We start from the raw sequence: 230,686 nt of genomic DNA on the forward strand, positions 1-230,686 counted from the left end.
CGGCCCACCAGCGGCGGCCGAGCGCCGGGGCGGAGACGAGGCCCATGACGACCTCGTCGCCCTCGGCCAGCGCGATGAGCGTCGCCCACACAGGCACACCCCGGACGAAGTTCTTGGTGCCGTCGATGGGGTCGATGATCCACCGGCGGGACCCGCTGCCGGCCTCTTCGCCGAACTCCTCGCCGACGATGGCGTCACGCGTGCGCGCGCGGGCCAGCTGGGCGCGGATGAACTCCTCCGCGCCGCGGTCCGCGTCGGACACCGGGGTCTGGTCCGGCTTGGTCTCGACGTGCAGATCGACCGCGCGGAACCGGGACATCGTCATCGAGTCGACCTGGTCGGCGATCACGTGGGCCAGGCGCAGGTCGTCCTCGTACGTGCGCCCGTGCCCCCGGGGACTGGGTGTCTGCTGGAAGGTGGCCACCCTCACACGGTAGCGGTCCGGGAGGTCGGCAGACGGCGGAACGACGCCAGGCGAGATGCGCGTGTCGCCGGTCCGGGGACGGCACGGAGGGCCGACGCGCTGTTCCGACAGAGTGTGGCACTCTGGCGCATCAGCAAGATCGCACCAGGGCCGACCCGCAGTGACGCGTGGCCCCGGTGGGGATGAGGAGAAGTATGTCGCGGTTCGAGCTGATGCTCGGTTCGCCCGTGTCGCGGATCGTCGCCATCGCGTGCGCGGTCTGGTGCGTGGGGGTCGGCGTCTACGTGATCGGGGGGACGATTCTCCGCCTGTTCGGTCGGGAGGTCGGGACGCTGGATCTGAAGCAGGCCGCGAGCGAGCTCCACGACGGCGACGTCCTGATGGCATCGATGGTTGCCAGGGTCAAAGCTCCGATGGCGCTGGCCTTCGTCGCCTGGATTCCCTTGTTCCTCGGTGTCGGCGTGCTCGGCCCACGCTTTGACGAGCACTTCAGAGAGGTTTTCCTGTGGTCGTCGGCAGCCCAGTTCGGTCTGATGCTCTGGGCGGCCGTGGAGTTCCTCTGGGCCTGGCCGGGTGTCCTCGTCGCCCCTGAGGCCAGGGGAACGTCGGGATACCTGCAGAGCAGACGCAGCCGATCGCGGGCCCCGAAGGGCGGTGCCGACGACGACTCCTAGCCGGCGTCGGTCCGGGAGGTCAGCAGGCGGCGGAACGACGCCAGGCGGGCAGCACGTGCCGCCCGCCCGTCGCCGTCCTCGGCGGCCTCGACCCACTCGTCGAGCGCGCAGTCGGGGGCATCGGCGAGGTGCGTGCACCCGCGCGGGCACTCCTCGGCCGCGGCATCCAGGTCCTCGAAGGCGCGCAGCAGGTGCTCGGGCTCCACGTGGGCGAGGCCGAAGGACCGCACGCCCGGGGTGTCGATGACCCAGCCGTCGTGCCCCTCGCCGTCCACCGAGGAGCCCGGACCCACCGGCAGGCGCAGCGCCACCGCCGACGTCGAGGTGTGCCGCCCTCGACCCGTCACGTCGTTGACGACGCCGGTCGCCCGCAGGGCGTCGGGCACCAGGGCGTTGATGAGTGTCGACTTGCCGACGCCGGAGTGGCCCACCAGCACCGACGTCCGGCCCAGCAGGCGCTCGCGGACCGTCTCGACGGACTCCGCGTCGTCCCGCCTGGTCACCACCACGTCCACGCCGATCGGCTCGTACAGGTCGCGCAGCTCGTCGGGGGAGGCGAGGTCGGCCTTGGTCAGGCACAGCAGCACGTCCATGCCGGCGTCGTAGGCGGCTACGACGCAGCGGTCGATCATGCCGGTGCGCGGCTCGGGCTGGGCGAGCGCGGTGACGACGACGAGCTGGTCGGCGTTGGCGACCACGATCCGCTCGTACGGGTCGGTGTCGTCGGCCGTGCGGCGCAGCGTCGAGGTGCGGTCGGTGATGCGCACGATCCGGGCGAGCGTGCCCTCGCGGCCGGAGGTGTCCCCGACGACGTCCACCCGGTCGCCGACCACGGTGCGGGTCCGCCCGAGCTCGCGGGCCTTCATGGCGAGGATCTCGCGCTCGTCCGGGCCGCCGTCGTCGACCACGAGGGTGTAGCGGCCCCGGTCGATCCCGGTGACCATCGCCGGGACGGCGTTCGCGTGCTCGGGACGCTGCTTGGACCGTGGGCGCGACCCGTGCTTGGAGGGACGCGAGAACCGGTCGTGCTCGTCACGGGCCCGCGCCATCAGGCCAGGTCCCCCGTGCCGAGATCGAGCATCCGTGCCCAGATCCGGTCGAACCCGGGCAGGGTCTTGGCGGTGGTGGCGACGTCCTCGACCTGGATGCCCGGCACGCGCAGGCCGAGCAGCGCCGCCGAGGTGGCCATGCGGTGGTCGGCGTAGGTGCGGAACGTCCCGCCGTGCAGCGGGCGCGGGGTGATGACGAGCCCGTCGCGGGTCTCCTCGCACCGGCCGCCCAGCCGGGTGATCTCCGTGGCCAACGCCGCCAGCCGGTCCGTCTCGTGGCCGCGCAGGTGGGCGATGCCGCGCAGGCGGGTGGGGGAGTCGGCCAGCGCCGCGAGCACGGCGAACGTCGGGGCGAGCTCGCCGCCGGCCTGCAGGTCGACGTCGATGCCGTGGATCTCGCCCGTGCCGGTCACGCTCAGCACGCCGTCGGCGAGCGACGCCGTGCCGCCCATCCGTTCCAGCAGCCCGGGGACCATGGCACCCGGCTGGGTGGTCGACGACGGCCACCCCGGCACCCGCACGGTGCCTCCGGCGACCAGCGCGGCGGCCAGGAAGGGTGCCGCGTTGGACAGGTCCGGCTCGACGCGCACGTCCCGGGCGGCGATCGGACCGGGGGTGACCTGCCAGATGCCGTCCCGGGAGTCGTCGACGGCGACACCGACCTCGCGCAGGGTCGCGACGGTCATCTCGATGTGGGGCAGACTCGGCAGCGTGGTGCCGATGTGCCGCAGCATCAGCGGCCGGTCGAACCGGGCGGCGGCCAGCAGCAGCGCCGAGACGAACTGGGAGGAGGCCGAGGCGTCGATGTCGACGGCGCCGCCGGCGACGTGGCCCCGTCCGTGCACGGTGAAGGGCAGGTGGGCCGGGAGCGTGTCGCCGGCCTCGGCGCCCTCGCCGGTGACGCGGACGCCGAGGCCGTGCAGCCCGGCGAGCACCGGCTGCATCGGCCGCACCCGCGCCTCCGGGTCGCCGTCGAACCGGACGGCGCCGTCGGCCAGCGCGGCCACGGGGGGCAGGAACCGCATCACGGTGCCGGCCAGCCCGCAGTCGACGGCGGTGTTGCCGGTGACCGGCCCGGGCGTGACGTGCAGCGTGCTGGCGGTCTCACCCTCGGTGATGGTGGCGCCGAGCGACCGCAGCGCGGCGATCATGAGGTCGGCGTCGCGCGAGCGCAGCGCACCGCGCAGGGTGCCCGGCCCGTCGGCCAGTGCTGCGAGGACGAGCAGCCGGTTCGTCAGCGACTTGCTGCCCGGGACCTCGACCGTGCTGTCCAGGGGGCCGTCGGCGACCGGGGCGTCCCAGAGCGGCAGATCGGTCGGTGCCGGCGCAGTCGTCATGTCCCCGAGGGTAGTTGACGGCCTGTCGGCGCGGTGTCGTGTCCGGAGGTCAGGACACCTTCGCCGCGGCCTTCTCGGCGGCGGCCCGTGCGCTCTTCGCGCCGGCCCGTGCGCTCTTCGCGGTGGAGCGCAGGTCCCGCTCGACCTGCTTGCGCGCGCGTCGGGCCGACGTCGAGGCGGACTTCTGCGCGGTCGTCGCGGACCGCTTGGCGTTCTGGACCGCGTACCGACCGGTCCGCTCCGCGTTGCGGACCGCGTACTTCCCGGTCTTCTCCGCGCTCTCGACGGCGTGCTGCGCGGACTTCGACGCCGACGACGTCTTCTGCGCGATGCGGTAGCTCATGCCGGGACGGCCCTCGAGGTCGATCCCGGCGATCACCGTGGCGCCGATCGCGCCGAGGTTCTTGACGAACTTGAGGGTCTTCGCCTTCCGCTCGTCGCCCTTGCGGGTGAAGGGCTGGTTGACGACGGCCAGGGGCGTCGTCAACGCGGCGAGCGCCAGGGCGGCGGTCCGCGGGGTCCGGCCGACGGCGAGCAGCAGGCCGGCGAACGCGGTCACGGCGCCGTGCGCGCGGACCAGCAACGCGACCTGGGTGTCGTCGAGACGGTCGACACCCAGGGTGTCGGTGACCGTGTCGGCGCCCTCGCGGGCGGCGTCGGTGTGCTCGGCCGGTCGCAGCGCGGTGGACACGCCGTCGTAGATGAACGGGACGGCCAGCAGGGGTCGGGCGAGACGTCGCAGCAGCATGGCCCCACTGTGGCAGAGCCGCAGCTGACATGCCCACCGATAGACGTGGCGGTTGACGCCGCGAGCAGGGGTGCGGTCCGATGACCGTCGTGACCTCGGCCCTCCGCCGCAGCGCGGCGCCCGCTGCCCTGCTCGCCGCCGCCGTCGCCCTGTCCGGGTGTGCCGGCACCGTGCTCGCGCCTGACGAGCCGTCCGACGTGCGGGGCGTGGTGGCCGACGGCGGCTCCGTCGACGACGACGCCCGCGCGGGGCAGCCGGTCGTCGTGCAGGCTTCTGACCCCTACTACGAGGGGATGGCGCTCCTCACCGACGGCACCGAGGTGCTGGCGGCCGACGGCGACGCCGCGGACCCGGACATTCTCGTGGCCGGGGTCCTGGTCGAGGTGTGGGTCGACGAGGTCTGCCAGGAGTCGTACCCCGTGCAGTGCGACGTCGAGGTCGTGCAGCTCCTCGAGCCCTAGTCGCTCCGCGGCCGACGTCAGCGCAGCTCGACGCCCTCCCACCAGTCGGGGTGGGAACGGGGCGGACGGCGGTGCCCGAGCCCGTCACGACGGACGGCCCGGGCGGAGGCCGCGAGCGCGGCGACGGTCAGCAGGAGCAGCAGGAGCAGGATGATCGTGGTCATGGCAGCAATCATGCGATCGTCAAGATGGCGCCACCAGTGGCAGAGGTGACACTACCCATCGACATTCTGCCAATGTCCTGGGACGATGGGCGGATGATCCAGAAGGTGGCCGCGGTCGTCGTCCCGGGCGTCGCCCCGTTCGAGATGGGGATCGCCTGCGAGGTCTTCGGCATCGACCGCCGGGACACCGGGGGGCCGGCCTTCGACTTCACGCTGTGCACCCCCGACCCCGGTGCGGTGCCGACCCGGGGCGGGTTCGCCGTCCAGGTGGACGCCGGGCTCGAGGCGACCGAGGACGCCGACGTCGTCGTCGCCGTGGCCTACGACGTCATGGACGACGACCACCCTGTCGAGCTCTCGCCCGCGTACCTCGACGCGATCCGCCGGGCCCACGACCGCGGCGCCTGGGTCGTGTCGCTGTGCTCGGGCGCGTTCGCGCTCGCGGCCGCCGGCCTCCTCGACGGTCGGCGCTGCACGACGCACTGGTTGTTCGCGGCCCGTCTCGCCGCCGCCGCACCACGTGCCGACGTCGACCCCGACGTGCTCTACGTCGCCGACGGCCGGGTGCTGACCAGCGCCGGCACGGCCGCCGGGATCGACGCCTGCCTGCACCTGCTCCGCACCGAGCTCGGGGGCGAGGTGGCCCGTGCCGTCGCCCGCCGCATGGTCGTCCCGCCGCAGCGCGACGGCGGGCAGGCCCAGTTCGTCGTCGATCCCGTCCCCGAGTCGGGCGAGTCGCTCGCCGGTCTCCTCGCGTGGATGCGCGAGCACCTCGAGCAGGACCACAGCGTGCCCGCGCTGGCGCGTCGCGCCACGCTGTCGGAGCGGACGTTCGCCCGCCGGTTCCGCGCGGAGACCGGGACCACCCCCGGCGCCTGGCTCACCCGGCAGCGCGTCGCGCGGGCCCAGGAGCTCCTGGAGCACCCCGACGTGCCGGTGGAGGAGGTCGCCCGGCTCGTCGGCTTCGGCAGCGCCGCGGTGCTGCGACACCACTTCGCACGGGTGCTCGGCACCAGCCCCACGGCGTACCGCCGCCGGTTCGCCGACGTCGCGTCCTGACCCGCGGCGCCGGCGGCGCGACGACGGCGCTCATCTGGTGGGAATGCACGCCCGCCGCCGACGGTTGCACCGCAGTGTGGAAGCCTGCATGACCCGAGGAGCCCCCGCACCGGCCGGGGCGCGCGACGTGACCCTGTTCTCCGTCCCCTCCGACCTCGGCGGGGCGGCGGCGTCGACGTCGGACGGACGCCGCACCGCCTGGCCGCGAGAGCTAGGCTCGAGACCGATGAGCACCCATGACGACGCGGAGACGACCTCGCCGGCCGAGGACGAGGTCGGCGAGGACACCGAACGCGCTCCTGACGAGGAGTCGGCCACCGACCGGGTCGCGCGGTTCGAGCGCGACGCGCTGGAGTACGTCGACCAGCTGTACTCCGCGGCGCTGCGCATGACCCGGAACCCGGCCGACGCCGAGGACCTGGTCCAGGAGACGTTCGCCAAGGCGTTCGCCGCCTTCCACCAGTACAAGCCGGGGACGAACCTCAAGGCCTGGCTGTACCGGATCCTGACCAACACCTTCATCAACAACTACCGCAAGAAGCAGCGGCAGCCGCAGCAGGCGCAGACCGACGACATCGAGGACTGGCAGATCGCCCGGGCGGCGACCCACACCTCGCAGGGCCTGCGGTCGGCCGAGGTCGAGGCCCTCGACCGGCTCCCGGACTCCGACGTGAAGCGGGCGCTGGCCGAGCTGCCGGAGGACCGCCGCATGGTCGTCTACTACGCCGACGTCGAGGGGTTCCCCTACAAGGAGATCGCGGAGATCATGGGTACACCGATCGGGACCGTGATGTCCCGGCTGCACCGTGGACGACGGCAGCTGCGCGACCTGTTGTCGGACTACGCGGCTGACCGAGGACTCGCCGGAGCACGCGGAGGAGAATCATGATGAGCGGGGACGTGACGCCCATCCCGCACGAGCCCGCCGAGGGCGAGAGCGAGTGCGAGCACGCACTGCACCACCTGTACGAGTACCTCGACTCGGAGATGACCGAGGCCGACGAGGACCGCATGCGCGCGCACGTCGCGCACTGCTCGCCCTGTCTGGCCGAGCTCAGCGTCGAGGAGCTCGTCAAGAAGCTCGTGAAGCGGTCCTGCGCCGAGCAGGCGCCGGCGACGCTGCGGCTGCGCATCCACGAGCAGCTCACCGTGATGCGCACCTCCGGCTGAGCGCACGGAGCACCACCGGGTCCGTGCCGAGGCACGGGCCGGGGACGACGGGCCGGCACCCTGGAGGGTGCCGGCCCGTCGTGCGTGGTGACGTCCTCAGGCGTTGGGACGCTTGCCGTGGTTGGCGTTCTTGCCCTTGCGGGCACGACGCTTGTTGCCGCGCTTGCTCATGATTTCTCCTCACGAGAAGGTGTTCGGGGGTCACACCATGATCCCACAACCGCACGTCGACCCGCGTCACCGGCCAACGGAGGCAGCATGAGCACCGAGTCCTGGGCGATCGCCGCCCCGCAGACCGTCGAGATCACCGGGGTGGGCGGCCTGTCCGTCCGGCTCCAGGACGGTCGGGTCGACGTCGTGGTCGACCCCGACGCGGAGCACGTCACGCTGGAGGTCGCCGAGGTCGGCGAGAAGCCGCTCCAGGTCGACCGTGACGGCGACCGCCTGCGGATCGGCTACGAACGCTCGATGGTGGAGGCCTTCGTGGCCCGGGTGCGGTCGCTGGGCAGCTCCGAGCGGGCGGTCGTCCGCCTCACGGTCCCGCCCGGGGTCCGGGTCGACGTCGGCACGATCGAGGCCGACGCCGACGTCAGCGGCACCGCCGGGACCGTGGTCAAGACCGTCACGGGGGCGGTGCGCACGGCGGGGACGTCGGGGTCGCTGTACCTGAAGTCCGTCTCCGGCGACGTGGCCGCCTCGGGACACACCGGCGACGTGTCCGCCCAGGTCGTCTCCGGTGCCCTGGCGCTCGAGGGGGCTCTCGGCAGGGTCTCCACGAGCAGCGTGTCGGGTGCGGTGGCCGTCACCGCGGCCGGCACCGTGCCGATGGTGTCGGCGAAGTCGGTCTCCGGCGACGTGGCGATCCGGCTCGACGAGGGCACCCCCCTCAGCCTCAAGGTCCGCGGTGCCGCGGGCCAGGCCGTGGTCGACGGCGAGGTGCTGCCCTCGACCACGCGCACCCTGTCCGTCGACCGCAGCGAGACCCCGACCGACGGGCGCAGCATCGCCTACGTCACCGCCGCCGTGACGAGCGCCCGGGTGATCGTCTCCCGCGGCTGAGCCGCGGCCGGGTCGCTACTCCGTGTCGTGCGGCAGCCCGAGCCAGGCGTGCCACCCGGTGTGCAGCACGAGCCAGGCCATCAGGCCGTAGCCGGCCTGGCCGGGGTAGGTCGACCCGGTGGTCGCCAGGTCGGCGAGCCACTGCTCGTGCTGGGCCAGCGGCGTGTACGTGTCCACGTAGGGCACCCGGCGGCGGCTGGCGACGTCGGAGAACGCGGCCGAGAGCTCGGCGATCCGGTCCCCGTCCTCCGGCCGGCCGGGCGGGGGACCGACGACGAAGGTCGACAGCCGACGGTTGTCGGCGACGTCGAGGATGTTGGCCAGGTTCAGCCGGGAGCGCGCCACCGACAGGCCCGAGTCGACGTCGTGGCGACCCAGGGCCACCACGAGCCGGTTGTCATGGGTCGCGTCCGGGCCGAACCGCGGCTCCGTCTCCGCCTCCCAGCGAGCTCCGAGGGTCGACGTCGTCTCGCCCGGCACCGCCAGGGTGAACGTCATCGCCGGGCGGTCGAACCGGGTCCGCGCCAGCACCCGGCCGGTCCAACCGAGCGCGCGACCGTCGCCTACGCCCACGGCGAGCTCGTCGCCCACCACGCAGATCCGCACCTCGCGGTCCGTCACGAGCTGTCACCGTCCCCTGCCGTGTCCCAGTCTTGCGCCGCCATTGTTCCGTGACCTGGCACGGCACGGCATGATCCCACGCCGTGGCGTGCGGTCACCCGCTGGCAGGGAGGCGTCCCCGCCGGGTTCGTGACGTCGTGCCGGGGACCGGCGGTCAGGGCGTGGTCCGTCACAGCAGGGTGGCACCCCAGCGCACCTCGTGCTCCTCGCCCGGGGCCAGACGCACGAGCCGGTCGCCGGTGTTGAACGCGTCCGCGTAGCAGCTCATCGGCTCCGCGGCCAGGCCGAGACGCTCGTGCCCGGTGATGTGGTCGGCCGAGCAGACCTGCCAGCAGTCCATCGACGAGTCCGCCCAGACGGCGGCGGTCCGGCCGTCCGGGCAGCCGAGCCGGCACCAGGACAGGCCCCGCTCGTCACGGGTCGCGCCGACCCAGGCGTCGTCGAGGTCGAGCCCCGCCAACGAGCGCGTCGTGCGCAGGTCGTGGTCGCCCGCGACCGGCTCGACGCCGGTGGGCAGCAGCCGGTCGTCGACCGTCACGTGCTCGGTCGCGTCCAGGCGGACGGTGCAGTCGTCGAGGTCGGCCCCGCCCGCGGAGAGCCAGGGGTGGAACCCGACCCCGTACGGCGCGGTGCCGGTGCCGACGTTGCGGGTGGTCACGCGGACCTCGAGGCCCTGCTCGGCGTCCAGGGCGTAGCGCACCCGGGTGGTGAGCTGGAACGGCCAGCCCTTCTGCGCGGGCAGCGCCAGCTCGAGCGTCACCGCGTGGTCGGCGACCTCGACGGCGGACCAGCGGTACCAGCAGCCCAGGCCGTGCAGCGCCGTGCCCCGGTCGGGTTCGCTCAGCGGGAGCTGGTGGGTCTCCCCGTCGTCCGTCGTGTAGCGGCCGTCGCGCAGCCGGTTCGGCCAGGGCACCAGGACGGCGGCGTTGAAGACCGGCGCCGGCTCGTGCTCGTCGAAGGGGACGAAGACGTCACGCCCGTCCACCGAGTACTCCCGCACCATGGCACCGACCTCGGTGATCGTGGCGCGGTGGGTGCCGGCGGACAGGCGGTACTGGGTGCCGGACGGCGCGGGCGCCGTCGCGGGGAGCTGGCTCGTGTTCACGGTCACACCGTAGTCGCCGAGCCCGATCGGTGCGTGCCGCGTACCGTGGGAAGGTCGACCCCACGGACTTGGAGAAACAGATGGAGAAGCGGGTACTCGGCCGGACCGGCCGGATGGTGTCGGTCGTCGGCCTGGGCACCTGGCAGCTCGGCGGGGACTGGGGCGAGGTGAGCGACGCCGAGTCGCGCGCCGTGCTCGAGGCGTCGCTCGAGGCCGGCGTGACCTTCTACGACACCGCCGACGTCTACGGTGACGGCCGCAGCGAGCAGGCGGTGGGCGCCTTCCTGGCGGACCACCGTGACGAGGGTCTCACCGTGGCCACGAAGATGGGACGCCGGGCGGACCAGGTGCCGGAGAACTACGTCCTGGAGAACTTCCGCTCCTGGACGGACCGGTCCCGGGCCAACCTCGGGGTCGACACGCTCGACCTGGTGCAGCTCCACTGCCCGCCCACGCCGGTGTACTCCCGCGACGAGGTGTACGACGCGTTGGACACCCTCGTCGACGAGGGCGTGACGGCCGCCTACGGCGTCTCGGTGGAGACCGTGGACGAGGCGCTGACCGCCATCGCACGGCCCGGTGTCGCGACCGTCCAGATCATCCTCAACGCGTTCCGGCACAAGCCGCTGGAGAAGGTCCTGCCCGCGGCGTCCGAGGCGGGCGTCGGGATCATCGCCCGCGTCCCCCTGGCCTCCGGCCTGCTGTCGGGCCGCTACACGAAGGACACCACGTTCGCCGAGGACGACCACCGCACGTTCAACCGCGGGGGAGAGGCCTTCGACGTCGGCGAGACGTTCTCCGGCGTCCCGTTCGAGGTCGGCGTCGAGGCCGCGGCGTCCTTCACCGAGCTGGCCGAGGGGCTCGAGCAGGACCTCACCCCGGCCCAGGCCGCGCTCGCGTGGGTCTGGCAGAGCCCGGGCGTCTCCACCGTGATCCCCGGTGCCCGCACCCCGGAGCAGGCGCGGCTCAACGCCGCCGCGGGCGGGGCGCACAGCCTCGGTCCGCTGTTCGCCTCCCGCGTGCGCGAGCTCTACGACGGGTCGATCCGCGAGCACGTCCACGACAAGTGGTGAGTCGATAGCGCAGGACGCACGAGAAGGGCCCGGGAGCGGATGCTCCCGGGCCCTTCTCGTGCTCGTGCTGCCTGGCCGGACCGTCAGCGGGTGAAGACCTGGTCGAGCAGGATCTCCTGCTCCTCCTTGTGCCGCTTCGCGGTGCCGGCGGCCGTGGACGCCGACGCCGGTCGGGAGATGACCTGGACCCGGGGCAGGTCCTCCGGCATCGCCAGGTGCAGGTAGGACCACGCACCCTGGTTCTGCGGCTCGTCCTGGACCCACACGACCTCGGCGTCCGGGTACGTGGCGATCTGCTCGCGCACCTGCTCCTCGGGGAACGGGTACAGCTCCTCGAGGCGCACCAGCGCCGTGCTGGTGTCCCCGCGCTTGCTGCGCTCGGCGGCCAGGTCGTAGTAGACGCGACCCGTGCAGAGCACCAGACGACGGACGTCGGCGGGGTCGACGTCCCCGCGGGCCACCGCGGGGTCCCCGAGCACCGGCTCGAACGTGCCGGTGGTGAAGTCCTCCACGCTGGAGGCGGCGGCCTTGAGGCGCAGCAGCTGCTTCGGGGTCAGCACCACGAGCGGGCGTCGCGGACGGGCGTAGGCCTGGCGGCGCAGCAGGTGCGCGTACGAGGCCGGCGTGGACGGCTGCGCCACGCTGATGTTGTTCTCCGCGGCGAGCTGGAGGAACCGCTCGGGCCGGGCCGAGGAGTGGTCCGGACCCTGTCCCTCGTACCCGTGCGGGAGCAGCATGACGACCGAGGAGTTCTGGCCCCACTTCTGCTCGGCGGAGGAGATGAACTCGTCGATGACGGTCTGCGCGCCGTTGACGAAGTCGCCGAACTGCGCCTCCCAGAGCACCAGGGCGTCCGGGCGCTCGACCGAGTAGCCGTACTCGAAGCCGAGGGCCGCGTACTCGCTCAGCGAGGAGTCGTACACCCAGAACTTCGCCTGGTCGCCCGACAGGTACAGCAGCGGGGTCCACTCCGCACCCGTGTGCCGGTCGTGCAGGACGGCGTGTCGCTGCGTGAACGTGCCGCGGCGCGAGTCCTGCCCCGCGAGCCGCACCGGCGTGCCCTCGATGAGCAGCGACCCGAAGGCCACGAGCTCGCCGAAGCCCCAGTCGATGTCGCCCTCCTTGGCCATGAGCTGGCGCTTCTCGAGCAGCTTGCCGAGCTTGGGGTGGACCGTGAAGCCCTCGGGCGGCTGGACCTGGACGTCACCGACGCGCTCCAGGACGGCGTGCGGGATCGCCGTCTTCCAGCCGACCATCGTGCCGGCGTCCTCACGCTGCGACTCCGGACGCTCCAGCCCGGCGATCTCCTCCGTGCCGGAGGAACGGTCGGACGAGGACGAGCCCTTGGTCTCGGTGAAGACCCGCTCGAGCTGTGCCTGGTAGTCCTTGAGCGCCTGCTCGGCCTCCTCGACGGTGATGTCGCCGCGGGCCACGAGGTTCTTCGTGTAGAGCTTGCGCACCGACTGCTTGGCCTCGATGAGGTTGTACATCAGCGGCTGCGTCATCGAGGGGTCGTCGCCCTCGTTGTGCCCGCGCCGGCGGTAGCAGACCATGTCGATGATGACGTCCCGGTCGAACTGCTCGCGGTAGGCGAAGGCGAGCTCGGCCACGCGGACGCAGGCCTCCGGGTCGTCACCGTTCACGTGGAAGACGGGGACCTGGTAGCCCTTGGCCACGTCGGTGGAGTACGTCGTCGAACGCGACGAGGACGGGCCCGTGGTGAAGCCGACCTGGTTGTTGATGACGACGTGGATCGTGCCGCCGGTGCGGTAGCCGCGCAGCTGGGCGAGGTTGAGCACCTCCGGCACGACACCCTGGCCCGCGAAGGCCGCGTCGCCGTGGATGAGCAGCGGCAGCACGGAGAACCCGTCGCCGCCGAGGTCGATCCGGTCCTGCTTGGCCCGCACGATGCCCTCGAGGACGGGGTCCACGGCCTCCAGGTGGGACGGGTTGGCCGCCAGGTAGACCTTCGTCGTGGCACCGGACTCGGCGGTGAAGGTCCCCTCGGTGCCGAGGTGGTACTTGACGTCGCCGGAGCCCTGGACCGACTTCGGGTCGATCTGGCCCTCGAACTCCTTGAAGATCTGGCCGTAGCTCTTGCCGGCGATGTTGGCCAGCACGTTGAGACGACCGCGGTGCGCCATGCCGACGCCGACCTCGTCGAGCCCGTTCTCGGCGGCCTTGGACAGGATCGCGTCGAGCAGCGGGATGACGGCCTCGCCGCCCTCGAGGGAGAACCGCTTCTGCCCGACGTACTTCGTCTGCAGGAACGTCTCGAAGGCCTCGGCCGAGTTCAGCCGGCGCAGGATCCGCAGCTGGTCCTCGCGCGGGGTGCGGGCGTAGCCGTGCTCGAGCCGGTCCTGCAGCCACTTGCGCTGGGTCGGGTCGGACAGGTGCATGTACTCGATGCCGATCGAGCGGCAGTAGGAGTCGCGCAGCAGGCCGAGCGTGTCGCGCAGCGTCGCCTTCGGCGTACCGCCGAAGCCGCCGGTCGGGAACGACCGGTCCAGGTCCCACAGCGTCAGCCCGTGGTTCTGGATGTCGAGGTCGGGGTGCTTGCGCTGGCGGTAGGCGAGCGGGTCGGTGTCCGCCATGAGGTGGCCGCGCGAGCGGTAGGAGTGGATGAGCTCGGCGATCTTGGCGGGCTTGGCCGCCTCGACGTCGGCGTCGACCGTGTTGTCGCGGACCCAGCGCACCGGCTCGTAGGGGATCCGCAGCGCCGCGAAGACGCGGTCGTAGAAGCCGTCCAGGCCGAGCAGCTTGCCCGCCAGGATCTTGAGGAACTCGCCGGACTGCGCACCCTGGATGATGCGGTGGTCGTAGGTCGACGTGACCGTCATGACCTTCGAGACGCCCATCCGGGCGAGCTGCTCCTCGGAGGCGCCGGCGAACTCCGCCGGGTAGTCCATGGCGCCGACGCCGATGATGGTGCCCTGCCCCTGCATGAGGCGGGGGACCGAGTGCACGGTGCCGATGCCGCCGGGGTTGGTCAGCGAGATCGTGGTGCCGGCGAAGTCGTCCATGCCGAGCTTGCCCCCGCGCGCCTTGCGCACGAGCTCCTCGTAGGCGGCCCAGAAGCCCGCGAAGTCGAGCTCCTCGGCCTTCTTGATGCTCGGCACGAGCAGCTGGCGCGAGCCGTCCGGCTTGGCCAGGTCGATGGCGAGGCCGAACCCGACGTGCGCGGGGTGGACCACGTGCGGCTTGCCGTCGGTGTGCTCGTAGTGCGCGTTCATGACCGGCATGTCGGCCAGCGCCTCGACGAGTGCGAAGCCGATGAGGTGCGTGAACGAGATCTTGCCGCCGCGGCCGCGCTTGAGGTGGTTGTTGATGACGATGCGGTTGTCGACCATCAGCTTGGCGGGGACCGCGCGCACCGACGTCGCGGTCGGCACCTCGAGCGAGGCCTCCATGTTCGTCACCACGCGCGCCGCGGGACCACGTAGCTTCTGCACGTCGTCCGTGGCCTCGTCCTCGTCGGACGCCGGCTCGGTGCGGGCGACCTCGGCGTAGGGAGCCGTGGCGGGCAGCGCCTCGGCGACCGGTGCGTCGGCCGCGGAGATCTCCGGGTCGGCCGGTACGGGGGCGGGCGCGGACGCCTGGGAGACCTCCGCCGCGGCGGTCCCGTCCGCGGCCGAGGAGGTCCCCTGCTCAGCACGCGAGGGCTCCTCGGTCTCGGTCTCCGTCTCGGTCTCCGCCTCGGCCGGGGCGGACGCGGCCGAGGCCGCCGTCGTCTCGGTCGGCGCCGGGGAGCCGTTCGACGGCGCCTCGTCCGACTCGCCCGGGGTGTAGTCCTCGAAGAAGTCCCACCACGCGGGGTCGACCGCGTTCTTGTCCTTCAGGTACTGCTCGTAGAGCTCGTCGACGAGCCACTCGTTGGCTCCGAACGACGCGCTCTCGGCGCTGATCGACTCTGACCCTGCCTTGGGGGACACCACGCCCGGATCGCCCACTTCCCAGATTGCATGCTTGGTACTGCCGCCCGATGGTCGGACCCCACCAGCGTAAGCCGTCCTGCCGGTTCTGCAGCGCCCGGGGTCGGCGCCTTGGCGCGGTGGACAAGGTCTTGCCCACCCGTGCGTGACGGGTGGGTAATCGGTCGTCAAAGGTGCGGGTGTCGTTGTCTCGTCCGGCGTCATGACCGGCTCACGGCCGCGGGTCGGACGGCGGCCCGTGTGACCGATCTCACGATCGGCGGGGTGCTCCTACTCGGTGGTCACGCCCGGAGCGGGGCGCGCCTCGGCCGGCAGGGTCACCCGCATCGTCGCGCCGGACTCGGTGTCGGCGACCGCGACGTGACCGCCGTGGAGGTCCACGGCCCACCGCACGATCGCCAGACCGATGCCGGTGCCGCCGCTCGTGCTCGCCACCGACCGGACGCTCGGGGCGCCGCTGGCGAACCGTTCGAAGACGCGCTCGCGGTCCTCGGGCGCGATGCCGGGCCCCTCGTCGCTCACCTCGATGACGACGTCGTCCTGCTCCGGGTAGGCGTCCAGGCGCACCGTGCCGCCGTGCGGCGAGTGCCGGATCGCGTTCTGCAGCAGGTTGGTCACCACCTGCCGGATCCGTTCGACGTCGGCCTCCAGCACGAGGTCCTCGGGGGTGACGTCCACGACGTACGCCAACCCCTTGGCGGCGTCCACCATCGACATGGACTCCGCGCACTCCTCGAGGAAGTCGCCCACCGAGAACTGCGTCAGCGTCAGCGCCGACGCGCCGGCCTCGACGCGCGACAGGTCCAGCAGGTAGGTGACGAGCCGCGTGAGCCGCTCGGTCTGCTGCAGCGACAGCTCGAGCGTCGCCGGGGTGGGTTCGGAGACCCCGTCGACGAGGTTCTCGAGCTGTGCCTGCAGGGCGGCGACGGGCGTGCGCAACTCGTGCGAGACGTTCGCGATCAGGTCACGGCGGATCCGGTCGGACGACTCCAGGTCGCCCGCCATCGTGTTGAACGCCTCGGCGAGCTGACCGACCTCGTCGCGACTGGTCGAGCGCACCCGGATCGAGTAGTCGCCGTCCGCCATGGCCCGTGCCGCGGCCGTCATCTCGCGCAGGGGGGACGTCATGCCCCGGGCCAGGAGCTGGGTGAGCACCAGCGAGACGATGATCGCCAGCGGGAACGTGCGGCTGGGGCCGAGGTCGTTGCGCAGACCCACCCAGGTGATGAGCACCCCGACGGTGACGCTGGCGACCACCAGCAGCCCGAGCTTGGCCTTGAGGGAGTGGATCGGGTCGAGGGGGCGGACGTCCCGGAGGCGGTGCTCGCGCCGTCGGTCACCGCCGTCGTCGTGAGCGGCTCCCACGCTCAGTCCGCCGGGGGCTCGAACGCGTAGCCGACCCCGTGCACGGTGCGGATGAGCTCCGAACCGAGCTTGCGACGCAGCGCCTTGATGTGGGAGTCGACGGTGCGGGTGCCGCTGGCGTCGGCCCAGTCCCAGACCTCCGCGAGCAGCTTCTCCCGGGTCTGGACCGTCTTGGGCGCGCTGGCCAGCATGACCAGCAGCTCGAACTCCGTCGGCGTCAGGTGCACCTCCTCGCCCTCACGGTGCACCCGCCGCTGGGCGCGGTCGATCGTCACGTCGCCGGCGACGAGCGGGGGCTCGGCCGGTGCCGACGCCGCGGCCTGCGCGGCACGCTCCACGCGGCGCAGCAGGGCCTTGACCCGGGCGACCAGCTCGCGCATCGAGAAGGGCTTGGTCATGTAGTCGTCCGCGCCCACGCCGAGGCCGATGATCATGTCGGTCTCGTCGTCCCGGGCGGTGAGCATGAGGATCGGCGTCGGGTGCTCGGCCTGGATCCGGCGGCAGACCTCCAGCCCGTCGAGCCCCGGCAGCATCACGTCCAGCACGACGGCGTCCGGGTGCAGGCGGGCGGCGGCGTCCACGCCGGCGAGCCCGTCGCGGGCGACCTCGACCCGCCATCCCTCGGCGGAGAGGCGCTGCGCGATGGCCGTCGCGATGGCCGGCTCGTCCTCCACGACGAGGACGGTGGCGTTCTGCTGGCCCTGGCCGGGCCCGCTCGCAGTGGTGGTCATGACCCCTATCTTGCACGCACAACCTCAGGTTTCGCTGGGCAGAGGCGGGCGTGGCGGGCGCTGCCGCGGAGCCGATACGATCTGGTCACGATGGACGACAGTCGATATACCGGTCCGCCGAGCAGCTGGAGTCTGCCGTGCTGACCGACGTGCTCATGCTCGGTGTCGGTGTGCTGCTCACCGCCGGTACCGCGATCTTCGTGGCCAGCGAGTTCTCCCTGGTGACCCTCGACCCCGCGGTCGTGGGGGCCGACGACGAGGAGGGCGACAGTCCCCCGCCCGGCCGGAGAGGCCCCGATCGTCGGGACCGCATCGTCCGAGCCGGGCTGAAGCACCTGTCGACGGAGCTGAGCTCCGCGCAGGTCGGGATCACCGCCACCACCATCCTGCTGGGCTACACCGCCCAGCCGGCGCTGCTGTCGCTGTTCGGGGCGTCCTTCGCCGGGACGCCGTTGGGCGAGGGCGTGTCCGCCGTGCTGGCCTTCACCCTCGCGCTCGTCGTGGTCAACGGGTTCTCGATGCTCTTCGGCGAGCTCATCCCGAAGAACTTCGCCCTCTCGGCGCCGCACGGCACCGCGCGGGCGGTGGTGCCGCTGCAGCGTGCCTTCACGATCGCCGCGGGGCCGCTCATCCGCGTCCTCAACGGGTCCGCCAACGCGATCCTGCGCCGGATGGGCGTCGAGCCGCGCGAGGAGCTCTCCGGTGCGCGCTCGGCGACCGAGCTCGTCTCGCTGGTCCGACGGTCGGCCCAGGAGGGGACGCTCGAGAAGGGCACGGCGACGCTGCTGGCGAACCTGCTCGAGCTCGACGAGCTGGTCGCCCGGGACGTCATGACCGATCGCACCCGCATGGTGGTGGTCAACCGTGACACCAGCGCGACGGAGGTCGTCTCGCTCGCCCACCGCACCGGCCACTCCCGGTTCCCGGTGATCGGCGACGACCGGGACGACGTCGTGGGCCTCGTGCACCTGCGCCGTGCGGTCTCCGTGCCCTTCGAGCGCCGCGACGAGGTGCCGGCCGGTGCGCTGATGGTCGAGGCCCCGCGGGTGCCCGAGACCGTCAGCCTCGGCCCGCTGCTCGTCGAGCTGCGGGGGCTGGGCCTGCAGATGGCCGTCGTGGTCGACGAGTACGGCGGCACCTCCGGCGTCGTGACGCTGGAGGACGTCGTCGAGGAGCTCGTCGGCGACGTCACCGACGAGCACGACCGCCGCCGTGGCGGGGTCGCCGGCCTGGCCGACGGCGCCTGGTCCGTCCCCGGCGTCCTGCGCCCCGACGAGCTGGAGGAGGCCACCGGCCTCTGCGTCCCGGAGGCGCCCTCCTACGAGACGCTCGGCGGTCTGGTGATGGCGCACCTGGGACGGCTCCCGGAGATCGGGGACGAGGTCCAGGTCGACGACGTCGTGCTCCGTGTCGACCTGATCGACGGACGACGCATCGAACGGCTGCGCGCGCGGTCGCGGCAGGAGGGATCCGCATGAGCACCGGGAGCGCCCTGCTGATCGGTCTGCTGCTGCTGGTGGGCAACGCCTTCTTCGTGGGGGCGGAGTTCGCCGTGCTGTCCGTGCGGCGCAGCACCATCGAACCCCGGGCCGAGGCGGGGGAGAAGCGCGCCAAGGTCGTGCTGTGGGCGATGGAGAACGTGTCCCTGATGCTGGCCTGCGCCCAGCTGGGCATCACGGTGTGCTCCACGGGGCTCGGCATCATCGCCGAGCCCGCCCTGGCGCACCTGCTGGAGGGTCCCTTCGAGACGATGGGGATCCCCGAGCAGCTCGTGCACCCCGTGGCGCTGGTCATCGCGCTCGGCATCGTCGTCTACCTGCACGTCGTGCTCGGCGAGATGGTGCCGAAGAACCTCGCGGTGACCGGTCCGGAGCGTGCCGCCCTGTGGTTCGCGCCGCCGCTGGTCCTCATCGCGCGGTTCGTGCGCCCCGTCATCGTGGCGCTCAACTGGATCGCGAACCACGTGATCCGCCTGCTGGGCGTCGAGCCCAAGGACGAGGTGGCCTCCGCGTTCACCGTCGAGGAGGTGCAGTCGATCGTCGAGGCCTCGCGCGCCGAGGGCGTGCTCGAGGACGACGAGGGACTGCTCACGGGAGCCATCGAGTTCTCCTCGCGTACGGCGCGGGACGTGATGGTGCCTGTCGACGCCCTGGTGACCGTGTCACCCGGAGCCACGCCCGACGACGTCGAGCACGAGGTGTCCCGCACCGGCTACAGCCGCTTCCCCATGGCCGCACCGGACGACGCCGAGGGTGCGCGGAGCCTGCTGGGCTACCTGCACCTCAAGGACGTCCTGTACGCCACCAACGGCAACCGTTCCCGGCCGGTCCCGACGTGGCGCGTCCGCGCCATGGCGACGGTCGCCCCGACCGACGAGGTCGAGGACACGCTGCGGGCGATGCAGCGCTCCGGTGCGCACCTCGCCCGGGTCGACGACGGCGGACGCACGGTCGGCGTGGTCTTCCTGGAGGACATCCTCGAGGAGCTCGTCGGCGAGGTTCGTGACGCGATGCAGCGCCGGCGTTGAGGCATGAACAAGGTGTGAACAAGGGGGGACTTGGACGGGGGGCGGGCCACCGCTAGGGTGCGGTCACAGACCGACACCGGCGGTTCGCGGAAGCGACGTCGTCGCAGGTCGACCGGGAGATGCACGACATGGCCACGCAGGGCGCGGCCGGACGCAGGAGGTGGAGTGGACGCGACGCCGCAGGGTGACGACGCGACCCCGCGCTCCCGCCGAGAGATCCGTGAGGCCGAGCAGGGCCGGTCGGGCCGGACGGCCCGCACCCGTCGGCCCGCGGGGGGCCGGGCACGGTCCCGCGGGGCCCACGCCGCCCCGGCGGGGCACACCTGGATCACCCGGGCGACCGTGCTCGGCTCCCTGGCCGCCGCGACCATCGCGGGGCCGCTGACCGCGGGTGCGCAGGGTGACGAGCGGTCGCCCTTCGACCTGGACGACCCGACCTCGTCGGGTCCCTCCACGCTCGCGCTGCTCCAGTCCGGCGCGTCGACGCCGCCCACCGCGTCCTCCATCGCCGCGGTCCCGCGCGAGCGCAACACCGTCGACGTCGCGAGCCGCGCCTCGGCCGACCGTGAGCCGCTGCCCGACTGCGACCCCTCGGCCCCGGTCGACGGCGGCAACGGGCAGCTCGCCGACCACTCGCTGTGCGACCTCTGGCAGCCCGGCGAACAGCTGCGGCCCGACGCCGCCGTCGCCCTGAGCGCCCTCAACGAGGCGTTCAACGCGCGGTTCGGCCGCAACCTCTGCCTGGTCGACAGCTACCGGTCCCTGTCCTCCCAGTACGCCGTGAAGGCCAGCCGCGGCTACCTCGCGGCGACGCCCGGCACCTCGATGCACGGCTGGGGACTCGCGATCGACCTGTGCTCGAAGGAGACGGGGAGCTCGGAGGTCTACGGCTGGCTCTGGGACAACGCGCCGGCCTACGGGTGGGAGAACCCGCCGTGGGCCCAGCGGGGCGGGTCCGGCAAGTACGAGCCGTGGCACTTCGAGTTCCGTGCCGGCGTCGAGGAAGTCTCCTACTGGCACTGAGCCGAGCACGGCGGCGTAGTCTCGACCCATGGCCACGGACTACTCCGACTTCGAGTTCGAGCGGCGCTTCCTGGTGCGCGACCTGCCCGACGTCCTGCGCGACGCGCCGTCGCTGATCGTCCAGTCCTACTACCTGTCCGACGGCGGCTACGCCCTGCGCGTCCGTGCCCAGGCCGGCGGAGTGGACGCGGCCCTCGACGCGACGAGCGACGCCCGCGACGTCCTCGCCCGGTGGCGTGACCGGGTCGACTTCGCCGCGATGACGGTCAAGGGGCCCTCCGCCGGCGGCACGCGCTACGAGGCGGAGCGGGAGCTCGACCCCCTCGTCGCGGTCGAGCTCGTGCGCCGGGGCGGCGCGCGCGTCGTCAAGACGCGCTACGCCGCCTGGCTCGGCGCGGACGGCTGGTCGATCGACGTCTTCGGCGGCGCGAACCACCCGCTGGTCGTGGCCGAGTGCGAACGGTCCGGCCCGGTGACCGAGCTGCAGATCCCCGACTTCTGCGTCACCGAGATCACCGACGACCGCCGCTTCTCCAACGAGTCCCTGGCCGTGCGGCCCTACGGGGAGTGGGCGGCCGCCTACGCCGAGGAGCTGGCCGCGCACGGGCCCGCGTTCCGGGAGGACTTCGGTCCGAACCAGGAGCTCGGCGGCCTGTAGCGCGGCCGGCCCTCCGGTCAGCCGCGCAGCCGGGCCATCCAGGCCTCGACGTCCTCCGGCCGCCGGGGGAGCGCCGCCGAGAGGTTCTCGTTGCCGTCGGCGGTGACCAGGACGTCGTCCTCGATGCGCACGCCGATGCCGCGGTACTCCTCGGGCACGGCCAGGTCGTCCGCCTTGAAGTACAGGCCGGGCTCGATCGTGAACACCATCCCGGGCTCGAGGACGCCGTCGAGGTACATCTCGCGGCGGGCCTGCGCGCAGTCGTGCACGTCGAGGCCGAGGTGGTGCGAGGTGCCGTGCACCATCCAGCGGCGGTGCTGCTGACCCTCCGGCGACAGGGACTCCTCGGCGGATACGGGCAGCAGGCCCCACTCCTCGAGCCGGGCGGCGATGACCTCCATCGCGGCGGCGTGGATGTCGCGGAACCGCGCCCCCGGCTTCGCCACGGCGAACGCGGCGTCGGCGGCGTCGAGCACCGCGGTGTAGATCCGGCGCTGGACCTCGGTGTACTCGCCGTCCACGGGCAGGGTGCGGGTGACGTCGGCGGTGTAGAGCTCGTCGATCTCGACGCCCGCGTCCAGCAGCACCATCTCGCCACGGCGGACCACGCCGTCGTTCGTGATCCAGTGCAGCGTCGTGGCGTGATCGCCGGCGGCGGCGATGGTCTCGTAGCCGACCGTGTTGCCCTCGAGCCGGGCGTGGGCGTCGAACGCCGTCTCGATGACGCGCTCCCCCCGGCGGTGCTCCACCGCCCGCGGCAGGGAGCGGACGACCTCCTCGAACCCCTCGATCGTGCGCGCGACGGCGTCACGCATGAGCTCGACCTCGAGCTCGTCCTTGACCAGGCGCAGCTCGGAGGCGGCTTCGGCGAGGGCGTCGTCCTGCGCCTGCTCCTGGGTGCCGGCCTCGGTGCGGATCGCCTCGATCACCGCCGTGATCTCCTCGTCGGCCTCGGCGATCACCAGCACCTGCACGCCGTCGGTGCCGACGTCCTTGGCCAGCGCCTCCCGCAGCTCGTCGACGTGGCGGGCCTCGATGCCGGTCGCGGTGGTGACGTCGTCCAGCGTCGGACGGGCGCCGACCCAGAACTCGCCGTAGCGGGAGTCCGCGTAGAACTCCTCGGTGTCGCGCGGTGCGAGGGGACGCACGTACAGCACGGCGTGGTGCTGGGAGCCGCCGTCGCCCTCGCCCTCGGCGGTCGGGTGCAGGACCAGCACGGCGTCGGGCTCCTGGTCGGTGCCGAAACCGGTGAGGTGAGCGAACGCCGAGTGCGGTCGGAACCGGTAGTCGGTGTCGTTCGAGCGCTGCTTCAGCGGCCCCGCGGGGATCACCAGGCGGGTGCCGGCGAAGCGCGCCGAGAGCCGGGCCCGCCGGGCCGCGGTGAACGGGACGGCCCGGCCCGGCGTGACGCCGAGGTCCTGCCGGGGCGCCCACCGGGAGGTGATGAACTGCTTGAACGCGTCCGAGGTCGGGCGCTGCGAACGGTTGCTGCCGCGCTCGGTGATCGTCTCGTCGCTGGGTCGGTCGACCGGGGTGGTGTCGCTCATGGGCCCAGTCTCGCACCTCGGGAGGGCCGGGTGAGGCTTCCCGGACCGGCGGGGGTCAGTCGCGGGCGAAGTCCGCCAGCGCGCGGCTCAGCACGCGGTTGTAGTCGTCCGGTGCGTCCAGGTGGACGTCGTGGCCGATCCCGGGGACGACGACGAGCGCACCCCGGTCCGCGGTCCGGGCGAAGCGCTGCTCCTGCCAGCGCAGGTGGCAGCGTGCCCCGTTGACCAGCCACACCGGGACGTCGACCGCCTCGAGGTCCGCCAGCGCCGACCAGCCGGACAGCTCGCCCAGCGCGTCGGTGACGAGGTCCCAGCCCGGCCGTTCGTCCCGGTCGTTCCCGGCTCCGGGAGCCAGGCGGCGCATGACGGAGCTCCCGGCGCGGACCAGCCCGTCGGCCACGTCCCGGTACAGGCGGACGGGCTTGCCCCGCGGCTCGGTGCTGCACCCGGAGGCGACGACGCCGAGCAGCGGTCGGTCCTCGTCCGGCGTCGTCCGCTGGGCGGCCCAGCCGAGGGAGACGTAGCCGCCGAGCGACTGGCCGACCATCATCACCGGGGTGTCGCGGGGGAACGAGGCGACGGCGTCGTCGAGGTGGTCCCAGGCCCGACGGAACGAGAAGCGCTCGGACATCCGCCGTCCGTGACCGGGCAGGTCGACGGCGACGGCCGAGTGCCCCAGCGCCTCCAGGTGGTCCACCTGCCGCGCCCAGGCCGAGCCGTCCTGGCGCATGCCGTGCACGAGCACGACACCGACCTGTCGGGTCGGTGTCGTCGGGGCGTGGGATTCGAGCAGGGCGGCACTCACGATCTCCATCCTCCTCCTCCGGTGCGCCCGCCCGTCGGGGGGCGCGTGGAGAGCGTGTGAGGGCATGGCGGCGCTTCCCTACACTTGGCGCGTGATCGACCTCCATACCCACTCCCGTGCCTCGGACGGCACGGACACCCCACGCGGCGTCCTCGAGGCCGCGGCGTCGGCCGGCGTGACCGTCGTGGCGCTGACCGACCACGACTCCACCGCCGGGTGGGACGAGGCGGCGGCAGCCGTGGCGGACACCGGCGTGGCGCTGGTGCGCGGCATCGAGATCTCGACGCGGGCGCGCACGCCCGAGGGCGGGATCAGCGTGCACCTGCTCGGCTACCTGCACGACCGGGAGCACCCCGCGCTGCTGGCGGAGCTGCAGCGCACCCGGGACGACCGCGTGCAGCGGGCCCGGCGCATGACCGAGCGCCTCGCCGAGGACTACCCGGTGACGTGGGAGGACGTCGTGGCCCAGACGCACGGCGGCGCCACGGTCGGCCGGCCGCACCTGGCGGACGCCCTGGTGGCGGCCGGGGTGGTCGCGCACCGTGACGAGGCGTTCGCGACGATGCTGCACCCGGGAGCCCCGTACTACGTACCGCACTACGCCCCGGACACCGCGGACGCCGTGCGGGCAGTGCTGGCCGCGGGCGGTGTGCCCGTCATGGCGCACCCGCGGGCGGGCCGGCGCGGGCGCGTGGTCACGGAGGAGACGATCGCCGAGCTGGCCGAGGTCGGCCTGGCCGGGCTCGAGGCCGACCACCGGGACCACTCCGCCGACGACCGTGACAGGATGCGGGGGCTCGCGCGCGAGCTGGGGCTGCTCGTCACCGGTGCGAGCGACTACCACGGGGTCGGCAAGCAGAATCGCCTGGGCGAGCACACCACCGACCCGGACGTGCTGGCGGAGATCGAGGAGAGGGGAACGCTGGAGGTGCTGCGGCCGTGGACACGATGATCGACCTGACCCTGTTCACCCAGGTCTTCGTGACGCTGTGGGTGATCATGGACCCGCCCGGGACGATCCCGGTGTTTCTCGCGCTGACCTCCACGATGGGGGCCAAGCAGCGCAGCCGTGCGGCCCTGCAGGCGGTGACGGTCGCGTTCTGCGTGATCGTGGTCTTCGCGCTCTTCGGTCAGCAGCTGCTGTCGTACATGGGGATCTCGCTCGCCGCGCTGCAGGCGTCGGGGGGTCTGCTGCTGCTCATCGTGGCGATGCAGCTGCTCATCGGCCACTTCGACACCGGCGAGGCGACGGCGGCGACACCGGGGGCGAACGTGGCCCTGGTCCCGCTGGGTACCCCCCTGCTGGCAGGACCGGGCGCGATCGTGGCCACGATGGTGTTCGTGCAGCAGGCCGACATCGAGGGGGACTGGGTGCCCCCGGTGGCGGCCATCGCGCTCGCCATCGTGCTGGTGCACGTCTCGCTGTACCTGGCGATGCGCTTCGCCGAGGTGCTGCACCGAGTGCTCAAGGACTCCGGCGTCACGCTCATCACCCGGATCGCCGGCATCCTGCTCGCCGCGATCGCCGTGCAGCAGATCGCCGACGGCGTCATGGAGTTCATCGCGACGGCGTGAGGGTCCTGGGGTCAGGCGTCGAGCGGGGAGAGGGTGACCTCGACCGCGGCGCCCGGCTCCAGGCCCTCGGCCTGTCGCACGGCCTTCTTCATCGGCAGCACGTAGCCGTCCTGGTCCTGGGACGGGAACACGGACGTCTGCCACGTCGTCGACCCGACGCGGACCCGGACGCGGATCGACCCGAAGCCGCGGGGCGGCAGCGGGACGTCGGCGAGCAGGTCGGACTCGTCCGGCGGCACGGTGACGAACCACCAGGAGTCGTCCTGCCGTGCGTCCCACCGCCACAGCGGTGCGGTGAACGTGAGCTCCACGGGCACACGGTACGTCAGGCCCCCGACGGCGGCTCAGAAGACGTCCAGCGCCGCCCCGACCGACTCGATGCGTTCCATGCGCCGGTGCGCGACGTCGCCGAGCTCGGCGAGGACGGCCGACACGACCGCTTCCACCAGCGCCATCGCCGGCGCCATCGCGTCGTAGGCCGAGGCGGTCCCGGTGTCGCTCGGCAGGACCGCGTCCGCCAGGGAGGCCACGGGGGAGAGCCACACGTCGGTGAAGAGCACCACGGACGCCTTGCGGTCGACGGCGAACTGCGCCAGGCGGGCGGAGTCCTTCTCGTAGCGTCGGTAGTCGAAGACGACGAGGACGTCACGATGCCCCAGGTCGGCCAGGGCGTGGGTGCGTCCCTCGGGGCGGTCCGTGACGTACTCGACGTCCGGCCGCATCTGCTGCAGGTGCTGGACGAGGTACAGCCCGACCAGCCGGCTGAACCGGCCCCCGACCACGAGCACGCGCCGTGCGTCGCGGGCGAGCAGGTCCACGGCGCGGGAGAAGTCGCTCGGCGGCAGGTCGGCGAAGGTCCGCCGGACGGCTTCCTCGGCGGCCGGCGCGTAGCGTGCCAGCGCCTCGTCGGCGCCGGTCGCGTCGGCGACGTCGCGGGACCGGTAGAGCGACAGCGGGGACGCGCTGCGGTCGTCGAGGTCGGCGCGCAGCGCGGCCTGGAAGGCCGGGAAGCCGGAGAAGCCGAGCCGCGAGACGAACCGCACCACCGTCGGACCGCTGACGCCCGCCCGTGCCGCGAGGACGGCGACGGTCTCGAACCCGGCCGACGGGTAGGCGGACAGCAGCACGCGCCCGACCTTGCGCTCGGCCGGCGTGCAGTCCCCGAGGCGGCGACGGATCTGGTCGGCCAGGCCCGACGGCTGGGTGCTCGTGGTCACGGCACCTCCTGTCTGTGCTGGTGCCGGGCAGCGTAGCAAGCGGCGGTCGCCGTGCTCGCCACGCCGCCCGGCGCGGCTCACGATGCTCAGGGACGGGGCCGGAGGGACACCGTGAGGTCCTCGAACGACGTCGCCCGGGCGCCGTCGGTCGACCGTGCCCGGAAGCCCGCCCCCTCGAGCAGGCGGACCTCGTAGGTCGGGTCGTCCTCGACCGTCGTCCCGGTGGTCGTGCGGTCGCGCGACGACGCGAGGTCGAGCGCGAGGTCGGTGAGCACGAACTCGGTGCCGTCCCCGTTCAGGGAGGAGAACACGTCCGTGCTCCGGGACTCGACGCCGTGCGTGTCCGGGCGCAGCACGGTCGAGCCCTCGGCGGCCACCGGGGTCCACGTCGCGGCGTCGTAGCCGTCACCCGCGCTCAGCCACGACCAGCGGACCGCCGAGATCGCCCATCCGTCGGCGGTGGTCCGGTGGTGCGCCTCGCGCAGGTCGAGCACGTTGACGCCGTTCGCGCCGAGCACCGTCAGACGTTCGTGGTCGGTGCCGGCCGCGTCCACGACGAGCGCGGTGTCGGGGTCGACGCCGAAGACACGGTCCTGGCCGGTGTCGGCGGCGAGGCGGATCGCACGGCCCTGCCGTCCCCAGGCCCCGAAGTGGGTGTCGAGCAGGCCCGAGGTGAAGAAGCCGAACCCGCCCTCGGGCAGGTACCCCAGCTCGGTCGGGTCGGCGAAGTAGCCGGGGGCGCTGCCGTCGACCAGGGCCTCCCAGCTCTCGCCGCCGGTCACCATGTCCTGCCCGGCCATGATCTGCATGCCGGCCGAGGTGCCGGCCACGACCGCGCCGGCCTCGAACCGGTCGCGGATCGCCGCCAGCAGGGGGGTGTCGGCCTGCGCCTCGCCCTCCGTCATCAGGGTGACGTAGCGGTACTGGTCGCCGCCCCCGAAGAAGAATCCGGTCATGTCCGCGACCTGGGCGGCGACGTCGGGGTCGGACGCCACCTCGGGGTGGTCGAGGTCGAGCGGGATCCACGTCGTCTCGCCGGCGCCGAAGCCCTCGAGGATGTCGGCGTAGTAGGTGCCGTTGAACTCCGCGTTGTTGGCCCACTGCGTCCCGGCGTCGGGGTCCTGGGAGGCCGGGATCGCCGCTGCGGTGACGATGCCGATGTGGGCGTCCGCGCCGCCCGCCCGGTCGACGATCTCGCCGTAGACCTCCTCGTTGTCGTCGTCGAGGGAACCGCCGACCAGCACGAGCTGGCCGCCGTCGGGGTCAGGTGCTGCCTGGGCGGCGGTGGCCGCCGTGAGCGGTACCGCGAGGGCGGTGCCCAGCAGGATCGCGATCGTCCGGGAGTGCCGTGCTGACGTCATCGGTCGTCCTTTCGTGCGGGTCGGTCGTGCGGGGTGGTGGTGGAACGGCCGACGTCGAGGACGAGGCCGGCGAGCAGGGCGACGCGTGCGGGGACCGAGGACAGGTCGAGCCACTCGGCGTCGCTGTGGTCGCCGCCGCCGACCGGACCGAGGCCGTCCAGCGCCGGCGTGCCCGTGGCGGCGGCGAAGTTGGTGTCGCCGACCCCGCCCGTGGCGGCGCCGGCGACCGTGAGTCCCAGGTCCTGCGCCCGGCGGACCGCGCGACGCAGGAGCTCGGTGGAGGCGGGCGTCGGCTCGAACGGAGGGCAGTGACCGGACCGTGCCGTCGTGCCGTTCACGCCCGCCGCGGCCAGGTCGTCCACGAGCGCGTCGACGGTGCCGAGCATCTCGTCGAGGGCGACGGCGGTCGTCGCGCGGACCTCGAGCCGGAGCTCGGCGACGTCGGCCACGACGTTCGGGCGGGACCCGGCCCGCACGACGCCCACGTTGAGGGAGACGCCGTCGCGGGTGCGGGCCGCCTCGTGCAGCGCGACGACGAGCCGGGCCGCGGCGAGCGCCGCGTCCGCGCCGCGCTCGGGTTCGATCCCCGCGTGGGCCGACCGGCCGTGCAACGTGATGTCGACGTCGCACACGCCCTTGCGCGCCCGGACGAGGTCGCCGTTCTCGCGTGCGCACTCCAGGCCGAGCACGACGTCCGCCGTCCTGGCCAGGGACGTCAGGAGCCCCACGCTGCGGGGGGAACCGACCTCCTCGTCGGGACTGACGAGCAGGACCACCTCGCCGCGACGGGGGCCGGGCAGGTCCGCGAGGAGCTCCATGGCGTGGATGCCGGCGAGCACCCCGCCCTTGTCGTCGCTGACGCCCGGCCCGAGGACCCGTCGCCCGGCACGGCGGGTGCGGCGCCGCGCCGCGGTGCCGTCCGGGTAGACCGTGTCCGCGTGGCCGACGAGCAGGACCTGGGCGTCGGTCGGCACCGCCAGACGCGCGACCAGGGCGGGTCCGACGGCGGGACCGTCACCGTCCAGCTCCACGATCCGGGTCCGTGCACCGAGCGCCTCGACCCGGGCGGCGCACCACGCGACCACGCGACGGGTGCCCGCGGCGTTCCAGGTGCCCGAGTCGAACGACGTCAGCTCCGTGAGCTCCTCGGCGTACCGCGCGAGCGAGCTGGTGGCCCGGCGCAGCAGGACGGAGCTCTCGGCCGAGGGGCCGGCGGTGGCCGTCGCCTGCTCGACGCCCGTCACAGGACCCTCGCGAGGAAGGACCGGGTGCGCTCGTGGCGGGGGTCGCCCAGGACCTGTCGGGGGTCGCCGGACTCGACGATGACGCCGTCGGCCATGAACGCGGCGACGTCGGCGACCTCGCGGGCGAAGCCGACCTCGTGCGTGACGACGAGCATGGTCATGCCGTCGGCCGCGAGGTCCCGCATGACGTCGAGCACCTCGCCGACGAGCTCCGGGTCGAGCGCGGACGTGGGCTCGTCGAAGAGGAGGAGCCGTGGGTCCATCGCCAGCGCCCGCGCGATGGCGACGCGTTGCTGCTGGCCGCCCGAGAGCTGCGACGGGTACGACGAGGCCTTGTCGGCCAGCCCCACGCGGTCGAGCAGCTCGCGGCCCCGGTCGGCGGCCTCGGTGCGGGCCCGGCGGCGCACGACCACCGGCCCTTCCATGACGTTCTCCAGGGCGGTGCGGTGCGGGAACAGGTTGAAGCGCTGGAAGACCATGCCGATGTCGGCCCGGCGTCGCGCGATCCGGCGTTCGGACAGCTCGTAGAGCTTGCCGCGGCGCTTCTCGTACCCGACGTCGTGGCCGTTGACGAGCAGGCGGCCGCCGTCGATCCGTTCGAGATGGTTGACGCAGCGCAGGAACGTGGACTTGCCCGAGCCGGAGGGCCCGAGCAGGCAGACCACCTGTCCGGGCTGGACGGCGAGGTCGATGCCCTGCAGCACCTGGGTGCTGCCGAAGGACTTGACGACACCGCGGGCGTCGACCAGCGGGTCCTCGGGCCCGGCGTGGGCGAGCGGCGCATCGGTGGCGGGAGCGGTCATCGGGTCCTCCTCGGCATCAGGGCCCGCGACAGCGGGCGACGGGTGGCGCCGGGGTCGACGCCGCGGCCGAAGCGCTGCTCGAGCCATCGCTGGGGGACGGTCAGCAGCGTCGTCAGCACCAGGAACCAGATGCTCGCCACGATCAGCAGGGGGATCACCTTGAAGTTCTGCGCGTACACGGCCTGCAGGTTGGACATCAGGTCCTGGCCGGCGATGACCGAGACCAGCGCCGTCGTCTTGAGCATCGTGAGGGTCTCGTTGCCCATCGGCGGCACGATGACGCGCATCGCCTGCGGCAGCACCACCCGGCGCAGCGTCTGGGCGGGCGTGAGGCCGAGCGACTTGGCGGCCTCCGTCTGGCCCTTGTCGATGGACTGGATGCCGGCCCGGACGATCTCCGCGGCGTAGGCCACCTCGTTGAGGCCCAGGGCGAGCAGGGCCGCGACGGTGGCCGGCACGAGCTGGGACGTGGGGGCGGAGAACAGCACGACGTCGGTGAACGGCACCGTCAACGAGATGGTGGGGATGAACGCGCCGAGGAACCCCCAGAAGATGATCTGGATGAGGATCGGCGTTCCCCGGAACGCCCAGATGTACACGCCGGCGACGACGCGCAGGACCGGGTTCGACGACAGCCGCATGACGGCGACGACGGTGCCGCCGACGATGCCCATGACCATGCCGGCGAACGTCAGCCAGACGGTGACGAACAGCCCGCGGAAGGTCAGGGGGGCGAAGAGGTACTCGCCGACCGTGGGCCAGTCGAGGTTCGGGTTGCGGCCCACGGCGAGCAGGAACCAGACGGAGACCGCCAGCACCAGGGCGCCGACGGTGAACCGTCCCCAGTGCCGCAGGGGGACGACGGGGAGCTGGGCGTCGGTGGGGGTGGTGGCGGGCTCGTGCGGGGCGACGGTGGTCGGCATGTCAGGACGTCGCACCGTTGATGGTGGCCTCGTCGATGGCGATGCCCGTCAGGCCGTACTCGTCGAGGATCGTGGTGTAGGTGCCGTCGTCCATCAGGGACTGCAGCGCGGCCTGGATCGCCTCGGGCAGCCCGGTGGCGGAGTTGGCGATCCCGATGCCGTTGAGCGTGGCGTCGTAGCCGTTCGGGGCGGCGGGGTCGTCGATGCTGTCGAAGGCCGCCCCGTCGTCGGCGGTCTTGGCGACGTAGCCCGCGGAGGGCTTGGTGAGGACCGAGGCCACGACGGCGCCGCTGCGGATCGCCAGCTGAGCGTCGGAGTCCTTGGGGTACGTCTTGAGCTCCACCGGCTCGGCGCCGGACTCCTCGCACTCGGCGGCCCAGTCCTGCACCAGCTCGACCTGCTTGGACCCGGCCTGCGCGGCGACGGGTCGGCCGCACAGGTCCGTGTAGGTCGTGATGCCCTCCGGGTTGCCGTCGGCGACGAGCATGCCGGTGCCGGACGCGGAGTAGTCGACGAAGGTCAGCGCCTCCTGCCGTTCGACGGTGTCCGTCATGGCCGAGATCGTGACGTCGTACTTGCCCGCCTGGATCGCCGGGATGATGCCGTCGAACTTCTGGGCGGCGAAGGTGAAGTCGACACCCAGCACGGCGCCGATCGCCTGGCCGAGGTCGTGGTCGAGGCCCGTGATCTCGTCGGACCCCTCCTCGACGTACATCTCGAAGGGCGGGTAGGGGACGTCGGTCGCGACGCGGACGACGCCGGCGTCGAGGTACTGCTGCGGCAGGAGCGCCCGGATGTCGGGGTCGACGGCGATGTCGACACCGGCCACCTCCGTGGTGGCGCCCGGGGTGGTCCCGGCGGACGACCCGGCCTCGTCCGCCTCCGAGGGCGAGCAGGCGGCGAGAGCGAGGACGGCGAGGGCGGCCACCGGGGCGGCCAGCGGTCGTGCGATCGGCGAGCGGTGCATCGTGTCAGCTCCTGTCGGTCGGTGTGATGTAACAAACATTCCAGCCCGAGCAGAAGCGTGTCTAGATGTAACGTGTGTTGTTGACCATTTCGTGACCTTGGGCCACGAGAAAGGGCTCGGACCGTGACGGTCCGAGCCCTTTCCGGTCGTGCGCGAGGGGAGCTGCCCTCGCCGACGACGATGTCAGTCGGTGCCGGCCGACGGCGTGCCGCCGCCCTGGCCCTCGGCGGAACCGCTGCGGCGGCGACGCCGACGCCGGCGGCGCTGGCCGCCCTCGCCGTTCGCGTCCTGGCCCTGGGCAGGTCCCCCGGCGGGCTGCTCGGCACGCGGGCCGGCGTCGGAGCGGCGCTCCTGGCCGCCCGAGCGCTGCCCCTGGGCGCCGCGTCCGCCGCGGGAGCGTCCGCCCCCGTCACGGCCCTGGCCACCACGAGCGCCCTGGCCGCCGCGGTCCTGGCCACCGGCGCGCTTGCCGGTCTCGCCCAGGTCCTCGAGCTCCTCGGCCTCCAGGCCGCCGAGCTTCTGGGCGCCCTTGGGCAGACGGCCCTTGGTGCCCTCGGGGATCCCGAGGTCCGTGAACAGGTGGGGCGAGGAGGAGTACGTCTCGACCGGCTCCGGGAAGCCGAGGTCGAGCGCCTTGTTGATGAGCTGCCAGCGCGGCACGTCGTCCCAGTCGACGAACGTGATCGCGGTGCCCTTGTTGCCGGCGCGGCCGGTGCGGCCGATGCGGTGCAGGTAGGTCCGCTCGTCCTCGGGGCACTGGTAGTTGATCACGTGCGTGACGTCCGTGACGTCGATGCCGCGGGCGGCGACGTCGGTGGCCACGAGGACGTCGATGTTGCCGTGACGCAGCGCGCGCAGCGCCTGCTCGCGGGCGCCCTGGCCGAGGTCGCCGTGGATGGCACCCGCGGCGAACCCGCGCGAGCGCAGCTCGTCGGAGACCTTCGCGGCGGTGCGCTTCGTCCGCGTGAAGACGATCGTGCGGCCCCGGCCCTCGGCCTGCAGGATCCGGGCCAGCACCTCGACCTTGTCGAGCGCGTGGGCCCGGTAGACGACCTGGCGCGTGTTCTTGACGGTGGCGCCCTCGTCGTCCGGGTCGGCGGCCCGGATGTGCGTCGGCTGCTTCATGTACCGGCGGGCCATGGAGACCACGGGGCCGGGCATCGTGGCCGAGAACAGCATCGTGTGCCGCACCGCCGGCGTGCGCGCCAGGATCTTCTCGACGTCGGGCAGGAAGCCGAGGTCGAGCATCTCGTCGGCCTCGTCGAGCACGACCGTCGCGGCGCGGGACAGGTTGAGGTGGCCCTGGTTCATCAGGTCGACGATGCGGCCCGGGGTGCCCACGACGACCTCGACGCCGTTGTTCAGCGTCTCGATCTGCGGCTCGTAGGCGCGGCCGCCGTAGATCTGCACGATGCGGACGTCGCGGCCCCTGGACGCGGCCTCGAGGTCCTTGGCCACCTGGACGGCGAGCTCGCGCGTCGGGGCGACGACGATCGCCTGCGGCTTGCCCGGGGCGGGCAGCTCGTCGTACTCGGGCTCGCCCGGGGCGGCGACCCGGTGCAGCAGCGGCACGCCGAAGCCCAGGGTCTTGCCCGTGCCGGTCTTGGCCTGGCCGATGATGTCGTGCGCCTGCAGCGCGACCGGAAGGGTCATCGCCTGGATGGGGAACGGGTGGGTGATCCCGGCGTCGCGCAGGGCTGCGACGATCTCCTCGCGGACGCCGAAGTCGGCGAAGCTCACGTCCTGGGCCTGGATCGCGGCCGCGGTCGAGTAGTCGGGTTCTTCACTGGTGCCGGTCGCCGCGACGGCGTCCCCGGCGGTGGTGTCTGTGGTCACTGGTGCCTTCACATGTCGTCGGCGCGGCGGACCACACGGTCTGGCCGCGGATCGCACGCTGCGCCGGAGTGGTCGGCAGCCGATCGCGGAAGTACGTCGCGCGGTGTGCGCATCAGGTCAGCATCGAGACGACCGGGCAACCGAGGTACCCGGCCATGGTATCGGACACGTCGTGCCGCCGGGTGAGGCGTTCGACACGGGCACCTATCCTGGTCCGGTGAGCAGCCAGCGCCCTTCCGCCGTGCCCGCGTCCGTCGTCGACCTCGTGGGCTTCGCGGCCTACTCCGAGCTGGCCGAGTTCGGCCTGCTCGCCACCCGGTCCGTGGACGCCCCCGACCTGGACACCCGCCAGGCCCTGGCCGACGGGGCCGAGCGCGCGCTCGAGCGTGAACGGGCGATGCTCGCCGTCGTCGGCGGACCCCGTGCCGCGGTGATGGCGCCGTTCGCGGACACGCTGACCGAGTTCGACGCCCGCACGCGGACCGACGACTGGGCCGAGGGCCTGCTCAAGGGCGTCGTCGGTCACGGCGTCGCGCAGGACTTCTGCCGCACCCTGGCGGCGTCGATCGAGGATCCCGTCGGGCGCCGGCTGCGCGAGGTGCTGGACCGGCCGGTTCCCGGACCCGCCGCCGTGGCCGAGGCGGGCGCCGACGCCGAGGCGATCGAGGTGCTCGGCCGCCTCGGCGCCGCCGACGAGGTCCTGGCGTCCCGGCTGGCCCTGTGGGGTCGTCGGGTGGTCGGCGAGGCGCTGAACCTCGTGACCGTGCTCCTCGCGACGCACCCCGGCCTGGACGACCTCGCGAGCCGGGCGCCCGCAGCGCTCGGGGCCGACGTCGGCGACGGCGGGTCCCGCGCCTGGATCGTCGCGCGGCTCACCGCCGAGCACACGCGGCGCATGGACCGCCTGCAGCTCGCCGCCTAGCCGACGGGCGCACCCGGCGGGTCCGCGCGACGGCGGTGCGTGCCCGCGCCCGTCCCCCGCGCCGACCCGTCACGGCCGCGGGGGAGCGGCCCGGTGGCTCAGAGCGAGCCGAAGCCCACCGGACGCTGCTCGCCGGTGCCGATCTCGACGTAGCCGAGCACCGCGGCCGGCACGAGGATCTGACGGCCCTTGGTGTCCTTGACCTCGAAGGGCTTGCCGCCCTCGAGCGCGGCGCGCACGGCCTCGGCGATCTCCTCGGGCTTCTGGTCGGTCTCCACCACCAGCTCGCGGTTCAGGTTCTGCACACCGATCGTGATCTCCACGTTGTCTCCTTCGCGATCGGCGTCGCGCCTGCGACGCCGGGTGGTTCTGGCTGACCTGATCCTATGCACGGCAGGGCCCTCGCGGTGGTGGCGTCCGCGCAGGGTGAACGGGGCCGGGGCTGTCGGTGGCGCGTGGTCGAATCGCCCCGTGACAGCCACCGCACCCGTCCGCACCACGGTCCGCCTGGTCCCGCCGGCCCCCGCGCAGTCCGCCGGGGCCGGTGTCGTGCTGGACGAGACCCAGGAGGCGGCGGTCGCGGAGGCTCTCGCGGCGCCCGTCACTCTCGTCGTCGGCGCACCGGGCACGGGCAGGACGACCGTGGCGCGGGAGGTGGCGGTCCGCGCGATCCGCGGCGGTCTGGACCCGGCGCGGGTGCTGGTGCTCGCCGCGACCCGACGCTCCGCGGCCCGGCTCCGCGACGACGTCGCCGCCGGCGCGGGCCGCACGATCGGTGCGCCGATGGTGCGCACGGCGGCGTCGGCCGCCTTCTCCGTGCTGCGCACCCGCGCGGGTGCGCTCGGCGAGCCGCCTCCCACGCTCGTGTCGGGACCGGAGCAGGACCTCGTGCTCGCCGAGCTCCTGGAGGGCCGGCTCGCCGGTGACGGGGCTCCGCTGACGCTGCCCGACGGCCTCCCCGAGGAGTCGTTGGGGCTGCGCGGACTGCGGCAGGAGCTGCGTGACCTGCTGATGCGCGCGGCCGAGCGCGGGCTGACCCCCGCCGACCTCGCCGACCTCGGGCGCCGGCACGAGCGGCCCGAGTGGGAGCTGGGTGCGCGGCTGTACGAGGAGTACCTGGACGTCATGGCGCTGCGGCTCGGCACGCCCGACGCGGGCGAGCGCTACGACCCCGCCGTCGTCGTCGACGAGGCCGCGCACGCGCTGTCCACCTGGACCGACGAGGTCCCGGGCACCCCGGTGCCCCGCTGGGACCTGGTCGTCGTCGACGACTACCAGGAGGCCACGGTGGCCACGGCGCGCCTGCTCGGGGTGCTGCACGGCGCCGGGGCCCGGCTCGTGCTCCTCGCCGACCCCGACACCGCCGTGCAGGGGTTCCGCGGGGCCGTCCCCGGCCTGGTCGGCCGGGCGGGTGCGCGGCCCGGCGAGGTCGGGGCGTTCGACGCCCGCACCGTCGTGCTCGGGACGGCGTGGCGTCAGCCCGCACGGCTGCGCGAGGTCACCCGCACGGTGACGTCCCGGGTGGCGACGGTCTCCGGGGCGCTGCACCGCGGCGCGGAACCCGGGCCGGACGCCGAGGACGACGCCGCCCGGGTCGACGTCGCCGTGCTCGCCGGCGCCGCCCAGGAGGCCGCGTACGTCGCCCGCGAGCTGCGCGCGGAGCACCTTTTGCACGGGACCCCCTGGGAGCGCATGGCGGTCGTGGCCCGCAGCGGCGACCGGCTCGCCTCGTTGCGGCGGGACCTGGTGGCCGCCTCGGTGCCGGTGGCCCTGCTCGGTTCCGACGTCCCGCTGCGTGACGAGCCCGCCGTGGTCCCGCTGCTCGCCGTCCTGCGGGCGTGCGCCGGCCCCGACGCCCTGGACCGCATGCTGGCCGAGGGTGCGGACGGACCGCCGCCGGTGCTCGACGCGGAGACCGCCGCGCTGCTGCTGACCTCGCCCGTCGGCGGCCTCGACGTGGTCTCCCTGCGGCGGCTCCGGCGCGCGCTGCGGGCCGAGGAGCTGTCCGGTGGCGGGGGACGGACCTCGGACACGTTGCTGGTCGAGGTGCTCGGCGACCCGGACCGGGCCGCCACGCTGCCGACCGGCGTCCGGCGCGGTGCGGTGGCCGTGGCCCGCGTGCTCGCCGCCGGCCGGGAGGCCGCCGCCGTCGAGGGCGCGACCGCGCAGACGGTGCTCTGGGCCGTGTGGGCCGCCACCGGACTCGCCGAGCGGTGGCGGGACCTGGCGCTCGCGGGCGGTCCCGCGGGCGTGCGCGCCGACCGGGACCTGGACGCCGTGCTGGCGCTGTTCCGCGCCGCCGAGACCTACGTCGAGCGGATGCCGGGGGCCCCCGTCGGCGCGTTCGTGGACTACCTCGCCTCCCAGGACCTGCCCGCCGACTCCCTCGCCGCCGCCGCCACGGGCACCCGGTCGGTCGAGGCGCTGACCCCCGCCGGTGCCGCCGGACGGGAGTGGGACGTCGTCGTGGTCGCCGGTGTCCAGGACGGGGTGTGGCCGGACCTGCGGCTGCGCGACTCCCTGCTGGGGTCGCAGGCGCTGGTGGAGCTGCTCGCGGGCCGGGCCGTCGACGGCCACGGCGTCGGCAAGGAGGCGAGGTCGCAGGTGCTCGCCGACGAGCTGCGGGCCTTCGCCGTGGCCACGTCGCGCGCGCGGCGTCGGCTCCTCGTCACGGCCGTCGAGGACGCCGAGGACAGCCCGTCGGTCTTCTGCGACCTCGTCTCGCCGCGGGGGGACGACGGCGAGGGCCCGGACCCCCGCCGCGTGGCCGTCGGCCCGCCGCTCGACCTGCGCGGGATCGTCGCGGCCGCTCGCGCCGAGCTCGTCCGCGCGGTCACGGGCCGGCTCGCCGCCGACGGGGATCAGGACGTCGCCGACGATGTCGACGACGCGGCCGACGCGGCCGCCGCGCTGCTGGCCCGGTTGGCCGAGGCAGGGATCGCGGAGGCCGACCCGCGCACGTGGTACGGCGTCGCCCGGGCCTCCAGCGACGCCGCCCTGTGGGGACCGGAGGACGAGGTGACGGTGTCGCCGTCCAAGGTGGACACGGTCGACGCGTGCGCGCTGCGCTGGGCGTTCGAGTCCGCCGGCGGCACGGCCGCCGACGCCACGCACCAGAGCCTGGGCACGCTCGTGCACAGCATCGCCGAGGAGCACCCCGCGGCACCCCTGACGACGCTGCGCGCCGAGCTCGACCGTCGCTGGCCCGAGCTGGCGCTGCCCGAGGGGTGGCCGGCGCGGCAGCTGCGGCAGCGCGCCGAGGAGATGGTCGAACGTCTCGCGGCGTACACCGCCGAGCACGGTGCGCCGCTCCTGGTCGAGCCCGCGTTCGACCTCACGGTCGGCCGCGCCCGTCTGCGGGGCAAGATCGACCGGGTAGAACCCGGCGACGGCGACGGGGTCGTCGTCGCCGACCTCAAGACGGGCCGCTCCGTGCCGCCGCAGGCGAAGGCCGCCGAGAACCCCCAGCTCGGCGCCTACCAGCTCGCCGTCGACGCCGGCGCGCTGGACCTGCCGGAGGGCACCCGCAGCGCGGGGGCGCGGCTCGTCCACGTCGCCACCGGCGCTCGCGGCGCCACCCTGCGCACCCAACCGGCGCTGGACGTCGGGGACGACGGCTCGAGCTGGGCGCGGGCCCTCGTCGAGCAGGCGGCCGACACCATGGCGGCCTCGGCGTTCACGGCCCGCGAGAACGATCTGTGCACCATGTGCCCCGTGCGGCGCAGCTGCCCCGTGCAGGCCGAGGGACGGAGCGTGATCTCGTGACGACGCCGGACGCCGGGCGGTCCCGGCGCGACGAGGAGACGCTGCTCGACGACGGCGCCTGGGCGGCGCTCGGCGGGTCCCACCGCAGCGCGGAGCTCGGGTACCCCGCGCTGGAGACCCCGGACGAACCCGTCGACGAGGAGGCCCGGCCGCGGCTGTCCGCGCGGGACATCGCCGAGCTCCTGGGACGTCCCGTCCCGACCGACGAGCAGGTGGCCGTCATCGAGGCGCCCCTGGAACCCGTGCTGGTCGTCGCCGGCGCCGGGTCCGGCAAGACGGAGACGATGGCCGCCCGGGTCGTGTGGCTCCTGGCGAACGAGCTCGTCGAGCCCGAGGAGGTCCTCGGCCTGACCTTCACCCGCAAGGCCGCCGGGGAGCTGGCGGCGCGCGTGCAGTCGCGGCTGGCCCAGCTCGCCCGGGCCCGGGACCGCGGCGCGTCGGACCTGGACCTGCTGGCCCGGCCGACCGTCGCCACCTACAACGCCTATGCGGCCTCCCTGGTCGGCGACCACGGGTTGCGGCTCGGCGTCGAGCCCGGCTCGCGGCTGCTCGGCGAGGCGAACCAGTGGCAGCTCGCGGCCGAGGTCGTCGAGTCCTGGGACGCCGACCTGGGCACCGACAAGGCCGTCAGCACCGTCGTCGGTGCCGTGCTGTCCCTCTCGGGGGCGCTCGGCGAGCACCTGCGGGGCGTCGACGAGGCCCGCGCGGCGTTGGAGGACATCGTCGAGCGGCTGGAGAACCTGCCGCTGGGGCCGAAGCAGAAGCAGCGGACCCGTGAGGTGGAGAAGCTGATCGGCTCGGTGGCCGAGCGCGCCCGCCTGCTCGACCTCGTGGCCGAGTACCGGCGTCGCAAGCGCAACACCGACTCCCTCGACTTCGGGGACCAGGTGGCCTTCGCCGCCGAGCTCGCCCGCACGGTGCCGGCCGTGGGCGCGGCCGAAAGGGCCCGCTACCGCGTCGTGCTGCTCGACGAGTACCAGGACACCTCGCACGCGCAGGTCGAGCTGCTCGCGGGCCTCTTCGGCGGCGGGCACGCGGTCACCGCGGTCGGCGACCCGCACCAGTCCATCTACGGCTGGCGCGGGGCCTCGGCCTCGGGTCTGGCGCGGTTCCCCGACCGCTTCCGTCACGCCGACGGCGGCGCGGCGGCGGTGCGTTACCTCAGCACCTCCTGGCGCAACGACGACGCCGTCCTGCAGGCCGCCAACGTGGCGTCCCGCCCGCTGCGCGACGACACCGGCGCAGCGGTCCGGGTGCCCCCGCTGGACCTGCGACCCGGTGCCGGCCCGGGTGCCGTCAGCGCGCACGTGGCCGCCACCCTGGAGGACGAGGCCGAGGCGGTCGCGGACTTCGTCGGTGCCCGGTGGCGCCGGGCGACGCGTCCCGACGCGTCGGACCGTGTGACCGCCGCCGTGCTGTGCCGGGCGCGGTCGCAGTTCCCCGCCCTGGAGACGGCACTGCGTCGACGGGGGCTGCCGGTCGAGGTGGTCGGCCTGGGCGGGCTGCTCAGCACGCCCGAGGTCGTCGACGTCGTCGCGCTGCTCGAAGCGGTCCACGACCCCTCGCGGGGCGACTCCCTGCTGCGGCTGCTCACCGGTCCCCGCGTCAACCTCGGGGCCGCCGACCTGCACGCCCTGGGGTCCTGGGCGGCGGACCTCGCGCGCCGTGACGCCCCGCGCACCCACCGGGCCGGCCCCGACGACGGGGACGACCCGGCGGTCGTGGAGGGCGACGTCGTCGACCACCGCTCGATCGTGGACGCGCTCGACGACCTGCCCGACGTCGGCCGGGCCGCCCGTGACGGTCGTGTCCTCACCCCGGAGGGTCATGCCCGCCTGGCCGCGCTGTCCCGGCTGCTGCGGGAGCTGCGGTCGCTGACCTACCTCTCGCTGCCCGAGCTCGTCGTGGTCGCCGAACGCGCCCTCGGGCTGGACGTGGAGGTCGCGACCGCGGAGGTCGTCGTCGACCGCCTCGTCGCCGCCGGCGGGGCGACCGCCGCCGAGGGGGTCAGCCGCCGCGGGCGCGAGCACCTGGACGCCTTCCGCGACGTCGCCGCCGGGTTCTCCCAGTCCGCCGACGTCGCGACGCTCGGGGCCTTCCTGGCCTGGCTCGGCGTGGCCGGCACGCAGGAGCGCGGCCTGGACATGCCGGTGCGCGAACCCGACCCGGACGCCGTCCAGATCATCACCGCGCACGCCGCCAAGGGGCTCGAGTGGGACGTGGTGGCCGTGCCCGGACTGGTCGACGGTGTCTTCCCCACCACGGCCGAGAGCGCCAAGGGCCGCACCGACTCCGGCTGGCTGACCGGTCTCGGTGAGCTGCCGTACCCGCTGCGCGGTGACGCCGCAGACCTGCCGGAGCTGCCCCTGCACGAGGTCACCGACACCAAGGACCTGATCGCGCGCCGCGACGCGTTCGCGCTCGACTGCGGTGCCCACCAGCTCCGTGAGGAACGGCGGCTGGCCTACGTGGCCTTCACGCGGGCCCGGCACGAGCTCTTCTGCGCCGCCCACTGGTGGGGGACCGGGGCCCGGCCGCGCCGGATCTCCCCGTTCCTGGCCGAGCTGGCCGAGTCGGGGCTCGTCGACCCCACCGGCTGGGAGGCGTTGCCGGGCGCGACCGACCACAACCCGCGTGACGACGCCGAACGGACGGGTGTGTGGCCCGCGCCCGACGCGTCCGGCGGGTCCGCGCCGCCCGACGGGCACGACGCCGCGGCCGGCGACGGGGCCGCCCGGCAGCCCGCGCCCCGCGACGTGCTGCGCGCGACGGCGGCGCGGGTCGCCGACGCCTCCCGGCAGGGCGCCACGCCCCGGGACGGCGCGCTGCGCGACGCCACGGGCCACGACCTCGTCGAGCTCTCGCGGATCCTGCTCGCCGAGCGGTCCGAGCGCGACGGGCCCACGGTCGAGATGCCCGCGCACGTCTCCGCCTCGGGCCTGGTGCGGTTGTCCCGCGACCGCGGGGAGTTCGCCCGGCAGCTGCGCCGGCCCGTCCCGTCCGAACCCACCGTGCACGCACGCCGCGGGACGCTGTTCCACGCCTGGGTGGAGCAGTTCTACTCGAAGGCCTCGCTGATGGACGTCGACGACCTGCCCGGTGCCGACGAGCCCGACGCCGCCACCGACCTGGCGCTCGACGAGCTCCGCCGACGGTTCGAGGAGACGCCGTGGGCCGCGCGGACCCCGATCGCGGTGGAGCAGGACGTGGAGACGCCGATCGCCGGGGTCATGGTGCGGTCGCGCATGGACGCCGTCTTCGTCGACCCGGACGCCCCGCCCGCCGCGGACGGCGAGCCGCCCGCCGTCGTCGTCGTCGACTGGAAGACGGGCCGGGAACCGCGAGACCCGGCCGACCGCGCCCAGCGCGAGGTCCAGCTCGCCGTCTACCGGCTCGCCTGGTCCCGCTGGACGGGGCTGCCCGTGGAGAAGGTCAGCGCCGCGTTCGTCTACGTGACGTCCGGCACGACGGTGCGGCCCGCCGAGCTGCTCGACGAGGACGGGCTGGAGGCACTGGTCCGCGGGTCCTAGGAGCCACCCGGGGTCGCAGCCGGGGGTCTCGTCGCCGTCCTGGTCGCCCGAAGCGTGGGGCGAGTCCGGTCAGGCGGTTCCCTCGCCGCGTGCGGGTGCGGCGCCGCTGCGTGCGGGTCCCTCGTGCCTCGGGCCCCACGCTCCGCTCCACCTCCGCCTCACGCGGGGGTGTCCTCGCGGGTGGCCTCGTCGAGGTCGGCGAGCATCGACTCGGCGTCCGCGACGACGTCGGGGTAGCCGCGGCGCACGCCGTGCATCAGCCATCGCGCCAGCGCCAGCTCGCCGACGAGCAGTGCCCGGTCGACGAGACGGGGATCGGTGAGCTCGGTGCGACGCAGCCGGTACGCCTCCATGATCGCGTCGACGCAGTCCGGTGGCGCGGCCGCGAGCAGCCACGCCAGGTCGTCGGCCGGGTCCGCCACCCGGGCCTCGGACCACCCGCTGATGCTGTTCACGCGGCGGCCCGACGCCAGCACCTGGTCCGGGGCGAGGTCGCCGTGCACGACGACCGGCTGGAAGCGCCACAGGCTGATGTCCTCGAGCGCGGCCTCCCACCGGCGCAGCAGCCGGGTGGGCACCCGGCGGGTCGCGGCCGCCTCGTCCAGCTCGACCAGACGCCGCTCGCGGTACTCCGCGGCCGAGTAGCAGGGCAGCCCGCACGCCTCGACCACCGCGGTGGGCAGCTCGTGCACCGCGGCGAGCGTGCGACCCAGGTCGGCGGCCAGACCCGGCCCGGGGCGCAGCGAGGCCACGTCCAACGGGCTGCCGCTCAGGCGACGGTGGACGACGGCGCGGCCGCCCTCGGGCAGCAGGGCCGACCCCGCGACCCGGGGGACCGTGAAGGGCAGCACACCTGCCTCGACGTAGAGGTGCAGGGACTCCAGGAGCTCGATCTCGGCCTCCATCGCCGCACCGGCGAGCGTCGTCGACGGTGCACGCACCAGCCACTCCGTCCCGTCACCGGTCGTGACGATCGCGACGTCGTAGTCGCCGGGGACGTCCTCGGGGTGCACGGACCACGCGTCGAGGCCGGGGACGGCGGCCGTCGCGAGCGCGGCGAGAGCGAGTGGACTACGGGGCACAGTGCCACCGTAGTGCGCCCCGAGGGCGCAGCACGGGTGCGCCCTCGGGCGTGTCCTGGCGTACGGTCGCAGGCGTGAACCCCCTGGAGCTGCCGTTCTCGCGCACCCGGCACGACCGTGCCGCGCACCGCCGCACGGAGACCGGTCTCATGGACAGGCTGCGGCGGGAGTCCACGACCCGCGCCCTGGTGCTGCACCGCAAGCGCCTCGCCGTCGTCGGCGCCGACGCGCCGCGAGCGGCCCTGCTCGCGCCCGCCGGGCTGCCCGAGGGCACCTGGGTGTACCTGGGCGAGGACGACGGGTCGACGTACGTGGCGCTGCTGCTGCCCGACGACGTCGAGGACCCGCCACCCCCGGCGGGTGCCGACGGCTGGGCGGGGCTGCGCGAGCTGACCGCCGGGCAGGCCGAGGCGCTCGCCGCGGACGAGGACTCGACGGTGCTGGTGCACGGGCTCTCGGTGGAGGCGGTGGCCCTGGCGGGCTGGCACGGCACCCATCAGCGCTGCGGCCGGTGCGGGACGCCGACCGTCGTCGTGCAGGGTGGCTGGGCACGGCACTGCCCGGTGGACGAGCGCGAGACCTACCCGCGCACCGACCCGGCCGTGATCATGGCCGTCGTCGACGACGCCGACCGGCTGCTGCTCGGGCACGCCGCGACGTGGCCCGAGGGCCGGTTCTCCACCCTGGCCGGGTTCGTCGAGGCGGGCGAGGCGCTCGAGGACACGGTGCGCCGGGAGGTCGCCGAGGAGTCCGGCGTCGTCGTCGGGACGGCGCCCGGCGACGTCGTGTACCGCGGTTCCCAGGCCTGGCCGTTCCCGGCCTCGCTCATGCTCGGGTTCCGGGCGCGGGCCGTCGCCACCGAGGTGCGCACCGACGACGAGGAGGTCACGGACGCGCGCTGGTTCGCCCGGGCCGAGCTGCACGACGCGGCCGCCGCCGGGGAGATCTCGCTGCCCGGACGGCACTCGATCGCACGGGCGCTGATCGAGGAGTGGTACGGCGCGGAGCTGCCGGGCGCCTGGTGACCCGGCAGCGTCCGACCGCCGTCAGGACAGGGCGGCCCGGACGTCGGCGAGCGACGGGTTGGTCGCCGCGGAACCGTCGGGGTAGACCACCGTCGGCACGGTCTGGTTGCCGCCGTTGACCTGCTCGACGTAGGCGGCCGTCTCGGGGTGCTCCTCGATGTCGATGACGGTGTAGCCGATGCCCTCGGAGTCGAGCTGCGTGCGCAGCCTCCGGCAGTAGCCGCACCACGGCGTCGAGTACATGGTGATCGTGCCGGGTGCGGGCAGCGTCGGGGCGACGGTCATCGGGGTCCTCCTGGGGAGACGTGGGTCGGTGTCGGCACCGGCTGCGACAATCGCAGACGATGTCCCCCACGACCAACTCACCGGGCGCCCTGCTTCATCCCGACGCGATCCTGGACGCTCTCGACCCCGAGCAGCGTGACGTCGCGCTCGCGCTGACGGGCCCGGTCTGCGTGCTCGCCGGCGCGGGGACGGGCAAGACGCGGGCGATCACCCACCGCATCGCGTACGGGGTGCGCACCGGGGCCTACCCGCCGACGTCGGTGCTCGCGGTGACCTTCACCGCGCGGGCCGCGGGGGAGATGCGCACCCGGCTGCGGGATCTCGGGGCGCACGGGGTGCAGGCCCGCACCTTCCACGCGGCGGCCCTGCGCCAGCTCGGCTACTTCTGGCCCCGCATCGTCGGCGGTGCGCCGCCGCAGATCCTGGAGCACAAGGCGCCGGCCGTGGCCGAGGCCGCGCGCCGCATCGGGGCGAGCGTGGACCGCGTCGCCGTGCGGGACCTGTCCAGCGAGGTCGAGTGGTCCAAGGTGTCCCTCGTCACGGCCGAGGACTACGTGCGGGCCGCGGCGGCCGACGACCGTCCGCCGCCGTCCGGCTACGACCACCAGACGGTGGCGCGGCTCATCAGCGCCTACGAGGACGTCAAGACCGAGCGGGGCGTCATCGACTTCGAGGACGTCCTGCTGATGCTCGCCGACATGCTCGGCTCCCACCCGCACGTGGCCGACCAGGTCCGTTCGCAGTACCGCCACTTCGTCGTCGACGAGTTCCAGGACGTCTCGCCGCTGCAGCACTTCCTGCTGAACCAGTGGCTGGGCAACCGGCGCGAGCTGTGCGTGGTGGGCGACCCGTCGCAGACCATCTACTCGTTCACCGGGGCCACGCCGCACTACCTGCTCGACTTCACGCGCACCTACCGCGACGCCCAGGTGGTCCGTCTCGTGCGCGACTACCGGTCCACCCCGCAGGTGGTCTCCCTGGCCAACGACCTGCTGCGCCGGGGCCGCGTGACCGGGGCGCTCGAGCTGGTGGCGCAGCGGCCCTCCGGACCGGCGGTGTCCTTCACCACCCACGACGACGACGAGGCGGAGGCGGCCGGCATCGCCGCCCGGGCGGCGCGGCTCATCGCCTCGGGGGTGCGTCCCAGCGAGATCGCCGTGCTCTACCGCACCAACGCGCAGTCGGCCTCCTTCGAGTCGGCGCTGTCCGAGGCGGGCGTCAGCTACCAGGTGCGTGGCGGCGAGCGGTTCTTCACCCGCAAGGACGTGCGGGACGCGATCGTGCTGCTGCGCGGTGCGGCGCGGTCCGCCGACCCGGACCAGCCGATGCCCGAGCAGGTCCGCGACGTGCTCGTCAGCGCCGGGTGGTCCGCGGAGCCGCCGCACGCCCGGGGAGCCGCCCGGGAGCGGTGGGAGGCGATGCAGGCCCTCGTGGCGCTCGCGGACGACCTGGCGGCCGCCGCGCCCGAGGACGCGCCGGCGACGTTGCCGATGCTGGTCGACGAGCTGGCCGAGCGTGCGGCCTCCCAGCACGCCCCGACGGTCGAGGGCGTCACGCTCGCCTCGCTGCACTCCGCCAAGGGGCTGGAGTGGGACGCGGTGTTCCTGGCGGGCATGAGCGAGGGGCTCATGCCGATCTCCCTGGCCGAGACCGACGACGGCGTCGCGGAGGAGCGCCGCCTGCTGTACGTGGGCATCACGCGGGCGCGCGAGCACCTGGAGATCTCCTACGCCCGGTCGCGCAACCCCGGCGGCCGGGCGACCCGCAAGCGCACCCGGTTCCTCGACGGGATGTGGCCGGACGACGGTCGGGGTCGTCGTGGTGGCTCGCGCGGTCCGCGCGGGCAGGCGCGGTCCCAGCTCTCCAGCGAGGCCGACCTCGCGCTGTTCGACGCGCTGCGGGAGTGGCGCCTGACCGTCGCCCGGGAGGTCGACAAGCCCGCCTTCACGATCCTCGGGGACGCGACCCTCGCCGCGATCGCCGAGCTGCGTCCGTCCTCGACGGCCGAGCTGGCGCGGATCAACGGCATCGGCCCGGCGAAGATCGACCGGTACGGAGCCACCCTGCTGGCGCTCGTCCAGGGGGCTCCCGGTCGCCCGTGAGAAGGCGCCGGACGGGGCGCACCGAGATTCCCGAAGAAGTTCTGGAAAAAAGATGTGGCGAGTCAGCGACCGAGGTCTATGCTCGTGGAGACCGAGTTCGTTGCGGTGACCGCCGAGAGGTGGGAACCCGAGACCAGTGAGGAGGTGGGCACGAGATGGACAAGATGACGCGATTCATCGGCGACAACGGCATCGCGACGGGGGAGAAGTATGCCTTCATCCACTTCGTTCCGTCCGCCCGTCTCCGCACGTCCGGCGGCGGAGCAGGCATCGCTCTCGTCGCTCTCGCACCCGGCTCCGCACCCTGGAGACATCCGGTCCACTGACCGGTCCAGGCCGCGGAGTCCACGGGACCCGCGGCCTTCGTCATTCCTGACCGGGAGATCGGCCTCCACGGCCGGACGAACCGGCCCCTCCGACACACGGGGGGACCACCCGTAGGTCCTGAACACCGACGTTCACACCACACCCAGGACCTGACGGAGGAACATCGTGCGTCTCGCACAGCTGTTGGACGAGCGGCTGGTCGATGCGACCCCCGCCGGCGGCAGCCGCCCGTGGACCCCCCACCAACCCGTGACCCAGGACCCCGCCGAGGTCGCTGCGTTGGACCGGCAGTTCGCCGAGCTGCTGCCGTGCCGGAGCAACGACCCCGAGCTCTGGTTCGCCGAGCACACCGTCGACGTCGAGCGGGCCAAGGCCCTGTGCCGGTCGTGCCCGCTCCAGGCCGGCTGCCTCGCGGGCGCGCTCGACCGGAGCGAGCCCTGGGGCGTCTGGGGCGGCGAGGTCTTCGTCGACGGCGTCGTCGTGGCCCGCAAGCGGGGCCGCGGGCGGCCCCGCAAGAGCGAGCAGGCGGCCTGAGCCGTGCTCGCCGTCGCCCCGCGAGGCGGTGCACCACGACCGGTGCACCGCCTCGTCGGCTACCCGGACCGGTCCGCCACCGGCGGAGGTGCGGTCCCGGTGCAGCCGCACGCCGGGTGCGGCGGCATCGCGCGGACCCGGGGAAGCGGGTCCGGCAGGCTGATCTCGAGCACGGCGTCGGCCGCGGCGGGCCGGGCGCCGTCGAGGTGCGCGAGCACCTGACCCGCCGCGACGGCCGCCCCGGTCGTGGCGAGGACGGTCTCCTGTCCGGCGTCGCCGGGCCGTGCGGCGAGCTGGGCGACCAGCCGGGGCCAGTCCGGGTCGGCGTCCACCTCGTGGTGGTAGCGGCAGGCGGTGCACGCCGTCGTACCGGGTCGTACGAACGGCCCGACCTCGATGCCGGCCTCGCCCGCGACCAGCGGCAGATGGGCGAGGCCGTGGCTCATCAGCCGGGCGAACGCCTCCGGCGGGTCCGTCCCGCCGCAGACGACGACCACGTCGGGCGGTGCCTCGTCACGCCACGTCGACCCGAACCGGGTGCGGGGGTGCCGGGCCGCCAGGACCGACTGCAGGCGGGCGGCGCGGCGGTGGCCGACGTCGGCCTCCCGGTAGAGGCCCAGGCCCAGGTCCGTGAGCTGCACCGGACGGTCGTCGTCGAGCATCACGGCACCCAGTCCGGCGGACGCCAGATGGGCGGCGGTCAGCGCCCCCAGCCGGCCGAGCCCCAGGACCGCCACCTGCCGACGGGCGCGCCGGGTCAACGTGCGCAGCCCGTCGCCGTCGGGTCGGAGCGCGGCGAGCGTCGGGGCGTCCGCCGCGCCGCCGGCGGTCGCCAGGACGGTGCCCGGGGGAGCGGCGGGCGGGACGAGGAAACCGCCCGCGGTCAGTGCGGCGACGATCTGCGCCCGGCGTTCCGGCGCCACCCGGTGCCGTGCGGCACCGTGCACCAGGTCGTCGTGCCGAGAGGTCGCGGCCTCGCGGAGCCAGGCCCGTTCCCCGTCCGACAGCCCGCAGACGACGAGCGACCAACGGGTGTCGGACCCGAGCTGGAGCCGGTCGGGCCCGCGGTCCAGGACCGGCACTCCCCGCCGCAGACGGAGCGCGCGCGTCGCGGGACCGGCGTCGGTGACGGGCATGTACCCAACCTCGCACGGCTTTCGTCCGTGTCGTGCGGGTCGTCCACAGTGCTGTGGACAGGTCCGGGATAGGCGGATTTCGTGTGTCCTGGCACACAGTCTTGACGATCTCCCGGTATTCTCATGAGGTGACCCCGGACACGTTGGCGTCCGTCGAGGTCCGACGGAGCCGCCGTCGGACCGCTACGGTGAGCGCTTTTCGCGACGGTGACCGCACCGTCGTGGCGATCCCTGCGCGGTTCTCCCAGGCGCAGGAGCGCGAGTGGGTCGCCAAGATGGTGGCCCGGCTGGAGGACAAGGAGCGTCGGCGCCGACCCTCCGACGACGAGCTGGTCGAACGCGCCCGGGACCTCTCGGTCAAGTATCTGGACGGTCGCGCCCGCCCCACGAGCGTGCGCTGGGTGAGCAACCAGGAGCGCCGTTGGGGGTCGTGCACGGTCGGGGACGGATCCATCCGCCTGTCGACCCGCCTGCAGGGCATGCCGGAGTGGGTCATCGACTACGTGCTCCTGCACGAGCTGGCCCACCTGCTGCACGCCGGGCACGGCCCTGACTTCTGGCGCCTGCTGGAGACCTACCCCCGGACCGAGCGGGCGCGCGGGTTCCTCGAGGGCGTCTCGTTCTCCGGGGGCGGCGCGCCCGCCGACGACGCCGACTCCGGGTCGTCGGCCGGCTGAACCGCTCGGCCGCCGGTCAGTCCGTCCGGCGGTCCTCGGCGTCCTGGTCGTCGGGCGACGGCTCGTCGCCGTCCGGGCCGGACTCGCCCAGGATCTGCGCCAGGGCCGCGTCGACGTCCGAGTGCTCCTCGTCCTGCGCGCGCCGACGGTCGAGGTAGCCCGTGGGGTCGTCGAGGTCCTCGGGGCCCGGGAGCAGGTCCGGGTGGTCCCACACGGCGTCGCGGGCCTCCGGGCCGCCGGTGGAGACGAGGTGGGCGAACAGCGCGGCGGCGTCCCGGGACCGTCGCGGGCGCAGCTCGAGGCCGACCAGCGACTTGAACGTGTGCTCCGCGGGGCCGCCGGCGGCACGACGGCGCCGGATCATCTCGCGCAGCGGCACCGAGTGCGGCAGGTGGGCCAGCGACGCGGTCGCGGCGACCTCCGAGACCCAGCCCTCGACGAGCGCCAGGGCCGTCTCCAGCCGCAGCAGCGTCGCCTCCTGCTCCTCGGTCGTGTGCAGACCGAAGACGTCCCCGGACAGGGCCCCGCGCAGGGCCTCCTGGTCGGACAGGTCGATGCCGCGCACCTGCTCCTCGAGGGCGTCGAGGTCGATGGTGATGCCCCGGGCGTACCGCTCCACGAGACCGTGCAGGTGGCTGCGGAGCCACGGGACGTGCACGAACAGCCGGGCGTGCGCGGCCTCGCGCAGGGCCAGGTAGAGCTGCACCTCGTCGTACGGGGTGTCGAGCCCCTCGGCGAACCTGGCCACGTTCGTGGGCAGCAGCACGGTGGCGTGGTCCTCGAGCAGGGGGATGCCCACGTCGGTGGCGCCGAAGACCTCGCGCGAGAGCGTGCCGGCGGCCTGGCCGACCTGCATGCCGTAGACCGCGGACCCGAGGCCGCGCATCATCGTCGCCGGGTCCAGGTCACCCAGCCCGCCGCCGGGGAACACCGGCATGCCGGGCAGCCCCAGCGCTCCGGCTCCCTCGTCGCCGAGCTGGTCGCGCAGCACCGTGGCCAGCGCGTCGGCGACGGAGGACGCGACGGGGGCGACGAGCCGCTGCCAGGCCGGCAGCGTCGCCTCGACCCACTCGCTCCGGCTCCAGGCGTGGGTCGCGCCGCCCGACGGCGGCAGGTCCGTGACGGCGTCGAGCCACAGCTCGGCGACGCGCAGGGCCTCGGTGGCGGACTTCGCCTGGCCGCCGGTCAGGGACGGGTCGCCCTCGGCGACCGCGACCTGGCGGGCCAGGTCGTGCGCCACCTCGGTGTTCACCGGCCCCTCGGAGGAGGTGAACATGCGCTGCAGCTGGCTCATCAGACGCTGCATGGTCGCCGGGTCCGGTGCCGCTCCGCCCATCAGCGCGGCGGGGTCGAGGCCCTGCGCCCGCATCTGGCTCAGCACCTCGTCGGTCCGGTCGCCGAAGATGCCGCGCAGCGCGTCCCGCAGCATCTCCTCGCGGGCGTCGGGGTCGTCGGGCAGGTCGCTCATGGGTGTCCTCGGCTCCTTCCGCGTGCGGCGTCCGCCGCACGTTCACGGTATCCGGGTCCGACGTCGACGGAGCGGCCGGGGTTCCCCCTTTCGCTCACGGCGCACTGCGCGCATCGGCGATGATGGGGCCGTGAGCTTCGAGGACCGCAGTCATCAGCCGTACGAGAGCTACGGGCAGGCGCTCGCCCCTCTCGACGTGCCCCGTGCCCGTGAGGGAGCGCCGCGACGCCGGATGAGCCCGCGGTCGACGACGCTCGTCGTCTCGCTGCTGATCACCGCCGTCCTGGCGGCCGTGCTCATGGTCTCGCCCGCCCCGTACGCGATCCGCACGCCCGGGCCCACCGAGGACACGCTCGGCACCCAGGAGGCCGCCGAGGGGCAGAGCGCGACGGCGGTACCCCTCATCGAGATCTCGGGTGCGGACACCTACCCGGCCTCGGGGGAGCTCCGCCTGACCACCGTCTCCGTGTTCGGCGGGCCGGGAGGCGACGTGCTGTTCGGCGACGTGCTGTGGGGCTGGACCGCTCCGGAACGGTCCGTGCAGCCCGTCGAGTCGATCTTCCCGGAGCCCATCACCTCCGAGGAGCAGCAGGAGCAGGGCCAGGCCCAGATGCTCAGCTCGCAGGAGTCGGCGACGGTGGCGGCGCTGACCGAGCTGGGCTACGAGGTCCCGACCACGATGACCGTGGTCGCCGCGGCCGAGGACACGGGCGCCGAGGGGGTCGTCGAGGAGGGCGACGTCATCGTCTCGCTCGACGGCGAGCCGCTCGCCACCTACCCGGAGCTGCTGGCCGCGCTCGACGGCGTCACGCCCGGCGACGACGTCGTGCTCGGGGTCGAGCGGGACGGCGAGCCGACCGACCTGACCGTCACCACGGGCCAGGGCGACGGTCGCGCCCTGCTCGGCGTGCTCATCGACCCGGTGTACGACTTCCCCGTGGACGTCACGATCCAGATCGAGGACATCGGCGGCCCGAGCGCGGGGACGATGTTCGCGCTGGGGATCGTTGACCTGCTGACGCCGGAGGACGAGCTCGGCGGTGTCGTGATGGCGGGCACGGGCACGATGGACGTCGACGGTCGCGTCGGCCCGATCGGCGGGATCGAGCAGAAGATGTACGGCGCGCTGCGCGACGGGGCGACCTGGTTCCTCGCGCCGTCGGACAACTGCCCGCAGGTGGTCGGCCACGTGCCGGACGGCCTGGACGTCGTGTCCGTCGGCACCCTCGCCGAGGCTCGCGACGCCATGGAGGCCATCGGCGCCGGTGAGACGTCCGACCTGCCGAGCTGCGAGGCCGAGGCCGGCGACGCCTGAGGGGCTTGCCACCGGGCGGGGTGATCGTGACCGACTCGTGAGCGGCGTGAACCCCTCCCGTGCCGGAAACGTGGGAACCTGGAACGACGCCGGGACGTTTGTCCCGATGTCCGACGCATGTGTCCCGACCCGAGCACGAATGAGGTGCCCGCACCGTGTCCTTCGCCCCGCCCCGACGTCCTGACGGTCCAGCCCCGTCCCGACGTCGCAGCCCGCTGCTCATCACGCTGGTGGTGCTGGCGGCCCTGGTGGTCGTGCTGCTGTTCCTGACGAACTTCTGGACCGAGGTCCTCTGGTTCACCCAGGTCGGGTACGCCAACGTGATCTGGACGCAGTGGATCACCCGCAGCGTGCTGTTCGTCGCGGCCTTCCTGATCATGGCGGCCGCCGTCTACAGCTCCTTCGCCGTCGGGTACCGCACGCGGCCGATCTACGCGCCGTCGACGCCGGAGCAGGCGACGCTCGACCAGTACCGCGAGGCCGTCGAGCCGCTGCGCAAGGTCGTCACCTACGCGGGTCCGGTGCTCATCGGGTTCTTCGCCGGCGTGGCGGCGTCCGCCCAGTGGGAGACCGTCCTGCTGGCCCTCAACGGGCAGCCGTTCGGGACCGCCGACCCGGAGTTCGGCCTCGACGTCGGCTTCTACGTCTTCATGCTGCCCGTGCTGCGGTTCGTCGTCAGCTTCCTCATGGCGGTCCTGGTCATCTCGACCATCGCCGCCGTGGTCACCCACTACCTCTACGGTGGCGTCCGCCTGGGCCCGATCGCCGACGGCGCGTCGCGGACCACGACGGCGGCGCGGGTGCACCTCGCGGTGCTGGGCACGCTGATCATGCTGCTCGTCGCGACGAACTACTGGCTCGACCGGTACTCCATCCTGACGAGCCAGCACGAGCGGTTCGACGGCGCCAACTACACCGACGTGCACGCCGTCATCCCGTCGAAGGAGATCCTCACGGGTGTCGCGGTCCTGGTCGCGATCCTCTTCGTGGTCGCCGCCTTCCGCGACACCTGGCGGCTGCCGGCCATCGGCGTCGGGCTCATGGTCGTCTCCGCGATCGCCATCGGCGCGATCTACCCGGCCGTCGTGCAGCGCTTCCAGGTCGACCCGAACGCCCAGTCGCTCGAGGCGCCGTACATCCAGCGCAACATCGACGCGACGCTCGACGCGTTCGACATCGCCGAGGTGGAGTCCCAGCAGTACGACGCCACCACGGTGGCGGAGGCCGGGCAGCTGCGCGACGACGCCGGCACGACGACCCAGGTGCGGCTCCTGGACCCGCAGGTCGTCAGCCCGTCCTTCCGGCAGCTGCAGCAGAACAAGCAGTACTACAACTTCACCGACAACCTGGCGGTGGACCGCTACGAGATCGACGGCGAGTCGCGCGACACCGTGATCGCCGTGCGCGAGCTGAACCTCAGCGGCCTGGCGGACCGGAACTGGACGAACGACCGCACGGTCTTCACCCACGGCTTCGGCGTCGTCGCGGCCTACGGCAACCAGCCCGGCCCGGACGGGCAGCCGGCCTTCTTCGAGGGCGGGATCCCCACGCAGGGCGCGCTGACCGACATGTTCCCCGGCGGGTACGAGCCGCGGATCTACTTCAGCCCCGAGGCGCCGCCGTACTCCATCGTCGGAGCGCCCGAGGGCACCGACCCGTGGGAGCTCGACTACCAGGCGGACGCCGAGGGCGGGCAGCAGGAGCTGTACAGCTTCCCGACGGACGAGGTGTCGGCCGGTCCGGAGATCAGCACGTTCCTGCAGCGGCTGCTCTACGCGCTGCGGTTCGGCGACGAGGAGATCTTCTTCTCCGACCGTGTCACTGAGGTCTCCCAGATCCTCTACGACCGCGACCCGCAGGAGCGGGTGTCGAAGGTGGCCCCCTGGCTGACCCTGGACAACAAGGTCTACCCGGCGGTCGTCGACGGCCGCGTCAAGTGGGTCATCGACGCCTACACCACGTCGGACGCCTACCCGTACTCGGCGAGCAACCAGATGCAGGAGGCGACGACGGACTCCCTGACCGCCGCCGCCCAGGGTCTGCCGGTCGAGGCCCCGCCGGAGGTCAACTACATCCGCAACTCCGTCAAGGCCACCGTGGACGCCTACGACGGGTCGGTCACCCTGTACGCCTGGGACGACGAGGACCCGCTGCTGCAGGCCTGGAACGACGTGTTCCCGGACTCGGTGCGCCCGATCTCCGAGATGTCCGGCAGCCTCATGTCGCACGTGCGCTACCCGGAGGACCTGTTCAAGGTGCAGCGCACGCTGCTCGAGCGCTACCACGTCACCGAGGCGCAGCAGTTCTTCGCCGGTTCCGACGAGTGGCGCACCCCGGACGACCCGGTCGGCAGCGACGACGCCCTGATGTCGAAGCAGCCGCCGTACTACCTCACCCTGCAGATGCCGGGCGAGGACGACGCGGCCTTCTCGCTGACGAGCACGTTCATCCCGGGTGGTTTCACCGACCGGGAGATCCTCACCGGCTACCTGGCGGCCGAGGCCGACGCGGGGTCGGAGGACGGCGAGATCGCCGAGGGGTACGGCACGCTCCGGCTGCTCGAGCTCCCTCGCGACGCGACGGTCCCGGGCCCCGGGCAGGTACAGAACAACTTCAACTCGAACCCGACGATCTCCGAGCAGCTCAACATCCTGGGCCGTGGTGACTCCGAGGTCGTGCGCGGCAACCAGCTGACGCTGCCCGTCGGCGGCGGCCTGCTGTACGTCCAGCCGGTCTACATCCAGTCCGGGTCGGGCACCCAGTTCCCACTGCTGCGTCGCGTGCTGGTCGCCTTCGGCGACCAGACCGGGTACGCCGAGACCCTGGACGAGGCTCTCGACCAGGTCTTCGGGGGAGACTCCGGTGCGGAGGCCGGTGACGCGGACGAGGCCGAGACCGAGGTGCCCACCGACCAGGTGGACCCGGAGACCGGTGAGCCGATCGAGCCGTCCCCGGAGCCCACCGAGGCCGAGCCGACCCAGGAGCCGACGCCGTCGCCGACGGAGACCACCGAGGAGACCCAGGCGCCGCCGGCCGGCGACGCCCAGGCCCGGCTGGACGCCGCGCTGCAGGACGCCAACGAGGCGTTGAACGACAGCAACGAGGCGTTGCAGAACGGCGACTGGACCGCCTACGGCGAGGCCCAGGAGCGTCTGCAGACCGCGCTGGAGGAGGCCCTGGCCGCCGAGGGCGAGCTGAACCCCTGAGCCGGTCGGTCCGGGCAGAGGGACGTGCGGTGTGACCTGCGTCCCATCTGCCCGGACCGATTGGACGGGGCCGGATTCCGTGTCCTAGAGTTAAGGACATCGCCGCGGGGTGGAGCAGTTCGGTAGCTCGCTGGGCTCATAACCCAGAGGTCGCAGGTTCAAATCCTGCCCCCGCTACCAAGGAAGTATCCCGGCAGAGGCCCTCCCGATCGAGAGATCGGGAGGGCCTTTGTCGTTCCCGGGTCTTGGTGCGGCGTGGCTGGTCGTCGCGGGCGAGGTCGATGGGGAGCTCGCGCAGGATCTCGCCGGTGGCGGCGTCGATGACCTGCACGTCGTGGTCGTGGTCGTGGATCAGGAGCAGGCCGTGGGTTCCGGCGTGGGGCCGTCCGAATCCGTTCACCGGCATCGCGCAGGTTCTCGCGTGGACGGCTGGACGCCGTTACCTATGCGCATTAGGATAAAACCATCAGAGCATAGGAGGGGGGCGGAATGCCTCGTCAAGGACTGACCACCGGTCGCGTCACAGCGGCCGCGGCCGATCTCGCCGACGAGGTGGGCCTGGAGCAGGTCACCCTCACGGCGTTGGCCAAGCACTTCGAGGTCGCGACCCCCAGTCTCTACACCCACGTCCGCAGCCAGGCCGACGTTCGCACCGGTGTCGCGCTGCTCGCGCTGGCGGAGACCGCCGACTTGGTCGCCGCGGCCATCGCCGGGGTGAGCGGACGTGCTGCACTGGCAGCCCTCGGCGGCGTGTGGCGGACCTATGCCGTCGAGCACCCCGGGCGCTACGCCGCGTCCCGGTTGCCGCTCGACGCCGAGACGGCCGCGGCGAGCGCCGGGCCGCGGCACGCGGACCTGTCGCGGGCCGCGCTCCGCGGTTACCGGCTGTCCAGTGCCGACGAGGTTCACGCCGTGCGCTTCCTCGGCGCCACGTTCCACGGCTACGCGGCCCTCGACGCCGCCGGAGCCTTCGGCCACGGTGCGGCCGACGCACCTGCGTCCGACGAGTCCTGGGAGCGCGTCCTGGACGGGCTCGACGCCATCTTGAGATTCTGGGAGGCCCGATGATCGACCCGTTGCTCATCCACGGAGCGCTGGAGCTCGAGCGCACCGACCGCGGACTGCTGCCCCATCGGCTACCGGCCTGGGCGCGGGCGCAGTCCGACGATCCGCAGCTCCACCACGCCGCAGCACAACCCGCGGGTGTCCGCCTCGCGATCCGCACCGCGGCCACTCGGCTGGAGCTCGACGTGCTTCCGACCAAGCGGCGCTACGTCGGGGCGCCCTCGCGACCCGACGGCTGGTACGACGTGCTGGTCGGGGGCGAGCTGGTCGAGCGCCACCAGGCGCCGGGCGGCAACGTGCTCCACGTGGACATGATGACCGGCGCCAGCACGTTCGACGCCGGCGAGCCGACGACCCTCGTGCTCACCCTCCCGGGTGGCGACAGCGAGGTGGAGGTATGGCTGCCGCACGACGAGCAGACCGAGCTCCTCGCCCTCCGCGCCGACGCCCCGGTCGCGCCGCTCGAGGACGACCGCCCGCGCTGGGTCCACCACGGCAGCTCGATCAGCCACGGTTCGCTCGCCACCTACCCCACCGAGCCGTGGCCGGTCGTCGCCGCCCGCCTTGCCCAGGTCGACCTCACCAACCTGGGTCTCGGCGGCAGCGCTCTGCTGGATCCGTTCGTCGCCCGGACGATGCGTGACACGCCGGCCGACGTCATCAGCGTCAAGGTCGGCATCAACCTCGTCAACCAGGACCTGGTGCGCCGGCGCGCTCTGGGACCCGCAGTCCACGGTTGGCTCGACACGATCCGCGACGGGCACCCCGAGACGCCCCTGGTGATCGTTTCACCCATCCACTGCGGAATCCACGAAGCAGTTCCCGGACCGACGGGAGTCGACACGGCCGCCTTCACCGAGGGGCGGCTGGCCTTCCGGGCGGAGGGAGACCCGCAAGGAGCAGCTCGCGGGGCACTGACCCTGCAGGCGGTTCGCGAGGTGCTCGCCGACGTCGTCGAGCGTCGCGGCGACCCGCACCTGTCCTACGTCGACGGGCTGACCCTGTACGGCCCCGAGGACGCCGAGCGGCTGCCGCTGCCCGACAACCTCCACCCCGATGCCGCCACCCATCGACTCATCGGTGAGCGGTTCGCTGCGGTGGTGGCGCCGCGGGCCGGGCAGGCCGGCCGGGCTGGACGCACCGTGGGTGGATCGATCATCAGCCCTGAGGAGAGTGCCTGCCGATGATCGAGATCTTGACGCCTGCCCAGGTCGACCGTGCCCGGGTGACCGGAGCCCTGGTGGCGGACATCCTGCAGACCCTGAGGCGCAGGGCCGTGGTCGGCACGAACCTCCTGGACCTCGACGGATGGGCTCGGGACCTGATCCGCGACGCCGGGGCGCAGTCCTGCTACGTCGACTATGCGCCGTCCTTCGGGCGGGGGCCGTTCGGTCACTACGTCTGCACGGCGGTCAACGATGCCGTCCTCCACGGGCGCCCTCGCGACTACCGGCTGGCCGACGGTGACCTGGTCACTCTCGATCTGGCCGTCCTCAAGGACGGCGTGGCCGCCGACTCGGCCATCAGCTTCGTCGTCGGCGATCGACGGTCTCCGCAGAGCGTCGCCCTCATCGAAGCGACCGAACGCGCCCTGGCGGCCGGCATCGCCGCTGCCGGACCCGGGGCTCGCATCGGCGACCTCTCGCATGCCATCGGCGCGGTGCTGAGCGCTGCGGGCTACCCGATCAACACCGAGTTCGGCGGGCACGGCATCGGGAGCACGATGCACCAGGACCCGCACGTCGCCAACGCGGGACGTCCCGGCCGGGGATACCGGTTGCGACCCGGGTTGCTCCTCGCCCTGGAGCCGTGGGTCATGGCAGACACCGACGAGCTCGCCCTGGACGCCGACGGGTGGACGCTGCGCAGCGCGACCGGCTGTCGCACAGCGCACAGCGAGCACACGATCGCCATCACCGACGACGGTGCGGAGATACTCACCCTGCCGACGGGCCGCCTGCGCTGACCACGTCGGGTTGCCCGGGGCTGCTGCCCGCCTCGGACGGGTGTGCGACGCAGCGCCCGCCCAGGTCGCTTCCCCGCAGGACCCGTTCCGATCGAGCGCGACGGAGCCGGCGCCCGTCCCGGGCGGTGTTCCCGTCCCGGGCCGGGCGCCGGCTCCGTCGTGTCGCGACCGGTGTCAGGCGGCCGGCAGGGTGACCCGGATCGCGCGCACGGCCCCCGTACGGCGGAAGACCTCGGCGCTGACCTCGGCCGGGATCGCGGCCCCGGAGACGGCCTGCTCCACCCCGTCGGAGCCCTCGACGGTCACCTCGAGGTCGGCGCCCCGCCGGTAGACGACCGGGACCTGGCAGAACGTGAACGCGAGGCTCGAGGCGGGCAGCTCGACGGCCTGCTCGGTCCCGCCGACGTCGACATACCGGAACGTCGTCGGCTCCGCGGGCCACTCCTCGGTACGGAGCAGGACGGGGCGGAACACGATCCGGCCCTCCTCCACCCGCAGGCCGAGCTCACCCATGCGGGTGAGGACCTCTTCCTTGACCTGGCCCGTCATCCCGGGCTGCTGCGCCCCGCGACCCTTCGGCGTGTGGGAGTAGGGGTCGACCGGGAAGGCGCCGTAGACCTCGGGCGGCTTGCAGTAGCCGAGCCCCTGGCGAACGTCCTCGTACCGGGCCCGGAGCTCGTCGACGACGGCTGCGTCGGCGCCCTCGGCCACGGCACGCTCGAGGTTCTCCTGCACCGCGAGCAGCAGCTTGGACACCATGTGCCAGTAGATGCTGCCGAGGCCCTCGTAGGCGAAGAAGGACCCGGACCGACCGGTGAACTCCGCGTGCCGGAAGACCTCCTCGAAGACGGAGAGCAGCGCCTCCCGGCCGGTCGCCACCGCCTCGTCGAGCGCGCCGTCCGTCTCCGGACCCTCGAGGGCGTCGAGCGCCGCGTCGACGTCCCGGGCGTTGTGGATCCCCGGGGCGAAGCGGTAGTCACCACCCGCGTCCTGCAGGACGATCGACCGGTCCCCGGCGCGCACCAGGGCGTCGATCAGGGGGGCCTGGGCGGCCTGCGCGGGCGTGACCCGGTTCTTGTCCAGGAACCCGGGGAGGTCGCGGTCCGGGTACAGCAGGTAGCTGTGCTGGTCGGCGCGGTACAGCGCGCTCTCGCGCATCGCCCGCAGCACGTCGAGCGACTCGGCGGGCGTCAGGAACCCCGAGGACAGGATCGCGACCTGTCCCTCGAGCATCTCCTGCAGCCGGTTGATCGTGACGCGGCCCTGCCCCAGGTCGAGCGTGTTGTACGAGTGGTAGAGCCCGTCGGCACGGCGGTTCGCCCGCAGGCCCGAGTCGACGTACGCGAGCACGGTGTCGACCACCTCGCGCACCTCGTCCGCCCCGACCACGGTGCGCTCACCGGTGAGCCCGGCGTAGACACGCTCGCGATAGGCCGTCCCGGCCGCGCCCAGGGCGTCGACCACGCGTCGCCGCTCGACGTCGTCGAAGCCGCCGACGGTGCCGGAGAGGTGCCGGCTGAGGACGTCGCCGACCTCCCTGAGCAGCTCCCGGACCTCGACGCCGACGGTCAGCTCCTCGTCCAGCAGGTCGCGCACGGTGCCCAGGTAGCGACGCAGGTACGCGAGGGTCACGACGGACAGTCCGCGCCCGACGAGCGCGTTGTTCGCGTCGTTCCACTCGGGCCGCTGCGTGTTCATCCAGATGCCGCCCTCGGGCACCAGGTTCACGACCTTCGCCAGGGTGAGCACGAGCAGCTTCTCGGCCAGGGTGACGTGCAGCAGGTTCCCGTCGGGGCCGTGCACGAGCTTGCCGTCCGCGCCCTCCACCTCGACACGGCGCGCGATCGCGGCCGCGGCCTCGGTGTCGAAGGTGATCGTCGCGTAGGGGTTCTCGACGGTGTCGGCGTAGGACGCGATCCGGTACGGCACGTCGGCGTGCGTGAAGACCGCACGGTTCACCAGGTGCCGCACGCTCCCGGGGTGGAAGCGCTCGGACGTCTCGAGCAGCTTGACGAGGTAGACCAGCTGGTGGTCGCTCCAGTACCCGATGTTGGACCACGGGTTGTCCGGCTCGGGGACCTCCCAGTCGATCCCTCCGCGGGAGATCCGGTACGGGTTGTACCCGTCGGCGGTCGTGGCGTCGAGGAAGACGGCGACCATCGACTCGACGTACTCGGGGAAGGACCACGCCAGCGCCTCCCAGTTCTGGAAGATGTCGCGCCAGTTGCCCTGGTGGTCCAGCAGGGGTTCACCGTCGGCGTCCCGCAGCGAGATCTGGAACTTGTTCCACGGCCGGCTCGGGTCGCCGTGGCGACGGCCGAAGGTCAGCGGCAGGTACTCGGTGCACAGGCGCCAGAGGTCGGCGTCCCCGCTCTCCTCGGCCGCGGCCATCAGCTCCTCGTGGGACAGGGTCGCGGGCAGCGACGTGAGCACCTCGGCGCAGCGCTCGGCGACGAGGGGGCTCCGGGTGCGGACGAAGGCCCGGACGTCGCCCCCGCGGAGCTGGTAGCCGCCCGCCGGGACGCCTCCGCGCATCGTGTTGAACAGGACGTTGGCACCGTGGTGGGCGGTGGCCAGCTCGTCGCCGGTCAGCTGCGCCGCGTCGGTGGCCGCGAGCAGGTCCTCCAGCCCGCGACGGGTCGCCTCGACGTCCTCGTCGAGTCGCGCCGCGAGCGCAGTGGGGTCGGCCAGCTCGTCACGCAGGGCCACGACGTCCGGTGCGGACCGCGAGACGTCGGCCACGACGCGCCAGGTCCGCTGCGCCCCGGGGTCCAGCACCAGACGGGTGCGGACGAGGTAGGCGCCCCGGCCGCCCCGCACGTCCAGCTCCTTGGTCAGCGCCTCGCCCGCCTGCGCCGCGTCGAGCTGCCGCTCGGACAGCAGGTGCTCGACCTGCTCGAGGCCCAACTGCCAGGCGACCGAGGCCTGCAGGGACTCGCTCGCCTCGGCGAGGTCGGTCAGGGCGGAGTTGAGGTAGTAGATGCCGAGGCCGCCCGGGGCGAGCTCGGCCCGCTTGTAGGCGTCCAGCAGGATGCTCAGCTCGTTCTGGACCTGGGCGGTGGTGCCGGCGGGCAGGAGGTTGCGGAACCCGTCCACGACCTCGAGGTCGACCGGGCGCTCGGCGAGGGACGTGATCTGGCAGCTGCGCACCACCCCGTACCGTGCGCTGGTCTGCCACACGACGCGCAGGCGCAGTCCGAGGTCGGTCCGGGTCTCCTCGAAGACGACGCTGGTGCCGAGGAAGTCCTTGTAGAGGCTGCGGTCGACGGCCGGGTCGCCCGGTCGCGTCTCGGCGAAAGGCTGCCAGGACACGACGTCGCCGTCCTCGCGGTGCACCCGGACCGTGGTGAGTCCGCCCGTGCGACCCGCCCCCTCGGCGACCTTGTCCTCGGTGTAGTACGGGAAGATCGCGTGGTCGGCGTCACGGCGGCCCGCGGTCAGTCCTCCGGTGCTCGAGATGAACATCCACAGGTCGCTCGCCCCGGCGATGGTCATCAGGAAGGGCGGCATCTGGTCGTACGACGTGATCGCGTAGTAGCGACGGTCGTCGAGACCGAGGTGCGAGCCGTCGACGACGGCGTGGCCGACGAGCCGTTCGGAGGTGGGCCCGGTCGTGGTCATGCGCTGCTCCTTGCGGTTGTGGTGCGGGGCGGACCGGTGTGCGGGAGCGCTCCCACACCGCTGGTTCGCCCAGTGCTGGCATCAGAGGGGAGCGCGCGGGGACGCGCGCTCGAGAGCTCCCTGACGCGGGGGGACGCGGCGTCGTCGATGCCGCGAGTAGGGGTGCCGGGATCGGTCGTGTCCGCGGCGCGGAGGTGCGGAGCCGCGGGCGCGTTCCCGTGCTCCGTCGGGTCGGGGTCGCCGACCGGGGGACCGGCGTGGGGGACGACCACCGCAGGCATCCTGCCCATCGCCACCTCCACTGCTCGCGGCCGGAAGGTTCGCAAGGTGCGAGGGGCCGTCGCCGGTCGAGCACACAGGAAATTACCGTCCCCGGATTGCTCGTGCAAGAACGTTCCGGGGGACGTCGGACGGGCGAGCCGGGCACGACCCGGCGGGTCCTGCCGGTCGGGGTGTCGAGCTCGCCCGGTTCCGCCCGCCTCGCCGGTCGTGCTGCGGACCTCGGCCCGTCCCGCCCAGGTGCGGACGTCGTCCCGCCGTCCCACGATGGAGGGACGAGGAGAGGAGCACGCCGTGCCACGACAGGATCCCGGCCCCAGCGTCAAGGACGAGGAGCTGTACGAGAAGCTCCGCGACGAGGGCAACAGCAAGGAGAAGGCCGCGCGGATCGCGAACGCGGCCGCGAACCGCGGTCGCGACGACGTCGGCCGCGAGGGTGGCGAGTCCCCGGCGTACGAGGACTGGACCGTCGACGAGCTGCACGAGCGCGCCGCCGAGCTGGGCATCGAGGGGCGGTCCTCGATGCGCAAGGACGAGCTGATCGAGGCTCTGCGGTCGCACTGAGACGGCCGATCCGGCCGGTTGCCCCTGGCGTGCCGTCGTCGCCGGGAGCACCATGGAGGGACAGGTTCCGTGGCTCGACGGGGAGACGGAGGCGAGGAGCATGAAGGCCTCGGTGGGGGACAGGATCATCACCGCGTCCGGCGTGGTGGGAGGTGCGGTCCGTGACGGCGTCGTCACGGAGCTCCACCACGACGACGGGTCCCCGCCCTACACGGTGAGGTGGTCGGACACGGAGGAGGAGTCCTTGGTCTATCCCGGGCCGGACTCGCTCGTGCAGCACGGCGACGCCGGGGCCGCGGACGAGACGGCCCGCCCTGCGCGCGCCGCCACCTGGACCGTCCAGCTGTCGCTGGTGGAGGCGTCGGGCAGCACGACGGCGGAGGCGGTGCTGGTGGCCGGCCCGGTCGAGCACGCCGACGTCGGCCCGTTGCGGTCCGTCGGGCACGCCCGCAAGGATCCCCACGACACGGAGATCCCGGTCATCGGCGACGAGGTGGCCGCCGGGCGTGCGCTGCGGCGTCTCGCCGACGCCCTGCTCGGGCAGGCGGAGGAGGACATCACCGCCTCCACCGGCGTGCCGGCCCACGTGCACGACTGAGCGGACGGCCGGGCGGGACCGGCCGGCGGGGGTGACCGGACGCACAGTGCCGCGCGGTGTTCCGGCCGCCGCCGCGCGCATAGGCTCGGTGCGGCTCTCGACGGTGATCCGCGCCGTCGTCCCGACCAGGAGGACCCACCCGTGCGAACCCGTCCCGTTCTTGCCGTCGCCCTCGCGCCCGCCGTGCTGCTCGGGCTGACGGCCTGCTCCACCGCCGACGACGGTGGTGCGGACGACGCAGCGAGCGCCACGCCGTCCGCGTCCGAGGCCTGCGCCGCGGGCGACCTGCCGACGCTCACCGAGGGCACCCTCACCGTCGGTGCCGGCGAGCCGTTCGAGCCGTGGTACGTCGGCGAGCCCACCAGCGGCGAGGGCTTCGAGTCGGCCCTGGTCTACGCCGTCGCCGAGGAGCTGGGGTACGCGGCCGAGGACGTCGAGTGGGAGACGGTGACGTTCGAGCAGATCATCTCCCCGGCGATCAAGCCGTTCGACCTCGCCGCCTACCAGACCACCATCACCGAGGAGCGGGCGGAGGCCGTGGACTTCTCCAGCCCGTACCTGACCAGCCACCAGGGCGTGATCGTGGCCGACGACGGTGACTACGCCGACGCCACGAGCCTCGCGGACCTGGAGGGCGCCCGCATCGGCGTCACCGCCGCGCAGACCTCGCTGGACGCCGCGGAGTCCGCCTGGGGCGACGCGGTGGAGATCACCCCCTTCAACGCCGCCGGGGACGGCATGACCGCGCTGACCTCGGGCACCATCGACGCGATGGTGATGGACGTCGACCAGGGCGTGGCGGCCTCGACGGTGTACTTCCCGGACACCCAGGTCGTGGGCACGCTGCCGGACGTCGGCGAGCCGGAGCAGCTCGGCCTCGTGCTCGACAAGGACTCGGAGCTGACCGAGTGCGTCTCGCAGGCCGTGGACGCCCTGGAGGCCGACGGCACCCTCGACGAGCTGCGCACCGAGTGGCTGAAGTCGGACGACGTCCCCGAGCTGTCCTGACCGCGCGACGGCGATGACCGGAGCGACGGACGGCCCGGCCCTGTCGGAGCGTGCCCGGGCCCGGGCGGAGTACCGCCGGGCCCAGCACCGGCGCGCCCTGCTGGTCGCCGGGACGGCGACGGCGATCGTGCTCGTCGCCGTCGTCGCGGTCGTCACCACCGCTCCCGGCTGGGAGCGGGCCCGGGAGGCGTTCTTCTCCCCGGAGCGCGCCTGGGAGGTCCTGCCCGAGGTCGCCGAGGGGCTGTGGCTCAACCTGCGGGTGTGGGTCGCGGCCTCCGTGGTGGGCCTGACCGTCGGCCTGCTGCTGGCGGTCGTGCGCACCTCCCGGCTGCCGGCGCTGTTCCCGCTGCGGGTGTTCACCGTGCTGTACGTCGACGTCTTCCGCGGGGTGCCGGTGCTGCTGGTGCTGCTGCTGGTCGGTTTCGGGCTGCCCGCCCTGCGGCTGGAGTGGCTGCCGGTGAGCGCGGCGTTCCTCGGCGGTCTGGCGATCCTCCTGACGTACACGGCGTACCTCGCCGAGATCTTCCGCGCGGGGATCGAGTCCGTGCACCCCTCCCAGGTCGCCGCCGCGCGCTCCCTCGGGCTCACCCGTGGCCAGGCGGTGCGCAAGGTCGTGCTGCCGCAGGCGGTGCGGAACGTGTCGGCGCCGGTGGCGAGCATGCTGGTGTCCCTGCAGAAGGACTCCGGCCTGATCTCGATCCTCGGGGCGGTCGACGCGATCCGGGCCGCCCAGATCGCCACCACCGGCGACTACAACTTCACCCCGTACGTGGTGGCCGGCGTGCTGTTCCTGCTGATCTCGATCCCGCTGACCCGGCTCGTCGACGCCTGGTCGGCCCGGCAGGGCTGGCGCGGCTCGCTCCGCGGCGTCAGCGGTGCGGGGGTGGTCCGGTGACCGCACCGCCGCTGCTGAGCCTGCGTGAGGTGCGCAAGTCGTTCCCCGCGGGACCGGGCCGCCGGGCCGGGCGCAGGACGGTCCTGGACGGCATCGACCTGGACGTGGGCGAGCACCAGTGCGTCGTCCTGGTGGGGTCCTCGGGCTCGGGCAAGTCGACGCTGCTGCGCGTGGTCGACCTGCTCGAGGAGGTCGACGACGGTCAGGTGCTCCTCGACGGGGTCGACGTGGCCGACCCGTGGGTCGACGCCGACGCCGTCCGGGCCCGGCTCGCGATGGTCTTCCAGCAGTACAACCTGTTCCCGCACCTGTCCGTCCTGGACAACGTCACCCTGGCCCCCCGCCTCGTGCACCGCCGTCCGCGGGGCGAGGCCGAGGAGGCCGGCCGGGCGCTGCTGGCCAAGGTCGGGCTGGCGGACAAGGCGCGCGGGTACCCCGACCAGCTCTCCGGCGGGGAGCAGCAGCGCGCCGCGATCGCGCGGGCGCTGGCCGGCGGCCCGGAGCTGCTGCTGCTGGACGAGGTCACCTCGGCCCTGGACCCGGAACTGGTCGGGGAGGTCCTGGACCTGCTGCTGGAGCTGCGCGCCGAGGGCACCACGATGCTCGTCGCGACCCACGAGATGGACTTCGCCCGCGAGGTCGCCGACGAGGTCGTGTTCCTGCACGACGGCCGGGTGCACGAGCGCGGCACGCCCGCCCAGGTCCTGGACGACCCGCAGCGGGACCGGACCCGGGAGTTCCTGCGCCGGCTGCGCTGAGCCGCGCCGGCTGCGCCGGGCCGACCGCGTGCGTATCACCCGAGGTCGCGCGACGCTCTGGAGAGGCAGTGGGGCGTCGCGCGACGCCCTCCGTCGGCGAGGGGACGTGGTGACGATGAAGCGCCTGATCCTGTGCTGCGACGGCACGTGGAACCATGCCGCCAACCAGTACGTGTCGAACATCGAGAAGATCGCCCGGGTCCTGCGCCGGGGCGCGGTCGACGACGGCGTCGTGCAGATGGTCGAGTACGTCGGCGGTGTCGGCTCGCAGGGGTACCTGTTCGACAAGGTGCTCGGTGGCGCGTTCGGGTCGGGCCTGACCCACAACGTCGTCGACGGCTACCGGTTCCTGGCCATGAACTACGACCCCGGCGACGAGATCGTGGTGCTCGGCTACTCGCGGGGCGCGTACACCGCGCGCAGCGTCGTCGGCATGGTGGGGGCGGTGGGCCTGCTGACGCGCGAGGCGCTCGTGGCCGGCCGGCTGCACGACGCCGCGGACCTCTACCGCGAGCCGGCCGACGACGACGCCGCGCGCGCCGCACGGCAGGAGCGGCGGGACAGGTTCCGGGCCGAGAACTCCCACCCGAGGGACCCGCGGGGGCCGGTGCGGTTCCTCGGCGTCTTCGACACCGTCGGCACGCTGGGCGTCCCCGGGCTGACGCGCCGCCGCTACCGGTTCCACGACGTGAAGCTCGGTGACGGCGTCCAGGTGGCCCGCCAGGCGCTCTCGGTGGACGAACGCCGGTTGTCCTACTCGCCGTGCCTGTGGACCGTGCCGGGCGACAGCCCCGAGGGCCGGGTCCGGCAGGTGTGGTTCCCGGGCGGGCACGGCGACGTCGGCGGCGGGGGACCGCGCTCCGGGCTGTCCGACGTCGCGCTGGAGTGGATGGTGGGCGAGCTGCGCGAGGTCGGCGTCGCGATCGACGAGGACCTGTGGAAGCAGCAGGTGGCGCACCAGGAGGAGCTGGTCGTGGACGTCCGGCCCCGGGTGCTGTTCCGGCTGATCAACCGGGTCAAGCGCCTGCGGCCGGGCAGCGGGGTCGTGGACGGCCGCGAGGTGTTCCGGCACGGCCTGCGGGTGCTCGCCCGGCGTGACGGCGAGGTCTGGGGCGACGGGGTGTGCGTCGCCGAGCCGCTCGTGCGCTACGTCGCACGTGACCGGTACGCCGAGCACGCTCCGAACCTGCAGCAGTGGATCGACGACTGCGGCGGGGTGGACAAGCTACCGGTCGTGCCCCTCGCGGCGCTGCACGAGGACGAGCGTCACCTGACGGTGCGGTGAGCGTCCCGGTCAGGAGTCGTAGGCGTCCTTGACCACGAGGACCGGCACCGAGGCGTCCAGCAGCACCCGCTGCGTCGTGGTGCCCATGAGGAACGTGCCGTGGCTGGACCGCTTGCGCGACCCCACCACGACGAGGTCGGCCCCGACCTCGTCGGCGGTGTCGAGGATGGCGTCCGCGGGTTCGGTGTCCTCGTCGCGGTAGCTGATCGCGGCGTCGGTGTCCCCGAGGATCGCGGAGAGCTCGGCCGACGGGCCGTCACCGGGATCCTGGGCGTCGAGCACGAGCACCCGCAGCGGCAGGTCGCGTCGACGCGACTCCTCCAGCGCGGTCCGGACTGCCGCCTCGCCGTGCGGGCAGGCGCGATAGGCCACGAGCACCGTCATGGGCCCACTGTGTCACACCTCGCGCCGGCCGCGTCGCAGACCCAGCTCGTAGGCCGTCAGGGCGACGAGCCAGACCGCGGTGACCGGCAGGACGAACCCGAACAGCGCGCCGCCGAACGGCTCCTGGGCGTCGTGGTCGGTCGCGGCGAGCAGCACGTAGGCCAGGTAGGCGACGTACAGGACGACCAGGAGGACGCCCTCCCAGCGCACGATCGCCTGCCCGGTGAACGCGATGGGCAGGAGCACCAGCGCGACGGCCACCATGACGGGCAGGTCGAGGTTCACGGCGGCGGGGTCGACGTCGATCCCGCCCGGGGCGATGACGGCGGTGAGGCCGAGCACGGCGCCGATGTTGAAGATGTTGCTGCCCACGATGTTCCCCACGGCCATGTCCCGTTCGCCGCGCCGCACGGCGATGACGCTCGTGGCGAGCTCCGGCAACGACGTGCCGACCGCGACGACGGTCAGGCCGATCACGAGGTCGCTCACCCCGAACGCGGAGGCGATCCGGGTGGCGCCGTCCACCAGGAACCGGGCGCCGCCGACGAGCAGGGCCACCCCGACGACCACGAGGGCGACGTCGATCCCGACCGAACGGGCGCGGGTCGTGCGCAGGCGCCCCAGGGCCCCGCCGTCCTCGTCGGCCTCCGGGACGGTGGTGACCGTCTCCGTGCGCCGGGCGACGATCGTGGTGACGGCCAGGTAGGCGGCCAGGAGACCCAGCAGGAGGACGCCGTCGGTCGTGCTGATGGTGCCGTCGAGCGCGAGCACGAGGGCGAGCACGGACATCCCGACCATCACGGGGATGTCCGTGCGCACCAGGCGGTTCGTGACCGTGAGCGGGACGACGATCGCCGCCACCCCGAGGACGAGCAGGATGTTGGCGATGTTGCTGCCCACGACGTTGCCGACCGCCAGCCCGGGGGAGCCGGACAGCGCGGAGCCGGCGCTGACGGCGAGCTCCGGGCTCGAGGTCGCGAAGGACACGACGGTCAGGCCCACCACGAGGGCGGACATCCCCAGGGTCCGCGCCAGCGACGCCGCGCCGCGGACGAGGGCCTCGCCGCCCGCGACGAGCAGCACGAACCCGGCGAGCAGGAGCAGGACGCTGGTGAGGCTCACGCGACAAGGCTACGGGCGGGCCGTCACCGCCGGCGGTCAGGCGGCGGCGAGCTGCTCGACCACCTGCCGCTTGGCCCGGGTGAGCATGCCGGCCATGCCGTTGAGCCGCAGGGCCGAGACCGCCCGGGTGAGGCCGAGCTGCAGCGGGAAGTCCTCGGGGACGTCCAGCACCTCACGGGTGGTCAGCCCGGACAGCCCCTGGGCCAGGATCGAGGCGAAGCCCCGGGTGGTGGGGGCCTCCTCGGGCGCGGTCGCGTAGAAGTGCACGACGTCTCCGTCGACCTCGGCGAAGGCGTGCACCGGGGACTGGCACTCCTCCACCTTCTCCAGCAGGGCGGGGGAGTCCGCGTACCGGGCGGGCAGGGGCGGCAGCTCGCGGGAGAACTCCAGCAGGAGCTGCAGCCGCTCGGACTCGGTCAGGGCCAGGAAGTCCTCCCGGATCTCGGCCAGCTGGTCGGGCAGCGCGGGGGCGTCGTCGGTCATGGGTCCATCGTCTCTCACGTCGCGTCGGGTCCGGGGTTCAGCGGGCCGGCGCCTCGCCGGGCTCCGCGCCGGCCGCGATGGGCACGCGCACGGCGTTGCCCCACTCGGTCCAGGAACCGTCGTAGTTGCGCACGTCGGGGATGCCGAGCAGGAAGTGCAGCGCGAACCAGGTGTGGCTGGACCGCTCCCCGATGCGGCAGTACGTGACGACCCGGTCGTCGTCCGTGATGCCCAGGCCGCCCCGCTGGTAGATGGCCTCCAGCTCGGCCCGCGGCTTGTAGGTGCCGTCCTCGGCCACCGCCGTGGCCCACGGGACGTTGTGAGCGGTGGGGATGTGACCGCCGCGCAGCACGCCCTCCTCCGGGTAGTCCGGGATGTGCAGCCGCTCGCCGGTGAACTCCTGCGGGGAGCGGATGTCCACGAGGGGGCCCTTGCCCAGGTGGTCGAGCACGTCCTCGCGGAAGGCGCGGAAGGTGGTGTCGTCGCGCTCGACGACCGGGTAGTCGACCGGCGTCGGGGCGGGGGCGTCGGTGGTCAGCTCGCGGCCCTCGGCCACCCAGAGGTTGCGCCCGCCGTCGAGAAGGCGGACGTCCTCGTGGCCGAACAGGGTGAACACCCAGGCCGTGTAGGCGGCCCACCAGTTGTTCTTGTCGCCGTACAGCACGATCGTGGTGTCGCGGGCGATGCCCCGGGAGCCGAGCAGGTCGGCGAAACCCGGGCCGTCCAGGTAGTCGCGCTCGACGGGCAGCAGCAGGTCGGTGTGCCAGTCGACCTTGACGGCGCCGGGGATGTGGCCGGTCTCGTAGAGCAGGACGTCCTCGTCGGACTCCACGACGACGAGGCCCGGGTCGTCCCGGTGCGCGGCCAGCCACTCGGTGGTGACGAGGCGCTCCGGGTGCGCGTACTCCTGCAGTCGCGGGGTGGGGTCGAGCGGTGCGGGCATGATCTCCTCCTGGTGCGGCGTGGTCCGGGAGCCACCCTAGGCCGCGGGCGACCAGCCCCGACACCGCGGTTCCACGATGCGGGACCAGCATGTGAGATGCCTGGTCCGTGCGCTCGGGACACTCCGGACGCGACGCCGCCCTACACTGTGGTGCACCACCGGACGACGACGTCGGAGGCTCCATGGGGCATCGACCCAGCACCCCGCACGGCGACCTCGCGCATGCGCTGTCGCCCGCCGTCCCCGTCCGGCGCGACCGGCGTTCCGTGCGCAGCGCCCACGACGCGTTCCTCGACACCGGCGCCGTGCCGCCCGGGCTCGACCCCCTCGTCGCCGCCTCCTGGCGCCGCAGCCGCTCCTGCGGCGTCGACCCCGACACGCCGCGCACCACGAGCGGGCTGTCGCCCGACGAGCTCGACGCCTACCGTGCGGCGCATCCCCTGCACGACCTCATGCCCGTCGTGCGCGACCTCGTCGTCGACGCCGCTCGCGACGACGGGCTCGTCGTGGCCGTGTCCGACGACGCGGGACGCCTGCTGTGGGTCGAGGGGGACCTGCGCACCCGCGGTGCCGCCGAGCGGGTCGGATTCGTCGCCGGTGCCGTCTGGCGCGAGGAGAACGTCGGGACCAACGCCCCGGGCACGGCGCTGGCCACCCGGCGGCCGGTGCAGGTGCTGGGGGCGGAGCACTTCTCGCGGCCGGTGCAGCAGCTCAACTGCGCGGCCGCCCCGATCCAGGATCCCGACGGCCGTGTCCTCGGGGTCCTCGACGTCACCGGTGGACGGGCCGCCGGCTCGCACGTCGCGCTGTCCCTGGTGCGCGCCACCGTCGCCAGCCTCGAGCGGGAGCTCGCGGCACGGGCCGCAGCTGGCCGGGACGCGGCCGGTGACACCCACCCCGCCCTGCGGCTGCTCGGCACGCCCGCCTGGCGGTCCCCGGACGGCGAGCGCCGGCTCTCCGGACGGCACGCCGAGATCCTCGCGCTCCTCGGCGCGCACCCGCGGGGCCTCACCGCGGAGGAGCTCGCGGTGCTGCTGCACCCCGGCGAGCTGTCCGAGGTGACGGTCCGCGCCGAGATCTCCCGGCTGCGCCGCTCGGCCGGGTCGGTGGTGACCGGGTCGCGGCCCTACCGGCTCGCCGCCCAGGTGCGCAGCGACGTCGACGCCGTCCGCGACCTGCTCGCCGCCGGTGACGTGGCCGGTGCGGTGCGGGCCTACACCGCTCCGCTGCTGCCGCGGTCCTTCGCCCCCGGCGTCGAGCGGATGCGTGACGAGCTGGCCGCCGAGATGCGCTCGGCGGTCCTGGCCGACGGCGACCCGGACGTCCTGGACGGGTGGACCCGCACGGACGACGGTGCCGAGGACGTGGAGGCCTGGCAGCAGCTCGTGGCGCGGTCCGACCAGGGCGGTCCCCGGTGGGCCCGGGCGCGTGCCCACCTCGCCGTCGTCGACGCCGGCCTGCGCTGAACGGCGCCGACCGACACCTGCAACGCCGCTGCAACGCTCGCCGCCTAACGTCGCCGGCACGACGCGACGACGCGTCGTCATCATCCCGTCCACCGGACGCGGGTGGTGCGGTGAGCACTGCGAGGAGGCAGGACGCCATGACCGTCTACACGGCACCGGGACAGCCCGGGTCGATCGTGGAGTACCGCAGCCGCTACGACCACTGGATCGGCGGCGAGTACGTCCCCCCGGCGAGCGGGGAGTACTTCGAGAACCCCACCCCCGTCACCGGACAGACCTTCTGCGAGGTCGCGCGCGGCAACGCCGAGGACATCGAGCGCGCCCTGGACGCCGCGCACGGCGCCGCCCCCGCCTGGGGCCGCACGTCCGTGACCGAGCGGGCGAACATCCTCAACGCCATCGCCGACCGCATCGAGGCCAACGTCGAGAAGATCGCCGTGGCCGAGAGCTGGGAGAACGGCAAGGCCGTGCGCGAGACGCTCGGTGCCGACATCCCCCTGGCCGTCGACCACTTCCGGTACTTCGCCGGCGCGATCCGGGCCCAGGAGGGGTCGATCTCCGAGATCGACGGCGACACCATCGCCTATCACTTCCACGAGCCGCTCGGCGTCGTCGGGCAGATCATCCCGTGGAACTTCCCGATCCTCATGGCCGTGTGGAAGCTGGCCCCGGCGCTCGCGGCGGGCAACGCCGTCGTGCTCAAGCCGGCCGAGCAGACCCCGGCCTCGATCCTGTACCTGATGGACATCATCGGCGACCTGCTGCCGCCGGGCGTCGTCAACGTCGTCAACGGGTTCGGCGTCGAGGCGGGCAAGCCGCTCGCGTCCTCGTCGCGGATCCGCAAGATCGCCTTCACCGGCGAGACGACGACGGGCCGCCTGATCATGCAGTACGCCTCGGCCAACATCATCCCGGTGACGCTCGAGCTCGGCGGCAAGAGCCCGAACGTGTTCTTCTCCGACGTCGCCTCGGCCCAGGACGACTTCTACGACAAGGCCCTCGAGGGCTTCACGATGTTCGCGTTCAACCAGGGCGAGGTCTGCACCTGCCCGTCCCGGGCGCTCATCCAGTCCGACATCTACGACCAGTTCCTCGGCGACGCGCTCAAGCGCACCGAGGCGGCCGTCCAGGGCAACCCGCTGGACACCGAGACGATGATCGGTGCCCAGGCCAGCAACGACCAGCTCGAGAAGATCCTGTCCTACATCGACATCGGCCAGGCCGAGGGCGCCAAGGTGCTCACCGGCGGGCAGCGGGCCGACCTCGGCGGGGACCTGTCCGGCGGCTTCTACGTGCAGCCGACGATCTTCGAGGGCAAGAACTCGATGCGGATCTTCCAGGAGGAGATCTTCGGTCCCGTCGTCTCGGTCACCGACTTCGCCGACTACGACGACGCCATCAAGATCGCCAACGACACCCTCTACGGGCTCGGGGCCGGCGTCTGGACCCGCAACGGCACGACGGCCTACCGGGCCGGCCGCGACATCGAGGCCGGCCGCGTGTGGACGAACTGCTACCACGCCTACCCGGCCGCGGCCGCGTTCGGCGGGTACAAGGGCTCCGGTGTCGGGCGCGAGAACCACAAGATGATGCTCGACCACTACCAGCAGACGAAGAACCTGCTCGTCAGCTACTCCGGCGTGCGGGACGGCTTCTTCTAGGCCGAAGGAGGATCGATGACCGACGCCGGCGGGCCCGAGGGCCCCGCGCGCGTCGCCGTCACCGACGCCGCGGCCGAGCTCCTGGCTCGGCTGCGGCGCCGGCACGGCGAGCTGATGTTCCACCAGTCCGGTGGCTGCTGCGACGGCTCGAGCCCCATGTGCTACCCGGCCGGTGACTTCCTCACCTCGGACGCCGACGTGCACCTGGGCGACCTGGCGCTGTCCGACGGGGAGGAACCCTTCACCGTCCCGGTCTGGATGAGCAGGGCGCAGTTCGAGTACTGGAGCCACACCCACCTGACGATCGACGTGGTGCCCGGCCGCGGAGCCGGGTTCAGCGTCGAGGCGCCGGAGGGCGTGCGGTTCCTCATCCGGTCGCGGCTGCTGACCGACGCCGAGCTGACGGCACTGGGCCGCTGAGGCACGGCGCCAGGACGCCCGGGGCTGCGTCGTCGCCCCGGGCGTCCTAGCGTCGTGCCCATGGCGCAGGACGAGCACGACCCTCACGACGGCCGGGGCGAGCGGTGGTCGCAGGACGTCACCGACCACTCCGACGCCCTCGACCTCGAGCACGACGTCTTCACCCTGGACGACCCCGCGGCGATCGCCGCGTCGCTGAAGCGGTCCGCCGAGGCCAGCGACCGGCGCAAGGGGTCGGCCTACTCCTCGGCGATGTCGATGCTGACGTTCTACCTCAACCGGGCCGGGCGCAACCTGCCGCCCGAGCGCCGCGAGGTGCTGGAGCAGGCCAAGACCGAGCTCCGGCGCGCCTTCGGGCGGGAGTGACCGTCCGGCGGCGTTGACCTGGGCATCGGTCCGATGCCCGGTGGGGTGTCGCCGGGCCGTGCGGACCCGCTATGTTGCACCCCGTGAGCACCGAAGCAGAGGCCCTCCCGTCCGTGTCGTCGCTCCCGGCGTGGCTCGTGCCGTCCGTGTACCTGAACTGGTCGACGGACTGGCTGCGCGAGTCGGTCGCCATCGCGACGCGTTCCCGCGAGCACCACCTGCCCGGGGGACCCGACGGTCCCAAGCGCGGGGACGTCGTGGTGACCGTCCTCGGCGAGGCCGGGGTCGTCGCCGCGGTCGAGCTCATGGGAGCCTCCGACGGCGACTCCTGGGTGACCGACGAGCTCTTCGGCCCGGACCGCCCGATCGTGTGGGCGGACCTCTTCGACGGTGCCGACGCCTACATCGGCTCCTCCGGCTGGCTGCCGGCCGAGCACGCCCGCGCCGTCCTCGACGGGGTCGCCAACCAGTTCCACGACGGTCCGGTGCACACGATCGACCCGGGCGACTGCGGCGCCGGCGAGGCCGCCTCGGACGTGCACGCGCTGCGCATCATCGGCCACCGGGCGGTGACCGGGTGGGCGCTGCGGCGCGAGGAGCGCTGCGCCACCTGCGAGCAGTTCGTGGACGTGCGCGAGATGCAGGCGCACGACGACGGCGCCGTGCGGCTCGGGACGACCACTGCCGGCGGTCGCACCCTGGAGCAGGTCATCCGCGACGTGCACCTGCTGTGCTCCCACTGCCACGAGCTGATGCACGAGCACTCGGTGACCGCACAGCGCAACCGGCTGCGCCCGCAGTGCCCCGGCTGCGGCATGCGCGGCAAGACGAAGCGCATCGTGTGGGGCATGACCTTCTCCGAGGACGTCGTCAGCGCCGAGCCCGACGTCGTCTACGGCGGCTTCGAGGTCCCGGTGCCGACGCCCGAGTGGTACTGCACCGACTGCCACGCGAACTTCGGCAGCACCGTGGTCGCCTCCCGGGTCCTGGACGCCGACGGCCCCGCCGTCCCGCAGCCCGTCACGGGCACCATCTCGATGGTCGGTGATGACGCGCTGACGGCCGGTTCGGCCACCGACGCGCCGCGTCCCGCGGACGACGACCCCCGCTGGGAGCCCCACCCGGGGATCTGACAGGTCTCGACCCCGGCCGGCCCTCCGTCCTGCGACGGGGGCCGGCCCGGCCGGTCAGGCGGCCAGGGGCCGGAGCTGCTGGCGGTGCCGGACGACCCCGTGCCGACCCGCCGCCGGGACGTGCGGGGTGAGGCGCAGCGGCATCCCGGCCTCCAGCGGCGTCCGGTTCGCCTTGCGGTGGTTGCAGGCCTCGCAGGCCGCCACGAGGTTCAGCCAGGAGCTGTCCCCGCCGCGCGACCGCGGGATCACGTGGTCCACGGTCTGGGCCGGCCCGCCGCAGTAGGCGCACTCGCCGTCGCGCTGCTTGACGCCGTCCTTGGTGACGGTCGGCCGGGTGCCCCGGTAGATCCATCGCATCGCCACGTAGCGCACGAGCCGCAGGACCCGGGGGAGCGGGTAGGGGCCGAAGGACCTCCCGTCGACGGACTCCTCGACCACCGCGACGCCGCGCACCAGCATCGTGATGGCGTGCTTGACCGACACGCGGTGCAGCGGCTCGTAGCCGGCGTTGAGGACCAGCACGTCGGCCACGGTCCTGCTCCTTCCGGTGCGGTGCGCACGGGCCGGTGGACCGGTGCGCTCTCGGCGGCTCCTCGAGGGGTCGGTGTCGGGTGCGGCGGCGATCCGGGCAGGACCTCCGGACAGGCCGGTCTGTGGCGCCTGTCACGGAAAAAATATGAGCGCCCGGCCGGGAAGTCCAGAGTTTTGGGCAGGATCGACCTGACGATGGCCCGGAAGATCCTGTTTCGGGCGGAAAATGACGACGTCTGCCGACCGGTACGGCTAGGGAGCCTTCGACGTCAGGCGGTCGACGGCGTCGGGCAGATCGGCGAGGGCGTCGGCGGCCCGCCGTGTCGCGGCGCGGGCGAGCCGGTCGTACGGCGCGGGGTCCTCACCGTGGGCCGCGGCCTCGGCCGCGTGGTCCCGGGCGAGGAGCGCGAGCAGCAGCGCGTCGCGGTGGTCCCCGAGCGACGACTGCAGCGTCTTGCCCGCCGCGCCGAGCTCCTTCGCCCGCGAGCCCAGCACCTTCGTCGGGGTGCGCGTCACCACGCGGGCCCCCTGGGAGAGGCGCCGTCCGGCCTTGCGCAACCGGTGGGCGCGAGCCAGCAGGTCGTCGAGCGCCGCCCGGTCGTCCAGGTCCTCGACGGTGACCTCGGCCAGGGCCTGCAGGTCGAGGTCGGCCGCGGCGCGGCCGACCCGGTCGACGGCCTTGCGCAGCCGCTGGCGGGCGACCTTGCCGGCCCGTCGGTCCGCAGCCTTCCCGCGCGGCGGCTCCCGGACCCAGCGGATCAGCTCCGCCGTCGTGGCACGCATCTGCAGCCCACCGGCGTAGTCGACGAAGCGGGCGTGCGCAGCCGCGTGCTCCCGGTCGAGCTCCGCCACCAGCCGCGCCCGGGCGTCCCGCGAGACGCTCGCCGCGGCGCCGACCGACTCGACGTCGGCCCGCCGCACCTCCAGGTCGCGCGCCTCGCCCAGCACGTCGCCCAGCTCGGCGAGGCGACGGCGCAGCTGCCTCACCTCCTTGCGCTCGAACACCGGACGGTAGACGGCCAGCACGGTGCGCAGCCTGCGGACCGCGGTGCGCAGCCGGTGGACGGCGTCGTCCTCGTCCGCGAGCGCGGGCGGGAGGCGCTGCTCGATGCGCCGGACGTGCTCGGCCACGATCGTGGTGAAGACCTCGCCGGCGGGATCGGCGCTGTGTGGAGGTGCCATGATCCCGTCAGGCTAATGACCCGGCGTCGTCCATCGCGAGCGGACGCACCGCCGAGCCCGATCCGACGAACAAGCCGTGCAGCCGGAATCCGTGCGTGGCGGCCTGCTCCCGCAGGGCGGCGTTCCAGGCCCGGTCCGCGTCGGTGATGGTGTCGTCACCGGGCCGGCACAGGACCGCGACGACGCTGCCGCCCGCCGCGGACTGCTCGGTCACGGAGGCGATCACCATGCCGAACCGGCGGGCGTCGTCGACGTCCGGCTTCTCGGGGACCTCGCGGACGGGGACCAGCACACCGGTGGCGCGGTCGTCGCTGCGGATCCACGACAGGCACAGCGTGCGGGAGCGGGGTAGCGCGGCGGCGGCGAGGGTCGAGGCGAGGGCGAGGCGGTCGTCGTCGGTGAGGACGAGGTCGCCGGGGCGGATACGGGTGGGCGTGGTGTCCATGGCGGTGACGATCGCGCACGGGACGGACCACTGCCGCCGTCGTCCACAGGCATGTGCTCGCCGGATCTTCCGGAGAGGCTGGGGGTGACCGTGGAACGGCTCGACCGGTCAGGCGAGCCCCATCGCGCGGGCCACCTCCTCCTCGGTGACCTGCTCGGGCACCACCACCGCGCCGGAGAGCGAGACCTTCGACTGCAGCAAGCGCTCGAGGCCGACGATCGCGGTGAAGAACACCACGTTGTTCAGGATCGGCACCAGGCACAGGACCAGGGACACGAGGCCGACGACGAAGCCCGCGACGGCCAGGCCGTTGGAGGGGGCGGACGCGGCAGGTGCAGGCGCGGGCGCCTGCGGGTACGGGGTGGACATGGTCATCCTCTTTCGGTCGATGGTGGCTTCAGTCCTCGACGACGATCAGGTCGAGGCCGGAATCGGGGTGGTAGGACCAGGTCGCCGTGAACCGGTCCCAGGTGTCGCTCTGATGCCCGTCGATCGCGCGGGTGGTACCCATGAGCTCGGTGACGCGAGCCGGTGTCCCGAGCTCGCTCAGGACGCAGGCGAGGTCGTCGAACGTGGCGCCGGAGTAGTCGTCGGAGCCCTGGACGTCGAGCATGAGCGTGGTGCCGCCGTCCTCGAGCCGGATGCCGTCAACGGCTCCGCAGCTGTCGTAGGCCGCCGACAGCTGAGAGCCCGACGCAGCGGGCGGTGGTGCGGCAGCCGACGGCGGTTCGTCCTCGGCGCCGAGGGCGGACCATGTGGCGGCACTCCCGACGGCGGCGCCCAGGACGAAGGCGATGCCGGCGACGAGCACGGTGCGCCGCCCGCTGGTGGCAGCGGTGGCGGCCGCGGCGCGGTGCTGAGGCTGCTCGGGGTGGGGGCCATGCGTGGCCCCCTGGGGCGCGTACCGCCGGACGATGGCGGAGGTGACCCGGTGCCCGGGCTCGCGCAAGGGAGCCATGCAGACCTCGCCTGAGGTATCACGGCCCCGTACGAAGCCGTCCCGTCGTGCTGCTGCCCTGGAGGCTCTGCGTCAGCAAGTCCGTTAGAGCCGAATCCGATACCCCGCGAACGCCTTAGCATCGGTTCCGCAATCTTCCGATGTTAACCTGGACGCGTGTCATCGGATACGACATGGCCCGTGTTCGGCATCGAGCTGCTCGACTGGGAGCCCTCGGACGTCGAGTACGGCCCGCGCGCGGGCCGCAGCCGTCGCCGGGGATCGTACGAGGCGGCCGTGCCGGCGCGCATCGCAGACGCCGAGCTCCGTCTCGACGGGCCGACGGCCGCGCTGGTCGCCGAGGCGAGTTCCGAGATCGCCCGTCTCGACGGTGAGTCGCTCGGCTCGCTGATGTCGTTCGCCTCGCTCCTGCTGAGGACCGAGGCGGCGAGCTCGTCTCAGATCGAGAACCTGACCTCGTCCCCGAAGGCGATCGCCCTGGCGGAGCTGGGACGCCGGGGCCGAGCCGACGCCGACGAGATCGTCGCCAACGTCGGCGCCATGACGCGCGCTCTCGACGTCGCCGACCATCTGGACACCGACGCCATCCTGACGATGCACCAGGTCTTGATGAGGGACCACATGCCGGGCGCCGCCGGTGTGTGGCGGGACGCGGCCGTCTGGATCGGCGGCTCTGCCCGGAGCCCGCACGGGGCGGACTACGTGGCGCCGCGGAGCGACCTGGTGCCGGGTGCCATGGAGGACTTGGCGGCCTTCATCGCGCGCGACGACGTTCCCGCGCTCGCCCAGGTGGCCGTCGCGCACGCCCAGTTCGAGAACATCCACCCGTTCCCGGACGGCAACGGGCGCATCGGCCGTGCCCTCATGCACGCCCAGCTGCGCCACGCAGGCCTGACCCGACACGTCATCGTGCCGATCTCGGCCGGGCTGATCGCCGAGACCGAGCGGTACTTCGCGGCCCTGACCGCGTATCGCTCCGGCGATCCCGTGCCGATCGTCACCGAGGTGTGCGAGGCGGTCTTTCCGGCGTTGCAGAACGCACGTGAGCTCATCCGCGACGTGTCCGACGCCCATGCGCGGTGGGTGGGAATCATCCGGGCCCGTCGCGGTGCCGCCGCCTGGCGCCTCGCGGACATCCTCGTCGAGCGCCCCGTGATCGACTCCCGTCTCGCCGCGGAGCTCCTCGGCGTCACGACGGCGAACGCCCAGGTGGCCATCGACCGTCTCGTCGAGGACGGCGTCCTCGACCAGATCGGACGGGGAGCCCGCGACCGGGTGTGGCAGGCGGTCGAGGTGGTCGAGGCGGTGGAACGGTTCGCGGACCGTTCCCATCACCGCCTGGTGTGAAGCGCCGCAACTTCGCCGCTTCGGAGGCAGATTGGGCCGATTGGCCCTAGGTTGTCCAACGACCGATGCCAGAAGTGCTCCCGGGCAAGAACGCGGAGTCGGGATCGACGGCGACGAGGCCCGGAACGCACCTGGTGTGAACGCGATCCGCCACGAGGTAGGAGATCAGGTGTCCGAGCAGCCGCCCGTCGCCACGGAGGAGAGGCCGGAACACGCCTCCCCGGAGAAGCCGGATGATGTCCCGCCCCGTTCCCGGGGCGGTGTTTTCCTGAAGGCCTTCCTGGGCGTGATGCTCGGCATCGTCGGCGCGCTGGTGCTGCTCGTCGTGCTGGTCTGGGGTGCCATCCGGACCGAGCTGATCTCGTTGCCGGAGCTGGAGAACCCCTTCGCCACCGAGGAGGTCGACCGCTCCGACCGGCCGGTGCTGCTGGGCATCCAGAACCTCGCCCGGTTCGTCGCGGCCCAGGGGAACTACCAGGTGGTCGTGGACCTGGAGCAGGACACGAAGTACGTGCCGGACTGGCTGATGGGCGAGCGCACGATCTTCCTCGCGGATGGTTCGGTCGAGGTCTACGTCGACTTCCGCGACCTGCCCGAGGAGGCGGTCGTCGTCTCCGAGGACGGTTCCACCGTGACGGTCACCCTGCCGGAGCCCGCGCTCGCGGAGCCGCGGATCGATCTCGAGCAGAGCAGGGCGCTCTCCGACTCGCGAGGTCTGATCAACCGCGCCGAGGACTTCTTCGCCGACGACGACGGCAGCCGCCAGCAGACGCTCCTGAAGGCGGAGGAGATGCTCACCGCTGCCGCCCGGGAGAGCGACCTGGAGAGCCGCGCCGAGGAGAACACGCGCAAGACGCTCGAGGGACTGATCGGCGGGCTGGGCTACGAGACGGTGGAAGTCGTCTTCGAGGGGTCGTCGGGCTGACTCGCTGGCGTCGGTGGAGCAGTGGGCTTTGCGCGGCACTACCCCGAGCCGCTCACAGCCACGACTCGGCCCGTGCCTCGTCGATCTCCGCTTGCCTACGACGGGCTCGATCGGCGAGGCCGCCGAAGAACCGCTTGTGGCCTCGCTCGCTCGGGCGACGCCGTCCGTACCCGTGTTGACCGCTCTTGCCCGGAGTCCATTGGACCGCTCGAGGGTGTCCGCGCTGCGTCGTCGGGCGGCCTCGTCATCGTCAACGACATGCTGCTCACCGGCTACGACTCGCCGTCGCTGCACACGCTCTACCTCGACTGGCCGCTGCGCGGTGCGCTGCTCATGCAGACGCTCGCCCGGGTGAACCGGACCTTCCGCGGCAAGGATTCGGGGCTGCTCGTCGCCTCCGTGCCCGTGGCCGAGCACAAGTACCCGCCGGACAAGCGGCAGGACGCCATCGTGCTGGTCATGAACCAGTTGGAGGCGTTGGTGACCCACCGCGCTGCGTGACCGCCGACGGCAGGCGGCGAGCCGACCCGCCCCGATCTACGGTGAGGTCGTGCGCGTGCTGTTCGCCTCGACGGGCAACCTCGGCCATTTCCTGCCGCAGGTTCCGCTCGCCCACGCCGCCGGAGCGGCCGGGCACGAGGTCCGCGTCGCCGCCCCGGCCGGCTTCGCCGACCAGGTCGCGCGGGAGGGCCTCGTCGTGGCGCCGTTCGACGAACCGTCGTCCGACGCGATGGGCCGTGCGTTCGGCGGCATGGCCGGCCTGTCGATGGAGGCCGCCAACGAGCTGATGATCCGGGAGATCTTCGGGCGGCTCGACGGCGGTGCCGCGCTGCCGCGGCTGCTCGACACCGTCCGCTCGTGGCGGCCGGACCTTGTGGTCCGCGACCCCTTCGAGCTTGCCTCACTCGTCGCCGCGGAGGCCGAGGGAATCCCGCACCGGAGCGTCGGGCTCTGCCTCGACGGACTGATCGCAAGCACGGCGCCTTGGTTCACCGACCCGGCGGAGGAGCTGGGTCGGCCCCTCGGGCTCGACGCCGACGGGTTGATCTCCGCGCAGCGTTCCGCGCCGTCCTTCACCGTGCTGCCGGCGTCGTTCGACGACCCGCCGTCGGGCGGGCGCGACGTCGTCCGGTTCCGGCCCGGGCCCACGACGGACGCGCCAGAGGGACGCGGCCTCCCTCCGGAGACGTCGGATCTTCCGCTGGTGTACGCGAGTCTGGGGACCGTGGCAGGCACGATGCCGTCCGCCGAGCAGACCTACCGCGAGCTGCTCGCCGCCCTGGCGTCGCTGGACGTCCGCGTCCTGCTCACCGTCGGCCGCGCTCTGGACCCCGACCGGCTGCGTCCGTGGCCGGACAACGCTCACGTCGAGCAGTGGTGGCCCCAGGAGGAGGTGCTGCCGCACGCGGTGGCCGTGGTCGGTCATGGGGGCTTCGGCACCACCGCGGCGGCCCTGGCCGCGGGCGTGCCCCAGGTGGCTGTGCCGCTGTTCGCGCTCGACCAGTGGTTCAACGCCCGCCGCCTGGACGAGCGCGGCCTCGGAAGGATGGTCACCCCGGGAGAGGACTTCCCGGACCGGCTCGGCACGGCCGTCGCGGCGGTCCTCGACGACGCGGACGTCCACGCGACGTCCGAACGCGTCGCCGGGGAGATGGCGGCGCACCCGCCGACCACCTCCGTCGTCGACCGACTGGTCGCGCCCGCTGACTGACCACGCTGGGGCACCGGGGGTCGCACCCCGGCAGACGCGACGGCGGCCCGCCACCTGTCGGTGACGGGCCGCCGTCGCGTGTGCTCGGCGCCGCCGGGTGCGCCGAGCGGAACTGCTCAGCTGAAGTAGCGGGCGTAGGCGCTCGTGGTGAGGAACGGCGGGAACTCGTCGCCCAGCGAGACCTCACGGAAGATCGTCACGGCCTCGTCCAGCCGGTCGCCCGGGGTGCGGGGCGTCGTCCGCAGGAACTCCTGCAGCATCGACTCGCACCGCTCCCGGGTGATGACGGTCCCGTCCTCGGTCCGGGTCCCGGAGTGCATCCACTGCCAGATCTGCGACCGGGAGATCTCCGCCGTGGCGGCGTCCTCCATGAGGTTGTCCAGCGCCGCGGCACCGGTGCCCCGCAGCCAGGAGGCGATGTACCGCACGCCGACGGAGATGTTGGTGCGCAGACCGGACTCGGTGATGGTCGCGCCCTCGCGTCGCGCGGAGGCGATGTCGAGCAGCTCGGCCTGACCCACGGTCACGTCGTCGCGCTGGCGGTCGACCTGGTTCTCCCGCTCGCCGAGCACGGCGTCGAACGCCTCCCGGGCGATGGGGATGAGGTCCGGGTGCGCCACCCAGGAGCCGTCGAACCCGTCGCCGGCCTCGCGCTCCTTGTCCGCGCGGACCTTGGCGAACGCCTGCTCGGTGACCTCCGGGTTGCGGCGGTCGGGGATGAAGGCGCTCATGCCGCCGATCGCGTGCGCACCGCGCCGGTGGCAGGTGGCCACCAGCAGCTCGGTGTACGCCCGCATGAACGGGGCGGTCATCGTCACCTGCGCCCGGTCCGGCAGCACGTAGGAGTCGCCGCGGGACCGGAAGCACTTGATGACGCTGAACAGGTAGTCCCAGCGGCCGGCGTTGAGCCCGGCGCAGTGGTCGCGCAGCTCGTAGAGGATCTCCTCCATCTCGAACGCGGCCGGCAGGGTCTCGATGAGCACCGTCGCGCGGACGGTGCCCCGCGGGATGTCGAGGGCGTGCTGGGCCAGCTCGAAGACCTCGTTCCACAGCCGCGCCTCGCGGTGGCTCTCCAGCTTCGGCAGGTAGAAGTACGGGCCCCGGCCGCGGGTGATGAGCTCGCGGGCGTTGTGGAAGAAGTACAGACCGAAGTCGACCAGCGACCCGGACGCCGGCTGGGTGGAGCCGTCGGTGCCGGTGTACGCCAGGTGCGACTCGAACAGGTGCCAGCCCCGCGGCCGGAACACGATCGTCGGCATCTCGGTCAGCTCCGAGGTGCGCAGCGCGTAGTGCTTGCCGGGGGTGCGGCCGCCGTCGGGCGACGGACCGTCGAACGACAGCTCGCCGCGGATCGCCGAGCGCAGCGCGCGCTGGCCGCCGATCACGTTGGCCCAGGTCGGGCTGGAGGCGTCCTCGGCGTCGGCGAGCCAGACCTTGGCGCCCGAGTTGAGGGCGTTGATGGTCATCTTCGGGTCGGTCGGCCCCGTGATCTCGACGCGGCGGTCGGACAGCCCGGGCGCCCCGGTGGAGCCGGCCACGCGCCAGGACGGGTCGTGCCGGACGGGCCGCGTGGTGGGCAAGAAGTCCGGGTCGGTGCCGTCGGCGATCTGCCGGGTCCGGCGCTGGCGGGAGAGCAGCAGCTCGCAGCGCGTGTCGGCGAAGTGGTCGTGGAGCAGGGCCAGGAACTCCAGCGCCTGCGGGGTGAGGATCTCCTCGTCGCCCGGGGCGATCGGGCCGACGACGTCGATCGTGCCCTCGGCCACGGTGGCCGAGTCGGCCAGCGCGATGCCGCGCGGCGGGGTGGCGGGCGAGCCGGTCGAACGACCGGACTGGGTGCGGGGCAGGTCGGCGGTGGTGGTCATGGCGGACTCCTGATCGAAAAGGGGGCAGGGCGTCCCGGTCCGGCGGGCGCGACGTGCGCCGGACCGGGACGCCCGAGGCGAGGGGTGAGTCAGAACTGAGCGGCCTCGGTGGAGCCGGCGAGGGCGAGGGTGGCGGCGTCGGGGTTGAGAGCCGTGGACACGCGGTCGAAGTAACCGGTGCCGACCTCGCGCTGGTGCTTGGTGGCGGTGTAGCCGCGGGACTCGGAGGCGAACTCGGCCTCCTGCAGCTCCACGTAGGCGGTCATCTGCTCACGGGCGTAGCCGTGGGCCAGGTCGAACATGGAGTGGTTGAGGGCGTGGAAGCCCGCCAGGGTGATGAACTGGAAGCTGAAGCCCATGGCGCCGAGCTCGCGCTGGAACTTCGCGATCGTGGCGTCGTCGAGGTGCTTCTTCCAGTTGAACGACGGCGAGCAGTTGTAGGCCAGCATCTGGTCCGGGAACTCGGACTTGACCGACTCGGCGAACTTGCGGGCCAGCTCGAGGTCGGGCGTGCCGGTCTCCATCCAGATGAGGTCGGCGTACGGGGCGTAGGCGTGGGCCCGGGTGATGCAGGGCTCGATGCCGTTGCGGACCTTGTAGAAGCCCTCCGACGTGCGCTCGCCGGTGAGGAACTGCTGGTCGCGCTCGTCGACGTCGGAGGTGATGAGGGTGGCCGCCTCGGCGTCGGTGCGGGCGATGACCACGCTCGGCACGTCGGAGACGTCGGCGGCGAGCCGCGCGGCGTTGAGGGTGCGCACGTGCTGCTTGGTGGGGATGAGCACCTTGCCGCCGAGGTGGCCGCACTTCTTCTCCGAGGCGAGCTGGTCCTCCCAGTGCACGCCCGCGGCGCCGGAGGAGATCATCGACTTCATGAGCTCGTAGGCGTTCAGCGGGCCGCCGAACCCGGCCTCGGCGTCGGCCACGATCGGGGCCAGCCAGTTGCGGGTCGGGGCGCCGTTCTCCTCGACGTCGATCTGGTCGGCGCGCAGCAGCGCGTTGTTGATGCGCCGCACGACGGCCGGCACCGAGTTGGCCGGGTAGAGCGACTGGTCGGGGTAGGTCTGGCCCGAGAGGTTGGCGTCGCCGGCCACCTGCCAGCCGGACAGGTAGATGGCCTTGAGCCCGGCCTTGACCTGCTGCACGGCCTGGTTGCCGGTCAGCGCGCCGAGGGCGTTGACGTAGTCCTCGGTGTGCAGGAGCTCCCACAGCAGCTCGGACCCGCGGCGGGCCAGCGTGTGCTCCTCGCCGACCGAGCCCCGCAGCGCGATGACGTCCTCGGCCGTGTAGTCGCGGGTGACACCGGCCCAGCGGGGGTCGGTGGCCCACTGCTCGGCCAGGGCCGCGGCGGTGGTGACCTGGTCGCCCGTGCGCGGGGTGGTGGTCGTCGTCCCGTTCGTGGAACCGGTCTCGAGGGTCGCGGTCATCGTCGTCGCCTTTCGTCGTGCGGTCCGTCGCGGTGCGGACGGACCGCCTGCTGCCTGTCTGGCGAGGGGGTCCGACGGCGGTCCTCGCGGTGGTGAGCACCGCCTCGAGTTCCGCCGTCGTCGTCCCTCGGTATCGACTCTGCGCCCTGCGCAACCCCTGTGGCGAGGTTCTGAGAGAAGAACTTTCTCGGTTCTTCTCCTTGGCAGAAGGAGTGGCGCATGTCACCCTGGGGCATGGCCTTCACGACGACGTCGCGGCCGCCGGCGACGCCCCCCACGCCGCCCCCGGCCGAGTCCGAGCCCGACGCGCTGACGATCGGGCGACGCATCCGCCACCTGCGCCTGCAGCGGGGCATGACCCTCGGAGAGCTCGGAGAGGCGGTCTCACGTGCCCCGTCGCAGATCTCCATGCTGGAGAACGGCAAGCGCGAACCGACGATCGCGCGGCTGCAGGCGGTGGCGAAGGCGCTGGGCACCAGCGTCGACGACCTGCTGTCCCCCGAGGCCCCCTCGCGACGGGACGCCCTGGAGATCGAGCTGGAGCGGGTGCAAAGAGGACCGCTCTTCTCCGCGCTCGGGGTGAAGCCGGTGCGGGTGGGCAAGTCGCTGCCGACCGACGCGCTGGAGGCGATCGTCTCCCTGCAGGCCGAGCTGGAGCGGTTGCACTCCGAGCGGGCGCTCACCCCGGAGGAGGCCCGCCGCGCCAACACCGACCTGCGTGCCGACATGCGCGCGCAGGACAACTACTTCCCCGACCTGGAGATCGTCGCGCGCAGCCTCCTCGACGACGTCGGGCACACCCACGGCCCGGTCCCGCAGCGGGCGGCCGTGGACATCGCCTCGCACCTGGGCTTCTCCATCCACTACGAGTCGGACCTGCCGCACTCCACCCGTGCGGTCATCGACCAGCGCCACCGGCGCGTCTACCTGCCCAGCAACGGCATCCGCGGCCGGTCCGACGCCCGCTCCGCGCTGCTGCAGGCCCTGGCGTCGCACGTCCTGGAGCACACCGAGCCGCGCGACTACGGCGAGTTCCTGCGCCAGCGCGTCGAGGCGAACTACCTCTGCGCGGCGCTGCTGCTGCCCGAGCGGGAGGCGGTCAAGCACCTGCGCGAGGCCAAGGACGCCCGCGCGATCTCCATCGAGGACCTGCGCGACGCCTTCGCGGTCTCCTACGAGACGGCCGCGCACCGGTTCACCAACCTCGCCACGCGGCACCTCGGCATCGGCGTGCACTTCATGAAGGTCCACGAGTCCGGGGCGATCCACAAGGCCTACGAGAACGACGGCGTCCGGTTCCCGGCCGACGCCCTGGGCACCGTCGAGGGTCAGCACGTGTGCAAGCAGTGGACGGCCCGGGTCGTGTTCGACGTCAAGGACCGCCTGAGCCCGTACTACCAGTACACCGACACCTCGACGGGGACCTACTGGTGCACCTCGCGGGTCCAGGACACCCCGGACGGGCAGTTCTCCGTGAGCGTCGGTGTGCCGTACGCGCAGGTCAAGTGGTTCCTGGGGCGGGAGACGACGGCGCGGTCCACCTCGCGCTGCCCGGACGAGTCGTGCTGCCGCCGGCCCTCGCGGCCGCTGGCCGAGCGCTGGGACGGCAACGCCCTGCCGAGCGCACGCCCGCACGCCTCCATGCTCGCGGCGATGCCGTCGGGGGCGTTCCCCGGCGTGGACACCACCGCGGTCTACGAGTTCCTGGACCGGCACGCGCCGGCGGAGTAGGCGGGGCCGGGACCTTCCCCGCGGGGCGCCGTGCCCGGGGTGTCGCGCCGAGCGCGCCGCACCACCGGGCACGGCGTTCTCGTCGTGCGCCCCGTGGGCCTGACGGCAGCCGGTCCCAGCGATAGCATCGGGACGACCCGAGACCCGGGTCACGGTCCCGACGGAGAACGAAGAGGTTCATGACCGACGAAGCTGCTCTGCGCCCCGAGATCCGGGATGCCGTGGACGACCTCCCTGCCGACCTGCGGCGCTGCGCCAACCACCTGCTGAGCGTCTACACCGACGACGACATGACGGAGCGGGAGCCCCGCGACGTGGTCGGTGCGGCCGCGTCCACCTGCCGGTTCGCGCACCGGCGCGACCCGGGACAGACGCTGGTGCGCGCCTTCACCCCGACGCTGCGCGAGGACGGCTGGACGTCGCGGCGCACCGTCGTCGACATCTGCACCGACGACGTGCCGTTCCTGGTGGACTCCGTCGACGGCGCCATCGCCCGCCACGGCGGGACGGTGCACCTCATGCAGCACCCCGTGGTCGGGGCGCAGCGCGACGAGTCCGGCGAGCTGCAGGGCCTCCACGCCCGCGGCGGTCTGCCCGAGTCGTGGATGCACGTGGAGACCGACCGCATCACCGACGACGACGACCGTGAGGCGCTCGTGACGCGGCTGCAGGAGGTCGTCGCCGACGTGCACGCCGCCGTCGAGGACTGGAGGGCGATGCGCCGGGCATGCCTCGACATCTGCACCGACCTGCGCGTGCAGCCGCCGCCCACCGCCGATCCGGCGACGGTCGCGCCCACGATCGAGTTCCTCACCTGGCTCGCCGAGGACCACTTCACCTTCCTCGGCTACCGCGAGTACAGCCTCGACACCGTCGACGGCGAGGACGTGCTGCGCCCCCTGTCGCACACCGGCCTGGGGATCCTGCGCAAGCCCACCACCGACATCGTGCACCTGCGCCCCGAGGCGCAGCGCACCGCGCGGGAGCCGCGGCTGCTGACGATCACCAAGGCGAACTCGCGGGCCACGGTGCACCGCGACGTCTACCTGGACTACGTCGGGGTGCGCACCTTCGACGACGAGGGCAACGTCACCGGCGAGCGCCGCATCGTCGGGATCTTCACGTCGGCCGCCTACGCCTCCTCGGTGCTGACCCTGCCGATCGTCGCCGCGAAGGCCCGCGCCGTGCTGAGCGCCTCCGGGTTCGCCCCGACCTCGCACTCCGGCAAGGACCTGCTGCAGGTGCTGGAGCAGTACCCCCGCGACGAGCTCTTCCAGGACAGCCCCGAACACCTGCACGACGTCGCCAGCCAGGTCATCCGGCTGCGCGAGCGCCGGCAGAGCCGCATCTTCCTGCGCGCCGACGAGTTCGGGCGCTTCGTCTCGGCGCTGGTCTACCTCCCGCGCGACCGGTACAACACCACGGTGCGGCTGCGCATCGAGGACCTGCTGCGCGAGGCGTTCGCCGCGGAGCGCGTGGAGCACACCACCCGCGTGGACGACTCGCCCCTGGCGCAGCTGCACTTCGTCGTGCGCGTCCCGAAGGACACCGGGATCCCCGCGGTGGACGAGGAGGACCTGCAGCGCGGCCTCGAGGACGCGGTGCGGACATGGACGGCGGCGCTCGTGGACGAGCTGCACCACGTCCACGACGAGGAGACGGCGGCGCAGATCCTGCACCGGTACGGCACGGCTTTCTCCGAGGCGTACAAGGAGCACATCACCCCGGCGGCGGCCGTCGGCGACATCGGGCGTCTCGAGGGGTTGACCGAGGCCGAGCCGATCGCGGTGCACCTGTACACGCCGGAGGACGCCGACCCGAGCGTGCGTCGGCTGACCGTGGCGTCGCTGCGCGAGCACCGGCTCACCTGGGTGCTGCCGCTGCTCACCGGCCTCGGCGTCGACGTGCTCGACGAGCGGCCGTACACGGTGCAGCCCGCGGACGGCTCGACGCGGTACATCTCCGACTTCGGCATCACCGCGCCCGACCCGGCGCTGTGGCAGGCCGAGGGGGCCGCCGCTGCGCTCGAGGACGCGTTCCGCGCCGTCTGGTCCGGCGCCGCGGAGAGCGACGGACTCAACGCGCTCGTCCTGCGGGCCGGCCTGCCGTGGCGCGACATCGTGATCCTGCGGGCCGTCGGACGCTACCTCCGTCAGGCCGGGTCGGCCTTCTCGATGGAGTACATCGACGAGGCGCTGATCGCCCACCCGCAGCTCGCCGCCGACCTCGTGCAGCTCTTCGCGCTGCGGTTCGACCCCGATCTCGACGAGTCCGACGGCGACCGCGACATGAGGGCCGCGCGGGCGAGCGTCGACCTGCTGGAGGCCTTCGACGACGTCGCCAGCCTCGACCACGACCGCATCCTGCGGTCGTTCCTCGGCGTCATCAACGCGATGCTGCGCACGAACTTCTACACCCGCGACGACGCCGGCGACCCCAAGCCGTGGGTCTCGATGAAGCTCGACTGCTCGCGCGTGCCGGACCTGCCGCTGCCGCACCCGATGGCCGAGATCTGGGTGTACTCCCCACAGGTCGAGGGTGTGCACCTGCGGTTCGGCAAGGTGGCGCGCGGTGGCCTGCGCTGGAGCGACCGGCGCGAGGACTTCCGCACCGAGGTGCTCGGGCTGGTCAAGGCCCAGATGGTCAAGAACGCGGTCATCGTCCCGACCGGGTCCAAGGGCGGCTTCGTCGCCAAGCAGCTGCCGGACCCGTCGGACCGGGCCGCCTGGCTCGCCGAGGGGAAGGCGGCCTACCGCACCTTCATCCGCGGCCTGCTGGACGTCACCGACAACCGTGACGGCGGCGAGGTGGTCCCGCCGGAGCGCGTCGTGCGGCACGACGGCGACGACCCGTACCTCGTCGTCGCGGCCGACAAGGGCACCGCGTCGTTCTCGGACATCGCCAACGGCATCTCCGCGGAGTACGGCTTCTGGCTCGACGACGCGTTCGCCTCCGGGGGGTCGGACGGCTACGACCACAAGTCGATGGGCATCACCGCCCGCGGCGCCTGGGAGTCGGTCAAGCGACACTTCCGCGAGCTCGGCCACGACACCCAGACCGAGGACTTCACCGTGGTGGGTGTCGGCGACATGTCCGGGGACGTGTTCGGCAACGGCATGCTGCTCTCGGAGCACATCCGGCTGGTCGCCGCCTTCGACCACCGGCACGTGTTCGTCGACCCCGACCCGGACGCCTCGACGTCGTACGCCGAGCGGCGGCGGCTGTTCGAGCTGGCCGGGTCGACCTGGGACGACTACGACCGTGAGCTGATCTCCGCCGGCGGCGGAGTGTTCCCGCTGTCGGCGAAGTCCGTGCCGGTGAGCCCCCAGATGGCCGAGGCGCTCGGGCTGGACCGCGGCGTCACGGCGCTCACCCCGAACGAGCTGAAGCGGGCCGTCCTGCTGGCCCCGGTGGACCTGCTCTGGAACGGCGGCATCGGCACCTACGTCAAGGCGTCGACGGAGACGAACGAGGACATCGGCGACCGGGCGAACGACGCCATCCGGGTCGACGGGTCCGCGCTGCGCGTACGGGTGATCGGCGAGGGCGGGAACCTCGGCGTCAGCCAGCGGGGCCGGATCGAGGCCGCGCTGTCCGGCGTGCAGGTGAACACCGACGCGATCGACAACTCGGCGGGGGTGGGCACCTCCGACCACGAGGTCAACATCAAGATCCTGCTGGGCGCGGTGATGCGCGAGGGCCGCCTGGACATCACCGACCGCAACAAGCTCCTGCAGTCCATGACCGACGAGGTCGCGGCCCAGGTCCTGCGCGACAACTACGAGCAGAACGTGCTGCTGGGCAACTCCCGGGCCAACGCGGCGGTCATGCTGCCCGTGCACGCACGGCTGATGACCTCGCTCGAGGAGCGGGGCGACCTGGACCGTGCCCTCGAGGTGCTGCCCGGTCCGGCCGAGATCGCCGAACGGATCGAGCAGCGGCAGGGACTCACCCGCCCGGAGTTCGCGGTGCTGATGGCCTACGCGAAGCTGGCCCTCAAGGACGACCTCAACGAGACAGACCTCGCCGAGGACCCCTGGTTCGCCCGCACCCTGGCCGACTACTTCCCGACGGAGGTCCGCGAGCTGTTCCCCGACGACCTCGTCGACCACCCGCTGCGCCGCGAGATCGTCGTCAACGCCGTCGTGAACTCGATGGTCAACCGTGGCGGCATCACGTTCGCCTACCGGGCCGCCGACGAGACCGGCGCCCCGACCGAGCAGGTCGCCCGGGCGTTCGTCGCCGCGCGCGAGATCATGGACCTGCAGGGCTTCGTGGAGGTCGTGGAGGCCACGGACAACGTGGTGTCCTCCCAGGTGCAGACCGACCTGTACCTCGAGTTCCGCCGGCTGCTCGACCGGGCCGCACGGTGGTTCGTCCAGCACCGGTCCGACCTCATCGACGTCGGCGCCGAGATCGAGGCGTTCGCCGAGCCCGTGCGGTCCTACACCTCGCGGCTCGGTGAGCTCTACCAGGGCGAGGAGCTGCGGCAGTACCAGGCCGAGTTCGCCGCCCTCGAGGAGGCGGGGTGCGGTCCCGAGCTCGCCCGGCGCGGCGCGAGCCTGCTCGGCGCCCTGCCGCTGCTCGACGTCGCCGAGCTCGCGGCGACGCGCGAGTGGGACCTGGACGAGGTGGCGCAGACCTACTTCACGCTGTCGGGCCGGCTCGGCGTGCCGGACATGCTCACCCGCGTCTCGGCCCTGCCGCAGGACGACCGCTGGGACTCGATGGCCCGGGCCGCGCTGCGTGACGACCTCTACGCGGTCACGATCGCGCTGACGGCGTCCGTGCTCGAGCACACCGATCCCGGGGACGCCACGGAGCGGATCGACGCCTGGATCGCGGCCGGGGGGACGACCGCCGAGCGGGCCCTCCACGCGATGGCCACGGCCGATGCCGTGGAGGACCCGGGGATCGCGACGCTGTCGGTCGCGCTGCGGCAGCTGCGCTCGCTCGCCCGCTGACCCGCGCTGACCCGCTCACCGCTGCGGGCATGAAAGATGCGGCCCGCCGTCGTCGGAGGGCCGCCTCTTTCATGCCCCCAGCGGGCCGGGCGGCCGGTGGGCGGGGGTGCCGGCGGCGCCCCCGCCCGGGACGGCTCAGGCCTCGAGCAGCAGCGCCTCGCCCTGCCCGCCGCCGCCGCACAGCGCGACCGCTGCCCGGCCCGTCTGCCCGTCGGCCCGGCGCCGGGCCAGCTGGTGCGCGGCGTGCACCGCGAGCCGCGCGCCGGACGCCCCGATGGGGTGACCGAGCGAGATGCCGCCGCCGTGCGGGTTGACGATCTCGGGGGAGATCCCGAGCACCCGCCGCGAGGCCGCCGACACGACGGCGAAGGCCTCGTTGATCTCGACGTGGTCGAGGTCGTCCGCGGTCCATCCCTCGCGCGCCAGCGCCGCGGAGATCGCGTTCGCCGGCTGCGAGTGCAGCGAGGTGTCCGGTCCGGCGACCTGGCCGGCCGACCGGACCGTGGCCAGCACGGACACCCCGGCCGCCTCGGCCCGGGCCCGGGTGGTCAGCACGAGTGCCGCGGCGCCGTCCGAGATCTGCGAGGCGTTGCCCGCCGTGATCGAGCCCTCGCGGGAGAAGGCCGGGCGCAGCCGGGCCAGGCTCTCGGTCGTGGTGTCCGGGCGGACCCCCTCGTCGGAGGAGACCACGATCGGGTCGCCCTTGCGCTGCGGCACCTCCACCGGTGCCAGCTCGGCGGTGAACACGCCGTCCTTGGCGGCACGGGCGGCCCGCTGGTGCGACGCCGCCGCCACCTGGTCCTGCTCCTCGCGATCGACGTGCACCGAGCCGGTGTTGTGCTCCTCGGTGCTCAGCCCCATCGCCTGGCCGTCGAACGCGTCCGACAGCCCGTCGCGGGACACGGCGTCGAGCAGGGTCGCGTCCCCGTACCGGAAGCCGGCACGGGCCCCCGGCAGCAGGTGCGGCGCGTTCGTCATGGACTCCTGGCCGCCGACGAGCACGGCCGTGGCCTCGCCGGTGCGCAGCAGCCGGGCACCGTCGATGACCGCGGTCAGCCCGGACAGGCACACCTTGTTGACGGTCACGGCGGGCACCGTCATCGGCACGCCCGCGGCGACGGCCGTCTGGCGGGCCGGGTTCTGGCCGGCGCCGGCCTGCAGCACCTGGCCGAAGACGACGGTGTCGACGTCCCCGGCGACCGCGCCCGCCTCGGACAGCGCCGCCCGGGCCGCGACGGCGCCGAGCTCGACCGCCGAGAGCGAGGCGAGGGCCCCGCCCAGACGCCCCTGGGGTGTGCGGGCGGCGGAGACGACGACCACGTCGTCGGGTCGGGGTTCGGTCGTGCTGGTCATGAGGCTCGCTCCTCGTCGTCGAGGGCGGTGTCGGGGTCGCCGACGGCCGCCACGGCTGGGGTGGTCCGGACGGTGGCGCGCACGGCGTCCACGACGAGCGCGAGCACCTCCTCCGGGCGTTCGAGGTGCGGCGAGTGGCCGACGTCCTCGAGCACCTCTTCACGGTACGCCCCGCCGCGGGCGGCGTAGGCATCCAGCACCGCCCGGGTCTGGCCGACCATGGGTTGCGGGGGGCACTCCACGGCCCCGGGCCACCCCGGGACGGCACCGAGCTCCCCGAGGCGGGCCAGGTCGAGGGCCGAGGTGTCCGAGACGATCGCGTCCAGCGCACCGCGGACCCACAGCACCGGCGGCTGCGGCTCGACCGCCGCGAACCCGGACAGGTCCAGGTACCGCGGGGCGATGGCGTTGTTCATGCCCCGGGTCCCCGGGGCGACCCCCGGCCAGTGGTCGGAGGTCGTCAGGTCGCCCGGGTAGTGGTCCGGACCGGTCCGGGTGCTGAGCACCGAGTCGAGCAGGTCCTCCTCGTCCGCGGCGATCGTGGCCGCGTCGGCCACGTAGAACGCCCGCAGGACGCCACGGGGCGACCCGGGGTCGTCGGACCGGTCCCCGGCCGCGATGGCGGCCACGAAGTCCGGGTTGGCCGTCCCGCCTCCCGACCCGGCGTGGTCCGGGGCCGTCGGTGTGCCGACCAGGTCCCGGGTGCCGCCGAACCCGTAGGGGGACATCGGTGCCTCGAGCACCAGGGCGGCGAACCGGGACGCGTCGTCGATCGCGAGCTGCAGCACCACCCCGGCGCCGGCCGAGTGGCCGAGCGCCGTCAGCGGGGGAGCGTCCGCCCCGGCCAGCCCGAGGGCGTCGACCACGGCCGCCACGTCGTCGGCGAGGTCGCCCAGCCCGCGGGTGGCGTCGATCGGCAGCGGCTCGCTGTCGCCGAACCCGCGCAGGTCCACGGCGACACCGCGGACGTCGGCAGGCAGGGAGGCGAGCAGCCGGGAGAAGAACGCCGACGACGAGCAGTTGCCGTGCACGCACAGCAGCGTCGCCGACCCGCCCGGACCGGTGTCGCGCACGTGGAACGTGCCGCGCCCGGTCGTCACGTCGGTGCGGTGCACCGACCGCGCCGTCACGCGTCGCCGCCGACGACGGCGGGCGGCCGGACGGCGTGCGGGGCCGAGGCGAGGGGGGCGTCGTCCAGCTCGACGGTCAGCTCGGGCTCCGTGCGCTCGCGCACCTCGTCCTCGGTGACGCCGGGGGCGAGCTCGCGCAGCACCAGCCCGTCCGGGGTGACGTCGATGACCGCCAGGTCGGTGATGATGCGGTGCACCACCTCCCGACCCGTCAGCGGCAGGGAGCACTCGTGGACGATCTTCGGCGAGCCGTCCCGGGCGGTGTGCTCCATGACGATGATGAGCCGTGACGCGCCGTGCACGAGGTCCATGGCGCCGCCCGGGCCCTTGATCATCTTCCCGGGGATCATCCAGTTGGCCAGGTCGCCGGTGGCGGAGACCTGCATCGCCCCGAGGATCGCGGCGTCGATCTTGCCGGCGCGGATCATGGCGAAGCTCGTGGCCGAGTCGAAGATCGCCGCGCCGGGCAGCGTCGTGACGGTCTGCTTGCCGGCGTTGATGAGGTCCGGGTCCACCTCGTCCTCGGTCGGGAACGGCCCGACGCCGAGGATGCCGTTCTCGCTCTGCAGCACGAGGTGCTTCTCCGGCGGCACATGGTTGGGCACGAGCGTGGGCAGCCCGATGCCGAGGTTGACGTACCAGCCGTCGAGCAGCTCGCGGGCCGCGCGGGCGGCCATCTCGTCGCGGGTGAGCGCCATCGCTCAGCCCTCCTTCCCCGCCGTGGCGGACTCGTCGGTGGTGCGGACGGTGCGGCGTTCGATCCGCTTGGGGGCGTCGGGGCCGACGACGATCATCCGGTGCACGAACACCCCGGGCAGGTGGACGTCGTCGGGGTCGATCTCGCCGGGTTCGACCAGCTCCTCGACCTGGGCCACGCAGACGCGGCCCGCCATGGCCGCCAGCGGGGAGAAGTTCCGTGCCGAGCGGTGGAAGACCAGGTTGCCGAACCGGTCGCCCTTGGCGGCGTGGATGAGCGCGAAGTCGGTGCTGATCGCCTCCTCGAGGACGAACTCCTGCTCGTGCACGCCGTCGGCCGCCACCACCGGGAAGGTGCGGATCTCCTTGGCCGGGCTGCCGACCGCGATCCCGCCGGACCCGTCGTAGCGTCGCGGCAGACCGCCGTCGGCGACCTGCGTGCCGACGCCGGTGCGGGTGTAGAACGCGGCGATGCCGGCGCCGCCGGCGCGCAGCTTCTCGGCGAGCGTGCCCTGCGGGGTCAGCTCCACCTCGAGCTCACCGGTGAGGAACTGCCGCTCGAACTCCTTGTTCTCGCCGACGTACGACGACGTCATCTTGCGGATGCGCCCGGCGTTCAGCAGGACGCCGAGCCCCCAGTCGTCCACTCCGCAGTTGTTGCTCACGACCGACATGTCGTGCGTGCCCTGCTCGAGCAGCGCCTCGATCAGCGCGATCGGGTTGCCGCACAGGCCGAACCCGCCGACGGCGAGCGAGGCGCCGTCGGGGATGTCGGCCACGGCCTCGGCAGCGCTGCCGACGACCTTGTCCAGACCGGTCGGTTCTGCGGCGGGGGGAAGGGGTGTGCTCATCGGACCTCCTCGGTGAGGGCGCCGAGCAGGGCGCCCGTCTCCGCCGCGACGGCGGCGCTGCCGTCGCGGCTCATGACGATCGTGTAGTGGTTGACGTCCGGCACGTCGCGGGGCCGCAGCGCCGGGGCCCGCTGGACCCACCTTGCCATGTGTTCGGGGTCGTACAGCGCCACCGGTTCGTCCAGCAGCCCGCGCGGGGCCCTCAGCAGGGTCGTCGGGCGCTGCAGACGGCCCAGCGCGGCGGCGACCGGGCCGTCGGCGTGCAGGTCCAGCGAGTCCGCCGCCACCGCCTCCGGGTTCGAGGCGGGGCGCATGCCCTGCGGGGACGGGACCAGGTCGTAGTCGACGTAGTCCAGCACGACCGGACCCCACACCGCGGTGAACGCCGGGTGCTCCGACCAGAACGCCCGGTACGCCGCGGCGTCCGGGAAGGTGCGGCGCAACCGCTCCGCGGCGGGCCCCAGCACGACCCGCAGCCGCTCGGCCGGGGTCGCCGCGGGGTCCAGCCCCGGAGGTTCCGGCAGCGGCACACCCCCGTCGACGAGCAGCAGGCCGGCGACGACGTCGGGGTGCCGGTCGGCCAGCACCACGGCGACGAAGGCCCCCATGGAGTGCCCGACGACCGGCACCGGCCCGTCGGCGACCGCCCGGGCGACCGCGGCGACGTCGTCGGCGTGCCGGGCCATGCCGAACGGACCGGGCAGGTCGTTGCTGCGGCCCCGTCCGCGCAGGTCCGGCGCCACGACCCGCACGCCGGGCAGCGCGCCGGCCAGCAGCGGCCAGGCGAGGTGCGAGGCGGTGATGCCGTGGACCGCGAGCACGGTCGGTGCCCCTGCGACCACGTCGCCGGCGTCGTCGACCGGGTCCCACACGCCGACCCGCAGGGCCCCGCCGTCCACCGGGACGTCGAGGGTGCCGTAGCGGTGGCCCGGCACCGTGTGGCGCAGGGTCGGGACGGCGGGTGCGGCGCTCATCGCGCGCTCCAGCCGCCGTCGACGGTCCACGAGGCCCCGGTGACCATGCGGGCCGACGGCCCGGCGAGCCAGGCGACGAGCTCGCCGACCTCCGCGGGCTCGGTGAGGCTCTTGATCGCCGACTCGGTGAGCAGCACCTTCTCGAGCACCTCGGACTCGTCGATGCCGTGCACGCGGGCCTGGTCGGCGATCTGCTTCTCCACCAGCGGCGTGCGCACGTAGCCGGGATTGACGCAGTTGCTCGTCACGCCGTGGGGCCCGCCCTCCAGCGCCGTGACCTTCGACAGCCCCTCGAGCCCGTGCTTGGCCGCGACGTACGCCGACTTGAACGGCGAGGCGACGAGCCCGTGCACGGAGGAGAGGTTGACGACGCGGCCCCAGCCGCGCTCGTACATGCCGGGCAGCACCGCCCGGACCAGGAGGAACGGCGCCTCGAGCATGATGCGCTGGATGAGCCGGAACGCCTCCGGGTCGAACTCCTCCAGCGGGCTGACCCGCTGGATGCCGGCGTTGTTCACCAGCACGTCGGCGTCCAGCGACAGGTGGTCGAGCTCGCGGGTGTCGGCCAGGTCGACGACCCAGGCCTCGCCCCCGACGTCGTCGGCGACCCGCTCGGCCGCCTCCGCGTCCCGGTCCGCCACGACCACGTGGGCCCCGCGCGCGGCGAGCGCCGCGGCGGCGGCGGCACCGATACCGCTGCCGCCGCCGGTGACGACGGCGCGGCGGCCGTCCAGGTACGTCTCGTCGCTCATGCGCGGGGTCCCTCCTGCGATGTCGGGCCTGACGCCCCGGGTGCCGACGGGGGGTCGGCACGCGGCGCCAGCGCTCGTTCGATGAACTGCATGGTCTGGTCGAACACGTCCTCGGGGATCTCGGGCAGGCGGTCCTCCTGACCGGGACCGGCGCCGTCCGCGGGACCGTCGGCACCGCCCCACAGCACCCAGCGCATCCCGACGATCTCGCCGATGCCCATGAGCGCCCAGGCGGCGACGGTCGGGTCGACGTCACCGACCTCGCCGTTGGCCCGGGCCTTGTCGAGGCCCGTCACGTACCCCTCGACGATGCGCTGGTAGTGGCGGCGCAGCGCGTCGGGCGCGACGAACTCCGCCTGGCGGATCACCCGGTACAGCGCCGGGTGCTCGGCGGTGAACCGGAAGAAGGCCCGGAACCCGGCCCGCTCGGCCTCCAGCCGGTTCGGTGCCTGCGAGCTCGCCTCGTACATGGCCTGGCGCACGCGCTGGTTGAGGTCGTCGACGAGCTCGACGAACACCTCGTGCTTGCCCTCGAAGTACAGGTAGAACGTGCCCATCGCCACGCCCGCCGCCTCGGTGATCTTCACGATCGAGGCGTCGTGGTAGCCCAGGTCGGCGAACACCTGCTCGGCGGCGGCGAGGATCTTCGCCCGGGTGCGGTTGCCGCGGGCGGTGCGCGGAGCGGTGCTCATCGGGCCTCCTCGGTACGGCGCGCCCGCAGGGCGTGCCGGGGGATCTTGTGCAGGGACGTGCGGGGGAGCCGGTCGACCAGCTCGAACCGCTGCGGCACCTTGAAGTGCGCCAGCTCGCCGCGGCAGTACGTCTCGAGCTCCTCGGCGTCCGTGGCGTAGCCGGCCCGGGGGACGACGAAGGCGTGCCCGACCTCGCCCCACCGGGCGTCGGGCACCCCGACCACCGCGGCCTCGGCGACCCCCGGGTGACGGTGCAGCACGGCCTCGACCTCGGCGGGGGAGACGTTCTCCCCGCCGACGATGAACAGGTCCTTGAGGCGGTCGACGATCCGGTGGTACCCGTCGGCGTCCCGCTCGACGAGGTCCCCGGTGCGCAACCAGCCGCCGGCGAACGCCGCCGCCGTCGCCTCCGGGTCGCGGAAGTACCCCGTGAAGATCCCCGGCCCGCGCACCAGCAGCTCCCCGGTCGCCGCGCCCTCGAGGTGCTCGCCGGTGGCCGGGTCGGCGATCGCCACGTCGACGTGCGGGTAGGGCTTGCCGGCCGACCCCGGACGGTCGCGGGCCTCGTCGTCGGGCAGGCACAGCACGTTCGGGCCGGCCTCGGTGAGGCCGTACCCCTGGGTGAGCGCGACGCCGCGGCGGTGCCACGTGCGCAGCAGCGGTTCGGGCATGGGGGCGCCGCCGACGACGGCGGTGCGCAGCGAGGACAGGTCGGCGCGGGCGAATCCCGGGTGCTCGGCCAGCAGCAGGTACTGCGTGGGCACGCCCATCATGGTGGTGACGCGCCGCTCGGCGATCAGGCGCAGCACCCGCTCGGGTTCGAAGGTCCGTTCCAGCACGACGGTGGCGCCGCTCCACCAGGCCAGCAGCGGCTGGATGTTCCAGCCGCCGGCGTGGAACTGGGGCAGGACGCTGAGCACGACGTCGTCGTGGGACATCTCGACCGTGCGGCTGAACGCCAGGTTGGTCCAGAAGCAGCTCCGGTGCGTGAGCACGGCCCCCTTGGGCCGACCGGAGGTGCCGGACGTGAACAGCAGCAGCAACGCGTCGTCGTCGCGGACCTCGCGCTGCTCCGGGGCGTCGTCGGCGCCGCGGCGCGTGGGCGCCGGCACGGCGGCCTCGACGCCGGAGCGGCCGAGCGCCGCGGACCGCGGCGGCACGGCGAGACGGTCGAGGGCCGCGCGCGCCAGGGTGGCGAACTCCTGCTCCACGAGCACCAGGGCCGGGTCCGCCTGGTCGAGCTGGTCGGCCAGCTCGCGCGGGGAGGACCGCCAGGACAACGGCGTCAGCACCAGCCCCGCCCGGGCGCAGGCGAAGAAGAGCACGACCTGGTCGGCGCTGTTGCCGGTGACGGTGGCGACGCGGTCGCCGACCCCGTACCCGGCGGCGCGCAGGGCCGCGGCGAGGCGGGCTGCGCGGTCGTCGAGCTCGGCGTAGGTGAGCGTGACCCCGCGGTCGTCGACGGCGACACGGCGCGGCGTGGACGTCGCCCGGTCCCGGGTCCAGCGGCCCAGCGTGTGCAGGTCCGTCATGCCGACTCCTCCATGAGGTCGCGCGCCCCCTCGCGACGTCGCCGGTGCGACAGCCGCTGCGCCGCGCCGGCGATCCCGCCCGGCAGGAACAGCACCACGAGGATGAACAGCGTTCCCAGGATGAACAACGGTTCGCTCAGCGGCACCCGGAGGACGGACGGCAGACCGGCGATGGCCTCGGAGGCGGCGAGCGCCCCGAGCCGCTGGTCCAGCAGCGTGTACAGCACGCCGCCGACGACGGCGCCCCACCGGGAGCCCACACCACCGAGCACGACCATGACCAGCAGCGTGAGCGTGAAGTCGGCCGAGGTCACCCGGGGCACGGCCCCGGACTGCAGCAGCAGGTAGGCCATGCCGACCGCCGTGGCCAGGGTGGCCGCCACGACGAAGACGAGCAGCTTGACCAGGTAGGGGCGCCCGCCGACGACGCGGACCCGCATCTCGTTCTCGCGGGTCGCCGCGGCCACGTGCCCGGCACGGGAGCGCTCGACCCACAGCACGACGGCGTAGACGACGACCAGCACGACGAGGGCCAGCCAGTACAGGTTGCGCGTGTTCATCACCCCGACGAGCGCGTCGGGCACATGGGTGGTGTCCAGCGCGAGCCCCTCCTCGCCGCCGGTGGCCCCGGCCGGGTTGCGCCGGACCAGGACGTTGCCGGCCTGCGCGAACGCGAGGGTGACCATGGCGAACGAGATCCCGGTGACCCGCAACGAGATCGCGCCGACGACGTGCGCGACGACGATCCCGCCGACGAGCACGACGCAGGCGGCGGGCAGCAGCGGCAGGTCCGTGCGGTCGAGCACGATGGCCAGGCCGTAGACGCCGACGGCGAAGTACAGGGCGTGCCCGAAGCTCAGGAGTCCGGCGACGCCGAACAGCAGGTGGTAGCTCAGGGCGAGGGCCCCGACGAGGAGCGCCAGCGCCAGCACCTGCAGCGTGCCCGGGGTGTAGGTGGGCCCGGGGAGCACGCCGGGCAGGGAGATGGCGAGCAGGGGCAGGCAGGCCAGCAGGACGACCAGGCCGAACCCGCCGGCGAGCATCAGCCACCGGCGCCGGGCGGGCGCGGGGACGTTCTCGTCGTGGGGGAGCGGCGCGGCCGGGCGGTCGGGCGGCGTCGAGGTCTGCTGCGTGGTCGGCTGGCTGGTCATGCGCTCCTCCCCAGGAGGCCGGAGGGACGGACGAGCAGCACGAGCGCGAGGAGCAGGACGACCACCAGGTCGCCGACCCCCCAGTAGTAGTTCGCGAACTGCTGCAGGACCGCGACGAGGACGGCGGCGACCGCGGCCCCGGTGAGGGACCCGAGCCCACCGATGACGGTGACGATGAAGGCGAAGATGAGCAGGTGCGCGCCGAGGTGGGGGGACACGTACCCGAAGTACTGCGAGGCGAGCACCCCGCCGAGCCCGGCGGCCGCACCGCCCACGGCGAAGACCAGGGTGAAGGCCTTGCGCACGTCGATGCCCAGCGCCGTGACCATGGCGCGGTTCTCCACGCCGGCACGGATGATCAGACCGAACCGCGTGTAGCGCAGGAAGAGCACGATGCCGACCAGGACGAGCACGGCCGCACCGATGGCGAGGAACCGGTCGTTGGGGATCGGGGCGCCGGCGACGTCGGTCGTGCTGCGCAGCCAGGCGGGCCCCTCGATGAACTCGGGGTCGGACCCCCAGGTCCCCTCGAACAGCGCGACCGTCGCCAGCGCCAGGCCGACGGTCACCAGGACCTGCTCGATGTGGCGCTCGTACAGACGGCGCACGAGCAGCAGCTCGGTGAGGGCGGCGAACGCGGCGCCGACCGCGGCGCCGACGACCAGCGCGAGGCCGAAGATGCCCCAGCTGTCGGCGCCGAGCCGACGGGCCACCTCCCAGCCGGCGAAGGCGCCGAGGGTGAGGAACGAGCCGTGGGCGAAGTTGAGCACGCCCATCAGCCCGTAGATGAGGGACAGCCCGGAGGCGACGAGGAAGTACAGGGCACCGAGGCCGAGCCCGGTGATCAGGAGCAGGACGATCGTGCTCATGCGGCGTTCTCCGAGGTGTGCACGCCCAGCAGGCGCTGGATGCGGTCGGGGTCGTCGAGCAGCTCGGCGGCGTCGCCGGTGTGCACCACGCGTCCGGCGTCGATGACGACGACCGTGGTGGCGAGCCGGGAGATGACCTCGAGGTTCTGCTCGACGAGGAGCACCGGGGCGCTCGCGGCCGCCTCGGCCAGCGCCGTGGCGACCTCGGTGACGATCTTGGGCGCCAGGCCCTTCGTCGGCTCGTCGACCAGCAGCAGGCGGTTGTCGTTGAGCAGCGCCCGGGCGAGCGAGACCATCTGCTGCTGCCCGCCGGAGAGCGTCCCCGCCCGCTGTGCCGACCGCTTGACCAGGTCGGGGAACAGGTCGGAGACGAGCTCGCGGCGCGGCGACGCGTCCCGTTCGGCGAGACGCAGGTTCTCCGCGACGGTGAGCCCGGCGAAGACCTCGCGGTCCTCGGGCACGTAGCCGACCCCGCGGCGCACGATGCGGTCGGTGCTCAGGCGGTCGATGCGCTCGCCCGCCAGGGTCACCTCGCCGGTGCGGTCGTAGAGGCCCAGGAGCGCCTTGAGGGTCGACGTCTTGCCGACGCCGTTGCGCCCGAGGACGGCGGTCACGCCGGTGGCCGGGACGTCGAAGGTGACGTCCTCGACGACCTGCTGGCCGGCGACGGTGGCCCGCAGGTTCCGGACTTCGAGGATGGGCTCGGTCACGCGACGTCTCCCAGGTAGGCGCTCTGGACGGTGGGGTCGGACATGACGGCCTCCGGGGTGTCGTAGGCCAGCAGCTCGCCGTGGTGCATCACGGCGACCCGGTCCACGAGCCCGAGGACCACGTCCATGTGGTGCTCGACCATGAGCACCGTGCGGCCGCTGCGGTGCAGCCGGCGGATGACCTCGCTGAGGCCGGGGACGTCGGACGAGGAGACACCGGCCATGGGCTCGTCGAGCAGGATGACGCTCGGGTCGGTGGCGAGCAGCACGGCGATCTCCAGCTTGCGCTTGTCGCCGTGGGAGAGGTCCCCGGCGGCGACGTCGAGCCGGTGCGCGAGGCCGACCTCGGCCAGGTGCTCGACCGCGCGCCGGGTGGCGGCGTCGCCCCGGTGCGGGAACGCGAGCACCGACAGGCTGCGGCCCAGGTGGGTCTGGGCCGCGAGCCGGACGTTCTCGAGCACGTCGAGCCGCGGGAAGACGCTGGACGTCTGGAACGTGCGGCCCAGCCCGGCACGGGCCCGCCGGGCGACGGGGCCGCCCGTGACGTCACGGCCCGCGAGCCGGACGGTGCCCGCCGTGGGGCGCAGCACCCCGGAGACGAGGTTGAACAGTGTCGTCTTGCCGGCCCCGTTGGGGCCGATGACGCCGATCATCTCGCCGGGCGCGACCTCGAGGGTCACGTCGTGCAGGATCTGCGCGCCGCCGATCTACAGTCCGAGGCCGCGGACGGCGAGGGCGGGCACGGAGGGGTCCGTGCCGGGCTGGTGCTGGGGCATGGTCAGTCGGCCTCCGGCGGGGCGACCGCGTCGGCGGGCACCTCCTCGACGAGCTCGGGCATCCAGGAGCCGTCGGACTCGACGAGCCCGACCTGGTACATCGGCTGGATGACCGCGTGGTCCGTCTCGCGGATCGTCGTCGAACCCTTCGGGCCGTCGAACGTCCAGCCCTCCAGCGCGCCCACCATGGCGTCGACGTCGTCGCCGCCCTCGGCGATCGCGTGGACGATCATCTGCGCCGCGACGAAACCGTCCGGGGTGAAGAGGTCGGGGGTGCCGCCGGCCTCCTCGACCGCGGACACCATCGCGTCGTTCACCTCGTTGTCCGGGGCGCCGGGGAAGTAGTGGTTGAGGAAGTCGACCTTGCCCGCGGCGTCGCCGTAGGCGTCGAAGGTCGCCGCGTCGCCGAGGCCGGTGACCACGGTGGTGGCGTCCAGGACGCCCTGCTGGTCCAGGCCCTGCCACATCGCGCCGGAGGAGGCGCCGGCCCACGCGACGAACACGAGGTCGGGGTCGGCGTCGACGACCTGCCGGGCGAACGGGGTGAACTCGGTGGCGTCCTCGGGGACGAGGACGCTGTCGACGTCGGCGCCCTGCGCGCCGAGGACCCCCTCGACGGCGGCGAGGTTGCCCTGGCCGAACGCGTTGTCCTGGGCGAAGACGAGCACCTTGGCGCCGTCCGGGTCGACGAACGTGCCCGCCGTGGCGACGTCCTGGAGGGACTGGCGGCCGGACCGGAACGTGTAGTCGTTGATGCCGGTGATCGCGTCGGCGGCGGCCGGGCCGGAGACGTAGAGGACCTGGTTCTGCTCGGCCTGCTCGGCGAGCTTGAGCGCGATGCCGGACGAGACCGTGCCGCCCATGATCTGCACGCCCTGGCCGATGATGTCCTTCGCGTGGTTGACGGCCTTGTCCGGGTCGCCGGCGTCGTCGAGATAGGTGACCTCGATCGGGCGTCCGTCCACCTCGCCGGTGCCGTCCGTGGCGTGGTCCAGACCGGCCTCGAAACCCTCGTGGTACGCCTCGCCGTAGGCGGCGAGCGGCCCGGTCTTGGAGTAGATGATGCCGACCTCGACAGGTTCGGCCGCGGCGCTCTCGCCGCTGTCTTCGGTACCGCCGACCCCGCCGTCCGCCGGTGCGCACGCGGCCAGCGTGAGCGCCGTGACAGCGGTGGTGGCCAGTGCGAGGGACCTCTTCGTGACCCGCATGACTCCGCCCTTCGTTGGGATACCACCCGCAAACATGACAGGTGATTCAGGTATGAGGATCTTGGGTGCGGAGGTGTCCGACTGTCAAGACGGTGCGGCGCGGATCCGGTCACGATCCGGTCACGGGCGTGGCGCCGTGGCAGCACGAAGGCCGCCGCCCGGCGTGGGCGACGGCCTTCGGGACGGTGGTCCCGGGCTGCCGGGACGGCGACCGGACCTCAGTGGTCCTTGCGGTCCTGCTCGTCGCCGATGAGCGTGGTGACCTCGTCGGGCAGGTCGTCACGGTTCATGTCCGGACCGCGCTCCTGCTTGACGTCCCACCGCAGGGTCAGGGCGCCGAGCGTCGCGGCGAGGACCGAGGCGATGAGGATGGCTGCCTTCGCCCCGAGCGTGAACTCCGACCCCTCCTCGAAGGAGAGCTCCGCGATGAGCAGGGAGACGGTGAAACCGATCCCCGCGAGGAAGGCGACGGGAAGCAGGTCGCGCACCCCGATGCCCTGGGCGAGCCGCAACGGCGTGACCCGGGTGACGAGCCAGGTCGTGCCCAGGATGCCGATGAGCTTGCCGAGCACCAGACCGGCCACGATGGCGAAGACGATGGGCTGACCCAGGATCTCGGCCGGACCCCCGCCGTCGACCAGGTTCACGCCCGCCGAGAAGAACGCGAAGATCGGCAGCGCCATCCCCTGCGACCACGGCTTGACCACGTGCTCGTAGTGGTGGGTGCGGGTGTCGGTCTCGCCGTGGATCGGGCGGGCGGTGGCCGCGAAGCCCATGAGCACGCCCGCGATGGTCGCGTGCACGCCCGAGGCGTGCATGAACGCCCACGCCACGACGAACAGCGGGATGAGCAGCCACCACTTCGGTGACCGGGTGCGGATGTACCAGGCGAAGACCGCGATGACGACCAGCGACCCGCCGAGCCAGGCGCCGTTGATCTCGCTCGTGTAGAACACCGCGATGATGATGATCGCCAGCAGGTCGTCGACCACGGCGAGCGTCAGCAGGAACGTGCGGATCGCGACGGGCAGCCCCTTGCCGAAGACGGCCAGGACGGCGAGGGCGAAGGCGATGTCCGTGGCCGTCGGGATGGCCCAGCCGTGCAGCGCCTCCGAGTTGCCGAGGGAGAGCACCATGACGACGTAGATGATCGCCGGCAGTGCCATGCCACCGACGGCAGCGAGCATGGGGACCCCGGCCTGCTTGGGGCTGCGGAGCGAGCCGGCGACGAACTCGTGCTTGAGCTCGAGGCCGACCGTGAAGAAGAAGATCGCCAGCAGGCCGTCAGCGGCCCAGGAGGCCAGCGACAGGTCGAGGTGGATGTACACACCGCCGATGTAGGCCGGTCCCACCACCGTCTGGGAGAGGGTCTCGTAGGCCTCTCGCCAGGGTGAGTTGGCGAGCACCAGGGCGATCGCGGCGGCGCCGATGAGGAGGGCGCCGCCGGTCGTCTCCCGTCGCAGGAAGTTCCCGAGACGGGTGCCGAAGGACTGGGTCGTCGTGTCGTGGCTCAGGGCATGCTCCCGGGTCGTCGATGGGCACGGGCCGGCGTTCCAGCCGACTTCACCGACCAGACTTCCCGGCTCGCCAGGGGATCATGCTACCCGGGGACCCGCCGCGTGCCCTGCGGTCACGCCGACCCGTCACACATCGCCTCCAGGCGCAGCACCGTCCGCCAGTTGCGGCCCGTGGTCCAGGTCCCGGTCGCACGGTCGAGACGCGCGCTCGTCAGCCGGCTGCGGCCGATCCCTGCCGGGTAGTGCACGAACAGGGCCCCGCCGCGGGTCGCGAGCCGCTCCGGACCGTCGTGGTCGGCCGCCAGTCGGGCCACGCCCTCCTCGTCCACCGCCGTCGGACCCACGTGCAGCTGCAGGTGCGACGGGTCGTCGCGGGCCGCATCGGGGAACGGGTTCGCCGCGACCAGGTGTGCCAGCCGTGCCGCCGACAGCGCCAGCAGCGGGACCTCGGTCCCGAGGGCGGCCGCCAGGGCGTTCGCCGTGCGGGCAGCCACGTCCTCGGCGTCCCCGCCGTCCGCCGTCGCCACGAGGTTCCCGCTGGTCGCGTACGTGCGCGCGCCCGTCAGGCCGGCGGCCGAGGCCGCGGCGCGCAGGTCGGCGGCGCCGACGCGACGGTTCGACCCGATGTTGACCCCGCGCAGCAGCACCACGAAGCTCGTCATGCCGCCATCGTGCCGCGTCGGCCACGTCGGTGTGAATTCTCGATGACGTCTTCGCGCCACGCCGTCCGTGTGACCCCGATCACGTCCCGCGGGTCGTAGCGTGTCGCTCAGGACACCCACCCAGGGCGTCCCCGGGAGGCCAACCGATGGAGTGCTCGCTCCGTGCAGGAGGGCCGGCCCCGGTCCTGGTGCACGTCGTGCACGAGGCCGGTCGCCCGCCCCACCCGCCCTTCGGCTCTGCATGAGGGAGCACACCGTGGCCCACACCGAAACCACCCCCGCCGCCCGGACGTTCGTCATCGACACGTCCGTGCTGCTGTCCGACCCCCGCGCGATCCAGCGGTTCGCCGAGCACGACGTCGTGCTGCCGGTCGTCGTCGTCACCGAGCTCGAGGCCAAGCGCCACCACGCCGAGCTCGGCTACTTCGCGCGCAGCGCGCTGCGCGCCCTGGACGACCTGCGCGTGACGCACGGACGCCTGGACGCCCCGATCCCGATCGGCGAGGACGGCGGCACCCTGCGTGTCGAGCTCAACCACACCGACCCGGAGGTGCTGCCGGCGGGGTTCCGGCTCGGGGACAACGACACCCGCATCCTGTCCGTCGCCGCCAACCTGGCGGCCGAGGGGCGGGACGTGACCCTGGTGTCCAAGGACCTGCCGATGCGGGTCAAGGCCTCGGCGGTCGGCCTGCGCGCGGAGGAGTACCGGCACGAGCTCGCCGTCGACTCCGGGTGGACCGGCATGCGCGAGATCGCCGTCACCGACGACCAGCTCTCCGCCCTGTACGACGGGACCGAGCTCGAGCTCACCTCGCTCGCCCCGGAGGTGATGGCGGAGGCCTCACCCCTGCTGTGCCACACCGGGCTGGTCGTCCACGGTGGTGGCGGGTCGGCGCTGGGCAGGGTCACGGCGGACAAGCGGATCAAGCTGGTGCGCGGGGACCAGGAGGTCTTCGGCGTGCACGGGCGGTCGGCCGAGCAGCGGGTCGCGATCGACCTGCTCACCGACCCGGACATCGGCATCGTGTCCCTCGGCGGCCGCGCCGGCACCGGGAAGTCGGCGCTGGCGCTGTGCGCGGGCCTCGAGGCGGTGCTCGAGCGGCGGCAGCACCGCAAGATCCTCGTCTTCCGACCGCTGTACGCCGTCGGCGGGCAGGACCTGGGCTACCTGCCGGGTTCCGAGTCCGAGAAGATGAACCCGTGGGCCCAGGCGGTCTACGACACCCTGGGCGCGCTCGTCTCCCCGCACGTCGTCGACGAGGTCATCGACCGCGAGATGCTCGAGGTGCTGCCGCTGACGCACATCCGCGGCCGGTCCCTGCACGACGCCTTCGTCATCGTGGACGAGGCGCAGTCGCTGGAGCGCAACGTCCTCCTCACGGTGCTCTCCCGGGTCGGGCAGGGGTCGCGGGTCGTCCTCACCCACGACGTCGCGCAGCGTGACAACCTGCGGGTGGGCCGCCACGACGGCGTCGCGGCGGTCATCGAGGCGATGAAGGGGCACCCGCTGTTCGCCCACGTCACCCTCACCCGGTCCGAGCGGTCGCCCGTCGCGGCCCTCGTCACGGAGATGCTCGAGGGGCTGGAGATCTGAGTCCTGCCCCCGCCCCGGGTCGTTGTGGGCGTGAAATCTACGGTTCTCCGTCGTCGGCACCTGCAGATTTCACGCCCACAACGAGCGGGAGGGGTCAGCCCTGGGCGGGGCGGGAGGCCGCCACGCCGATCATGTGCCCGCGCTCAGGACGACGCCCGGGTCCGGAGCACTCCGGACCCGGGCGTCGTCACGACGGCCGGTCGTCGACCGGTCAGCTCGACCGGCGCAGCCTGCGCGAGACCAGGACCGATCCGGTGCCGAGCCCGAGCACGGCGAGCGCGACCCACAGGAGGGTCAGGTCGCTACCGGTGGTCGGGAGGTCCGGCGCCGTCGGCACGGTCGGTGGGGTCGGCGTCGGCGGGGTCGGCGTGGGCTTCGGTGTCGGGGTCGGCGTGGGCTTCGGCTTGTCGGGGAGGTGGTTGGTGACGGTGACGGTGACGTTCGGCTCGTTGTCGTCGATCAGGACGCCCTCGGTGTCGGCGCCGGTGGGGTCGTAGGTGACCTCGGTGCCGGCGGGCAGCGTGTCGGTGGTCTCGACCACGACGCAGACGGTGCCGTAGGGCAGTTCGGTGAGGGTGGTGTCACCGGTGGGGTTGCCGTCGGCGTCGAAGGTGAACGTCTCCTCGGCGACCTGGTCCTCGTCGAGGGTGCAGGTGGCGGTGATCTCGAAGGGGTCGGTGACCTCGACGGCGTGCTCGGAGGCCTCGACGACCTTGTCGACCGTCAGCGAGCCGGTCTTCTCCTGGTCGGGGAGGTGGTTGGTGACGGTGACGGTGACGTTCGGCTCGTTGTCGTCGATCAGGACGCCCTCGGTGTCTGCGCCGGTGGGGTCGTAGGTGACCTCGGTGCCGGCGGGCAGGGTGTCGGTGGTCTCGACCACGACGCAGACGGTGCCGTAGGGCAGGTCGCTGATCGTGGGGTCACCGGTGGGGTTGCCCTCGGCGTCGAAGGTGAACGTCTCCTCGGCGACCTGGTCCTCGTCGAGGGTGCAGGTGGCGGTGATCTCGAAGTCGTCGGTGACCTCGACGGCGTGCTCGGAGGCCTCGACGACCTTGTCGACCGTCAGCGAGCCGGTCTTCTCCTGGTCGGGGAGGTGGTTGGTGACGGTGACGGTGACGTTCGGCTCGTTGTCGTCGATCAGGACGCCCTCGGTGTCCGCGCCGGTGGGGTCGTAGGTGACCTCGGTGCCGGCGGGCAGGGTGTCGGTGGTCTCGACCACGACGCAGACGGTGCCGTAGGGCAGGTCGCTGATCGTGGGGTCACCGGTGGGGTTGCCCTCGGCGTCGAAGGTGAACGTCTCCTCGGCGACCTGGTCCTCGTCGAGGGTGCAGGTGGCGGTGATCTCGAAGGGGTCGGTGACCTCGACGGCGTGCTCGGAGGCCTCGACGACCTTGTCGACCGTCAGCGAGCCCGTCTCCTCCTCCTCGAAGACGTAGCAGACGGTCCAGTTGCTGACGTCCGCGAGCTGACCACCGTCGGTGAGCGGCGAGATGTAGTTCTGCGGGGACGGCTCGTCCGGCGGGAGGTACGGGGCCTGGTACAGGTTGGCGTCGTTGCTGCCCTTGACCACCACCGCGAGGATCACGACGCCGGCGTCCTCGCCGTCCTCGGTGATCTCGACGTTGACGGCGGTCTTGCCCTGGTACGCGTCGACGTCGCCGGAGTAGGTGTCCACCGTCGCGGAGATGTTCCCGTCGCTGTTGCCGCTCGTCTCCCCGGTAAGCTCCATCGCATCGGGGAACCCCGCCTCGGCGCAGGAGTTGACGTTGCCCGGGAGGACCGTCGCGCGGGGATCGGAGGAGTCGTCGAGGTGCTCGTCCGCCGTGACCGGTGCCGCAGCGGCGATCGAGAGTCCGATCGCCGCCGCGGCGACCGCGCCGATCCGTCTGATGCTGATGCTGACCATGATCCGAACCCCCGTGTCCGTACTCCTGCGATCTTCTCGGAGTGTAGATCTCGGGGGCCGACGGACGGCAGGGTATTCAGCGGTTTTTCACCCCTGGGCGGGACGCGTCATCGACAGCACGTCGAGGGCCTCGTCGAGCTGGGCCTCGGTGACCTCGCCGCGCTCGACGAACCCGAGCGCCACCACGGCCTCGCGGACCGTGATGCCCTCGGCCACGGCCTTCTTGGCGACCTTCGCGGCGGCCTCGTAGCCGATGACGCGGTTCAGCGGCGTGACGATCGACGGGGAGGATTCGGCGAAGGCGCGGGCCTTCTCCACGTTGGCCGTCAGGCCGGTCACCGTCTTGTCCGCGAGCACGCGCGAGGCGTTGGACAGCAGGCGGATCGACTCGAGCACGCCCTGGGCGATGACCGGGATCTGCACGTTGAGCTCGAACGAGCCCGTCGCCCCCGCCCACGCGACCGTCGCGTCGTTGCCGACCACGCGCGCCGCGACCATGAGCACGGCCTCGGGGATGACCGGGTTGACCTTGCCCGGCATGATCGAGCTGCCCGGCTGCAGGTCCGGGATGGCGATCTCGCCGAGCCCGGTGTTCGGGCCGGACCCCATCCAGCGCAGGTCGTTGCAGATCTTGGTCACCGACACGGCGATGGTGCGCAGCGCCCCGGAGAGCTCGACCAGGCCGTCGCGGGCCGACTGCGCCTCGAAGTGGTCGCGCGCCTCGGTCAGGGGCAGGCCCGTGTCCTCGCGCAGCAGCTCGATGACGCGCTGCGGGAACCCGGCCGGGGTGTTGATGCCGGTGCCGACGGCGGTGCCGCCCAGGGGGACCTCCGCGGCGCGGGGGAGCGCGGCCTCGACCCGCTCGATGCCGTAGCGGATCGCGGCGGCGTACCCGCCGAACTCCTGGCCGAGCGTGACGGGCGTGGCGTCCATCAGGTGCGTGCGGCCCGACTTCACGACCCCGGCGTACTCCTCGGCCTTCGCACCCAGCGCGTCGGCGAGGTGCTGCAGCGCGGGGATCAGGTCGCGGACGACGCCGGCCGTGGCGGCCACGTGCACCGAGGTGGGGAACACGTCGTTCGAGGACTGCGAGGCGTTGACGTGGTCGTTCGGGTGCACGTCTCGGCCCAGCGAACGGGTCGCCAGCGTCGCGAGCACCTCGTTGGTGTTCATGTTCGACGAGGTGCCCGACCCCGTCTGGAAGACGTCCACCGGGAAGTGCTCGTCGAGCTCGCCCGAGGCGACCTGGTCGGCCGCGGCGGCGATGGCGTCCGCCACGTCGCGGTCGAGCACCCCCAGCTCGGCGTTGGTCAGGGCGGCGGCCTTCTTGACCCGGGCGAGCGCCTCGATGTGACTGCGCTCCAGCGGCGTGCCGGAGATCGGGAAGTTCTCCACGGCGCGCTGGGTCTGGGCGCGGTAGAGGGCGTGGGCGGGCACGCGCACCTCGCCCATCGTGTCGTGCTCGATGCGGTACTCGGTCGCGGGCGCGTCGGCGCTACCGGCGGCGGTGTCGGAAGTCATGCGTCTATGGTGCCGCACCCGGCACCGCCGCCGTGCGTGAGAGGTGTCACGCGCTCAGCGCAGCGGCTCCTCGCCCACGTCGCCGGCGACCTCGATGAGCCGCGCCGAGCCCTCGGCGAGGTCGTACTCGACGCCCACGATCGCCACACGCCCCTCGTTCACGGCGGCGTCGAGCGCCCGCGAGTAGCCCCGCAGGGTCTCGACCGTGTGCCGCACGTGGGCGGTCCGCAGGCGGTCGGCCAGCACCCGCTCGTCCTCCTCCTGGTCGGCCGGGCCGGTCAGCTCGGCGATCGAGGGGATCACCTTGTCGACCACCGAGCGGACGAACCCCGGCGGGTGCTCACCCGTGCGCAGGGTGTGCGCCGTGGCGCCGACGGCCCCGCACGAGTCGTGGCCGAGCACCACGATCAGCGGGGCACCGAGCACCTCGACGCCGTACTCGATCGAGCCCAGCACCGTGGTGTCCACGACGTGTCCCGCCGTGCGCACCACGAACACGTCGCCGAGGCCCTGGTCGAAGACGAACTCCGCCGCCACGCGCGAGTCGGAGCACCCGAAGACCACCGTGTGCGGGTGCTGGGCGGCGGTGAGCTCGGCGCGCCGGACGGACATCGGCGACCTCTCGGCCGGCTGGTCGTGGACGAAGCGCTCGTTGCCGGCACGCAGCGAGGCCCAGGCTTCCTTGGGGGTCATGCATCCTCCAGGTCGTCGATCCACGGCGGGTTCGCCCCCGCACGTGACACGGTCACGGCCGCCACGGCGGCGCAGCGCGAGAGCAGCCGCTCGACCGTGGCGTGGTCGATCGTAGCCAGCGCCTCACGGCGGTCGGCCCCGAGCAGGTCGGCCGACCACAGGCCGTCGAGCAGGGCCCCCATGAACGAGTCCCCGGCGCCGACCGTGTCCACGACCTGGACCGGCCGGGACGGCACGTGCACCTCGCCCGTCGCGGTGACGGCCGTGGAGCCCTCCCCGCCGAAGGTGACCACGACGAGGGCCGCCCCGAGCTCGTGCACCCAGCCGCGCGCGACGTCCAGCGGGGCGGTCTCGGGTGCCAGCCACGCGAGGTCCTCGTCGCTGACCTTGACGACGTCGGCCAGCCGCACGAACGACTCGACCCGTTCCCGCGCCGAGGCCGCGTCGCCCATGAGCACGGGCCGGGCGTTCGGGTCGTAGGTGATGGTCGACGTCGCGCGCGCGGCCTCGACGACGGCCCGCACGTCCGCGGCACCGGGTTCCAGCACCGCGCCGATCGAGCCGGTGTGCACGGCCAGCGTCCCGGCGTCGGCCCGCGTCCCGGCCGGTACTCGCCACTCGAGGTCGAAGTCGTAGGTCGCCGTCCCGGCGGCGTCCAGCGTGGCCCGCGCCACCGAGGTCCGTGTCGCGGCGTCGCTGCCCGGCGTCACCGTGACGCCCGAGGCGGCGAGCCAGGACCGGACCGTCTCGCCCCGGTCGTCCCGACCGATCCAGGTGGCCAGGCGGGCGTCGCGGCCGAGTCGTCCGAGCGTGAGCGCGACGTTGGCCAGCGAACCGCCGGGGTGCTCGGTGCGCGTCCCGTCCGGCCGCTCGACGACGTCGACCAGCGCCTCGCCGACGGCGAGCACGTGCGACGTCATCGGCCCTCACCGTCCGACGTCGCGGCCTCGGCGCTCGTGGCGGACTGCGCGGCGGCGAGCCGCTCGCGCGCCCCGTCGAGCCACTCCTGGCAGCGGGCGGCCAGCGCCTCCCCGCGCTCCCACAGGGCGAGCGACGTCTCGAGCGGTTCGCCGCCGGCTTCCAGCCGGGTGACGACCCGGACGAGCTCGTCCCGCGCCTGCTCGTACGACAGGGTGCCGACGTCGGGGGCGTCGGTCGGTCCGTGGGTGGGTTCTGCGTCGGTCACGAGGACAGTCAACCGCACGTCCCCGACATCGCGCCCGGCGGGTCCGGGGAGCGGATGGCCGGTCTGCCGGCACCGAAATCCGGTTGCCGTGACGGGCCCCGGCGACCGACGATCCGGACATGGGTCATCTGGAGGTGGCGCACGTGGACCACGTGCTGCCCGACGGACGTGCGCTGCTCGACGACGTGTCCTTCCGCGTCGGGGAGGGCAGCACGACCGCGCTGGTCGGCCCGAACGGGGCCGGCAAGACCACTTTGCTGCGCATCCTGACCGGCGCCACCCGCCCCGACGGCGGCACGGTGACCGTCAGCGGCGGGCTCGGGGTGATGGCCCAGTTCGTCGGCTCGGTGCGGGACACCACGACCGTGCGCCAGCTCCTGGCGTCCGTCGCACCGGAACGGATCCGGCAGGCCGCCCGCGCGGTGGAGACCGCGGAGGACGAGCTGCTCGCCGTCGACGACGAGGCGGCGCAGATGCGCTACGCCCAGGCGCTCGCCGACTGGGCGGAGGTGCGGGGCTACGAGGCCGAGACGCTGTGGGACGTGTGCACCACGGCGGCCCTCGGGATCCCGTTCGAGCGGGCGCAGTGGCGGGAGGTGCGCACGTTGTCCGGCGGCGAGCAGAAGCGGCTCGTCCTCGAGGCGCTGCTGCGCGGGCCGGACGAGGTGCTGCTGCTCGACGAGCCGGACAACTACCTGGACGTCCCCGGCAAGCGGTGGCTGGAGGACCAGCTGCGGGCGACCCGCAAGACGGTGCTGCTGGTCTCCCACGACCGGGAGCTGCTGGCCGGGGTCGCCGACCGCATCGTGGCCCTCGAACCCGGCGCGGACGGCTCCGAGGCGTGGGTCCACGGGGGTGGGTTCGCGACGTTCCACGCCGCGCGCCGCGAGCGGTTCGCCCGGTTCGAGGAGCTGCGGCGGCGGTGGGACGAGAAGCACGCGCAGCTCACCAAGCTCGTGCTCACGCTGCGGCAGGCGGCCGCGAACAGCCCGGACATGGCCTCTCGCTACCGGGCGGCCCAGACGCGCCTGCGCAAGTTCACCGAGGCCGGACCGCCGCCCGAGCCGCCCCGGGAGCAGGAGGTCCGGATGCGGCTGCGTGGCGGCCGGACGGGGACCCGGGCCGTCACCTGCGAGGCGCTCGGGCTCACCGGCCTGATGCAGCCGTTCGACCTCGAGGTCTTCTACGGCGAGCGGGTCGCGGTGCTGGGGTCCAACGGGTCCGGGAAGTCGCACTTCCTGCGGCTCCTGGCCGGGGCCGACGTCGCGCACACGGGGGAGTGGCGGCTCGGCGCGCGGGTGGTCCCCGGGCACTTCGCGCAGACGCACGCCCACCCGGAGCTCGCCGGCCGCACGCTGGTGGACGTGCTGTGGGCCGACCACGCGCAGGACCGCGGCGCGGCCATGTCGGCGCTGCGGCGCTACGAGCTGCACGGTGCCGCGGACCGTCCGTTCGACCGGTTGTCCGGCGGGCAGCAGGCGCGCTTCCAGATCCTGCAGCTCGAGCTGGGCGGCTGCACCGCGCTGCTGCTCGACGAGCCGACCGACAACCTCGACCTCGCCAGCGCGGACGCGCTGCAGGAGGGGCTGGAGGCGTTCGAGGGCACGGTCCTGGCGGTCACGCACGACCGCTGGTTCGCCCGCGGCTTCGACCGGTTCCTCGTGTTCGGCGCGGACGGCCGGGTGCGCGAGACCCTCGAGCCGGTCTGGGACGAGGACCGCGTCGAACGCGTCCGCTGACCCCGCACGCGTTGCCCACGACCACGCGGGCGGGTGGGTGGGTCAGGGCGAGGTGGAGGTGACCTCGGCGTCGAGCGCGCCCACGGCGAGTCGGACGTGCACGGGATCACCGGCGGCGACCTCGTCCGCGGCACGCACCACCGCACCGTCGGCACGCTGCACGACGGCGTACCCGCGGTCGAGCGTGGAGGCCGGCGAGAGGGCGCGAACCTGTGCGGCGAGCCGGCCGACGTCGCCGGACGCCGTCAGCAGGGCCGCGCGCAGCAGGTGACGGGCGTGCCGCACGTGCTCGGCGACCTCGGTCGCGCGACCGTCGAGCATCGACTCCGGCCGGGCCAGGACCGGCCGGGAGCGGACGGCGTCGAGACCGTGCTGCTCCCGCTGCAGCATGGCGCGCACGGCGCCTCGCATGCGCTGACGTGCCTGGACGACGCGGTCGCGCTCCTCGGCGACGTCGGGGACCACGCACTTGGCGGCGTCCGTCGGGGTCGAGGCCCGGTGGTCCGCCACCAGGTCGACCAGGGGGGTGTCGGTCTCGTGCCCGATGGCGCTGACCAGCGGCGTCGTGCACGCCGCGACACGCCGGACCAGGGCCTCGTTGCTGAAGGGCAGCAGATCCTCGACCGACCCGCCGCCGCGCGCCAGGATGATCACCTCGACGGTCGGGTCGGCGTCCAGCGCCGCGAGAGCCTCGCCGACCTCCTGCACCGCGTTGACGCCCTGGACCGCCACCTCGCGGATCTCGAAGCGGACCTGCGGCCAGCGGGCGCGGGCGTTGACCACGACGTCGTGCTCGGCCTTGGACTCCCGGCCGCACACCAGGCCGACGACGGACGGCAGGAACGGCAGCGGGCGCTTCCGCTCGACGTCGAACAGCCCCTCGGCCGCCAGGACCCGGCGCAGCTGCTCGATCCGGGCGAGCAGCTCGCCGACGCCGACCTGGCGCACGGCGGCGGCTCGGAGGGACATCCGCCCGGCCTTGATCCAGAACTCCGGCTTGGCGTGCACCACGACGTGGTCGCCCACCTGGGGCTTGGCGTCGAGGCCGTCGAACGCCCGGGTGAGCATGTTGACGGGCAACGACGCCTCGACGTCGGTGTCCCGCAGGGTGAGGAACTGCATCCCGGACCCGCGCCGGTAGGTGTGCTCGACGACCTGACCCTCGACCCACACCGGGGACATGCGCGCCACGTAGTCGCGGATCTTGTTCGACAACAGGCGCACGGGCCAGGGCCGCTCGGCGGTCGTCTCGGCGGCCCGCTCGGGCAGCGGCTGGACGTCGTGGCCCGTTCGGTCGGGTCCGGTCGCGTCGGTCACGGCCCCCAGCATGCCCCACGCCACCCACAGCGCTCCTGACGTGGGAGGTCCTGCGGCGTCGGCCGTCACCGACCCTCCACACGGGCCTCCTACACTGTCACCGTGACTGCGACCGCACCGGCCCCCGTCCCCCCGACCTCGACCAAGCGCGTCCTGCTCGCCGCGCCGCGCGGCTACTGCGCCGGCGTCGACCGCGCCGTGGTCGCGGTCGAGAAGGCGCTGGAGAACTACGGCGCCCCTGTGTACGTGCGCAAGGAGATCGTGCACAACAAGCACGTCGTCGAGACGCTGCGCGAACGGGGTGCGATCTTCGTCGAGGAGGCCGACGAGGTCCCGCGCGGGGCCCGCGTGGTCTTCTCCGCCCACGGCGTCTCCCCGGCCGTGCGCGAGTCCGCAGCCTCCCGCGACCTGCAGACCATCGACGCCACCTGCCCGCTGGTGACGAAGGTGCACAAGGAGGCGGTGCGGTTCGCCAAGGCGGACAAGACGATCCTGCTCATCGGCCACGACGGCCACGAGGAGGTCGAGGGCACCGCCGGCGAGGCGCCGGAGCACACCATCGTGGTGAACTCGCCCGAGGAGGCCGACGTCGTCGAGGTCCCGGACCCCGACAACGTGGTGTGGCTGTCCCAGACGACGCTGTCCGTCGACGAGACGATGGAGACGGTGCGCCGCCTGCGCGAGCGGTTCCCGAACCTGGCCGACCCGCCCAGCGACGACATCTGCTACGCCACCCAGAACCGCCAGGTGGCGGTCAAGAAGCTCTCCCCGGAGTGCGACCTGGTCATCGTGGTGGGGTCGGCCAACTCGTCGAACTCCGTGCGTCTGGTCGAGGTGGCGCTGGACGCCGGGGCACGCACGTCCTACCGCGTGGACCGGGCTGCCGAGATCCAGGACTCCTGGTTCGAGGGTGTGACCACCGTCGGCGTGACCTCGGGTGCCTCGGTGCCGGAGATCCTCGTCGACGACGTGCTGCGCCAGCTCGCCGAGCGCGGCTACGGCGAGCCCGAGGAGGTGCGCACCGCGACGGAGGACCTGGTGTTCTCGCTGCCGCGCGAGCTGCGCCCGCCCCGCGACGCGCGCCAGCTTCCGATCCAGCCCGCCTGAACCCGGCCGCTCCGGTCCGGGACCCGACCGCGCCTGCCGGGCTCAGCCGGCGGCGGACTCGCCGCGGGAGGTGTCGGCCTGTGCGCGCTGCAGCGCGCGCCGGTCGGTGTCGACGAGGTCCTCGACCGAGTCGCGGTCGTCGTCGATGCTCACCTGGCCGATGCCGACCACGCCGCCCTCCTCGGCGGCGAGCAGCTCCGGCTTGGTGATGGGGCGGGTGGTCTCCTCGAGGCCCTTCATCTCGTCGATCTCGTCCCGCGCGTCGACGACGTCGAGCTCGACCATGCGGCGCGCGGACGTGAGCACGTTGCGTTCCAGCGAGCCGATCATCTTGTTGTAGTTCTTCGTGGCGCCGTCCAGGGACTTGCCCATCTTGGTGACGTGGTCGGTCATCGTCACCAGGCGGGAGTGCAGCTCCTTGCCCACCTTGAGCACGCGCTGGGCGTTGTCGGCCAGGGCCTGCTGGCGCCAGGAGTAGGCCACGGTGCGCAGCAGGGCCAGCAGCGTCACGGGGCTGGCCAGGATGACGTTCTTGCGTGCGGCGTCCTCCATGAGCGCGGGGTCGCGCTCCAGCGCCGCCGACAGGAACGACTCGGCCGGCACGAACATGACGACGAACTCGGGGGCGTTGTCGAACAGGTCCCAGTACCGCTTGGACGCCAGGTCGTCGACGTGCTTGCGCATGTGCCGCACGTGCGCCGCCATGCGCTGGTCGCGCACCGCCGGGTCCTCCGACTGCTGGGCCTCCAGGTAGCCGAGGAACGCGACCTTGGAGTCGACCACGATGTGCTTGCCGCCGGCCAGGTTCACGACGAGGTCGGGGCGCAACGTCTCGCCGTCGTCGTTGGTCGCCTGGACCTGGACGTCGAAGTCGACCTGCTCGATCATGCCCGCGGCCTCGACGACACGCTGGAGCTGCAGCTCGCCCCAGGCGCCGCGCTCCTGCGAGGAGCGCAGGGCGGTCACCAGGTCGCTGGTGCCCTTGCGCAGCTCGCCCGAGACGTCGGCGAGGCTGCGCATGTTCTCGGTGAGACGGGAGTCGAACTCGATGCGCCGCTTCTCCTGCTCGGCCACCTCCGTGCGGACCTTCTCCAGGCTCTGGCCGATCGGGTCGACGAGCGCCTTGAAGGCCTCCTCGCGCTGGGCGAGGGCCTCGTCGTGCCGGACGGTGGACTGCTTGAGGCGCTGCTCGGCCAGCTCCAGGAACTGACGGTTGGAGGACGACAGGGCCTCGCCGGCCAGCGAGCGGAACTGCTGGGCCATGCGCTCCTGGTCACCCTTGACCTCGGCCACCTGGCGCTCGGCCTGCTCGCGCACCGCGGTCACCTCGCGCTGGTGGCGCTGCTCGGCCTCGGCCACCCGACGGTCGCCGTCGCCTCGCGCGAGCTCCACCTGCTCGCGGAGGTGGGCGATCTCGCGGCGCGCTCCCTCGAGCTCGCTGTGCAGGCGGACGGTCTCGATCTCCTCGGAGCGGTTCCGCCCGACGGCCCGCGAGGAGTGCCAGAGCCACCCGAGCACCACCCCCACCGCGAGGGTGCCGAGTGCGAGCAGCAGGGCGGTCGTCGTCTCCATGCACGCCAGGCTGCCACGGCCCACCGACACCGCGAGGACGACCCACCGTGAGCAGGTGCGACGGAGGGCTACGGTGGGGCCGTGACGCATCCCGCCGTGCCCCCCGACACCGCCGCGGCCCTCAGCCTGCGGGGCCTGTGGAAGCGGTTCGGGCTGAAGATCGCCGTGGCCGGGATCGACCTGGACGTGCCCGCCGGGTCGTTCTACGGGCTCGTCGGGCCCAACGGCGCCGGCAAGACGACGGCGCTGTCGATGGCCACCGGTCTCCTGCGACCGGACTTCGGGACGGCGCACGTGCTCGGCGTCGACCTGTGGGCCGAACCGGACCGGGCCAAACCCCTGCTCGGGGTGCTGCCGGACGGTCTGCGGCTCTTCGACCGCCTCACCGGCGCCCAGCTGCTGACCTACGCCGGGCTGCTGCGCGGCCTCGACCGCGACACCGTGGCCCGGCGCAGCGAGGACCTGCTCGCGGCGATGGACCTCGCCGCCGACCGCGACACCCTCGTGGTCGACTACTCCGCGGGCATGACCAAGAAGATCGCGCTGGCCGGCGCGATGATCCACGCGCCGCGCGTGCTGGTGCTCGACGAACCGTTCGAGGCCGTCGACCCGGTCAGCGCGGCCAACATCCGCGACATCCTGCGGCGCTACGCCGACGACGGCGGCACCGTGGTCGTCTCCAGCCATGTCATGGACCTCGTGCAGCGCACGTGCACGCACGTGGCGGTCATCGCGGGTGGTCACGTGCTCGACGCCGGCACCGTCGACGCCGTGCGCGCCGGGCAGAGTCTGGAGGACCGGTTCGTCGACCTGGTCGGGGGCCGCAAGGAGTCGGAGGGGCTGGAGTGGTTGCGCACCTCGTCCGACTCAAGCTGACCCTGCTCGGCAACACCCTGCGCCGCAGCGTGTGGCACACCATCGGGCTCGTGGTGGCGACGCTGTACGGGCTGTCTCTGGTGTTCCTCGGCGTGGGCGCCGCGGTCGTGGGCGGTCGGGCCGACCCGGTGCTGACCGGGCAGTTCGTGACGCTGGTGGGCTCCGTCGTCGTGCTGGGCTGGTGGGTCGTGCCGCTGTTCGCCTACGGGCTGGACGCGACGCTCGACCCCCTCCGGTTCACGACCTACGCGATCCCGCGCCGGCAGCTCGTCGCGGGGCTGGCCGCGGCCGCGCTCGTCTCGGTGCCGGCCCTGGTCACGTCCCTCGCCGCCCTCGGGGTCTCCTTCGCCTGGGCCTCCGACCCGGTCGCGCTGGTCGCTGCGCTCGCGGGCGCCGTCCTGGGGGTCGGGCTGTGCGTCGTCGGGGCGCGGGCCTCCACGGCGCTCTGCGCGCCGTTGCTGGAGTCGCGGCGCTACCGCGAGGTCCTCATGGTCGTCGCGGTGATCCCGCTGCTGGCGATCGGTCCCTTCTTCGCCTGGCTGTCGTCGAGGACCGCCGCACGGGGCGAGGTGACGGTCGGTCCTGACGAGCTCGTGCCGTCGGCCCTGGCGCCGGCGGCACGCGTCCTCGCCTGGACGCCGTTCGGGGCGCCCTGGTCGATCCCGGCGGCGGTGCACGACGGCGCGTGGGGACTCGCCGGCGCGCGGGTGGCCGTCGCGGCGGGGACCCTGGCGCTGCTCGCCGTGATCTGGGACCGGGCGCTGGCCCGGGCGCTGGTCAGCCCGCGCGGAGGTGCCGCCGCGGGAACGGCCCGGGGGCTCGGATGGTTCGGCCGGCTGCCCGCGACCCCCATGGGCGCCGTCGCGGCGCGGTGCGCCACCTACTGGCTGCGGGACCCGCGGTACGCGACGTCGCTGGCGGTCGTCCCGCTGCTCCCGGTGGTCCTCGTGGTCGTCGGAGTCTCCAGCGGGTCGGGTGCCGGGCTGCTCGTGCTCGTGGTCCCGGTCGTGGCGTTCGTCCTCGGCTTCGCGGTGTCGAACGACGTCGGCTACGACAACACCGCCTTCGCGCTGCACGTGGCGACCGGTGTGCCGGGCCGCGCCGACCGCTGGGGGCGCATGCTGCCGGTGCTGGCGCTCGGTGTCCCGCTCGTGGCCGCGCTGTCCGTCACGAGTGCCGGGGTCGCCGCGCGGTGGGACCTCCTGCCCGCGTTGCTCGGCGGCGGCCTCGGGGTGCTCGGAGCCACGCTGGGCACCTCCAGCGTGGCCTCGGCGCGCCTCGTCTATCCCGTACCGAGACCGGGCGAGAGCCCTTTCCGGACGCCGCAGGGCGCGACCGTGGCGACGCTGGTGGCGCAGATGGCCGCGGTCGCCGTCATCGTGGCCCTGCTCCTGCCGACCGTGGGAGCGGGTGTCGCGGCAGCCGTCACCGGGGCCGGAGCATGGTGGTGGGCCACCGGCGTCGTCGGCGTCGCCACCGGCGGGGCCGCCGTCGTCGTCGGTGCGCGGTGGGGCGCCCGCGTGTACGAGCGGCGTCTACCCGAGCTGTTGTCGCAGGTCAAGAACTTCGCCTGACGACCCCCGCGCTCGGGCGTGTCGGGTCGACCTGGAAGAATGGGTGTCGTGAATCCCGAGAACGACCGACCTTCCGTGACGCTGCCCGAGGGCTGGACGGTGGTGGTTCCGGACCTTGCCGACGTGCCCCGGCTGGGCGAGCTCCGGGCGCTGCAGGCCGCTCCGCACACCGGATCCGACACCGCCGACACCGCCCAGATCGAGAACGAGATCGCCGGCGCCGCCTCCTGGACGCGGCGCCACCTGGCGATCAAGGACCCCGACGGCGTGATCCGCGCCTGGGCCCACGCCCACGACCGCGCGGCCGGCCGCAGCGTGCTGGGCATCGAGATCGACCGCTCGCTGCCCGAGGGCACGCAGGACCTGCTCGCGGCCTGGTGCTACGCCGAGCTCGCCCAGATCGGGCGAGAGATGGCCCAGCTCCGCGGCGAGTCCACCACCCAGCTCGACGCCGGTGCCTTCGCCGGGGACGACCGGTTGCGCGGCTGGCTCACCGACGCCGGGTTCCGGCACGTGCGCACCTGGTGGCAGATGTCGCGTCCGGTCACGCCCGCCGACGCCGAGCCAGGGGCCTTCCCGGACCCGAAGCCCGGCGTGTCGATCCGGCGGGTGGCCCAGCACGACAACGGCATGCCCGTCGCCGAGGACCTCAACGCCGTCCACCAGGTGCTCGAGACCGCGTTCACGGACCACTTCAACTCCTACCAGGAGTACTTCACGGAGTTCGTGCAGCGGCTGCGCGAGGACCCCGGGCACCGCTGGGACCACTGGTGGCTCGCCTGCCTCGACGTCCCGGAGGACCCGGAGGCCGAGGAGTTCCCCGCCGGCGCGCTGGTGGGGTCCGAGCTGGCGCCGGACGACTCCGGGGTGCGGGGCACCTACGTCGACTACATCGGTGCGCTCGCCGAGGCGCGGGGCCGGGGAGTCGCGACCGCCCTGCTGTACGCGGTGATCGCCGACGCCGCCTCCCGCGGGCGCAACCGGGTCGGCCTGGAGGTCGACGCGGACAGCCCCACCGGTGCCGAGTCGCTGTACACCAAGCTGGGCTGGCGCACGAAGTACGTCACCGAGTCCTGGCACCGGGACATCTCGGTCGACTGACGCGGTCCTCCCCGGGGATCGACCCGTCCGGACCGGGATCGACCCGCCGTCGATCCCGGCCCCGAGGGGTCGATCTCACAGGGGACGGGCCCCGCGTGGCGCGTAGGATGGGCCGACGTGGCACTCACTATCGGCATCGTCGGCCTGCCCAACGTCGGCAAGTCCACGCTCTTCAACGCACTGACCCGGAACTCCGCGCTCGCGGCGAACTACCCGTTCGCGACGATCGAGCCCAACGTCGGGGTGGTCCCGCTGCCCGACGAGCGGCTGGGCAAGCTGGCCGAGATCTTCTCCTCGGACCGGGTGCTGCCGGCCACGGTGTCGTTCGTCGACATCGCCGGCATCGTCAAGGGCGCCTCCGAGGGCGAGGGCCTGGGCAACCAGTTCCTGGCCAACATCCGCGAGGCCGACGCGATCTGCCAGGTGACCCGCGCCTTCGACGACGGTGACGTCATCCGCGTCGAGGGCTCCACCGACGCCTCCGGCGACATCGAGACCATCTCCACCGAGCTCATCCTGGCCGACCTCCAGACGCTCGAGAAGGCGCTGCCGCGCATGGAGAAGGAGGTCAAGATCAAGAAGGGCGACCCCGTCCTCTACGCCGCGGCGAAGAAGGCCCAGGAGATCCTCGAGGAGGGCACCACCCTCTTCCAGGGTGCGGCCGCCGCCGGCCTCGACCTCGCCGAGGTGGCCCCGCTGCAGCTCATGACGGCCAAGCCGTTCATCTACGTCTTCAACACCGACGACGCCGGGCTGGCCGACGAGGCCATGCAGGCCAAGATGCGCGAGCTCGTCGCCCCGGCCGAGGCGATCTTCCTGGACGCCAAGTTCGAGGCCGAGCTCGTCGAGCTCGAGCCGGACGAGGCCGCGGAGATGCTTGCCGAGACCGGCCAGGAGGAGTCCGGTCTGGACCAGCTCGCCCACGTCGGCTTCGACACGCTGGGCCTGCAGACGTACCTGACCGCCGGGCCCAAGGAGGCCCGGGCGTGGACGATCCGCAAGGGCTGGACCGCCCCGCAAGCCGCCGGCGTCATCCACACCGACTTCGAGCGCGGCTTCATCAAGGCCGAGGTCATCTCCTTCGAGGACCTCGTCGAGGCCGGTTCCGTCGCCGCCGTGAAGGCCGCGGGCAAGGCGCGTGTCGAGGGCAAGGACTACGTCATGCGCGACGGCGACGTCGTGGAGTTCCGCTTCAACGTGTGACGGGCTGACGCCACGATCGGCCGAGAGGCTGGTCAGGCAGTGCGACCCCACGGAAGGGGCCAGATCGTCGGGTCTGGCCCCTTCCTTGTGTCCTGGCCCGGGCTGGCAGGGTGCAACGGCACGAGCTCCTCGGTGTGGATGACGTGGGCGTGGTGGAGCAGCCGGTCCACGGCCGCGGTGGCCATCCGCGACGGCGTCCTCACGCACAGCGTGCAGGGCGGTACCTGACTGACATCATGGAAAGGTCCGAGGGAACAACAATCCTTGACGGATTCAACTCTTGATGGTGAGAGGTTGTCATGAGCGTGTACCGGGTGATCGACGTGATCGGGACGAGCTCCTCCTCCTGGGAGGACGCTGCGGCAGAGGCCATCAGAACCGCGAAGGGATCGCTGCGTGACATCAGGGTGGCTGAGGTGACCCAGCAGGACGTCGTCATGGGTGATGGCGGGGAACTGGTCTACCGGACCCGGCTCCAGCTGTCGTTCAAGTACGAGTCGGAGTAGCCAGCGCCGGGTATCCGTGAGCCGCTGAGTGTCGCGCGCGGACGTTCACGTCGTCGCACGTCCACGTCGGTACGCCGTCAGCGGCATGACCTCGAGGTGCATCGCCGTCCGCCCGGACTCGGGATCAGGGGCGAACACGACCCGGATCGGGGAGAGCCCGGCGGGCGTCAGGTCGAGGCGGAACGCGAAGGGGTCCTCCGGGTCGTCGGGCGCCAGCTCGACCCCACGGTAGAGGAACGGGACCGGGTGGAGGCAGCGCAGCACGAGCCGGCCCCGGCGGACGAGCACCTGGATCCCGGCCCCGACGACGGAGCGCAGCCGCAGGTCGCCGAGCGCGCCCGGGAGCGTGTACGTGCCGCAGACCTGGTTCCAGACCTCGGGGCGCTGGGCGACGTCGGTCCGCACCGCAGCGGGCGGGACGCCGAGGACCCGCCGGAGCAGCGTGTTGGCCTCGTCGGGGACCCAGAACATGCCCAGCCGTGCCCCGGTCACCACGAGGAAGACGGCGGTCCGTGCGTCGGGGGCGAGGACCAGGACGGAGTCGAAACCGGGGATGATCCCCTGGTGCTCGGCGGTCGGGTGATCGCCCAGGCGCCCGCGGAAGAACGCGAGGCCCATCCCGGGGATCCGCGGGTCCGGCTGGTAGTGCGGCGCGTCCATCTCCGCGACCGTCGCGGGCGCCAGTGCGCGACCGTGCGCGTTCGCCCCGCCGCCGACCAGCGCCTCGGTATACCGCAGCATGTCGACGGGTGTGGACCAGGCGGCGGCCGCGCCGATGGTGGCCATGTTCGTCACGGGCACCGGGCGGGGCCCGCGCGACGTCAGCCGGTAGCCGGTGGCGCGACGCGGGTCGCCGGGCCGGGACTGGTCCAGGTCCGTGCTGGACATGCCCCACGGCGCGAAGACGTGCTCCGCGAGGTGGTCGGCCAGCGGGGCGCCGGTGACGTCCTCGACGATCTGGCCGAGGGCCGCCGGTCCGTGGTTCGTGTAGCAGAACCGGGTGCCGGGCTCGGCCACACCGTGCAGGACACCGCCGTAGTAGTCGCCGAGGGCCGGTGCCGGGACGTCGGCCGGGGTGCTCTCGCCGAAGTCGGGGCGGATAGCGTGACGCAGCGACAGCGACTCGGGGAGCCCGGCGGTGTGGGTCAGCAGCTGCCGCACGGTGATTGGCGCCGGTCCCGGCGGTGCGAGCCGGAAGCTGCGCAGGTAGTCGTTCGCGGGGGCGTCGAGATCGACGAGTCCCCGTTCCACGAGCTGCAGGACGGCGACGCCCGTGAAGGTCTTGGTGATCGACGCGACCCGGAAGGCGGTGTCCGCCGAGACCGGGGAGCCGGTGGCCAGGTCGGCGAGGCCGCTCGTCGCGACCTGCGTCGTCACGCCGTCCTCGACCAGGCCGACGGCGATCCCGACCGCCGCCCGGCGGTGACGGATCGCCTCGACCTCCGCGTCGAGGTCGATCGCCGTGGCTGCCGACATGTCGCCAGGATAGGCAGCGGCGTCGGCACCCGCCCGTGGCGTGGGCGCCCCCGCGCGGGGGTCAGCCGAGGCTCCACCCGCCATCGGTGGCGATCACCGATCCCATGACGTACGACGACTCCGGTGAGGCCAGCCACCACAGCGCCGCGGCCGCCTCGTCGGCACCGCCGAGCCGCTGCGCTGGCACCTCGCGGCGCACGGCCTCCTGGAACTCCGGGTCGGCCACCGTCTCGGGCGGGAAGTAGGAGGGGTTCTCGATGAAGTTCGGAGCGATGCCGTTGACCCGCACACCGCGCCCGGACACCTCCCACGCCACGCTCCGCACGAGAGCGGCCTGGGCGGCGCGCGCCGACTCGTACCCCGCGATCGGGTTCGACGCGGTGCGCAGGGCGGTGGCCGACGTCGGCACGACGATCCAGCCGCGCCCGGCCTCGAGCATCGACGGCAGGCAGGTCGCGAAGATCCAGTACAGCGGCCGCACCAGGCGGGCGTGCAGCTCGTCGACGACCGCGTCGTCGTAGGCGGTCACGGGTGCCACGGTGATCGGGGCCTCGAGGTTCGCGACCACGACGTCGAACGGCCCCTCGGCGGCGACGACCGCCTCGAGGTCGGCGCGCGAACCCAAGGGCTCGCTCAGCGCGGTGACGTCCTCGCCCTCCGCGGTGAACCGCTCGACGGCGGCCGGCCCGAGGAACTCCTCGGCGTCGGTGACCAGGACGCGGCGGGGTGCGTGCGATGCCATCGTCGGAGGCTACGTCCCCACCAGGAGTCCGGCCAGCCGCCACTCGAGCGCTCCGTCGACGGCCCGGCGGGCCTCGAACCCCTGCTCTACGAGCAGCCGGGCGGCGTCGTGGGCCAGGACGCAGTAGCGGCCGCGGCAGCAGGCGACGATCTCCGCGTCCCGGGGCAGCTCGGCCAGCCGCCCGACCAGCTCCTCGACCGGGATGTTGCGGGCACCCGGCAGGTGCGCCGCGTCGAACTCGGCCCGCGGGCGCACGTCGAGCAGCACGGTGTCCGTCTCGGCGAGCCGGCGCCGCAGCTCGGCTGTGCCGACGGCCTCGGTGTCGTCCGGGCCCAGGTACGTCCGCCGGGCGGCGTCGGTCTGGGGGCGCCGGTCCTGGGCCACCTGGCGCAGTGCGGCCCACAGCGCGGCCACGTCGTCACCGGCCAGGGCGTAGAAGACGCGCTTGCCAACACGTCGCGAGGAGACCAGCCCGGCCTCGCGCAGGGTCTGCAGGTGCGCGGAGCACGTGCTCGTGCCGAGCCCGGCGGTCGCGGCGAGGTCCTCGACGCTGCGGGGTCCCTGGGCCAGCAGGTCGACGAGCTCCAGGCGCCCGGGGTTGCCCAGGGCCTTGCCGACGGCGGCGAACTGCGTGAACAGGGCGTCCTTGGCGCGGCGCTCACCCATGACGTTCCTCCGCGGGATCGGGGCGGTGCAGGGTCTCGTACATGCGCACCGCGACGACGACGCCGGACGCGGCGGTCAGCGCGGCGACGGTCCAGACGGCGGCGCGGACGCCGAGCAGGTCGGCGACGACACCGGCCAGCAGCGCCCCGGCGACGAAGCCTCCGTCACGCCAGAGCCGGTAGACGCCGACGGCGCGGGCGCGCCAGGCCGGGTGGGCGACGTCGCCGACGGCGGCGAGAAGCGTGGGGTAGACCAGGGCGGTCCCGGCGCCCAGCAGCACGGCCGCCACGGCCCAGGCCGTGAAGTCGTCCGCGACGGCGACGAGGGCGAGGGCGCCGGCCTGGAGCCACATCCCCGCGACGATCATCGGCTTGCGGCCCCAGCGGTCGGACAGGGCGCCGGTGACGAGCTGGCCGGCGCCCCACACGGCCGGGTAGAGCGCGGCGAGCACACCGATCCGCCCGACGGACAGGCCGGCCCCCGCGAAGAGGATCGGGAAGAGGCCCCAGGCGAGCCCGTCGTTGAGGTTGTTGACCAGCCCGGCCTGGCTGGCCGCGGACAGGGCGCGTTCGCGGAAGCTGGTCTGGGTGAAGACCTGGCGGTCCGTGAGTCCCGCGTGCAGGTGGTCGTGCCGGCCGTCGGGCCGGGCGACGTGGTGGGCCGCCTCGAGGCGGGCGTGCTCGCGGGTCTCGCGGACCAGCAGCGTGGACAGGCCGAGGCCGACGGCAGCGAAGGCGATGCCGAGCAGGAACGGTGCGGGGCGCAGCTCGTAGGCCTCCGCCAGGTACCCGGTGGCCAGCGCGGTGACGGCGACCGCGGCGTACCCGGCCGCCTCGTTGAACCCCATGGCCAGGCCGCGGCGGGCGGGTCCCACGAGGTCGATCTTCATCACCACCGTGGTGGACCAGGTCAGGCCCTGGCTGACGCCGAGCAGGACGTTCGCGACGATCACCCAGCCCCACGTCGGTGCCCAGATGAGCAACAACGGGACCGGGAGGGCCACGAGCCACCCGGCGACCAGCACGGGCTTGCGCCCCCACCGGTCGGCCCAGGTGCCCGCGACGTAGTTGACGGCGGCCTTGGACAGGCCGAACACCGCGATGAACGTCAGGCCGGCCGTGTAGGCGCGCAGCCCGAACTCCTGCTCCCCGAGCAGGGGCAGGACGGTGCGCTCCTGGCCGAGCATGCCGCCGACGAGCGCGTTGACCGCGACGAGCAGGGCGAACTGCGGCGCGTTCTGGCGCAGCCCGAGACGGATCGGGAGGGTTGTCCGTGCCGGGGAGGTGGGGGTGCTCATGCGTCGTGCTTCACCTGATCGTTCCATGGATTGATGGAATGACCGTACCAGGGGTCGACGACCGTCGTCCCGTCCTACCGGTCGACGGCGTCTCCCGTGGTGGAGGGCACGAGGCACAGCAGTCGCGTCCGTTCGCGGTCCCGGGCGCGTTCCAGCCGGCTCAGGGCGCGGGGCGTCGCCACGGTCGCGCGGTGCTGCGGTCCGACGGCGAACAGCGGAACCACGGTGCCCGATCCAGCGGTGGCGGCCTCGACGGGCAGCCAGGTCAGCGCCTCCTCGCCGTGGCCCACGGAACGCAAGGTGGCGAGCGTGACGTCCGTGCCGAACGCCCGCCGCCGGGCGGGCATGCGCCGCCGCCACGCGGCGCCGATCCCTTGGACGGTGTCCCCGGCGCGGCCGGGCACGTAGTGCACCCGGCTCGACCCCAGCACCCCGGCGGCGAGTCCCATCGCCACCGCGTTGTGCTCGACCGAGCCGCCGGTCACGACGGCGGAACCGATGCCGGCGTCCGCGAGCATGACGGGCAGCTCGTCGGCGTCGAGTCCTTCGGCGAAGAGGTCGTACGGGCGCTCCTGCTCGGCAGGCTCCGCGACGTCGCCGGTCACCACGACGACGGGGACGCCGGCCTCGGCGAGGCGCGTCGCCAACGGGCGTGCGACGGCCTCGGGGCCGAAGAACGCCACGCCGCCCGGGACCCGGCGACTGACGCCGAGCAGACGCGCCACGACCGGTGAACCGAACCCGTACACGATGCCGGCCCCGATGATGACCGCGAAGGTGACGGGCACGACCGGTCCCGGATCGAGCCCTGCGGCCGACAGGGAGATCGCGTAGGCCGACACGGTGGACGCCGCGACGACGCCCCGGGGCGCCACGGAGGCCACGAAGCCGCGCTCGGCCCGGGTCAGCGAGGTGCGCACCGTGCTGAGGAGCGTGGCCAGCGGACGGGCCGCGAGCACCAGCACGCCGAGCAGGACGAGCGAGGGGACGAGGACCGCACGCAGGTCGTCGAGCTGGATCTGCGCAGCGAGCACGATGAACAACACGCCGATGACGAGGGTTCCGACGGTCTCCCCGAAGGAGCGGACCCGGGAGACGAAGGCCCACCGCTGGTTGGCGAGGACCAGCCCTGTCGTCAGGGTGGCGAACAGTCCCGCCTCGGGAAGCAGCGAGGTGGCCACGACGAAGACGGCGACCGCCATCATGAACGCCACCGGGACCTGCAGGTCGTCGGGCACGAGGAAGTACCGCAGGGAGGCCACGAGCACCATGGCACCGGCGAGACCGACGGCGATGCCGAGGCCGGCCGTGGCGAGGAGCTGGCCGGCCCCCTCGAGGACGGCTCCCGAGGTGACGACGGTCAGCACAGCGACGCCGAGGGCCGCACCGATCGGGTCGAGGAGCGTCCCTTCCCAGGTCAGCAGCTTGCTGAGTGCGGACGACGGACGTGCTTGCGCCAGGATCGGTCCGACGACGGTCGGTCCCGAGACCACGAGGACGGCCCCGAGGAGCACCGCGACGCCCGGTGCGAGCCCGAACACGAGGTAGGACGCCGCGGCGCCGACTGCCCAGGTGACGACCAGCCCGACGGTGACCAGCCGCAGGACGACCGTACGGCTCTGACCGATGTCGGCGAAGCGGAGCGAGAACCCGGCGTCGAAGAGGAGCAGCCCGACCGCGAGGGTGATCAGCGGGTCGAGGCTGTCGCCGAAGAGGGCCGGCGGGTCCACGAGGCCGGTGACCGGACCGGCGAGGATGCCCGCGAACAGCAGCAGCACGATGGCGGGCGCGTGCAGGGTGCGCGCCAGCCACTGGGCGCCGACGCCGAGGGCGACCACGGTACCCACGTTCACGAACACGTCCACGTCGTCCACGACGGATCCCTCCCCGGGCCGCGCCGGCAGACGCCGCCGTACTCAGTGAACCGCCGCCCGCGCCCGGGCGCACGGGGACGGGTTCCCGGTCGGTCGCGGTGGCCGGGCCGTGCGGAACCGGGTCAGGCGGCGCGCACGGCGGCGGCGATGTCGCCGGGGGACCCGTGGAAGGGGGTGCCGTGCCCGGGCAGGACCCACGAGGCGCTGAGGTCGGCGAGCCGGTCGAGGGAGGCCAGGGCCGCTGCCGGGTCGTCCGTGAAGGGGGCAGGCTGCGCGCCCTCGCGCCCGGTGAGCACGTGACGGGTCGTGAGGGCGTCGCCGACGAACACGGCGTCCACGGCCGGCACGTGCACGGCGATGCTGCCGGGGGAGTGCCCGGGCAGCCCGACGACGACCGGGCGGCCCGGCAGGTCGAGCGTCTCGCCGTCGGTGACCGTCACGACGTCCTGCACGTACCGGGTCCGCAGTCCGTTCTTGGACAGGCTGTAGGCCAGGAAGCCGACCATCGGGCCGAACCGTGCGGGGCCCATCGGGACCTTCGGCTTCTCCCCGGTGCGCACCCGGTGCGCGTCGGCGTCGTGGACCAGGACCGGGACCCCGGCCTCGCGGCGCAGACGTTCGGCGAAGCCGATGTGGTCGGAGTCCCCGTGCGTGAGCACGACGCCGCGGACGTCGGAGAGCGGGCGGCCGATCGCGTCCAGCTCGCGGTGCAGGTCGCGCCAGTGACCGGGCAGCCCGGCGTCCACGAGCGTGATCCCCTCCGGCAGGTCGACGAGGTACGAGGCGACGATGTCGTTGCCCAGGCGGTGCAGGTGCGGTGCGATCTTCATGGCGGACCTCTCTCGGTTGACATGGCTACGGTACGTAGCCATGATGGCTAACGTCAATAGCCAAAGGAGGGCGGACGTGCCGACACCCCGACGCACGACGAACGCGCAGGTCGTCGCTGCCGCGCAGGAGGTCCTCGAGTCCGCCGGGCCGGCGGGGCTCACCATGCAGGCCGTCGCCACGCGTGTCGGTGTCCGTGCCCCCTCGCTGTACAAGCGGTTCCACGACCGGGAGGCGTTGGTCGCCGCGGTGAGCCGGGCGTCCGTCGAGGAGCTCGGCCGGTGCCTCGAGGCGGCGGCACCCGAGCTCGAGGCTCTCGCCGTCGCCTACCGCGCCTTCGCCCATGAACGGCCCGAGGCGTTCCGGCTGATCTTCGCCGTCTCGGCCCCGCAGGAGGTCCTGCGGCGCGCAGCGGGGCCCGTCGTGGACGCGTGCGCCCTCGTCGTCGGTGAGGATCACGCGCTCGACGCGGCCCGGCTGTTCACCGCGTGGGCGACCGGGTTCCTGCACATGGAGCTCGCCGGAGCGTTCCGGATGGGTGGGGACATCGACCAGGCCTTCGACTACGGCCTGCGCCACCTCGTGGCCGGACTGCGGGCCTGACCTCGCCCGGCTCGGGGTCGGCGCCCTCGCCACCCCGCACCGGACGCCGGCGTCCGGTCAGCGGGACTCGTCCGGCGAGGACGGCGGATCGGCCGTATGGTCACGGAAAGGCGTCGCTGTCAAAACGGCTCGACAGGCGCAATTCCCTCCGTCATCGCCATTCCATAACATGGAAATAGGACGAATATGTGATGGAATCTGAACGGTGTTTCTTCGCGGTTTCGGCGCAACCGCCGCGTTCGTCGCCCGTGATTCTTGGCAGTCTCAGATCCATAACGATCACCTCCAATTCCGGAAAGTGGCATTTTCGGCTGCGGATCGCTGGGTACGGTGTGGCGAACACCACGGACCCTCCGGCGGTGAGGTTGGCCACTCGCAACTCGAGCGGTCGGTCACGCCAGGCGGGGGGCCCTTCCCATGAGGAGGAACCCAGTGAAGATCAGGCGTGCAAGCGCGGCCGTCGCGGCCGTCGCCACCGGCGCACTCCTGCTGTCGGCCTGCTCCAGCCCGGCAGCGGACGACCAGCCGGAGACCGAGGAGTCGATGGCGGAGGAGTCCGCCGACACCGAAGAGATCAGCGACCCCTGCAAGGTCGACACCGGTGTCACCGAGTCCGCGGACGGCGAGATCCAGTACTCGGCCGGCGAGGTCCAGTGGGCCGGCTACAACGGCCTGCTGCCGGACACCTACTCGACGTACAACTCCGTCGTGAATGACCGCATGATGGGCGGCTTCATGTACTTCGGCGTCGACGGCACCATCTGCCAGGACGAGGAGTACGGCACGTTCGAGGCCATCTCCGAGGACCCGCTGCAGGTGGAGTACACCCTCGCGGACGACGCGGTGTGGTCCGACGGCACCCCGATCACCTACGCCGACTACCTGCTCGACTGGGCCACCCAGGCGATCACCGCCGACGGCGCGGTCACCGAGGACGCCTCGGAGGAGCCGCTGTTCAACCACGTCTCCGGCCTGACCCTGGGTGACTACGTCCCCGAGGGCCCGCAGGCGGACTCGCCGGACGCCAAGTCGTTCCAGTACGACTACGAGCGCGTCTACGCCGACTGGCAGCTGAACGTCTCGGGCGCCTTCCCGGCCCACATCGTGGCCGACCAGGCCGGCGTCAGCCTCGAGGAGCTCGTCACGGCCATCGAAGAGGTCGACATGTCGGTCCTCAAGCCGGCGGCCGAGTTCTGGAACACCGGCTGGCTGTCCTCGACCCCGGGCGAGCTGCCCGACCCGGAGACGGTCCCGGTCTCGGGTCCGTACATGCTCAAGGAGGACGGCTGGATCGCCGGTCAGTCCATCACCCTGACGGCCAACGAGAACTACTGGGGCACGCCGCCCGCGACGAAGGAGCTCACCTTCCGCTTCGCCGCCGCGGACACCCACGTGCAGGCGCTGCAGAACGGTGACCTCGACGTCATCGAGCCGCAGGCCACCGTCGACACGATCCCGCAGCTCGAGCAGATCGGCTCGTCCGTCGAGGTCCTCACCGGTCAGACCCTGATCTGGGAGCACCTGGACTACAACTTCGGCGACAGCTCGGTGTTCGCCGACAACCTGGCCGCCCGTGAGGCGTTCGCCTACTGCGTGCCGCGTCAGAAGATCGTCGACGACCTGATCAAGCCGATCGACGAGAACGCGGTCGTCATGAACGCCCGCGAGGTCTTCCCGTACCAGACCGAGAAGTACGACGAGGTCACCGCCGAGTCCTACGACGGCCGTTACGACGAGGTCGACCTGGAGATGGCCACCGAGAAGTTCGAGGAGGCCGGTCTCGAGGAGGGCACCGAGATCCGCATCGGTTACTCCGCGCCGAACCCGCGTCGTGCCGACGAGGTCGCCGCCATCAAGTCGTCGTGCGACCAGGTGGGCTTCAACATCGTCGACGCCGGTGACCCGGAGTTCTTCGCCGCCGGTGGTGCGCTGGAGACCGGTGACTGGGAGATCGCCCTGTTCGCCTGGGCCGGTTCCGGCCAGATCGCCTCCGGCCAGAACATCTACGCCACGGGTCGCCCGCAGAACTTCAGCGGCTACTCGAACGAGACGGTCGACGAGGCCTGGGAGACCCTGGCCTCCACGGTCGACGAGTCGGTCCACCTGGAGCAGACCAAGGTGATCGAGAAGGAGCTGTGGGACTCGCTGTTCGGTATCCCGCTGTTCGCTCACCCGGGTGTCGTCGCGCACTCGGCCGACCTGGAGAACGTCCGCTTCACCGCGGCCCAGGACGGGATCGTCTGGAACGCCGAGCAGTGGTCTCGCGCCTCCTGACGTCCTGACGTCCTGACCGCCTGACAGGCAACGTGTGGGGGCAGGGAAGACCTCCCTGCCCCCACACGCCTGCCTTGACCGTAAAGGGGCACAACGTGCTCAAGTTCATCCTTCGACGCCTGGGGATCTCGTTCCTCGTGCTGTGGGCGGCCTCGCTGCTCATCTTCGTGCTCACGATCAACTCGGGTGACCCCCTGGCAGATCTGCGCGAGTCCAACGCCGAGAACCGAGACAGCCTCATGGCCCTGCGCACCGCGCAGATGGGGCTCGACCAGCCCTGGTACGAGCGGTACCTCGAGTGGCTGTCCGGCGTGGGTGGCTGCTTCACCGGCAGCTGCGACCTCGGGACGACAGTCAACGGCGCCAACGTCCTCGACCTCACCGCGCAGGCCGCCGGTTCGACGCTGCGGCTCGTCACGCTCGCCACGCTGCTGGCGATCGTCGTCGGCATCGCCGCGGGCATCGTCTCGGCGATCCGGCAGTACGCCGGGTTCGACTACACCGTCACCTTCCTCGCCTTCCTCTTCTTCTCGCTGCCCGTCTTCTGGGCGGCGGTGCTCCTCAAGGAGTACGGCGCGATCCGCTTCAACGACTGGATCGCCAGCGGCGACATGGAACCACCGATGATCCTCGGCTTCGCCCTGTTCGCCGGGCTGATCATCCCCGCCGTCCTCGGCGGGCCGTGGCGACGTCGGATCTACACCGGCGCGGCCACCTTCACCTTCGTCGCGGTCCTGCTCTACGTGCTCAACGTCCTGAACTGGTACCGCGCCCCGTTCTTCGGTCTCGGGATGGTGCTGCTGACCTCGCTGGGCGCAGCCGTCCTGGTGACGGCCATCATCGCCGGGCTCGGCAACCGCCGGGTGCTCTACGCGGCGCTGACGACGGCCGTCGTCGGGACGCTGAGCTACCTGCTCTTCAGCGGGATCCTGCTCGAACCGACCTGGCCGCAGCTCATCGGGCTCTTCGTGCTGGCGATCGCGGTGTCGATCGGGATCGGCGCCGCGTGGGGTGGTTACGCCCGCAAGCAGGCGATGTTCATCTCCGCGGTCACCGGGATCATCACCTCCGGTGTGATCGTCTTCGACATCCTGGTGGCGCACTGGGCGGGGTTCCTGCAGCTCAAGTCGCGGCCGATCTCGACGATCGGCTCCCAGACGCCGAACTTCACCGGCGACTTCTGGGAGTCCGTGCTCGACTCGGGACTGCAGCTCATCCTGCCCACGATCGTGCTGACCCTGGTCTCGGTCGCCTCGTACTCCCGGTACACGCGGTCCTCGATGCTCGAGGTCATGAACCAGGACTACGTGCGCACGGCCCGGTCCAAGGGCCTGTCCGAGCGGGCGGTCATCACCAAGCACGCCTTCCGCAACGCGCTGATCCCGATCACCACCATCGTGGCCTTCGACTTCGCGGGCCTCATCGGCGGTGCGATCATCACCGAGCGCGTCTTCGGCTGGCGGGGCATGGGTGCGATGTTCCAGGAGGGGCTGAACCGGGTCGACCCCGACCCGGTGATGGCGTTCTTCCTGGTGACGGGCACCGCGGCGGTGCTGATGAACATGCTCGCCGACATCGCCTACGCCTACCTCGACCCACGGATCCGGCGGTGAGACCCATGACCGGACCCCGTACGCACCACACCTGCGGAGCGCACCATGACTGAACTCCAGAATCCGCCGGCCGAGGAGAAGTCCTACAGCCAGGGCCAGCTCGTGCGGATGCGGTTCTTCCGCCACAAGGGCGCCATCATCTCGATGGTGGTCATGGCGCTCGTGATCCTCGTCGCCTTCACGTCCATCGGTATCGGGCCCATCCCGGGCTGGTGGGACAAGGTGCCCGAGCTGCAGTACCCGAAGATCGACGACGGCTCCCCGACGTGGACGCACCCCTTCGGTCAGGACACGGGCGGCAAGGACTACTTCTCGCTCGTCATGCTGGGCACCCAGAAGTCGCTGATCATCGCCTTCGGGGTGGGGCTCATCTCGACCGTCATCGGGACGCTCGTCGGCGCGCTGGCCGGGTACTTCCGGGGCTGGATCGAGTCGGTGCTCATGCGCATGACGGACCTGCTGCTCGTCATCCCGCTGCTGGTGCTCGCCGCCGTGCTCGGCAAGATGGCCAGCTCCTGGGGCATCTGGGGGTTGACGCTCATGCTCGGCATCGTCACGTGGACCGGGCTCGCCCGGCTCGTGCGCGGCGAGGTGCTCTCCCTGCGGGAGCGCGAGTTCGTCGTGGCGGCCTACGCCGTCGGCACGAGCAGCAGCCGGACGATCTTCAAGCACATCCTGCCCAACGCCATCGGGACGATCATCGTCTCGGCGACGCTGACGATCTCGGCAGCGATCCTGCTCGAGTCGGCGCTCAGCTTCCTCGGGTACGGCGTGCAGGCACCGGACACGTCGCTGGGTCTGCTCATCTCCGAGTACCAGACGGCGTTCACGACGCGCCCGTGGCTCTTCTGGTGGCCGGGACTGATGATCCTCGCCATCGCCCTGAGCGTGAACTTCATCGGCGACGGTCTGCGCGACGCGTTCGACCCCCGCCAGAACAGGACCAAGGCCTGATGACCACCCTCGACCTCTCCTCCGCACCGGACGCCACCATCCCCGGCGAAGCCGTGCTGTCCTTCACCGACCTCGAGGTCACCTTCGGCACCGAGTTCGGCGACGTCCACGCCGTCAAGGGCATCTCCCTCGAGGTGCACCCCGGCGAGGTCGTGGCGCTCGTCGGTGAGTCCGGGTCCGGCAAGTCCGTGACGTCGACGACGGCGCTCGGTCTGCTGCCGGGCAACGCCCGGGTCTCCGGACGTGTCCAGGTCGGCGACCAGGTGGTCGGCGACCTGGACCCGGCGGGTCTGCGCAAGATGCGCGGCAACGACATCGCCATGGTGTTCCAGGAGCCGATGACGGCGCTGAACCCGGTGCTGACGATCGGTGACCAGCTCACCGAGGCGCTGCAGCTGCACGGCATCGCGTTCGGCAAGCAGGCGATGGCCCGAGCGGCCGAGCTGCTCGACATGGTCGGCATCCCCGAACCGCAGCGTCGCCTCAAGCAGTACCCGCACGAGCTCTCGGGCGGGCAGCGGCAGCGTGTCGTCATCGCGATGGCGATCTCCTGCGACCCGAAGGTGATCATCGCCGACGAGCCGACCACCGCGCTCGACGTCACGGTGCAGGCCGACATCCTCGACCTGCTGCGGTCGCTGAAGGACAAGCTCGACACGGGCATCCTGCTCATCACCCACAACATGGGCGTGGTGGCCGACATGGCCGACCGCGTCGCCGTGATGTACAAGGGCGACATCGTCGAGACCGGCAGCGCCCACCAGGTGCTGACCGACCCGCAGCACGACTACACCAAGCGTCTGCTCAAGGCCGTGCCGCACCTCGGCGAGGGCAAGGGGCAGGACGACGAGGCGGTGGTCCGCTCCGCGGACACCGAGGACGCCGGCGGGAGCACGCCGGCCCTCGAGCTCGACCAGCTCGTCATCGAGTACCACCGGCTCGGCAAGCCGCCGTTCCGGGCCGTCGACGACGTCTCGTTCACCGTCGGCGCGGGGGAGATCGTCGGTCTCGTGGGCGAGTCCGGGTCGGGCAAGTCCACGATCGCCAAGTGTGCTCTCGGGCTCATCCCCGCGCGGTCCGGCTCCGTGCGCATCCTCGGCGAGGACTTCGGCGCGCTGCGCAAGAAGGAGCTCAAGGACCTGCGCCGTCGCATCGGCGTCGTGTTCCAGGACCCGGCGGCCTCGATCAACCCCCGCTTCCCCGTGGGCGAGGCCATCAACGAGCCGCTCGCCGTGCACAAGATCGGTGACCCCGCCTCGCGCGAGAAGCGGGTCATGGAGCTGCTCGACGCCGTCGAGCTGCCGCGGTCGTACTACAACCGGTACCCGCACGAGCTGTCCGGTGGGCAGCGCCAGCGCGTCAGCATCGCTCGCGCCCTCACGCTCGAACCGGAGCTGATGGTCGCGGACGAGCCGACGTCGGCGCTGGACGTGTCGGTGCAGGCGTCGGTGCTGGAGATGTTCCTCTCGCTGCAGCGCGAGTTCGGGTTCGCCTGCCTCTTCGTCAGCCACGACCTGGCCGTCATCGACCTCCTGGCCCACCAGGTGGTCGTGATGCAGGAGGGACGCATCGTGGAGAAGGGCACCCGGGACGAGGTGCTGCGCTCACCGCGCGAGGAGTACACCAAGCGGCTGCTCGCCGCGGCCCCGGTGCCGGACCCGGACGAGCAGCGGCAGCGCCGGGAGGACAGGCACCGGCTGCTGGCCGAGTTCGGCGACGAGGTCGCCGAGATCCGGCTGCGCGACCAGGCCTGACCGCTCGCCATGGTGCGCACCGCGTGGCGGCGTGCCGTCGCGCACCGCGGCCTCCTCGCCCTCGTCACCCTGCTCGTGGCCGCGATCGCGGCCACGAGCGGGGTGACCGCGGGAGCGGTCGCCGCCACGACGACGGACGCCGCCCGGGCGGCCCTCGGCGGCGGCTCGACGGCGTCGCTGCAGGTGACGACCCGACTCGCCGAGGACCCGGCGGCCCAGGACGCCCGGGTGCGCTCCACGGTCGCCGACCTGTTCGGCGACGCGCCGCTGCGCATCGACCGCGCCGAACGCCCCGACGGTGACGACACCCCGTTCGTCGAGTGGACCCTCGTCCCCGTCGTCGGCGAGGTCCTGCCCGCGGACCTGGCCGGGTTCGCCGCGGGCGGTGGCACGCTCCACGGTGCGCTGCGCGCCGCCGACGCCGTGGCCGTCCGCGGCCTGACCGTCGAGGGGGACCTGGCGCAGCGCGCGGCCGCCGAGCAGGAGGCCCAGGCCGCCGCCCGGGCGGTGCTCACGGTGCCGGTCGCGCTGCTGGTCCTCGTCGCCCTGGTCGCACTGGTGCAGGTCGCACGCCTGCTCGCCCAGGCGCGGGAGCGGGAGACCGAGATCCTCGTCGCGCGCGGCGCCGACGGCCGGCAGATCACCGCCGCCGCCGGCCTCGAGGCACTCGTCGTCTGCCTGGGGGCCGCCACGCTCGGGACCGCGGCGGCCGCGGCCGCGCTGGCCGCGACCGGGTCGCCCCCGCCGGCGTCGACGGTGCTGGTGGCCGGCGGCGTGCTCACCGCGTTCGCCGGGACCACCGTGCTCACCGTCGTGACCGGCACCCGGGCCCGAGCGGTCGCGGGCCGCCGGGTCGCCGACCGGTCGGGGCGGCTGCGGCGCGCCGCGACGGCAGGCACGGTCGTCGGTGTCGGGCTGCTCGCTGCCGCGAGCACGTGGCGGCTGGTCGACCTGGGGTCGCCGCTCGTGGTCGCCGACGGCGGCACGACCTGGGACCCCCTCGCCGCCGCCGGACCGGCCGTGGCCCTGTCCGCGCTCGGACTGCTCACGCTGGCTCTCCTCGGCCCGGCCGCGCGGGCCGCGGCCCGACTGGCCGCGCGGCGCGACGGGGCCACCGCGGTACTGGCCTCACGGCAGGTGTCCCGTGCTCTGGGGGTCGCCGCGGTCCCGGTGGTGCTGCTGGTGCTCGCCGGGGGAGCGTCCGTCCTGGCCGCCGCCTATGCCGGCACGGCTCCGCAGGCCCGCGCCGACCTGGCCGCGCAACGGCTCGGCACCGACGTCCGAGCCGTCGTGGCGCCGGGTGCACGGCTCGCGCCGGGCCGGCCCCCGGTGCGGACCGAGCCGCTCGCCCGGACGGAGGGGGCGGCGGGAGCGATGCCCGTGCTGGCCGAGGACGCGACCGTCCAGGGAGATCCGCTCGGGCTGCTCGCGACCCCGGTCGGGGCCGTCCACGGGGTCGTCCGCCCGGCGTCCGCGGCCGACGCGACCACCCCGCTGCGCGGTCCGGACCCCTTCGCCGGCGCGCCGTCGCTGCCGGAGGGTGTCACCGCGCTGGAGGTCGACGCGGCGGGGCTCGCGATCGCCGACACGTCGCTGCTGGCTCCCCTCTACCAGGGTCGCGTGGACCCGACCCTGGACGTGGCCGTGACGCTGTGGGTCGCCGACGCGACCGGCAGCCTGACGATGCTCGACGCCGGTCGCCTCGAGCTCGGGGAGGAGCCGGTCGACGAACGGCTGGACGTGCCGTTGCCCGAGGGCCTCGCCGCCGCCGACGACCTGCGGCTGGCCGCCGTCGAGTGGGACGTCGACGGGGTCCTGGTGCCGACGGACGCCACGGTCGCGGTGCGTGGCGTCGACGCCCGGACCGCCGAGGGCAGCACCCCGCTCGACCTCGTCGGCACGGCCTGGTCCCGCGCGGGCACGGCACCGGCCGTCACGGACGGGGACGTCCTGGGCGCGGAGCTGACCCTGGAGGAGCGGGACGGGACGTGGTTGCGCCTGGTGGCCCACGACGGGACGGCCACCCCGGGGGCCACCGACCGCCCGGTCGTGCCCGCCGTGCTCACCCGTGCCGCGGCGCAGCGGTGGGACGCCGCCGTCGGTGAGGAGCTGGAGATCACGCTGACCGGGACCGAGGTCGTCCTGCAGGTCGCCGGGACCACGGACGTCGTGCCCGGCCGGCCGACGGCGGAGGCGGCCTGGGTCGACCTGGGCCGTCTGGACGCCGTGCTGCTGGCCACGACCGGCCAGCTGCCCCGGCCCGCCGAGGCGTGGGTGGGCGCTGCCCGCCCGGAGGACCCCGCCGCGGTCGGGGACCTGGCGCAGGCCGTCGAGGGCGCCCTGGGTGGTGCCGGTGGGGCGGACGGGACCGAGGTGCGGACAGCCGCCGACGTCATCGGGTCCGACGGCGGCTCCCCGGTCCGGCTCGCCATGGTCCTCGCCGCCGCCGGTGCGACGGCTCTCGCGGTCCTGGGGCTCGCGGTCGTCGCCGCGGCGACGTCCGCCACCCGCCGGCACGAGGTCGTGGTGCTGCGCGCCCTCGGCGTCGGTCCGCGGTCCCAGGGGCGGGGGCGCGCCGTCGAGCTCGTCGTCCTCGGCGCGGTGGGGCTCGGCGCCGGGGTCCTGGCCGGGGCCGCGGTGGCGGTGGTCACCGTGCCCGGTCTCGCGCACGCCGTGGTCCGCGGCGGCGTCGTCCCCGACCTCGTCATCAGCCCCGGCGTGCTCGCGCCGCTGCTCGCCACGGCCGCGCTCGGGGTCGTCCTCGTGGCGGGTGCGGTCTCGTCGCGGGTCGCCGCCCAGGCGCGGGACACCGCCTACCGGACGGAGGTGCGATGAGCCTGCTCCTGCTGGTGCGTCGTCACCTGCGGACCGCCGCCGGTGCGACCGCCGCCCTCGTCGCGGTCACCGTGCTGGCCGCCGGCACGCTCTCGGCGGTGCCGCGCGCGGTGGCGGCCGTGCACGCCGACCAGCTCGCCCACGTGACGGCGCAGTCGTCCCCCCTCGCCGCCGACCTCATCGCCACGACCCCGGCCCTCCCCGGGTACGGGGAGGGGTACGAGACGTACGGCGGCGTGCACCGCGAGGAGACCGGCGACGACGACGCGGGTGTGGTGCCGCCGGAACCGGACCTGGACGGCTACCTGGCCGCGCTGCAGGACGTGACGGCCGACCAGCCCGCGCCCCTGTCCGCCGTCCTCGGTGCTCCCGACCTGCTCGTGGCGGCGGACCGCACGGTCGTGGAGCGGGTCGACGGCAACGACGTCGCGCAGCCGGGCGTCGTGCCGCAGGCCGGGCCGTCCGCTCCGGAGCACGTGGAGGTCGTCGACGGACGGTGGCCGCAGGTGACGCGCGTGCCGTCCGACACGGCGCAGCTGCTGCCCGGTTCGGACGGTGTCGTCGAGTTCGAGCCGGACCCGATGGAGGTGGCGGTCTCGACCGCCGTCGCCGCCGAGCTCGACTGGACGCTCGGGTCGGTGCACGCCACCGGCGAGCCGCTCCTGCCGCCGCTGCGGGTGGTCGGCCTGTGGGAGCCCCGGGACGGTGCCGCCGACTACTGGACCCACGTGCCGCGCACGACCACTCCCGAGATCGTCTTCGACCCGAACATCGGCAAGATCGTCACGGCGGGCGTGTTCGCCGACCCCGCGACGCTGGGTGCGTGGGTGGACGCCCCGTCGACGCGGATCTGGTACCCGGTCGACACCTCCGACGTCTCGGCCCAGGGCGCGCCGGCGCTGCTGTCCCAGCTGCGGGGTCTGACGGCGCGGACCACCACCGTCGTCGAGGGGGACGCCGCGGTGCTCGAACCGGCGTCCGGCCTGCTCGACGTGCTCGAGACGACCCTGGGGCAACGGGCAGGGGTCGACGCGATCGTCACGGTGCTCGCGGTCGGTCCGCTGGGTGCCCTGGTGGCCGTCCTGGTGCTGGCCGCCGGCCTGGTGGTCGACCGGCGGCGTCCGACCCTCGCGCTGCTGCGGGCGCGGGGTGCCTCCATGACCGGGGTCCGTGCCGTGGTGGCGCTGGAGGGTGCGGTCGTCGGGCTGCCCGCCGCTGCCGTCGGGCTGGCCGTGGGGCTCCTCGTCGTGCCCGGTGAGGTGACGGTCGGTCAGCTGGCGGCGACGGCCGCGTGCGGGGTCGCCCCGGCGCTCGTCCTGGCCGCCGTCACCCCGGCCGCCGGGCTGCGCGCCGCCCGCGCGGACCTCGGGACGGTCCCGGCACGGCGCCGGCGGGCCCGCCTCGGCATGGAGGTCGCGGTCGTGGCGGCGGCCGCGGGGACGTCGTGGCTGGCGGTCGACCGCGGCGTCGTCGCGTCCGGTGCGGGGGCCGGCACCACCGGCGTCGACCCCCTCCTGGCCGTGGCGCCGCTGCTGGTGGGCGTCGCCGTCGCCCTGCTCACGCTGCGCCTCGTGCCGCCCGTGGTGCGCGCCGCCGAGCGGGTCGCGGCGCGACGACCGGGGATCGTGCCGTTCCTGGGTGCGGCGCGTGTGCGGCGCGACCCGGCCGGAGGTCCGTTGCCGGCGGTCGCGCTCGTGCTCGCCGTCGGGGTCGCGATGTCGTCGCTCGTGTTGTCCGGCACCGTGCGCCAGGCGATCACCGAGGAGGCCTGGAGCGAGGTCGGGGGAGACCTGCGGGTCGCGGGCCCCGTCGTCGACGCCGAGACCGTGCCCGCGCTCGAGGCCGTCGCGCAGGTCGACGCGGCGGCGTCCCTGGCCGACGCCGGCCGCTACCCGCTGGGCCGCGTCGGCAGCGGCACGCCGGTGACGGTCTGGACGACGGACACCGACGCCCTGGGACGCGTCCAGCGCGAGGTCCCGGGTGCCCCGAGCGGCCTGGACCGGCTCTCGACACCCGACGACGGCCGGCTCCCCGTCGTCGCGGCCGGGAACGCCGCGAGCGGACCGACCGAGGGGCAGGTGCTGTCCGGACCCGGCGGTGCCCGCGTGGAGATCGTCGTGGTCGACCGCGTCGACGCGCTGCCGGGCCTGCCCCCGTCGTCGGGTGCGCTGCTCGTGGACACAGCGCTCGCCGGGGAGCTGGCCGGGATCGAGCCGGGTACCGCACGACTCGCGCTGCTCGGCCTGGCCGACGGCACGGACCGCGCCGCCCGGGACCGGGTCGAGGCGGAGATCGCCGCTCTGCTGCCGACCGCCGTGGTCGACGACCCCCGGGCGGGGGAGCGGGCGCTGCTCGCCGCGCCGGCCACCGGCGGCCTGGCGGCGGCGTTCACCGTCGCCGTGGTGCTCTCGGTGGCGCTGTGCGTCGCCACCGTGGCGCTCATGCTCGTGCTCGGCACTCCCGCGCGCAGCCGGGTGCTCGCGGTGCTGCGCACCCTCGGCCTGCCCCGGCGCGCCGAGCGGGGACTCGTGGCCTGGGAGGTCGGCCCGTGGGCCGGCGCCGCGCTGCTGGCCGGCGGCGTGGTCGGCCTCGCGGTGCCGGCGCTGGTGGTCGCCGTGGTCGACCTGACACCGCTGACCGGGGGTGACGGTGCCCCGGCGCTGGTCGTGGACCCGTGGGGCCCGGTCGCGCTGGCGGCCGGGCTGCTGGCCGCCGTCGCGGCGGGGACGTCGCTGGTGCGGATCACCGGCCGGGGCCGCGGGACCGACGCGTGGCGGACGGCGACGGACTGACGAGGGAGAGGACGGACGATGAGCGAGATCCTGTGCCGCGGTCTGGTGCGCATCTTCGCCACCGACGGCGTGGAGGTGCAGGCCCTCCAGGGCCTGGACCTGGTGGTCGAGGCCGGCGACCTGGTGGCCGTGGTCGGCGCCTCCGGGTCCGGGAAGTCCACGCTGCTGGGCATCCTGTCCGGTCTGGACACGCCGACCGGGGGCTCCGCCGTCGTGGCGGGCACCGACCTGCTGACGATGGGGCGTCGTGACCGGGTCACCTACCAGCGCCGGACGGTCGGCTTCGTCTGGCAGCAGACCTCCCGCAACCTGCTGCCGTACCTGACCGCGGCCGAGAACGTCCGCCTCGTGCTCGACCTCGGTGGCGGCTCCCGGTCGGAGCGGGCCGAGCGCACGGCCGAGCTCCTCGACCTGCTGCAGGTGGCCGACGTCGCCGACCGGTACCCGGCGGAGATGTCCGGCGGGCAGCAGCAGCGGGTGGCGATCGCGGTGGCCGTGGCCAACCGGCCCCGGGTGCTGCTGGCCGACGAGCCGACGGGGGAGCTCGACGAGGCCACCAGCGCGGACGTGCTGGAGGCGCTCCGGGCCGTGAACGCGGCCACGGGCACCACGACCCTCATCGTCACCCACGACCCGGCGGTGTCGGAGCACGTGGCCCGCACCGTGCAGATCCGTGACGGCCGGACCTCCACGGAGGTGCTGCGCCGTACCGCGACGGACGCGGACGGCGTGCAGCGAGACGTCGCCGAGGAGTTCGCCGTGCTGGACCGCGTCGGCCGCCTGCAGCTGCCGCACGACGTGGTCGAGACGCTCGAGCTGCGCGACCGGGTCCGGCTGCGGCTCCGGGACGACCACGTGCAGGTCCGGCCGGACCGTGACCCGACGGGGGAGAGGCAGTGATGACGACGCCGGTGGTGCGGACCGAGGACGTCCGCCGTACGTTCGGCCGGGGGGCCGGTGAGGTGCACGCGCTGCGCGGGGTCTCCGTCGCCGTCGCGCCGGGCGAGCTCCTGGTGGTGCGGGGCCCGTCGGGCTCGGGCAAGACGACGCTGCTCAACGTGCTCGGCGGCCTGGACCGCCCGACGTCGGGCCGGGTGTGGCTCGACGACCGCGAACTGACCGCGATGGACGAGGACACGGTGCTCGCCCTGCGCCGGGACGAGATCGGCTACGTCTTCCAGTCGTTCGGCCTGCTCCCGGTGCTCTCGGCGGCGGAGAACGTCGAGGTCCCCCTGCGCCTGCGCCGGGTCCCGGCCGCGGACCGGACGCGACGGGTGGCCGACGCGCTGGACCGGGTCGGCCTGGCGGAGCACGCCGACCAGCGGCCCTACGAGCTCTCCGGCGGGCAGCAGCAGCGGGTGGGCATCGCCCGCGCCCTGGTGGCCGCGCCGCGGGTGCTGCTGGCGGACGAACCCACCGGTCAGCTCGACACGGCGACCGGTCGCCGGGTGATGGACGTCCTCGCGGAGCTCGTGCACGCCGAGGGCGTCGCGGCGGTGGTCACGACCCACGACCCGGAGCTGGTCCGGCGGGCCGACCGGGTCGTGGACCTGCACGACGGAGCGGTCGACGTCACCCTGTGAGGTGCGTCACATTCCGGTGCCACGGGGTGCATGGGAACGCTCCCAGATGTACGCCACGTTCCGATCAGGTCACGATCGCGCCATCAATTCCGGCAGATGGTGACCGGGGCCACGATCCAGGGGTTAGGCTCCTTGGCGCATCTTGTGCTGCGGGAGCGGATCAGCTCCCGCCCCCCTCGCTGCCGGAGCATCCCTCCGGTGGCGTGCACACCAACTCAGGAGGACACGTGACACCTCGAGGACGTTTGGCAGGCATCGGGGCCTTCACCCTGGCCTCGGCCCTGCTTCTCTCCGCCTGCGGCGGCTCCGGAAGCTCCGAGGAAGGCGACTCGACCGCATCGGGCGACGGCGAGAGCGCCGGCATCGTCTCGATCAGCAGCGGTGAGCCGCAGAACCCGCTGACCCCGGGTATGACCAACGAGGTCTACGGCGGTCTGGTCGTCAAGAACATCTACTCCGGCCTCGTCTACTACACGGCGGACGGCGCGATCGAGAACGAGGTCGCCGAGTCCATCGAGTCGGAGGACAACAAGACCTGGACGATCACCATCCAGGACGGCTGGACCTTCTCGGACGGCACGCCCGTCACGGCGAGCAGCTTCGTCGACGCGTGGAAGTACGTCGCGAACCTGGACAACGCCCAGAACCAGCAGTACTTCTTCAACGGCTTCGAGGGCTTCAGCTTCGAGGAGCCCTCCGACATCGCCGTCGAGGTCGTCGACGACCTGACCTTCACGGCCGAGCTGTCGGAGCCCGCGTCGGACTTCCCGCTGTGGGTGGGCTACTCGGCGTTCAACCCGATGCCGGAGGCCTTCTTCGAGGACCCCGAGGGCTTCGGTGAGGACCCGATCGGCAACGGCCCCTACGAGCTCGAGTCGTGGGAGAACGACAGCCTCATCACGCTCGTGCCCCGCGAGGGCTACGAGGGTCCGCGCCAGCCGGCCAACGGCGGGCTCGAGATGGTCGCGTACGTCGAGGAGGACACGGCGTACAACGACATGCTCGACGGCAACCTCGACGTGCTGCCGAACGTGCCGTCGTCGGCCTTCGCCACCTTCGAGGACGACCTCGGTGAGCGTGCCGTCAACCAGCCGGCCGCGGTGATCCAGGTCATCAACGTGCCCGAGTGGCGCGAGGAGTTCCAGGGTGAGGCCGGCGTCATGCGTCGCAAGGCCATCTCCATGGCGATCGACCGCCAGACCATCACCGAGCAGCTCTACGGCGGTGCTCGTACCCCGGCGAAGGACTTCACCTCCCCGGTCATCGACGGCTACTCCGAGGACATCCCGGGCTCCGAGATCCTCGAGTACGACCCCGAGGCCGCCAAGGAGATGTGGGACGAGGCCGAGGACATGGACCCGATCGGCGACTACACGCTGCAGATCTCGTCCAACGCCGACTCCGACCACCAGGACTGGATCGACGCGGCGTGCAACACCATCCGCGCCGACCTGGAGATCGGTTGCGAGTTCGCGCCGTACACCACGTTCGACGAGTTCCTCGACGCGCGTGACAACGAGACGGTCGAGGGCATCTTCCGCGGTGGTTGGCAGGCCGACTGGCCGTCGATGAGCAACTTCCTGGGGCCGATCTACGGCACCGGGGCCGGCTCCAACGACATGAACTACTCGAACGAGGAGTTCGACGCCAAGCTCGCCGAGGCGGCCGCCGCCGAGGACCAGGAGACCGCCGTCGAGCTGTACAAGGAGGCCCAGGAGATCCTGTTCCAGGACGTCCCGGGTATCCCGCTCTGGTACCAGAACGCGACCGGCGGCTACGCCGAGACCGTCGAGAACGTCGAGTTCGGCTGGGACAGCGACCCGATCCTGTACCAGATCACCAAGGAGTGATCCACCGCTGACACGGACGGGGCACCCGCCTCGGGTGCCTCGTCCGTCGTCTGTTTTCGAGTAGTCGACCCGATCCGGTACGGTCTGCGTCGACCACTCGTCGCGAGGGGCGGGGGTGCCCATCGGCACCCCCGCCCCACCGCTGTCCGCGTCCTCCTTCGGTCGCGGCACGATGAAAACCCGTAGCCTGGGGGGACCCCCTGGGCACACGAGGAGACAAATCGCATGCTCTGGTATCTCGGACGCAGGCTCCTACAGGTGATCCCTGTGTTCCTCGGGGCCACCCTGCTGCTCTACGCCATGGTGTTCCTGCGGCCCGGTGACCCGGTGGCCGCGCTCGGTGGTGAGCGCGGGCTTCCCGAGGCGGTGCAGGAGCAGATCCGGGCCGAGTACAACCTGGATCAGCCCTTCATCATTCAATATCTGTTGTTCCTCCGCGGTGTCGCGACGCTGGACTTCGGCGTCGACTTCCGCGGCCGCGAGATCACCGAGGTGATCGCCAACGCCTTCCCCGTCACGATCCAGCTCGCTCTGATGGCTCTGGTCATCGAGGCGGTCTTCGGCATCGGCTTCGGGCTCGTCGCCGGGATGCGCAAGGGTGGCATCTTCGACGCGACGGCGCTGGTCGTCAGCCTCGTCTTCATCGCGGTCCCGACGTTCGTCGTCGGTTTCGTCCTGCAGATCGTGGTCGGCGTCCAGCTCGGCTGGCTGCCCGTCACCGCAGGACGAGATCCCGACTTCATCAGTCTGCTGATGCCGGCGATGGTGCTGGCGGCCGTGTCCTTCGCGTACGTGCTGCGACTGACGAGGACGTCGGTGGCCGAGAACCTCTCGGCCGACTACGTGCGCACGGCGCGCGCCCGCGGTCTGCGTCGCACGCAGGTCACCGGCCGGCACGTGCTGCGCAACTCCCTCATCCCCGTCGTGACGTTCCTCGGTGCCGACATCGGCGCCCTGATGAGCGGTGCGATCATCACCGAGGGCATCTTCAACATCAACGGTGTGGGCGGGACGCTCTACGACGCGATCATCCGTGGCGAGAGCATCACCGTCGTGTCGCTGACCACCGTGCTGGTGCTGGTCTACATCGGAGCGAACCTCCTGGTCGACCTGCTCTACGCCGCCCTCGACCCGAGGATCCGTTATGCCTGAGAACCGTTACGAAGAACCGCTCGGCGCGCCGGCGGTCCCGGCCCCGCGCCCCGGGCAGGAGCACTTCACCGCACCGAGCGACGAGGGCGGCCTCGGCGCCGTCGACGCGGTCAAGACCGACGAGACGCCCACCAGCCTCTGGCGCGACGCGTGGAACCAGATGCGCCGCCGGCCGCTGTTCTGGATCGCCGGGACGGTCATCGTCGTCGTCGTCCTGGTGGCGGCGTTCCCCGGGATGTTCACGTCGATCAACCCGCGTGTGTGCGACCTGTCGAAGGCTCTGGAGGGCGCCCAGCCGGGCCACCCGTTCGGCTTCGACCGGCAGGGCTGCGACATCTACTCGCGCACGATCTACGGCGCCCGCGCCTCGGTCGTCGTCGGCGTGCTCGCCACGTCGATGGTCGTGATCCTCGGCACCACGATCGGTGCGATCGCCGGCTACTACGGCAAGTGGTTCGACACGATCCTCAGCCGCGTCACGGACATCTTCTTCGCGATCCCGCTGGTGCTCGGTGCCATCGTGATCATGTCGGTGTCCAGCAACCGCACGAGCCTCCTGGTCGCCGGGGTCCTGGCGATCTTCGGCTGGACGCAGATCGCCCGCATCACCCGCGGCACCGTGCTGTCGGTGAAGAACAACGAGTTCGTCACCGCCGCGATCTCGCTGGGCATGGGGCGCGGCCAGATCCTGCTGCGGCACGTGCTGCCGAACTCGGCCGCTCCGATCATCGTCTACGCGACCGTGGCCCTGGGCCAGTTCATCGTCGCCGAGGCGACGCTGAGCTTCCTCGGCATCGGTCTCCCGCCGGATGTGGTCTCCTGGGGTGGCGACATCAACGCCGCCCAGGGTGCGATCCGGACCGACCCGGAGATCCTGCTCTACCCGGCCGGCGGCCTGGCCGTGACGGTGCTCGGCTTCATGATGATGGGCGACGTCGTGCGCGACGCCCTCGACCCGAAGGCTCGGAAGCGATGACGACACAGTTCCCCGTGAGCAACGGCGACGCGAAGTCCGAGAACGGTCCCGCGGTCGTCGACCCCAACACGCCCCTGCTGGAGATCAGCGACCTGCAGATCTCCTTCACCACCGGGGTCGGTGAGGTGCACGCCGTGCGCGGCGCGAACCTCACCGTCTACCCCGGCCAGAACGTGGCCATCGTCGGCGAGTCCGGATCGGGCAAGTCGACCACGGCGGCCGCGATCATCGACCTGCTGCCCGGGACCGGCAAGGTCACCGGCGGGTCCATCCGCTTCGCCGGCCGTGAGCTCGTCGGTGCGCCCCGCGCCGAGAAGGAAGCGCTCCGCGGCCGCGCGATCGGCATGGTCCCGCAGGACCCGATGTCCAACCTCAACCCGGTCTGGCGCATCGGCACCCAGGTGACCGAGGCGCTGAAGGCCAACGGGTTCAAGGGATCCAAGGCCGAGCTGCGCACCCGCGTCGCGGACGTGCTGGCCGAAGCCGGTCTGCCCGACGCCGAGCGGCGGGCGCGCCAGTACCCGCACGAGTTCTCGGGCGGCATGCGCCAGCGCGCGCTCATCGGCATCGGTCTGGCCTCCCGGCCGCAGCTGCTCATCGCGGACGAGCCGACCTCGGCCCTGGACGTGACCGTGCAGCGCCAGATCCTCGACCACCTGGGCGAGATGACCCGGGACCTCGGCACCGCCCTGCTGTTCATCACGCACGACCTCGGGCTCGCCGCCGAGCGTGCCGAGCACCTCGTGGTGATGTTCAAGGGGCAGATCGTCGAGTCGGGCCCGGCCCAGCAGATCCTCGCGGACCCCCAGCACCCGTACACCAAGCGACTGGTGGCCTCGGCGCCGTCGCTGGCGTCGCGCCGCATCCAGTCGGCACACGTCCAGGGCCGGGAGTCCGAGGAGCTGCACGCCCACCACCTGGGGCAGAAGCCGCCGGCCACGAACGAGGCGGTCAAGGTCACCGACCTGACCAAGGTGTTCCAGATCCGCGGGGCGCGCCCCGGGTCGTCGACGGACTTCACCGCGGTCGACGACGTCTCGTTCACGCTGGGACGCGGCCGGACCCTCGCCCTGGTCGGGGAGTCGGGCTCGGGCAAGTCCACGGCGGCCAACATGGTGCTGGGGCTGCTGGAGCCGACGTCGGGCACCGTCGAGTTCGACGGCACCGACGTCTCCACGCTCAACCCGAAGCAGGCGTTCGAGTTCCGGCGTCGGATCCAGCCGGTCTTCCAGAACCCCTACGGGTCCCTGGACCCGATGTTCTCGATCTTCCGCTCCATCGAGGAGCCCCTCAAGCTGCACGGCGTGGGGTCCAAGAAGGGACGGGAGAAGCGGGTCCGCGAGCTGCTCGACATGGTCTCGCTGCCGCAGTCGGCCATGCGCCGGTTCCCGAACGAGCTCTCCGGCGGTCAGCGCCAGCGCATCGCGATCGCGCGTGCCCTGGCGCTCAAGCCGGAGGTGGTCGTGCTCGACGAGGCGGTCTCCGCCCTCGACGTGCTCGTGCAGGCCCAGATCCTGGACCTGCTCGACGACCTGCAGTCGGACCTCGGTCTGAGCTACCTGTTCATCACCCACGACCTCGCCGTCGTGCGGCAGATCGCCGACGACGTCGTGGTCATGCAGAACGGCAAGGTGGTTGAGCAGGCCACGACCGACGAGGTCTTCGACAACCCGCGCAAGCAGTACACACGCGACCTCCTCGACGCGATTCCCGGCGCTCACCTGGTCGGGAACGTCGCGGGCGGCTGACCAGCGCCGCACCGCACCCGCGCGACCCAGGACGCCGCGGACCCCACCGGGTCTGCGGCGTCCTGCGGTTGCCGTTCTTCCCTGATGCCGACAGTCTGAGAGTTATGCCACGCCGACCATCGACCCTCGCACCCGCTGTCTTCTATCCCGCAGGTGGACTGATCCTGGTCTTCGTCCTCCTGGGAATCTTCGCCACCGACTGGTTGGCGGACCTCATGTCGACCCTCCAGGCCATGGTCATCAACGGCTTCGGCTGGTACTACGTCCTCATCGTGGCGCTCTTCGTGGTGTTCGCGATCTACGTCGGGCTGAGCCGCTTCGGTGACATCACCCTCGGCAAGGACGACGAGACGCCCGACTTCAAGCTCCCCGTGTGGTTCGCGATGCTCTTCGCGACCGGCATGGGCATCGGCCTCGTCTACTTCGGCGTGGCGGAGCCGCTGTGGCACTACACCGATCCCAAGCCGGGCGTCACCGGTGACTCCGCCTCCCTCGCCGGTCAGGCGATGGGGCAGACCTACCTGCACTGGGGCTTCCACGCCTGGGCGATCTACGTCGTCATCGGCCTGGCCCTGGCGTACGCCATCCACCGCAAGGGCCGCCCGGTGTCCATCCGCTGGGCCCTGGAGCCCCTGCTGGGGGAGAAGCGCGTCAACGGCTGGCTCGGCAACCTCATCGACGTGCTGGCCATCTTCGGCACCGTCTTCGGTGTCGCCACGTCGCTCGGTCTCGGCGTGCTGCAGCTCTCGGCCGGCCTCGAGTACCTCGGTGTCGCCGAGTCCACCGTCGCCCTGCAGATGGGTCTGATCGTCGCCATCACGGCGACCGCGGCGCTTTCCGTGGCCTCCGGCCTGGAGCGCGGCATCAAGTGGCTGTCCAACGGCAACATGATGCTCGCCGGCGCCCTGATCGTCGTCGTGCTGCTCCTCGGCTCCTCCCTGTTCGTGATGCGCGAGTGGGTCCAGTCCCTCGGCTTCTACCTGCAGAACGTCATGCAGATGACCTTCGACACCCTGGCGTTCCAGGGGCAGGACGGACTCGCCTGGGAGTCCAGCTGGACCATCTTCTACTGGGGCTGGTGGATCTCCTGGGCGCCCTTCGTGGGGCTGTTCATCGCGCGCATCTCCCGCGGCCGGACCGTGCGTGAGTTCGTCCTCGGCACGCTCCTCGTGCCGATGCTGGTGACGACCGTCTGGTTCAGCGTGTTCGGTGGCGCCGCCCTGCGGCAGGAGATGATGGAACCGGGTTCGATGCTGGACCCGGAGACCGGGACCGTGAACTCGGACACGGCGATGTTCCAGCTGTTCGACACGTTGCCCGGCGGGGGCGCCTGGCTCGCCGTCATCGCGATGATCCTCGTCGTGGTCTTCTTCGTGACCTCGTCCGACTCGGGCTCGTTCGTCGTGGACATGCTCGCCAACGGCGGCGACCAGAACCCGCCGCTGTGGAGCCGTCTGTTCTGGGCGATCCTCGAGGGCGCCGTCGCGGCGGCCCTGCTGTACGCCGGCGGGCTCGCCACCCTGCAGACCGCCTCGATCCTCACCGCCCTACCGTTCTCGGTGGTGCTCCTCGCGATGATGGTCTCCGTGTGGAAGGCCCTGGAGACCGAGCATCGGGCGATCATGCGTGCCGAGCGTCGGCTGCGGCAGCGCGAGTTCAAGCAAGAGGTCACCGAGCACGTGACGGAGCACGTGACGGTGCACGTCAACGAGCAGCTCTCGGAGATGACCGGGCAGACCCCCGTCGTGGAGAACCCGGAGCGTGAGGGTGCCGGGACCCCCGTGACCGCACGTCGTCGCGGTCCGAAGGCCTGGCGCCGCCGCACGGCGGCGCCGGGCCCCGAGGGCTCCGGACCGGGCCCCGAGGGCTCCGGTCCGGGCGCGACGGACACCTCCGGGTAGGATGGTGCGGCCCCGGGATCCCGGGGCCGCCCCCTCCACGGAAAGAGAACCCTTGATGTCTGTGCGCTCCGACCTGCGCAACGTGGCGATCGTCGCTCACGTCGACCACGGCAAGACCACCCTGGTCGACGCCATGCTGCGTCAGGCGGGTGCCTTCGCCGCGCACCAGCAGGTGGACGACCGGGTCATGGACTCCGGTGACCTGGAACGTGAGAAGGGCATCACGATCCTCGCCAAGAACACGGCGATCCGGTACGCCGGACCGTCGGCGGCGGAGGCCGGGGAGTCCGACGGCGTCACGATCAACGTCATCGACACCCCCGGCCACGCCGACTTCGGCGGCGAGGTCGAGCGGGGTCTGTCCATGGTCGACGGCGTCGTGCTGCTCGTGGACGCCTCCGAGGGTCCGCTGCCGCAGACCCGGTTCGTGCTGCGCAAGGCGCTGGCCGCCAAGCTGCCGGTGATCGTCGTCGTCAACAAGGTCGACCGCCCGGACTCGCGCATCACGGAGGTCGTCGCCGAGACGACCGACCTGCTGCTCGGGCTGGCGAGCGACCTGGCCGACGAGGTCCCCGACCTCGACGTGGACGCCGTCCTCGACGTGCCGGTGGTCTACGCCTCGGCCAAGGCGGGGCGTGCCTCCACCGAGCAGCCCGCCGACGGCGAGCTGCCCGCGAACGAGGACCTCGAGCCGATGTTCTCCACGATCCTGCGGACCGTCCCGGCGCCGACGTACGACGAGACGATGCCGCTGCAGGCGCACGTGACGAACCTTGACGCCTCGCCGTTCCTCGGCCGTCTGGCCCTGCTGCGGGTCCACAACGGCACGCTGCGCAAGGGCCAGACGGTCGCCTGGGCGCGTCAGGACGGCACGCTGAGCCAGGTGCGGATCACCGAGCTGCTCGAGACGAAGGCGCTGGACCGCGTCCCTGCCGAGTCCGCCGGCCCGGGTGACATCGTCGCGGTGGCGGGGATCGCCGACATCATGATCGGCGAGACGCTCACGGACGCCGACGACCCGCGTCCGCTGCCGCGCATCACGGTCGACGACCCGGCGATCTCGATGACCGTCGGCATCAACACCTCCCCGCTGGCCGGCAAGGGCGGCAAGGGGCACAAGGTCACCGCCCGGCAGGTCAAGGACCGCCTGGACGCCGAGCTCATCGGCAACGTCTCGCTGCGGGTCCTGCCCACCGACCGGCCGGACGCCTGGGAGGTGCAGGGACGCGGCGAGCTCGCCCTGGCGATCCTCGTCGAGCAGATGCGCCGCGAAGGGTTCGAGCTGACCGTCGGCAAGCCGCAGGTCGTCACCAAGCAGATCGACGGCAAGACCTGCGAGCCGATGGAGCGCATGACGATCGACGTGCCCGAGGAGTACCTCGGCGCCGTCACGCAGCTCATGGCGGCGCGCAAGGGCCGCATGGAGACGATGGCGAACCACGGCACCGGCTGGGTCCGGATGGAGTTCGTCGTGCCGGCCCGCGGCCTCATCGGGTTCCGCACCCGGTTCCTCACCGAGACGCGCGGCACCGGCATCGCCTCCTCGTACGCCGAGGGCTACGAGCCGTGGCACGGAACCATCGAGTCCCGCCTGACGGGGTCCCTGGTGGCCGACCGTGCCGGTGCCGTGACGCCGTTCGCCATGATCAACCTGCAGGAGCGCGGCACGTTCTTCGTGGACCCCACCCAGGAGGTCTACGAGGGCATGATCGTGGGCGAGAACTCCCGCAACGAGGACATGGACGTCAACATCACCAAGGAGAAGAAGCTGACGAACATGCGGTCCTCGACCGCCGACAGCTTCGAGAACCTGGTGCCGCCGAAGAAGCTGACGCTCGAGGAGTCGCTGGAGTTCGCGGCCGAGGACGAGTGCGTCGAGATCACGCCCGAGATCGTCCGTATCCGCAAGGTCAACCTCAACGCCACGGAGCGCGCCCGGGCCGCCGCACGGGCCAAGCGTTCCTGAGTCCGGTCGTGCGTCCGGGGGAGACCACGTCGCCGGGGACCCGGTCGGCTGATCCGTCGGTCGGGCCCCTGCTGGCGGTGCACGCGCACCCCGACGACGAGACGCTGGCGACCGGTGCGCTGCTGGCGACCTGGGCGGCCGCGGGAGCGCCGGTGACCGTGGTGACGTGCACGCGCGGCGAGCGGGGCGAGGTCATCGACACGCCCACCCATCCCACCGGGGTGGCGCACCTGGAGGGTGACGGCCCGGCCCTGGCCGCCCACCGGGAGCAGGAGCTCGCGGCCGCGCTCGACGCGCTCGGCGTGACGGACGGGCTGTTCCTCGACACCGTCGGCGGACCCGGGCGCCTGGAGGACTCGGGGATGGCCTGGGTCGCCCCGGGCATCGCCGGTCCGGCACCGGACTCCGGTCCGACGGCGTTCACCCGCGTGCCGCGCGACGCGGCCGCGGGCCGCCTGGCCGCCGTGCTGCGCGACCGCCGTCCCGCCGTCGTCGTCACGTACGAGGCCGGCGGCGGCTACGGGCACCCCGACCACGTGCGCACCTACGAGACCACCGTGCGGGCGCTCGACCTCGCGGCGGACCCCGGCGCCGACGTCGACGGCGAACCCTGGCGTGTCCCCGAGCGCTGGGAGGTCGTGGTCCCGGCCGACCGCTGGCACGCCGCGCGTACCGAGGTCGCGGCGTCCGCGCGGCACCGCGCACTCGCCACGGAGGCGGGGCTGACCCTGCCCGCACCGGACGTGGACCCCCCGCCGGTCGCCGTCCCCGACCCCGAGCTGGCGGCCGACGAGGTCGTCACCGTCGCGGTGGAGCCGGTGCTCGACCGGGTGCTCGCCGCCCTACGGGCCCACGCCACCCAGGTGCAGCACGCCGGGGCCACCGACCTGCCGGGGGTGTGCGCGCACTACGCGCTGAGCAACGGCGAGCTCGCCCCGGTTCTCGTCGACGCGACCGTCCGGGTGCGCCGGTAGGGTCTGTCCGGTGATCTCGCCCCCGCCCCACCACGTGCAGCGCGCGCCCCGCGCGGGCAGCCCCCTGCTGGTCGTCTGGCGGCTGCTGCTCGGGCTCCTGCTCGGCGCCGTCGTCGGGCTCATCGGTACGGTCGGTCACCGGATGCTCTGGGGCGACCTGCCCGTCGGGCCCGCGCTGGCCCTGGCGCTGACGTTGTCCGCGGCGGTGCTCTGCCGCGCGTGGTCCGGTGTCGGCACGTTGCTGGCGTGCGGGGCCGGGTGGCTCGTGACCGTCCAGGTCCTGGCCGCCGAGGGGCCGGGCGGTGACGTGCTCGTGCCGGCCGACGCGATCGGGTACGTCTGGACCTACGGTGGCCTGGTGCTCTTCGCCGTGGCGGCGTTCCTGCCCCGGCGATGGTTCGTGGACGACCCCGACGCGGGGTGACCTGCGCCGAGTAGGATGCCTACTCGCGTGGCGTCCGCCACGCCCAGGACGTCCCGGGGGTCGTGGGACCCCCACGAGAGACCAGCACGGAGCGTGTCGATGGGCCAGCCGACCGACGGTGACGACCGGGTTCCCGAGCAGCGGGACCCAGGGCGGTCGCCCGCCGACGCCCCCGACGAGGACGTCCCGTACCAGCCCCCGGTGCGTGCGTGGGAGGAGCCCGCGACGTCGCCGTCCGACGCCGCGCCGGCGGAGCCCACCGGCTCCGACGAGCCGGTGGACGCGGCGGACGAACCGGACGCGACCCGAGCCGCACCCGACCAGCCGCAGCCGGAGCAGCCGCAGCCGGACGAGTCGCAGCCGGACCAGCCGGGGACGCCGGGTCCCGCCGACGCGGCTCCGGAGCCCTCCGGGTCCTCGTCGCCCGCGGCGGCCACCCCGCCGTCCGGCGCCTCGTCGCCGGAGCCCGAGGAGTCCGAGGTCCCCTACGAGCCGTCCGTGCGCGCCTGGGAGCGTCCTCGTCAGGTCGGGACCGTCCGCGTGCCCGGCGGAGCGCCCGCCGCCCCCACCGAGGCCATCCCCGCCGTGTCGTCGACGCCGGCCGGCAGCTCCACGAGCCCGTCCTCGGCGGACGGGGCCACCGGCTCGCGGTCCGGCGGCATCGGCGCGACCCTCGGCGGCCTGCTCGGCGACGGCGCACCCAGCCGCACCCCGAAGGTGCTGCTCGGTGTGCTGACCGGGCTCGTCGTCCTCGCCGGCCTGTACGTCGGCGCGCAGTGGATGGTCGCGGACACCGTGCCGAAGGGCACGACGGTCGCCGGCGTCGACGTCGGCGGTCTGACCGCGCCGGAGGCGGCCACGGCGCTGGACGAGGGCCTCGGACCGCGTGCGGCCGAGCCGCTGACCGTGCGTGCCGGCGACGCCACGAGCACGATCGACCCGGCCGAGTCGGGACTGCGGCTCGACTCCGCGGGGTCGGTGGAGGACCTCACCGGGTTCACGCTGGACCCCTCCCGGTTGCTGGAGCACCTCGTCGGCGGCGACGAGGTGGCGCCGGCCGTGACGGTCGACCGCGGTGCCCTGACGGCGACGGTGAACGGTGTCGCCGAGTCGCTGGCGACCGAGCCGGTCGACGGCAGCGTCCGGTTCACCGACGGCGAGGCGGTGGCCACCGAGGCCGTCGCCGGGACGCAGGTCGTCGTCGCCTCCGCCGACGACGCGATCGTCGACGCCTGGCTGGTCTCGGAGGGTCCGGTCGACCTGCCGACCGAGTCGGTGGACCCCGCGATCGACCAGGCGGACACCGACGCCGCCCTCGTCGAGGCCCGGGAGATCGTGTCGGGTCCGGTCACGGTCCAGGTGGACGCCCAGAACCCGGAGCTCCCCGCCCGGGTGCTGGCCCGCTCCACGTCCTTCGCCGCGCAGGACGGCGAGCTCGTCGCGCGGTTCGACGGTGATCGGCTCACGTCCGCCATCGTCGAGCGGACCAACGACCTGCTGCGCGAACCGAACGACGCCCACTTCGAGTTCTCCGACGGCAGGCCGGTGATCGTCGGCGGGGAGACGGGCACGACCCTCGACCCGCAGCAGGTCGCCGAGGCCGTCGGCGGCGCGGCGCGCGCCGCGGAGCGCTCCACGCAGGTGGAGCTCGTCGAGTCGGACCCCGAGGACTCGCGGGCCTCGCTCGAGGAGCTCGGCGTCCAGGAGGTCGTCTCCGAGTTCTCGACCCCGCTGACCGCCGAGCCGATCCGCACCAAGAACCTGGTGCGCGGTGCCGAGCTGGTCAACGGCACCCTGGTCCGACCGGACGAGACCTTCTCGCTCGTCGACACGCTCTCGCCGATCGAGGAGTCCAACGGCTACTTCGCGGCCGGTGTGGTGAGCAACGGCGTGCACGTCGACGCCGTCGGCGGCGGTCTCTCCCAGATGGCCACCACCACCTACAACGCCGGTTTCTTCGCCGGGTTCGACGACGTCGAGCACCGTCAGCACAGCTACTGGTTCAGCCGGTACCCGGCCGGACGCGAGGCGACGATCTACGTCGGCGCCATCGACATGAAGTTCCGCAACGACACCCCGTACGGCGCACTGCTGCAGAGCTACGTCTCGGGCGGACGCCTGCACGTGAAGGTCTGGTCGACGAAGTACTACGACGTCGAGGCCTCCGACTCCGGCAAGCAGGACGTGGTGCCGGTCTCCACGGTGAACAAGTCCGGCGACCCCGACTGCGAGCCGTACTCCGGGGGCGAGGCGGGGTTCGCCATCACCGTGTACCGCAAGGTGTACCACGACGGTGACCTCGTCAAGGACGAGTCCGACTTCTGGCGCTACAAGCCCGACGACGCCGTGAGCTGCGAACCGGAGAAGGACTCCGAGAAGAAGGACGGGGGCGACTGATGCTCGGACGCGTCTCCCGCGAGTCGTCGGCGCACGCCGCGGCGGCCGCCCACGAGGCCGGCTGGTCCGGTGTCGCGCCGGGCTCGACGGTGGTGTCGGCCGTGCGTGACGAGTCGACCGAGCTGCTGGACCTCGGGACCATCGCGCAGGCGCTGGCGACCGTGGCGGGCATCGACGACCTGGCGGCCGTCGTCCACCTCGGGCACCCGGAGCAGCCGTCGCCCGCCTTGGAGCAGGCGCTGCTCGCCGGTGACCCACGGCTGATCCTCACCGCTGCCACCACCGTGCGGACGCGGTGGACCTGGGTCGCGCCGCCGGGCGTCGTCGGTGGGCAGGTCGTCGTCGACGAGGCCGGTATGCGGGACTGCGCCGACGTGCTGCGCACCATGGGTGTCAGCCCGCGGCTGGTGCCGACGGCGACGCCCGTCGCGGAACGGGCGGCGCTGGCGGGGGAGCAGGGGTCGCTGGTCGTGGAGCGCCCCCGGGTCCCGGCCGGCTGGACCGAGGTGCCCGGCAGCGAGCACCTGAACGAGCTGGCGCCGGTCTGGTACGGGCTGCTCGAGGCGCGGGCCGCGTGGCCGCGGTTCACCGCACCGGCCCAGGTCTGGCTCGCGTTCGGCCCGAGCGACGACCACCGCGGGTCGCTGCGCCAGACGCTGGGGGTGCTCGTCGACGCCGGCGTCGACCTGCAGCACCTGCGCAGCCATCCCTCGACCTACGGCCCGCACGTGTTCTTCACGTCGTTCGGGTGCCCGGACGTCGCCGTGCTCGACGGCCTCGTCGCGGAGCTGGACGCCCGGTCGGTCGCGCACCGCACGCTCGCGGTCCTGCCGGGCGACCGCTTCGCGCCCGGACCCGAGGGACTGACCCCGCGATGGGTCGGCGCGTGAGGGTCGCCTACCTGGGCCCGGAGGGGACCTTCACCCACCAGGCGGCCCGGCTCTGGACCGACCGTGCGGCCACGGGTGCCGAGGTCGTGCCCTGCGCGGACGTCCAGGGCGTGCACGACACGGTCGCCGCCGGGTCCGCCGCGGTCGGCGTGGTGGCGATCGAGAGCTCGGTCGAGGGCTACGTGGTGCCGTCCCTGGACGTTCTGCTCGCCAGCGCGGACGTCGTCGCCGTCGACGAGGTCGTCCTGGACATCACCTTCGACGCCTTCGTGCGCCCCGGCCACGGCGAGCTCGTCGAGGCGACCGCCCACCCGCACGGGCTCGCGCAGTGCCGCCGGTTCGTCGAGGCGCGCGGTCTGACACCCGTCCCGGCGCCGTCCAACGCGGCCGCGTGCCGGGACGTGGGCGACCACCAGGTCGCCCTCGGGCCGCCCGTGGCCGGGGAGCTGTACGGCCTGGAGACGCTCGCGCGGTCCGTGGCCGACTTCGCCGGTGCGCGCACCCGGTTCCTCGTCCTGGACCGGCGCGACCGGGCCCGGGACCGCCTCGCCGAGGACTCCGGACGGGCCACCACCTGGCGCACCATGCTGGCCGTCACGCCGACGATCACGGGGCCCGGTGTGCTCGCCCGCGTCACGGACGCGTTCGCCGTGCGCGACGTCAACATGTCGAGCCTCGTCACCCGCCCGCTCAAGGCGCGCGAGGGCCAGTACGTCTTCGTGGTGACCCTGGACGCCGCTCCGTGGGAGCCCGCCGTGCGGGACCTCTTCGGCGACCTGCTGGCCGCCGGGGACGCGCTGAAGGTGCTGGGTGCCTACCCGGCCTCGCCGGGAGAGGGCGGGCTCGACGGCGCGCTCGCGGACGAGGCGCCCACCGGGTCGGTGCGTGCGGGCGACCCGGAGGCCGTCCTGGCCGAGGGGCTGCTGTGGTGACCGGTGACGCCGCCCCGTCCGGGCGTGTCGCGGTCGTCGGCCTGGGGTTGATCGGGGGGTCGCTGGCCCGGCTGCTGGTCGCGCGCGGAGCCGAGGTGGTGGCCACCGACGCCTCCCCGTCCGTCCGCGGGGCGGCGCGTCGGGCAGGGATCGCCGTGACGGACGACGTGGCCGGCTGCGTGACGGGGGCCGACCTCGTCGTGCTGGCGGTGCCGCTGCGCGCCATGGCGTCGGTGGCGGAGCAGGTGGCCGTCCACGCGTCGCCGACCGCCACGATCACCGACGTCGGCAGCGTCAAGACCCCGGTCCGCGCGGCGATGGCCGACGCCGGGCTCGCGGGCCGCTACGTGGGCGCCCACCCGATGGCGGGGACCGAGCACAGCGGGTTCGGGGCGTCCGACGCCGGGCTGCTCGACGGGGTCGTGTGGGCGGTGACCGTCGACGACGCCGTCGCGGCCGACACGGAGCGTGTGGCCGAGGTCCTGACCTGGGTGACCGGGCCGTGCGCCGGCCGCGTGGTCGTCCTCACCGACGACGTCCACGACGAGGCCGCGGCGCTGGTCAGTCACGTGCCCCACGTGGTCGCCACCCAGCTGCTCAACGCGGTGGCCGGTGCGCCGGTGGGTCCGGTGGCCCGACTGCTGGCGGCGGGCAGCTTCCGCGACGGCACCCGGGTGGCGCTCACCGACCCGGCCCGGACCGAGGCGATGGTGACCGAGAACGCGACCTGGGTGGCACCCGCGCTGCGCAAGGTGGTGCGCGACCTGGAGCTGGTCGTCCACCGGCTCGAGTCGAACGCCTCCGTGCACGACTACTTCCACGCGGCGGACTCCCTGCGCGCGGAACGCCGGGACGCGGCGGGGAAGGGTGCCGACGCGCCGGGCGAGCCCGTCGCCGTGCCGCGGACCGCCGGGTGGCCGGCGGCGCTGGTCGAGCGCTGCACCGCGGGAGCGGTCGTCGTGGGTCTGGACGACGACACCGTCCGGCTGACGGCGCCGCGGCACGCCTGACGGGGCACGCCCCGTCCAGCCGCGAGTCAGGACGGTCTCTCGCGAGTCAGGTCGCCCGGCCGCGAGTCAGGGCGCCGGGCCGCGAGTCAGGTCGCCCGGCCGCGAGTCAGCCCTGGCTGCGAGGACGCCGTTCCGGGCGTGGTGGCAGGATCCGCGTCGCCTCGATGTCCTCGGCGGCGATCCGGACCTCGACACCCGCGTCGGGGGCCGACGGCCGGGCCGGGTCGCGGCGCAACGTGATGCCCGAGGTGTCGCATCTCACCACCACGCCGATGACGTCCGTCCAGCGTTTGCCGCTGGTCAGCGCCTCGTTGGGGGAGAGCCGGCGTCGCACCACGGCGCGGGTGCCGACCGGCCAGTCTCGCCAGTCGGACGGACCGTCGGCGGCGTGCTGGTTTCTCACGTGAGCGATACTAGAGTGAGCCCCCGAACCACCGGAGCGTTGCTCCCCGATCCCCCGGAAGGGAACTGCAGTGACCTACGTGATCGCTCAGCCGTGCGTCGACCTCAAGGACAAGGCGTGCATCGAGGAGTGTCCCGTGGACTGCATCTACGAGGGGAAGCGGTCGCTCTACATCCACCCGGACGAGTGCGTGGACTGCGGTGCGTGCGAGCCGGTCTGCCCGGTCGAGGCCATCTACTACGAGGACGACGTCCCCGAGGAGTGGACCGACTACTACCGGGCCAACGTCGAGTTCTTCGACGACCTGGGCTCCCCGGGCGGCGCGGCGAAGATGGGCGTCATCGAGAAGGACGACCCGATGATCGCCGCCCTGCCCCCGCAGGGCTGACCCCGGACGCCGGATGGGTTTCGCCGACCTGCGTGACCTGCCCTATCCCTGGGACACCCTGGGCGACGTCCGTTCGACGGCGGCTGCTCACCCCGGCGGGATGGTCGACCTGTCCGTCGGCACCCCCGTGGACCCCACGCCCCAGGTCGTCCAGGACGCCCTGAGAACGGCGGCGGACGCCCCCGGCTACCCGACCACCCACGGCACCCCGGCGCTGCGCGAGACGGTCGTCGACTGGTTCGCGCGGCGCCGGGGCGTGCCCGGGCTGGACCCCGCCGGCGTGCTGCCGACGGTCGGCTCCAAGGAGCTGGTAGGTCTGCTCCCGTCTCTGCTGCGCCTCGGCCCGGGTGACGTCGTCGTCCACCCCGCGGTCGCCTATCCCACCTACGACGTCGGCGCGCGGCTCGCGGGGGCGACGGCGCTGCCGAGCGACGACGTCGCCACGTGGGCCGGGCGCGCCGACGTGCGTCTGGTGTGGGTCAACTCCCCGTCCAACCCCACCGGCGCCGTGGCCGACGTCGAGCACCTGCGCGCCGTGGTCGCGGCGGCCCGCGAGATCGGCGCGGTCGTGGTGTCCGACGAGTGCTACGCCGAGCTGGCGTGGGACGCGCCGTGGGCGGGCGCCGACGGCGTCAGCACGGTGCCCAGCCTGCTCGACCCCCGGGTGACCGACGGCTCGCTCGACGGCCTGCTCGTCGCCTACTCCGCGTCGAAGCAGTCGAACATCGCGGGGTACCGCGCGGCGTTCGTGGCCGGGGACTCCCGCCTCGTCGCGGACCTGGTCGCCACCCGCAAGCACCTGGGCATGATCATGCCCGCACCCGTGCAGGAGGCGCTGCGCGCAGCCCTGCGTGACGATGCGCACGTCGACGCGCAGCGGGAGCGGTACCGGCGTCGCCGTGCGGCCCTCCTGCCGGCGTTGCGGCAGGCCGGGTTCGTCGTCGATCACTCCGAGGCCGGCCTCTACCTGTGGGCCCGGTGGGCCGACGGCGCCGCCGACGGGACGACCTCACGCGACCTGGCGCGGTGGTTCGCGACCCGTGGGATCCTGGTCGGGCCGGGAGAGTTCTACGGAGTCGCGGGCGGGTCGCACGTGAGGGTGGCCTTGACGGCTGCCGACGATGCCGTGACCGATGCTGTGGCACGGCTCACATCTTCTTGACGTGACGATTGGAACCGCATGGGATGAGGGGGGTATTTTGATCTGCAGGCCGAGGCTGCTCTGCGGTGACACCGTCCAGGCGGGCACGTCAGGTAGTCCGTGACCATGCCATGAGTTCACGTGCCGGAGCCTCCGACGACGGAGGCCGAGGGCCCGTCAGGGAAGGAAGACATGACGTCAACCCAGCAGACCGCCACGGTCGAGCTCAGCGTCGACGGCACGCGCCGAGAACTGCCCGTGGTGGCCGCGACGGAGGGTAACGACGGCATCGTCGTGTCCTCCCTGCTCAAGGACACCGGGATGGTGACCGTCGACCCCGGTTTCACCAACACGGCCTCCTGCGAGTCCGCGATCACCTACATCGACGGCGGCCAGGGCATCCTGCGCTACCGCGGCTACCCGATCGAGCAGCTCGCCGACTCCTCGTCGTTCCTCGAGGTGTCCTACCTGCTGATCCACGGCGAGCTGCCGTCGCCCGCCCAGCTCGAGGCGTTCACCGACCGCATCAACCGCCACACCCTCGTCCCGGAGGCCTTCCGGACCTTCCTGGGGACCTTCCCGCGCGGCGGTCACCCGATGGCGATCATGGCCTCGGCCGTGAACGCGCTCGCCACGTACTACCCCGAGTCGCTCGACCCGCACGACGACGAGGCGGTCGAGCTCGCGACGGTGCTGATCCTCGCCAAGATCCGCACCATCACCTCCTACGTGCACCGCTCCATGCGGGACGAGCCGCTGCTGTACCCCGACGCCGCCCGCGGGTACGTCGACGACTTCCTGCGGATGACCTTCGCCCGGCCGTACGAGGAGTGGCAGGCCAACCCGACCCTCGTGGCGGCGATGGACAAGCTGCTCATCCTGCACGCGGACCACGAGCAGAACTGCTCGACCTCGACGGTGCGCGTCGTCGGTTCCTCGAACGCGACCCTCTACGCCTCGGTGTCGGCCGGCATCAACGCCCTGTCCGGCCCGTCGCACGGCGGTGCCAACGAGGCCGTGCTGCTCATGCTGGAGAACATCCGCTCGGGCGAGGACTCCGTGGAGACCTTCATGAAGAAGGTCAAGAACAAGGAGGACGGCGTCCGGCTGATGGGCTTCGGCCACCGGGTGTACAAGAGCTACGACCCGCGCGCCGCGATCGTCAAGAAGCACGCCGACGCCGTGCTCGACGAGCTCGGTGCCAAGGACGAGCTGCTCGACATCGCCCGGGGCCTCGAGGAGATCGCGCTCAACGACGACTACTTCGTCGAGCGCAAGCTCTACCCGAACGTCGACTTCTACACGGGCCTCATCTACAAGGCGATGGGCTTCTCGCCGGCCATGTTCACCCCGCTGTTCGCGCTGGGTCGCATGCCGGGCTGGATCGCCCAGTGGCGCGAGATGATGAAGGACCCGCAGACGAAGATCGGCCGTCCCCGGCAGATCTACACCGGTCCCACCGAGCGGCCCTACGTGCCGCTCGACCAGCGCTGAACTTCCTCAGCGAGAGAGCGGGCGGGCACCGCCCCGCACGGTCGCGTTCACGGGCGCTTCGCGTCTGACGACCGTGCGGGACGGCGCCCGCCCGCTCGTGCGTTTCCTGACATCCCGACGGGCGGCCCTCGCCCGGGCGGTCGTCAGCCGGCGGGCTGGATGACGCGGATGCGCACGACGCCGTCACGCGGGGGGTCATCGTCCGCGGTCAGGGTGGACCACGTGCCCGACTCGCGGGTCCAGACCTGGTCCGCGGCGCGGACCTCGGTGGCCCCGGTGGCGTTGGCCGTCGCCACGGCCCAGTGCGCCACCGTCCACGTCCCGCGGTCCGTGTCCCCCTCGTGCAGTCCGGCGGCATCGACGCGGACCGTGGCGCCGTCCGAGCGCACCGCGTCGGCCCCCAGGCCCAGATCCCGGTCCAGCCGCTCGGGGACGCCGACGTGCGCCGTGGCGGGATCGGCCGGTCTCAGCGTGCAGGTGACCGACCCGGGGGAGTGGCCCGTCAGCGACGACGCCCACGCCCGGGCACGGGACTCGTGCTGGGCGTACGCGGTCGGGAACGCCGAGCGCTGCACGGCCTGCGCGGCATCGGTCACCGCCATGGTCGGCCACCCCTCGACCTCGACGAGCCCGTCGTAGAAGGCTCCGGTGGAGTAGACGGGGTCCAGGATCTCGTCCGGGGTGCCCCATCCCTGCGAGGGACGCTGCTGGAACAGGCCGAGGGAGTCACGGTCCCCGTAGTCGATGTTGACCAGCTGGGACTCCTGCAGCGCGGTGGCCACCCCGATCGTGCCGGCGCGCGCGGGCAGGGACCTCTGGATCGTGGTGCCCACGATCAGCGCGGCGTTGTGCGCCTGGACGGTGCTGAGCGACCACTCCGTCCCGTCGAGACGGGCCGTGCACTCCTGCGCGCCGGGGCGGCCGTCCTTGACCCCCTGGTAGAGCAGCGTGCCGGTCACCGCGGCGGCGCCGACGGCGAGCACCGCCACGACGGCGCCGGCCCCCGGGGCCGGCCGCCGCCGCGTCGACATCAGTTCGCGTGCAGCGCGGCGTTCAGCTCGACGCCGACGCCGCTCCGCGTCAGGGCCTCCACGGCGCCGGTGCGCGAGTTGCGCCGCAGCAGCAGGCCGTCACGGCCGGAGAGGTCACGGGCCTTGACCACGCGGGGTTCGCCCTCGTCGCCCATCTCGTCCAGGACCGTGACCTTGGTGCCTGCGGTGACGTAGAGACCGGCCTCGACGACGCAGTCGTCGCCCAGCGCGATCCCCAGACCGGCGTTCGCTCCCAGCAGGCAGCGCTCGCCGAGGGAGATGACCTCCTTGCCGCCCCCGGACAGCGTCCCCATGATCGAGGCGCCGCCCCCGACGTCGGACCCGTCGCCGACGACCACGCCCGCGGAGATGCGCCCCTCCACCATCGAGGAGCCGAGCGTGCCGGCGTTGAAGTTCACGAAGCCCTCGTGCATCACCGTCGTGCCCTCGGCCAGGTGCGCGCCCAGGCGGACACGGTCGGCGTCCGCGATGCGCACGCCCGTCGGGACGACGTAGTCGACCATGCGCGGGAACTTGTCGACGCCGTAGACGGTGACCGGGCCGTCGCCGGCGGCGCGCAGCCGGAGCCGCGTGGTCTCGAAGTCGGCCACGGCGCACGGCCCGCGGGACGTCCACACCACGTTGGTGAGCTTGCCGAAGATGCCCTCGACGTTGAGCCCGTGCGGCCGGACCAGGCGCGCGGAGATCAGGTGCAGACGCAGGTAGGCGTCCGCGGTGTCGGCCGGCGGCGCGTCCAGGTCGATCTCGGTGCGCACCACCGAGACGTCCACGCGGCGGGCGTCGTCGCGCCGGGTGAGCGCGGCCAGGTCGACGGGGACGTCGACGTCGTCGGGCGCGGTGCCGAGCACGGGCGCCGGGTACCAGACGTCGAGCGTGCTGCCGTCGTCGGCGACCGTGGCGAGGCCGAGGCCCCAGGCGGTGCGGGGAGAGGTGCTGGGCGTCGTCATGGGCCCAGCCTATCCGCGTGAGGTGGCACGATGACGGGGTGACCGACACGCAGACACGACTCGACCCGGCCCTGACGGATCCCGCGACCCTCGCGAGCTCCGACCTCGTGGACCTGCTCACCGCGATCTGCGACATCGAGTCCGTCTCGGGCGACGAGACCGCCCTGGCCGACGCGGTGGAGGCGCTGCTGCGCGGCCAGCCGCACCTCGACGTGCACCGGGATGGCGACGCCGTCGTCGCGCGCACGACGCTGGGCCGGGACCGTCGCGTCGTGCTCGCGGGGCACCTCGACACCGTGCCGCTCACCGATCCGCCGAACCTGCCCACGCGGTTGACGGGTACCGGGGACGACCGGGAGCTCTGGGGACGCGGCACCGTCGACATGAAGGCCGGGATCGCGGTCATGCTGGCGCTCGCCGTCGAGCTGGGCCGTCCGGGCGCCGAGCCGGTCGCCGACGTGACGTACGTGTTCTACGACCACGAGGAGGTCGAGGAGTCCAAGAGCGGGCTCGGGCGCCTCGCCCGGAACCGTCCGGACCTGCTCGCGGGAGACTTCGCCGTGCTCGGGGAGCCGACGTCGGCGGACATCGAGGGCGGTTGCCAGGGCACGCTCCGCGTCGACGTGCGCACCCGCGGGGTGGCGGCGCACTCCGCGCGGTCGTGGCGGGGCGAGAACGCCATCCACGCCGCGGCACCGATCCTCGCGCTGCTCGCCGGGTACGACGCCGCACAGGTCGAGGTCGACGGTCTCGTGTATCGCGAGGGGCTGAACGCCGTGGGCATCACCGGCGGCATCGCCGGCAACGTGGTGCCCGACGCCTGCACCGTGACGGTCAACTACCGCTTCGCGCCGTCGCGCACGCTCGCGGAGGCCGAGCAGCACCTGCGTGAGCTGTTCGCCGACCACGAGGTCGTCGTCACCGACGCCTCCCCGGCGGCGCGTCCGGGCCTGGACGACCCGCTGGCCGCCGAGTTCGTCGCGGCCGTCCTGGCGCGGACCGGGGGAGCGCCGAAGCCGAAGTTCGGCTGGACGGACGTGGCGCGCTTCGCCGAGCTGGGGATCCCCGCGGTCAACTTCGCCCCCGGGGACCCGCTCCTGGCGCACGCCGACGACGAGCGGGTGCGGGTCGCCGAGCTGGCCGTCTGCCGGGACGCCCTGCGCGACTGGTTGCGTGGCGCGTAGGCACGCGATCCGGACACCACGCGACGAAGCCGGTGGCGCCACCCCGAGGGGGCGGTGCCACCGGCTTCGGTGTGAGGGACTCAGCCCTGGTTGCGGCGACGGACGATCATGATCCCGGCGCCGGTGCCGATGAGCAGCAGGGCGGCGAGAGCCGCCATGGCCATGTCGGCACCGGTCCGCGGCAGCGGCGGCGTCGGCGGCGTGACCGGGACGTCGCGGCAGATCTCCACCGACGCCGAGTCGCGGTCGAGCTCGGTGTCACCGTCGAGGAGGTAGGCCTCGTTGGTGACGTCCAGGCACTCGCCCTGCTCGACCATGACGGTCGTGCTCACCGGGAACTCCGTGACGGCTCCGGGCTTGCTCGCCTCCACGGTCCCGAGCAGCACCGGCGGGAGGCTGGGGCTGGTCACACCGCCCCAGATGGTGAAGTCGTCCCAGACCTCCACCGACGTCGGCCCGTTGTCGGTGACGCTCGGGTCGATGTCGACCTGGTCGGAGGCCATGTCGGTACCGGCGTTCTCCGGGTCGTCGACGTCGTCCTGGGTCTGCGGGTACTCCCCGAGGTCCCAGGTGACGGTGGCCCCGAGCGTGCCCTCGAAGTCGTTGACGTTCTCGCAGGTGAACGTCAACGCCGTCTCGCCCGGCCCGAACGAGTACGGGCCGTCGAGCACGACCTCCTCCTCGCCCTGGCCGGCCGTGATCGTGCACGAGCTGGCCTCGAACATCGCCTCGACGGTGCCCATGACCGGGTGGTCGTTCGGGTTGGACACCACGGCACCCGCCTCGAGGGTGGCGTCGTCGACGGTCGTCGGTCCCTCGACGACCCGCACCGTGAACTCGACGGTGGTGTGGGCCTGGTCGGCGGGCAGGGTGACCGGGTGGGTCTCGGCCTCCTTGTCGACGGTGAAGGTGCGGCTGACGAACTGCTCACCCATCCCCATCACGTCGATGTCCAGCGGCTCCCAGATCAGCGGGTCGACGAAGGTGAGGGCCTTGTCGTCTTCCGTGGCCAGGGTGACCGTCTGGCTGCGCTGGGCGGGCAGCAGGTAACCCTCGGGGGCGACCGTCTCGGTGACGGTGTACTCGCCGAAGTAGACGACGTCCTCGAACGTGTACATCCCGGTCTCGCCGGTGCTGAACTCGTACGGCTCCTCGCTCTCGGGGTCCGTGGGGTTCGGGCTGATCTCGAAGGTCGCGCCGGCCAGCGGCTCGCCCTCCTCGTCCTCCTTGTAGATGGTCAGGTCGGCGCCGTCCTCGCGGCAGACCTCGACGACCTCGGTGGCCGAGTCGATCCGGTCGCCGTCGGCGCCCGCCTCGACCTCGACGATGTAGCCGTCGTTGACGACCTCGACGCACTCGCCCAGCGGGACCTCGATCACTCGCGTGACCGGGAACTGGGTGGTGTTCTCGCTTCCCGTGGCCTCGACGGTGCCGAGGAGCTCGGGCTCGAAGTCCGGGTTGGTGAAGTCGTCCCAGACGTCCACGGACTGCAGGCCGTTGTCGGTGGTGACGGTCTCGAGGTCGAGGCTGTCGCCGGCCGAGTCGGTACCGGCGGTCTCCGGGTCGTCGACGTCGTCCTGGGTCTGCGGGTAGTCCCCGCGGTCCCAGGTGACGGTGGCGTCGACCGTGCCGAACAGCGGCGGGTTCGGGCACTCGACCAGGAAGACCGTGTCGCCCGAGGTGAACGAGTTCTCCCACTGGTTGAGCTCAGTGCCCATGTAGGTGCAGTAGGCGCCGTCGATGGTGACGTCCACCAGGCCGGTCACCGAGCCCGCGTTGGGGTTCGTGACCGTGACCGCGACCGAGCGGTTGGGGTTCTCCGCCGGGTCGAGGAACGTGTCGCTCTCGTACACCTCGATCATGTAGTCGAGCTCGATCGACTCCTGATCGGCCGGCAGCAGGACGGTGTCGTTGCCGTCGACCTGCTTGTCGTTGGTCCAGGTCCGGGTCACGAACTGGTCGGCTGAGACGTCGACCGTGAGCGGCTCCCAGATCAGCGGGTCGATGAAGGTCAGGGCCTTCTCGTCGCCGGTGGCCAGGGTGACCATCTGGCTGCGCTGGGCGGGCAGCAGATAACCCTCGGGGGCCACGGTCTCGGTGACGGTGTACTCGCCGAAGTAGACGACGTCCTCGAACGTGTACATCCCGGTCTCGCCGGTGCTGAACTCGTACGGCTCCTCGCTCTCGGGGTCCGTGGGGTTCGGGCTGATCTCGAAGGTTGCGCCGGCGAGGGGCTTGCCCTGCTCGTCCTCCTTGTAGATGGTCAGGTCGGCGGGGGCTTCGCGGCAGACCTCGACGACCTCGGTGGCGGAGTCGATGCGTTCGCCGTCGGCGCCCGCCTCGACCTCGACGATGTAGCCGTCGTTGACGACCTCGACGCACTCACCCAGCGGGACCTCGATCACCTGGGAGACCGGGAACGTCGTGGTGTTCTCGCTCCCTGTGGCCTCGACGGTGCCGAGGAACTCGGGCTCGAAGTCCGGGTTGGTGAAGTCGTCCCAGACGTCCACGGACTGCAGGCCGTTGTCGGTGGTGACGGTCTCGAGGTCGAGGCTGTCGGATGCCTCGCCCGCGGGGGCGTTCTCCGGGTCGTCGACGTCGCCCTGGGTCTGCGGGTAGTCCCCGCGGTCCCAGGTGACCGTGGCGTCAACGGTGCCGAACAGGGGCGGGTTCGGGCACTCGACCATCAGCACCGTGTCGCCCGAGGCGAACTCGTTCTCCCAGGCATCGAGGTCGGTGCCCATGTAGGTGCAGAACGCGCCGTCGAGCTCGACGGTGAGCATGCCCGTGACCGCACCCGCGTTGGGGTTGTTGACGGTGACCGTGACCGAACGGTTCGGGTCCTCCGCCGGGTCGAGGAACGTGTCGCTCTCGTACACCTCGATCATGTAGTCGAGCTCGATCGACTCCTGGTCGGCCGGCAGCAAGATCTGGTCCTCGCCGTCCACCCGCTTGTCGTTGGTCCAGGTCCGGGTGACGAACTGTTCCGCCGACAGCTCCAGGTCCAGAGGCTCCCAGATCAGCGGGTCGACGAAGGTCAGGGCCTTGTCGTCGCCGGTGGTCAGGGTGACCATCTGGCTGCGCTGGGCGGGCAGCAGGTAGCCGTCGGGAGCGACCGTCTCGGTGACGGTGTACTCGCCGAAGTAGACGATGTCCTCGAAGACGTAGACGCCGTTCTCGTCGACCGTGAACTCCAGCGGGTCCGGACCCTCGGGGTCGACCGGGTTCGGGCTGATCTCGAAGGTTGCGCCGGCGAGGGGCTTGCCCTGCTCGTCCTCCTTGTAGATGGTCAGGTCGGCGGGGGCTTCGCGGCAGACCTCGACGACCTCGGTGGCGGAGTCGATGCGTTCGCCGTCGGCGCCCGCCTCGACCTCGACGATGTAGCCGTCGTTGGTGACCAGGATGCACTCGCCCAGCGGGACGAAGATCTCCTGGGTGACGGGGAACTGGGTGGTGTTGGCGCTGCCGATGGCGTCGACCGTGCCCAGGTAGGTCGGGGGCAGGTCCGGGTTGGTGAAGTCGTCCCAGACGTCCACGGACGGCAGGCCGTTGTCGGTGGTGACGGTCTCGAGGTCGAGGCTGTCGGATGCCTCGCCCGCGGGGGCGTTCTCCGGGTCGTCGACGTCGCCCTGGGTCTGCGGGTAGTCCCCGCGGTCCCAGGTGACCGTGGCGTCAACGGTGCCGAACAGGGGCGGGTTCGGGCACTCGACCATCAGCACCGTGTCGCCCGAGGCGAACGCGTTCTCCCAGGCGTCGAGGTCGGTGCCCATGTAGGTGCAGAACGCGCCGTCGATGGTGACGTCCACCAGTCCGGTCACCGGGTCCGCGTTGGGGTTGTTGACGGTGACCGTGACCGAACGGTTCGGGTCCTCCGCCGGGTCGAGGAACGTGTCGCTCTCGTACACCTCGATCATGTACTCGAGCTCGACGGACTCCTGGTCGGCCGGCAGCAGAACGGTGTCGTTGCCGTCGACCTGCTTGTCGTTGGTCCAGGTCCGGGTCACGAACTGGTCGGCTGTGACGTCGACCGTGAGCGGCTCCCAGATCAGCGGGTCGACGAAGGTGAGCGCCTTGTCGTCGCCGGTGGCCAGGGTGACCATCTGGCTGCGCTGGGCGGGGAGCAGGTAGCCGTCGGGGGCCACGGTCTCGGTGACGGTGTACTCGCCGAAGTAGACGACGTCCTCGAACGTGTACTCGCCGTTCTCGTCGACCGTGAACCCCAGCGGGTCCGGACCCTCGGGGTCGACCGGGTTCGGGCTGATCTCGAAGGTCGCGCCGGCGAGCGGCTTGCCCTCCTCGTCCTCCTTGTAGATGGTCAGGTCGGCGGGGGCTTCGCGGCAGACCTCGACGACCTCGGTGGCCGAGTCGATCCGGTCGCCGTCGGCGCCCGCCTCGACCTCGACGATGTAGCCGTCGTTGGTGACCAGGATGCACTCGCCCAGCGGGACGTCGATCACCTGGGAGAACTCGAACGTGGTGGTGTTCGCGCTGCCCGTGGCCTCGACCGTCCCCAAGAGTGTCGGCGGCAGGTCGGGGTTGGTGAAGTCGTCCCAGACGTCCACGGACTGCAGGCCGTTGTCGGTGGTGACGGTCTCGAGGTCGAGGCTGTCACTGGCCGAGTCGGTACCGGCGTTGTCGGGGTCGTCGATGTGCTCCTGGGTCTGCGGGTAGTCCGCCAGCTCCCAGGTCACCGTGGCATCGACCGTGCCGAACAGCGGCGGGTTGGGGCACTCGACCATCAGGACGGTGTCGCCGCTGGCGAACGAGTTCTCCCACTGGTCCAGGTCGGTACCCATGTAGGTGCAGAACGCGCCGTCGATGGTGACGTCCACCAGGCCGGTCACCGTGCCCGCGTTGGGGTTGTTGACGGTGACCGTGACGGAGCGGTTCGGATTCTCGTCGGGGTCGAGGAACGTGTCGCTCTCGTACACGTCGATCATGTAGTCGAGCTCGACGGACTCCTGGTCGGCCGGCAGCAGGACGGTGTCGTTGCCGTCGACCTGCTTGTCGTTGGTCCAGGTCCGGGTCACGAACTGGTCGGCTGTGACGTCGACCGTGAGCGGCTCCCAGGCCAGGGGGTCGACGAAGGTGAGCGACTTGTCGTCGCCGGTGGCCAGGGTGACCATCTGGCTGCGCTGTGCCGGCAGCAGGTAGCCATCGGGGGCCACGGTCTCGGTGACGGTGTATTCACCGAAGTAGACGACGTCGGAGAACGTGTACTCGCCGTTCTCGTCGACCGTGAACTCCAGCGGGTCGTCGCCGGCCGGGTCGACCGGGTTCGGGCTGATCGTGAAGGTCGCGCCGGGCAGCGGCTGCTGGTCCTCGTCGACCTTGAAGATGGTCAGGTCGGCGGGGGCTTCGCGGCAGACCTCGACGACCTCGGTGGCCGAGTCGATCCGGTCGCCGTCGGCGCCCGCGTCGACCTCGACGATGTAGCCGTCGTTGACGACCTCGACGCACTCGCCCAGCGGGACGAAGATCTCCTGGGTGACGGCGAACTGCGTGGTGTTCGCGCTGCCCGTCGCGTCGACCTGCCCGAGGTAGACCGGGGGCAGGTCGGGGTTGGTGAAGTCGTCCCAGACGTCCACGGACGGCAGGCCGTTGTCGGTGGTGACCTGCTCCAGCTCGAGGCTGTCATTGGCCGAGTCGGTACCGGCGTTGTCGGGGTCGTCGACGTCGCCCTGGGTCTGCGGGTAGTCCCCACGGTCCCAGGTGACGGTGGCGTCGACGGTGCCGAACAGCGGCGGGTCGTCACAGACGACCATGAAGACGTTCGCACCGCTGGCGAACTCGGTCTCCCACTGGTTCAGGTCGGTGCCCTCGTAGGTGCAGAACGCGCCGTCGAGAGTGACGTCCAGCAGGCCCGTGACGGGGTCCGCGTTGGGGTTGTCGACCGTGACGGTGACCGAGCGGTTCGGGTCCTCGGCCGGGTCGAGGAACGTGTCGCTCTCGTACACCTCGATCATGTAGTCGAGCTGCACGGACTCCTGGTCGGCCGGCAGCAGGACGCTGTCGTTGCCGTCGACCTGCTTGTCGTTGGTCCAGGTCCGGGTGACGAACTGCTCCGCCGACAGCTCCAGGTCGAGGGGCTCCCAGATCAGGGGGTCGACGAAGGTGAGCGACTTGTCGTCCCCGGGAGCGAGCGTGACCACCTGGTCGCGGTCGGCGGGCAGCAGGTAGCCGTCGGGGGCGACCGTCTCGGTGACGGTGTACTCACCGAAGTAGACGACGTCGGAGAAGGTGTACTCGCCGTTCTCACCGGTGCTGAACTCCAGCGGGTCGTCACCGGACGGGTCGACCGGGTTCGGGCTGATCGTGAAGGTCGCCCCGGGCAGCGGCTGCTGGTCCTCGTCGACCTTGAAGATGGTCAGGTCGGCCGGGTTCTCGCGGCAGACCTCGACGACCTCGGTGGCGGAGTCGATCCGGTCGCCGTCGGCGCCCGCCTCGACCTCGACGATGTAGCCGTCATTGGTGACCTCGACGCACTCGCCGAGGCCGACCTCGATCACCTGGGTGACGGGGAACTGGGTGGTGTTCTCGCTGCCCGTGGCGTCGACGGTGCCAAGGAAGACGGGCGGCAGGTCGGGGTTGGTGAAGTCGTCCCAGACGTCCACGGCCTGCAGGCCGTTGTCGGTGACGTCCACGACGATCTCGGCCGAGTCGGAGGCCGAGCCGGTACCGGCGCTCCCCGGGTTGTCGACGTGATCCTGGGTCTGGGGGTAGTCGCCCAGGTCCCAGGTCACGGTCGCTGTCACGGTGCCGTCGGTGATGTCGTTCGGGCACGTGACGCCGAAGACGGTGTCACCCGCGGCGAAGTCCAGCTGCAGCCCGGGGGCGGGGTCGACGTCCACCGCTCCGTCCACGGTGCAGACCTGACCGTCCATGTCGACCTCGAGCGTGCCCCGTACCGGTGCGTCGTTCGGAGCCTCGTTCGGGTTGTTCACCGTGAGCTCGATGGTGCGGTCCTCGTCGGTCACGACGGTGGGGCCCTCGTACACCTCGACGATGTAGTCGAGCTCGATCGACGCCTGGTCGGCCGGCAGCAGGACGGTGTCGTTGCCGTCGACCTGCTTGTCGTTCTCCCAGGTGCGGGTGACGAACTGCTCGGACGCGCCGGTGACGTCGATCGTCAGCGGTTCCCACGGCAGCGGGTCGACGAAGGTCAGCGACGCGGACTCGGCCGGGCCGACGGTGATCGTCTGGGTCCGCTCCGCCGGCATGAGGTAGCCGTCCGGTGCCGCGGTCTCGGTGACGGTGAACTCGGTGCCCCACAGGTCCTGCCCGATCTCGGGGAAGGTGAAGGTGCCGTCCTCACCGGTGGTGAACTCGAACGGTCCTTCACCACCGTTGGGGTCCGGGTCGATCGTGAACGTCGCACCGGCCAGCGGGGTGCCGTCCTCGTCCTCCTTGAGGATCGTCAGGTCGGAGCAGAGGCTCGGCACGTCGATCACGCCGCTGGCGTTGTCCTTGAGTGCCGAGTTCGTGGACCCGCCCGTCTGGGTGCGCATGTTCAGCGCGCTGAACCCCTGGGCGGGGCAGAGGCTGCCGATGCCGAGCTCGGTGAGGTTCAGCGATCCCTCGACGAACTGGTCGGCGGGGATCTCGCCGTTCACCGCGTTCGGGGAGCCGAAGTAGTCGGTGATGGGCGTGGTGTTGACCGCGACGTCGGAGATGCCGGCACACGGCTGGGCGTTGCCCCACGCCGTGCCGTTCCAGGTGTCGACGCTCAAGCACTGGAGGTCGCTGTTGCCGTCCTCCTGGACGGAGATCCGGATGTCCCCCACCGTGCGGTCGGGGTTGAGAGCGTCGAGGTTCGGTTCCTGGTTGAGCTCGATCCAGTAGTTCACCGTGCCGGTGCCACTCTGGCGGTCCCAGCCGAGGTGAAGCCACTGGCTGTACATCCCGCTGTCCTCGACGATCTCGCTGTCGACCAGGACGTTACCGAGGTCGGACTTGCCGGAGACGGTCCCCGGGTTGCCGGCTCCCCAGTTCGGCCACCCGCTGGACTCGGAGTCCCCGCCGGCGAACGTCGTCGTGTCCTGGTTGCCGATCGGGTCGGAGATGACGTCCGGGTCGGCCGTCTCCCAGTCCAGCGTGGCGTCGGTGGTCTGGTTGCCGTCGATCTCGAACGTGCTCGGGACGGCGGTCGCCGGCGTGCTCAGCGCGACCACGGAACCCAGGGCGAGCGTCGTGGCGGCCAGGGCTGCGACCGGACGAGCGAGACGGCCCTTCCGGAGAGTTGTCGCGGCCTTGTGGTGTGAACTCCAGGAGCGCATCTTCTGTCCGATCCATCCGGGGCCGCCGTGGCCGGCAGGCGTGGTGAACATCACATCCTCAAGGAGCGTATCCCCGCTCCGACCGCACTCACAGGGCAGGACGCAGATATCACCCGCTCGTCGCGGACGGGGGCCGTGAACGGCGTGATGCCGGGCCTCCGGAGTCCTGCTGGGCGAGCTGGTCGGGGCGCTTCCGGACGCCCTGGACCGACCGGTGACCGCCGACGGAACGCGGGGGAGAGGCCGGGCACGACGAAGCCGGTGGCCCCGCCCCGAGGGACGGTGCCACCGGCTCCGGTGTGAGGGACTCAGCCCTGGTTGCGGCGGCGGACGAACATGATCCCGGCGCCGGTACCGATGAGCAGCAGGGCGGCGAGAGCCGCCATGGCCATGTCAGCACCCGTCCGCGGCAGCGGCGGCGTCGGCGGGGGCGTCACCGGGACGTCCCGGCAGACCTCCACGGATGCCGAGTCGCGGTCGAGCTCGGTGTCGCCGGCGAGGATGTAGGCCTCGTTGGTGACGTCCAGGCACTTGCCCTGCTCGACGGTGACGGTCGTGCTGACGGGGAACTCCGTGACGGCTCCGGGCTTCTTCGCCTTCACGGTCCCGAGCATCGTCGGTGCGAGGTCCGGCGTGGTGAAGTCGTCCCACACCTCCACCGAGGTCGGCCCGTTGTCGACGACGGTCGGGTCGATGTCGACCGCGTCGGACGCGCTGCCCTCGCCGGCGTTCTCCGGGTCGTCGACCTGCTCCTGGGTCTGCGGGTACTCCCCGAGGTCCCAGGTGACGGTCGCCGCGAGAACGCCCTCGAAGTCGTTCACGTTCTCGCACGTGAGCGTCATGAGGCTCTCGCCGGAGGGGAACCAGAACTGGATCCCGTCCATCGCCTCGTCGGCGTCCTCGGCGTCGATCACGCACGCCTCCTCCTCGAACGTCGCAGCCACGGTCGCCATCACCGGGTTGTCGTTCGGGTTCGAGACCTCCACCGAGGCCTGGAGGGTGGCGTCGTCGAGGGTCGTCGGACCCTCCACCACCTGGACCATGAACTCGACGGTGGTCCGTGCCTGGTCGGCCGGCAGCTTGACCGGGTGGGTCTCGGCCTCCTTGTCGACGGTGAAGGTCCGGCTGACGAACTGCTCACCCTTGCCCATCACCTCGATGTCCAGCGGCTCCCACTGCAGCGGGTCGACGAAGTAGACCTCGGTGGTCTCGCCCTCGAGGAGCTCGACCGTCCGCTCCCGCTCGCTGGGCGGGGGCAGGAGGTAGCCCTCGGGAGCCGCCGTCTCGGTGACCGTGTACTCGCCGAAGTCGGCGATCTGCTCGATCGTGTACGTCCCGTCCTCACCGGTCACGACGACCAGCGGGTCCTCGCTCTCCGGGTCGAGCGGGTTCGGCATGATCTCGAAGGTGGCGCCCGGCAGCCAGACGTCGTCGTCGTCCTCGTGCAGCTTCTGGGCGGCCTTGACGATCTTCAGCTCGGCGGGGGCGTCGCGGCAGATCTCGACCGTGGCGTCGTCCTCGTCGATCCGCTCACCGTCGGCACCGGCTTCGGTCTTCACGATGTAGGCGGTGTTGTCGACGTCGATGCACTCACCCTGGGCGACCTCGAACTCCTTCGAGAACTCGATGGTCGTGGTGGTCGCCTCGCCGGTCGAGGTGACCGTCTGCAGGTACTCGGGCTCCAGGTCCGGGTTGGTGAAGTCGTCCCAGACGTCCACGGCCGTCACCCCGTTGTCGGTGGTGACCTCCTCGAGCTCGACGCTGTCGGACGCCTCGCCCGGGGGAGCGTTCTCCGGGTCGTCGACGTCGTCCTGGGTCTGCGGGTAGTCCCCGCGGTCCCAGGTGACCGTGGCCTCGACCTCGCCGTACAGCGGCGGGTCGTCGCAGACGACCATGAACTCGTTCATGCCGCTGGCGAACTCGTTCTCCCACATGTCGAGGTCGGTGCCCTCGAGGGTGCAGAACTCGCCGTCGAGCTCGACGGTGAGCATGCCCGTGACCGGGTCCGCGTTGGGGTTGTCGACCGTGACCGTGACCGCGCGCGCCGGGTCGGCGTCCGGGTCGAGGAACGTGTCGCTCTCCATGACCTCGACCGTGTAGTTGATCGTGGCCGAAGGTTCGTCGGCCCGCAGGTCGATCCGGGTGGCGTCCGCCTCCTTGTCGTTCGCCCAGGTCCGGGTGACGAACTGCTCGGCGGTGACGTCGATCTCCAGGGGCTCCCAGATCAGCGGGTCGACGAAGGTGAGCGCCTTGTCGTCCCCGGTGGCCAGGGTGACCGTCTGGCTGCGCTCGGCCGGCAGGAAGTAGCCCTCGGGCGCCTGGATCTCGGTGACGGTGTACTCGCCGAAGTAGACGACGTCGGAGAACGTGTACATCCCGTTCTCACCGGTGGTGAACTCCAGCGGGTCCTCGCCCTCGGGATCCATCGGGTTCGGGCTGATGGTGAAGACGGCACCGGGCAGCGGCTGCTCCTCCTCGTCGACCTTGTAGATGGTCAGGTCGGCGGGAGCCTCGCGGCAGACCTCGACGACCTCGGTGGCGGAGTCGATCCGGTCGCCGTCGGCACCCGCCTCGACCTCGACGATGTAGCCGTCGTTGGTGACCTCGATGCACTCGCCGAGCGGGACCTCGATCACCTGGCTGACCGGGAACTCCTCGGAGCCCGCGTCCTGCGTGGCCTCGACCATGCCGAGGTACGTCGGCGGCAGGTCGGGGTTGGTGAAGTCGTCCCAGACGTCCACGGCCGGCAGGCCGTTGTCGGTCGTGATGATCATGGTGCTGTCGGACGCCTCGCCCTGGGGTGCGTTCTCCGGGTCGTCGACGTCCTCCTGGGTCTGCGGGTAGACGCCGCGGTCCCAGGTGACGGTGGCGTCCACCTCGCCGTTCAGCGGCGGGTTGGGGCACTCGACCGACAGGACGGTCTCGCCGCTGGCGAACGCGTTCTCCCACTCGTCCAGGTCGGTCCCCATGTACTGGCAGAAGTCGCCGTTGAGGTCGACGCTCAGGTTGCCGGTGACGGGTTCGTCGTTGGGGTTGTCGACCGTGACCTCGACGGTGCGGCCGCCCTGGTCGAGCATCGTGTCGCTCCAGGACACCTCGACGACGTAGTCGAGCTCCACGGACTCCTGGTCGGCCGGCAGCAGGAGGACGTCGTCACCGTCGACCTGCTTGTCGTTCTCCCAGGTGCGCGTCACGAACTGCTCGGCCGTGACGTCGATCTCCAGCGGCTCCCACGGCTTGGGGTCGGTGAAGGTCACCGACGCCGACTCCGCCGGGCCGACCGTGATCGTCTGCGACCGTTCGGCCGGCAGCAGGTAGCCCTCGGGCGCCTCGATCTCGGTGATCGTGAACTCGGTGCCCCACAGGTCCTGGCCGATCTCGGGGAAGGTGAAGCTGCCGGAGCCCATGGTGAACTCGAAGGGGTCGTCGCCGCCGTTCGGGTTCGGGCTGATCGTGAAGGTCGCGCCGGGCAGCGGCTCGCCGTCCTCGTCCTCCTTGAAGATCGTCAGGTCGGAGCACAGGCTCGGCACGTCGATCTCGCCGGTGGCGAGGTCCTTGAGCGCGGAGCCGGCGGCCTCACCGGTCTGGGTGCGCATGTTCAGCGTGGTGAACCCGGCTGCCGGGCACAGGCTGCCGATGCCGAGGTCGGTGAGGTTCAGCGACGCCTCGACGAACCGGTCGGCGCTGATCATGTCGTTCTCGTCGGCGTTGGGGGAGTTGAAGTAGTCGAGGATCGACTCCGAATTCACGGCGACGTCGGAGAGGTCTCCGGAGCAGCCCTGCCGGTCGCTCCAGTCCGAGCCGTCCCAGGTGTCGACGCCGATGCAGGTGAAACCGCTGTTGCCGTCCTCCTCGACGACGATCCTGATGTCTCCGACCGTGCGGTCGGGGTTCATCATGTCGAGGTTGTCCTTCTGGTTGAGCTCGATGAAGTAGTTCACCGAGCCGGAGTCACCGTCGCGGTCCCAGGCGAGGTGCAGCCACTGGGTGTAGTCGCCCATGTCCTCGGCGATCTCGCTGTACACCAGGACGTTGCCGAGGTCGGACTTGCCGGAGTTGGTGCCCGGGTTGCCCGGTGACCAGTTGGGCCAGCCCTGGGCGGGGTTGTTGGGGTCCTCCTTGTCGGACCCGGCGAACGTGGTGGTGTCGTTGTTGCCGATCGGGTCGGGCACGACGTCGGGGTCGGCGGTCTGCCAGTCGATGGTCGAGTTGGTGATCTGGTTGCCGTCGATCTCGAAGGTGCTCGGGACGGCGGCGGCGGCACTGGTGCTGATCGCGACGACCGACCCGAGGGCGAGCGTCGTGGCGGCCAGTGCGGCGACGGGGCCGGAGAAGCGGGCCCTGCGTGGAGCTGTCGCGTCCTTGCGGTGTGAACTCCTGATGCGCATGTGTCTCGTCCGATCTATCCGATCTGCCCACATACCGGCAGGTGTGACGAATGTCAAGTCCGCTTGGAGCGTATCCACGTTCTCTTCACGCGCACAGTGCGGGATGCGGATATCACCCGCTCCGACTTCTCCGAACTGGTCATAGGCTCGATCCATGAGCGAACGCACCGACGAAGGTGTCCCCGAGGTCGGCCGCGGATACCGCAAGGGTCCGCTGCTGCTGCGGGGGACGCAGATCCCGACCTCCACCACCGACCAGCGCCTGCTGGCACCGGGGGAGGGGTCGGAGTGGGTCCACTCCGACCCGTGGCGCGTCATGCGCATCCAGGCGGAGTTCGTCGAAGGTTTCGGTGCGCTCGCCGAGGTCGGCCCCGCCGTGTCGGTGTTCGGTTCGGCCCGCACCGCACCCGACCACCCCGACTACGCGCTCGGGGAGCTGGTCGGCAAGCTCCTGGTGGCCTCCGGGTACTCGGTGATCACCGGCGGTGGGCCCGGCATCATGGAGGCGGCGAACAAGGGCGCCGCCGAGGCCGGGGGCACCTCCGTCGGCCTGGGGATCGAGCTGCCCTTCGAGCAGGGGATGAACGAGCACGTCAACCGCGGCGTGAGCTTCCGGTACTTCTTCGCCCGCAAGACGATGTTCGTCAAGTACGCCCAGGGTTTCGTCGTCCTGCCCGGGGGCTTCGGCACCTTCGACGAGCTCTTCGAGGCGCTCACCCTCGTCCAGACCCACAAGGTGACCGAGTTCCCCGTGGTGCTCGTCGGCAGCGACTACTGGGGCGGCCTGCTGGACTGGCTGCGGACCGTCGTCGCCTCGCGAGGCATGATCAAGGAGTCCGACCTGGACCTGCTGTACGTGACCGACAGCGCGGAGGACGCCGTCTCCCACGTCATCCGGCGCGGCCGCCAGCTCGCCGCCGAGCGACGCGCGTGATCCCACCGGCCGGCACCCCGCTCGTCCTGCGTGGTCGCGAGGTCGGCCGGGACGCCGACGGGGCGCGGCGACCGGTCGTCATGGCGATCGTCAACCGCACGACCGACTCCTTCTACGCCCCGGCGCGGCTCGCCGACGACGGCGCGGCGCTGACCGCCGCCCACCGGGCGTGGGAGGACGGCGCCGCGATCCTCGACATCGGCGGGGTCCGCGCCGGGACGGGACCCGCGGTGAGTGCGGCGGAGGAGATCGACCGGGTCGTCCCCTTCCTGGCCCTCGTCCGCCAGGAGATCCCCGAGCTGCTGCTGAGCGTCGACACCTGGCGCTCCGAGGTCGCGGCGGCGGCGATCGAGGCCGGGGCCGACCTCGTCAACGACACCTGGGCGGGGCACGACCCGGGACTCGTCGAGGTGGCGGGCGCGGCCGGGGTCGGGGTCGTCTGCTCCCACACCGGCGGGGCGCAGCCCCGGACCGACCCCTACCGGGTGGCCTATCCGGTCGCCGACGGGGCCGACGCCGGCGACCCCCGCGACGGCGTCGTGCACGACGTGCTGACCACGCTGCGGGCCGGCGCGGAACGGGCGGTCGCCTGCGGGGTGCCGCCGTCGTCCGTGCTCGTCGACCCCACGCACGACTTCGGCAAGAACACGTGGCACTCCCTGCACCTGCTGCGTCGGACCCCGGAGCTGGTCGCGCTCGGGTACCCCGTGCTCATGGCGCTCAGCCGCAAGGACTTCGTGGGCGAGACCCTGGACCTCCCCCCGGAGGAGCGGCTGCCGGGCACCCTCGCCGCCACCGCGCTCGCGGCGTGGCACGGTGCGCAGGTGTTCCGGAGCCACGACGTCGCGGCCACCCGCCAGGCGCTGGAGATGGTCGCCGCCGTGCGGGACGAGGCGCCCCCGCGGGTCGCCCTGCGCGGCCTCGCCTGACACCGGCTGTCCGGGTCGGCCAGTAGAATGGTGAGACGCACCTCATCCTGCCACGTGCAGTAACGGGGCGGAGGAACCGGACAACGGAATGGAGAGCCACACATGGCTGCGATGAAGCCGCGGACGGGCGACGGGCCCCTCGAGGTCACCAAGGAGGGACGCGGCATCGTCATGCGTGTTCCGCTGGAGGGCGGTGGTCGGCTGGTCGTCGAGCTGAACGCGACCGAGGCCGGCGAGCTGGGCGAGGCCCTCCAGGGTGTCGTCGGCTGACGACATCGGCAGCAGACTCCCGTGACGGACGGGCGTGGGACGGGGTGCGGCCCCCGGACCACGCCCGTCGCGTCTTTCCGGGACCGGTGCGGGCGTCCCTAGCGCCGGACGGCGAGCAGCAGCCCGTCCCCGGTGGGGACCATCGCCGGGACGAGCCGGTCGTCCGCGCGGACGGCGAGCGCCACCGCCCGGACGGCCGCGGCCGTCTCGCCGTGGCCCTCGGCGTCGGTGGCACGGCCGGCGAGCGCCGCGTCGACGACGCCCAGCACACCGCCGGGCCGCAGCAGCCCGATGGCCGCCTCCACGTGCGGAGCGAGCGAGAGGGCGTCGACGGCGACCAGCACCACGTCGTACGCCCCGTCGGTCAGGCGCGGCAGGACGTCCAGCGGAGGTCGCGTGATGACGCGCGTGCGGGAGCCCGCGACCTGCTCGTCGGCGAACACCGCCTTCGCGGCGCGCTGTCGGGCCGGGTCCGGGTCGATCGTGGTCAGGACACCGTCGGGCAGCATGCCCCGCAGCACCCACAGCGCCGTCACACCGGCGTCGCTGCCGATCTCGACCGCCGTCCGTGCCTGGGTCGCCGCCGCGACCACCCGCAGCAACGCACCCGTGCCGGGGGAGATGGTGGGGCAGCCCAGCCCGAACGCCCGTTCGCGGGCACGCCGCAGCGTCGCGTCCTCGGTGAGGAACGACTCGCTGAACGCCCAGGCGACCCGGCGGTCGTCCTGGGCCTCCGCCTCGGTGAAGATGACTCGGCCCCCCTGATCGCTGGGCCGATGGTACGTGGGAACCTCCCAGGTTGCTCACACGTTCGCATGGCACGATGACCGTGATGACCGAGACAGCCGGTGGCGGCACCGCCACGTGGGTCCCACCGACGTGGGACGAGATCGTGCGTGAGCACTCCGCACGGGTCTACCGGCTCGCCTACCGGCTGACCGGTGACCGCCAGGACGCCGAGGACCTCACCCAGGAGACGTTCCTGCGGGTGTTCCGGTCGCTGTCGAGCTACACCCCCGGGACGTTCGAGGGCTGGCTGCACCGCATCACCACGAACCTCTTCCTCGACCAGGTGCGGCGCAAGAAGCGCATCCGCTTCGAGGCCATGGGCGAGGACGCCTCGCGCGTCCAGTCCACCGACGACCGCAGCCGGCCCGAACGCGGGTACGAGCACGGCAACCTCGACCACGACGTCCAGGCCGCGCTGGACGGGCTGCGGCCCGAGTACCGCGCCGCCGTCGTCCTGTGCGACATCGAGGGGCTGAGCTACGAGGAGATCGCGGTCACGCTGGGCATCAAGATCGGGACCGTGCGGTCGCGGATCCACCGGGCCCGTGCCCAGCTGCGGGACGTCCTGGACCACCGTCGCGCGGACGTGGGCCGATGAGCGCCCACCTCGGGGATCGCGTGAGCGCGCTCGCGGACGGGCAGCTGCCGCCGGGGGAGGCGGAGCGCGCCCTGGCCCACGTCGCGTGCTGCCCGCTGTGCTCCGCAGAGCTCGAGTCCGCTCGTGCGGCCCGCCGCCGGCTGGCCTCCGCCGCGGACGTGCACCCCACGGCCGAGCTCACCCAGCGCCTGCTGGACCTGTCCGCCTCGATCCCGCCCGCGGACGGCGACCCGCTGCGTGCCCCGGAGCGGGACACGGGGTGGGCCGCGCCGGAGGCGTGGCACACCACCCTGACGGGTGACGTCGTCGGCGCCGAGCGACGCCGCCGCCGCCGTCGGGCTCTGCTCGTCGGTGCCGGGGGTGCGGGCGTGCTCGGCTGTGCCCTGTTCGTGCTCGGTCAGGCGCCGGTCGTCACGCCGGACACCTCGCGCGTGTCCGCCCTGACGACCCTCGCCGGATCGGACGCCGCCGCCGGTGAGCCGGTGAGCGAGGCCGGCCTCGGCGGCACCGGGTTCGCGACGCCGTCGTCGCTGCCGCCCGGCTACGAGGTGGCGGCCGTGCGTGCCGGGGCGACGTCCTGCGTGATCGACCTGACCGGTCCCGACGGCCCCGTCGTCGTCCGGCAGCAGGTCGGGCGGCTGGCGGAGCAGACCGGTGCGTCGGTCCGGGCCGGCGCGGCCGGCCGCGACGACGTCGTCGTCCTCTCGCGCGACCCCTGGCACTTGGCGTGGCAGGCTGGGGACGTCGTCGTCGAGGTGACCACCGACGCACCCGAGGACGTCCTCGCCGAGATCGTCGCCGCTTTCCCGGAACGTGACTACGACGCCGGAGTCCTGCCGCAGATCACCCGTGGCTGGTCGACCGTGACTGGAGCCCTCACCCTCCCATGACATCCCCGGACCACGACCTCTTCGCCACCCCGGAGCCCCCGGCCCGTCGCCCCGACCCCGCGCCGACGCCCGCCGCCCGGGTGCCACGTCGTGCCGAGGACGCCGGCGCCGACCGTCCCGAGGAACGGCCCGCCGACGAGCACGTCGAGCACGACGCGGGGCCCACGGCTCCGCAGGCGCCGGTGGCCCCCACGACCGCCCCGACCGCTCCACCGCCGCACGCCGCCCACCGTCGGCGTCCGGTGTCCCTCGGCGCCGGGCGGACGGCGCTGGTCGTCGTCCTGGCGCTCGTCGTCGGGCTGCTCGGCGGGCTGCTCGGCGGCCGGATCACCGACCGCGCGGGCGAGGACGCCCCGGTCAGCGCCGACCTCCCGGTCAGCGCCGGGGTGCAGGACGACGGTGCGGACGACTCGCGGCCGGCCGGGTCGCACGCCGCCATCGCGGCCGGCGTGCTGCCCTCGGTCGTGTCCCTGGAGATCACCCGCTCCGGGGGCGGGGGCTCCTCCGGGTCCGGGTTCGTGCTGCGCGAGGACGGGTACATCCTCACCAACGACCACGTGGTCGCGCCGGGTGCCGGCGGGGGCGGTGACGTCGTGGTCGTGCTCGCCGACGGCAGCGAGCACGACGGCGAGATCGTCGGGCGCACGAGCGACTACGACCTGGCCGTGGTCAAGATCGACGTCGACGGACTGACCCCGCTCGTGCTCGGCGACTCCGACGACGTCGTCGTCGGTGACGCGGTCCTGGCCGTCGGTGCGCCGCTCGGGCTGGACTCGACCGTCACCGCGGGGATCGTCAGCGCCCTGCACCGTCCGGTGCAGGCCGGCGACCAGGCGACGACGGCGTTCATCGACGCCATCCAGACCGACGCGGCGATCAACCCGGGCAACTCCGGGGGACCGCTGGTCGACGCCGACGGCGAGGTCGTCGGCATCAACTCCGCGATCGCCCAGCCGCCGGGTGCGACGCAGGCCACCGGCAGCATCGGCCTGGGATTCGCGATCCCGGCCAACCAGGCGCGCACCACGGCCGAGCAGCTCATCGAGACCGGGCAGGCCACCTACCCCGTCATCGGCGTCCTGCTGGACACCTCGTACTCGGGGGAGGGCGTCCAGGTGTCCACCGAGGCGCAGGAGGGCATCCCGCCGGTCACGCCGGACGGCCCGGCCGACGTCGCCGGGGTCCGGGCCGGCGACGTGATCCTCGCGATCGACGACCGGCCGGTGTCCCGCAGCGACGAGCTGATCGTGGCGATCCGGGCCCGCCAGCCCGGCGACGCGGTGACGCTGCGCGTGCGCAGCGACGGCGAGGAGCGCGAGGTGCGGGTGGTGCTGCAGGAGCGCGCCAGCGAATGACGACGGCGCGGTACCGCCCGCGAGTCGGGACGGACTAGGCTGTCGGACGTGGGAGTCTTCGGCATCAACGGGGGCGAGCTCGTCGTCATCATCGTGCTGGCGCTGGTGCTCGTCGGCCCCGAGCGTCTGCCGCGTTACGCCGCGCAGCTCGGGCGGCTGGTCCGTCAGGGCAAGGCGATGCTGCAGGACGCCAAGACCCGGGTGGACGACGAGCTGGGCGACGAGTTCCGCGACGTCGACTGGCAGAAGCTCGACCCGCGTCAGTACGACCCCCGACGCATCGTCAAGGAAGCCCTGCTCGACGACCCCCCGGCCCGACCCGCGCAGCGGGCGTCCGCACGGGCCGGTGCGGCGGCAGGGGCCGCGGCCGGAGCGACGGCGACGGCAGGAGGTCTGGGCGTGGCCGGCAACACCGCCGTGCCCATGGCGTCGGCCGGCCCGCCCACGCCCGCACGGCCCCCGGGCGACGCGCCCCTCGACGGGCCCGCACCCTTCGACGACGAGGCCACGTGACGGTCTCGCCCCGCGCGTCCCACGACCTCGACCTCCCGGGTGATTCAGGCCCACCCGTCAGACCTGCCAGAATGAAGACCATGTCCGCATCCCCCTCCGCACCGGGCGCACCGTCCGGCACCCGCCCGCGCATCCTGTCCGGCATGCAGCCGACCGACACCTCGCTGCACCTGGGCAACTACCTGGGTGCGCTCACGCAGTGGGTGGCCCTGCAGGACGACTACCAGGCGCTGTACTGCGTGGTCGACCTGCACGCACTGACCGTCAACCCGGAGCCGGCGGCGCTGCGCGAGCGGACCCGGGCCACGGCCGCGCAGTACCTGGCGGGCGGCGTCGACCCGGCCCGCTCGGCCCTGTTCGTGCAGTCCCACGTGCCGGAGCACACCGAGGTCGCCTGGTTGCTGAGCTGCCAGACGGGGTTCGGCGAGGCCAGCCGCATGACGCAGTTCAAGGACAAGTCGGCGCGCCAGGGCACCGACGGCACCACCGTCGGGCTGTTCACCTACCCCGTGCTGATGGCGGCGGACATCCTGGTCTACGACGCCGCCCTGGTGCCGGTCGGCGAGGACCAGCGTCAGCACCTCGAGCTGACCCGGAACCTCGCCGAGCGGCTCAACGCCCGGTTCGGCGCAGGGACCGCCGTCGTGCCCGAGGCCCACATCGTCACGGCCACCGCCAAGATCCAGGACCTGCAGAACCCCACCGCGAAGATGTCGAAGTCGAACGCGGGGGGCAAGGGCGTGATCTGGCTGCTGGAGAACCCGAAGAAGGCCGCGAAGGCCATCAAGTCGGCGGTCACCGACGCCGACGACTCCTACGCCGTCTACTTCGACCGGGAGAAGAAGCCCGGGATCTCCAATCTGTTGTCGATCTACTCGGCCGTGACCGGCCGGGAGGTGGACGACATCGCCGCGGAGTACGACGGGCGCGGGTACGGGTACCTCAAGGTCGACCTCGCCGACGCCGTCGTGGCCTTCCTCGAGCCGTTCCAGGAGCGCGCGAACACCTACCTGTCGGACCCGGCGGAGCTCGACAAGGTGCTCGACGACGGCGCGGCCCGGGCCCGTGAGATCGCCGGCGGGGTGAAGGACCGGCTCTTCGACCGCTTCGGGCTGCTGCCGCGGGGCGTCCGGTGAGGATCCCTCCCCGGGGCCCCGGCCAGGTGCGGATCGGCATCGCCATCGCGGTGCCCGAGCCGTACGCCTCGCAGCTGCAGGACGCCCGGTCGCGGTTCGAGGACCCCTTGGCCCAGGCGATCCCGCCGCACATCACCGTCGTCGGGCCGACCGTCGTGGACCGTGCCGACATGCCCACCGTCGGCGAGCACCTGCGGAAGGTCGCCGACGAGATGCCCCCCTTCCGGGTGCACCTGCGGGGTACCGGCACGTTCCGGCCGGTGTCCCCGGTCGTGTTCATGACGCTGGCCGAGGGCATCGCCGAGTGCGAGCTGCTCGAGCAGCAGACCCGGTCCGGGGTGCTCGCCCAGGAGCTCCGGTTCAACTACCACCCGCACGTCACGATCGCCCACGAGGTGCCCGAACCCGCGCTCGACCGCGCCTTCGACGAGATGGCCGGCTACGAGGCCGTCTTCGAGGTCACGGAGATCTGGCAGTACGAGCACGGGGACGACGGCGTCTGGCGTCCCCAGCGTCCGTTCACGCTGCGCGGACGGAAGCAGATGCTCCGGCCGTCCTGACCGCGGTCGCCGCCGCGCCGACGGCGAGGCCCCACCGCCGACGGGACCGGCGGCTAGGGTCGAGGACGTGTCCGAACGTCTCGATCGGTGGAAGGACCGGGCGACCCGCCTGGTCGGCTGGGTCAAGGACCGGCGTGAGGTCCGCGCGCTGCAGTGGTACATGGCCCGGCGCGGCAACCTGCTGTCGGGCGGGATCGCCTACACGGCGCTGTTCGCCCTCGGTGCGGGTCTGACGATCGGATACTCGGTGTTCTCGAGGACCCTGGGCGGCGACCCCGAGCTCAGGGACGCGGTGATCGACGAGATCGAGCTGTGGCTGCCCGGGCTGATCGGTGACGGCGAGAACCAGCTCGATCCCGCGGACCTGGTCGTCCAGGACCTCTGGAACGTGACCACGCTCGTCGCCGCCGTGGTGCTGCTGTGGACCGCCATCAGCTTCATGGGCGCGCTGCGCCACTCGATCCGCACCATGTTCGACGCGCCCGTCGTCGGGGTGAACCCCGTGCTGGCGAAGGTCTGGCAGCTCGCCGGGTTCGTCCTGCTCGGCTCCATGATCGTCGTGACGGCGGCCGCGAGCATCGTGACCACCCAGGTCGAGGACTGGCTCGGTGACTCGGGTGCCCTGGGCGCGCTGCTCTCCGCCGGGAGCCTGGCGGTCGCCCTGGTGCTGGACGCCGTCATCGTCTTCCTCATGGTGCGCGTCCTGAGCAGGGTCCGGCCGCGCCGGGCTCGGGACCTGGTCATCGGGTGCCTGGTGGCCGCGGCGGTCTCGGGGGCGCTGCGCTCCGCGGGGACCTCGCTGGTGACGTCGAGCGTGTCGAGCAACATCCTGCTCGGTTCCTTCGTCACCCTCGGCACGATCCTGCTGCTCGCGAACGTGCTGTCCCGCGTGCTGCTGATGATCTGCGCCTGGATGCACGACCCCCCGCGGATGGACGAGGTGGTCCGCGCCGAGGAGGAGGTCGAGGCGATGCGGCACGCCGAGGAGATCGAGCGCATGGCGCGGCAGGGCGCCGGTCACGGGAAGCCGTACAGCCCGGTGGTCCGCGGGGTGCGCCGCGCACGCTACACCCCCTGAACCGCTGAACGGACGGCGAAGCCCGGCACGACGACCGTCGTGCCGGGCTTCACCGCGTGAGGCAGGTGCTCAGAAGGCGCGGGTGATCATCGCCCGCTTGACCTCCTGGATCGCCTTGGTGACCTCGATGCCTCGCGGGCAGGCCTCGGTGCAGTTGAAGGTCGTGCGGCAGCGCCACACGCCCTCCTTGTCGTTGAGGACCTCCAGGCGCTGGGTGCCGCCCTGGTCGCGGGAGTCGAAGATGAACCGGTGGGCGTTCACGATCGCCGCCGGGCCGAAGTACTGGCCGTCGGTCCAGAACACGGGGCAGGACGACGTGCACGCCGCGCACAGGATGCACTTGGTGGTGTCGTCGAACCGGTCGCGGTCGGCCTGCGACTGGATGTTCTCCCGGCTCGGCTCGTTCCCCGAGGTGATGAGGAACGGCATGATCTCGCGGTAGGAGGCGAAGAACGGCTCCATGTCGACCACGAGGTCCTTGAGGACCGGCAGGCCCTTGATGGCCTCGACGGTGATCGGCTTGTCCGGGTTGATGTCCTTCAGCAGCGTCTTGCACGCCAGCCGGTTGCGGCCGTTGATCCGCATGGCGTCCGAGCCGCACACGCCGTGCGCGCAGGACCGGCGGAACGTCAGCGAGCCGTCGAGCTCCCACTTGATCTTGTGCAGGGCGTCCAGGACACGGTCGGTACCGTGCGCGGTGACCGTGTGCTCCTCCCAGTACGGCTCGGAGGCGACCTCCGGGTTGTACCGGCGGATCTTCAGCGTGACCTGGAAGGAGGAGACGGCACCCGCCCGCGACTCCGAGCCGGAGGTGTCGGTCGAGTTCTCGAGAACAGCAGTCATCAGTACTTCCGCTCCATCGGCTCGTAGCGCGTCATGGTGACGGGCTTGGACCCGAGGACGACCTTGTAGTCCCCGAAGTCCTCGACGTGGTCGAAGTAGCCCGCGACATGCCCGTCGGCGGCGTCGGGGGCCGACGTCGGACGGCGGTACGCCATCGTGTGCAGCATGTAGTTGTCGTCGTCCCGGTCCGGGAAGTCCTCGCGGTAGTGACCGCCCCGGGACTCGCGCCGGTTGAGCGCCGCGACGACGGTGACCTCGGCGATGTCGAGCAGGAAGCCCAGCTCGATCGCCTCCAGGAGGTCGGTGTTGAACAGCGAGCCCTTGTCCTGGACCGACACGTTGCGGTACCGCTTCTGCAGCTCGCGGATCTCGGCGGCGGCCTTGTTCAGCGACTCGTCGGTGCGGAAGACCTGGGCGTTGGCGTCCATCGTCTCCTGCAGCGCCTGGCGCACGTCGGCGACGCGCTCGCCGTCGGGGCGGTCGCGCATCTCGGAGAGCTGCGCCTCGACCCGTGCCGTCGGCTCCTCGACGATCGGCAGGTGCTGCTCGACGGTCTGCGCGTAGGCGGCGGCCGACCGGCCGGCCCGCTTGCCGAAGACGTTGATGTCGAGCAGGGAGTTGGTGCCCAGACGGTTGGACCCGTGCACGGAGACGCAGGCGACCTCACCGGCGGCGTAGAGCCCCTTGACGACGTTGTGGCCGTCGCGCAGGACCTCGCCCTTGATGTTCGTCGGCACGCCACCCATCGCGTAGTGCGCGGTGGGGTAGACGGGCACCGGCTCGGTGTACGGCTCGATGCCGAGGTAGGTGCGGGCGAACTCGGTGATGTCCGGCAGCTTGGCGTCGATGTGCGCCGGCTCGAGGTGCGTCAGGTCCAGCAGGACGTAGTCCTTGTTCGGGCCGGCGCCGCGGCCCTCGCGGACCTCGTTCGCCATGGACCGCGCCACGATGTCGCGGGGCGCGAGGTCCTTGATGGTCGGGGCGTAGCGCTCCATGAACCGCTCGCCGTCCGCGTTGCGCAGGATGCCGCCCTCGCCGCGGGCCGCCTCGGACAGCAGGATGCCCAGGCCGGCCAGACCCGTGGGGTGGAACTGGAAGAACTCCATGTCCTCCAGCGGCAGGCCGCGGCGGTAGGCCAGCGCCATGCCGTCACCGGTCAGGGTGTGGGCGTTGGAGGTCGTCTTGAAGATCTTGCCCGCACCGCCGGTGGCGAACACGACCGCCTTGGTCTGGAAGACGTGCAGCTCGCCGGTGGCCAGGTCGTAGGCGACCACGCCGGTGGCGTTGACCTCGGCGCCGTCCTCGATCTGCTCGGTCGTCAGGTCGTGGTCGGTGAGCAGGTCCAGCACGTAGAACTCGTTGTAGAACTCGACGTCCTGCTTCACGCAGTTCTGGTACAGCGTCTGCAGGATCATGTGACCCGTGCGGTCCGCGGCGTAGCAGGCGCGACGCACGGCCGCCTCACCGTGGTTGCGCGTGTGCCCGCCGAAGCGGCGCTGGTCGATCCGGCCCTCCGGCGTGCGGTTGAACGGCAGTCCCATCCGCTCCAGGTCGAGCACGGCGTCGATGGCCTCCTTGGCCATCACCTCCGCGGCGTCCTGGTCGACGAGGTAGTCGCCGCCCTTGATCGTGTCGAAGGTGTGCCACTCCCAGTTGTCCTCCTCGACGTTCGCCAGGGCGGCGCACATGCCGCCCTGGGCGGCGCCGGTGTGGGAGCGCGTGGGGTACAGCTTGGAGATGACGGCGGTGCGGGCGCCCTTGGACGCCTCGAGCGCCGCGCGCATGCCGGCGCCACCTGCGCCGACGATGACGACGTCGTACTGGTGGGTCTGCATCGGTTCCGATGCCTCCTGCGGACGGTGGTGGTTCAGCGGGTGGGGTGGTGCGCGCGGCTCAGGCCGTGCAGAACGAGGCGAGCAGCTCCGCCGGGGCGTCCGGCGGGCACGGGTCGAAGGTGAAGATCACCAGCGTGCCGAGCACGACGGTGATGGTGAACGCCAGGTACAGCAGGCTCTTGAGCACGCCGCGGGTGACGTCCCGCTGGGCGTAGTCGTTGATGATCGTCCGGACGCCGTTGGTGCCGTGGATCATGGCCAGCCAGAGCATCAGCAGGTCCCAGATCTGCCAGAAGGGGCTCGACCACTTGCCGCCGACGAACGCGAAGTCGATGGCCTTGACGCCGTCGCCGACCATGAGGTTGACGAAGAGGTGCCCGAAGACCAGCACGACGAGGAGGACGCCGGAGGCCCGCATGAAGACCCACGAGTAGAGCTCGTAGTTGCCCCGGGTGGTCTTGCGACGCACGTACGGGGAGCGGGGCGTGGGGATGTCGGTCTGCGCAGTCATCATTCGGCTCCGAACACGTTCATCAGGTGGCGGGGCAGGAATCCGGCCATCGTCACGACGAGCAGGCCGAGCACGACCCAGAGCATGACTCGCTGGTAGCGGGCCCCCTCCGACCAGAAGTCGACGAGCGCGATGCGCAGGCCGTTGAACGCGTGGAAGACGATCGCGGCCACCAGGCCGGCCTCTCCCAGCCCCATGATCGGCGTCTGGTAGGTGCCGATGACGGCGTTGTACGCCTCGGGGGAGACGCGCACGAGCGACGTGTCGAGCACGTGCACGAGCAGGAAGAAGAAGATCGACACGCCGGTCACGCGGTGCGCGACCCAGGACCACATGCCTTCACGGCCGCGGTAGAGCGTGCCAGCGGGGGCAGTCGGCACGGTGGGGCCTCCATTGGCGGATGCTGGCGGGGTTACGTGAGGACACTGTAGTGACACCCGGTTGCGATCGGGTCACGGCCGCCGGAAAAATGGCGTCCGCGTGGTGGATCTGTGATCGATCCCACAGGGGTCACGTCGTCCCGACGCCCGGCGTCACTATGCTGCGAACATGCTTTCTGCTATTCCCGGGTTCCGTGCCGTCATCCCCGCCGGGGGGTCCGGGACCCGTCTGTGGCCGCTCTCGCGCGCGGGCGCCCCGAAGTTCCTGCACGACCTGACCGGTTCCGGGCGCAGCCTGCTGCAGGGCACCGCCGACCGGTTGACGCCGCTCACCGGTCCCGACGGCGTCGTCGTCGTCACGGGCACGGCGCACGCCGCCGCCGTGCGCGCCCAGCTCCCCGGCCTCGGCGAGGACCAGGTGCTGGCCGAGCCGTCGCCGCGCGACTCGATGGCGGCGATCGGGCTGGCCGCGGCCGTGCTGGAGCGACGCCACGGCGAGGTCGTCCTCGGGTCCTTCGCCGCGGACCAGGTCATCTCCGGCACCCGCGAGTTCGAGCGCTCGGTGCGCGAGGCGGTGGAGGCCGCCCGGGCGGGGTACGTCACGACGATCGGCATCGCCGCGTCCCGCCCCTCGACCGCGTTCGGCTACGTCCACGGGGCCGAGCCCCTCGGCCTCGAGGGGGCGCCGAGCGCCGTGCACGTCAGCGGGTTCACGGAGAAGCCCGACGCCGAGACGGCGCGCACCTACCTGGCCTCGGGGGAGTACCGCTGGAACGCCGGGATCTTCGTCGCGAGCACGGACGTGCTGCTCGGTCACCTGGCCGCGCAGCGCCCGGCGCTGCACGACGGGCTGCGCCGGATCGCCGCGGCGTGGGACACGCCGGACCGTGACCGGGTGCTGGCCGAGACCTGGCCGGGGCTGGAGCGGATCGCCATCGACCACGCCGTCGCCGAGCCGGTCGCCGCGGACGGCGGCGTCGCCATGGTCCCGGGCCCGTTCGGCTGGGACGACGTCGGTGACTTCAACTCCCTGGCGGCGCTGCTGCCGGCCGACGACGACGCGGGGTCGAAGGTGCTCGGCGAGAGCGCCGACGTCGTCCGGGTCCAGAGCGCCGGGTCGGTCGTCGTCCCGGCGAGCGGCCGGACCGTGACGTTGCTGGGCATCGACGACGTGGTCGTCGTCGACACCCCCGACGCCGTCCTGGTGACCACGCGTGCCCGGGCCCAGCAGGTCCGGAGCATGGTCGACGCGGTTCGCGACCACGGACGGGAGGACCTGCTGTGAGCGGGGCGGCGCAGGCACGCCTCGACGAGGTCGTCGCCGCCCTGGAGGACGAGGTCGTGGCGGTGCGCCGTGACCTGCACGCCCACCCGGAGACGGCGCGCCAGGAGGTCCGGACGACGGCGGTGCTCGCCGAGCGGCTGCGGGCCGCCGGGCTGCAGCCCCGGCTGCTGGACGGGACCGGGCTGACGTGCGACGTCGGCCCGGACGTCCCGGGCCGTGGGCGCACGGCCCTGCGCGCGGACATCGACGCCCTGCCCCTGGACGACGTGTGCGGCTGCGACTTCGTCTCGACCGTGCCGGGGGTGGCGCACGCGTGCGGCCACGACGTCCACGCGGCGGTCGTCCTCGGCGCCGGTCTCGCCCTGGCGCGGCTCGCCGAGGAAGGCCTCCTGGAGACCGGGGTGCGCCTGATCTTCCAGCCGGCCGAGGAGATCATGCCCGGCGGTGCCCACGACGTCCTGGCCCAGGGGGTCCTGGACGGTGTGGAGCGGATCGTCGCGGTGCACACCGAGCCGAAGCTCGACGTCGGGCGGCTCGGGACGCGGATCGGCCCGATCACCTCCGCCTCCGACCTCGTCACCGTGACGCTCTCCTCGAGCGGCGGGCACACCTCCCGGCCGCACCTGACCGGTGACGTCGTCTACGCCCTGGGCCAGGTCATCACCCAGGTGCCGGCGGTGCTCGGGCGACGGCTGGACCCGCGTTCGGGCGTCAACCTCACCTGGGGCGCCGTCGAGGCGGGCAACGCCCACAACGCCATCCCGGCCACGGGGGTGGCCAAGGGCACCCTGCGGTGCCTGGACGTGCGGGCGTGGGAGCGGGCCGGCCAGGTCCTGCTCGACGCCGTCGAGCAGGTGGTGGCCCCGTACGACGTCGAGGTCAGCGTCTACCACCTGCGCGGCGTCCCGCCGGTCGACAACGACGCCGAGGTCACGGCCGCCCTCGAGGCGGCGGGTGCCGCGGTGCTCGGCGAGGACGGTGTGGTGCTCACCGAGCAGTCCCTGGGCGGGGAGGACTTCGCCTGGTACCTGACCAAGGTGCCCGGGGCGATGGCACGGCTCGGCACCGCGACCCCGGGGCAGCGCCGGTACGACATCCACCAGGGCGACCTGGTCGTCGACGAGCGTGCCATCGCGATCGGTGCGCGGGTCCTGGCGAGGGTCGCGCTCGGGTGATCCCGACCGGCTGTGACGTACGTCATTCCGCCGTCGTTCCCATTCGATAACGACTCGGACACGGGTTGGGCTCGTGGTCCTGCGGGCCCGCACGCATGGTTAGGCTGTCATCTCTGATCGTGAGACGGGGACGATCCCGGGCTCACCCACCACCCTCATCGACAGGAGCGACAGGTGAAGAGTGCGATCAAGTTCACCGCCCTCGCCGGCGCGGCCGCGCTGACCCTCGCGGCGTGCGGAGCGGCCCCGGAGGACACGGCCGACGAGAGCACGGAGACGGGGGCCGAGACCGAGGCCGTCGACTTCTCCCCGTGCATCGTCTCCGACCAGGGCGGCTTCGACGACAAGAGCTTCAACCAGCTCAGCTTCGAAGGCGCCCAGCAGGCGGCCGAGGAGCTCGGCGCCGAGCTGACGGACGTGCAGTCGCAGTCCGAGACCGACTTCCAGCCGAACCTGCAGTCGCTGGTCGACCAGGGCTGCGACGCCATCGTGTCGGTGGGCTTCGCCCTCTCGGCCGACACGGTCGAGTCGGCGAACGCCAACCCGGAGACCCACTACATCCTCGTCGACGACGCCGCGGACAACGACTTCGACGGCGAGACCGACGCGGACAACATCAAGCCGCTGCTGTACAACACGGCCGAGGCCGCGTTCCTGGCGGGCTACCTGTCGGCGGGCTACTCCGAGGCCGGCAAGGTCGGCACCTTCGGCGGCCAGCCGTTCCCGACCGTGACGATCTTCATGGACGGCTTCAAGCAGGGCGTCGAGCACTACAACGAGGTCAACGACGCGGACGTCGAGGTCATCGGCTACTCCGGTGGCGAGGACGGTGCCTTCACCGGCGGCTTCACCGCCAACGAGACGGCCAAGACCACGGCGAAGAACATCCTCGACCAGGGTGTCGACGTGATCCTCCCCGTCGGTGGCCCGATCTACCAGTCGGCCATCGCGGCGATCGAGGACTCCGGGCGCGACGTCGCGCTCGTGGGCGTCGACGCCGACTTCTACGAGACGGACCCGACCACCCAGGAGTACGTGCTGACCTCCATCCTCAAGCGGATGGACGTCTCCACCTACGAGGCCGTCCTCGCGGCGGGTCAGGGCGAGTTCGACCCGGAGACCTACGTCGGCACGCTGGAGAACGAGGGCGTCGGCCTGGCTCCGCTGCACGACTTCGAGGACAAGGTGGACCCGGAGCTCATGACCGAGGTCGACGAGCTGCGCCAGCAGATCATCGACGGCGAGCTCGAGGTCACGTCGTACCTGGCCGAGTGACCGGCTGAGGACCGACTGCCGCGACGGCGGGACACGGTGGGTTCGCCCACCGCGTCCCGCCGTGCGGCGCGGCCTAGGCTGGCCGGCAGAAACGTAAGGAAAGGGCGGCTGACCGCGATGAGGCTCGAGCTGCGTGGGATCACCAAGCGCTTCGGCGCGCTGGTGGCGAACGACCACATCGACCTGGTGGTCGAACCGGGGGAGATCCACTGCCTCCTCGGCGAGAACGGCGCTGGCAAGTCCACGCTGATGAACGTCCTGTACGGGCTCTACGACGCCGACGAGGGCGAGATCCTCCTGGACGGCGAGGTCCAGAACTTCCAGGGCCCCGGCGACGCGATGGGCGCCGGGATCGGCATGGTGCACCAGCACTTCATGCTCGTGCCGGTGTTCTCCGTGGCCGAGAACGTCATGCTCGGCCACGAGACGACGTCGGGCCCGGGCATCCTCGACCTGGCGGCGGCGCGCGAGACCGTCCGCAGCACCGCCGACCGCTTCGGGTTCCACGTGGACCCGGACGCGCTCGTGGAGGACCTGCCCGTCGGTGTCCAGCAGCGCGTGGAGATCATCAAGGCGCTCAGCCGTGACGCCCAGGTGCTCGTCTTCGACGAGCCGACCGCGGTGCTCACACCGCAGGAGACCGACGAGCTGATGGCGATCATGCGTCAGCTCAAGGACGAGGGCAAGGCCATCGTCTTCATCACCCACAAGCTGCGCGAGGTGCGCGAGGTCGCCGACCGCATCACCGTCGTCCGGCACGGCAAGGTCGTCGGCGAGGCCGAGCCGACCGCGTCGGACAACGAGCTCGCCTCGTTGATGGTCGGCCGAGCGGTCCAGCTCACCGTCGACAAGGAGCCCCCGCGGCACGGCGAGAACGAGCTCGCCGTGGAGCACCTCGTGGTCGCGCGCCCGGACGGCCAGGTCGTCGTCGACGACGTCAGCTTCACCGTCCACGGCGGCGAGATCCTCGTGGTCGCGGGCGTGCAGGGCAACGGGCAGACGGAGCTCACCGAGGCGCTCATCGGCCTGTACCCGGACTTCGAGGGGTCGATCCGCCTCGACGGCGAGGAGCTCAAGGGCCGCAGCGTCCGCAAGGTCCTCGACGCGGGAGTCGGCTTCGTGCCCGAGGACCGCAGCACCAGCGGCCTGGTCGGCGAGTTCACCATCGCCGAGAACCTCATCCTCGACCGGACCGACGGCGCACCGTTCGTGCGGGCGGGGTCGCTGCAGCTCGGCCTGCGCGACGAGTTCGCGCGCGAGAAGGTCGACGAGTTCGACGTCCGGACGACGGGTATCGACCTGCCGGTCGGTCGCCTGTCCGGCGGCAACCAGCAGAAGGTCGTCCTCGCGCGGGAGATGTCCCGCGAGCTGCGGCTGCTCGTGGCGGCCCAGCCGACCCGCGGCGTCGACGTCGGCTCCATCGAGTTCATCCACAAGCGCATCGTCGAGACCCGTGACCAGGGGATCCCGGTCGTCGTGGTCTCGACGGAGCTCGACGAGGCGGTGGCCCTCGCCGACCGGATCATGGTCATGTACCGCGGTCGCGTCGTCGGCATCGTGCCCGCCGACACCCCGCGCGACGTGCTCGGCCTCATGATGGCCGGCGTCGCGCCCGAGAGCGAAGGAGACGCCGCGTGAGCGAGACTCCGGACCGGCACTCCGCCGACTCCTCCGACAACCGGCTCGCGGCCGACATGGAAAAGGTCGACCCCGCGGCCGACCCGGGCCTCGCCGAGGCGCTGGAGCAGGACCGCGCCCGCGAGGCCGAGCTCGCCGAGGAGGACGGTCGCTGGCAGGACGCCTTCCACCGGATCATCTCCGGTGGCTGGGCCGTGTCGCTCGGCGCGATCCTGCTCGCCGTCCTCGCCGGGTCGCTGATGATCATCGTCACCGACGAGGCCGTCCAGCAGGCGTCCGGCTACTTCTTCTCCCGGCCCTCCGACACGTTCGCGGCGGTCGGAGAGGCCGTCGGGGGCGCCTACTCGGCCCTCTTCCAAGGGGCCGTGTACAACTTCCAGGCCGAGACGTTCGCCGGAGCCATCCGGCCGCTGACGCAGACGCTGACCAACGCGACGCCGTTGATCGCCGCCGGTCTCGGCGTGGCGATCGCCTTCCGCGCGGGCCTGCTCAACATCGGTGGTCAGGGCCAGATGCTCATGTCCGCTGCTGCGGCCGGCTGGGTCGGCTTCGGCGTCACCGGACTGCCGTTCCCTCTCCACCTGATCCTCGCCCTGGTCGCGGGCATCCTCGCCGGCGCCCTGTGGGCCGGTATCGCGGGTCTGCTCAAGGCACGCACCGGGGCCCACGAGGTCATCGTGACGATCATGCTCAACTACGTCGCGTTCTACCTGCTGTCGTACTTCCTGGCGACGCCCGGGCTGATGCAGGCCCCGGGGTCGGCGAACCCGAAGACCCCGCCGACGCCCGAGTCCGCACAGCTGCCCCCGCTCCTCGGTGAGCGGTACAACCTGCACTGGGGCTTCATCCTGGCGCTGATCGCCGTCGCCGTCGTGTGGTGGATCCTCAACCGCTCGGCCATCGGCTTCTCCTACCGGGCCGTGGGGCAGAACCCGCGTGCTGCGCGGGTCGCCGGCATCGACGTCTCGCGGTCCACCGTCTCGGTGATGCTCGTCGCCGGTGCGCTGGTCGGTCTGGCCGGTGTCACCCAGGTCCTCGGGACCGTGACCACCGGGTTCGGTGCGGACATCGACGCCGGGATCGGCTTCGACGCCATCACCGTGGCCCTGCTGGGCAACTCGAACCCGATCGGCGTGCTCGGTGCGGGCATCCTCTTCGGCGGCTTCAAGGCGGGTGGTTCCGCGATGCAGGCCGCCGAGGGCATCCCCATCGAGATCGTGCTCGTCGTGCAGTCCCTCATCGTGCTGTTCATCGCGGCGCCGCCGCTGGTGCGCGCGATCTTCCGGCTCCCGCAGCCGGGCAGCAAGCCGAAGAAGAAGCGGTCGCAGGCCGCGCGGAAGGAGGTGGCGGCATGACCGCCCCGACCGTGGACGGCGCCACCACGGGTGCGCCGGACGCGCCCCGCACCGTCAGCACCATCTCGTGGAAGACGCCGATCGCCCTGGCCGTCGTGCTGGCGCTGTACGCCCTGCTGATGCTGCTCGCCCCGCGCGAGGGCAGCGCACGCTTCGCCCTGTCCACCCCGACGGACTTCTTCCAGATCCCGGTGTACGTGATCCCGGGCATGGGCACCGCCTGGGTGTGCGCCGCCGTCGCCGCGGCGCTGCTCGTCGTCTCGGTCCTGGCGACCCGTGACGGTCGCCGGACGCCGCTGTGGGTGACCAGCGTGTACGCCGCCGCCCTGCTCTTCGGCTTCCTCGCCTGGGCCGCCGCGGGCAGCCCGCGCGACCTGTCCGTCGTCGGGCTCCTCGGTGGCGCCGTCGCGCTGTCCGTGCCGCTGGTGTACGGCTCGTTGAGCGGTGTCATCGGTGAGCGGTCGGGCACGATCAACATCGCCATCGAGAGCCAGCTCCTGGCCGGTGCGTTCACCGCGGCGGTCGTGGGGTCGCTGACCAACAGCCCGTGGGCCGGGCTGGTGGCGGCCATGATCGCCGCCGCGCTGGTCGGCCTCGTCCTGGCGGTCTTCACGATCACCTACCGGGTGAACCAGATCATCGTCGGTGTGGTCCTCAACGTGCTGGTGATCGGCCTGACGAGCTTCTTCTACTCGCTGGTCCTGGTCCCCAACACCCAGACGCTGAACTCCACGACCCGGTTCGAGCGCCTGCCGATCCCGTTCCTCGAGCGGATCCCCGTCATCGGCCCGGTGCTGTTCGACCAGACGATCGTCGTGTACCTGATGCCCGTCGTCGTCTTCCTCGTCTGGTACGGCCTGTTCCGCACCCGGTGGGGGCTGCGGCTGCGTGCCGTGGGCGAGCACCCGCGCGCCGCGGACACCGTCGGCATCGAGGTGCTGCGCACCCGGTACCGCGCGCTGCTGATCGCCGGTGCCGTGGGCGGCATGGGCGGTGCGTTCTACACGGTGGTCTCCATCAACCAGTTCAACCGCGAGATGACCGCGGGCGCGGGCTTCATCGCCCTGGCCGCGATGATCTTCGGCAAGTGGAACCCCGTCCGGGCGGCCCTGGCCGGCCTGCTCTTCGGGTTCGCCACGAACCTGCAGAACGTGCTCTCGGTCGTCGGGTCGCCGGTGCCGAGCCAGTTCATGCTGATGCTGCCGTACATCGTGACGCTGTTCGCCGTCGCCGGGCTCGTCGGCCGGTCGCGGCCACCAGCAGCGCTGGCCAGGCCGTACACGAAGGAGTAGCGCCGTGACGTCCTCGATCGACTGGGACGCCCTGCGGTCGGCCGCCACGGACGTGACCCGCCACGCCTACGTGCCGTACTCCGGGTACGCCGTCGGCGCGGCGGCGTACGCGGACGACGGCCGGCTGCTGGTGGGCTGCAACGTCGAGAACGCCGCCTACGGCGTCACGCTGTGCGCCGAGTGCTCCCTCGTCTCGGCCCTGGTGACCGGTGGTGGCGGGCGGCTGACCGCCTTCACGTGCGTCGACGCCCGCGGCCGCGTCATCACCCCCTGCGGCCGTTGCCGCCAGCTGCTGTGGGAGCACGGCGGTGCCGACCTGATCGTCGAGACGCCTCTCGGCGTCGTACCCATGTCCGACCTGCTGCCGCAGGCGTTCGGACCGGAGGACCTGGAACGATGAGCGAACCGTTCGACGCCGTCGACGTCATCCGCACCAAGCGGGACCGACACCACCTGTCGGACGCCCAGATCGACTGGGTGATCGACGCCTACACGCGGGGTGTCGTCGCCGAGGAGCAGATGTCCGCCCTCGCGATGGCGATCCTGCTCAACGGGATGAGCCGGGGCGAGATCTCCCGCTGGACGCAGGCGATGATCGCCTCCGGCGAGCGGATGGACTTCTCCTCGCTGACGCGACCGACGGCCGACAAGCACTCGACCGGTGGCGTGGGGGACAAGATCACCCTGCCGCTGGCCCCGCTGGTCGCGGCGTTCGGTGTGGCCGTCCCGCAGCTCTCGGGCCGCGGTCTCGGCCACACCGGCGGCACGCTCGACAAGCTCGAGTCGATCCCCGGGTGGCGCGCCGCGTTGAGCAACGAGGACATGCTCGCCCAGCTCGACGACGTGGGCGCCGTCATCTGCGCCGCGGGTGCGGGACTCGCCCCGGCGGACAAGAAGCTCTACGCGCTGCGGGACGTGACGAGCACCGTCGAGGCGGTGCCCCTCATCGCGAGCTCGATCATGTCCAAGAAGATCGCCGAGGGCACGGGCGCGCTCGTCCTGGACGTCAAGGTCGGCTCCGGCGCGTTCATGAAGGAGCTGGCCCAGGCGCGCGAGCTCGCCCGCACCATGGTCGAGCTGGGCACCGACGCCGGGGTCCGCACCGTCGCCCTGCTGACCGACATGTCGGTCCCGCTCGGGCGCACGGCCGGGAACGCGCTGGAGGTCCGGGAGTCGGTCGAGGTGCTCGACGGCGGCGGCCCGGACGACGTCGTCGACCTGACCGTGGCGCTGGCCGTCGAGATGCTCGCCGCGGCCGGTCGTCCCGCGGACGAGGACGACGTCCGCCGCGCCCTGAGCGACGGACGGGCCATGGACGTCTGGCGGCGCATGATCGCCGCGCAGGGCGGTGACCCGGACGCGCCGCTGCCGACGGCGACGCACCAGCACCAGGTCGTCGCCGACCGTGACGGCGTGGTCACCGAGCTCGACGCCTACGCCGTCGGCGTCGCGGCCTGGCGCCTCGGTGCGGGTCGCTCCCGCAAGGAGGACCCGGTGCAGGCCGGCGCCGGCGTCGAGATCCATGCGCGGCCGGGCGAGCAGGTGGTGGCCGGTCAGCCGGTCCTGACGCTGCACACGGACACGCCCGAGCGGTTCGAGCGTGCCCTGGACGCGCTCGACGGCGGGTGGTCGCTGGGCCCGGTCGGCACGGCCGTGTCGCGTCGTCCGATCGTCCTGGACCGTCTGCACTGAGCCACCTCGCGTCGAGGCGCTCGGCACGACACCATGGGGGCATGAGCACCACCCCGAACGACGCCTGGCGGGACGCGGGTCTGGAGACCCCCGACGACACCACGAGCCTGGTCGAGGAGGCCGGGGCGCCGCCTGCGCAGCCGCAGCACGAGGCCGAGGTCGAGGACTACCACCCGGGCTTCCCCCGGCCGGACCTGGAGGGGTCCGCCAACGAGGCGGACGTGGTCGAGCAGGACATCGAGGTGCCGTCCGACGATCCGGACGACCTCGGCGGCACCGCGTCCGCGTGAGTCCGCTCACGGCGCCGCGGAGGAGTCCTCCGCCGTGCCGTGGGCGCAGGTAGGTTGGGGGCCATGACGCAAGCCCTTCTCGACGCCATCGGCGATCTGCCCAAGGTCCTGCTGCACGACCACCTCGACGGCGGGCTGCGGCCGCAGACGGTGCTCGAGCTCGCGGACGCGGTGGGGCACGAGCTGCCCGCGAACGACGCCGACGCGCTCGCCACCTGGTTCCGCGACGCCGCCGACTCCGGGTCGCTGCCGCGCTACCTCGAGACCTTCGACCACACGATCGCGGTCATGCAGACGCCGGAGGCGCTGGCCCGGGCGGCACGCGAGGCCGTGCTGGACCTCGCCGCGGACGGCGTGGTCTACGCCGAGCAGCGCTGGGCGCCCGAGCAGCACCTGCAGCGGGGGATGTCCCTGCCCGACACCGTGGAGGCCGTGCAGCACGGCATCGACGAGGGTGTGCGCGAGGCGGCCGAGCAGGGCCGGACGATCCGGGTCGGCCAGCTCGTCACCGCGATGCGCCACACCGACCGCTGGGTCGAGATCGCCGAGCTCGCCGTCGCCTACCGCGACGCAGGGGTCGTCGGCTTCGACATCGCCGGGCCCGAGGACGGTTTCGCCCCGGACCGGCACGCCGAGGTGTGGCGCTTCCTGGCGGAGCAGAACTTCCCGACCACGATCCACGCGGGTGAGGCCGCCGGCCTGGAGTCGATCTCCCAGGCGGTGCACCTGGGCCAGGCCGACCGGCTCGGGCACGGCGTGCGGATCATGGAGGACATCGTCTTCTCGGAGCACGACCGGTCCGCCACGCTCGGCCGGCTCGCGCACTGGGTCCGCGACCACCAGATCGCCCTGGAGGTGTGCCCGGTCTCCAACCTGCAGACCGCCGCCGCGCCCGGTGTCACCACGGTCGCCGACCACCCCATCACCCGCCTGAAGGAGCTCGACTTCGCCGTCACGCTCAACACGGACAACCGGCTGATGTCGCGGACGTCGATGTCGCACGAGATGCGGCTGCTCGTCTCGGAGGCGGGCTGGACGATCGACGACCTCGCCGACGTCACCATGACGGCCGCGTGGAGCGCCTTCATCCACCACGACGAGCGGCGCGCGCTCGTCGACGACCTGATCCTGCCCGGCTACCAGAAGATCGAGGGGGCTCTGCGATGAGCACCGAACCCATGACCGACCCGACCGTCCCGACCGACCGTGCCGCGCTGGCCCGCTACGTCGACCACACGCTGCTGAAGCCCGAGGCGACGGCCGCCGACGTCTCCGCGCTGGTCACCGAGGGTGCCGCGCTCGGGGTCTTCTCCGTCTGCGTCTCACCCACCTTCGTCTCGCACGCGGTCGAGTCCGCCGGGGGCCGGCTCGCCGTCGCCACGGTGTGCGGGTTCCCCTCGGGCAAGCACGCCTCGGAGATCAAGGCCGCCGAGGCCGCGCGCTCGGTGCTGGACGGTGCCGACGAGGTCGACATGGTCATCGACATCGGTGCGGCCAAGGCCGGCGGCTTCGACCTCGTCCAGGAGGACATCGCCGCGGTCCGTGCCGCCGTGCCGTCGGACAAGATCCTCAAGGTCATCATCGAGTCCGCCGCTCTCACGGACACCGAGATCGTCGCCGCCTGCCGCGCCGCCGAGGCGGCCGGGGCCGACTTCGTGAAGACCTCCACGGGCTTCCACCCGTCCGGCGGGGCCTCGGTGCACGCCGTCGAGCTGATGGCCGCCACGGTCGGCGGCCGCCTCGGGATCAAGGCGTCGGGCGGCGTGCGCACCCTGGACGACGCGCAGGCGATGATCGCCGCCGGCGCGACCCGGCTCGGACTCTCCGGCACCGGTGCGGTGCTCGCCGGGTTCGACGAGGGCGGTGCGGACGAGGCGCCCGCCGGGACCGACGGCTACTGATCCGGGGCCGCCCCCCGCTGACGGGTCCGCCGCCGGAGGTTAGGCTTGCCTACCATGACTGACACGACGGCGAGCCGCGGTGCTCCGCCCGCGGTCCGGCGCACGCCGAGGACCGCGACGGTCAGCGCCGTGCGCCGGCTGACCCCGCACATGGTCCGGGTGACCCTGTCCGGGGGCGACCTGCCCGACGTCGACCCGACCGGGTGCACCGACCGGTACGTCAAGCTCGTGCTGGGGCCGCCCCCCGTCGAGGGCGCGCGCCCGGTGGTGCGGGCCTACACCATCCGGGCTGTCCGGGGCGCCTCCTGGGACCTGGACGTCGTGGTGCACGGCGACGAGGGCCTCGGCGGGCCCTGGGCCGCCACGGTCCAGCCGGGGGACGAGGTCACGTTCCTCGGACCCGGCGGCGGTTATGCGCCCGACCCCGCTGCTCCCTGGCACCTGCTCGTCGGTGACGAGTCGGCGCTGCCCGCCGTGGCGGCGGCGCTCGAGGCGCTGCCGGAAGGTGTCCGGGCGCACGCCGTCGTCGAGGTGGCCGGTCCGCAGGACGAGCTGCCGGTCGACACGGCGGCGGACGTCACGCTGACCTGGGTGCACCGCGGGACCGCGACGCTGGAGGACACCGTCCGGGGCCTGCACGCGGCCGGCGAGCTGCCCGACGGCGTCCCGCACGCGTTCCTGCACGGGGAGGCCGGCAGCGTCCGCGAGCTGCGCCGGTGGGCCCGCACCGTGCTGGGGGTGCCGCGCGAGCTGCTGTCGGCGTCCGGCTACTGGCGACGTGGTCACGACGACGAGTCCTGGCGCGCCGTGAAGAAGGACTGGAAGTCCGCCGTGGAGCAGGACGACGCCGCCATCGCGGCCACCCCGTCCTGACCGGCCCCGAGGAGATCCCCTCCGTGACCACCCCCTCGTGACCGACGAGCGTGCTCGTTCGGTCCCTCATCTCATCGGATGAAGGACCGAACGAGCACGCTCGTCGGTGACGGTGACGGTGACGGTGACGGTGACGGTGACGGTGACGGTCGGCGGAGGGCGAGTGGCGTCAGAAGCCCAGCGCCGCGTTCATCTCCTTGGCGAGGGAGTTCAGCCGCTCCCGGGCCTCGACCCGGGCCGTGCCGACGTCGAGAGCCGTCGCGTCGACCCCGACGTCCGTGACGACCTCGAGGTAGCACTTCAGCTTCGGCTCCGTGCCCGACGGGCGCACCACGACCCGCGTGTCGTCCTCGGCCAGCAGCAGGACGCCGTCCGTCGGCGGGAGTCCTTCGTAGCCGTCCGCCAGGTCCGCGACGACCCGCACCGGTGACCCCCCGAGCTCGCGAGGCGGTTCGGCGCGGAGCCGTGACACGGCGGCGGGGATCTCGGACAGGTCGCTGAACCGGGCCGAGAGCTGGCCCGTGACGAACAGGCCGTGCGCGCGGGCCACGTCGTCGAGCGCGTCGATGAGCGTGCGGCCCGAGGCCTTGAGCCGTGCGGCCAGGGAGGCCACCACGACGGCGGCGCTGATCCCGTCCTTGTCCCGGACGTGCTCCGGGTCGACGCAGTAGCCGAGCGCCTCCTCGTAGCCGAACACCAGGCCGGGTGCGCGGGAGATCCACTTGAACCCCGTCAGGGTCGTCGTGTGGTCCACCCCGGCGTCGGCGGCGATCCGCGCCAGCGCACGGGAGGACACCACCGAGCTCGCGACCGTCGAACCGGGACGGCCGACCGACCGGGCCACCGCCTCGCTGCCGAGCAGGATGCCGACCTCGTCGCCGTGCAGCATCCGCCAGCCGCTCGACCGTGCGGTCTCCACGCCCTGGTGGGTGCCCTGGGTGATGTCCAGCACCGCGACCGCGCAGCGGTCCGCGTCCGGGTCGTTGGCGATCACCAGGTCGGCGCCGCAGTCGATCGCCAGCCCGAGCGCCAGGTCCATCGCCCCGGCCTCCTCGGGGTTCGGGAACGCGACCGACGGGAAGTCGGGGTTCGGCGCGACCTGCTCCTCGACGGGGATGACGCGCGTGAACCCGGCGTCGCCGAGGGCCCGTGCGAGCATCGGCCCGCCCACGCCGTGCAACGACGTCGTCACGATCGTCAGGTTCGCGGCCGCGTCCGGTGCGGCGGTGCGCAGCGGCGCCAGCGAGGCGAGGTACTCCTGGACGATCTCCCGCCCGAGCACCGTCCACCCGTCGTCGGCGCGGGGGACCTCGTCGGCCGGGCCCACGTCCGTGACGTGAGCCGCGATGCGTTCGTCGTGGGGCGAGACGAGCTGGGCGCCCTGTCCCTCGTCGGTGACGACACGACCCCCGAGGTAGACCTTGTAGCCGTTGTCGGCGGCGGGGTTGTGGCTTGCGGTGACCATCACGCCCGCGTCGGCGTCCAGGCGCCGGACGGCGTAGGCGAGGACCGGCGTGGGCAGCGCGGCCGGCAGGAGCAGGACCTCGACGCCGGCGGCGGTGAGGACCGCGGCGGTGTTCCGGGCGAAGGTCGCCGACCGGTGGCGGGCGTCGTAGCCGACCACGACGCGCGGACCGGCACCGGGGCCGAGCGTGTCGTGCAGGTAGGCGCCCAGCCCGGCCGCGGTACGCACCACGACGGCGCTGTTCATGCGGTTGGGGCCGGCCGCCATCGTGCCGCGCAGACCGGCCGTGCCGAACTCCAGGGTGCCGTCGAACCGGTCCCGCAGGTCCGCCAGCGCCGACGGGTGCCGGGTGCCGCCGTCGGCGGAGGCGTACCCGACCAGGCGGGTCAGCTCGTCGACGTCCGTGTCGTCGATGTCGTGTCGAATCCAGTGCTCGACGCGGACGAGCAGCTCGTCCAAGGACTCCGTCATCCTGGTCTTCCCCCTAGATCTCGCGGACGATGCGGGCCAGCAGGTCGCTGATCCGCGGGCCGGCGGCCTGTCCGGCCTCGAGCACCTCGGCGTGCGACAGCGGGTGCGGGCTGACACCGGCTGCGAGATTCGTCACCAACGAGATCCCCATCACCTCCATGCCGGCGTGCCGCGCCGCGATCGCCTCCAGCGTGGTGGACATCCCCACGAGGTCGGCGCCCAGCACGCCGGCCATCCGCACCTCGGCGGGCGTCTCGTAGTGCGGGCCGGGGAACTGGGCGTACACGCCCTCCGGCAGCTCCGGGTCGACGGTCCGCGCCAGGTCGCGCAGCCGCGCCGAGTACACCTCGGTGAGGTCGACGAAGGTGGCCCCCTCCAGCGGGGAGGTGGCGGTCAGGTTCAGGTGGTCCTTGATCAGCACGGGCTGCCCGGGGCGCCAGGCCATGTGCAGGCCGCCGCACCCGTTGGTCAGGACCGCCGTCGTGCAGCCGGTGGCCGCCGCGGTCCGCACGCCGTGCGCGACGCGCCGGACCCCACGGCCCTCGTACAGGTGGGTACGTCCGCCGATGACGAGCGCGTTGCGGGTGGAACCGTCCGGCCGCTCGACCCGGATCGAGCGGGTCGTGGCGACGTGCCCGTCCACCGAGGGCCGCGCGAACCCGGGGATCTCGTGGGTGGGGAACTCGGCCACGACGTCGCCGACCAGCTCGGCGGCGCCGCCCCAACCGGACCCGAGGACGAGCGCGACGTCGTGGCCGCTGACGCCCGTGACCTCGGCGATGTGGTCGGCTGCTGCGCGGGCGACGTCGAACGGGTCGGTGGCCGGATCGTCGAGATCCGGCGTCGTAGCAGGTGTGGTGCTCATGGACCCGAGGGTATCCCTGCGAACGGCGGTCCGCCGGTGCTGCCACAATGGCACCCGTGATGGCCGAGAAGACTGCCCCTGCCGGACCCAACCGCACCGTCGTCGTCATCGGCGGCGGCCCCGGAGGCTACGAGGCCGCGCTCGTGGCCCGACGTGCGGGAGCCGAGGTGACGGTGGTCGAGCGCCACGGGCTCGGCGGCGCGGCCGTGCTGACCGACGTCGTCCCCTCCAAGACGCTGATCGCCACCGCCGAGTGGCTCACGTTCGCCGAGTCCGCCCCCGAGCTCGGCATCCGCACCGGTGGGTCCCCGGTCGTCCCCGGGGACGACCAGGAGACCCGGCGGGCGCTGGTCGACCTGGAGGCCGTCAACGCCCGGGTGCTGGCCCTGGCGGCCGCCCAGTCGTCCGACATCCGGTCCCGTCTCGAGCGTGAGGGCGTCGTCGTGGTGGAGGGCTCCGGGCGTCTCGACGGCCCCAGCCGGGTGGTCGTGACCCCGTCCGCCGGCGGCGCCGAGCAGACCCTGGACGCCGACATCGTGCTGCTCGCCACCGGCGCCACGCCGCGCACGCTGCCGACGGCCGAGCCGGACGGCGAGCGCATCCTCACCTGGACCCAGCTGTACGACCTCGACGAGCTGCCCGAGCGGCTCATCGTCGTCGGGTCGGGCGTCACCGGCGCCGAGTTCGCCGGGGCGTACCAGGCGCTCGGGTCCGACGTCGTGCTCGTCTCCTCGCGCGACCGGGTGCTGCCCGGTGAGGACGAGGACGCCGCCGAGCTGCTCGAGGGCGTGTTCCGGTCCCGCGGCATGACCGTGATGTCGCGCTCGCGGGCCGCCGCCGCCGAGCGCACCGAGGACGGTGTCGCCGTCACGCTGGAGGACGGCCGCGTGGTCGAGGGCTCCCACGTCCTTATCGCCGTCGGCGGCGTGCCGAACACCGAGGGGCTCGGGCTGGCCGAGGCCGGCGTCGACGTGCGCCCGTCCGGTCACGTCGACGTCGACCGCGTCTCGCGCACCTCGGTGCGCGGCGTCTACGCCGCGGGCGACTGCACGGGGGTGCTGCCGCTGGCGTCCGTCGCGGCCATGCAGGGCCGGGTCGCGATGGCGCACGCTCTGGGCGACGCCGTCGCGCCGCTGCGTCTGGGCACGGTGGCCGCCAACATCTTCACCGCCCCGGAGATCGCCACGGTGGGCGAGTCCGAGGCCCGGCTGCGCGAGCGCGGGTCGCGCTACATCACCACGACGCTGCCGCTGGCGCGCAACCCGCGCGCGAAGATGCACGGGGTGCACGACGGCTTCGTCAAGCTGTTCGCCCACCCGGAGGCCGGGGTCGTGCTCGGCGGCGTCGTCGTGGCCCCCCGCGCCAGCGAGCTGATCTTCCCGATCACGCTGGCGGTCTCCCACCGGCTCACGATCGACGACGTCGCGGACGCGTTCACCGTCTACCCGTCGCTCACGGGCACGATCGGGGAGACCGCACGGGTCCTGCACGGCCAGCTGACGGACTGACCCGGGGCCGTCGGCGATGCGGAACCGCCCCCTTCGCCGTCGTCGGCAGGCGAACCGGCGACGGGAAGGGGGCGGCGTCGTGCGGGCCGGACCTCCCCGGCTCCTGATGCGGTGTCCGTGTCCCTACGCGTTCTTGCCGTGGCCGACAGGTGCTCCGAACGAGAACGACTCGTCGCCGAACGAGTAGAACGCCCCGCTCGTCTCGTCCTCGATGGAGATGTTGGTCCAGGTGCCGGCGGTCAGCGTGGAGGTCTGTCCGCCGGGGCACTCCAGGACGTCGGCGGCCGGGACGACCGCGAGGGTCACCGAGCCGACGATCTGCCCGTTCTTCCCCGCGGTGAACGTGTCGCTGCCGGAGACCTGCGTGGTGATCATGGTCTTCTTCGGGTCGGCCGGGTTGTTGCCCCCGCCGTTGATGCACTGGTACGTCGCCTCGAGATCGGCGTACGCGGTGATCGTCTCGACGGCGCCGCTCGGAAGACCTGCTTCCTTGAACGAGACCGTGAGGTCGAAGTCGCCGTCGACGGACGCCTCCATGAAGTTCCCGATGAAGTGCGGGTTGCCGTTGGGTGCGGCCAACGCCGGACTCGCGGTGATCAGCAAGGCTGCCCCTGCCGCTGCCAGGGCAGCGGCGACTCGCTGGGTGAACATGGTCGATTCCTCTCCAGGGAACCGCTGATACCTGGGCGTCCCCGGACCCGGCCGACGCCCCCGTTGCGTCGATGCGGATTCCCTCTATCACATTACGCCGGGCTCCGCAGGACTTCTAGAGGCGAGCTCGCCCGGCCGCACCGTGTGCTCCCCGCGGCCCGGCCCTAGCCCGCCGTCCCGTCGGCGCCCTCGACGGTCACCAGGAGCGGCCGGTGGTCGGAGGCGACGACGTCCAGCACCTCGAACGACGTGACCGTCAGGTCCGCGGAGACGAAGACCCAGTCCACGCGGTAGCGGGGAGCAGCGGCCGGCGAGGTCAGCGCGGCCGGGTCGCCGGCGGCGTCCTGGGCACTGACCAGCCCGGCGTCGTCGAGGACCCCGAGCTCGGGCCAGCCGGGTTCGGCGTTCAGGTCGCCGGCCAGCAGGTAGGGTCCGTCGACCGGCTCGGCGGCGATCAGGGCCTCGAGCTGGTCGCGCCGGGTCGCCCCGTTCTCCTCGCGATGCTGCAGGTGCGTGACCACGACGCGGACCTGCTCGGTGCTCGCCGGCCCGGCCGTGTCGAGCGGACGGAACGTCGCGGCCAGCGCGGACCGGTCCTGCGGGCCCTCCCCGTACGGCAGCTCGACGCGCTCCACGTCGCTCGCCGTGACGCGGGCCGGGTCCCACAGCAGCGCGTTGCCGAACCGCCGGTCCGCCGCGGGGACGAACGCGTGCTCCAGGCCCGTCTCGTGAGCCAGGAAGGTCAGCATGTCGGCCCCGCCGCCGACCACCCAGCCGCGGGAGACCTCCTGCAGAGCGACGACGTCGGCGCCGGAGGAGCGGATGACCTCGGCCATCTCGCCGAGGCGCACCGACGGGTCGGCGCTGACGCCGTAGTGCACGTTCCAGGACAGCACGGTGAGCTGCCCGCGGTCCGCCGGGCCGGGAGCGGTCGTACCGTCGCGGCCCGTGCCCGCGGTGGCCGTCACCACGACGCCGACCACCGCCAGCGCGGCCACCGCACCGGTGAGCAGGGGCCCCGCGGTCGGGGTCAGGCGGGCCAGCCGGCGTGAGCCGATGAGGGAGGGCAGGGCGACCGTCGCGGCGGTGACCACGGGCACCAGGCCGGCGGGCACCGGCAGGGGGACGTCGAAGTGCACCTGGTAGAGCAGCAGGGGCAGCGCCGTGCCCAGGCCGGTGGCCGCCGTGACCCCGACCAGCCGCCGGCCGCCGAGGTCCCGGGCCGGTCGCGACCACGCGGCGGTCAGCGTCCGGGCCCCGGCGGCGGGCAGCACCGCCGCCACGAGGAGCAACGTCACCGACCAGACCACCGGCGGGTCGGCGAGGCGGGGCACGGTGAGGAACAGCAGCCAGGTGCCGCCGACGAAGGTCACGGCGGACGCCCACGGCCCGACGACGGGGCGGTGCACGGACAGCGCGACCCCGACCGCGAGGGCTGCGAGAGCCGTGCCGGCCGCCGCGACCGCCATCGGCAGCTCGGTGGTCGCGGCGACGAACGCCGGGTTCGCGAACGACTGCACCCCGAGGGCGACGAACGGCCCGAGCAGCCACAGCCCCCGGGCGCCCGGCCGTGCCGGGCCGCGGCGCAGACGCACCGCGGTCCACAGGGCTCCGGCGCCGAGAGCGGCCGTGACGGTCCAGCCCGCCACGTCCGCGCGCCAGACGGCGTCCCAGGTGTCCAGCAGCACGAGCACGGCGGCGGAGCCGAGCAGACCCAGCGTCACGCCGCGGGCCACGAGGGAGCCCGGCGCGGGGGCGCGGTCCTGCCCGGTGCGGGCGGCCGCGGGCGGAGTCCCGGAGGCGAGCGCGGCGACCAGGACGAGCGTGCCGAGGCCGAGGGCGACGGTGCCCAGCCCGCCGTAGAACCGGACCACGCCCAGCTCGGGGGCCAGCGGCACGGCGGCGATCCGCGTCCCGAGCAGCTCGAGGGCGAGGCGCGCGGCCACCAGCACGGACACCGCGACCAGCACGGTGCGCCCCGTGACCGGCCGGCCGAGGGTCAGCGCGGCGACGACGACCGTCGGCGCGAGGTACGTGACCAGTGCGGCGACCGACGCCGTGGCGACGCCGTCGGCCAGGGCGCGGTCGAGCAGCGGTCCGCTCGCCCGGACGAGCTCGGCGACCACCGCCGTGACCAGCGCGAGCAGCACGAGCAGGTGCCGGTCGCGCGAGGTCGGGTTCACCCTCGGGAGGCTATCGCGAGCAGGCGCGGCACGGCCTCGGCGAACGCGGGGTGCAGCGGCAGCTCGGCCAGGGCCGGGACCGGCACCCAGGCCACCTCGATGCTCTCGTGGTCGGTCGCCGCCGGGACCAGCTCGACGCCGTCGGCCACGTGACCGACCACGGTGGTGTAGGTCCACACCCCGTGGTCGAGCACGTGCTCGCCGACGACGAGCACCCCGGCCGGGTCGATCCCGGCCTCCTCGGCGGCCTCGCGCAGGGCACCCGCCTCGGGGGACTCGGTCGGGTGGACGGCTCCGCCCGGGATGCCCCACGTGCCGCCCTCGTGGGACCACGTTGCGCGGTGCTGCAGGACGACGTGCGTGGCCTCGCCGGAGGAGTCGACGTCGCGGCGCACCAGGAAGAGCCCGGCGGCGCCGTGCAGGCCCCAGTGCCGGTGGTCACCGCAGACCACCCAGCCGTCACCGGGGTGACGGTGGTGCGCAGGACCGGGCAGCACGGGACGCACCGGTCAGGAGATCTCGCAGATCGCGGTGCCCGCCGAGACGCCGACGCCCGGTGCCAGGGTCAGCGCGGTCACGGTGCCCGCGCGGTGGGCCGTGATGGGCTGCTCCATCTTCATGGCCTCGAGCACCACCACGAGGTCGCCCTCGGCCACCTCGTCCCCCTCGGTGACGGCGACCTTGACGATGGTTCCCTGCATGGGCGAGGCGAGGGTCGTGCCGGCGTTGCCGCCGCCGGTCGGGCGCCCGTTGCGCCGCGCGCGGCGCGCCGGGCGTGCGGCGTCGGCGCGTCGGGCACGGCCGGCGGCCATGCCCAGACCGGCCGGCAGCACGACCTCGAGCCGGCGCCCGCCGACCTCGACGACGACGCGTTCCGGCGCCTCCTCGACCGCGTCCTCGGTCTCGGCGGCAGGTGCGGCGCCGGTGGGGGACAGGGACGGGAGCGTGTCGGCGAAGTCGGTCTCGATCCAGCGGGTGTGCACGGCGAAGTCCTCGCCGCCGGACGGCACGAAGTCGGGGGCCTCCAGCACGGCGCGGTGGAACGGGACCACCGTGGGGATGCCGGCGACCTCCAGCTCGCGCAGCGCGCGGCGGGCGCGCTGCACGGCCTGCGTGCGCGTGGCGCCGGTGACGATCAGCTTCGCGATCATCGAGTCGAACAGGCCCGAGACGCTGTCACCCTCGACGACGCCGGTGTCGACACGCACGCCCGGCCCGGACGGCCAGCGCAGCGTCGACACGGTGCCCGGTGCCGGCAGGAACCCGGCAGCCGGGTCCTCGCCGTTGATCCGGAACTCCAGGGAGTGGCCGCGCACGGTCGTGCTGTCGTAGCCGAGCTCCTCGCCGGCGGCGATCCGCAGCTGCTCGCGCACCAGGTCGATGCCCGTGACCTCCTCGGTGACCGGGTGCTCGACCTGCAGGCGGGTGTTGACCTCGAGGAACGACAGCGTGCCGTCGGTGCCCACGAGGAACTCGCAGGTGCCGGCGCCCACGTACCCGGCCTCGCGCAGGATGGCCTTCGACGCCCGGTCGAGCTCGGCCTCCTGCTCGGCGGTGAGGAACGGCGCGGGGGCCTCCTCGACGAGCTTCTGGTGGCGGCGCTGCAGCGAGCAGTCACGGGTGGAGACCACCACGACGTTGCCGTGGGTGTCCGCGAGGCACTGCGTCTCCACGTGCCGGGGCCGGTCCAGGTAGCGCTCGACGAAGCACTCGCCCCGGCCGAAGGCGGCGACGGCCTCGCGCACGGCGGAGTCGTACAGCTCGGCGATCTCGTCGTCCGTGCGCGCCACCTTCAGGCCGCGGCCGCCGCCGCCGTAGGCGGCCTTGATGGCGATCGGCAGCCCGTGCTCGGCGGCGAAGGCGCGGACCTCGGCCGCGTCCGCCACCGGGTCGGCGGTGCCGGGCACCAGCGGCGCGCCGGCCCGCTGGGCGATGTGCCGGGCGCTGACCTTGTCGCCGAGGGACTCGATGGCGGCGGGCGGCGGGCCGATCCAGGTGAGTCCGGCGTCGATGACGGCCTGGGCGAACCCGGCGTTCTCGGACAGGAACCCGTAGCCGGGGTGCACGGCGTCGGCGCCCGAGCGGCGGGCGACGTCGAGCAGCTTGTCCACGTCCAGGTAGGTGTCGGCGGCGCGAGCGCCGTTCAACGCGAACGCCTCGTCGGCGAGCCGGGCGTGCAGCGCCTGCCGGTCCGGGTCGGCGTAGACCGCGACGGAGGCGATGCCGGCGTCGGCGCAGGCACGGGCGATGCGGACGGCGATCTCACCACGGTTGGCGATGAGGACCTTGCTGATGGAGGGCACGGCTCACGGTAACGCGCACCGACCGCTCAGCCCGTACTCCCCGCGCCCTCGGGGAGAAGTCTGTGCCGGGTGCCAACGCCGGTCACGGCCGTTTGTGCACATCCCACATGGACCGGGGGTCCGGGGGCCCGGGGGAGGGGCGTGCGTTGGCGGTTTCGTCAGGCTCCGGTGCCGTTGCGCAGGGTGTGCCACCGCACGTCGATCTCCGCCAGCAGCGCGCGCAGCAGCGGCAGGGACACCCCGACCACGCCGTGGTGGTCGCCCTCGAGCCGCTCGACGTACGGGCCGCCGAGACCGTCGATGGTGAAGGCGCCCGCCACGTGCAACGGTTCGCCGGTGGCGACGTAGGCGTCGATCTCCTCGTCGTCGAGGTCGGCGAACCAGACCGTCGTCGAGCTCGTGGCGCCGAGAGTCGCGCCGGTGCCGCCGTCGTCCGGGTCGCGGGCGTCGACGACCCAGTGGCCGCTGTGCAGCACACCCGACCGGCCGCGCATCGTGCGCCAGCGCTCGCGTGCCTCGTCCGCGTCGGCCGGCTTGCCGACGACCTCGCCGTCGATCTCCAGCATCGAGTCGCAGCCCAGCACCAGGCCGTCGGTGTCGCCCGCGTCGCCCTCCTCGATCCGGCGGGCCACCTCCTCGGCCTTGGCCTGGGCCAGGACGAGCACGGCGTCCGACGGCGGCAGGTCCGGGTAGCGTTCCCGGGCCGCGGCGAGCACCGCGTCCTCGTCGACGCCGCTCACCAGCACGGCAGGGTCGACGCCGGCGCTGCGCAGGGTGGAGAGGCGGGCGGGGGACTGGCTGGCCAGGACGAGTCGCGTCACGCTCGGCACCCTACCCGCCCCACCCCCGACGTTGTGGGCATGAGATCTGCAGCCCTCGTCGGCGGCGGGGCCGCAGATCTCATGCCCACGACGTCCGGAGCGACGTCAGGTGAGCAGGGCGGCCGCGGCGATCATCACCACGGGCGAGGCGAGGGTCGTCATGAGCACCGTGTCCCGGGCCAGCACCTCGCCCCGCCGGAACCGGGCCGCGTAGTTGTAGATGTTCTGCGCCGCCGGGAGGGCCGCGAGCGTCACCGCCGTCGCGACCGCCTCGTCGTCCAGGCCGAACCCGAACCGGGCGACGGCGAACGCGACCGCGGGCATGACCAGCGCCTTGAGCACGGTCGCCACGACCACGGGCGCCCGGCCCTCCTCGCCGCGCAGCGGCCGCGAGCCGTGCAGGGACATGCCGAACGCCAGCAGGATCATCGGCACCGCGGCGCCGCCGAGGATCTCCAGCGGGGCCAGCACGACGTCGGGGACCGTCACGCCGGTCAGGGAGACCGCCGCCCCGGCCAGGGCGCCCAGGATGATGGGGTTGCGCACCGGCTGGCTGAGGACGAACCCGAGCGACACCCGTCGGCTGGTGGCCGAGTCCAGCAGGAGCAGCACCAGCGGCGAGACGATGAGCAGCTGCAGGCCGATGATCGGCACCACCGCCGTGGCGTCGCCGATGACGTACGCGGCCACCGGCAGGCCGATGTTGCCGGCGTTGACGTACCCCGATCCCAGCGCGCCGATCGCGGTCTCGGGGACCTGCAGCCGCCACCAGAGGCGGTTGACGACCACGAACACGCCGGCCGCCGTCAGCGCCGCGACGAGCTGGACGAGCAGCGGGGCCCCCAGCAGCCGGCCCAGGTCGGCGTCGGCCACGATCGTGAACAGCAGGGCCGGGGAGGCGATGAAGAACCCGACCCGGTTCAGCGCCTCCCGGGCGTGGACCCCACCGATCCGCAGCCGGGCGGCGACGTAGCCCGCCGCGACGACGAACCCGATGATCGCGAAGCCGGTGAGGACCCCCTGCACGTCAGGCGAGCGAGGAGCGCAGCACGTCCAGCCCGACCGACCCCAGACCCAGCGCCCGGGCGTGGAAGGCCCGCAGGTCGAACTCCTCGCCCCGGGCCTCCGCCGCCGCGCGGTGCTCGTCGCGGATCTGCTCCCACAGCCGCTGGCCGACCTTGTACGACGGCGCCTGTCCCGGCCAGCCGAGGTAGCGGTCCAGCTCGAAGCGCAGGAAGTCCGCGTCCATGTCCGCGTTCGAGGTCAGGAAGTGCCAGGCCTTCTCGGCGTCCCAGGTGCCGCCGCCCCACTCCTCCGGGCACGGCTTGCCCAGGTGCACGCCCAGGTCGAGGACGACGCGGGCCGCCCGCAGCCGCTGGGCGTCGAGCATGCCGAGGCGGTCACCCGGGTCGTCCAGGTGCCCGAGGTCGGCCATGAGGCGCTCGGCGTACAGCGCCCAGCCCTCGCCGTGGCCGGAGACCCAGCAGGCCAGGCGGCGCCACCGGTTCAGCGTGTCCGACGCGGACACCGCCGCGGCGCACTGCAGGTGATGCCCCGGCACCCCCTCGTGGTAGACGGTCGTCGTCTCGCGCCAGGTCGTGAACTCCGTGACGCCCGGCGGGACCGACCACCACATGCGGCCCGGACGGGAGAAGTCGTCGCTCGGCGGGGTGTAGTAGATGCCCCCGGTCTGGGTGGGCGCGATGCGGCACTCGACGGTCCGGACCGGGCCCTCGATGTCGAAGTGCGTGCCGGCCAGGGCCTCGATCGCCGCGTCGGCGGTGGTCTGCATCCAGGTGCGCAGCGCGTCGGTGCCGTGCAGCTGCCGCTCGGGGTCGGCGTCCAGCACCGCGACGGCGTCGGTGACGGTCGCGTCCGGGCCCGCGATCTCCCGGGCGACGGCCTCCTGCTCGGCCACGATGCGGGCCAGCTCGGCCAGCCCCCACTCGTAGGTCTCGTCCAGGTCGACCGTGGCGCCGAGGAACGCGCGGGAGGCCAGCGCGTAGCGCTCGCGGCCCACGGCGTCGTGCTCCGGGGCCTGCGGTGCGAGCTCGTGCTCCAGGAAGTCCGCCAGCTCGCCGTAGGCCGCGCACGCGGCGGCGGCACCCCGCTCCAGCTCGGCCCGCACGAGGCTGCAGGCGGCCGAGTCGTCCAGCACGCGTGCGGCGTCGTCACCCCGCACCAGGGCGGTGAACGTCGACTCCGGACCCGCGAGGTCGCGGGCCTGCCCGATGGCGGCGCGCACCTGACGGATCGCCGCCACGCGGCCCCGCTCGGCGCTCCAGCGCAGCGACGCGGTGTAGCCGGCCAGCGCCTCCGGGACGGCGTTCAGCCGCGCGGCGATGTTCTCCCAGGCCTCCACGGTCCCGGTGGGGACCACGTCGAACACGTCGCGCAGCTCCTGGACCGGGGAGGCGATGTTGTTCAGCATCGCCTGCACCTCGCCCGCGGCGTGCAGCTCGAGGCCCAGGCCGATGCGCTCGCGCATCGCCGCCAGGGTGACCCGGTCCACGTCGTCGACGGGTGCCTCGCCGGCGGCCTCCAGCTCGTCGAGCTCACGCAGGATCGCGCGGTCCAGGTCGGCACGTGCCTCGTGACCGGCGGGCGAGAAGTCCGGCAGCTCGTGGTCGTGCCCGGGCAGGCCCATGAACGAGGCCGCGACCGGGTCGAGCGCGGCGGACCGCAGGACGTAGGCGTCCGCGGCGGCGTCGAGAGCGGTGGGGGTGCGGGGCGTGGTGGCGCTCGAGGTGGCGGCGCCGAGGGTGTCGTGGGTCACCCGACCGAGGCTATCCCAGCGTGTCGAGGGGATTCGCTCCGGTCGTCCCCCGCCGTGGTCGCGGTGAGCAGCGCGCGGAGCCGTCGGCGGTGCTCCGTCGCCAGGCCGACGACGTCGAACGCCTCCTCGGTGCGTGCCGCCACCTCGGCGACGAGCGGCGTCGTGCGTGACACCCAGGACTCCACCTGTGCCGTGGTCCACGTCTGCTGCCGGTCCGCCGTCGGTGCGTGGGACGGTCGGCCCGCCATCGCGCGGACGGACGCGGCGTAGTCGTCGGCCACGTCGTCCGGGGAGACACCCGCGTGCCCCAGCAGCAGGGCGCTGATCATGCCCGTGCGGTCGCGTCCCGCGGAGCAGTGCACGAGCACCCCGGGCCCGGCGTCCGCGACCGCCTCGAGGGCGGTGCGCACGAGGTCCGGCAGGATCCGCCAGTTGTGCGGCCAGTACTCCGGGGAGTCGAGGATCGGGAAGCAGGTCCGGCGGAACTCGGGGTCGGCGCGGTCCTCGGTGGGTGCCGCCACCATCGTGACGCCGTCGTGCGCCGTCCGCGGGACCACGGGGTCGCCGTCGCGGGGGCCGACCTCGTCGGCGCAGCGCAGGTCCACGACGGTGCGCACGCCCCAGGTACGGGCCGCCGTCCAGCCCGCCGCCGTGAGCCGTTCACGGCGCGGCCCGCGGGCGACCCGCCCCGTCAGCGTCCGGCCCGTCGGTGACAGTGGCGTCACCAGACCTCCGAGGTCACGGACGTTCGGGCAGCCGTCCCAGGGCAGGTCACGCATCGCGGCACCCTACCGGGCACAGGTCGAGCGTCTCTGCTGTGCCGGACCACAGGTCGTGCGGCACGAACAGAGACGCTCGATCACGAGGGCGAGAGGAACCTCACGCCGGCGGCGGTGTGCGGTCTTCGTAGCGCTCCACCCGGTGGTGCGTGCGCTGCCGGTTCTGGACCAGCCCGAGGATCAGCGCCAGGATCCCCGCCGCGATGCAGATGTACCCGACGATGTTGAGGTTGACGACCTCCCAGGTGTCGGGCGCGATCGCGAAGGCGAGGATCGCCCCGACCACGATGAGGAAGATTCCGCTTCCGATGCCCATCGGCACTCCTCCGTTCCCGGACGCCGGTGCGTCCGTCGCCCCGATGGTTGCCGAGATGTCGCATCTTCGCGACACGAGGGCGCGGGGGAAGACGCCGTCAGCGGGTCCGGCGGCGGACCTGGTCGGCCCAGTCGCGGTGGTAGCGGGCCACGACGTCGTCGGAGCCCGGGGCCCACCACACGGCGACGGGATCGCCCGGGCGCGGGCCGAGGGGGTCGCCGTCGGACACGAGCAGCGACCACGTGTCCTCGGCCGTGTCGCCGTCGCGGGGGTAGCTGAGCAGTCCCCGCAGCATGACGCCGTCGCCGACGGGACGTTCGGTGACCGTCACCGAGCCCGTCGTCGACCGGGCGTCCCGGCGCAGCGCCTCCACGCCCCGGGTCTCGCGGGCGAGCCGCTGGTCGTCGCGGTAGCGGACCAGGGCCGCCACGGCGGTGACGGCCAGCAGGGCGAGCAGGGCCAGCATCAGGCCGAGCTCCAGCTCGCCCGAGGGGTTCTCGACCAGGCGCTGCGTCGCGTACACGCCGGCGGTCGCCGCCAGGGCGGGGGCCCACAGCCAGCGGCGCAGCCAGCCGGGCCGCTCGGGGGTCGGCAGGTCGCCCAGGGGTGCCTCGACGGCGGCGGCCGACCCGGCCTGCTCCCAGCGCACGCTCACGACCGGAAGCTCCAGCGCCAGGCGTCCACGTTGTGGCGTCCGGACCGGCCGCCGAAGCTGCGGGCCGTGGCCGCACCGTTGCCGCGCAGGTTCCGGGCCCGGTTGGTCCACTCGTCCACGGGCGCGACGTCGTCCGGCAGGTCGTCCTGCGCCGACACGGCCGCCAGACCGGCCACGAGCGCGGCGACCTCGAGATCGTCGGGCGCCCCGCGCACCACGCGTACCTGGGGGGTCATGCGTCCTCCTCGTCGTCGGGGTCGTTGCCGAAACCCGGGGCCAGGCCGCGCGAGGCGGCCCACTCCATCACCTGGTACCCGCCGTCGGTCATCCGTGTCGCCGCGTCCTGACCGGCCTCGTCGAGCAGCTCGATGACGCCGTCGAGCGTCATCGACGCCCCGGGCGGCGGGTCGGCGACGACGAAGCCCAGGTAGAACACCTCCGCGGAGACCGTCCCCTCGGGCAGGTCCTCCTCGTCGGTCGCGGGCCGGCTGCCGGGCTCCGGCTCCCAGACCGACGTCGTCAGGTCCGGGTGCATCCCGAGCGCGTCGTGCAGCGTGTCGAACAGGGCGGCGTTGAGCGTGCCGACCTGGTTCTCCAGCGCGAGGATCCGCGGGTCCTCGTCGGCCTCGGTGGCGCCGAACTCGGCCCGCACCCCGACGGCCGCGTCGACGTACCGGTGCAGCGCCTCGGCGAGCGAGTCCACGGCGCGGTGCATCGGGTCCGGGTCGACGTCGCCCAGCGGCGCCGGTCCGTGGGTGGCGTCCTCGTGGCTCATCGCTCGATCTTCTCAGACACGTCCCTCACAGGGGGATGTTGCCGTGCTTCTTCGGCGGCAGGCTGGCGCGCTTGGTGCGCAGGGCACGCAGCGACCGGACCACCTGGACGCGGGTCTCCGAGGGGCGGATCACCGCGTCGACGTAACCGCGCTCGGCCGCGTCCCACGGGTTGACGATCGCGTCGGTGTACTCGTCGGTGAGCCGGGTCCGCTCGGCCTCGACGTCCTGCCCGTCCGCCGCCGCGGTCTTCAGCGCCCGCCGGTGCAGGATGTTCACCGCCCCCGAGGCGCCCATGACGGCGATCTGCGCCGTCGGCCACGCGAGGTTGACGTCGGCGCCGAGCTGCTTGGAGCCCATGACGATGTACGCCCCGCCGTACGCCTTGCGGGTGATCACGGTGACCAGCGGCACCGTCGCCTCGGCGTAGGCGTAGATGAGCTTGGCGCCGCGGCGGATGATGCCGTCGTGCTCCTGGCCGACACCGGGGAGGAACCCCGGCACGTCGACGAAGGTCAGGACCGGGATGTTGAACGCGTCGCAGGTGCGCACGAAGCGGGCGGCCTTTTCCGAGGCGGCGATGTCCAGGGTGCCGGCCATCGACTGCGGCTGGTTGGCGATGACCCCGACGCTCTGACCCTCGACGTGGCCGAACCCGACGAGCACGTTCTGCGCGTACAGCGGCTGCACCTCGAGGAACGAGTCCGGGTCCAGGACCGTCTCGATCACCGTGCGCATGTCGTACGGCTGGTTGTCGCCGTCCGGGACGATCGCGTCCAGCGCCTCGTCGTCCGGCGTGGCCTCCAACGCGGTCTCCTCCTCGGGCGGGAACGTGGGCGCGTCCGAGAGGTTGTTCTGCGGCAGGTACCCCACCAGGTGGCGCACGTAGTCGATCGCGTCGTCCTCGTCGGCACCCAGGTAGTGCGCGACGCCGGAGGTGGCGTTGTGCGTGTGCCCGCCGCCGAGCGTCTCGAAGTCCACGTCCTCGCCGGTGACGGTCTTGATGACGTCCGGGCCGGTGATGAACATGTTCGACGTCTGGTCGGCCATGACGATGAAGTCGGTCAGCGCCGGGGAGTACACGGCGCCGCCGGCGCTCGGCCCCAGGATGAGCGAGATCTGCGGGACGACGCCCGAGGCCGCGACGTTGCGGCGGAACATCTCGGCGAACTGCGTCAGCGCGGCCACACCCTCCTGGATGCGGGCCCCGCCACCGTCGGAGATGCCGATGATCGGCACCCCGATCCGCAGCGCGAGGTCCTGGACCTTGGCGATCTTCTCGCCGTGCACCTCGCCGAGGGACCCGCCGAAGACGGTGAAGTCCTGGGAGAACACGCAGACCTGGCGGCCGTCGATGGTGCCGTGCCCGACCACGACACCGTCGCCGGGCAGGCGCTTGCTGTCCATGCCGAAGTTGCGGCTGCGGTGCATCGCCAGGGCGTCCAGCTCGGTGAAGCTGCCCTCGTCGAGCAGGTCGTCGATGCGCTCGCGGGCGGTCTTCTTGCCGCGCGCGTGCTGCTTGGTGCGGGCGTTCTCCTCGGGCTCGGTGACCGCGGCCGCGCGGCGTCGGTCGAGCTCGGCGAGCTTCTCGGCGGTGGTCTTCACACTGGCGACCCTAGGACTCCCCGGCGCGTGGGGCGATGCGCGACAGGCCGTGTCGACCCCGGTGATCTTGGAGGATTCCTACAATCCGCCCCCGGACGGTCCCGAGAACCCGCCGCGAGGCACCACGATGGAGACATGACGCGCCCACCTCTCGACGTCGCCGCGCTGCGACCCGCCCTGCTCGCCCCGACCGGACCCCTCGCCCGGGTCGACGTGGTGGAGACCGCCGCGTCGACCAACAGCGATCTCGTCGCCCGCGCCCGCGCCGGGTCGCAGATCCCCGCGGCGCTCGTCGCCGAGCACCAGCAGGCGGGGCGCGGTCGGGCCGGCAGGGCGTGGCAGACGCCGCCGCGGGCGGCGCTGACGGTGTCGTTCCTGCTGCGTCCCCAGGTCCCGGCCGACGAGCTCGGCTGGGTGCCGCTGCTGACCGGGCTGGCCCTGGCGCGCACCCTGCGCGCCGAGGGGGTCTCGGCGTGGGTCAAGTGGCCCAACGACGTCCTGCTGCCGGCCCCCTCGGAGTGCGAGGGACTCGGCCGTCACCGCAAGGTCGCGGGTGTCCTGGCCGAGGTGGTGCCGGACGCAGCCCCGACCGGCGCCGGGGAGGGGCAGGAAGGCACCGCCGTCGTGGTGGGCGTGGGGCTCAACGTGGACCAGTCCGTCGACGAGCTGCCGGTGCCGGCCGCGACGTCGTTGGCACTGGCGGGGCAGGAGCTCGACCGCGGTGAGCTGCTCGTCGGGCTCACGGGGGAGCTCTTCACGCTGGTCGCCCGCTGGGAGGCCGCCGGGGGCGACGCGGTCGAGGCCGGGCTCGCGGGGGAGTACGCCGAGGTCAGCGCCACGCTCGGCCGGGCCGTGCGGGCCGAGCTCGCGGGCGGAGGCGACGTCGTCGACGGCGAGGCCGTCCGGGTGGCCGACGACGGGGCGCTCGTCCTGGCCACGGCCGCCGGGGAGCGGGTCGTCACCGCGGGCGACGTGCACCACCTGCGCGCGGTCTGAGTCCCGGCGAGGACCGCCCCCGGACGTCCAGGTCCCGCACAGGTGACCCCCGTTACAGTGGCCCCGTGACGAGCCAGACCTCCCCCGACCCGCGTGATCGCACCGCTCAGGAGCGTGCCGACACGGCCCGCCGCACCGACGAGGCCATCCTGGGCGGGCCGCGGGTGTACACGCTGGCCGACCTCGTGGCGGGGACGGGGCTCTCCACGGAGTTCGTCGAGAACTACTGGCGCTGGCTGGGTCTGCCGGTCACCCACCCGGAGGAGGCGCGCTTCACGGCCGCCGACATGGAGTCGCTGCGCGAGATCGGCACCCTCATCGAGGAGGGGCAGCTCGACCAGCAGGCGCAGATGACCCTCGTCCGGTCCCTGGGGCACACCTCGGACCGCCTGGCGCTGTGGCAGGTGGAAGCGTTCGTCGAGCACCTGGGTCGTCGCTACGCCCTGGACGACGTCAGCGCGCGCCTGGCCGCGGTGGACCGGATCCCCGGGTTCGCCGACGTGCTGGCCCGGCAGCTCGAGCACGCCTGGCGCCGCCAGCTCGCCGCGCTCATGGGCCGGTTCGCCACCGAGTTCGGCAGCTCGAACGAGGCCCGGCTGCCGGGTGACCAGCTGCCGCTGCGTCGGGCGATCGGGTTCGCCGACATCGTGTCGTTCACCAAGCGCACGGCCGGCCTCGGGTCGCAGGAGCTGTCCGAGTACGTCCAGCTCTTCGAGTCCCGGGCCCGGGACGTCATCACCGAGGCCGGCGGCCGCGTGGTCAAGACGATCGGGGACGCCGTGCTGTTCGTCGCCGACGACGTCGCCACGGGCGCCGAGTGCGCCCTCGGGCTGGCCGCGCCCCACTCCACCGACGAGATCCCCGTGCGCGTCGGGTTCGTCTGGGGGCGCGTGCTGTCGCGGTTCGGCGACGTGTTCGGACCGGACGTGAACCTGGCCTCGCGCATCTCGGAGCTGGCCGAGCCGGCGACCGTGCTCGTCGACCCGCCGACGGCCGCCCTGCTGGCCTCGTCGGCGCGCTACGCCCTGACGGCGCAGGCGCCGCGGGAGGTCCAGGGCCTGGGCGAGATCACCCCGGTGCGCCTGCAGCGCGCCTACACCGGCTGAGGCCTCAGAGCAGCACCGGCTCGGGGTCCCGCGGCTCCGGGTCGGGGGCGATGAGTCCCTCGTCGTCGAACCGGACGTTCCCGACGCGGGGTCCGATCGGCCGGGTGTGCATCGGTGCCGAGGGGTTCTCCAGGAGGGCGCTCGCGTGCTCGGCGTCGACGGACGGGTCGAGCCACGCGTCCCACGCCTGCCGCGGCAGGGCCACCGGCATCCGGTCGTGGATGCGTTCGAGGCCGTCCGCCGCCGCGGTGGTGATGACGGTCGTGGAGACGAGCCACCGGTCGGGGTCGTCGTCGGCGCGGGTGCGGTCCCGCCAGAACTCGTAGAGCCCCGCGAAGGCGGCGACCTCACCGTCGGCGGGCCGGATCCAGTACGCCTGCTTCGGGGTCCTGCGGGTGCCGGGCGGAGCCTCGAGCCTCCGCCACTCGTAGTACCCGTCGGCGGGGACCAGGCAGCGCCGCACCCCCAGCGGCTTGGCGAACGCGGACTTCTCCAGGAGGGTCTCGCGGCGGGCGTTGATCATGCGGGCGCCGATCCCGGGGTCCTTCGCCCAGGAGGGGACGAGCCCCCACCGGGCCACCTGCAACGTGCGGGTGATCTCCCCGGCGGTGGTGCCGCCGTCGGGCAGGGGTTCGCGCCGGGGACGTTCGACGACGATCCGCACCGGGTCGGTCGGGGCGACGTTCCAGCGCGGCCCGAGCAGGCGGGCGTCGTCCGCGATCTCGGCGACGGCGAGCTCGTCGGCGAGGTCCTGGGCGTCGGTGAAGGAGGCGAAGCGGCCGCACATGAGGTCATCGTCCCCCGGACCGCCGACATCGGCGGTGAGAGGGGTCACGGCGAGCGGCCCTCGTGATCGTCGTATCGTTTCGATAGCATGAAGCCCATGCCCGAGAAGACCACCGTGCTCCAGCGCGCCCGCTCGCCGTTCCGCTGGATCCTCATGCTCGGTGCTCTCGCGGCCCTGCCGGCCTTCACGGTCGACATGTACCTGCCGTCCCTGCCCGAGGTCGCCGACGACCTCGGCTCCACGGCCTCGTACGCCCAGCTGTCGGTGTCGGTGATGCTCATCGGCGGCGCGGCCGGCCAGCTCGTCATCGGGCCGCTCTCGGACCGGTTCGGACGCCGCGCCCCGCTGGTGTGGGGGCTCGCGCTGCACGTGGTGACCTCGCTGCTGTGCGCCCTGGCGCCCACGATGTCGGCGCTCATCGTCCTGCGGCTGCTGCAGGGGTTCTTCAACGCCGCCTGCACCGTGGCCGCGATGGCCGTGGTGCGCGACCGCTTCGTCGGGGCGGAGGCCGCCCGCATCCTGTCGCGGCTCATGCTCATCATCGGCGTGGCGCCGATGCTCGCGCCGACCTTCGGCTCCGCGGTCGCCGCCGCCGCGGGCTGGCGCTGGGTCTTCGCCGTCCTCGCGGTCGGCGGTGCGAGCCTGGCCGTGGTCGTCTGGCGCGCCATGCCCGAGACGCTGCCGGCGGCACGCCGCCAGCCCGGCGGAGCCGGCAGCGTGCTGCGCGGCTACCGGGACCTGGTGCGCGACCGGCACTTCATGGGGCTCGCGGTCCTGCCCGGCCTCGGCCAGGCCGTGCTCATGAGCTACGTCGTCGGCTCGCCGTTCGTCTTCCAGGAGTACTACGGCCTCAGCCACACCCAGTTCTCCCTCCTCTTCGCCCTCAACGGCCTCGGCCTGGTCGTCTCGGCCCAGATCAACGCCGCCCTGGTGCGCCGGGTCGCGCCGATCCGCCTGCTGCGGGCCGCGCTGGTGCTGCAGGGCGTGTTCGCCGTGGGGCTGGTCGTGGTCGCGCGGACGGAGTTCGGGGGCCTGCTGGGCCTGCTGGCGCTGCTGTGGATCGTGCTCGCCTTCCAGGGGCTCATCCCCGCCAACGCCTCGGCGATCGCGCTGTCCCGCCACGGTGAGCGGGCCGGGTCCGCGGCCGCCGTCATCGGCGCCGTGCAGGCCGGGACCGCCGGTGCCGTCTCGCCGCTCGTCGGTGTCCTCGGCGGTGACGCCGTCGCGATGACCACGGTCATGCTCGGGGCGTGGACCGCGGCGATCTGCGTGCTCGCCTTCGCCACGCCCGCCTTCCGCCGTGGCGGGTGGGTCCACCTCGCCTGAGCCCGGGACACGCCGTCGACCGCCCGTGCGAGGAGGCGTCGGTTTAGGGTGACAGGGTGAAGGAATCCAGTCCCCGGCATCTCGGGCACCTTGCCGGGCACCCGGTACTGCGCTGGGTCGCCCTGGGGGTGACCGCGGTCCTCGCGCTGGTCGGAGCGGCATCGATCGCCGCGTACGTCGACCTCAAGTCGCAGATCGAGGTCTCCGACGTCGACGCGTTGATCGGCCGGCAGCGACCGGAACGCGACCCGGTGGCCGCGGCCTCCGACGAGCCGGCCGACCCGAGCGACCCCTTCGCCGGGCAGGACCGGAACATCCTGGTCATGGGGACCGACTACCGCGACGCGGAGAACGCCGAGATCGCCGGCTCCGGGGACGAGTTCCACTCCGACAGCACGCTGGTGATGCACATCAGCGGCGACCGGACCCGCATCGAGGCGATCTCCATCCCACGCGACTCGCTCGTGGACATCCCGGCCTGCCCCCGGCCCGACGGCAGCTCCACCGCGCCCCAGAGCAACGCGATGTTCAACACCGCGTTCTCCCTGGGCGGCGGACCGGAGCAGGACCTCACCGCGGCCGCGGCCTGCACGCTCCTGACCGTCGAGTCGCTCACCGGCCTGACGATCGACGACCACGTCGTGGTCAAGATGGCCGGCGTGGTGGACATCGTCGACGCCCTCGGTGGGGTGCCGATGTGCCTGCCGGAACCGGTGATCGGCGACTCGCGGTACAGCGACCTGGAGCTCGACGCCGGACGCCAGGTGCTGGACGGGGAGACCTCGATCCAGTTCCTGCGGGTGCGCAAGGGCGAGGGCATGGGGCTCGAGCTGGGCAGCGACTTGCGGCGCATCGAGCGTCAGCAGGCGTTCGTGGACTCCATGCTCCGCGAGGTCCTCGACCAGAACCTCATCACCAACACCCCGAAGCTGTACCGGATGGTGCGGGCGTCGCTGAAGTCGATGTCCACCAGCCCGGAGCTGGCGAGCCCCAGCGCGCTGGCCGGCCTGGCCTGGAGCCTGCGCAACGTCGACCCGTCCAGCATCGTCTTCGAGTCGGTCCCGGTGGTCGAGGCCCCCACCGACGCCAACCGCGTGGTCTGGACCCACGAGGCGGCCGACCTGTGGCAGCGGTTCGCCGACGACGTCCCGCTGCACGGCGAGGCCACGCCCACACCCACGCCGAGCGACTCGCCCGAGGACGGCGTGGTCGAGGCGGAGACCACCGCCGACGAGGGCACCGGGTCGGCAGGCTCCGACGGCGCGGTCGACGAGTCCGGTGACGGCGCCGGCGGGGGTGGCCAGGGCGGCACCGTGAGCGCGGACAACCCCGGCACCTCCGACCCCTCGCCGAGCCCGTCGCCCAGCCCGTCGCTGCTGCCCGGCGTGTGCAGCTGAGCGACGGCTTCGTCGTCGCGTGCCCGGTGTGCTGGTCCTCCTCTCGGGTTTCGGTCTCGGGCTGTCCCTGATCCTGGCCATCGGCGCCCAGAACGCGTTCGTGCTGCGCCAGGGGGTGCGCCGCGAGCACGTCGGCGTCGTGGTGCTCGTGTGCGCCGCCTCCGACGCCGTGCTGTACGCGGCCGGGGGAGCGGGCCTCGGGGCCCTGGTGGAACGGAACCCCGTGGTCGTCGACGTCGCCCGGTGGGCGGGTGCCGCCGTCGTGCTCGGGTACGGGGCGCTCGCCGCCCGGCGGGCGCTGCGCGGCGAGGAGGGACTGCGCGTTGCCACCGACGGCGCGTCCGGTGACGAGGGGCGGCGCCTGCGCCCCGTGCTGCTCACGGCCCTCGCGCTGACCTGGCTCAACCCGCACGTCTACCTGGACACCGTGGTGCTGCAGGGGTCGGTGGCCGCCACCTACGGCGACGACCGCTGGCTGTTCAGCGCCGGTGCCGTGCTCTCCAGCATCGTGTGGTTCACCGCGCTGGGCTACGGCGCCCGCCTGCTGGCACCGGTGCTGCGCCGGCCGGGGGCGTGGCGGGTGGTCGACGGCGTCATCGCGGTGATCATGGTGGCCGTCGCGGTCTCGCTGGTCGCCGGCGCCTGACCCCGCTTCGCCCGGTCCCGTCCCGGGCCGCCGCGTCGCTCAGGTCGCCACGTCGCCCGGGTCGTACCTTCCGTCGCGCGGTCGTACCCGCGGGGTACGACCACGTGACGGAAGGTACGACCTCGGCAGGGGTCAGGGTCGGTCCCTGCCGAGTCAGGACCGTGTGCCGCGGGTCAGGGCGATCCGCGGCGAGTCAGGACGCGGGTCAGCGGGTCAGCGCGGCCAGCCGCTCGATGCCGTCGCGCAGCACCTCGGGCTGCTTGACGAACGTGAACCGCACCCGGGAGCGCATCGTCTGCGCCGCCGTCGACCCGGGGCGGCAGAACGCCGAGACCGGCACGCCGACCACCCCGACCAGCTCGGGCAGCCGCAGGCACAG

General features: G+C 72.8%; 196 protein-coding genes and 1 tRNA gene (2 of these 197 only partly in view). 104 read left to right on the forward strand and 93 right to left on the reverse strand.

Annotated features, from left to right (window positions below; all coding sequences use genetic code 11):
* On the reverse strand, positions 1 to 424 hold the 5' portion of the coding sequence (gene hisN, locus Q6350_RS06275) for a histidinol-phosphatase (protein ID WP_304603358.1). Its footprint begins 398 nt before the window's first position; the window shows 424 of its 822 coding nt (coding positions 1-424); the start codon lies at positions 422 to 424; its stop codon lies beyond the left edge, outside the window.
* A gap of 194 nt (positions 425 to 618) precedes the next feature.
* On the opposite strand from hisN, the gene Q6350_RS06280 reads away from it, so the two are divergent.
* A complete protein-coding gene (locus Q6350_RS06280) occupies positions 619 to 1,098 on the forward strand; it encodes a hypothetical protein (protein WP_304603359.1) in 480 nt (159 codons plus the stop codon).
* Here the strand turns inward: Q6350_RS06280 and rsgA are convergent.
* From rsgA to Q6350_RS06295, 3 genes are read right to left on the reverse strand one after another with little or no spacing between them, the layout of a single operon-like run.
* Complete coding sequence (gene rsgA, locus Q6350_RS06285) at positions 1,095 to 2,147, reverse strand: ribosome small subunit-dependent GTPase A (protein ID WP_304603360.1); 1,053 nt, start codon at positions 2,145 to 2,147, stop codon at positions 1,095 to 1,097. The genes Q6350_RS06280 and rsgA overlap by 4 nt on opposite strands.
* Complete coding sequence (gene aroA / locus Q6350_RS06290) at positions 2,147 to 3,484, reverse strand: 3-phosphoshikimate 1-carboxyvinyltransferase (protein ID WP_304603361.1); 1,338 nt, start codon at positions 3,482 to 3,484, stop codon at positions 2,147 to 2,149. The genes rsgA and aroA overlap by 1 nt, the downstream gene beginning before the upstream one ends.
* Before the next feature lie 49 nt (positions 3,485 to 3,533).
* Positions 3,534 to 4,232: a DoxX family membrane protein gene (locus Q6350_RS06295; protein ID WP_305065799.1), complete on the reverse strand. Its 699-nt coding sequence runs from the start codon at positions 4,230 to 4,232 to the stop codon at positions 3,534 to 3,536.
* A gap of 89 nt (positions 4,233 to 4,321) precedes the next feature.
* Between Q6350_RS06295 and Q6350_RS06300 the strand changes: the two genes are divergently transcribed.
* Complete coding sequence (locus Q6350_RS06300; protein ID WP_305065800.1) at positions 4,322 to 4,693, forward strand: hypothetical protein; 372 nt, start codon at positions 4,322 to 4,324, stop codon at positions 4,691 to 4,693.
* Between the two features lie 17 nt (positions 4,694 to 4,710).
* On the opposite strand, the gene Q6350_RS06305 is transcribed toward Q6350_RS06300, so the two are convergent.
* Positions 4,711 to 4,857 (reverse strand): hypothetical protein, encoded by a 147-nt coding sequence (locus Q6350_RS06305; protein WP_171247355.1) that lies wholly within the window; start codon positions 4,855 to 4,857, stop codon positions 4,711 to 4,713.
* 93 nt (positions 4,858 to 4,950) lie between these two features.
* Between Q6350_RS06305 and Q6350_RS06310 the strand changes: the two genes are divergently transcribed.
* From Q6350_RS06310 to rsrA, 3 genes are read left to right on the forward strand one after another with little or no spacing between them, the layout of a single operon-like run.
* Entirely contained in the window at positions 4,951 to 5,916 is a 966-nt protein-coding gene (locus Q6350_RS06310) for a helix-turn-helix domain-containing protein (protein ID WP_304607170.1), read from the forward strand.
* A gap of 43 nt (positions 5,917 to 5,959) precedes the next feature.
* Positions 5,960 to 6,805, forward strand: coding sequence for a sigma-70 family RNA polymerase sigma factor (locus Q6350_RS06315; protein WP_370375379.1), 846 nt, complete (start codon positions 5,960 to 5,962; stop codon positions 6,803 to 6,805).
* On the forward strand, positions 6,805 to 7,086 hold the full coding sequence (rsrA, locus tag Q6350_RS06320) for a mycothiol system anti-sigma-R factor (protein ID WP_171247352.1): 282 nt from the start codon (positions 6,805 to 6,807) through the stop codon (positions 7,084 to 7,086). Before Q6350_RS06315 ends, rsrA begins: the two co-directional genes overlap by 1 nt.
* Positions 7,087 to 7,182: 96 nt before the next feature.
* On the opposite strand, the gene Q6350_RS15350 is transcribed toward rsrA, so the two are convergent.
* The gene (locus tag Q6350_RS15350; RefSeq protein WP_369810841.1) at positions 7,183 to 7,257 is read right to left on the reverse strand and encodes a 50S ribosomal protein bL37; all 75 of its coding nucleotides are present in this window, start codon (positions 7,255 to 7,257) and stop codon (positions 7,183 to 7,185) included.
* Positions 7,258 to 7,344: 87 nt separating this feature from the next.
* On the opposite strand from Q6350_RS15350, the gene Q6350_RS06325 reads away from it, so the two are divergent.
* Positions 7,345 to 8,145 (forward strand): DUF4097 family beta strand repeat-containing protein, encoded by an 801-nt coding sequence (locus tag Q6350_RS06325; protein WP_304603366.1) that lies wholly within the window; start codon positions 7,345 to 7,347, stop codon positions 8,143 to 8,145.
* A gap of 15 nt (positions 8,146 to 8,160) precedes the next feature.
* Here the strand turns inward: Q6350_RS06325 and Q6350_RS06330 are convergent, their stop codons facing one another.
* Together Q6350_RS06330 and Q6350_RS06335 are read right to left on the reverse strand one after the other, a co-directional pair.
* Positions 8,161 to 8,766 (reverse strand): GDSL-type esterase/lipase family protein, encoded by a 606-nt coding sequence (locus Q6350_RS06330; RefSeq protein WP_304603367.1) that lies wholly within the window; start codon positions 8,764 to 8,766, stop codon positions 8,161 to 8,163.
* Between the two features lie 169 nt (positions 8,767 to 8,935).
* Complete coding sequence (locus tag Q6350_RS06335; protein ID WP_305065802.1) at positions 8,936 to 9,871, reverse strand: aldose 1-epimerase family protein; 936 nt, start codon at positions 9,869 to 9,871, stop codon at positions 8,936 to 8,938.
* A gap of 80 nt (positions 9,872 to 9,951) precedes the next feature.
* Here Q6350_RS06335 and Q6350_RS06340 point away from each other — a divergent pair, with 80 nt between their 5' ends.
* Positions 9,952 to 10,944: an aldo/keto reductase gene (locus Q6350_RS06340; protein ID WP_171247349.1), complete on the forward strand. Its 993-nt coding sequence runs from the start codon at positions 9,952 to 9,954 to the stop codon at positions 10,942 to 10,944.
* Between the two features lie 83 nt (positions 10,945 to 11,027).
* Here the strand turns inward: Q6350_RS06340 and Q6350_RS06345 are convergent, their stop codons facing one another.
* The 3 genes from Q6350_RS06345 to Q6350_RS06355 form a co-directional block, all read right to left on the reverse strand.
* The gene (locus Q6350_RS06345) at positions 11,028 to 14,879 is read right to left on the reverse strand and encodes a multifunctional oxoglutarate decarboxylase/oxoglutarate dehydrogenase thiamine pyrophosphate-binding subunit/dihydrolipoyllysine-residue succinyltransferase subunit (RefSeq protein WP_305065803.1); all 3,852 of its coding nucleotides are present in this window, start codon (positions 14,877 to 14,879) and stop codon (positions 11,028 to 11,030) included.
* Between the two features lie 267 nt (positions 14,880 to 15,146).
* Positions 15,147 to 16,241, reverse strand: coding sequence for a cell wall metabolism sensor histidine kinase WalK (locus Q6350_RS06350; RefSeq protein WP_304603370.1), 1,095 nt, complete (start codon positions 16,239 to 16,241; stop codon positions 15,147 to 15,149).
* Between the two features lie 2 nt (positions 16,242 to 16,243).
* Entirely contained in the window at positions 16,244 to 16,972 is a 729-nt protein-coding gene (locus Q6350_RS06355) for a response regulator transcription factor (RefSeq protein WP_171247347.1), read from the reverse strand.
* Positions 16,973 to 17,109: 137 nt separating this feature from the next.
* On the opposite strand from Q6350_RS06355, the gene Q6350_RS06360 reads away from it, so the two are divergent.
* The 4 genes from Q6350_RS06360 to Q6350_RS06375 all read left to right on the forward strand — a co-directional run bounded on the left by Q6350_RS06360 (position 17,110) and on the right by Q6350_RS06375 (position 21,180).
* Positions 17,110 to 18,450, forward strand: coding sequence for a hemolysin family protein (locus tag Q6350_RS06360; RefSeq protein ID WP_304603371.1), 1,341 nt, complete (start codon positions 17,110 to 17,112; stop codon positions 18,448 to 18,450).
* The gene (locus Q6350_RS06365; RefSeq protein ID WP_304603372.1) at positions 18,447 to 19,499 is read left to right on the forward strand and encodes a hemolysin family protein; all 1,053 of its coding nucleotides are present in this window, start codon (positions 18,447 to 18,449) and stop codon (positions 19,497 to 19,499) included. Before Q6350_RS06360 ends, Q6350_RS06365 begins: the two co-directional genes overlap by 4 nt.
* Positions 19,500 to 19,664: 165 nt before the next feature.
* The gene (locus tag Q6350_RS06370; protein ID WP_304603373.1) at positions 19,665 to 20,522 is read left to right on the forward strand and encodes a D-alanyl-D-alanine carboxypeptidase family protein; all 858 of its coding nucleotides are present in this window, start codon (positions 19,665 to 19,667) and stop codon (positions 20,520 to 20,522) included.
* A gap of 28 nt (positions 20,523 to 20,550) precedes the next feature.
* Positions 20,551 to 21,180 carry a CYTH domain-containing protein gene (locus Q6350_RS06375; protein ID WP_305065804.1) on the forward strand — a complete coding sequence of 210 codons (630 nt, stop codon included), beginning with the start codon at positions 20,551 to 20,553 and terminating at the stop codon, positions 21,178 to 21,180.
* Positions 21,181 to 21,197: 17 nt separating this feature from the next.
* Here Q6350_RS06375 and Q6350_RS06380 read toward each other — a convergent pair whose 3' ends face one another.
* Both Q6350_RS06380 and Q6350_RS06385 read right to left on the reverse strand, forming a co-directional pair.
* A complete protein-coding gene (locus Q6350_RS06380) occupies positions 21,198 to 22,727 on the reverse strand; it encodes an aminopeptidase P family protein (RefSeq protein ID WP_305065805.1) in 1,530 nt (509 codons plus the stop codon).
* A 55-nt stretch (positions 22,728 to 22,782) separates the two neighbouring features.
* Positions 22,783 to 23,532 (reverse strand): alpha/beta fold hydrolase, encoded by a 750-nt coding sequence (locus Q6350_RS06385; RefSeq protein ID WP_305065806.1) that lies wholly within the window; start codon positions 23,530 to 23,532, stop codon positions 22,783 to 22,785.
* Between the two features lie 91 nt (positions 23,533 to 23,623).
* Between Q6350_RS06385 and Q6350_RS06390 the strand changes: the two genes are divergently transcribed.
* Together Q6350_RS06390 and Q6350_RS06395 are read left to right on the forward strand one after the other, a co-directional pair.
* On the forward strand, positions 23,624 to 24,484 hold the full coding sequence (locus tag Q6350_RS06390) for a PHP domain-containing protein (RefSeq protein ID WP_304603377.1): 861 nt from the start codon (positions 23,624 to 23,626) through the stop codon (positions 24,482 to 24,484).
* Positions 24,472 to 25,107 (forward strand): MarC family protein, encoded by a 636-nt coding sequence (locus tag Q6350_RS06395; protein WP_369810827.1) that lies wholly within the window; start codon positions 24,472 to 24,474, stop codon positions 25,105 to 25,107. Before Q6350_RS06390 ends, Q6350_RS06395 begins: the two co-directional genes overlap by 13 nt.
* An 11-nt stretch (positions 25,108 to 25,118) precedes the next feature.
* Here the strand turns inward: Q6350_RS06395 and Q6350_RS06400 are convergent, their stop codons facing one another.
* The 8 genes from Q6350_RS06400 to Q6350_RS06435 form a co-directional block, all read right to left on the reverse strand.
* Positions 25,119 to 25,418: a DUF1905 domain-containing protein gene (locus tag Q6350_RS06400; RefSeq protein WP_304607172.1), complete on the reverse strand. Its 300-nt coding sequence runs from the start codon at positions 25,416 to 25,418 to the stop codon at positions 25,119 to 25,121.
* Between the two features lie 33 nt (positions 25,419 to 25,451).
* Complete coding sequence (locus Q6350_RS06405; protein ID WP_171247338.1) at positions 25,452 to 26,324, reverse strand: MurR/RpiR family transcriptional regulator; 873 nt, start codon at positions 26,322 to 26,324, stop codon at positions 25,452 to 25,454.
* Positions 26,325 to 26,410: 86 nt separating this feature from the next.
* Entirely contained in the window at positions 26,411 to 27,685 is a 1,275-nt protein-coding gene (locus tag Q6350_RS06410) for a cyanophycinase (protein WP_305065807.1), read from the reverse strand.
* Complete coding sequence (locus tag Q6350_RS06415) at positions 27,682 to 28,929, reverse strand: M20/M25/M40 family metallo-hydrolase (protein ID WP_304603380.1); 1,248 nt, start codon at positions 28,927 to 28,929, stop codon at positions 27,682 to 27,684. Before Q6350_RS06415 ends, Q6350_RS06410 begins: the two co-directional genes overlap by 4 nt.
* Positions 28,926 to 29,732: an amino acid ABC transporter ATP-binding protein gene (locus Q6350_RS06420; protein WP_304603381.1), complete on the reverse strand. Its 807-nt coding sequence runs from the start codon at positions 29,730 to 29,732 to the stop codon at positions 28,926 to 28,928. The genes Q6350_RS06415 and Q6350_RS06420 overlap by 4 nt, the downstream gene beginning before the upstream one ends.
* Positions 29,729 to 30,655 (reverse strand): amino acid ABC transporter permease, encoded by a 927-nt coding sequence (locus Q6350_RS06425; RefSeq protein WP_304607175.1) that lies wholly within the window; start codon positions 30,653 to 30,655, stop codon positions 29,729 to 29,731. Before Q6350_RS06425 ends, Q6350_RS06420 begins: the two co-directional genes overlap by 4 nt.
* Before the next feature lies 1 nt (position 30,656).
* On the reverse strand, positions 30,657 to 31,622 hold the full coding sequence (locus tag Q6350_RS06430; RefSeq protein WP_304607176.1) for an ABC transporter substrate-binding protein: 966 nt from the start codon (positions 31,620 to 31,622) through the stop codon (positions 30,657 to 30,659).
* Between the two features lie 183 nt (positions 31,623 to 31,805).
* Positions 31,806 to 33,458, reverse strand: coding sequence for a DEAD/DEAH box helicase (locus Q6350_RS06435; protein ID WP_305065808.1), 1,653 nt, complete (start codon positions 33,456 to 33,458; stop codon positions 31,806 to 31,808).
* Positions 33,459 to 33,675: 217 nt separating this feature from the next.
* Here Q6350_RS06435 and Q6350_RS06440 point away from each other — a divergent pair, with 217 nt between their 5' ends.
* Complete coding sequence (locus Q6350_RS06440) at positions 33,676 to 34,380, forward strand: ferritin-like fold-containing protein (protein WP_304603383.1); 705 nt, start codon at positions 33,676 to 33,678, stop codon at positions 34,378 to 34,380.
* A 98-nt stretch (positions 34,381 to 34,478) separates the two neighbouring features.
* On the opposite strand, the gene Q6350_RS06445 is transcribed toward Q6350_RS06440, so the two are convergent.
* A complete protein-coding gene (locus tag Q6350_RS06445; protein WP_304603384.1) occupies positions 34,479 to 34,703 on the reverse strand; it encodes a DUF3107 domain-containing protein in 225 nt (74 codons plus the stop codon).
* Positions 34,704 to 34,851: 148 nt separating this feature from the next.
* Here Q6350_RS06445 and Q6350_RS06450 point away from each other — a divergent pair, with 148 nt between their 5' ends.
* Both Q6350_RS06450 and Q6350_RS06455 read left to right on the forward strand, forming a co-directional pair.
* A complete protein-coding gene (locus Q6350_RS06450; protein WP_305065809.1) occupies positions 34,852 to 38,145 on the forward strand; it encodes an ATP-dependent DNA helicase in 3,294 nt (1,097 codons plus the stop codon).
* The gene (locus Q6350_RS06455; protein WP_370375370.1) at positions 38,142 to 41,675 is read left to right on the forward strand and encodes an ATP-dependent helicase; all 3,534 of its coding nucleotides are present in this window, start codon (positions 38,142 to 38,144) and stop codon (positions 41,673 to 41,675) included. The genes Q6350_RS06450 and Q6350_RS06455 overlap by 4 nt, the downstream gene beginning before the upstream one ends.
* 158 nt (positions 41,676 to 41,833) lie before the next feature.
* Here the strand turns inward: Q6350_RS06455 and Q6350_RS06460 are convergent, their stop codons facing one another.
* Positions 41,834 to 42,757, reverse strand: coding sequence for a macrolide 2'-phosphotransferase (locus tag Q6350_RS06460; protein WP_171247328.1), 924 nt, complete (start codon positions 42,755 to 42,757; stop codon positions 41,834 to 41,836).
* Between the two features lie 74 nt (positions 42,758 to 42,831).
* Here Q6350_RS06460 and nudC point away from each other — a divergent pair, with 74 nt between their 5' ends.
* A complete protein-coding gene (nudC, locus tag Q6350_RS06465; RefSeq protein ID WP_304603386.1) occupies positions 42,832 to 43,782 on the forward strand; it encodes an NAD(+) diphosphatase in 951 nt (316 codons plus the stop codon).
* Positions 43,783 to 43,803: 21 nt separating this feature from the next.
* Here nudC and Q6350_RS06470 read toward each other — a convergent pair whose 3' ends face one another.
* Positions 43,804 to 44,067, reverse strand: coding sequence for a mycoredoxin (locus Q6350_RS06470; protein ID WP_171247326.1), 264 nt, complete (start codon positions 44,065 to 44,067; stop codon positions 43,804 to 43,806).
* A gap of 59 nt (positions 44,068 to 44,126) precedes the next feature.
* Between Q6350_RS06470 and Q6350_RS06475 the strand changes: the two genes are divergently transcribed.
* Together Q6350_RS06475 and Q6350_RS06480 are read left to right on the forward strand one after the other, a co-directional pair.
* Positions 44,127 to 46,169 carry an ATP-dependent helicase gene (locus tag Q6350_RS06475; protein WP_305065810.1) on the forward strand — a complete coding sequence of 681 codons (2,043 nt, stop codon included), beginning with the start codon at positions 44,127 to 44,129 and terminating at the stop codon, positions 46,167 to 46,169.
* A gap of 576 nt (positions 46,170 to 46,745) precedes the next feature.
* The gene (locus tag Q6350_RS06480) at positions 46,746 to 47,030 is read left to right on the forward strand and encodes a WhiB family transcriptional regulator (protein WP_304603792.1); all 285 of its coding nucleotides are present in this window, start codon (positions 46,746 to 46,748) and stop codon (positions 47,028 to 47,030) included.
* 59 nt (positions 47,031 to 47,089) lie between these two features.
* Here the strand turns inward: Q6350_RS06480 and Q6350_RS06485 are convergent, their stop codons facing one another.
* Positions 47,090 to 48,166, reverse strand: a complete 1,077-nt coding sequence (locus tag Q6350_RS06485; protein WP_305065811.1) for a ThiF family adenylyltransferase — start codon at positions 48,164 to 48,166, stop codon at positions 47,090 to 47,092.
* Positions 48,167 to 48,354: 188 nt separating this feature from the next.
* Here Q6350_RS06485 and Q6350_RS06490 point away from each other — a divergent pair, with 188 nt between their 5' ends.
* Positions 48,355 to 48,843: a M48 family metallopeptidase gene (locus Q6350_RS06490; RefSeq protein WP_370375371.1), complete on the forward strand. Its 489-nt coding sequence runs from the start codon at positions 48,355 to 48,357 to the stop codon at positions 48,841 to 48,843.
* Positions 48,844 to 48,859: 16 nt separating this feature from the next.
* Here Q6350_RS06490 and Q6350_RS06495 read toward each other — a convergent pair whose 3' ends face one another.
* A complete protein-coding gene (locus Q6350_RS06495; protein WP_304603390.1) occupies positions 48,860 to 50,311 on the reverse strand; it encodes a zinc-dependent metalloprotease in 1,452 nt (483 codons plus the stop codon).
* Between the two features lie 130 nt (positions 50,312 to 50,441).
* Here Q6350_RS06495 and Q6350_RS06500 point away from each other — a divergent pair, with 130 nt between their 5' ends.
* From Q6350_RS06500 to map, 6 genes are all read left to right on the forward strand, one after another.
* A complete protein-coding gene (locus tag Q6350_RS06500) occupies positions 50,442 to 51,626 on the forward strand; it encodes a PDZ domain-containing protein (protein ID WP_370375372.1) in 1,185 nt (394 codons plus the stop codon).
* A gap of 155 nt (positions 51,627 to 51,781) precedes the next feature.
* Entirely contained in the window at positions 51,782 to 54,832 is a 3,051-nt protein-coding gene (locus Q6350_RS06505; protein WP_304603391.1) for a UPF0182 family protein, read from the forward strand.
* Positions 54,833 to 54,935: 103 nt separating this feature from the next.
* Positions 54,936 to 55,012 (forward strand) — tRNA-Met (locus tag Q6350_RS06510).
* A 309-nt stretch (positions 55,013 to 55,321) separates the two neighbouring features.
* Positions 55,322 to 55,900 (forward strand): TetR/AcrR family transcriptional regulator, encoded by a 579-nt coding sequence (locus Q6350_RS06515; protein ID WP_304603392.1) that lies wholly within the window; start codon positions 55,322 to 55,324, stop codon positions 55,898 to 55,900.
* Positions 55,897 to 57,084: an SGNH/GDSL hydrolase family protein gene (locus tag Q6350_RS06520; protein WP_304607181.1), complete on the forward strand. Its 1,188-nt coding sequence runs from the start codon at positions 55,897 to 55,899 to the stop codon at positions 57,082 to 57,084. Before Q6350_RS06515 ends, Q6350_RS06520 begins: the two co-directional genes overlap by 4 nt.
* Complete coding sequence (gene map, locus Q6350_RS06525; protein ID WP_304603394.1) at positions 57,081 to 57,863, forward strand: type I methionyl aminopeptidase; 783 nt, start codon at positions 57,081 to 57,083, stop codon at positions 57,861 to 57,863. The genes Q6350_RS06520 and map overlap by 4 nt, the downstream gene beginning before the upstream one ends.
* A gap of 174 nt (positions 57,864 to 58,037) precedes the next feature.
* On the opposite strand, the gene Q6350_RS06530 is transcribed toward map, so the two are convergent.
* On the reverse strand, positions 58,038 to 61,484 hold the full coding sequence (locus Q6350_RS06530; RefSeq protein WP_305065813.1) for a hypothetical protein: 3,447 nt from the start codon (positions 61,482 to 61,484) through the stop codon (positions 58,038 to 58,040).
* A 573-nt stretch (positions 61,485 to 62,057) separates the two neighbouring features.
* On the opposite strand from Q6350_RS06530, the gene Q6350_RS06535 reads away from it, so the two are divergent.
* The 6 genes from Q6350_RS06535 (at position 62,058) to Q6350_RS06560 (ending at position 66,871) form a co-directional block, all read left to right on the forward strand.
* Positions 62,058 to 62,327, forward strand: coding sequence for a Rho termination factor N-terminal domain-containing protein (locus Q6350_RS06535; protein ID WP_304603396.1), 270 nt, complete (start codon positions 62,058 to 62,060; stop codon positions 62,325 to 62,327).
* 100 nt (positions 62,328 to 62,427) lie between these two features.
* Positions 62,428 to 62,925 (forward strand): dsRBD fold-containing protein, encoded by a 498-nt coding sequence (locus tag Q6350_RS06540; RefSeq protein WP_171247314.1) that lies wholly within the window; start codon positions 62,428 to 62,430, stop codon positions 62,923 to 62,925.
* Positions 62,926 to 63,066: 141 nt separating this feature from the next.
* Positions 63,067 to 63,933: a transporter substrate-binding domain-containing protein gene (locus tag Q6350_RS06545; RefSeq protein WP_304603397.1), complete on the forward strand. Its 867-nt coding sequence runs from the start codon at positions 63,067 to 63,069 to the stop codon at positions 63,931 to 63,933.
* A gap of 13 nt (positions 63,934 to 63,946) precedes the next feature.
* Positions 63,947 to 64,828, forward strand: a complete 882-nt coding sequence (locus Q6350_RS06550; protein ID WP_304603398.1) for an amino acid ABC transporter permease — start codon at positions 63,947 to 63,949, stop codon at positions 64,826 to 64,828.
* On the forward strand, positions 64,825 to 65,586 hold the full coding sequence (locus tag Q6350_RS06555) for an amino acid ABC transporter ATP-binding protein (protein WP_304603399.1): 762 nt from the start codon (positions 64,825 to 64,827) through the stop codon (positions 65,584 to 65,586). Before Q6350_RS06550 ends, Q6350_RS06555 begins: the two co-directional genes overlap by 4 nt.
* A 115-nt stretch (positions 65,587 to 65,701) precedes the next feature.
* Positions 65,702 to 66,871 (forward strand): DUF2235 domain-containing protein, encoded by a 1,170-nt coding sequence (locus Q6350_RS06560; protein ID WP_304607183.1) that lies wholly within the window; start codon positions 65,702 to 65,704, stop codon positions 66,869 to 66,871.
* 9 nt (positions 66,872 to 66,880) lie between these two features.
* On the opposite strand, the gene Q6350_RS06565 is transcribed toward Q6350_RS06560, so the two are convergent.
* From Q6350_RS06565 to Q6350_RS06580, 4 genes are read right to left on the reverse strand one after another with little or no spacing between them, the layout of a single operon-like run.
* Positions 66,881 to 67,255: a universal stress protein gene (locus Q6350_RS06565; RefSeq protein ID WP_171247309.1), complete on the reverse strand. Its 375-nt coding sequence runs from the start codon at positions 67,253 to 67,255 to the stop codon at positions 66,881 to 66,883.
* A 12-nt stretch (positions 67,256 to 67,267) separates the two neighbouring features.
* Entirely contained in the window at positions 67,268 to 68,377 is a 1,110-nt protein-coding gene (locus tag Q6350_RS06570) for a calcium/sodium antiporter (RefSeq protein ID WP_305065814.1), read from the reverse strand.
* Between the two features lie 36 nt (positions 68,378 to 68,413).
* Positions 68,414 to 68,860 (reverse strand): SufE family protein, encoded by a 447-nt coding sequence (locus tag Q6350_RS06575; protein WP_171247307.1) that lies wholly within the window; start codon positions 68,858 to 68,860, stop codon positions 68,414 to 68,416.
* Between the two features lie 37 nt (positions 68,861 to 68,897).
* The gene (locus Q6350_RS06580; protein WP_305065815.1) at positions 68,898 to 69,803 is read right to left on the reverse strand and encodes a sulfurtransferase; all 906 of its coding nucleotides are present in this window, start codon (positions 69,801 to 69,803) and stop codon (positions 68,898 to 68,900) included.
* 182 nt (positions 69,804 to 69,985) lie between these two features.
* Between Q6350_RS06580 and Q6350_RS06585 the strand changes: the two genes are divergently transcribed.
* From Q6350_RS06585 to Q6350_RS06605, 5 genes are all read left to right on the forward strand, one after another.
* Entirely contained in the window at positions 69,986 to 71,269 is a 1,284-nt protein-coding gene (locus Q6350_RS06585) for a GAF domain-containing protein (protein WP_305065816.1), read from the forward strand.
* 137 nt (positions 71,270 to 71,406) lie between these two features.
* Positions 71,407 to 72,930 (forward strand): aldehyde dehydrogenase family protein, encoded by a 1,524-nt coding sequence (locus Q6350_RS06590; protein WP_304607186.1) that lies wholly within the window; start codon positions 71,407 to 71,409, stop codon positions 72,928 to 72,930.
* 15 nt (positions 72,931 to 72,945) lie between these two features.
* On the forward strand, positions 72,946 to 73,350 hold the full coding sequence (locus tag Q6350_RS06595; RefSeq protein ID WP_304603405.1) for a DUF779 domain-containing protein: 405 nt from the start codon (positions 72,946 to 72,948) through the stop codon (positions 73,348 to 73,350).
* 60 nt (positions 73,351 to 73,410) lie between these two features.
* On the forward strand, positions 73,411 to 73,716 hold the full coding sequence (locus tag Q6350_RS06600) for a DUF3175 domain-containing protein (RefSeq protein ID WP_304603406.1): 306 nt from the start codon (positions 73,411 to 73,413) through the stop codon (positions 73,714 to 73,716).
* Between the two features lie 83 nt (positions 73,717 to 73,799).
* Entirely contained in the window at positions 73,800 to 74,849 is a 1,050-nt protein-coding gene (locus Q6350_RS06605; protein ID WP_216077580.1) for a hypothetical protein, read from the forward strand.
* Between the two features lie 54 nt (positions 74,850 to 74,903).
* Here the strand turns inward: Q6350_RS06605 and Q6350_RS06610 are convergent, their stop codons facing one another.
* The 5 genes from Q6350_RS06610 to Q6350_RS06630 all read right to left on the reverse strand — a co-directional run bounded on the left by Q6350_RS06610 (position 74,904) and on the right by Q6350_RS06630 (position 77,965).
* Positions 74,904 to 75,380: an HNH endonuclease gene (locus tag Q6350_RS06610; RefSeq protein WP_171247301.1), complete on the reverse strand. Its 477-nt coding sequence runs from the start codon at positions 75,378 to 75,380 to the stop codon at positions 74,904 to 74,906.
* Between the two features lie 252 nt (positions 75,381 to 75,632).
* A complete protein-coding gene (locus Q6350_RS06615) occupies positions 75,633 to 76,562 on the reverse strand; it encodes a CHAD domain-containing protein (RefSeq protein ID WP_305065817.1) in 930 nt (309 codons plus the stop codon).
* A gap of 7 nt (positions 76,563 to 76,569) precedes the next feature.
* On the reverse strand, positions 76,570 to 77,007 hold the full coding sequence (locus Q6350_RS06620) for a hypothetical protein (protein ID WP_304603408.1): 438 nt from the start codon (positions 77,005 to 77,007) through the stop codon (positions 76,570 to 76,572).
* A 108-nt stretch (positions 77,008 to 77,115) separates the two neighbouring features.
* Positions 77,116 to 77,376, reverse strand: coding sequence for a hypothetical protein (locus Q6350_RS06625; protein ID WP_305065818.1), 261 nt, complete (start codon positions 77,374 to 77,376; stop codon positions 77,116 to 77,118).
* 28 nt (positions 77,377 to 77,404) lie between these two features.
* Positions 77,405 to 77,965: a hypothetical protein gene (locus Q6350_RS06630; protein WP_305065819.1), complete on the reverse strand. Its 561-nt coding sequence runs from the start codon at positions 77,963 to 77,965 to the stop codon at positions 77,405 to 77,407.
* 156 nt (positions 77,966 to 78,121) lie between these two features.
* On the opposite strand from Q6350_RS06630, the gene Q6350_RS06635 reads away from it, so the two are divergent.
* The 4 genes from Q6350_RS06635 to Q6350_RS06650 all read left to right on the forward strand — a co-directional run bounded on the left by Q6350_RS06635 (position 78,122) and on the right by Q6350_RS06650 (position 81,948).
* Complete coding sequence (locus Q6350_RS06635; protein ID WP_305065820.1) at positions 78,122 to 79,312, forward strand: Fic family protein; 1,191 nt, start codon at positions 78,122 to 78,124, stop codon at positions 79,310 to 79,312.
* A 169-nt stretch (positions 79,313 to 79,481) separates the two neighbouring features.
* The gene (locus Q6350_RS06640; RefSeq protein ID WP_305065821.1) at positions 79,482 to 80,237 is read left to right on the forward strand and encodes a DUF4230 domain-containing protein; all 756 of its coding nucleotides are present in this window, start codon (positions 79,482 to 79,484) and stop codon (positions 80,235 to 80,237) included.
* A 258-nt stretch (positions 80,238 to 80,495) separates the two neighbouring features.
* Positions 80,496 to 80,738 (forward strand): hypothetical protein, encoded by a 243-nt coding sequence (locus Q6350_RS06645; RefSeq protein ID WP_304603819.1) that lies wholly within the window; start codon positions 80,496 to 80,498, stop codon positions 80,736 to 80,738.
* Positions 80,739 to 80,787: 49 nt separating this feature from the next.
* The gene (locus Q6350_RS06650; protein WP_304603413.1) at positions 80,788 to 81,948 is read left to right on the forward strand and encodes a glycosyltransferase; all 1,161 of its coding nucleotides are present in this window, start codon (positions 80,788 to 80,790) and stop codon (positions 81,946 to 81,948) included.
* A 116-nt stretch (positions 81,949 to 82,064) separates the two neighbouring features.
* Here Q6350_RS06650 and aceB read toward each other — a convergent pair whose 3' ends face one another.
* Positions 82,065 to 83,810, reverse strand: coding sequence for a malate synthase A (gene aceB / locus Q6350_RS06655; RefSeq protein ID WP_304603414.1), 1,746 nt, complete (start codon positions 83,808 to 83,810; stop codon positions 82,065 to 82,067).
* 89 nt (positions 83,811 to 83,899) lie between these two features.
* Positions 83,900 to 85,234, reverse strand: coding sequence for an isocitrate lyase (aceA, locus tag Q6350_RS06660; RefSeq protein WP_171248422.1), 1,335 nt, complete (start codon positions 85,232 to 85,234; stop codon positions 83,900 to 83,902).
* 234 nt (positions 85,235 to 85,468) lie between these two features.
* Between aceA and Q6350_RS06665 the strand changes: the two genes are divergently transcribed.
* Both Q6350_RS06665 and Q6350_RS06670 read left to right on the forward strand, forming a co-directional pair.
* Entirely contained in the window at positions 85,469 to 86,965 is a 1,497-nt protein-coding gene (locus tag Q6350_RS06665; protein ID WP_304603794.1) for a helix-turn-helix domain-containing protein, read from the forward strand.
* A 179-nt stretch (positions 86,966 to 87,144) separates the two neighbouring features.
* Positions 87,145 to 91,929, forward strand: a complete 4,785-nt coding sequence (locus tag Q6350_RS06670) for an NAD-glutamate dehydrogenase (RefSeq protein WP_305065822.1) — start codon at positions 87,145 to 87,147, stop codon at positions 91,927 to 91,929.
* A gap of 135 nt (positions 91,930 to 92,064) precedes the next feature.
* Here the strand turns inward: Q6350_RS06670 and Q6350_RS06675 are convergent, their stop codons facing one another.
* The 15 genes from Q6350_RS06675 to Q6350_RS06745 all read right to left on the reverse strand — a co-directional run bounded on the left by Q6350_RS06675 (position 92,065) and on the right by Q6350_RS06745 (position 106,802).
* Entirely contained in the window at positions 92,065 to 93,282 is a 1,218-nt protein-coding gene (locus tag Q6350_RS06675; protein WP_304603416.1) for an acetyl-CoA C-acetyltransferase, read from the reverse strand.
* Complete coding sequence (locus tag Q6350_RS06680) at positions 93,279 to 94,397, reverse strand: alpha/beta fold hydrolase (RefSeq protein ID WP_304603417.1); 1,119 nt, start codon at positions 94,395 to 94,397, stop codon at positions 93,279 to 93,281. The genes Q6350_RS06675 and Q6350_RS06680 overlap by 4 nt, the downstream gene beginning before the upstream one ends.
* 11 nt (positions 94,398 to 94,408) lie before the next feature.
* Positions 94,409 to 95,110 (reverse strand): CoA transferase subunit B, encoded by a 702-nt coding sequence (locus Q6350_RS06685; protein WP_304603418.1) that lies wholly within the window; start codon positions 95,108 to 95,110, stop codon positions 94,409 to 94,411.
* 3 nt (positions 95,111 to 95,113) lie between these two features.
* Positions 95,114 to 95,959 (reverse strand): CoA transferase subunit A, encoded by an 846-nt coding sequence (locus Q6350_RS06690; protein WP_305065823.1) that lies wholly within the window; start codon positions 95,957 to 95,959, stop codon positions 95,114 to 95,116.
* Positions 95,956 to 96,933 carry an alpha/beta fold hydrolase gene (locus Q6350_RS06695; protein ID WP_305065824.1) on the reverse strand — a complete coding sequence of 326 codons (978 nt, stop codon included), beginning with the start codon at positions 96,931 to 96,933 and terminating at the stop codon, positions 95,956 to 95,958. Before Q6350_RS06695 ends, Q6350_RS06690 begins: the two co-directional genes overlap by 4 nt.
* The gene (locus Q6350_RS06700; RefSeq protein WP_304607194.1) at positions 96,930 to 97,685 is read right to left on the reverse strand and encodes a 3-hydroxybutyrate dehydrogenase; all 756 of its coding nucleotides are present in this window, start codon (positions 97,683 to 97,685) and stop codon (positions 96,930 to 96,932) included. Before Q6350_RS06700 ends, Q6350_RS06695 begins: the two co-directional genes overlap by 4 nt.
* Positions 97,682 to 98,377, reverse strand: a complete 696-nt coding sequence (locus Q6350_RS06705) for a TetR/AcrR family transcriptional regulator (protein WP_304603420.1) — start codon at positions 98,375 to 98,377, stop codon at positions 97,682 to 97,684. Before Q6350_RS06705 ends, Q6350_RS06700 begins: the two co-directional genes overlap by 4 nt.
* The gene (locus Q6350_RS06710) at positions 98,374 to 99,909 is read right to left on the reverse strand and encodes a class I adenylate-forming enzyme family protein (protein WP_304603421.1); all 1,536 of its coding nucleotides are present in this window, start codon (positions 99,907 to 99,909) and stop codon (positions 98,374 to 98,376) included. The genes Q6350_RS06705 and Q6350_RS06710 overlap by 4 nt, the downstream gene beginning before the upstream one ends.
* Positions 99,906 to 100,952: a branched-chain amino acid ABC transporter permease gene (locus Q6350_RS06715; protein ID WP_304603795.1), complete on the reverse strand. Its 1,047-nt coding sequence runs from the start codon at positions 100,950 to 100,952 to the stop codon at positions 99,906 to 99,908. The genes Q6350_RS06710 and Q6350_RS06715 overlap by 4 nt, the downstream gene beginning before the upstream one ends.
* Before the next feature lie 104 nt (positions 100,953 to 101,056).
* On the reverse strand, positions 101,057 to 101,929 hold the full coding sequence (locus Q6350_RS06720; RefSeq protein ID WP_171247863.1) for a branched-chain amino acid ABC transporter permease: 873 nt from the start codon (positions 101,927 to 101,929) through the stop codon (positions 101,057 to 101,059).
* The gene (locus Q6350_RS06725; RefSeq protein WP_304603422.1) at positions 101,926 to 102,639 is read right to left on the reverse strand and encodes an ABC transporter ATP-binding protein; all 714 of its coding nucleotides are present in this window, start codon (positions 102,637 to 102,639) and stop codon (positions 101,926 to 101,928) included. The genes Q6350_RS06720 and Q6350_RS06725 overlap by 4 nt, the downstream gene beginning before the upstream one ends.
* Positions 102,636 to 103,346 carry an ABC transporter ATP-binding protein gene (locus Q6350_RS06730; RefSeq protein WP_305065974.1) on the reverse strand — a complete coding sequence of 237 codons (711 nt, stop codon included), beginning with the start codon at positions 103,344 to 103,346 and terminating at the stop codon, positions 102,636 to 102,638. The genes Q6350_RS06725 and Q6350_RS06730 overlap by 4 nt, the downstream gene beginning before the upstream one ends.
* A gap of 71 nt (positions 103,347 to 103,417) precedes the next feature.
* A complete protein-coding gene (locus Q6350_RS06735) occupies positions 103,418 to 104,623 on the reverse strand; it encodes a substrate-binding domain-containing protein (protein WP_304603424.1) in 1,206 nt (401 codons plus the stop codon).
* A gap of 218 nt (positions 104,624 to 104,841) precedes the next feature.
* The gene (gene nhaA, locus Q6350_RS06740; RefSeq protein ID WP_370375380.1) at positions 104,842 to 106,197 is read right to left on the reverse strand and encodes a Na+/H+ antiporter NhaA; all 1,356 of its coding nucleotides are present in this window, start codon (positions 106,195 to 106,197) and stop codon (positions 104,842 to 104,844) included.
* Positions 106,198 to 106,253: 56 nt separating this feature from the next.
* Positions 106,254 to 106,802, reverse strand: coding sequence for a DUF1697 domain-containing protein (locus tag Q6350_RS06745; RefSeq protein WP_304607198.1), 549 nt, complete (start codon positions 106,800 to 106,802; stop codon positions 106,254 to 106,256).
* Positions 106,803 to 107,043: 241 nt separating this feature from the next.
* Between Q6350_RS06745 and Q6350_RS06750 the strand changes: the two genes are divergently transcribed.
* Positions 107,044 to 108,396 carry a PhoH family protein gene (locus Q6350_RS06750; protein ID WP_171247858.1) on the forward strand — a complete coding sequence of 451 codons (1,353 nt, stop codon included), beginning with the start codon at positions 107,044 to 107,046 and terminating at the stop codon, positions 108,394 to 108,396.
* Between the two features lie 211 nt (positions 108,397 to 108,607).
* On the opposite strand, the gene Q6350_RS06755 is transcribed toward Q6350_RS06750, so the two are convergent.
* From Q6350_RS06755 to Q6350_RS06775, 5 genes are all read right to left on the reverse strand, one after another.
* On the reverse strand, positions 108,608 to 110,302 hold the full coding sequence (locus tag Q6350_RS06755) for a DUF5979 domain-containing protein (RefSeq protein ID WP_305065825.1): 1,695 nt from the start codon (positions 110,300 to 110,302) through the stop codon (positions 108,608 to 108,610).
* A gap of 87 nt (positions 110,303 to 110,389) precedes the next feature.
* Positions 110,390 to 111,823 carry an aspartate ammonia-lyase gene (locus tag Q6350_RS06760; protein WP_304603428.1) on the reverse strand — a complete coding sequence of 478 codons (1,434 nt, stop codon included), beginning with the start codon at positions 111,821 to 111,823 and terminating at the stop codon, positions 110,390 to 110,392.
* A gap of 54 nt (positions 111,824 to 111,877) precedes the next feature.
* Positions 111,878 to 112,516, reverse strand: coding sequence for a carbonic anhydrase (locus tag Q6350_RS06765; RefSeq protein ID WP_304603429.1), 639 nt, complete (start codon positions 112,514 to 112,516; stop codon positions 111,878 to 111,880).
* A complete protein-coding gene (locus Q6350_RS06770) occupies positions 112,513 to 113,436 on the reverse strand; it encodes a carbohydrate kinase (protein ID WP_304603430.1) in 924 nt (307 codons plus the stop codon). The genes Q6350_RS06765 and Q6350_RS06770 overlap by 4 nt, the downstream gene beginning before the upstream one ends.
* Positions 113,433 to 113,702, reverse strand: a complete 270-nt coding sequence (locus tag Q6350_RS06775; RefSeq protein WP_305065826.1) for an exodeoxyribonuclease VII small subunit — start codon at positions 113,700 to 113,702, stop codon at positions 113,433 to 113,435. The genes Q6350_RS06770 and Q6350_RS06775 overlap by 4 nt, the downstream gene beginning before the upstream one ends.
* Before the next feature lie 119 nt (positions 113,703 to 113,821).
* Here Q6350_RS06775 and Q6350_RS06780 point away from each other — a divergent pair, with 119 nt between their 5' ends.
* Positions 113,822 to 115,441 (forward strand): ABC-F family ATP-binding cassette domain-containing protein, encoded by a 1,620-nt coding sequence (locus Q6350_RS06780; protein ID WP_304603432.1) that lies wholly within the window; start codon positions 113,822 to 113,824, stop codon positions 115,439 to 115,441.
* A gap of 42 nt (positions 115,442 to 115,483) precedes the next feature.
* Here Q6350_RS06780 and xseA read toward each other — a convergent pair whose 3' ends face one another.
* Positions 115,484 to 116,770: an exodeoxyribonuclease VII large subunit gene (gene xseA / locus Q6350_RS06785; protein ID WP_370375381.1), complete on the reverse strand. Its 1,287-nt coding sequence runs from the start codon at positions 116,768 to 116,770 to the stop codon at positions 115,484 to 115,486.
* Between the two features lie 90 nt (positions 116,771 to 116,860).
* Here xseA and Q6350_RS06790 point away from each other — a divergent pair, with 90 nt between their 5' ends.
* Positions 116,861 to 117,865 carry a 4-hydroxy-3-methylbut-2-enyl diphosphate reductase gene (locus Q6350_RS06790; protein WP_171247851.1) on the forward strand — a complete coding sequence of 335 codons (1,005 nt, stop codon included), beginning with the start codon at positions 116,861 to 116,863 and terminating at the stop codon, positions 117,863 to 117,865.
* A 42-nt stretch (positions 117,866 to 117,907) separates the two neighbouring features.
* On the opposite strand, the gene Q6350_RS06795 is transcribed toward Q6350_RS06790, so the two are convergent.
* Positions 117,908 to 119,437 (reverse strand): DNA recombination protein RmuC, encoded by a 1,530-nt coding sequence (locus Q6350_RS06795; RefSeq protein WP_305065827.1) that lies wholly within the window; start codon positions 119,435 to 119,437, stop codon positions 117,908 to 117,910.
* An 81-nt stretch (positions 119,438 to 119,518) separates the two neighbouring features.
* Here Q6350_RS06795 and Q6350_RS06800 point away from each other — a divergent pair, with 81 nt between their 5' ends.
* From Q6350_RS06800 to Q6350_RS06820, 5 genes are all read left to right on the forward strand, one after another.
* Complete coding sequence (locus tag Q6350_RS06800) at positions 119,519 to 120,313, forward strand: ABC transporter ATP-binding protein (RefSeq protein WP_305065828.1); 795 nt, start codon at positions 119,519 to 119,521, stop codon at positions 120,311 to 120,313.
* Positions 120,283 to 121,887 (forward strand): hypothetical protein, encoded by a 1,605-nt coding sequence (locus Q6350_RS06805; RefSeq protein ID WP_305065829.1) that lies wholly within the window; start codon positions 120,283 to 120,285, stop codon positions 121,885 to 121,887. The genes Q6350_RS06800 and Q6350_RS06805 overlap by 31 nt, the downstream gene beginning before the upstream one ends.
* Before the next feature lie 48 nt (positions 121,888 to 121,935).
* Positions 121,936 to 122,988 (forward strand): GNAT family N-acetyltransferase, encoded by a 1,053-nt coding sequence (locus tag Q6350_RS06810; protein ID WP_304603438.1) that lies wholly within the window; start codon positions 121,936 to 121,938, stop codon positions 122,986 to 122,988.
* A gap of 117 nt (positions 122,989 to 123,105) precedes the next feature.
* Entirely contained in the window at positions 123,106 to 124,191 is a 1,086-nt protein-coding gene (gene ychF, locus Q6350_RS06815; RefSeq protein ID WP_171247846.1) for a redox-regulated ATPase YchF, read from the forward strand.
* Positions 124,192 to 124,505: 314 nt separating this feature from the next.
* Positions 124,506 to 124,697 carry a dodecin family protein gene (locus tag Q6350_RS06820; protein WP_304603439.1) on the forward strand — a complete coding sequence of 64 codons (192 nt, stop codon included), beginning with the start codon at positions 124,506 to 124,508 and terminating at the stop codon, positions 124,695 to 124,697.
* A gap of 45 nt (positions 124,698 to 124,742) precedes the next feature.
* Here Q6350_RS06820 and Q6350_RS06825 read toward each other — a convergent pair whose 3' ends face one another.
* The 6 genes from Q6350_RS06825 to Q6350_RS06850 form a co-directional block, all read right to left on the reverse strand.
* Positions 124,743 to 126,173 (reverse strand): serine hydrolase, encoded by a 1,431-nt coding sequence (locus Q6350_RS06825; RefSeq protein WP_305065830.1) that lies wholly within the window; start codon positions 126,171 to 126,173, stop codon positions 124,743 to 124,745.
* A 61-nt stretch (positions 126,174 to 126,234) separates the two neighbouring features.
* On the reverse strand, positions 126,235 to 126,915 hold the full coding sequence (locus Q6350_RS06830; protein WP_304603441.1) for an SDR family oxidoreductase: 681 nt from the start codon (positions 126,913 to 126,915) through the stop codon (positions 126,235 to 126,237).
* A gap of 9 nt (positions 126,916 to 126,924) precedes the next feature.
* The gene (locus tag Q6350_RS06835; protein WP_304603442.1) at positions 126,925 to 127,581 is read right to left on the reverse strand and encodes a metalloregulator ArsR/SmtB family transcription factor; all 657 of its coding nucleotides are present in this window, start codon (positions 127,579 to 127,581) and stop codon (positions 126,925 to 126,927) included.
* Entirely contained in the window at positions 127,574 to 128,878 is a 1,305-nt protein-coding gene (locus Q6350_RS06840; protein WP_305065831.1) for an MFS transporter, read from the reverse strand. Before Q6350_RS06840 ends, Q6350_RS06835 begins: the two co-directional genes overlap by 8 nt.
* 74 nt (positions 128,879 to 128,952) lie before the next feature.
* The gene (locus Q6350_RS06845; protein ID WP_305065832.1) at positions 128,953 to 130,752 is read right to left on the reverse strand and encodes a sodium:proton antiporter; all 1,800 of its coding nucleotides are present in this window, start codon (positions 130,750 to 130,752) and stop codon (positions 128,953 to 128,955) included.
* 122 nt (positions 130,753 to 130,874) lie between these two features.
* Complete coding sequence (locus Q6350_RS06850; protein ID WP_304603445.1) at positions 130,875 to 131,582, reverse strand: MBL fold metallo-hydrolase; 708 nt, start codon at positions 131,580 to 131,582, stop codon at positions 130,875 to 130,877.
* Positions 131,583 to 131,658: 76 nt separating this feature from the next.
* On the opposite strand from Q6350_RS06850, the gene Q6350_RS06855 reads away from it, so the two are divergent.
* The 21 genes from Q6350_RS06855 to Q6350_RS06955 all read left to right on the forward strand — a co-directional run bounded on the left by Q6350_RS06855 (position 131,659) and on the right by Q6350_RS06955 (position 162,208).
* Positions 131,659 to 132,183 (forward strand): TetR/AcrR family transcriptional regulator, encoded by a 525-nt coding sequence (locus Q6350_RS06855; protein WP_304603446.1) that lies wholly within the window; start codon positions 131,659 to 131,661, stop codon positions 132,181 to 132,183.
* 432 nt (positions 132,184 to 132,615) lie between these two features.
* Complete coding sequence (locus Q6350_RS06860) at positions 132,616 to 134,457, forward strand: ABC transporter substrate-binding protein (RefSeq protein WP_304603447.1); 1,842 nt, start codon at positions 132,616 to 132,618, stop codon at positions 134,455 to 134,457.
* A gap of 95 nt (positions 134,458 to 134,552) precedes the next feature.
* Positions 134,553 to 136,070: an ABC transporter permease gene (locus Q6350_RS06865; RefSeq protein WP_304603448.1), complete on the forward strand. Its 1,518-nt coding sequence runs from the start codon at positions 134,553 to 134,555 to the stop codon at positions 136,068 to 136,070.
* A gap of 45 nt (positions 136,071 to 136,115) precedes the next feature.
* Positions 136,116 to 137,024: an ABC transporter permease gene (locus Q6350_RS06870; protein ID WP_304603449.1), complete on the forward strand. Its 909-nt coding sequence runs from the start codon at positions 136,116 to 136,118 to the stop codon at positions 137,022 to 137,024.
* Positions 137,024 to 138,778 (forward strand): ABC transporter ATP-binding protein, encoded by a 1,755-nt coding sequence (locus Q6350_RS06875; RefSeq protein ID WP_304603450.1) that lies wholly within the window; start codon positions 137,024 to 137,026, stop codon positions 138,776 to 138,778. The genes Q6350_RS06870 and Q6350_RS06875 overlap by 1 nt, the downstream gene beginning before the upstream one ends.
* 9 nt (positions 138,779 to 138,787) lie before the next feature.
* A complete protein-coding gene (locus Q6350_RS06880; protein WP_305065833.1) occupies positions 138,788 to 141,613 on the forward strand; it encodes an FtsX-like permease family protein in 2,826 nt (941 codons plus the stop codon).
* Complete coding sequence (locus Q6350_RS06885) at positions 141,610 to 144,405, forward strand: FtsX-like permease family protein (protein ID WP_305065834.1); 2,796 nt, start codon at positions 141,610 to 141,612, stop codon at positions 144,403 to 144,405. The genes Q6350_RS06880 and Q6350_RS06885 overlap by 4 nt, the downstream gene beginning before the upstream one ends.
* Before the next feature lie 18 nt (positions 144,406 to 144,423).
* The gene (locus Q6350_RS06890) at positions 144,424 to 145,305 is read left to right on the forward strand and encodes an ABC transporter ATP-binding protein (RefSeq protein ID WP_171247828.1); all 882 of its coding nucleotides are present in this window, start codon (positions 144,424 to 144,426) and stop codon (positions 145,303 to 145,305) included.
* Positions 145,305 to 145,988: an ABC transporter ATP-binding protein gene (locus Q6350_RS06895; protein WP_304607210.1), complete on the forward strand. Its 684-nt coding sequence runs from the start codon at positions 145,305 to 145,307 to the stop codon at positions 145,986 to 145,988. The genes Q6350_RS06890 and Q6350_RS06895 overlap by 1 nt, the downstream gene beginning before the upstream one ends.
* 245 nt (positions 145,989 to 146,233) lie before the next feature.
* The gene (locus Q6350_RS06900; protein ID WP_304603455.1) at positions 146,234 to 147,838 is read left to right on the forward strand and encodes an ABC transporter substrate-binding protein; all 1,605 of its coding nucleotides are present in this window, start codon (positions 146,234 to 146,236) and stop codon (positions 147,836 to 147,838) included.
* Positions 147,839 to 148,063: 225 nt separating this feature from the next.
* Positions 148,064 to 148,990 (forward strand): ABC transporter permease, encoded by a 927-nt coding sequence (locus tag Q6350_RS06905; protein WP_171247825.1) that lies wholly within the window; start codon positions 148,064 to 148,066, stop codon positions 148,988 to 148,990.
* Complete coding sequence (locus Q6350_RS06910; RefSeq protein ID WP_171247824.1) at positions 148,983 to 149,966, forward strand: ABC transporter permease; 984 nt, start codon at positions 148,983 to 148,985, stop codon at positions 149,964 to 149,966. Before Q6350_RS06905 ends, Q6350_RS06910 begins: the two co-directional genes overlap by 8 nt.
* Complete coding sequence (locus Q6350_RS06915) at positions 149,963 to 151,714, forward strand: ABC transporter ATP-binding protein (protein ID WP_304603456.1); 1,752 nt, start codon at positions 149,963 to 149,965, stop codon at positions 151,712 to 151,714. Before Q6350_RS06910 ends, Q6350_RS06915 begins: the two co-directional genes overlap by 4 nt.
* A gap of 104 nt (positions 151,715 to 151,818) precedes the next feature.
* Complete coding sequence (locus Q6350_RS06920; RefSeq protein WP_305065835.1) at positions 151,819 to 153,615, forward strand: BCCT family transporter; 1,797 nt, start codon at positions 151,819 to 151,821, stop codon at positions 153,613 to 153,615.
* Between the two features lie 55 nt (positions 153,616 to 153,670).
* Positions 153,671 to 155,581: a translational GTPase TypA gene (typA, locus tag Q6350_RS06925; RefSeq protein ID WP_304603458.1), complete on the forward strand. Its 1,911-nt coding sequence runs from the start codon at positions 153,671 to 153,673 to the stop codon at positions 155,579 to 155,581.
* A 77-nt stretch (positions 155,582 to 155,658) separates the two neighbouring features.
* Positions 155,659 to 156,555, forward strand: a complete 897-nt coding sequence (locus Q6350_RS06930; RefSeq protein WP_305065836.1) for a PIG-L family deacetylase — start codon at positions 155,659 to 155,661, stop codon at positions 156,553 to 156,555.
* A 10-nt stretch (positions 156,556 to 156,565) separates the two neighbouring features.
* Complete coding sequence (locus tag Q6350_RS06935) at positions 156,566 to 156,979, forward strand: DUF6113 family protein (protein WP_304603460.1); 414 nt, start codon at positions 156,566 to 156,568, stop codon at positions 156,977 to 156,979.
* A gap of 99 nt (positions 156,980 to 157,078) precedes the next feature.
* A complete protein-coding gene (locus tag Q6350_RS06940; protein WP_305065837.1) occupies positions 157,079 to 159,376 on the forward strand; it encodes a VanW family protein in 2,298 nt (765 codons plus the stop codon).
* Complete coding sequence (locus tag Q6350_RS06945; RefSeq protein WP_305065838.1) at positions 159,376 to 160,266, forward strand: hypothetical protein; 891 nt, start codon at positions 159,376 to 159,378, stop codon at positions 160,264 to 160,266. Before Q6350_RS06940 ends, Q6350_RS06945 begins: the two co-directional genes overlap by 1 nt.
* Positions 160,263 to 161,198, forward strand: coding sequence for a prephenate dehydratase domain-containing protein (locus Q6350_RS06950; protein ID WP_305065839.1), 936 nt, complete (start codon positions 160,263 to 160,265; stop codon positions 161,196 to 161,198). Before Q6350_RS06945 ends, Q6350_RS06950 begins: the two co-directional genes overlap by 4 nt.
* Positions 161,195 to 162,208, forward strand: coding sequence for a prephenate dehydrogenase/arogenate dehydrogenase family protein (locus Q6350_RS06955; protein ID WP_305065840.1), 1,014 nt, complete (start codon positions 161,195 to 161,197; stop codon positions 162,206 to 162,208). The genes Q6350_RS06950 and Q6350_RS06955 overlap by 4 nt, the downstream gene beginning before the upstream one ends.
* Positions 162,209 to 162,314: 106 nt before the next feature.
* Here the strand turns inward: Q6350_RS06955 and Q6350_RS06960 are convergent, their stop codons facing one another.
* Complete coding sequence (locus tag Q6350_RS06960) at positions 162,315 to 162,611, reverse strand: DUF6725 family protein (RefSeq protein ID WP_305065841.1); 297 nt, start codon at positions 162,609 to 162,611, stop codon at positions 162,315 to 162,317.
* Between the two features lie 70 nt (positions 162,612 to 162,681).
* Here Q6350_RS06960 and fdxA point away from each other — a divergent pair, with 70 nt between their 5' ends.
* The 3 genes from fdxA to Q6350_RS06975 all read left to right on the forward strand — a co-directional run bounded on the left by fdxA (position 162,682) and on the right by Q6350_RS06975 (position 165,634).
* Complete coding sequence (fdxA, locus tag Q6350_RS06965; protein WP_171247815.1) at positions 162,682 to 162,999, forward strand: ferredoxin; 318 nt, start codon at positions 162,682 to 162,684, stop codon at positions 162,997 to 162,999.
* A gap of 13 nt (positions 163,000 to 163,012) precedes the next feature.
* The gene (gene dapC / locus Q6350_RS06970) at positions 163,013 to 164,161 is read left to right on the forward strand and encodes a succinyldiaminopimelate transaminase (protein ID WP_304603466.1); all 1,149 of its coding nucleotides are present in this window, start codon (positions 163,013 to 163,015) and stop codon (positions 164,159 to 164,161) included.
* A gap of 171 nt (positions 164,162 to 164,332) precedes the next feature.
* Positions 164,333 to 165,634 carry a citrate synthase gene (locus Q6350_RS06975; protein ID WP_171247814.1) on the forward strand — a complete coding sequence of 434 codons (1,302 nt, stop codon included), beginning with the start codon at positions 164,333 to 164,335 and terminating at the stop codon, positions 165,632 to 165,634.
* Between the two features lie 143 nt (positions 165,635 to 165,777).
* On the opposite strand, the gene Q6350_RS06980 is transcribed toward Q6350_RS06975, so the two are convergent.
* Positions 165,778 to 166,665, reverse strand: a complete 888-nt coding sequence (locus Q6350_RS06980; RefSeq protein WP_370375373.1) for a hypothetical protein — start codon at positions 166,663 to 166,665, stop codon at positions 165,778 to 165,780.
* Entirely contained in the window at positions 166,665 to 167,633 is a 969-nt protein-coding gene (gene dapD / locus Q6350_RS06985) for a 2,3,4,5-tetrahydropyridine-2,6-dicarboxylate N-succinyltransferase (RefSeq protein ID WP_171247813.1), read from the reverse strand. The genes Q6350_RS06980 and dapD overlap by 1 nt, the downstream gene beginning before the upstream one ends.
* A gap of 71 nt (positions 167,634 to 167,704) precedes the next feature.
* Here dapD and dapE point away from each other — a divergent pair, with 71 nt between their 5' ends.
* The gene (dapE, locus tag Q6350_RS06990; RefSeq protein WP_305065976.1) at positions 167,705 to 168,817 is read left to right on the forward strand and encodes a succinyl-diaminopimelate desuccinylase; all 1,113 of its coding nucleotides are present in this window, start codon (positions 167,705 to 167,707) and stop codon (positions 168,815 to 168,817) included.
* An 80-nt stretch (positions 168,818 to 168,897) separates the two neighbouring features.
* Here the strand turns inward: dapE and Q6350_RS06995 are convergent, their stop codons facing one another.
* On the reverse strand, positions 168,898 to 177,144 hold the full coding sequence (locus tag Q6350_RS06995) for a SpaA isopeptide-forming pilin-related protein (RefSeq protein ID WP_305065842.1): 8,247 nt from the start codon (positions 177,142 to 177,144) through the stop codon (positions 168,898 to 168,900).
* Between the two features lie 257 nt (positions 177,145 to 177,401).
* Positions 177,402 to 181,481, reverse strand: a complete 4,080-nt coding sequence (locus Q6350_RS07000; RefSeq protein WP_305065843.1) for a prealbumin-like fold domain-containing protein — start codon at positions 181,479 to 181,481, stop codon at positions 177,402 to 177,404.
* A 154-nt stretch (positions 181,482 to 181,635) separates the two neighbouring features.
* On the opposite strand from Q6350_RS07000, the gene Q6350_RS07005 reads away from it, so the two are divergent.
* The 3 genes from Q6350_RS07005 (at position 181,636) to Q6350_RS07015 (ending at position 183,614) form a co-directional block, all read left to right on the forward strand.
* Positions 181,636 to 182,415 carry a TIGR00730 family Rossman fold protein gene (locus tag Q6350_RS07005; protein WP_305065844.1) on the forward strand — a complete coding sequence of 260 codons (780 nt, stop codon included), beginning with the start codon at positions 181,636 to 181,638 and terminating at the stop codon, positions 182,413 to 182,415.
* A complete protein-coding gene (gene folP, locus Q6350_RS07010) occupies positions 182,412 to 183,344 on the forward strand; it encodes a dihydropteroate synthase (RefSeq protein WP_304603470.1) in 933 nt (310 codons plus the stop codon). Before Q6350_RS07005 ends, folP begins: the two co-directional genes overlap by 4 nt.
* 102 nt (positions 183,345 to 183,446) lie before the next feature.
* Positions 183,447 to 183,614: a DUF3117 domain-containing protein gene (locus tag Q6350_RS07015; protein WP_171247429.1), complete on the forward strand. Its 168-nt coding sequence runs from the start codon at positions 183,447 to 183,449 to the stop codon at positions 183,612 to 183,614.
* A gap of 98 nt (positions 183,615 to 183,712) precedes the next feature.
* Here the strand turns inward: Q6350_RS07015 and Q6350_RS07020 are convergent, their stop codons facing one another.
* Entirely contained in the window at positions 183,713 to 184,363 is a 651-nt protein-coding gene (locus Q6350_RS07020; RefSeq protein WP_171247620.1) for a class I SAM-dependent methyltransferase, read from the reverse strand.
* Positions 184,364 to 184,446: 83 nt separating this feature from the next.
* Here Q6350_RS07020 and sigE point away from each other — a divergent pair, with 83 nt between their 5' ends.
* The 7 genes from sigE (at position 184,447) to Q6350_RS07055 (ending at position 190,533) form a co-directional block, all read left to right on the forward strand.
* A complete protein-coding gene (gene sigE / locus Q6350_RS07025) occupies positions 184,447 to 185,001 on the forward strand; it encodes an RNA polymerase sigma factor SigE (protein ID WP_304603472.1) in 555 nt (184 codons plus the stop codon).
* Positions 184,998 to 185,891 carry a zf-HC2 domain-containing protein gene (locus tag Q6350_RS07030; RefSeq protein WP_305065845.1) on the forward strand — a complete coding sequence of 298 codons (894 nt, stop codon included), beginning with the start codon at positions 184,998 to 185,000 and terminating at the stop codon, positions 185,889 to 185,891. The genes sigE and Q6350_RS07030 overlap by 4 nt, the downstream gene beginning before the upstream one ends.
* Positions 185,888 to 187,246 carry a S1C family serine protease gene (locus Q6350_RS07035; RefSeq protein WP_304607223.1) on the forward strand — a complete coding sequence of 453 codons (1,359 nt, stop codon included), beginning with the start codon at positions 185,888 to 185,890 and terminating at the stop codon, positions 187,244 to 187,246. Before Q6350_RS07030 ends, Q6350_RS07035 begins: the two co-directional genes overlap by 4 nt.
* Positions 187,247 to 187,294: 48 nt before the next feature.
* Positions 187,295 to 187,759, forward strand: coding sequence for a twin-arginine translocase TatA/TatE family subunit (locus Q6350_RS07040; RefSeq protein ID WP_304603475.1), 465 nt, complete (start codon positions 187,295 to 187,297; stop codon positions 187,757 to 187,759).
* 80 nt (positions 187,760 to 187,839) lie between these two features.
* Complete coding sequence (trpS, locus tag Q6350_RS07045) at positions 187,840 to 188,895, forward strand: tryptophan--tRNA ligase (protein WP_304607224.1); 1,056 nt, start codon at positions 187,840 to 187,842, stop codon at positions 188,893 to 188,895.
* Positions 188,892 to 189,455: a 2'-5' RNA ligase family protein gene (locus Q6350_RS07050; RefSeq protein WP_305065846.1), complete on the forward strand. Its 564-nt coding sequence runs from the start codon at positions 188,892 to 188,894 to the stop codon at positions 189,453 to 189,455. The genes trpS and Q6350_RS07050 overlap by 4 nt, the downstream gene beginning before the upstream one ends.
* A 67-nt stretch (positions 189,456 to 189,522) precedes the next feature.
* A complete protein-coding gene (locus tag Q6350_RS07055; RefSeq protein WP_305065847.1) occupies positions 189,523 to 190,533 on the forward strand; it encodes a YihY/virulence factor BrkB family protein in 1,011 nt (336 codons plus the stop codon).
* A gap of 69 nt (positions 190,534 to 190,602) precedes the next feature.
* Here the strand turns inward: Q6350_RS07055 and Q6350_RS07060 are convergent, their stop codons facing one another.
* Genes Q6350_RS07060 through sdhC form a run of 4 tightly spaced genes read right to left on the reverse strand, consistent with a single transcriptional unit; the run spans position 190,603 to position 194,057 of the window.
* Positions 190,603 to 191,376 carry a succinate dehydrogenase iron-sulfur subunit gene (locus Q6350_RS07060; RefSeq protein WP_305065848.1) on the reverse strand — a complete coding sequence of 258 codons (774 nt, stop codon included), beginning with the start codon at positions 191,374 to 191,376 and terminating at the stop codon, positions 190,603 to 190,605.
* Entirely contained in the window at positions 191,376 to 193,211 is a 1,836-nt protein-coding gene (sdhA, locus tag Q6350_RS07065; protein ID WP_171247437.1) for a succinate dehydrogenase flavoprotein subunit, read from the reverse strand. Before sdhA ends, Q6350_RS07060 begins: the two co-directional genes overlap by 1 nt.
* A 58-nt stretch (positions 193,212 to 193,269) precedes the next feature.
* Positions 193,270 to 193,722 (reverse strand): succinate dehydrogenase hydrophobic membrane anchor subunit, encoded by a 453-nt coding sequence (locus Q6350_RS07070; RefSeq protein ID WP_305065849.1) that lies wholly within the window; start codon positions 193,720 to 193,722, stop codon positions 193,270 to 193,272.
* The gene (gene sdhC / locus Q6350_RS07075; RefSeq protein WP_216077620.1) at positions 193,722 to 194,057 is read right to left on the reverse strand and encodes a succinate dehydrogenase, cytochrome b556 subunit; all 336 of its coding nucleotides are present in this window, start codon (positions 194,055 to 194,057) and stop codon (positions 193,722 to 193,724) included. The genes Q6350_RS07070 and sdhC overlap by 1 nt, the downstream gene beginning before the upstream one ends.
* Positions 194,058 to 194,271: 214 nt before the next feature.
* Here sdhC and Q6350_RS07080 point away from each other — a divergent pair, with 214 nt between their 5' ends.
* From Q6350_RS07080 to Q6350_RS07135, 12 genes are all read left to right on the forward strand, one after another.
* Positions 194,272 to 195,387, forward strand: coding sequence for a mannose-1-phosphate guanylyltransferase (locus Q6350_RS07080; protein WP_304603478.1), 1,116 nt, complete (start codon positions 194,272 to 194,274; stop codon positions 195,385 to 195,387).
* Positions 195,384 to 196,562 carry an amidohydrolase gene (locus Q6350_RS07085; protein WP_304607226.1) on the forward strand — a complete coding sequence of 393 codons (1,179 nt, stop codon included), beginning with the start codon at positions 195,384 to 195,386 and terminating at the stop codon, positions 196,560 to 196,562. Before Q6350_RS07080 ends, Q6350_RS07085 begins: the two co-directional genes overlap by 4 nt.
* Positions 196,563 to 196,736: 174 nt before the next feature.
* Positions 196,737 to 197,837, forward strand: coding sequence for a BMP family protein (locus tag Q6350_RS07090; protein WP_171247442.1), 1,101 nt, complete (start codon positions 196,737 to 196,739; stop codon positions 197,835 to 197,837).
* 117 nt (positions 197,838 to 197,954) lie between these two features.
* Positions 197,955 to 199,475 carry an ABC transporter ATP-binding protein gene (locus tag Q6350_RS07095; protein WP_304603480.1) on the forward strand — a complete coding sequence of 507 codons (1,521 nt, stop codon included), beginning with the start codon at positions 197,955 to 197,957 and terminating at the stop codon, positions 199,473 to 199,475.
* 56 nt (positions 199,476 to 199,531) lie between these two features.
* Entirely contained in the window at positions 199,532 to 200,830 is a 1,299-nt protein-coding gene (locus Q6350_RS07100) for an ABC transporter permease (protein ID WP_304607410.1), read from the forward strand.
* Positions 200,827 to 202,122 (forward strand): ABC transporter permease, encoded by a 1,296-nt coding sequence (locus tag Q6350_RS07105; protein WP_304603481.1) that lies wholly within the window; start codon positions 200,827 to 200,829, stop codon positions 202,120 to 202,122. Before Q6350_RS07100 ends, Q6350_RS07105 begins: the two co-directional genes overlap by 4 nt.
* Before the next feature lie 4 nt (positions 202,123 to 202,126).
* A complete protein-coding gene (locus tag Q6350_RS07110; RefSeq protein WP_171247445.1) occupies positions 202,127 to 202,522 on the forward strand; it encodes a cytidine deaminase in 396 nt (131 codons plus the stop codon).
* Positions 202,519 to 203,814: a thymidine phosphorylase gene (locus Q6350_RS07115; RefSeq protein ID WP_304603482.1), complete on the forward strand. Its 1,296-nt coding sequence runs from the start codon at positions 202,519 to 202,521 to the stop codon at positions 203,812 to 203,814. The genes Q6350_RS07110 and Q6350_RS07115 overlap by 4 nt, the downstream gene beginning before the upstream one ends.
* 41 nt (positions 203,815 to 203,855) lie before the next feature.
* Positions 203,856 to 204,104: a hypothetical protein gene (locus Q6350_RS07120; RefSeq protein WP_305065850.1), complete on the forward strand. Its 249-nt coding sequence runs from the start codon at positions 203,856 to 203,858 to the stop codon at positions 204,102 to 204,104.
* A 63-nt stretch (positions 204,105 to 204,167) separates the two neighbouring features.
* Positions 204,168 to 205,271 (forward strand): adenosine deaminase, encoded by a 1,104-nt coding sequence (locus tag Q6350_RS07125; protein ID WP_304603483.1) that lies wholly within the window; start codon positions 204,168 to 204,170, stop codon positions 205,269 to 205,271.
* The gene (gene deoC, locus Q6350_RS07130) at positions 205,268 to 206,005 is read left to right on the forward strand and encodes a deoxyribose-phosphate aldolase (protein WP_246246644.1); all 738 of its coding nucleotides are present in this window, start codon (positions 205,268 to 205,270) and stop codon (positions 206,003 to 206,005) included. The genes Q6350_RS07125 and deoC overlap by 4 nt, the downstream gene beginning before the upstream one ends.
* A 54-nt stretch (positions 206,006 to 206,059) precedes the next feature.
* Entirely contained in the window at positions 206,060 to 206,878 is an 819-nt protein-coding gene (locus Q6350_RS07135; RefSeq protein WP_305065851.1) for a siderophore-interacting protein, read from the forward strand.
* Positions 206,879 to 207,047: 169 nt separating this feature from the next.
* Here Q6350_RS07135 and Q6350_RS07140 read toward each other — a convergent pair whose 3' ends face one another.
* Both Q6350_RS07140 and Q6350_RS07145 read right to left on the reverse strand, forming a co-directional pair.
* A complete protein-coding gene (locus Q6350_RS07140) occupies positions 207,048 to 208,814 on the reverse strand; it encodes a phospho-sugar mutase (RefSeq protein ID WP_171247450.1) in 1,767 nt (588 codons plus the stop codon).
* A gap of 13 nt (positions 208,815 to 208,827) precedes the next feature.
* A complete protein-coding gene (locus Q6350_RS07145; protein ID WP_171247451.1) occupies positions 208,828 to 209,679 on the reverse strand; it encodes a purine-nucleoside phosphorylase in 852 nt (283 codons plus the stop codon).
* Between the two features lie 59 nt (positions 209,680 to 209,738).
* Here Q6350_RS07145 and Q6350_RS07150 point away from each other — a divergent pair, with 59 nt between their 5' ends.
* Positions 209,739 to 211,187: an NAD(P)H-quinone dehydrogenase gene (locus Q6350_RS07150; RefSeq protein WP_304603486.1), complete on the forward strand. Its 1,449-nt coding sequence runs from the start codon at positions 209,739 to 209,741 to the stop codon at positions 211,185 to 211,187.
* 123 nt (positions 211,188 to 211,310) lie between these two features.
* Here Q6350_RS07150 and Q6350_RS07155 read toward each other — a convergent pair whose 3' ends face one another.
* From Q6350_RS07155 to Q6350_RS07215, 13 genes are all read right to left on the reverse strand, one after another.
* On the reverse strand, positions 211,311 to 211,838 hold the full coding sequence (locus Q6350_RS07155; RefSeq protein WP_305065852.1) for a hypothetical protein: 528 nt from the start codon (positions 211,836 to 211,838) through the stop codon (positions 211,311 to 211,313).
* A gap of 164 nt (positions 211,839 to 212,002) precedes the next feature.
* Positions 212,003 to 214,021, reverse strand: coding sequence for an endonuclease/exonuclease/phosphatase family protein (locus Q6350_RS07160; RefSeq protein ID WP_305065853.1), 2,019 nt, complete (start codon positions 214,019 to 214,021; stop codon positions 212,003 to 212,005).
* Entirely contained in the window at positions 214,018 to 214,515 is a 498-nt protein-coding gene (locus tag Q6350_RS07165) for an NUDIX domain-containing protein (RefSeq protein WP_304607411.1), read from the reverse strand. The genes Q6350_RS07160 and Q6350_RS07165 overlap by 4 nt, the downstream gene beginning before the upstream one ends.
* 15 nt (positions 214,516 to 214,530) lie before the next feature.
* On the reverse strand, positions 214,531 to 216,324 hold the full coding sequence (locus tag Q6350_RS07170; RefSeq protein WP_304603489.1) for a biotin carboxylase N-terminal domain-containing protein: 1,794 nt from the start codon (positions 216,322 to 216,324) through the stop codon (positions 214,531 to 214,533).
* Between the two features lie 158 nt (positions 216,325 to 216,482).
* Positions 216,483 to 217,145 carry a nucleoside triphosphate pyrophosphatase gene (locus Q6350_RS07175; RefSeq protein WP_304607232.1) on the reverse strand — a complete coding sequence of 221 codons (663 nt, stop codon included), beginning with the start codon at positions 217,143 to 217,145 and terminating at the stop codon, positions 216,483 to 216,485.
* A gap of 105 nt (positions 217,146 to 217,250) precedes the next feature.
* On the reverse strand, positions 217,251 to 218,171 hold the full coding sequence (locus Q6350_RS07180; RefSeq protein ID WP_304603491.1) for an AEC family transporter: 921 nt from the start codon (positions 218,169 to 218,171) through the stop codon (positions 217,251 to 217,253).
* A 1-nt stretch (position 218,172) separates the two neighbouring features.
* The gene (locus Q6350_RS07185) at positions 218,173 to 219,921 is read right to left on the reverse strand and encodes a DUF885 domain-containing protein (protein ID WP_305065854.1); all 1,749 of its coding nucleotides are present in this window, start codon (positions 219,919 to 219,921) and stop codon (positions 218,173 to 218,175) included.
* Entirely contained in the window at positions 219,918 to 220,700 is a 783-nt protein-coding gene (locus Q6350_RS07190; RefSeq protein WP_305065855.1) for a tyrosine-protein phosphatase, read from the reverse strand. The genes Q6350_RS07185 and Q6350_RS07190 overlap by 4 nt, the downstream gene beginning before the upstream one ends.
* A gap of 100 nt (positions 220,701 to 220,800) precedes the next feature.
* Positions 220,801 to 221,016 (reverse strand): DUF6458 family protein, encoded by a 216-nt coding sequence (locus Q6350_RS07195; RefSeq protein ID WP_304603494.1) that lies wholly within the window; start codon positions 221,014 to 221,016, stop codon positions 220,801 to 220,803.
* A 97-nt stretch (positions 221,017 to 221,113) separates the two neighbouring features.
* A complete protein-coding gene (locus Q6350_RS07200; RefSeq protein ID WP_304603495.1) occupies positions 221,114 to 221,671 on the reverse strand; it encodes a hypothetical protein in 558 nt (185 codons plus the stop codon).
* Positions 221,668 to 221,907 carry an acyl-CoA carboxylase epsilon subunit gene (locus tag Q6350_RS07205; protein ID WP_304603496.1) on the reverse strand — a complete coding sequence of 80 codons (240 nt, stop codon included), beginning with the start codon at positions 221,905 to 221,907 and terminating at the stop codon, positions 221,668 to 221,670. The genes Q6350_RS07200 and Q6350_RS07205 overlap by 4 nt, the downstream gene beginning before the upstream one ends.
* Positions 221,904 to 222,446, reverse strand: coding sequence for a hypothetical protein (locus tag Q6350_RS07210; protein WP_304607238.1), 543 nt, complete (start codon positions 222,444 to 222,446; stop codon positions 221,904 to 221,906). Before Q6350_RS07210 ends, Q6350_RS07205 begins: the two co-directional genes overlap by 4 nt.
* A 25-nt stretch (positions 222,447 to 222,471) precedes the next feature.
* The gene (locus Q6350_RS07215) at positions 222,472 to 224,049 is read right to left on the reverse strand and encodes an acyl-CoA carboxylase subunit beta (RefSeq protein ID WP_305065856.1); all 1,578 of its coding nucleotides are present in this window, start codon (positions 224,047 to 224,049) and stop codon (positions 222,472 to 222,474) included.
* Positions 224,050 to 224,184: 135 nt separating this feature from the next.
* On the opposite strand from Q6350_RS07215, the gene Q6350_RS07220 reads away from it, so the two are divergent.
* Both Q6350_RS07220 and Q6350_RS07225 read left to right on the forward strand, forming a co-directional pair.
* Positions 224,185 to 225,045: a biotin--[acetyl-CoA-carboxylase] ligase gene (locus Q6350_RS07220; RefSeq protein WP_304603499.1), complete on the forward strand. Its 861-nt coding sequence runs from the start codon at positions 224,185 to 224,187 to the stop codon at positions 225,043 to 225,045.
* Positions 225,046 to 225,110: 65 nt separating this feature from the next.
* The gene (locus tag Q6350_RS07225) at positions 225,111 to 226,151 is read left to right on the forward strand and encodes an adenylate/guanylate cyclase domain-containing protein (protein WP_171247464.1); all 1,041 of its coding nucleotides are present in this window, start codon (positions 225,111 to 225,113) and stop codon (positions 226,149 to 226,151) included.
* Between the two features lie 4 nt (positions 226,152 to 226,155).
* Here the strand turns inward: Q6350_RS07225 and Q6350_RS07230 are convergent, their stop codons facing one another.
* On the reverse strand, positions 226,156 to 226,938 hold the full coding sequence (locus Q6350_RS07230) for an SOS response-associated peptidase (protein WP_304603500.1): 783 nt from the start codon (positions 226,936 to 226,938) through the stop codon (positions 226,156 to 226,158).
* 96 nt (positions 226,939 to 227,034) lie between these two features.
* Here Q6350_RS07230 and Q6350_RS07235 point away from each other — a divergent pair, with 96 nt between their 5' ends.
* The 3 genes from Q6350_RS07235 to Q6350_RS07245 are packed head-to-tail and all read left to right on the forward strand — an operon-like array spanning position 227,035 to position 230,307.
* Positions 227,035 to 228,264, forward strand: coding sequence for a multidrug effflux MFS transporter (locus Q6350_RS07235; RefSeq protein WP_171247466.1), 1,230 nt, complete (start codon positions 227,035 to 227,037; stop codon positions 228,262 to 228,264).
* A 56-nt stretch (positions 228,265 to 228,320) separates the two neighbouring features.
* Complete coding sequence (locus Q6350_RS07240; protein ID WP_304603501.1) at positions 228,321 to 229,661, forward strand: LCP family protein; 1,341 nt, start codon at positions 228,321 to 228,323, stop codon at positions 229,659 to 229,661.
* A 28-nt stretch (positions 229,662 to 229,689) separates the two neighbouring features.
* Complete coding sequence (locus tag Q6350_RS07245) at positions 229,690 to 230,307, forward strand: LysE/ArgO family amino acid transporter (RefSeq protein ID WP_304603801.1); 618 nt, start codon at positions 229,690 to 229,692, stop codon at positions 230,305 to 230,307.
* Positions 230,308 to 230,512: 205 nt separating this feature from the next.
* On the opposite strand, the gene Q6350_RS07250 is transcribed toward Q6350_RS07245, so the two are convergent.
* Positions 230,513 to 230,686 carry the 3' portion of an aminotransferase class I/II-fold pyridoxal phosphate-dependent enzyme gene (locus Q6350_RS07250; RefSeq protein ID WP_305065857.1) on the reverse strand. Its footprint extends 1,026 nt past the window's final position, so only the last 174 of its 1,200 coding nucleotides appear in the window; its start codon lies beyond the right edge, outside the window; its stop codon occupies positions 230,513 to 230,515.

The organism is Isoptericola sp. b515, from assembly GCF_030588125.1.
Classification (GTDB): Bacteria; Actinomycetota; Actinomycetes; order Actinomycetales; family Cellulomonadaceae; genus Isoptericola; species Isoptericola sediminis.

Bases quoted from the DNA above. Each gene is read 5' to 3' on its own strand.
- Q6350_RS07155 (WP_305065852.1), bottom strand. From the start codon at position 211,838: ATGTTCACCCAGCGAGTCGCCGCTGCCCTGGCAGCGGCAGGGGCAGCC.
- Q6350_RS06630 (WP_305065819.1), bottom strand. From the start codon at position 77,965: ATGGCTCCCTTGCGCGAGCCCGGGCACCGGGTCACCTCCGCCATCGTC.
- Q6350_RS06625 (WP_305065818.1), bottom strand. From the start codon at position 77,376: ATGTCCACCCCGTACCCGCAGGCGCCCGCGCCTGCACCTGCCGCGTCC.
- Q6350_RS07000 (WP_305065843.1), bottom strand. From the start codon at position 181,481: ATGCGCATCAGGAGTTCACACCGCAAGGACGCGACAGCTCCACGCAGG.
- Q6350_RS06760 (WP_304603428.1), bottom strand. From the start codon at position 111,823: ATGACTTCCGACACCGCCGCCGGTAGCGCCGACGCGCCCGCGACCGAG.
- Q6350_RS06645 (WP_304603819.1), top strand. From the start codon at position 80,496: ATGCTGCTCACCGGCTACGACTCGCCGTCGCTGCACACGCTCTACCTC.
- Q6350_RS06515 (WP_304603392.1), top strand. From the start codon at position 55,322: ATGCCTCGTCAAGGACTGACCACCGGTCGCGTCACAGCGGCCGCGGCC.
- Q6350_RS06780 (WP_304603432.1), top strand. From the start codon at position 113,822: ATGGGTCATCTGGAGGTGGCGCACGTGGACCACGTGCTGCCCGACGGA.
- Q6350_RS06585 (WP_305065816.1), top strand. From the start codon at position 69,986: ATGGGGCATCGACCCAGCACCCCGCACGGCGACCTCGCGCATGCGCTG.
- Q6350_RS06620 (WP_304603408.1), bottom strand. From the start codon at position 77,007: ATGGACACCACGCCCACCCGTATCCGCCCCGGCGACCTCGTCCTCACC.
- Q6350_RS06885 (WP_305065834.1), top strand. From the start codon at position 141,610: ATGAGCCTGCTCCTGCTGGTGCGTCGTCACCTGCGGACCGCCGCCGGT.
- Q6350_RS06590 (WP_304607186.1), top strand. From the start codon at position 71,407: ATGACCGTCTACACGGCACCGGGACAGCCCGGGTCGATCGTGGAGTAC.
- Q6350_RS07080 (WP_304603478.1), top strand. From the start codon at position 194,272: ATGCTTTCTGCTATTCCCGGGTTCCGTGCCGTCATCCCCGCCGGGGGG.
- Q6350_RS06870 (WP_304603449.1), top strand. From the start codon at position 136,116: ATGACTGAACTCCAGAATCCGCCGGCCGAGGAGAAGTCCTACAGCCAG.
- deoC (WP_246246644.1), top strand. From the start codon at position 205,268: ATGAGCACCGAACCCATGACCGACCCGACCGTCCCGACCGACCGTGCC.
- Q6350_RS06745 (WP_304607198.1), bottom strand. From the start codon at position 106,802: ATGACGAGCTTCGTGGTGCTGCTGCGCGGGGTCAACATCGGGTCGAAC.
- Q6350_RS06530 (WP_305065813.1), bottom strand. From the start codon at position 61,484: ATGACCACGACCGGGCCCACCTCCGAACGGCTCGTCGGCCACGCCGTC.
- Q6350_RS06310 (WP_304607170.1), top strand. From the start codon at position 4,951: ATGATCCAGAAGGTGGCCGCGGTCGTCGTCCCGGGCGTCGCCCCGTTC.
- Q6350_RS06750 (WP_171247858.1), top strand. From the start codon at position 107,044: ATGAGGGAGCACACCGTGGCCCACACCGAAACCACCCCCGCCGCCCGG.
- Q6350_RS06720 (WP_171247863.1), bottom strand. From the start codon at position 101,929: ATGAGCACGATCGTCCTGCTCCTGATCACCGGGCTCGGCCTCGGTGCC.
- Q6350_RS06410 (WP_305065807.1), bottom strand. From the start codon at position 27,685: ATGACGTCAGCACGGCACTCCCGGACGATCGCGATCCTGCTGGGCACC.
- Q6350_RS06575 (WP_171247307.1), bottom strand. From the start codon at position 68,860: ATGACCGACGACGCCCCCGCGCTGCCCGACCAGCTGGCCGAGATCCGG.
- rsgA (WP_304603360.1), bottom strand. From the start codon at position 2,147: ATGGCGCGGGCCCGTGACGAGCACGACCGGTTCTCGCGTCCCTCCAAG.
- sdhC (WP_216077620.1), bottom strand. From the start codon at position 194,057: ATGTGGTCCTGGGTCGCGCACCGCGTGACCGGCGTGTCGATCTTCTTC.
- Q6350_RS06710 (WP_304603421.1), bottom strand. From the start codon at position 99,909: ATGACGGACCTGCACACGCTGGGCCGCTGGACCCGGGACCGGGCGACG.
- Q6350_RS07060 (WP_305065848.1), bottom strand. From the start codon at position 191,376: ATGACTGCTGTTCTCGAGAACTCGACCGACACCTCCGGCTCGGAGTCG.
- Q6350_RS06420 (WP_304603381.1), bottom strand. From the start codon at position 29,732: ATGACCGCTCCCGCCACCGATGCGCCGCTCGCCCACGCCGGGCCCGAG.
- Q6350_RS06850 (WP_304603445.1), bottom strand. From the start codon at position 131,582: ATGAAGATCGCACCGCACCTGCACCGCCTGGGCAACGACATCGTCGCC.
- Q6350_RS07095 (WP_304603480.1), top strand. From the start codon at position 197,955: ATGAGGCTCGAGCTGCGTGGGATCACCAAGCGCTTCGGCGCGCTGGTG.
- Q6350_RS07150 (WP_304603486.1), top strand. From the start codon at position 209,739: ATGGCCGAGAAGACTGCCCCTGCCGGACCCAACCGCACCGTCGTCGTC.
- Q6350_RS06690 (WP_305065823.1), bottom strand. From the start codon at position 95,959: ATGAGCACACCCCTTCCCCCCGCCGCAGAACCGACCGGTCTGGACAAG.
- Q6350_RS07115 (WP_304603482.1), top strand. From the start codon at position 202,519: ATGAGCGAACCGTTCGACGCCGTCGACGTCATCCGCACCAAGCGGGAC.
- Q6350_RS06425 (WP_304607175.1), bottom strand. From the start codon at position 30,655: ATGCCGACCACCGTCGCCCCGCACGAGCCCGCCACCACCCCCACCGAC.
- Q6350_RS06580 (WP_305065815.1), bottom strand. From the start codon at position 69,803: ATGCCCGCACCGCTCGACCCCACCCCGCGACTGCAGGAGTACGCGCAC.
- Q6350_RS06920 (WP_305065835.1), top strand. From the start codon at position 151,819: ATGCCACGCCGACCATCGACCCTCGCACCCGCTGTCTTCTATCCCGCA.
- Q6350_RS06715 (WP_304603795.1), bottom strand. From the start codon at position 100,952: ATGCTCGCCGGCGGGTTCGGCCTGGTCGTCCTGCTGGCCTGCCTGCCC.
- Q6350_RS06550 (WP_304603398.1), top strand. From the start codon at position 63,947: ATGACCGGAGCGACGGACGGCCCGGCCCTGTCGGAGCGTGCCCGGGCC.
- Q6350_RS06695 (WP_305065824.1), bottom strand. From the start codon at position 96,933: ATGAGCGCCGCACCCGCCGTCCCGACCCTGCGCCACACGGTGCCGGGC.
- aceA (WP_171248422.1), bottom strand. From the start codon at position 85,234: ATGACCGCGACCCTCGAGACCGGTTCCACGAACGGGACGACGACCACC.
- Q6350_RS07205 (WP_304603496.1), bottom strand. From the start codon at position 221,907: ATGACCCCCCAGGTACGCGTGGTGCGCGGGGCGCCCGACGATCTCGAG.
- Q6350_RS06795 (WP_305065827.1), bottom strand. From the start codon at position 119,437: ATGGAGACGACGACCGCCCTGCTGCTCGCACTCGGCACCCTCGCGGTG.
- Q6350_RS06770 (WP_304603430.1), bottom strand. From the start codon at position 113,436: ATGACGTCGCACGTGCTCGCCGTCGGCGAGGCGCTGGTCGACGTCGTC.
- Q6350_RS07145 (WP_171247451.1), bottom strand. From the start codon at position 209,679: ATGAGCACCACACCTGCTACGACGCCGGATCTCGACGATCCGGCCACC.
- Q6350_RS06890 (WP_171247828.1), top strand. From the start codon at position 144,424: ATGAGCGAGATCCTGTGCCGCGGTCTGGTGCGCATCTTCGCCACCGAC.
- Q6350_RS06765 (WP_304603429.1), bottom strand. From the start codon at position 112,516: ATGACCCCCAAGGAAGCCTGGGCCTCGCTGCGTGCCGGCAACGAGCGC.
- Q6350_RS06980 (WP_370375373.1), bottom strand. From the start codon at position 166,665: ATGTCGACGCGGCGGCGGCCGGCCCCGGGGGCCGGCGCCGTCGTGGCG.
- Q6350_RS07015 (WP_171247429.1), top strand. From the start codon at position 183,447: ATGGCTGCGATGAAGCCGCGGACGGGCGACGGGCCCCTCGAGGTCACC.
- Q6350_RS06315 (WP_370375379.1), top strand. From the start codon at position 5,960: ATGCACGCCCGCCGCCGACGGTTGCACCGCAGTGTGGAAGCCTGCATG.
- Q6350_RS06600 (WP_304603406.1), top strand. From the start codon at position 73,411: ATGGCGCAGGACGAGCACGACCCTCACGACGGCCGGGGCGAGCGGTGG.
- Q6350_RS07140 (WP_171247450.1), bottom strand. From the start codon at position 208,814: ATGACGGAGTCCTTGGACGAGCTGCTCGTCCGCGTCGAGCACTGGATT.
- Q6350_RS06520 (WP_304607181.1), top strand. From the start codon at position 55,897: ATGATCGACCCGTTGCTCATCCACGGAGCGCTGGAGCTCGAGCGCACC.
- Q6350_RS07125 (WP_304603483.1), top strand. From the start codon at position 204,168: ATGACGCAAGCCCTTCTCGACGCCATCGGCGATCTGCCCAAGGTCCTG.
- Q6350_RS06905 (WP_171247825.1), top strand. From the start codon at position 148,064: ATGCTCTGGTATCTCGGACGCAGGCTCCTACAGGTGATCCCTGTGTTC.
- Q6350_RS06835 (WP_304603442.1), bottom strand. From the start codon at position 127,581: ATGGGTGAGCGCCGCGCCAAGGACGCCCTGTTCACGCAGTTCGCCGCC.
- Q6350_RS06685 (WP_304603418.1), bottom strand. From the start codon at position 95,110: ATGGCGCTCACCCGCGACGAGATGGCCGCCCGCGCGGCCCGCGAGCTG.
- sigE (WP_304603472.1), top strand. From the start codon at position 184,447: ATGACCGAGACAGCCGGTGGCGGCACCGCCACGTGGGTCCCACCGACG.
- Q6350_RS07070 (WP_305065849.1), bottom strand. From the start codon at position 193,722: ATGACTGCGCAGACCGACATCCCCACGCCCCGCTCCCCGTACGTGCGT.
- Q6350_RS06670 (WP_305065822.1), top strand. From the start codon at position 87,145: ATGACCGACGAAGCTGCTCTGCGCCCCGAGATCCGGGATGCCGTGGAC.
- Q6350_RS07235 (WP_171247466.1), top strand. From the start codon at position 227,035: ATGCCCGAGAAGACCACCGTGCTCCAGCGCGCCCGCTCGCCGTTCCGC.
- Q6350_RS06880 (WP_305065833.1), top strand. From the start codon at position 138,788: ATGGTGCGCACCGCGTGGCGGCGTGCCGTCGCGCACCGCGGCCTCCTC.
- Q6350_RS07195 (WP_304603494.1), bottom strand. From the start codon at position 221,016: ATGGGCATCGGAAGCGGAATCTTCCTCATCGTGGTCGGGGCGATCCTC.
- Q6350_RS06430 (WP_304607176.1), bottom strand. From the start codon at position 31,622: ATGCACCGCTCGCCGATCGCACGACCGCTGGCCGCCCCGGTGGCCGCC.
- typA (WP_304603458.1), top strand. From the start codon at position 153,671: ATGTCTGTGCGCTCCGACCTGCGCAACGTGGCGATCGTCGCTCACGTC.
- Q6350_RS06735 (WP_304603424.1), bottom strand. From the start codon at position 104,623: ATGCGGGTCACGAAGAGGTCCCTCGCACTGGCCACCACCGCTGTCACG.
- Q6350_RS06945 (WP_305065838.1), top strand. From the start codon at position 159,376: ATGCTCGGACGCGTCTCCCGCGAGTCGTCGGCGCACGCCGCGGCGGCC.
- Q6350_RS06755 (WP_305065825.1), bottom strand. From the start codon at position 110,302: ATGGTCAGCATCAGCATCAGACGGATCGGCGCGGTCGCCGCGGCGGCG.
- Q6350_RS06325 (WP_304603366.1), top strand. From the start codon at position 7,345: ATGAGCACCGAGTCCTGGGCGATCGCCGCCCCGCAGACCGTCGAGATC.
- Q6350_RS06975 (WP_171247814.1), top strand. From the start codon at position 164,333: ATGACGTCAACCCAGCAGACCGCCACGGTCGAGCTCAGCGTCGACGGC.
- Q6350_RS06485 (WP_305065811.1), bottom strand. From the start codon at position 48,166: ATGCCCGTCACCGACGCCGGTCCCGCGACGCGCGCGCTCCGTCTGCGG.
- Q6350_RS06280 (WP_304603359.1), top strand. From the start codon at position 619: ATGTCGCGGTTCGAGCTGATGCTCGGTTCGCCCGTGTCGCGGATCGTC.
- Q6350_RS07105 (WP_304603481.1), top strand. From the start codon at position 200,827: ATGACCGCCCCGACCGTGGACGGCGCCACCACGGGTGCGCCGGACGCG.
- xseA (WP_370375381.1), bottom strand. From the start codon at position 116,770: ATGCTGGGGGCCGTGACCGACGCGACCGGACCCGACCGAACGGGCCAC.
- Q6350_RS07100 (WP_304607410.1), top strand. From the start codon at position 199,532: ATGGAAAAGGTCGACCCCGCGGCCGACCCGGGCCTCGCCGAGGCGCTG.
- trpS (WP_304607224.1), top strand. From the start codon at position 187,840: ATGTCCGCATCCCCCTCCGCACCGGGCGCACCGTCCGGCACCCGCCCG.
- Q6350_RS06475 (WP_305065810.1), top strand. From the start codon at position 44,127: ATGTCCCCCACGACCAACTCACCGGGCGCCCTGCTTCATCCCGACGCG.
- rsrA (WP_171247352.1), top strand. From the start codon at position 6,805: ATGAGCGGGGACGTGACGCCCATCCCGCACGAGCCCGCCGAGGGCGAG.
- Q6350_RS06825 (WP_305065830.1), bottom strand. From the start codon at position 126,173: ATGTCGGCAGCCACGGCGATCGACCTCGACGCGGAGGTCGAGGCGATC.
- Q6350_RS07190 (WP_305065855.1), bottom strand. From the start codon at position 220,700: ATGCGTGACCTGCCCTGGGACGGCTGCCCGAACGTCCGTGACCTCGGA.
- dapC (WP_304603466.1), top strand. From the start codon at position 163,013: ATGGGTTTCGCCGACCTGCGTGACCTGCCCTATCCCTGGGACACCCTG.
- Q6350_RS07035 (WP_304607223.1), top strand. From the start codon at position 185,888: ATGACATCCCCGGACCACGACCTCTTCGCCACCCCGGAGCCCCCGGCC.
- Q6350_RS06495 (WP_304603390.1), bottom strand. From the start codon at position 50,311: ATGAGCGACCTGCCCGACGACCCCGACGCCCGCGAGGAGATGCTGCGG.
- Q6350_RS06295 (WP_305065799.1), bottom strand. From the start codon at position 4,232: ATGCTGCTGCGACGTCTCGCCCGACCCCTGCTGGCCGTCCCGTTCATC.
- Q6350_RS06895 (WP_304607210.1), top strand. From the start codon at position 145,305: ATGACGACGCCGGTGGTGCGGACCGAGGACGTCCGCCGTACGTTCGGC.
- Q6350_RS06995 (WP_305065842.1), bottom strand. From the start codon at position 177,144: ATGTTCACCACGCCTGCCGGCCACGGCGGCCCCGGATGGATCGGACAG.
- Q6350_RS06595 (WP_304603405.1), top strand. From the start codon at position 72,946: ATGACCGACGCCGGCGGGCCCGAGGGCCCCGCGCGCGTCGCCGTCACC.
- Q6350_RS06700 (WP_304607194.1), bottom strand. From the start codon at position 97,685: ATGAGCGACGAGACGTACCTGGACGGCCGCCGCGCCGTCGTCACCGGC.
- Q6350_RS06470 (WP_171247326.1), bottom strand. From the start codon at position 44,067: ATGACCGTCGCCCCGACGCTGCCCGCACCCGGCACGATCACCATGTAC.
- Q6350_RS06675 (WP_304603416.1), bottom strand. From the start codon at position 93,282: ATGACCAGCACGACCGAACCCCGACCCGACGACGTGGTCGTCGTCTCC.
- Q6350_RS06540 (WP_171247314.1), top strand. From the start codon at position 62,428: ATGAAGGCCTCGGTGGGGGACAGGATCATCACCGCGTCCGGCGTGGTG.
- Q6350_RS06305 (WP_171247355.1), bottom strand. From the start codon at position 4,857: ATGACCACGATCATCCTGCTCCTGCTGCTCCTGCTGACCGTCGCCGCG.
- Q6350_RS07005 (WP_305065844.1), top strand. From the start codon at position 181,636: ATGAGCGAACGCACCGACGAAGGTGTCCCCGAGGTCGGCCGCGGATAC.
- Q6350_RS07030 (WP_305065845.1), top strand. From the start codon at position 184,998: ATGAGCGCCCACCTCGGGGATCGCGTGAGCGCGCTCGCGGACGGGCAG.
- map (WP_304603394.1), top strand. From the start codon at position 57,081: ATGATCGAGATCTTGACGCCTGCCCAGGTCGACCGTGCCCGGGTGACC.
- aceB (WP_304603414.1), bottom strand. From the start codon at position 83,810: ATGACCACCACCGCCGACCTGCCCCGCACCCAGTCCGGTCGTTCGACC.
- Q6350_RS07210 (WP_304607238.1), bottom strand. From the start codon at position 222,446: ATGAGCCACGAGGACGCCACCCACGGACCGGCGCCGCTGGGCGACGTC.
- aroA (WP_304603361.1), bottom strand. From the start codon at position 3,484: ATGACGACTGCGCCGGCACCGACCGATCTGCCGCTCTGGGACGCCCCG.
- Q6350_RS06375 (WP_305065804.1), top strand. From the start codon at position 20,551: ATGGCCACGGACTACTCCGACTTCGAGTTCGAGCGGCGCTTCCTGGTG.
- Q6350_RS06380 (WP_305065805.1), bottom strand. From the start codon at position 22,727: ATGAGCGACACCACCCCGGTCGACCGACCCAGCGACGAGACGATCACC.
- Q6350_RS07135 (WP_305065851.1), top strand. From the start codon at position 206,060: ATGACTGACACGACGGCGAGCCGCGGTGCTCCGCCCGCGGTCCGGCGC.
- Q6350_RS06830 (WP_304603441.1), bottom strand. From the start codon at position 126,915: ATGGCATCGCACGCACCCCGCCGCGTCCTGGTCACCGACGCCGAGGAG.
- Q6350_RS06705 (WP_304603420.1), bottom strand. From the start codon at position 98,377: ATGAGCACCGCTCCGCGCACCGCCCGCGGCAACCGCACCCGGGCGAAG.
- Q6350_RS07220 (WP_304603499.1), top strand. From the start codon at position 224,185: ATGACGCGCCCACCTCTCGACGTCGCCGCGCTGCGACCCGCCCTGCTC.
- Q6350_RS06615 (WP_305065817.1), bottom strand. From the start codon at position 76,562: ATGGCACCTCCACACAGCGCCGATCCCGCCGGCGAGGTCTTCACCACG.
- sdhA (WP_171247437.1), bottom strand. From the start codon at position 193,211: ATGCAGACCCACCAGTACGACGTCGTCATCGTCGGCGCAGGTGGCGCC.
- dapD (WP_171247813.1), bottom strand. From the start codon at position 167,633: ATGACGACGCCCAGCACCTCTCCCCGCACCGCCTGGGGCCTCGGCCTC.
- Q6350_RS06355 (WP_171247347.1), bottom strand. From the start codon at position 16,972: ATGACCACCACTGCGAGCGGGCCCGGCCAGGGCCAGCAGAACGCCACC.
- Q6350_RS06365 (WP_304603372.1), top strand. From the start codon at position 18,447: ATGAGCACCGGGAGCGCCCTGCTGATCGGTCTGCTGCTGCTGGTGGGC.
- Q6350_RS06560 (WP_304607183.1), top strand. From the start codon at position 65,702: ATGAAGCGCCTGATCCTGTGCTGCGACGGCACGTGGAACCATGCCGCC.
- Q6350_RS06565 (WP_171247309.1), bottom strand. From the start codon at position 67,255: ATGACGGTGCTCGTGGCCTATCGCGCCTGCCCGCACGGCGAGGCGGCA.
- Q6350_RS06340 (WP_171247349.1), top strand. From the start codon at position 9,952: ATGGAGAAGCGGGTACTCGGCCGGACCGGCCGGATGGTGTCGGTCGTC.
- Q6350_RS06910 (WP_171247824.1), top strand. From the start codon at position 148,983: ATGCCTGAGAACCGTTACGAAGAACCGCTCGGCGCGCCGGCGGTCCCG.
- Q6350_RS06875 (WP_304603450.1), top strand. From the start codon at position 137,024: ATGACCACCCTCGACCTCTCCTCCGCACCGGACGCCACCATCCCCGGC.
- Q6350_RS06915 (WP_304603456.1), top strand. From the start codon at position 149,963: ATGACGACACAGTTCCCCGTGAGCAACGGCGACGCGAAGTCCGAGAAC.
- Q6350_RS07120 (WP_305065850.1), top strand. From the start codon at position 203,856: ATGAGCACCACCCCGAACGACGCCTGGCGGGACGCGGGTCTGGAGACC.
- Q6350_RS07230 (WP_304603500.1), bottom strand. From the start codon at position 226,938: ATGTGCGGCCGCTTCGCCTCCTTCACCGACGCCCAGGACCTCGCCGAC.
- Q6350_RS06840 (WP_305065831.1), bottom strand. From the start codon at position 128,878: ATGAGCACCCCCACCTCCCCGGCACGGACAACCCTCCCGATCCGTCTC.
- Q6350_RS06665 (WP_304603794.1), top strand. From the start codon at position 85,469: ATGGCCTTCACGACGACGTCGCGGCCGCCGGCGACGCCCCCCACGCCG.
- Q6350_RS06940 (WP_305065837.1), top strand. From the start codon at position 157,079: ATGGGCCAGCCGACCGACGGTGACGACCGGGTTCCCGAGCAGCGGGAC.